The organism is Alphaproteobacteria bacterium, assembly GCA_039980135.1.
In the GTDB taxonomy this organism is placed as follows: domain Bacteria; phylum Pseudomonadota; class Alphaproteobacteria; order UBA6615; family UBA6615; genus UBA8079.
This window is the reverse complement of record JBDXCV010000009.1, coordinates 510,879-741,564: the sequence shown is the minus strand read 5'-3', so window position 1 is coordinate 741,564 and position 230,686 is coordinate 510,879. Positions and strand designations below refer to the sequence as shown.

Genomic DNA, 230,686 nt, shown 5'->3' with positions numbered 1-230,686 from the left:
ACTGTCGGCGACGATGGGCTCCATGTTCCGGGCGAACTCGCTCCATGGCGATCTCGCGGGCCAGCTGGACGACAACAGGTTTGGTGTTGTCCATGCCATGCATGCCGACATGGCGGCATTGTCCGGCCAGATCGAAACCTACGCACGCGAGGTCGACCCGAAGGGTGCGGGACTGTCTGTCGAGGCGGCCACGGTCGATGTGCAGCCGGGTGTGATGAGCGAGGCGGACACGGCGAAGGCGCTGGTTTACACGATCAATCGGTTTTGCAACGAGTCGGCGGGCGAATTCACCGTCCGGGAATTGTCCGAGGGCTTCAGCAGCCTGGCATCCGAGACGGTCGAGCGGCGCAACAAGTTCGTGAAGATGATCCAGCGCGGTGCGTTCGACGTCGCGTTCCAGCCCATATGCGACATGAAGACCGGTCGACCGCATCATTTCGAGGCGCTGGTGCGCTTTGACCATGAGAATTTCGAGGCGACGCCGTTCGAGTTTGTCACTTTCGCCGAAGAGGTCGGAATTATCTGTGATTTCGACCTGGCGATGGCCCGTAAGGTCCTGTGTTGGCTCGATGAGATCAACGGGCAGGGCTATCGCTACATGGTCGCGGTGAACATCTCGGGACGGTCACTCAGTACGCCGTCTTTTGTTCAGAACCTGATCGACCTGCTTGCAGAATTCTCGGTGGCGCGCGAGTTCATCCTGTTTGAAGTGACCGAATCGGCCCAACTGGACGACCTCCAAGAGGCCGACCGTATCATTCAGGAACTGCGGTCAGCCGGTCACCCGGTATGCCTTGATGATTTTGGTGCCGGCGTTTCGGCGTTTCAGTATCTCAGCTCTCTGCATGTCGATTGCGTGAAGATCGACGGCGCTTATGTCATCGATGCGATCAACAACACGCGCGGCAAGGCCCTGTTGAAGGCCATGGCCGGCATGTGCCGGGACCTTGGGGTGACGACGGTCGCGGAGATGATCGAAGAGGAAAGCGTGGCCGATCTGGTGCGCGAGTGCGGCATCGACTACGGCCAAGGTTACCTCTATGGCCGGCCGAACAAGCTGATCACATCCTTCCAGAGTCCGCGCCCGGTTGCGTTCACGCCGGAGAAGAAACCGGCAGTGGAGGCGGCCGAATGAGCCTCTTGGATACGCGCCCCGAGGTTGGTCTGTCGGCCAGCCCGGATTTCTGGAAAGACGTGCCGAATCCGAATTTGGATGGCCTGGACCTGGCGCTCGCCGGATGGCCGGGCGCCGTGATCGAGTTTGCGTCCAACGGCATCGTCATCGGCGCCAATGAAATGGGTGCGCATTTTGCGCGGGAATCGATCCGGACGGCGGGTTCGACGATCACCGGGCTGGTCTCGCTGGCGCACCAGGCGCAAGGCAGCGTTTGCGACAGGGTCGAGGTCTCGATTGAAGGCACGTCGCGCTGGTTCGAATGCGTCGCGTTGCCGGCTTCCGGCGATCGCGTTTTCGTTCTCGCGCGTGACAACACCTACGATATCAATATCCGCCAGGCCTTGTTCGATTCGCGCCAGCGCTACCGTGATCTGGTGACCATATCGAGCGATTTCGCGTGGGAAACCGATGTCGAGGGTCGTTTCGTGTTCGTCTCGCCGCATGGCGCGCTCGGTTATTCACCGGAAGATCTGCTGGGGCGCCGGCCGGACGAATTCCTTGTTGAGTCCGGAACGACAAATGTCCAACTGCCCTTCCAGGCCCGCAAGCCTGTGGTGCACGCGCAGGTTTGGTTGCGCAATATCGACGATGAAGAGGCGTGTCTCCTGGCCTCCGCGGTTCCGGTCGCCGGACCGGATGGCGCATGGTGCGGCGCGCGCGGTCTTTGTCGCGATGTGACCCATGAACGCCTTCGCGACAGTGAACTCGCCCAATCGAAGGTGCGCGAGCAGGTCGTTGCCTACATCGTCAATCAGATACGCGAGGAAGCGCGCCCCCAGGCGATGCTCGAATCCGCCGCATCCATGTTGGGTCGCGCCACGTCGTCCGAGGCGGCCGTCATGAGTTATGGCTCGGAAGAGGGTTGGAAAATCCTGGCCACCCACGGTGGCTGGCCCGACACGATCGATGCATCGCTCCTGGCGGAGCACCTGGCCGCCGGGGACGACACATTCGAAGTTCGCATTGGCGAACACCGCGTCTTCGGTCGCCGCACCTGGTACCACGGTGCCGTCAACGGTTCGGTTTTGCTGATGCGCAGTATAATGAGCCCCCAATGGCATGAGGATGAGCATGCCATCCTGACGGCAGTTGCCGGACAACTCGCGATTGCCATGCGTCAGATCGCCGACCAGCGCGACCTCGAGCATATGTCGAAATCCGACGGCCTGACGGGTCTGATGAACCGGCGTGCTTTCCAGGATGCGCTTGAGGCCGCCATGGCGCGCGCTGTGCGGGACCGCAAACCGGGCGCGCTGCTTTATATCGATCTCGATAACTTCAAGGCGATCAATGACAATCGCGGTCACGAAGTCGGCGACACCGTCTTGTGCGAAATATCCGCGATGCTCTCATCGTGCAGCCGTATCTATGATCTGGTGGCGCGGATCGGCGGCGATGAATTCGCGATCTGGCTCAATGATCTCGATATCGACAGTGCCACGAAGCGCGCGGATGAATTCCTGGCGATGCTCTCGAAACTGGCCGAACGTTCCGGGGATCCCGCGAAGCCGCTTGGCGCATCGATCGGGCTCGCGCGATTTGAACCGGCATCGGGTGAATCGCTGCGGGAACTTCTCATTCGCGCGGATGACGCGATGTATGCGGCGAAGAAAAGCGGCAAGAATGGCTGGTCCGTCGCGGGACAGCAGGATGAACTGGCTGTCGTGGATGATGGCGGCGTTTCGATACACCACAACGCTGCCGGGCCGAGCGGCGGAGGCACGGGTCGATGACCGATGCACAAATAAATCCCGAACCTGAGAACATGATCCCCTATGACGACCAGAAACGCATGGCGCGCGACGGCAGTCATGATGAAAGACGTGGCCTGGCGGGACGCGAAGATGTCCGGCCGGAGATTCTCTACTATCTGGCCGGAGATCCCGATCCGGGTGTGCGCCGGCAGATTGCGCAAAACGATCTGACCCCGCGTCACGCGGACCTCATGCTGGCCCAGGATGATGATGACCGGGTCCGGTCCGATGTGGCCGGCAAGATTGCGACCTCGTCGCTGACCATGAAGGAAAGCGAGCAAACCAACGTCTACAAAGTGACGATGCAGGCGTTGGAGATCCTGGCGGGTGATCAGCTGGTTCGGGTCCGCCAGATTCTGGCGGAAACCATGAAAGACAGTACCGGCGCGCCCGTTCATATTGTCGAAAAACTGGCGATGGACCGCGAACTCACCGTTAGCGGGCTGGTGCTCGAACACTCCCCCATCCTGAATGACGATTTTCTGATCCGGGTGCTCAACAGCGAGCCGGTGCAGGGTGCGCTGAAGGCTATCTCGCGGCGTGTTGCGCTGGGCGAGGAGGTGGCGGATGCGATCGTCAACTCAGGCGATGCGGAGGCGGTGGCAGAACTGCTTGGAAATGAAAGTGCGCAAATTCGCGAGGAGACACTCGACCGGATCGTCGACCAGGCCCCGGGGCAGCCCGGGTGGCATGGGCCGCTGGTTCAGCGACCGGGTCTCCATGTCGATGCCATGCGGCGGATTGCGGATATCGTCTCCGAGACGTTGCTTGTGGAACTCAAGAAGCGGACCGACCTTGATGATGGTGCCATGGCCGCGATTGATCAGGTCATTCAGCGCAGGCTGGATGGCAGAGCCATTGAGGATCTCGCGGAAATCTGGTCCGACACGCCCGACACGTCAAAAGCGAACGCTGGCGTAGAGGATCCGAACTGGGCGAAATCAAAAGGCGATGCCGGGCAGGGCCCTGTTGCGGATATCGCGGCCGATCCCGACTGGGCGAGTGAGAAAAGTGCCGCTGAGAACCCGGCACAGATCAAGCGTGCGGAGAAACTTCACAAGAAGGGGTCGCTCGCGGAGAAGCACGTGTCCCATGCGCTCAATGATGGAGAAACGGATTTCGTAATTGCCGCGATATCGCTGCTGGCTGATGTTCCGAAAGAAGTCGTGCGAAAGGCGGCGTCTCTCCAGAATGCCAAGGCACTCGTCGCACTTGCGTGGAAGTCCGGTCTGACCATGCGGCTTGCAACGCGGCTGCAGATGAACCTTGCCAAAATTCCACCGAGCGGCGTGCTGCGCGCGACCGCGTCTGACGGCTATCCGATTTCGCCCGAAGAGATGACCTGGCAGCTCGAATTTGTCGCCGGCATGGCCGACGGCAACTAGCTCGGTAGCTGTAAAGAGGAACCCTCAAAATGCCTATGGATCGAGGCTCACTTTCGAAAGTCATCAACGCCGGTCGTTCGACCGCGTTCAACGTCTACGATATCGGGCGACGGATTCCGGCGAACGATCCGGTCGGGAAGCTGTTCCGAAACAAGACGCTCAACGAAACGCTATTCTTCAAGATCATGGAGCGCAACGAAACCCAGTATCACACGGTGTCGACCGTGCAGACGCTGATGTATTTCCCCTACAATCTGGCGAATGTGTATGAGGGTGGCGACTCCATTCTATTCGACGACCCGGGGTTCAACCGAATGCTCCGTGTGAAGACCGGCGCCGATTCCAAGAGTGAGGAAAGCCAGGTCGACTATGTGATGGACCTCGAAATTCTCGAGATGGTTTATTCCCTGCCGACCCTCGACCCGTTCCTGTTGAAGAGTAAATCCGAGCAACTCGATCTCGACGATCGTATCCATCCGTTCTACTTCAACATCAGCGAGGAAGACTGGAAGCGGATTCGCTCTCCCATCCGGACAAAAATTCGCACATTGGTACGTCGCGCCTACACGTCCGAGGGCACGCTGTCGGTAGAAAAGATGGAGCAACATGTCTCGCGCTTCCTGGCCAAGATCTGGGAAGCCAAGGACATCGAGGGGATCGAGGATTTTGTCCGCAGCATGGACATTCCCGAGGATCGTGCGCCGGAACTGTTCTTCGCCTGGAAGGCGATTTGCTACTACCAGGTTCAGTTCGAGGACTTCCTGCCGCAAATGAAGGCCTTCTTCTCCTGGCTGGGGAACGACAAGGTCGCCATTCCGGTCGACTGGGTGCGGCTGTTGCCGGACGATCGGGACCGGGTCGAATATTCATTGCTCGGGGTGCGCGACAAGGTGCGTGACACGTACCGCAGCATCAAGCTGGTCCTGGGCAACTACGAACAGAGCTACCGCGCCTTCATCAACGACAATCAACCGCGCGCATTCAAGGATTTCCTGTCGACCGCGGATGAGGACTATACGAACCTGGCGACTTGCCTGAGCGCAAACATTCACGCACTCAACATCTGGTCGAAGACGATCGACACGTATGGGACGCGGCTGCGCTATGAGCAATTCAATGAAATGTTCGACACGCTTTCGATTTTGTTCGACATGCGCCGGTCGCCCGCCAGCAACCTGCGCGTTTCGGCCTGAGCCGACGGATCCGGCGTGCGCCGGGCGACTAAGCCGCCCAGATCGCGGTGCCGAGACCGTGTTCGGTGAAAATCTCGATCAGCAGTGAGTGCGCCGCGCGGCCATCCATGATGACCGACGCTTCGACCTCCTTCTCGACCGCATCGATACAGGTTTCGACCTTTGGTATCATGCCGCCACTGATGGTGCCGTCGGCGATCAGTTGTCGGGCATGATCCACGCTCATGTCGGCGACCAGCTCGCCGTCCTTGCCCATCACGCCGGTTACATCGGTCAGCATGAGCAGGCGCGTCGCTTCGAGTGCGGAGGCGATGGCCCCGGCGGCCGTATCTGCATTGACGTTATAGGTCGCGCCGTCGTCACCGACCCCGATCGGGGCGATGACGGGGATGATGTCTGATCGGGTCAGGGTGGTGAGCAGTTCGGGATCGACCCGCGACGGTTCGCCGACAAAACCGAGATCGAGAATCTTCTCGATGTTCGAATCCGTTTCACGCCGGGTGCGCCGAAGTTTGCGGACGGACATCAGGCCGCCATCCTTGCCAGACAGGCCGACTGCGCGGCCACCTGCGGCGTTGATCGCGGATACGATCTGCTTGTTGATCGAACCGGACAAAACCATCTCGACGATTTCGACGGTCTCCTCGTCGGTGACGCGCAGGCCGTCGATAAACTCGCTCTTGATCTTGAGCCGCTCGAGCATCGCCCCGATCTGGGGTCCGCCGCCATGCACGATAATCGGCTCGATGCCGACCTGCTTCAGCAGCACGATGTCACGCGCGAACGCGCTGGCGAGCGCCTGATCACCCATTGCGTGGCCGCCATACTTGATGACGAATCGCTTGCCGTTGAACTGGCGCATATAGGGAAGCGCCTCGGTCAGAACACCCGCTTTGGCGAGCAATTCCTCGGGCGGTGGCACGTTGTCTTGGGCCATCATGCTATCCGTTTGTTTTCGCTGTCTTTGCGCGGTTGGCGACCGGCGGGAACTTAGCCCAATTCAACCCGTATTCGCCAGCGTGGCCAGATCGGCCTGCAGGTCATCGATTCCGATGCTCTTGCGCGCGCTGGTCACGATGGGCTCGGGCAATGCCGCGGGGTGTTTCTTCATCTCCGTGGCCACGGCCTCGATCAGGCGCGCCAGTTCCGGGGATTTGGGCTTGTCGGCCTTGGTCAGGACCACCCGGTACACGACCGCCGAACTGTCCAGCATGGCCATCATCTCACGGTCACCGTCCTTGATGCCGTGGCGTGAATCGACCAGCAGGCAGAGCCGCTGCAGATTTGGCCGGCCGCGCAGATAATCGCGCAACGTCGTGTTCCAGCGGGCGATTTCTGTCTTCGGGGCGCGGGCATATCCGTAGCCCGGCAAATCCACAAGCATCAGGCGTCCGGCGAGGTCGAAGAAGTTCAGCTCGCGCGTTCGCCCGGGCGTGTTGCTGGTTCGCGCCAGGGTCTTGCGGTTGGTCAACGCGTTCAGGAGGCTCGATTTGCCGACATTCGAGCGTCCGGCAAAGGCAATTTCGGGCAGGGCCGGTTCCGGCAAATCGGGCAGGCGTGCGACGCCGCGCACGAAGGTGCATTCCTGGGCGAACAGATGGCGCGCAGCCGCGAGGTTGGCGTCTGCCGCCGCGCCGTCGGGGTCGGTCATGGTGCCAGGACCGTCAGGTGGACTTCCCACCGCCGACCTTGACGCCCATACGTCGCATGATGACGTATTGCTGGGTGATCGAGAGCAGGTTGTTCCACGTCCAGTAGATCACCAGCCCGACCGGGAAACTGGCCAGGAAAATGGTGAAAAACACCGGCATAAGCAGGAATATCTTGGCCTGGACCGGGTCCGCCGGTGCCGGGTTGAGCTTCTGCTGCAGGAACATGGTGATACCCATCAGGATCGGCCAGACGCCCAGGGCGAGGCCAAATGGCGGGTCCCAGGGGACGGCGCCGAACAGGGTAATGATATTCAGCGGGTCGGGCGCGGACAGATCCTTCACCCAACCGAAGAACGGCGCGTGGCGCATCTCGATGGAGATGAACAACACCTTGTAGAGCGCGAAGAACACCGGAATCTGCAAGGCGATGGGCAGACAACCGGAGACCGGATTGACCTTCTCGCGCCGGTACAACGCCATCAACTCACGCTGCATGCCCTGCTTGTCGTCGGCATATTTCTCGCGCATCTCCTGCATCTTCGGTTGCAGCGCCTTCATGGCGCTCATCGATCTGTAGGATTTGTTGGCGAGCGGGAAGAAGAACAGCTTGATGATGACCGTGACCAGCAGGATCGCCAGCCCGAAGTTGCCCAGGAACTCGGCGAAGAAAATAATGACGTCGAGAAGCGGCTTGGTCAGGAAGAAGAACCAGCCGAAATCGATCGACATTTCGAACCGCTCGATTCCGAGATCATCGCGATAGTCGGTCAGGGTCTTGAACACCTTGGCACCGGCGAAGAACCGGCTGGTGACCTCGGCGAGTTCGCCCGGCGCCAGCGCGATCGCATTGCCCCGGTAGTCGGTCTGATAGAGCTTGGCGCCGGTCCCCGTGGTGTCGAAGAGGAAACGCGTATCGACCTTTGTGTCCTGGTCCGGGATCAGGGCCGTCAGCCAGTAGATATCGGTGAAGCCGAGCCAGCCGCCCACGGACTCGAAAGCCTGGGGCGTCTCGGGTTCATCCTCGAGATCGTCATAGTCGAGCTCGTGCAGGGTGTCGTCGAGGATGCCGATCGGGCCTTCATGCAGGATGAAGAAGCCCAGCGTGTCCGGTTCGTTGACCCGGGTGATGCGGCCGAACTGACTGACATTGACAGCTGCCGTGCCGGTATTCTGAATCCGGTCGGTCACGGTAAACATGAAATGGTCGTCGACCGCCACGGTGCGTGTCAGCAGCAAGCCGTCATCGGTGCGGGTGGTCAGGACCACGGGAGAATCCGGCGTCAGTTCGTTCTGACTGGCTGTCCAACGGGTCTGCCCACCGCCCGAGACCGTGCCGTTGCCGGTGAGCCATCCGAACTCGGCAAAATAGGGATCGTCGGAACCGCGCGGCGACAGCAGCGTGATCAGCTTGCTGTCCGGCTCGATCGTGTCGCGATATTCGCGCAGGGTCAGGTCGTCGAAACGGCCGCCGACCAGATTGATCGTCCCGCTGAGGGCGGGTGTGTTGATGGCGATCCGGTCGGTGTCGGCGATCACCTCGTCGCGCGAGCGTGGTTCGGCGGCGACTACGGGCTGGTTGCCGGCGGCTGACGGGACCGACGGCACCCCGATGGTGTTGGGGTCGCGCCCGGCCGCCAGCTCCTGGCGTTCCAGTTCGGCCTGCCGCTCCGCCTGTTGCGGCTGCTCGACGAAGGTCTGCCAACCGAGCAGGATGGCGAGCGACAACGCGATCGCGAGGATGAGGTTTTTCGTGTCCATCTGCGCCTAACTCCGCGGCGTGTGCATGGCGGCGCCATGCGGGGTTTGTTCGTGTTCGGTATGTTCGTGACCGGCACAGGCATGTGCCCCCGGGACGGGGTCGTAACCGGCGCCGCTCCATGGGTTGCAGCTCAGGATCCGGCGGGCAGCCATCCAGCTGCCACGCACGGCGCCGTGGCGTGAAAGCGCCTCGGCGGCGTAATGGGAGCAACTCGGTTGATAGCGGCAATTGGCGCCGAGAACCGGCGAAAGGACCCATTGCCAGACCAGGATCAGGCCTTTCAGCAGCAGCACCGGAAGATGTGACACATGCTTCATCAGGCCTGGCTTTCCTCGTCGCGTCGCAATGCGTCGCAGCGGTCCAGGGCTGTGACGAGATCTTCACGCAGGGCACCATAGTCCCGCGCCCCCGTTGCGGCGCGCGCGATCAGGACATAGTCCAGGTTCGGGCGCGCCCGGGTCGGGATGATCTCGCGAACGGCGGCCCGCAGACGGCGTCGCGCTCGATTGCGCACCACGGCGTTGCCGATCTTGCGCGTGGCGGTGAAGCCGACGCGGATCGTCCCCGCCTGTAATTCTGCGTCATCGGGGATGGGCGCAGCCTGAAGCACCAGGCCCGGCGCTGCCCAGCGGCGCTTCGCGGCCGCGATGCGCAAAAAATCCCGACGTTTCGGCAAGCGCGCGACCGACGGGGCCGCGTGGCTGGCCGAATTCGGCGTTGTTGCCTCCGCCGTCGTCATGAGTTCATCAATCCCGGTGATTGTGCCCGCGCGGCGTGAACCGCGCTCGGCACCGTTCAGGCACTCAGCTTTTTGCGGCCTCGTGCACGCCGGCGCGCCAAAACCCGCCGCCCGCCAACGGTCTTCATGCGGGAACGAAATCCATGGCGGCGCTTGCGCACCAGATTGCTCGGTTGAAATGTCCGCTTCACGCGAATTCTCCATTGCCTTGAAGGCCTTGCAAGTCGGCGCGCTGTATACGTTTTCAGCCGATGGAAGTCAACGCACCCTCGCGGTGTTAACAGAGCATGGAAGGTCACGCATTGGTGAATGGTTGAGCCCGTCACGATACACCAAGTAGTTTCGCAACGAACAAGGATAAGAACGCGATGAACGAATCCACCACGTCGGCGCCGGGCAAGGCCTCGATTCAGACGATCCTGGTCCGCAGAATACTGCCGATTGCGGTCCTGATCGCCGGATTTGTCGCGTTTTTCGCCCTCGATCTCGATCGGTTTGTTTCCCTCCAGGCGCTTAAGGAAAATCGCGAAACCCTGCGCATGCTGGTCAGCGAGAACGGGATTGTCGCGATTGTGGCATTTGCCGCGATCTATGCCGCGGTCATCGCTTTTTCATTGCCGGGGGGGGCGATCATGACACTCACGGGCGGGTTTTTGTTCGGCGCTTTCGGCGGTGGCCTGATCGTGGTGGTCGCAGCAACGCTCGGTGCCACGGCGTTGTTCCTGATTGCCCGGACCGCGCTGGGTGATGTGCTGCGTGCCAAGGCCGGGCCGTTCGTATCGAAGATGGAAGGCGGATTTCGCGAGAACGCGCTCAGCTACTTGCTGGTCTTGCGCCTGATCCCGTTGTTTCCGTTCTGGCTGGTCAATCTCGTGCCCGCATTCCTGGGGGTCTCCACCACGACCTATGTGATCGGCACCTTCGTGGGCATCATTCCGGGTACCTTCGTCTATGCGTCGGTCGGCAACGGGCTGGGTGCGCTGATCGATGCCGGGCAGGATCCCGATCTGGGCATCATCTTCCGCCCCGAGATTCTCGGCCCGCTGATTGGCCTGGCGGTCCTCGCCTTGTTGCCGGTGATCTATAAAAGGGTCCAGGCGCGCAAGAACAAGGCGGCTTCAACCGCGTCGTGACCCCGTCCGGTCATTTCTTCCTCAATTGCATATCTTGGTGTTGTCATGAGTGAAACACGACAAGTGGATTTGTGTGTGATCGGTGCCGGTTCTGGGGGGTTGTCCGTCGCGGCCGGCGCGGTGCAGATGGGTGCCAGCGTGGCGCTCTTCGAGCGCGGCAGGATGGGCGGCGACTGCCTGAACTACGGTTGCGTGCCATCCAAGGCGTTGCTGGCGGCAGGTCATGCCGCCGCGCATTACGGCCACACCAGCCAGTTCGGCGTGAACGGGACGGGTGCGGAGGTCGATTTCGCTGCCGTCAACGATCACGTGAATGGGGTGATCGCCGGAATCGCCCCGCATGACAGTGTCGAGCGGTTCGAGGATCTCGGTGTCGAAGTTTTCCAGGAGGGCGCGAAGTTTTCCGGCCCTCGCGAAGTGATCGGCGAGGGCGGCACGCGCGTACGCGCGCGACGCTTCGTTGTCGCCACGGGTTCGTCGCCGGCCGTGCCGCCGATCCCCGGTCTTGACCAGGTTAGCTATCTGACAAATGAGACGGTTTTTGAACTGCGTGAACGTCCCCGTCATCTGATTGTCATCGGCGGTGGTCCCATCGGGCTCGAAATGGCCCAGGCCCATCGTCAGCTGGGATCGAAGGTCACGGTGCTGGAGGCATTCCAGGTGATGGGTCCCGATGATCGAGACCTGGTCGCCGTGGTCCGGGCACGCCTAACGGCGGAAGGCATCGATATTCATGAAGACACGAAAGTCGTCGAGGTGAAGGCTGCGGGGGATGGCGTCACGGTTGTTTGCGAACATGGCGACGGAAAGTTTGACGTCGAAGGCAGTCACCTTCTGGTCGCGGTCGGCCGCGCACCGAACCTGGCCAGCCTCGATCTCGAAGCCGCGGGCGTGAAGCATGACCGGCGGGGCATCGACGTGGATGCGCGGCTGCGCACCAGCAACAAGCGCGTATTCGCCATCGGCGATGTCGCCGGGCGCTACCAGTTTACGCATATCGCCGGCTACCACGCCGGCATCGTCATCCGGAATGCATTGTTCCGGATGCCGGCCAAGGTCAACTACGACGCCGTGCCCTGGGTGACCTACACCGATCCGGAACTGGCGAATGTGGGACTGACGGAGACGGCGGCGCGCGAATTGCACGGCGACGATGTGCGCATCGTCACGGCCGCCTTCGAGGAGAATGACCGGGCCCGCACCGAGCGGCGCACCGATGGCATGGTCAAGGCGGTGGTCGGTCGCAAGGGACGAATTCTGGGTGCCGGGATCGTCGGGTCTCACGCCGGCGAACTGATCCAGCCGTGGATTCTGGCGATTTCCCAGAAGCTGAAGATCGGCGCGATGGCCCAGATGATCGCGCCCTATCCGACCCTCGGGGAGATCAACAAGCGGGCTGCGGGTTCCTACTACACACCCTCGTTGTTTTCGGACCGGACGCGCAAAATTGTGCGGCTGTTGGCGAAACTCGGATAGCGCCGGGCCTGGCGTGACTGACCGTAGCGGCCCATTTCTGCTACACATGCCCGCGTCATGATCCGGTCGCGGAAATTCTCGCTCCCGCCTTTTGCGCGTTCACTGTCTGCGCGTCTGCTCGTACTGACGATTGTCTTCGTTATGCTTGCCGAGGTGCTGATCTATGCCCCGTCGGTTTCGAACTTCCGGACCAACTGGTTGCGCGATCATGCGGAGTCGGCGCACATCGCCGTTCTCGCACTCGAAGCAGCACCTGCCGAGTTGATCAGCGAAGACCTGAAGGCCCAGCTTCTTGCGCGCGCGAACGCATATGCCGTTGTCCTCAACCGAGCGGACAGGCGGCTGCTGCTTTATACCGCCCCGCCGCCGCCCGTCGATGTCACCGTGAACCTGGCGAACCGCTCGTTGATGGGGGATATCGGAGCTGCCTTCGCGACGATGTCCCGGTCTGGCGATCCCACCCTGCGCCTGATCAGCCCCACCGAACAGGATCCCGACCTTGAGGTGGAGGTGGTACTCAACGAGGCCCATCTGCGCACGGAGATGATGCTCTATTCGCGCAACATACTGCTCCTCTCGGTGTTCATCTCACTGATCACGGGGCTGTTTCTTTATCTGTCCCTGCAGTGGCTCATGGTGCGGCCGATGCGCAGGATTACCGAAGATATCACGCGGTTTTCACAAGATCCGAAGGATCCGTCCGTCGGTGTCGGTGTGACCCGCCGCACAGATGAGATCGGCGTGGCGCAGTCCGTGCTGGCGGAAATGCAGACGGATTTGCGCGGCGCGTTGCGCCAGCAGGAACATCTGGCCGCGCTCGGGTCCGCCGTGAGCAAGATCAACCATGATCTGCGCGGCATCCTGTCGACCGCCGTGCTGCTGTCCGACCGCCTCTCCGGTGTCGACAACCCCGAGGTCAAGCGGATCGCAACCCCCCTGATCCAGGCCATCGATCGCGCCATCAACCTTTGCACACGCACGCTCAACTATGCGCGCGACGAAGGCCCGGAACTCACCCACACGCGCTTTCGCCTGCATGAACTGATTGGCGAGGTGGCGTCCGACCTCGCAGTGTTGACTGAGAATGAGCGCGCTGACGCCGGTTCCGGTCCACAGGTGGTCAACAATGTGCCCGATGACACGATTGTCGAGGCCGACCGGGACCAGATTTACCGCGTGTTTTCGAATCTCGGCCGTAACGCGTTCGAAGCCGGGGCGCGCCGGGTGACCATATCGCTCGGCCGGTCGGACAGGGCGGAAGTGATTGTCGAGACGGCGGACAACGGACCCGGTCTGGCGCATGCGGCGCGCGACAGCCTGTTCAAGCCGTTCAAGGGATCGGCACGCCAGGGCGGTACTGGACTGGGGCTGGTGATCGCCCGGGACGTGATGCAGGCCCATGGCGGCGACCTTGAACTCGCGGCCTCCGGCGACAACGGCACGGTTTTTCGTCTGACCTTCCGGGTTGCGGACTAGCCGCGAACCCAGTCTGCTCTCAAATCGACGTGAACCGGGTTACGTTCCTGCCCGTGCGGGCCAACATATCGGACATGGATATTTCCTGGCCTCGCCTTCATGCGCCGTATCGGTTTTCTGCAATTCTGCTTGGCGCGGCGTTCCTGCTTGTGCTGTTCGCGTCGCCGCTGATGGCGGCACCCAAATCCAAACTCTGGCCGCGCTGGTCGGCCCATGATCCCGCCTCGACGCAAATCGTCGATCACGGCGACTGGACGCGGCTTCTGCAGGCGCATATCCGTCCGTCGGACGACGGCGTGGTCCGGTTCGACTATGCGGGGCTCGCCGCGGCAGACCGTGCGGCGCTGGATGGCTATATCACCCAGCTGACCGGTGTCGGGGTCAGCGGCCTCAATCGGCGTGAACAGCAGGCCTACTGGATCAACCTCTACAACGCATTGACCGTGCGGGTGGTCCTCGATCACTACCCGGTGAGTTCGATCCTCAAGATCGGGATTTCGCCGGGCCTTTTTTCGATTGGCCCCTGGGGCAAGAAGCTGGTCTCGATCGAGGGTGTGGACGTCTCGCTCGATGATGTCGAACACCGCATCCTGCGTCCGATCTGGAAGGACCCGCGTATCCACTACGCTGTGAACTGCGCGTCGATCGGCTGCCCGAACCTGATCGACGAGGCGTATACGGCCGACAGGGTGGATGCGTTGCTGGAGGCGAACGCGATTGCTTATGTGAATCATCCGCGCGGCGCGGAGATTCGCGGTGGTGCGCTGACGGTGTCGAGCATCTATGACTGGTTCCAGGAAGATTTCGGCGGCTCGGAGGCCGGTGTGCTGCGTCATCTGCGCGAATATGCCCGCCCCGAACTTCTGCGCGACCTCAAGCTCGTGTTTGAAATCGAGAGTTACGACTATGACTGGTCCTTGAACGAAGCGGAGGACGATTCCGACAGCTAACATGTCTGCGCTAGTCGAGCTGGATCATCTGACCCTTGAGATAGCCCGTCTCCGGCAGGAAGGGGTGCACCGGATGATCCGGCGCGGCGCCCGAGCTGCGCAGGATGCGTCCGTTTCGGCCCGTGTCGGCGAGGGCGCGGCGAACCGCGTCAGCGAAGCTCGGCGGATCCACATGGTGCGAGCAGGACGCCGCGAAAAGATAGCCGCCCGGCGCGACGATCTGCGCGGCCAGCCGGAAGAGTTTCCGGTAGCCCCGGATGCCGGCCTGATAGTCCTTCTTGGATTTCACGAAGGCCGGCGGGTCGACGACCACGATGTCATAGGTCTCGCTCGCCGATGCAAAGCCGTGTAGCAACTGGAACGCGTCGCCCTTGGTGGCGGTGAATTTTTCGCCGACGCCGTTTTCTGCTGCGGCCCGGGTCGCGAAATCCAGCGCCGCCTGGGACCGGTCGAAGGCGTGCACTTCCCGGGCACCTGCCAGTGCGGCTGTGACGGCAAACCCGCCGGTATAGGAATAGAAATCCGCCACACGCTTGTCCCTCGACAGGGCGGCTACGAAGGCGCGGTTGTCGCGTTGGTCATAGAACCAGCCGGTCTTTTGTCCCTCGCGCGGGTCGGCCTGGAACACGCCGCCATTCTCCATGACCTCGATCGGGCCCTCGAGCGCGTCGCCGACCACGCGTATCTCCTGGGGCAGACCTTCGAGATTGCGGACCGCACTGTCGTTGCGGAACAGGATGGTCTTCGGCGCCAGCACGTCCTGCAACGCCGCCGTCAATGCGTCGCTCAGTTTCTCCATGCCCGCCGTGTTCACCTGCACAACGCAGACATCGCCGAACCGGTCGATGATCAGGCCCGGGAGGCCGTCGGCTTCGGCATGTACCAGCCGATAGAAGGGAACGGCATAGAGCGCCTCACGGACGGCGAGTGCAGCGCGCAATCGCGCGGTGATGAATTCCCCGTCGATCACGGTGTCCGGGTCGCGGCTCAGGATGCGGGCGGCGATCAGCGGGTGCGGATTGAAGGTCGCGATGCCGAGCGGCCGTTTGCTCGCGTCGATCAGCTGGACGAGTCCGCCCGGCGGCAGCGCCTTGGCGTCGGCGTCCATCTCGATTTCGTTGGAGAATATCCACGGATGGCCCTGGCGCGCGCGCTTGTGGCGGCCGGCCTGGAGGCGAATTTCGGGAACGGTGGGGAGCGTTTCTGCCAGAGCTGTCATCGGCGGCACTCTAAAGCCTTGTCCCGATAGATTGAACCGCTCTAGCTTGCCTTTATGTCCGCACATGAAATTGACGATCTGTTCCAGCGTATCGGCGGCCAGGGAGACGCGCTCGCCGACCTGACCGCCAAACTGGTGCGGATTCCCACGATTAATCCGCCGGGCGACGCCTATGAGACCTGCGCGCGGTTCCTGGGGGAGCGGCTCGCCGCACGCGGATTTGAAGTCGCGTATCTGCGTGCGGAGGGCGCGCTGGGCGACAGCGATCGGTATCCGCGAACCAATGTGGTGGCGCGCATTGAGGGCGACGGTCCGGGGCCGTGCGTGCATTTCAACAGCCATATCGACGTGGTCGCACCCGGCGAGGGCTGGACGGTCGACCCGTTCGCGGGGTCGGTACGCGACGGCCGCGTGTATGGACGTGGCACGTGCGACATGAAGGGCGGCCTCGCGGCCAGCGTCATCGCCGTCGAGGCGCTGCTGGAATCGGGGGTTTCGTTTCCCGGTGCGATCGAGATATCCGGGACCGTCGATGAGGAATCCGGTGGCTATGCCGGCGTGGCCTGGCTCGCGGAACGGGGGCACTTCTCCAAACCGCGCGTCGATCACGTGATCATTCCCGAACCCCTCTACAAGGACAGCGTCTGTCTGGGTCATCGCGGGGTCTGGTGGGCCGAGATCGAGGTGCGAGGGCGGATCGCCCATGGCTCGATGCCGTTTTTGGGCGTGTCTGCAATCCGGGGCATGGCGGCATTTCTGGAGAAGGTCGAACATGAGCTCTACCCGCGGCTTGCCGAACGCCGCACCGCGATGCCGGTCATCCCCGATGCCGCGCGGCAGTCGACCCTGAATTTCAACTCGATTCACGGCGGGCAGGCCGAACAGGACACGGGGTCAGGATTCCCGTCAGCGCTGGTCGCGGATCGATGTCGGGTCGTCCTCGATCGGCGTTATCTGATCGAAGAGGACGAGGCGGCGGTGCGGGCCGAGGTGGTCGAGATCCTCGATCGGCTGTCGGCCGAGCGCCAGGCGTTCGAATATGAGCTTCGCGACATCTGGTCGGTCCCGCCGACCCTTACCGAACCGGATTCGCCACTCGTGCGTGCGCTGGACCGGAATATCGAGCGGGTGCTGGGCGGCCCGTCGCGCCATGTGGCCTCACCCGGCACCTATGACCAGAAACATGTCTGGAGGGTCGGCAAGCTCAAGGATTGCGTGGCCTATGGGCCGGGAATCCTGGAGCTCGCACACCAGCCGGATGAGTATATCGATATCGACGATATGGTCGCGTCGGCCAAGGTCATGGCGGCGACGGCGCTGGAGTTGTTGTGGGGTAAAGAATGAGCAAGGTCGGCGTACGCAATGCGATTACCGATGTGGCGGGCCTGAAGGTCGGATTCGCCGAAGACGCCGATATCCGGACCGGCGTAACAGTGGTCTTGCCCGATACGCGTGCGGTCGCCGCGGTCGATGTGCAGGGCGGCGGCACGGGAACGCGCGAACTCGAACTGCTGCGCGCCGACGCCACAATCGAAACCGTCGACGCGATTGTCCTCGGCGGTGGGTCCGCCTTCGGTCTGTCGGCGGCTGACGGCGTGATGGGGTGGCTTGCCGAGCGGGGCAGGGGATTCCCGGTGGGGGGTCTGCACGTACCGATCGTGCCTGGCGCGATTCTTTTCGATTTGCTGAACGGCGGGGATAAAACCGCGTTCCGAGACAAGCCTGACACGGCGCTGCCTTATCGGGCCCTGGCACGTGCGGCGGCGGAGACCGCAGGGATGGAAGTTTCTCTGGGCAATGCAGGGGCCGGGTTCGGTGCGACTACGACCGGCCATGACGGGCGCAAGCTCAAGGGCGGTCAGGGGACGGCGTCGGTCGTACTGGATGGTGACGTGACGGTCGGGGCGCTGGCCGCCGTGAATGCGCTTGGCTCGGTGGTCACGAACGGCGCAGGCCAGTTCCTGGCCGGGGCGCTCGAACGTGACGACGAATTCGGTGGATGGGGCGGCGCTCCGTCCCTCGAGGTGCCGGATCATCCGCTTGATAAGTACGGCCTTCGGGATGGCCTGTCCAACACCACGCTGGCGATTGTAGCCACTGATGCGGCGCTGACCAAGGCACAGACCGCCCGGGTCGCGCGGATGGCGCAGGCGGGTCTCGCGCGCGCGATACGGCCGGTCTTCACGCCGATGGATGGCGATATCGTCTTTGCGTTGGCGACGGGAAAGGCGCCGATTGCGAATCCCGTTCTCGATGTGGCCCGTATCGGCATGGCGGCGGCGGATTGCCTGTCGCGGGCGGTCGCGCGCGGCGTTTTCGCGGCGACGGGCCTGGGCGAATGGCCCGCCTACAGGGATTCCTACCCGACTTCCGGGTGACCCTCCCATTGGACGCTGATCGACTGCATTTGCTACGCTTGGCACACCGGAAATCATTCAAGGGAATGGCCGACATGAAGACGATGCGCATTGTCGTGGCGATCGCAGTCGCCTCGGGGCTGGCTGTTCTGGCGGCTCCTGCGGCGCAGGCCCAACCCAAGGATTCGCTGACGATCGGGCTGACCCTCGAGCCGCCCCATCTCGACCCGACGGCGGGTGCGGCCGCGGCTATCGATGAAATCGTCTACGCCAACCTGTTCGAGGGGCTAACCCGGATCGACGAGAATGGCGCGGTGCAGCCCCAACTCGCCAAGAGCTGGGCCGTATCCGGTGACGGCCTTGTCTACACCTTCACCCTGAAGGACGGCGTGGCGTTCCACGACGGCACGGGCTTCGATGCCGACGATGTCGTGTTCTCGTTGAACCGGGCACGGGCGAGCGATTCCGTGAATGCTCAGAAGCAGCTCTTCGCGGCGATGGACAAGGTCGAGGCGGTCGATGCGCGGACCGTGCGGATCACGCTGTCGCGGCCGGAAGGCGCGTTGCTGTTCAATCTGGGATGGGGCGACGCGGTGATCGTGGCACCTGAATCGGCAGCCAACAACAAGGTCGCGCCGATCGGGACCGGCCCCTACAAGTTCGACCGCTGGGTGCGCGGCTCGCAAATCCGTCTGGCGGCGACCGATGAGGGTCGCGCGATCCGCAAGGTGACGTTTCGCTTTATCCCCGATCCTTCGGCCCAGGTCGCGGCCCTGAAGGCCGGAGACATCGATGCGGTCGCGAATTTGCAGGCACCCGAGGCGGTAATCACGCTACAGGCTGATCCGAATTTCGAGGTCGCGATCGGTTCGACAGAGGGCGAGACCATTCTCGCCATGAACAACACCCGACCGCCCCTGAACGACGTCCGTGTCCGCCAGGCCATCGCCCATGCAATCGATCGTCAGGCGATTGTCGATGGTGCGATGTTCGGGTTCGGCACGCCGATCGGCACGCATTTCGCACCCCACCATCCGGCTTATGTGGACCTGCTTGCGGCCTACCCTCATGACCCGGCGCGCGCGCGCGCGCTTCTGGCCGATGCCGATCAGACCGACCTCAAACTCACGCTCAAGCTGCCGCCGCCGACCTACGCGCGTCGCGGTGGTGAGATCGTGGCGTCCCAACTGAAAGCGGTGGGCATTACGGTCGAGATCATCCCGGTCGAATGGGCGCAGTGGCTTGAGCAGGTGTTCCGCGGCACGGACTATGACCTGACGATTGTCTCCCACACCGAACCGGTGGATATCGGCATCTACGCGCGTGACACCTACTATTTCAATTACGATTCCCCGTCCCTCAAGGCGCTGATGGCGCGGCTCAACAACACCAGCGATCAGGCTGCGCGGAACCGCATTCTTGGCCAGGCGCAGCGGACCATTACGGCCGATGCTGTGAACGCCTATATGTTCCAGCTCGCCAAGCTGGGTGTCTGGCGCAAGGGCCTCAAAGGCATGTGGCGGAATGCGCCGGTCCAGGCGACCGACGTCACCGGCGTCCGCTGGGAGTAGATAACCGGATACTGCCGGGCGCGGCGCCATGCTGACCTATCTCGCGCGCCGGATCCTGCTGCTGCTGATCACACTACTGGTGGCCAGCCTCGCGATCTTCGTCATACTGGAAGTGCTGCCCGGCGATGCCGCGCTGCTGATCCTCGGGATCGAGGCGCAGGACGATACGCTCGCCGCGTTGCGTGCCCAGATGGGGCTCGATCGACCCGCCGCGCTGCGGTACCTCGACTGGATCGGCGGCTTGGCCGCCGGCACCACCGGGATAAGCCATACCTATGATGTCCCGGTTTCACAGTTGATCGGCGAGCGGCTGACGTTGACCGTGCCGCTGGCGCTTTTCGCATTGTTTCTGTCGACACTGATAGCCATTCCGCTGGGGATGCTTGCGGCCACGCGCCGCGGCCGGCCCGGAGACTATGGTGTGATGGGTTTCAGCCAGATCGGCATGGCGATCCCGAATTTCTGGTTTGCGATCCTGTCGATCCTGGTCTTCGCCGTCGCGCTCGGCTGGTTCCCGGCGTCAGGCTTTCCGGGCTGGGATGCGGGTGTTGGGACTGCGCTGTGGGCCCTCGTGTTGCCGGCATTCTCCCTGGCCCTGCCGGAGGCGGCGATCCTCGCCCGGGTGACGCGCACGGCGCTGCTCGACACATTGGGTGCAGACTATGTGCGCACCGCGCGCGCCAAGGGTCTGGCACCACGCCGGGTCTTGTGGGGCCATGTGTTACGCAACGCACTCATCCCAATGACCACGATCATCGGGTTACAGTTTGCCTTCCTTCTGGCCGGTTCGATTGTGATCGAGGTTGTGTTCGCCCTGCCGGGTATTGGCCGCCTGATTTTCCAGGCTGTCAGCCAGCGCGATCTGGTGGTCTTGCGCGACGTGATCCTGCTTCTGGTGGCGCTTGTCGTGGTGGTGAACTTCCTGGTCGATGTCGCCTACACCGCAATCGATCCCCGCACGCGACGTGCACCATGAGTGACGCGGCGAACACGGTCTATCGCGGCGGGGTTTTACGGTTGCTGCGCCATCCCAATTTCCTGATCGGTGTCATTCTGACCGGGATGCTGATGCTGGTCGCATTGGTATCGCTGGTCTGGACACCTCATGCCTTCGACACCGTCGCGATCACGCAGCGGATGCAGGGGCCGAGCGGCACCCATTGGCTGGGCACCGATCATTTTGGGCGCGACATCGCGACCCGGCTGATGATCGGTGCGCGGAACTCGATCATGGTGGGTGCGGTCGCGGTCGGCATCGGTCTTGTCGTGGGCGTGGGCCTGGGGCTCCTGGCGGCGGCACGGGGTGGCTGGGTCGATGATCTGGTAGCCCGCGGGTCGGACGTGGTTTTTGCATTCCCCGCGATCGTCTCGGCGATCATGATCACCGCGACCTTCGGGCCGGGCGCGATCAACGCCATCATTGCCATCGGCATATTCAATGTTCCGGTGTTTGCGCGGGTCGCGCGTGGGGCCGCGATACAGGTGTGGGGGCTGGAGTATGCCCGCGCCGGGTTGGCGATCGGGAAGACGCCGGCGGCGATAACGCGTGACCACATATTGCCGAACATCGCCCCCGTGCTGATCGTCCAGGCAACGATCCAGTTCGCCGTGGCGATCCTCGCGGAGGCCGCGCTCGCCTATCTGGGGTTGGGAACCCAGCCGCCGGCGCCGAGTTGGGGACGCATGTTGTTCGACGCTCAGACCTTCATGGCGCTTGATCCGAAGCTGGCGATCCTCCCGGGGTTGGCCATCGCCCTCGCGGTCCTGGGTCTGAACCTGCTCGGGGACGGCCTGCGTGATGCGCTCGACCCGCGATTGCGAACCGAGCGATCGGGCTAGTCCGTCGGGGTGCTACTGGCCGCCGCTGGCAATCGGCTGGACGAATTGCAGTTCCAGATCCCATGGGAAATGAATCCAGGTGTCCTGGCTGACCTCGGTCACGAAGCTGTCGACCAGGGGCCGGCCGGCGGGCTTGGCATAGACAGTGGCAAAATGGGCCTTGGGCAGCATCTCGCGGACGATCTTGGCGGTTTTCCCGGTATCGACAAGATCGTCGACGATCAATGTGTTGGTCCCGTCACCTTCGACCTTCTTCAGGATCGTGAGGTCGCCCTGCGCCTGATGGTCGTAGGATGACACGCACACGGTGTCGACCAGCCGCAGTTCCAGTTCGCGCGCGACAATGGCGGCAGGCACCAGCCCGCCGCGGGTGATGGCGACGATCTGATCCCAGGGTCCCTTTTCCTTCAGCCGCCAGGCGAGCGCCTTGGCATCGCGATGAAGTTGTTCCCAGGATACCGGGAAATCATGCTGAGGGCTGGCCATGTCGAAACCGATCTGATTGCGGGGAGTTGGTGGGTGCGTATTTAAGCGGGCGCCGCGGGGCGGTGCAATCGCCGCTGTGGACTTGACTGTGGACCAACAGGCCGTGATCGCAGCTAGATGCCGCGTTCGCCGGTCGGGTGCAACGTGACGCCGGCGATGCGCCAACTGCCGTCGGCCTGTCGCTCCATGCGGTAGAGCGCGACCGTGCCGCGCCCGTCCGGCCCAATGACCCGCACCGGCTGCACCGGGGTGCCCTCGACGATCGCGGGATCCCCGAAGCTGTAGGCGCGGGGTCGATAGACCGGCCGGAAGCTCGATCGCACCATTTGCATGAATTTTTCCGCGGTCATGAAGGCGCGGCGGATATCGGGGCTGGCGAATGCGAAGGCGGTATCTCCATCGTCGCGCGCGAAGGCCGAGATCTGGCCTTCGATCACTTCGGCGAAGGCTGCGCCGTCCAGGGCGGAAACACTGGATTGGGCCCGCACCGGGATCACGCCGACGAGGCTGAGAAGGAGGACGATCAGGAGCGTACGGATGGTGACGGACATTTGAAGATTATGGCCTCTGTGTCGCGTCGTTGCGAGCGGGACGATGACCGGCCGAGCTTGTATAGTTGGCCACGACAGGGAGGATGTCATGCCGATCAGGAAAATCGAAGCCGCGGATGCGGGATTTCCCGCGTTCGAAACTACGGCAACCGGCGGAACGCCGGACAGTCGGGTATTTTCCCTGTCGAGCCATGCCCGCGCGCGCGAGGCACTGGAATTCGGCCTTGAGGCGCACGATCCCGGGTTCAATATATTTGTCGTCGGCGAAGACCGCAGCGGCCGGATGACCGCGACGCTGTCTTTTCTCGAAGAGGCGCTGCGCGACGGCGCGCGTCCTGATGACTGGGTCTATCTCAACAATTTCAGGCGCTCGAACGAGCCGCTTGCCGTGCGTTTGCCGGCAGGCCATGGGCGCAATTTCCGCGACGATATGGCGGCCCTGGTCCCCCAATTGCGCGACGCGCTGCACCAGGCCTTCACGCGTGAAGAGTATCAGCAGCGTCTGCACGATGAGGAAGCGGCGATGCGTGCCGAAATCGGCAAGGCCATCGAGGCCGCGCGCGCCGAGGCGGAGCGGGCCGGGCTGTCGCTCGTCCAATCGCCGCAGGGGCTGGCGGTCGCAGCACTTGATGATGACGACAAGCCGCGTGATGTCTCGAAACTGCCCGAGGCGGAACGCAAGACCCTGGAGGAGACCGGCCAGCGGGTCAGCCAGATGCTGGCCGAGATCAACCGGGACGCGGCACGCCGCCAGGCCAAGCTGCTTGAGGACGTACGCGAGTTGAATCGCGCCGTCGCGGAGAATGCCGTCGGCGGCCTCGTCGATGAGCTGATTTCGCGCTTTAGCGATGTGCAGGGCCTTAACCGCTGGCTGGTCGCGTTCCGGGTCGATCTGCTCGAGAACCTGGCGTTGTTTCAGCCGCCCGCCGACGCGGCCGAGGGTGCCCCGGCGCCCGCGGCCGGCCCACAGCCGGCCCGACCCACGCCGGAGGCGCGCTATGCGGTCAACCTGCTGGTCGACAATGGTGAAGTCTCGGGACCGCCCATCGTGCTTGAGGGCAATCCGACCTACGCCAACCTGTTCGGGCAGATCGAATACCGTCAGGTCGGGGGTGTTCTGCAGACGGATTATTCGCTCATTCAGCCGGGGGCGCTGCATCGTGCCAATGGCGGGATATTGGTGCTTCGCGCCGAGGCGATTGCTGCCCATGCGGACAGTTGGGCCCATCTCAAGGGCGCACTCCGCGATGGCCTGGTGCGTATGGAAGAGCAGTATCGCGCCGGCGGTGTTCCGGTGGCGGGCGCGCCCAAGCCCGCACCTGTGCCCCTTAACGTGAAGGTCGTGATCGTCGGTGCGCCGCAATGGTACTACACGTTCTTCTCCGTCGATCCCGAGTTCCAGGCCTATTTCAAGGTGAAGTCGGAGATCGATGCGGACATGGCTGCCAGCCCGGAGAATCTCGTCTGTTACGCCGGATTGCTTCAGGGGTTCGCGAACAAGCATGGCGCCACCACCTGCACCGCCGATGCGATTGGCTATCTACTTGGCTATGCCTCTCGCATCGCGGCTGACCGGACAAAGCTGTCAGCGCGCTTCGAGCTGGTCGAGGATATCGTCAACGAGGCGATCTATGAGGCCCGGTCAAACGGGGCGGCACAGGTCGATGCCGAAGCGGTGCGCGCCGCGCGGCGGAATCGGCGCAACCGCAACGCGCGGATCGAGGACCGGACACATGAATCGATTCAGCGCGGGACGGTGATGATATCCACGTCCGGTGGCGCGGTCGGGCAGGTCAATGGGCTGACGGTCCGCGATATGGGCGATCACGCGTTTGGCGCGCCGTCGCGGGTGACCGCCCGCACGTCGATCGGCCGGCGCGGTGTCACCAATATCGAACGCGAGACTTTGCTCGGCGGACCGATTCAGCAGAAGGGTGCCATGGTGATCCAGGGCTTCCTCGCGGGCTTGTTTGCGCGGCGCACGCCATTGTCGTTCAACGCCTCGATTACCTTCGAGCAGAGCTATGGCGGCGTCGAGGGCGACAGCGCCTCGTTGGCCGAAGTCCTGACGATTCTGTCGGATCTTGCCGACATACCGCTACGTCAGGACCTCGCGGTCACAGGCTCGGTCAACCAGCGCGGCGAGGTGCAGGCGATCGGCGGGTTGATCCAGAAGGCCGAGGGCTTCTACCGCACCTGTGTCGAGGCGGGCCCGCTGACCGGTGACCAGGGGGTCGTGTTTCCGCGCTCGAACGAGCCGGGCCTTGTTCTCGACGACGGGATATCGGCGGACATCGGCGCCGGTCGCTTCCATATTTATTCGGCGGCCCATGTGGATGAAGCGGTCGAACTGTTCACGGGCATCGAAGCGGGGGCCCCCGACGCGGCGGGCGACTATCCGGCCGGCAGCGTTTATGCGCGGGTCGCCGAACGGCTGGTCGCCTTCGACCACGCGCTCGACGAGCGCGACCGGTAGGAAAGATGTCGAAGGCGTTCCCGGCCCCGGGCCGGCGGCCTGACTACCTGACGTAGATATGCACCTCGTTGCTGGCCACATCCGCGCTGGACGTGGAACTCAACGACAGGCGATCGCTCGGCAGACCCATCTGGATCAGCGTCTGGAGCACCTGCTCGGCATTGCGCCGCGACTGGTTTGCGCTCAGGGCGACCTGCGCCGGTGTACCCTGCTGGGGTACGATCGAGACGATATCGAACACCGCACCCGGGCGCCGGTTCAGCGCTTCGCTGGCGGCGGTGAAGAGCGGTTCCTGATAGGGCACGTTCGGACGGTCGAAACGGATCACCACGAGCGGGCGGCGATTCGCCAGATTGGCTGCCGGGTTCGGTGCGCCGCTGCGTACGGGACCGGCCGTCGCGAAGGCGCGATTGGCCAGACTGGTGCCGAACAACTCGCCGTTCTTCACGGCCAGTGAGAGCACGGTCAGGTTGCTGCGTTCGCGACCCACATAGTTGGTCTGGCGCGACACGTCCTCACTCAGTTCGTTCAGGAGGCGGTCGATCAACACGACGGTGCGGTTGACCTCGTCCTCGAGAATGGCGAGCTGGCGATGATCTTCGTCGATGGCGCCGGTGAGGCCATAGGTGGCGCGCACAGATTCGAGAATGAACGCGGCCAGCGAGCTGGCGTCCGCGACACTGTTCGACAAGCCGTTCATCTGTCCGACGCCGTCGGAAATCTGATCGAGTGTCGCCTGGGCCTGGGTCCATGCCGAAACGAGATTGGGGTTGCCCGGGGTCGTGCCGACCTGCAGGCGCGCCTGGATGTCGGCGACGAGGCTCTGATAGGTGTTGGCGTTCGTGATCGTTTGCTGGCGAAGCGTCTGGAGGATCTCGTTGCCGTTGCCGATGTTCGTCTGCAACCGGCCGAGGTCGCCGCGCAGGCGCTCGACACGCCGGCCGACTTCGGTGCCGGTTGTCTGACCGGCGGTCACACCGCCGGGCTGGAAATTATTCTGGCCAAGCTGCGGCGGCGCGCCGGACAAGGTCGGCTGCGGGTTGCGTTCGGCCGCGCTCGCGGGAATCACCTGTCGGTCGCCGCCGGAGGGTGACTCGCCCGTCAGGGACGGAATGAGTGCGTCGTCTGTAAAATCGCAGGCCGCCAATAGCAGCGCTGCGCCGGCCAGTGCCGACCAGGTGCGTTTAGTTGTCATCCGCTCCCATGTCCCTCAAATGCCCCAGCGCGATCCCCAATTAATGCCGCAGATGCGGCGAACGCGCAAAAATTGCTGATTAGCCAAATGGTTGCGCCGGATGTTACCGATTGGCATTGGACCGGGCAAGCGGCTTTTGGACCGGATTTTCGCGACATTTCGCCCATCCGCAAAGTGGCCTTCCGATACTTGCATTCAGTGAGGCATTTGATTAGCTTCCGCGCGCCTTGGCCAAGCGCCCGTAGCTCAACTGGATAGAGCGTCTGACTACGGATCAGGAGGTTGGGAGTTCGAATCTTCCCGGGCGCGCCAAGAGCACATCCCAAAAGACTCCATACCTATGTATGTCGCGCGCGATTCTGCGGTTTTCGTGATCCCGAAACCCTCGGGTCAGACCCTGACAGGTGCCAGCGTAGCGAAAAGATGGACGCGCGTGTCAATGTATCCTTGGTCGCGTTTGCAGGCGGCGATTGGCACACGCCGTGCGGTCTGGGCGCATAACCGGGCGTGTGATTGATGGGGATGAGACCATGACGGCCGTAAGTCAGGTACTGATCGGAACGCTGGCCGAAAGTCTTCGCGCCGCGGAAGAAAGTGGTGTCCCGCGCGCGCCGGTTCGCCATGAATTGCCTGAAAAGGATATCGCGACCGCTTATGCCGTGCAGCAGGCCGTCACCGACCATGGCATCGCCAATGGCCGCCGACTGGTCGGCCGCAAGATCGGCCTGACGGCGAAGGCGGTGCAGATCCAGCTCGGGGTCGATCAACCGGATTTCGGGACGCTGTTTGCGGACATGATCTTCGGGCCGGGTTCGTCTGTTGCGCGCACGCGCTTGATGCAGCCGAAGATCGAATCCGAGATCGCCTTCATGCTCGGCCGTGATCTCGACCGGCCCGACCTGACGGTGGTCGATGTGATGCGTGCGACCGAGTATGTCCAGCCGGCATTCGAGATCGTTTGCAGCCGCATTCGCGACTGGGACATCGATATTGTGGACACGATCGCCGACAACGCCTCGGCCGGCCTGATGGTTCTCGGCGGCAACCCGTCACGCATCGAAAGTGTCGATCTGGCGAACTGCATCATGGAGACCCACGCGGACGGCGCCCTTGTCTCTTCGGGAGACGGACGTGCGTGTCTCGGTCATCCGCTGAACGCGGTGGTCTGGCTGGCGCGGCGGATGCAGGAACTGGGAACGCCGCTGTGCGAGGGTGACCTGGTGATGAGCGGCGCGCTGGGCCCGATGGCGGACATTGCCGGCGCGTCCCATGTCACGGCGAGTTTCTCCGGGCTGGGCTTGGTTGAAGTCTCGTTTGAAGATGAAGAATAAGGACTGAATCACATGAACCAGATCGATTTGGCAGGACGTCGTGCCATTGTGACCGGGGCGGCCCAGGGTATTGGCCGGGCGATCGCGACACGGCTTCTGGATTCGGGCGCGCAGGTTTGGTTGTGGGACATCGATGAGGCCGAGGTGGCAGAGACGGCCCAGGCTCTCGGTGAAAGTGCTCATTCGATGCGGGTCGATGTCGCGGATCCGGACGATGTCGAGGGCGCGGCGAAGGACGTCGTACAGCAGGCGGGGCAGATCGATATTCTGGTCAACAACGCCGGGATCTCCGGCGCCAACGCACCGCTGTGGGAATATGCGACCGACGAATGGCGGCGTGTCATCGAGATCAATCTCAACGGCGTCTTCTATTGCTGCAAGGCGGTCGTGCCCTACATGAAAGACGCGGGCTATGGCCGCATCATCAATATGGCGTCCGTCGCCGGCAAGGAGGGCAACCCCAATGCGTCTGCCTACAGTTCCTCGAAAGCGGCGGTCATTGCGTTGACCAAGTCGCTCGGCAAGGAACTCGCCGATCAGGACATCGCCGTCAATTGCGTGACCCCTGCTGCCGCCCGGACCGCGCTGTTCGACCAGATGAAGCAGGAGCATGTCGATTACATGCTGTCGAAGATTCCCCGCGAGCGCTTCGTCACTGTCGAGGAGATCGCGGGCATGGTCGCCTGGCTCGCTTCGGCGGAGAACTCGTTTACCACCGCGGCCACGTTCGACCTCAGCGGCGGACGCGCGACCTACTAGGCCTGCTTTCCGTCCCTGCGGCGTCGGGGTTGCGGGCTAACCGACTTGGCTACCACTCTTCAGGCGTGTCGATCAGCGGAGACGGTCGGGCCAGCTTGCGAAGCGCGACCGGGTCTTCGATCGTCTCCCGGCCATTGCCCGTTGCGTACAGCTCGACCGAACCCTCGACCACCACGTGCAGAAAATCCGCGGAATCGCCTTCCGAGATCAGATGCACACCGGCCGGAAAATGTTGCAGATAGGAAATCGGCGCCAGGCGATCGAACGCGGCGTCGTCCATCGTGCTGAAAAGCGGCGGGCGACGGCCGCGCTCCAGATCCTGATCGCGCTTGTGGGCGCGACGCTGTTGCTGCACCGCCGTCTCTTCGACGCGCGGGTGCGGGCTACATCGAGCTTCAGTGACACTTGGATCCTGATTCTGCTCGATCTCCAGCTCGTCCTCGGGCTGGGCACGATCTTCGTCTCGGCGGGGCATCTGGATGGCAGCGAGATGGTGAAGTTCATGTTGTGGGCGCGTGGCATCTTCACCTTCCAGGGCGGCGCTGCGGACTTCGTGGCCGAGGTGCACTGGATCTTCAAGGCGCATCTGTTCCTGGGCCTGACGATCTTCCTGTTGTTCCCCTTCACCCGGCTCGTACACATGCTCAGCGCGCCGGTCCGGTATGTCTGGCGGCCCGGTTATCAGGTCGTCCGAAGCCGCAACCGCTCGGCGCGTTAGTCCGGGGAACGGCGACGTGAATCCGGCGCGCAGGCCGGGATGGGGTGCCGGCCTAGGCTTCGTCCCAGACAGGCCGGCGCACTTCGGGGCTGATGATCCGCAGGTTCTTTTCCTTCAGCTTGCCGATGCGATCCATCTCCGCGTCGCTCAGTGCAAAGTCGAAGATGCCGATATTCTCCTCGATCTCGGATAGTTCGAGCGCGCGCGGCACCACGCCGATACCGGGTTGCTGAACCGTCCAGCGCAGCGCGATCTGGGCCGGCGTTTTGTCGTGCGCCGCCGCGACTTCGACAATCACCGGGTCGTCGAGCATCGCACCGCGCGCCAGCGGTGCGTGGCAGGTGATCAGCAGGCCGTGCTTGCGGCATGCCGCGATCACGCGGTCCTGATTGATATAGGTGTGATACTCGATCTGGTTGGTCACCAGGGGTTCGGGGCATTTGGCGACGGCCTCTTCGAGCAGGGGAATCGTGAAGTTTGACACGCCAATGTGACGCGCCAGCCCGTCGCGTTTGGCCTTTGCCAGCGCGCCGAGGGTTTCCTCGAGCGGGACTTTCGGTTGTGGCCAGTGGATCAGCAGCAGATCGACATAGTCGAGCTCCATCGTCGCGAGGCTGGTATCGACCGAGCGCGCGAAATCGTCGGCCTTCGCGTTTTCCTCCGTCACCTTTGTCGTGATCCAAAGCTCCTCGCGCGGCAAACCAGATGCACGAACGCCTTCGCCGACCCATTGCTCCGTGCCGTATTTCCGGGCCGTGTCGATGTGGCGGTAGCCGCAATTCAGCGCATGCAGAATGAGCTCGACCGCGCGCTCGGGTTCGGGGAATAGCATGGTGCCGTAACCGACGGCCGGGATGGCGGCGCCGTGCGCGTTGATCGTTGGGGCAAGTGCAGCTGGCATCTGGTTCCTCGATATGCGGGGTGTTGGTTCGGACGGCAGCATCGGGGTGATTGCCTGCCTGAGACGAAAGCATACTGCATGCCCCGTTCTGCGTGAAAGTGCGCCATTCGATTGTGAGCCGTGCGTGAAACGCCTATCGTGTCGGTCGCTCTGCGTTAAAGGAATTCCGCGATGGATCGAGTGATGGAACAGCTGACCATGGCTTGGGATACCGCCCTGGTTCATCTCGGGTCGCCGGAATTCTATTCCCAGGTCGGATTTGTCATCACCGCGCTTCTGGTGGCCTGGGTGCTGACATTCAGCATCAAGGGACGGGTCAGGATTTTCCGCGAAGAGCCGAAATCGGGCGCGCTTCTCGATATGCGGATGGCCCTCCACAATGCCGGCGACCTGGTGCTTCCCGTCGTCACCGCGCTGCTGCTGGGCGTGGCCACGCCGATCAGCGCCGCGGTGATCGGAGAGGCATGGCTTGTTCGCGCCGCGCAGGGAACGGCGTTCATCCTGCTGGCCTTCAGCCTGGCGAACCATTTCATCAACAGTACGACGATTATCTTCATCCTGCGCTGGATCGGTGTTCCGATCGCCTTGCTGTTTATCGTCGGCCTGCTGGACGACGTGACCGGGCATCTCGACGCCGTGTCCTTCGAGGTCGGCAACATCAGGATCACGTTGCTGGCGGTGTTGCGCACCTTCCTGTTCGGCATATTGCTGTTCTGGTTTGGCCGCGTATCCAACTCGACCGGTCAGCGGGTCATTCGAAACCGGACCGCGCTGGACGTAAGCACACGCGAGGTTGTCGCGAAGCTTTTCGAGATCGGCATCTACGTGCTGATGCTCCTGCTGCTGCTGAATATTGTCGGCATCGACCTGACGGCGCTGGCGGTGTTCGGCGGCGCGTTGGGTGTCGGCCTGGGTTTCGGCCTGCAGCAGATCGCCTCGAACTTCGTGTCGGGCATCATCATCCTGCTCGATCGGTCGATCATGATTGGCGACTATATCGAGCTGGAAGACGGCCGGTCGGGCACATTGCGCGAACTCAAGATGCGGTCGGCCACGCTGGAGACGTATGACGGCAAGGACATCATGGTGCCGAACGAACGCTTCATCACCACCACGTTCGTCAACTGGACCCACAACAACCAGAAGCAACGCTACGCGCTTAATTTTCAGGTCGCCTACAAGACCGATCTTGAAAAGATGTTCCAGATTATCCGTGAAGTCGCCGCCAGCCACCCGAAGATTATCAGCGGCGACGATGTTCCCATCGCCGAGCGGCCGGACGCGGAAATCGACAGCTTCGGCGATTCGGGGATCAACATCCTGGTCGAGTTCTGGATGGAGGGCATCGATGACGGCGACAACCGCGTCGGCGCCGATCTGCTGATGATGATCTGGACGGCGTTGCAGCAGAACGGTATCGAGATTCCGTTTCCGCAACGCGAAGTCACGCTGTCGGGTGAGGTCAAAACCTCCTGACATCTGCGGCTTCCGGGCCTTCCCGGGAATGGCTGGAATTTCTTGAGCGGTGCGGTGTTTGTCTTCCTGAGGCCTTGGCGCGGCCGCGCGCCGTGTCCATGCAGTCCATCGACAAACCGGGGAATTCCGCAACATGACCCAGATCGCATCGCCGGAGACGCAAGCGCCCGCGCGCGAACCCGGGGCAGGTGAAATCATCTACCGCCATCGCGTCGTGACCCGGCTGACCCATTGGGTCAACGCGCTGTGTTTCACGTTGCTGCTGATGAGCGGACTGCAGATTCTCAACGCCCACCCGGCGCTGTACTGGGGTGAGTTCGGTGCCGATAACGACACCGCCTTCATCGAGTTCTTCGCCGCACGCCCGGACGGGCCGGGCACCGAACTCGCGGGCTTCACCCGCATCGGACCGCTCACCATCGAGACCACCGGCCTGTTCGGCGTGTCCAACGACAGCGATGGGGATGTCCGGGTTATCGCCATGCCGGGATGGGCCACCATCCCGACCAATCGCGATCTCGCCACGGGCCGGCGCTGGCATTTCTTCTTTGCCTGGCTGTTCGTCATTAACGGACTGGTCTTTGTGGCGGGCAGTCTGATTAACGGGCATCTGCGCCGCGACCTGCTGCCCGAACGGCGCGAACTGCGACCGCACCACATTCTGCACGACATCTGGAACCACGCCCGGTTGAAGCTGCCGAAAGGTGATGCGGCCAAGCGGTACAACGTCTTGCAGAAGGGGGCCTATCTGGGAGTCGGCCTGCTGTTGATCGTGATGATCATGACCGGCCTCACCATGTCGCCGGGGATGAACGCCAGCGCGCCCTGGATGCTGGATCTGTTCGGCGGCCGGCAATCGGCGCGCACGATCCATTTCCTCGCCGCAAGCGCGACGGTGGCGTTTGTGGTGGTGCATCTGGCGATGGTGCTGCTCGCCGGACCCATCAACGAAATTCGCTCCATGATCACCGGCCGCTTCATCGTGCCCCCGGAGGACAAGTCATGACCCGCAAGCTTCTCACCCGTCGTTCGCTCCTGCATGTCGGTGCCACCGCCGCGATTGCCGGTGTCGGTTACGCCGGATACCGCGCGATGAGCGCACCGGGCTTCCTGGGGGTTCTGGAATCCGCCGAATACGCGACCCTCAACGCCCAGCGCGCGTTGCTTGCCGGCCAGCCGCTCGCGCGCGAGTTCAGCGCGTCGGACATGTCTCCGGTATTCAAGGCCAACGGCACCACCATGCCCGGGGGCGTGGCGTATCAGGAATTCCTCGCCAATAATTTCGCCGGCTGGCGTTTGCGGGTCGATGGCCTGGTGGCAAACCCGATGAGCTTGTCATTGGCCGACCTGAAGCGTCGACCGCAGCGCACCCAGATCACGCGACATGATTGCGTGGAAGGCTGGAGCGCGATCGGCAAATGGACCGGCGTACCGCTTGGGCATATCCTGGAGCAGGCGCAGCTGGCCCCCAATGCGCGCTATGTGGTCTTCCACTGCCTCGACGATGTTTATGAGGACAGCGGGAACTACTATGAAAGCGTCGATCTGTTCGATGCCTTCCATCCCCAAACGATTCTGGCCCATGCCATGAACGACCAGCCATTGCCGGTGGCCCATGGCGCGCCGTTGCGCCTGCGCGTCGAGCGCCAGCTCGGCTACAAGCATGCCAAGTATCTGACGCGGATCGAGGTGGTCGACAACTACGCGAATGTGGGTCAGGGCCGCGGCGGTTTCTGGGAAGACCGCGGCTATGAGTGGTACGCCGGGATCTAGCTTTCGCGTTGTGCCGGTTCGCGCCGGCGCAGGGTCATGAATGCCTCGGCGGCGTCGAAACCGACCGTGTTGCCGCGGAGCCGGGCGAGGCGTTCGACGGCTTGCACCGAGCGGGCATGGGGCGGGTCGCGCATCTCGAAATCATAGACGGTGATCGCATCGATCTTGTGTGTCAGGACCGGCGTGATCTCGACGAAACTGTCGGGCGCGAAAGCGCCGTCGGACGCCACGGCCCAGTCGGTCGAGGAAATGATTTCGTAGGCCAGAAGTGCACCCACCGGTGACCCCGGGAGCGGGCGCGCCGCGGTGATGGCCGCCTGGTAGGTTATCTTGTGGTCCCCGTGCAGGCTGTTGCCGAAGGGGATATAGACATCGCGCGGCGCGTATTCACGAAGCGCTGCTTCGAGAGGGGCTACGAGTTCGGTCAGGGGCAGCGTGTCGCCGCGATTCTCCGGAAAGCCCAGATAGCGCGGCGGTTCGTATCCGAGGATGTCGGCCGCGGCCTGCGCGCTCTCGCGCCGTTGGGCGTCATGGCCCTGCCCGTCGCCGAACACCACCAGCACATCCACCCGGCGCCCGGCCGCCGTCGCCAGCGTGGCAACGCCGCCACAACCCAACACCTCATCGAGCGCATGGGGTGCGACGATCAGCAGCCCGCCACGGGGCTTTGTCTGGTCGGTCATGAAGGCCTGCTCCTGCGTGTGGAAATGATCATTCGGTGCGTGGCCCAGCATAGTGCCTGTCAATCGACGGCCAAGTGCCCGGATTGATTTCGGTCAAGGCGGGCGCCGGCACGCCACTCTACTGATTATCAGGCACGACGGGAGAGCGAGATGCCTGACATCCTGCAAATACTGGCGGACGACCACGCGAATATGCGTGCGTTGATGCAGTTGCTCGAGAGTGAGGTCGATAAAATGGCCGAGGGCGGCCATGCGGACGTGGACACGATTTCCGCCGTCGCCGCGTACATGCTCGAATATCCCGACCGGTTCCACCACCCGGTGGAGGATTTGCTGATTCAGGGTCTGCAGGCAGCGGGTGCGGTCCCGGCATCATCGGTGGAAGCACTCGAGACGGAGCATGCGAGGATTTCCCGTCTGGCCCGTGAACTCCATGATGCGGCCGTCGCGGTTGCGGCGGAACAACCGATGCGTCGCGACGCGTTTGTCGAATGCGCCCGGCGGTACATCGTGGCCCTCCGGCGCCACATGGACATTGAGGATTCGGATTTTTTCCCGCGCGCTGAAGAATCTCTCTCGGCGGAAGACCGTGCGGCCATCGCCGCGCGATTGCCGGATCTGGACGATCCCCTGTTTGGTGCCGCGACGCGTGACCGCTATCGGGCATTGGGCGAGGCACTCCTCAACGCCTGACCGGCGATACGGTGTCGACCAGCTATCCACGCCGACGGTCTGGTCCGGCGCCGTTTGTGCGCGACAAGTGCATGTAAATTAATCAGTTGTCACGCCGGTGGTCATTCGACGGGCAGAGATGAAACCTCTCTCCCGGACGGGCATGTCAAGAAAATCATGAAAATACAAGCGGTTGCCCGGATATCATCGTTGGCAACCTTCTTGCAAACCTCTCGTCGGAGTTCTGCGCGGTCCGTGTCGGGCACGTGGTCACAACCTATCCGTCGCAAAACCGATGAATGGACCCACTCATGAATTCGGAGCGGCGATGTCTGACAGAGGAGTACAGTAATGAAGAGGCGTGACTTCCTGAAATCATCTGGATTGCTGATGGGCGCGGGCGTGCTGCCGATGCTCAAGAATGTGCCGGCATACGCTGCGGGCCGCGATGACACGATTGTCGTGGTGCTTGCAAACGGCCCGAACAGCATGGATATCCATCGCAAGGGTACCAATCGTCCGAGCTATGCGATCGCCGTGAACTTGTATGACCGGCTGGTCGGTTACGGCTCCAAGACGCTGGCCAACGGGACCACCATGTATGATTTCGAAACCATCGAGCCGGAGTTGGCGGAGAGCTGGACGCTCGCGCCGGACGGTATGTCGGTGACCTTCAAACTACGGCCTGATGCGACCTTCCATGACGGTTCGCCGGTAACCGCCGAGGATGTGAAATGGTCGTTCGATCGCGCCGTGTCCGTTGGCGGTTTCCCGACCGTGCAGATGAAGGCCGGATCCCTGTTGAAGCCGGAACAATTCACGGCCGTGGATGCGCAGACCTTCAAGATCGATTTCATCGAGAAATCAAAACTGACCATCCCGGATCTCGGGGTCCCGGTGCCGATCATCATCAACTCGAAGGAAGCCAGGAAGCACGCGACGGCGGATGACCCCTGGGCGGCCGAGTATCTGCATCGTACGCCGTTGGGTGGCGGTGCGTTCAAGCTCGAGCGTTGGGACCCGGGCCAGCAGGTGGTCTACACACGGTTTGACGAGTGGAAGAGCGGACCTCTTCCGGGTGCCAAACGGGTGATCATTCGTGAAGTTCCGTCGGCTTCGACCCGCCGGGCGTTGCTCGAAAAAGGCGATGCGGATGTTTCGCTCGATCTGCCGGCGAAGGATTTTCGTGAACTGGCGGACTCCGGCAAGGTCTCGGTGCAGGGTGCACCGATCGAGAATTCCATGTCGGCGCTCGGCCTCAACATGAACTTCGAGCCGTTCCAGAAGAAACTGGTGCGTCAGGCCGTCGCCTATTCGATCCCCTATGATGACATCTTCGAGGCGGCCGCTTTCGGGCGGGGTGTAAAGATGAACGGCGGCGCGTCGTTCAAACCGACCTCGACGGAGTGGCCGCAGCCGTTCCCCTACGATACGGACTATGACAAGGCAAAAGAGCTTCTTGCCGAGGCCGGATACAAGGACGGTTTCGAGGTGCCGCTGTCGTTCAATCTCGGTCTGGCCGACTGGTCGGAGCCCGCGGCGCTGCTCGTTCAGGAAGGGCTCGCCAAGGTTGGGATCAAGTCGACACTCGACAAGATTCCGGGTGCCAACTGGCGGACCAAGGCTTTGGTCGAGAAGTCCCTGCCCCTGCATCTGAAGAATTTCGGCGGTTGGCTGAACTATGCCGACTACTACTTCTTTTGGGTGTATCAGCACGGTCATCTGTTCAATTCGATGAACTACAAGAACGACGAGGTCGAGGCGCTCGTCAACAGCACGCTCAAGCTCGAAGTGGGTGACCCGGCTTACAAGCCGAACGTGTTGCGGATGATCGAGATTGCGTTCGACGAAGTGCCGTTGATTCCCTTCTATCAGCCCTTCCTCGACGTCGCGACGCAGAAGAATGTGGCGGGCTACGAGTACTGGTTCCATCGCCAGCTCGATGCTCGCGCCCTGGCAAAGAAAAGCTAGGGGCGGATACGCCCATGGGCGGGACCGGCAGGTTGATTCTGATCGGGCGACGGCTTCTGCAGGCAGTGCCGTCCCTGATCGGGATTGTCATCGTGACGTTTGTGCTGACGCGCGCCTTGCCGGGTGATCCGGCGGCCTATTTTGCCGGTCCCGCCGCGGACGAAAAATCGATCGCCGAAATCCGCGCCGCGCTGGGGCTGGATCGCAGCCTTCCGGAGCAATTCTGGGGTTATGTGATCGATCTGGCCCAGGGCGATCTGGGGGTTTCCATCAGCACCGGGCGGCCGGTTGTCGAAGAGATATTCGAACGCCTGCCGGCGTCACTCGAATTGACACTGACGGCTTTGGTGCTGGCGATTGCGATTGCATTGCCACTGGGTATTCTGGCGGCAACGCGCCCGAACTCCTGGATCGACCATCTGTGCCGTGTGGTCGTGACGGCCGGTGTTTCGCTGCCGGTTTTCTTCACAGGCCTGTTTTTTGTCTATGTCTTCTACTTCGTCGTCGATGTGGTGCCATCCCCAATCGGAAGGCTCGATATATTTTCGTTGGCACCGCCCAGGGTGACCGGATTCTATCTGATCGACAGCCTGTTGATCGGCGACTTCGAAACCTTTGGAGCCGCGCTCGCGCAATTGGCTCTGCCGGCGATTACCATGAGCATGTTTGTACTCGCGCCGCTGGCGCGCATGACGCGCGGGTCGATGCTTCAGGTGCTGGGCAGCGAGTTTATCCGCACGGCGAATGCCAACGGGCTGGAACGCCGGACAATCCTCTACACCTACGCGTTTCGAAATGCGCTGCTACCAATTCTGACCACCCTCGGCATGGTTTTCTCGTTCATGCTCGGTGCCAATGTTCTGGTCGAGAAGGTTTTTGCCTGGCCGGGCATCGGTTCCTTTGCGGTCAATGCGTTGGTCGTCTCCGATTTCGCCGCCGTGCAGGGTTTCGTCCTGTCGATGGCGGTCCTCTTCGTGATGCTCAACCTGGCGATTGATATTCTCTACACGCTGATCGACCCGCGGGTCGGAATCGAGGGTTGAGATGACCGCGGCACCCGCCGATATCCGCGAATCCCGTACAGGCGAATGGATTCGGCATTTTCGCTACGTCATGGCTGAAAATCCGGTCACGCTATTCGCCTTCTGCCTGTTCCTCATGCTGGTCGTATTTGCGGTGTTCGGGCCGGCGATCACGCCTTATGACCCCTTGGCCAGCGAGACGGGCAACGCGCTCAAGCCGCCGTCCTGGGCGCACTGGTTCGGGACAGACAACCTCGGTCGCGATGTGCTTAGTCGCGTGATCGTCGCAACGCGGCTGGATCTGATCATTGCCGTGGCGGCTGTGGCAATTTCGTTCGCGATCGGCAGCGTGCTCGGCAGCCTTGCGGGATATTATGGCGGCTGGACCGACCGGGTGGTTGGCCGGTTCACCGATACGATCATGGCCTTTCCGTTGTTCGTGCTGGCGATGGGCATCGTCGCGGCCCTGGGCAACACCGTTGAAAACATCGTCTACGCGACCGCGATCATCAATCTGCCCTTCTATGTTCGTGTGGCGCGTGCCGAGGTGAATGTGCGCCGCCATGCGGGATTCGTGGCGGCGGCCAAGCTCGCCGGAAACTCCGATGCGCGCCTGTTGATGTTCCACCTCTATCCCAACATTCTGCCGCCGATGATGGTTCAGGTGTCCCTCAATCTCGGTTGGGCGATCCTGAACGCGGCCGGCCTTTCGTTCATTGGATTGGGCGTGCGGCCGCCGACCCCGGAATGGGGAATCATGGTGGCGGAAGGGGCGACCTATATCGTCTCGGGAGAATGGTGGATGGCGTTGTTCCCCGGCGCGGCACTGATGCTTGCGGTCTTCTGCTTCAATCTTCTGGGGGACGGTCTGCGTGACCTGATCGATCCGCAGCGCCGCACATGAGCGCCGGCAAGCCCATTCCCCTGTTGGCCGTCAAGGACCTCACGGTCGAGTTCCGCACCCGTGAGGGGGCCGTCACAGCTCTCAGGTCCGTGGGTTTGGACGTGCGAAAGGGTGAGACCCTTGGCGTGGTCGGTGAGAGCGGTTCGGGAAAGTCGGTCACTGCCTATTCGGTCATGGGTATTCTGGACAGGGCGGGGAAGGTAACAGGCGGCTCGGCGGTGTTCGGCGGCTTCGAGATGATTGGCGCGCGGGAGAAGGACCTGCGTGAGTTGCGCGGCCGGGAAGCTTCGATGATCTTCCAGAGCCCGCGCACGGCGCTCAATCCGATCCGTGCGGTCGGGCATCAGATCGAGGATGTATTGCGGCGCCATACGCTGATAAGACGCGATGCGTTGCAGGCAAAGGCGGTCGAACTGCTGGCCCAGGTTCGGATAACCGATCCCGAGAAACGCTACTGGTCGTACCCCTTCGAATTGTCGGGCGGTATGTGTCAGCGCGTGATGATCGCGATCGCGCTGGCCTGCGAGCCGGCGCTTCTGATTGCCGATGAGCCGACGACGGGTCTTGATGTGACGACCCAGAAGACGACGATGGACCTGGTTCAGGAACTCGCCAAGGCGCGGGGGATGGCCACAATCCTGATTACCCATGACCTCGGGCTGGCGGCACAATATTGCGACCGCATCGTCGTCATGCAGCATGGCGAGGTGATCGAGAGCGCCGCGACGGATGCGTTGTTTCGCAATCCCGAACACCCCTATACCAAGCGCCTGATCCGCGCGACGCCGCGGCGGGATTCGACCCTGGCGGAGCTGAGCGAAGGTGCGGGTGGCGAGAATGTTGCGTTGGGTGACGGCGCGGCAAAGGTCGAGCATCTCCATCCGTCAGGTGGTGCCAAGCAGTTGCCTCTCCTGGAAGTGAAGGGGTTGGTCAAGGAATTCCCGGTCTTGCGGGGCGGCGAGTCCGCCGAAAAACGTTCGGGCATCTGGCCGTTTGCGAAGCGGGGTCCCGTGCCCGTGTTTCGTGCCGTGGACGGTATAAATTTCTCGATCGATGCAGGTGAGTCCGTGGGCCTCGTGGGCGAATCAGGTTGCGGCAAGTCGACCACGTCGAGCATGATCATGCGTCTGCTCGCCCAGAGCGAAGGTGAGATCGTCTTCGATGGTCATCCCATTGGTGACATCCCCGTGGGCAAGTTCGCACGCCACTCCCTGCGCGCCGATATTCAGATGGTATTCCAGGATCCGACGGAAAGTTTGAACCCGCGCTTCAAGGCGTTTGACGCCATCGCCGAACCGCTTCGGCGCCTCGGTCGCAAGATGGACCGTGAGGCGCTCGACGGTGAGGTCCGGCAATTGGCCGACATGGTGGGCTTGCCCGATCATTTGCTGACCCGGTTTCCACATCAATTGTCCGGCGGTCAGAAGGCCCGCGTCGGAATCGCCCGGGCAATCGCCCTCAGGCCCAAACTTCTGGTCCTCGACGAACCCACCTCGGCGCTGGATGTTTCGGTTCAGGCGGTTGTGCTGAACTTGCTTGATCGGCTACGGCGCCAGCTGGGCATGACCTATCTGTTTGTCAGCCATGATCTGAATGTGGTCCGGCTGCTTTGCGACCGGGTGATCGTGATGAACAAGGGCCGCATAGTGGAATCGGGAACCGCGTCGGAAGTCCTGACCAGCCCGAAGGACGCCTACACAAAAACGCTCATTGCGGCGATCCCGCATTTCGACCCGACGCGCGCAGCGGACGATTCGCTCGCCGGGTGATGGCACTCATTAATGCCTAGCGCTCCGCCTGTGCGTCCGGCGTCAGGTTGAACTCGATGGTGCCCCGGAACCGCCCGGAGACGGTGGTCACGGCCGGATGATAGCCATACACCGCGCATCGCACGGAGATGTCAGACGCGATACTGGTAAGCGTGATGTCGAAAGGTGTGGTTTTGCCGGGGCGGGTGACCAGCCCGTCGCGTTCGAAACTGCAGCGCGCGCCCGGCGGGTTCGTCTCGATTGTTACATCGTAGGTTTTCCACTCCCGACGGTGCGTGCATGCCGCCAGGACGATCAGTCCGAGAGTGATGAGAACGAACGCTTTCCTCGACATTACGAAACTCTGACTTCATCCGGGTTATGGACGTCTGCGCGGCTCTTTGCGCATACGATGATCCGATCCCGATTCTGCCTGTCCAGGTCCGGATATGCTAGCCTTGATACACAGTTCGGAACGAGAGGAATGGCATCATGGCGGAACAGGTCTCCTTCGCGGCTTCACCGGGACGGGTCGTCGATATCGCCGCCGATATACGCGCCGGGAGATGTACCCCGACGGATGCGGTGCAGGCCTGTCTCGACCGGATCGCGGATGTCGACGACGAGGTGATCGCCTGGGTGTCGGTGGATTCCGCCGGGGCGCTGGCGGCCGCCGCCGTGATGAACCGCGAGGCCAATGACGGGATGCTGCGAGGGCCGCTTCACGGTGTGCCGGTCGCCATCAAGGACATCTGTGATGTCGCGGGTTGGCCCACCCGCTGTAACAGTCGCACCCGTTCCGACGCCCAACCGGCAACCGCCGATGCCGAGATTGTGACCGCGTTGCGCGCCGCGGGCGCGATCATCCTTGGCAAGACCCACACGACCGAGTTCGCCTATTACGACCCGTCGCCGGCACGCAATCCGCACAATATTGGGCATACCCCCGGCGGCTCGAGCAGCGGATCGGGTGCGGCGGTCGGCGCCGGTATGGTTCCCGCCGCCGTTGGAACCCAGACCGTGGCATCGGTAAATCGGCCCGCGGCCTATTGCGGGATTGCCGCCTTCAAGCCCTCCACCCGCAGCATGGCCACCTATGGCATTGCACCGCTTGCACCGGTCTATGACACGCCGGGCCTGTTCGGCTGGTCGGTCGCGGATGCCTGCTATCTCTATGACGCGGTCCGGCCACCCCATGGCCGGCCGGATGCGGGACTCGACGGAGACGTCCGGGTTGTCGTCATGAATGACCCGTTCCTGGCGGAAGCGAGCGACGAGATCATGGCCGCGCGGGATGATGTGGCCGCCCGGCTGGGCGATGCAGGCCATGAAGTGCTGGAAATGGATTCCCCTATTTCGCTCGAGGATATCAACGAGTTGCAGGGACATACGACCGTCTATGAACTGGCGCGCGTGCATGCCGGATTGCTGGAGTTTCCCGAGGATCAGGTCGGCGCGGTGTTGCGCCAGTCGGTCATCGACGGCAATGAGATCGACGACGATGTTTATCAGGCCGAGCGGCGCCAGATCGATGCCATGCGCGCGGCGTTTTACGATGTCGTCAAGCCGACCGACCTGGTGCTCTGGCCGGCGACCCCGGCCACGGCGCCGGCGGGTCTCGAATGGACCGGCGACCGACGTTTCATCGCACCCTGGACCGCGCTTGGCGGCCCCGTCGTGTCGATGCCGTCTGGCCTGGACGCGGGTGAGATGCCGATCGGCATGCTGCTGGCCGGCGCGCCGGGTTATGATCGATATATGGCGCGGGTCGCCCCACGCCTGTCCGAGGCGGTCCCGCATACTGGTTGAGAGGCTTTCCCCATGGAATGGATGATAAAATGCGTGTCCAAGCCGGACATGGCAGCAACCCGCGAGGCGACCATCGCCGCGCATATCGAGCATCTCGACAAGTTCAAGGCCGAGACCTGGTATTCCGGGCCGATGATGGTCGGCGACGGATCGAACGCCAATGGCAGTTTCCGGGTCGTTGATTTCCCCGACCATGCCGCCGCAAAGACCTATATCGACACCGACCCCTATACGACGGCGAAGATTTTTCGCCGGATCGATATCGAACCGCTGCAGCCCTGGACGGATATGCGCCAACGCGACTATGCACAGACCGATGGCCGGACCCAGTTCATCGTCATCGCACGCACCGACCCGCTTTTGCCGGACCGGGCCTCCGGGGATGTGTCGGAATTCCTGGCGCGCCATGAAGCACGAATCGTGTTTGCCGGCGCGCTGCTGGACGATGCGCGTGCTGACGTTGCGGGCGCGTTGTACGTGATCGATGCGGATGACCGGCCGGATGCGGATGCATTCCTTGCCGATGAGCCCCTGTCGCGCGGCTCCGAGGGTCGCAGTCTCACCATCGAACGCTGGCGCTTCGGCCACGTCTAGGCCAGTCGCTTCTAGGAGATCAAATCATGACCAGTGCCGTCATTGTGTCCACTGCCCGGACCCCGATCGGGAAGGCCTATCGTGGGTCTTTCAACAACACCACACCGGCGAAGCTGGGCGGGATCGCGATCAAGAACGCCGTCGAACGTGCCGGGATCGAGCCCGACATGGTCGAGGATGTGCTGATGGGCTGCGCCAACCCCGAGGGTGCGACCGGACAGAATTTCGCTCGCCATGCCGCGCTTTGGGCCGGCATCCCGGTGACCGCGGGAGCGGCCACGATCAACCGTTTCTGCTCGTCGGGGCTGCAATCGATCGCATCCGCCGCGAACCGGGTGGTGATGGACAAGGTGCCCGTCGCCGTGGCCGGCGGGATCGAGGCGATCAGCGCCCTGGATCCGGCCCATCAGGCCGATATGCGGGTCGAGGATCCCCATGTGCGCGAGGTGAAGCCCGAAATCTTCATGGTCATGCTCGACACGGCCGAGACCGTGGCCGATCGTTATGGCGTCAGCCGGGAGAGCCAGGACGAGTATGCCCTGTCGAGCCAGCTGCGCACCGCAGCAGCCCAGCAGGCCGGGCGCTTCGACGACGAGATCATTCCGGTCGAGACGACCATGCTGGTCAAGGATCGGGAGACCGGCGAGGTGAGCGAGAAGGCCGTCACCCTCGATCGCGACGAGTGCAACCGGCCGACGACGAATACGGAGAGCCTGGCCGGTCTGGACGCCGTGCGCGAGGGTGGGTCGGTCACGGCGGGAAATGCCAGCCAGTTGTCGGATGGCGCCAGCGCGTGCGTGGTGATGGACGAGAAGCTCGCCGAACAGCGCGGGCTCGAGCCGCTCGGGCGTTATCTCGGGCTGGCCGTTTCGGGTTGCGAGCCCGACGAAATGGGCATCGGGCCGGTGTTCGCCGTGCCGCGCCTGCTGGAACGCAATGGTCTCACGGTGGATGACATCGATCTGTGGGAGTTGAACGAGGCGTTCGCGGTCCAGGCCCTCTACTGCCGTGACACGCTGGGCATCGACCCGGAAAAATACAATGTTGACGGCGGCTCGATCTCGATCGGGCACCCGTATGGCATGAGCGGCAACCGGATGACCGGGCATGCGCTCATCGAGGGGCATCGCCGCGGTGCCAAGAATACCGTCGTGACGATGTGCGTCGGCGGCGGCATGGGCGTCGCCGGGCTGTTCGAGATATTCTAGGAACGTTGTTGTCGGCTAGGGGAAGTCCGGTCGTTCGCCCTCGGGTGGGACGATCTCGAAGCTGTTGAGCGTCATCGCCACGCCCGTGTAGTGGCCGACGATCCCCGTCAGTTCGACGATGCCATCCTCGCCGAAGCGCGACTTCATATCGGCATAGATATCGTCGTCGACCCGTCCGCTCTCGAGCAGCGCGCGCACGAAACCGTAGACGGCCGCCTCGTCGTCATTGCCAAAGTTGGGCGGGGTGCCGGCGCGGATGGCTTCGACGATGTCTTCGGACAGGCCTTCGCGGACGGCGATGGGGGCGTGCGCGAACCATTCGAATTCGGCCTTCCAGTGGCGCCCGACAACCAGGATTGCGAGCTCGCGCAGGTTTCCGGGCAGGGTCGCCGCGAAACGCAGGAAATGTCCCATCCGCTCGACTCCCTCGCAGACCCCGGGATGAAGGAGATAGGCATGGTAAGGACCGCGGACCTGGCCGCGCGGGCCGGCAGTGATCCGGTCGTAGATTTCTTTCTGTTCGGGTGTAAGAGCGTCGGGATCAATTTCGGAGATTCGCATGATGGCCTACATTGTTGTGTGGGGACCAAGAATACAGGTTCTACCGGTCCGAAGGAATGTTGGCCCGTCCAGCGGGCCGAAACGGGTGAGCCCAACGGAGTAAACCGAGATGAGCGAAATGTTTGCGACATATTATCTGGAGATATGGGAGATTCTGTTGCGGTTGGTGTTGGCCGCCGGACTTGGGTTCGCGGTCGGGTTTGAACGTTCTGTGAAGAGCAAGCCTCTGGGTTTCCGTCCCTTCATGATGGTCTCTGCCGGTTCTTGTCTTTTCGCCATGCTGGTTCTGGAACTCGGGCTCGGACCTCTCACCGCAAACGGCATTGCGCAAGTGGACGTCAGCCGTGTCATGCAGGGGGTTATCGGGGGCATCGGCTTCCTGGGTGCCGGCGCAATCATTCAATCGCGTGCGGACGGCGGCTTGATTGGCAGCACGACCGGAGCCGGGATCTGGATGGCGGGCGGAATTGGGATGTCGGTCGGGTTCGGTCTGTATATCTATGCGTTGCTTGCCGCGGCTGTTGCGGTCGTAATTTTTGTGATTTTCGGCATGCTGCGCGCGGAAATCGATGAGAACACCGAAGACATGAATGGCAAGACATAGCCGCAGGGATGGTGCCGATGGATTTTAACCAGATCGCGGTTGTCGCGACGCTTGCCCTGACGCTTGTTCTTTTCGCCTGGGGGCATTGGCGGTACGACCTCGTGGCACTTGTTTCGCTTCTCGCGCTGGTTTTGCTGGGGGTGATCCCAGACAGCGAGGCGTTCCGGGGCTTCGGTCATCCGGCGATCATCACGGTGGCCGCGATGCTCGTGATCAGCGCCGCGCTGGAGAAGGCCGGGATCGTCGATATCATTGCGGCGCGCATTACGCAGGCGTCATCGAGCCTGGTTATATCCATGATGCTGCAAACCGGTGCGGTCACGGTGATGTCCGCATTCATGAACAACATCGGGGCGCTGGCGCTCATGCTGCCGGTGGCGCTTCAGGTGGCGCGCCGCATCGGGGTGCATCCTGGCTATTTTCTGATGCCGCTCGCCTTCGGCTCGATCCTGGGCGGCCTGCTCACCATGATCGGCACGCCGCCGAATATCATTATCGCGACGTTCCGTCAGGAGGCAATGGGCGAGTCATTCGGCATTTTCGATTTCACCCCGGTCGGACTTCTGGTTGCGCTCGCAGGGTTGCTTGTGATCGCAGGGTTCGCGCGGTTTTTGATTCCGATCCGGGGCGGCAATTCCGACGCCGACGTCTACGCGCAGCTCGAACCCTATCTGACCGAACTCGCGGTTCCGGAAGATAGCGCATTCTCCGGGGAGCGGTTGCGGGTGTTTCGCGAAGCCGGTGACGATGACATCGCCGTCGTCGCGATGATTCGCGATGGCGAGCGTATCCTGTCACCCCATGGCAATGTCGGCATCCGGCCCGAAGACACATTCATCGTCGAAGCCGACCCGGACTCCCTGCGCGCGTTCATGGACAAGACGGGCGCCCGGATCACCGCCGAGCGTCATTTCGGTGCCGACCTGTTCTCATCCGAGGATGTGGTCAATGCGGAAGTTGTCGTGCTTCCGGGCTCGCGGCTGGAACGCCGCACCGCGGCGGGAATAAGGCTGCGCTCTTCCTACGGTATCAATCTCCTGGGAGTTGCCCGTCAGGGCGCGAGTATCCGCACCCGGCTTGGCCATGTGCGTCTGCGTGTGGGCGATGTCCTGTTGGTGCAGGGTGACAGCGATACGATCCGCGAGACCTGTGCGGCGCTGGAATGTCTCCCGCTGGAACAGCGTGGCGTCGCGATTCGGCGCAGTTTTTCACCGGTGCCCATTCTTGTGTTTTGTGCGGCCCTCATCGCCAGTGCGGTTGGTGTGGTGCCGATCCAGGTATCACTGTCGCTGGCGGCTGTGCTCATGGTGTTGGCGAATTTCCTGTCGATGCGCGAGATGTATGACGCCATCGATTGGCCGATCATCGTGTTGCTCGGTGCGCTGGTCCCCGTTGGCGCCACCCTCGACAGCACCGGGGTCACCCAGTTGATCGGACAGTCTATCGTCGGGCTGATGGGGGCTTCACCGGCATTGCTGGTCGTGCCGCTGCTGATGATCATCGCCATCGCATTGTCGAATGTCGTCAACAACGCGGCGACCGCAATCCTGATGGCACCGCTCGCGATCAACATCGCGAACGGGCTGGACGTCAGCGCGGACCCGTTCCTGATGGCCGTGGCCATCGGCAGTTCCTGTGCTTTCGTGACCCCGATCGGGCACCAGTCGAACCTCCTGGTGATGGGGCCCGGGGGTTATGAGTTTCGTGACTATTGGAAGTTGGGTCTGCCGGTTTCTTTAGTTGCGGTTCTGGTTGGCAGTCCGGCTATTCTCTTGTTCTGGTCTCTGTAATCCGTGCGGTTCGATGAGTGAAATAGAACAGTTGCATAAACGCTACCGGGCCGCATTTGTGCTCGCATTTACCATCGTGGTTTGCCTGGCATTCGCCGGGTTGATCCGGAATTTCCTGCTTGCGGTTCTCATGGCCGTCATCTTCAGCGCGCTGCTGCATCCTCTTTACACAAAGGTACGGACCGGGTTGCGTGTGCATCCTTCGGTGGCATCAGGGCTGGTGATCGCGATCGTGGCGACCGCCGTAGGCATACCGGTGCTGGCGATTACCGGACTGGTCGCCAGCGAGGCGCTGGCGATCAGCAAGGCGGTATCGCCCTGGATCGAGAACCAGGTTCGCACACCCGGCTCCGTGGCGCTCGATCTGCCGGCATGGCTTCCTTTTCACGATCAGCTTGAGCCCTACAAGACGCAGATCATCGCGAAGCTGGGAGAGTTGGCAGGCGGTGCGGGGCAGTTTCTGTTCAATAGCATCCGCGACGCGACGCGTGGCACCGTCACGGTTCTCCTGAATTTGTTCGTCTTCTTTTACGCGATGTTCTTTTTTCTGATGCGGGGGCCGGATTTGCTGGATTCGGCACTGCGTTATCTTCCCCTCGATTCTGACGATCGCGATGGATTGATCGACCGCGGTCTGACCGTCACCAAGGCGACACTCAAGAGCATTCTGGTAATCGGGGTCTTGCAGGGGTTGCTGGTCGGTCTCGCGTTCTGGGTTCTCGGTATTCAGGGTGCCGCGTTCTGGGGGACCGCCGTCCTGATATTCTCCGCAATTCCCGGTCTGGGGTCGGCGATCGTGTGGGTTCCGGCCGTGATCTATCTGTTTTCGGTGGGGCAGACGTTCGCCGCCATCGGCCTGCTTGTCTGGGGTGTTCTCGTGGTGGGGTTGGTTGATAATATTCTGCGCCCCTGGATGGTTGGTGAGGAGACCCAGATACCAGACCTGCTTGTCTTGCTGTCGATCTTCGGAGGCATTGCGGCGTTCGGTGTCGTCGGGATTGTGGTGGGACCAATACTGGCGGCGGTTTTCCTGACAACGTTGCAGATATATCGAACGGCCTTTGCTGCTATCCTGCCCGGAACAGAGAAATCGGGTTAGTTCACTCATCACATAATTAGCGGGTGTGAAATGATATTTGGTCCGGGTGTTAGATTGATCGCGGCGGCGATACTTTTGCTCGCGCCGGTCAACTTGGCGTCAGCCCAGGAGCCCGTGGACCTCGAACTGGTCCTGGCGGCCGACGGTTCGGGCTCGATCGATGATGCGGAACTGCGTCTGCAGCGCGAAGGATATGCGAACGCGGTGCGCAACCCGCGCGTCCTGGAACTGCTGACCGGGGGTATCCACGGCAAAAGCATCATCGCCTATGTCGAGTGGGGAAGCGCGCAATCCCAGCATACGATCGTGGACTGGACGGTCATCGATGGCCCTGAATCGGCCGCCGCATTTGGCGCGGCGCTGGTCGATGCACCGCGTCAGGCATGGGGCTACAACTCGATCAGCAATGCCATCGCCTACTCCCAGAATCTGATTCAGACCAATTCCCATCAAGGCCTGCGGCGGATCATCGACATCTCCGCCGACGCCGGGAATATCGGCGGCATGCCGCTGTTCCTCGCGCGTGACAATGCGATCTCGGCCGGGATTACGATCAACGGACTGGCGATCAGCCGGCCCGGCAGCACGCGGCCTCTGCGCGCGGTCTCGCTGGAGGCGGAGTTTCGTGAACAGATCATCGGCGGCACCGGGGCGTTCGTCGTCACGGTCGACGAGACGATCAGCTTTGCCGAGGCGGTGCTGAAGAAGATGATCCTCGAGGTCGCCGGCATCGCGCCGCCGGAGATCGCCGGTTTGCCGACGGGGGGGCGCGTCACCTTTGCCGGGAACTAGCGCGGCGAGCGGGCGTTACCACTCGATTTTCTCGAGGCCGTCGAACGTGATGACGCTGCCGTCGCTGTAGGTGATGGTGCCCGACGCGTCGGCGGTCAGGTCCGCATAGCCGTCCTTCACGCTGTTGACGGACGACCCGCCGTCGAAGGCGATGGTCCAGTTGGTCCCGCCCGCAGACGGCGCGTCGATGCGCAGGGTGTCGGTCCAGCCGGCGCCGCCGTGGACGGCGGTGTCTCCGTCGCCAGACGAATAGAGGAACAGATCGTCGCCGGCATTGCCGCTGAGCACGTCGTCGCCGGTATTGCCGCGAAGCGTGTCGTTGCCGTCGCCACCGGAAATAGTGTCATTTCCGCTGCCGCCGGAGACCGTGTCGTTCCCGCTTCCGCCGACGAGCGTATCGTTTCCGGCACCGCCCATGATCGAATCGTTGCCGCCGCCGCCGCGAATCAGGTTCGCGTCGCTGTTGCCGGTCAGGCTGTCGTTGTGGCCGGAGCCAATGAGGTTCTCAACATTGGTGATCTGGTCACCGTCCGCCTCGTCATTGAGGTTTGCGATGTCAATGTTGCCGACGCCGCCCAGCGAGGCGGTGACGCCGCTTGTCGCGTCGGCATAGACGACGGTGTCGATTCCCGCTCCGCCGTTAAGCGTGTCGGCCCCTTCGCCGCCGGCGAGGATGTCGTTTCCGTCTCCGCCACGGAGCCTATCGTTGCCCGCGCCGCCGCTCAATGTATCATTTCCGCCGCCGCCCGACAGGACATTCGCCTCACCGTTGCCGACGAGCGTGTCACCACTGTTCGATCCAACCAGGTTCTCGATGTTGCTGATCGTGGCGCCGGTGCTGTCTGTTCCGGTTGAGAGGTTGACCGATCCGCCGGATGCGGCGGCGGAGTAGTTGATCGTGTCGGACCCGGCGCCGCCGTCTATCGTATCCCCGCCGCCGCTGGCGTGAATGATGTCGTCGCCGGACCCGGCGTCGATGGTGTCTGCGCCCGCGCCGCCGCTTATCGTGTCGTCGCCGCCCTGTCCGTAGATCGTGTCGTTGCCGGTCCCGCCGACGATGGTGTCGTCACCGTCCCGGCCAGGGTCGACCACAACCGAGATCGTGGTGCTGCTGCTTGCCGTGTCACCGCCGTTCGACTCGGTGGCCGTGGCCGTTAGGGTCAGGTCGAAGTCGGCTGTCCCCTGGGGCACGGCAATCGTCAGTTTCGCCAACTGAGCCTCGCTCAGCGTCCAGCTGCCGTCCCCATTGTCGGTGCCTGCGGAAAGCGCCGCGCCTACCGGTACGCCCTCGATGAGAATGGAGAGGGTTTCCGAGCCGTCCGTATCGGTTAGAGACGCGGAAATGTTCAGGCTGGCGTTCAGGAGGCTGGCCGGGTTGTTGTCGCCGTACAGGGTGTCGTTTCCGTCGCCGCCGTCGATCGAATCGTCGCCGGCACCGCCTTGTAGGACATCGTCACCCGCCGTTCCCGTGCCGGTGCCGTTCCCGGGGCTGAAGCCCACGGCCGAAACGGACGCGCTTCCGATCCGCAGGGAGGGTGTGCTCGCGGTCTCGTCCGGTGGTTCGGAAATAGGTCCCGGCCCGGGATCGAAGGGTGGTTCCGTCGCCGGGGTGGCGGGTTCGGCGCTGCCCGCGAAGATATTCGGTGCGGGAGCGACACTGGTGTTCTGCGGTTCTTCCGCCGTCATTCGCGTCGGCGGCCGGCTTGTATCCGGTTCGGTTGCGGGCACCGCGTCCGGGACGGGCGGGGCCGGTTCGCCATCGGGGTCGGCTGATAGGGCACGTGCGGCGGTTTCGGATGACGGTGGCGCGTTCGGTTTGCTCGGTGGAGCGGTCGCGGCGCCACGGCCGGGCAACGCTTCGTCGTCGAGGACCGCTTCGTCGGCCGAGCCGGATTGTTCGTCCTGCACCGGCGCATGGGCGCCGGACTCCGCGGTGCCGGGTTCCTGCGCGACAGTGCCGGTGTGCAGGTTTGCATTGGTCGCGTCTGCCGTGGGGCGGACGTTGCTGTTGGTCGTGATCGCGGCCTGCTTCGACGCGGTCGATTCCTCGCGGTGGACCGTTTTCCTTTCGTCACCGATCCAAAGCTCGCCGTCGCGAATATCGCCGTCGTGCGCGTCGAAATCGCGCCCATCGCCGTGCTTCAGGTCGCCGTCGTACAGATCTTTCAAGGGCTCGCGATCGGCCACAAGCCGCGCTCCGGGGTTGAGGGTTCGTAACGTTTCCAGCCGAAACCCTAGCGCGCCGGGGTTTAAACTCCGTTTAGCATTCCGGGCATTTTATAAATCTTGGTTATCGGAAATTAACCAATCTTCAACCCAGGAATACAAGAGTAGGTATTCGACCCCTGCGACTGCGTGATCGCAGCGTCGCCGGGGCGCCGTTTGCGGAGATACAGACTGACCCAAACTGCAACATCGATGACGCCGGGACAGATGCCACGCGTGCTGCGCTCCCTCGGCCGCAGCGCATACGGTCGGATCGACATTCTGCTCTCGTCGGTCGTGATCAACCTGCTTTCACTCGCGCTGCCGCTCGTGATCCTGCAGACCTATGATCGTGTTATTCCCAACGGCGGACAGGAAACCTTCATCTACCTGCTCGCCGGGCTGGCCGCGGTCGTCATACTCGACGGCGCACTCCGGCTGGCGCGTGCCTACATCACGAGTTGGGGAGCTGCACGCTTCGAGCATGCGGTGGGCTGCCGCATCGTCGATCGCATGCTTTCGACCAGTTCCCTGGAGTTCGAACGCGAACCTCCGGGCACGCAGCTGGCGCGATTCAATGCGATCGAGACGCTCCGGGATCTGTATTCGGGGCAGGGGATGCTGGCCCTCATCGACCTTCCCTTCGTCGCACTGTTCCTGGCACTGATTGCCTTCATCGGGGGCGAACTCGTTGTTGTACCACTGGTCATCATTCTGGTGGTCGGTTTGCTCGCCTTGGGGCTTGGTCACAAGCTGCGCAAAGCCCTGACCGCGCGCCAGGATATCGATGACCGGCGTTACAGTTTCATCATCGAGGTGCTCGGCGGCATGCAGCTGGTCAAGGCGCTGGCGCTCGAAGAGTTGATGATGCGACGCTACGAGCGGCTGCTGCGAAGTTCCTCCGAGGCCGTGCACGAGGTCATCCTCAAATCCGGGCTTGCACAGGCACATGGGGCACTTTTCTCGAACCTCACGATGATCTCCGTCGCGGGCGCGGGCGCCGTGCTCGTGCTCGAGGAGCGCCTGACGCTTGGCATGCTTGCCGCGTGCATGCTCCTGGCAGGCCGATCCGTGCAGCCGATCCTCCGGGCGATCGCTGTCTGGGTGCAGTTCCAGAACATCAAGGTGGCGGAATCCCGACTGCAGGAGATCATGCAGCTGCCGTCTGAATCTGAAGGCCGCGGCTTGGAGGTTCCCGAGATCAGCGGCGGTTTCAGCTGCCACGACGTGGGCTTCGTCTATCCCGGGACCGGGGATGCCCTCTTCTGCAACCTCGATGTCTCGGTCGAGACGGGTGAGACCGTCGCGGTCGTCGGGCAGAACGGCTCCGGCAAGTCCACCTTTCTCTGGCTTGCCATGGGCCTGCTCACGCCCACGGCGGGCGAAATCCGATATGACGGCGTTTCGGTCGCCGATCTCGACCCCCGGGTGCTACGCCAGCAGATCGCCTACCTGCCGCAGCGCGGAACGCTGTATCGTGGAACGATCCGGGAGAACATGACGATGTTTGCCGGTGAAGACCGGCTCGATTCGGCGATGGAGATTGCTCGTACGCTGGAGCTCGACAAGGTCCTCGCACGTCTTCCCGACGGGCTCGACACCAAGCTCGGCAACTCGAGCAATGACATCCTGGCGGCCGGTGTTCGTCAGCGCATTGCTATTGTTCGCGCGCTTGCAGCGGGCCCGAAGATTGTCCTGTTCGACGAGGCGAACTCCGCGTTCGATCTTCAGTCGGACGAACTCCTGCAGCGATTCTTCGCCGAGATGAAGGGGGCAAAGACGATGGTGATGGTCACGCACCGGCCGTCCCTCGTGCGCATGGCCGACCGGGTGCTGGAAATCAGCAACCGGCAGATTCGCCCGCGGCCAGACGCTGGTTCCGGGGATGCGGGCCTGGTGATCGATCCCGTGCCCCACGGGATGCGGGCGGGCGTCGCGTCATGACTGCGTTTCTCGCAACATTGCCCCAGGCCATGGCGCAGACGGATCTGCTGCGCGAGAGCCTGCGTTACGGCGGCGAGGCGGACCGGACATTGCGCGGAATCGCTGCCTGTCTCGTCCCGATTCTGTCAGCGCTGAAATGGCGAGGTGACCCCAATCAACTGGTTGAATCGCTGCCGCATTTCGTCCGCGATCCGACGATTGACGATCTGCGGGACACTCTCGCGCTCCTGGGGTTCCCGACGACGAGCCTGTCCGTTGCCGCCGAACGGCTCGACAGCCGGATGTTTCCCTGCCTGTACGAGACTAGCCGTGGCGAAATTTATGTCCTGATTGAACGGGTCGGCGAGCGGATCAGGGTCTTCGATCCCGATCGCGGCGGCGAGTACGACCTGAACCCGCACTACTGGCGGGGGCGCGCCTATGTGCTCGACGCCGCCCGGCGGGGCGAAGCTTCGCGCGGGGCCGGCGGCATGTCCTGGTTCCCCGAGATCGTCAGGCGTTTCAAATCTCTTCTCGCGCTCATGTTTGTCGCCAGCATGATCACCAACATACTGGCGCTGGTGGTGCCGCTCTCGATCATGGTGATCTACGATCAGGTAATCGGCCGCCGTTCGGGGATGTTCCTCTCCTCCCTGTCGATCGGCATCGTGATTGCGCTGGGCGTCGAGTTCCTGTTGCGGGCGATCCGGACTCGCGGGCAGGCCTTCCTCAGCGCGCGTCTGGAGTTCCTGATCGGCACCCGCGCATTCGCGCAGATTTTGCACCTGCCCTATGCGTTCATCGAACGCGCGCCGGTCGGCAAACAACTGGCGCTGATCAAAGAATTCGAATCCCTGCGGGACTTCTTTACCGGGCCACTCGTCACGGTCGTCTTCGATCTCCCATTTGTGATCGTTTTCCTGACGGTCATCGGTTTGATCGCCGGGCCGGTTGTCCTGATCCCGCTCGGCTTGATCGTGATCTACGGCATTCTGGGTCTCTTGATGTTCCCGGCGATGCGCCGCCGGGTGAAGGCCGCGAGCAGTGAGCGGGCGGAGCGGCACGCATTCGTGGTCGAGACGTTGGGCCAGATGCGAAGCATCAAACTGATGGGCGCCGAGGACACCTGGTATGAGCGGTTCCGTAGGAAGTCCGCGAATGCCGCGATGACCGCATTCCGAGCCAACTACCTGACGAGCGTTGTCCAGACAATTTCGCACATGATCATGGTCTTCGGGGGCGTCGGGGTTCTCGCGCTGGGTGTTGGCGCGATCGCGACGGGCGAGATGACCATGGGCGCGCTGATCGCGACGATGGCCCTCACATGGCGTGTCCTGGCGCCAATCCAGACGGGCTTCAACCTTATCGCCCGGCTGGAACAGGTCGTCCTCAGTATCCGCCAGTTCCACGAATTGCTTCGACTGAAGGTCGAGCGCGCGCCCGATCAGGCGATCGGGGAACGCAAGATATTCTCCGGCACGCTCGCGTTTCACCGGGTCAGCCTGCGATACCTACCGCAGCATGAGCCTGCCCTGCTTGGCGTGAGTTTCTCGGCACGGAAAGGCGAGATCGTGGCGCTCGCCGGGCCCAGTGGTTCCGGCAAGTCGTCGCTTCTGAGCCTGGCGCTGCGTCTCTATGAACCCCAGGGCGGAACGATTACCCTCGACGGGATCGACATCCGCCAGCTCGACCCGGTCGAGCTGCGCCGCGCGGTCGCGTTCGTGCCGCAGCAGGCGCAGGTCCTGTACGGAACAATTGCCCAGAACCTCAGGTTCGGAAATCTGTCGGCCAGCGATTCGGAATTATCGGAAGCGTGCGATGTTGCGGGCCTCCTGGATGATATCAATGCGCTACCGGACGGATTCGATACCAGGATCGGAGACAACCGTTCGCTGAGCCTGCCCGCCGGATTTCACCAGCGCCTGGCGCTGGCGCGTGCCTACCTGTCTCCTGCTTCTGTTCTGCTGCTCGACGAAGCCGCGAACGCACTCGACGTCGACGGGGACCGCAAGTTCTGTGCGGCCATAAATGCTCTTCGCGGAACCCGCACCGTGCTCATGGTCACCCATCGGCCCAGCCACATGATGCTGGCCGACCGCGTCGTGGCAATGGTGAACGGCGAAATCGTCGGGGACGGTGTTCCGGAAGATACCGTGCCGCGGCTGACCGGCCATGTTCTCTAGAAAGCAAAGGACGGATCCATCATGACCAGATCGGAAATGACACCGCATGGCACGCGCCCGTCGAACGGCAGCTTGCTGGCGCCGGTATCGGACGCGCGCGGTACGCCGCGGGTCCAGTTTCGTTATCTCTCGCACTCCGTGCGTCTCGAGGAAGCCGGCCCACCCCGCATTCTCCTGGCCTTTATCGCCGTCGTAGCCCTGTTGCTTGCGGGCGCGGTGGGGTGGGCGTCGGTCACACCGGTGACGACGGCGGCGCGCACCGCGGGAACGATCATGCCGTCAGGCGCGATCCGCAGCGTCCAGCATCTTGAGGGTGGAATTGCCCAGGAGCTGCTAGTGCGGAACGGGGATGCGGTGGCCGCCGGCGATATTCTGGTTCGCCTCGACAGTGCGGCGAGCGGCGCTGATCTCGAGCAGCTCGAGTCCCGGTACATTCACCTGCGGGCGAAGGCGATGCGGCTGCGCGCGGAGATTAACGGCGGGTCCGAACAGTTCGATTCGATTGCGGTCGACAATCTGGAACTGGCCGAAGACCAGCGCCGGCTGCTCGAATCGGCCCGGCAAAGCTACGTCGCCGAGCAGACCGTTCTTCGTGATCGTCTGCGGCAGAGCGAGTTGGAGGTTGAGGCCCTGCGCGTACAGATTTCCAGCCTGACCGAGCAGATCACATACATGGACGATCAGCGGAAAATCCGGGAGGACCTCTTCAACAAGGGAGTGGGCTCCCGAATCTCCATGCTTGAAATCCAGCGCGAGTTTGCGCGTCTGCGGGGGCGCCTCGGAGAGGTACGAAGCAGTCTGCGCCTTGCCGAGAGCGCCGTGGTGGAGGCACGCAACCAGATCCTTGAGCACGCGATCAACTGGCGCAATGACCGGGCGCAGGAACTCGAAACCGTGTCTTCGGAACTCACGGAACTACGCGAATCGCTGGCCAGATATCGCGACCGTTTCGCCCGTTTGAATGTCCTGGCACCGGTTTCCGGGACGGTGAATGCCTTGTCGCTCTCCGGGCCGGGCGCCGTGATCTCCGCGGGTCAGACACTCATGGATATCGTCCCGGGGGACGAGACTCTTGTGGTCGAGGCGCGGGTCGACCCGCGCGATGTGGGCTACCTGCGGCGGGGTCAGCTCGTCAATGTCGCCGTCAGCGGGTTCGATGTCTCGCGCTACGGGACCCTGTCCGGCCAGCTGGAACGGGTGTCTGCCACCAGCTTCGCTGACGATGAGGGACGCATCTATTACGAGGCGCGCGTTGTGCTCGCCGAGAACGAACTCGGACCGAGTATCGACCGCCGCAGGGTCCTGCCGGGCATGACCGTCGAAGCGAATATCAACACGGGATCCCGTTCTCTTCTGGAGTTTTTGGTGCGCCCGGTTTCGGCATCCTTGCGTTATGCGTTTGCCGAACGATGACAGCTGCTGAAAGACACGCCAGAGCCTTTCGTTGGCATTGCACCACCGGAACTAGCGCCGGCGCCTAGCCGGCATCGTAGGCCGCGACGATCTCATCGGCGGCGGCGCGCAAATCCGCGAGATGGTCGGCCACGAAGGCGTCCGCCGGCACGGCCTGGCGCATCCAGACGAGATTGACGCAGCCGAGCACCTGGTCGCCCGCCAGAACGGGTATGGATATCGCACTCAGGCCGTCATCGAAGAACTTACCTTCGCCGTAGTTGCCGCCCATATAGAACTCATCGCGGGTCGCATAGCCTTGCGCGCGGACCTGTTCGAGGATGGGTTCGAGCTTCTCCGGTGTGCGCGCGAGCTGGTCTGCGGGATGGGCCGACCTGGCGAGTTCGTCGAGTATTTCGTCATACTCCGCGCGCGGACAGAATGCGAGATAGGCGCGCCCGACCGCCGTGACCGCGAACCCGACCTGATGCCCGACCTCATCGCGGTTGACCAGAAAAGGCGTCTGGCGCCGGCTGGTTTCCTTGATCTCCATGAACTTGCCGTTCCGGACCATGAGATCGGACGGCCATTTGACCCGTTCGCACAGGCGGCCCAGGACAGGCCCGGCGATCTCGGCCAGCCGGTCGAATTCGTCCAGCGTCCCGGTCATGCGCCGCAGCCCGAAGGTGTTGCGATACAGCCCGTCGCCAAGCCCGCGCCGCACCAGCTCCTGTTGCTCCAGCGTCAGCAGGATTCGCAGCAGCGTGGTGCGATGCAGCCCGGTGTATTCATGCAGTTGATGCAGGCTGGCCGTGCCCAGTTCCTCGAGCGCGCGCATCACGGAGATGCCGCGCTCGATCGCGCGTATGGGTTGCAGGCCTGCCATTTAACCTCGCCGAGGAATTTGGATAATTCTGATGCGCAATCTAGCAGGAGGTTTCACTCCGCGAAAACCTCCGGAAATGTCAGGTGTCGTCATACATTGGTTGCATAGAGTTCACGTGAATGTGGCTCGAAGCGGTGGGTGTGTCGGTGGGAACTGTCCGGAACGTCTTGTTCATCATGTGCGATCAGCTGCGCGCCGATTATCTGTCATGCGCGGGCCATCCGACGTTGAAAACGCCGAATATCGATGCGCTGGCCACGCGCGGTGTGCGGTTCGCGAAAAGCTATGTCCAAGCACCCGTCTGTGGGCCGTCACGCATGTCCTTCTACACGGGCCGCTACGCGGCGAGCCATGGCGCATTCTGGAACTTTGTGCCGTTGCCGGTCGGGGAAATGATGCTTGGCGATCTGCTCCGTCCGTCCGATATGAAGGTCGCGTTGGCGGGTAAAACGCATCACTCCGCAGACAAGGTGGGCATGGCCCGTTTGGGCATCGAGCCGGAGAGCGCGGCCGGACGCGGTCTCATGAAAGGCGGATTTGAGTATGTGGTGCGCGACGACGGCATCCACCCGGCCGCCGCGGGGCGAATTGAATCCGACTACGCGAATTATTTACGCGCGAACGGGTTCGACAGCGACAATCCCTGGCATGATTTTGCCAACTCCGCCGCAGACCCGGACGGCAATGTGCTGAGCGGCTGGAACATGCGCAATTGCGGGCTGCCGGCAGTCGTGCCCGATGCGTTCGGCGAGACGGCCTACATGTCCGACCGGGCCATTGCGTTCATTGCAGAGCAGGGGGACGACCCCTGGTGCCTGCATCTCAGTTATATCAAGCCTCACTGGCCCTACATCGTTTCGTCGCCGTATCACAATCTCTATGGCGTCGATGACATCCTGCCGGCGGTGCGTTCGGCCGAGGAACGCGACACGGATCATGAAGTGATTCAGGCCTTCATGGCCCGCGAGGAAGGTCGCGAATTTCAGCGCGACGAAGTGCGCGAGACCGTGATTCCTGCCTATATGGGGTTGATTGCGCAAATCGATACCCATCTTGGCCGCGTGTTCGAGGCGCTCGATAAGGCCGGGCGGTTCGACGACACGATGATCGTCTTCACCAGCGATCACGGCGACTATCTCGGTGATCATTGGATGGGCGAGAAGGAGATGTATCACGAGCAGTCTTCGCGCATTCCGCTCATTGTCTATGATCCCGACGCCGCGGCGGACCGTACACGCGGTTCGGTGGACAACCGATTTGCCGAGGCGATAGACGTGGTCCCGACAATCCTTGATGCCGCCGGGCTCGAGGTGCCTGACAATATCGTCGAGGGTCGTTCGCTCCTGCCGTTGCTGCGCGGTGAGGACCCGGACGATTGGCGTGACGCGGTCTTCAGCGAGCTCGACTATGCTTTCTATTCGGACGTGCGTGACCCGCTGGAACGACCGTCCGATCAGTGCCGTACCTTCATGGTGCGCGAGGGCCGCTGGAAGTACATCGCCTTTGAAGGTTACCGGGCACAATTGTTTGACCTCGAATCTGACCCGGATGAATTGCAGGATCTGGGCGCTGATCCGACTTATGAGGCAGAGCGTACCCGGCTGCACCGCCGGCTCGCCGACTGGCAGAGCGGGTTGAAGTATCGGGTCACGGCACCCGAATCCTTCGTGCGGGAATTCAAGGTGCGCGCAGGAAAGTCGGGTATTCTCATTGGTCACTGGTGAGCCGGCGATAAAACCGGCTAGTCTGGTCGTCGACAAGCGACAACGACCAACCCGGGGGACCGTATCTTGGCTCAACCTTCACCACTTTCCATGTTCGACATTTCGGGGAAGTCCGCGCTGGTAATGGGCGCAACCGGCGCCTTCGGCGGCGCGGCCGCGGTGGCGTTGGCGCAGATGGGTTGCGATATCACGATCGCAGACCTCAATCCCGACAAGGTCGAGGCCAAGGCCGAGGAGCTGCGCGCGATCGGCACCAGGGTCGCCACCGCGACCGGGTTACCGGATACCGAAGAGAATGCAGCCAATATGGTGGCCGCCGCGGTCGAAGCCTACGGCGCGCTCGATCTGATGTTCGTCGCCACCGGCATGAACGATGTTGGGTATATCGAAGAACAATCCTATGAGAGTTGGCGCAAGGTAATGTCCGCCAATCTGGACGGCTACTGGCTGGCGTGCCAGGCGGCGGGCCGGCAGTTTGCCAAACAGCCGGCGGACCGAGGGCGCTCGAAGGTTGTTGTCGTGTCGTCCACGCGTGGCCGTCACGGGTTACCCACCGGGTATACCGGCTATTGCGCCTCCAAGGCGGGGCTCGACGGCATGGTCCGCGCGCTGGCGTGCGAGTGGGGTGGCAAGAATGCCAATATCAATGCGATCGGACCGACGGTCTTCCGTTCGCCGCTTTCGGAGTGGATGTTCTCGGATGAGGACCCCGGCAAGGCCACCCGTGAAGCCATGTTGGAGCGTGTTCCTGTCGGTCGGCTGTCGGAGACGGATGACCTGATGGGCGGTCTGGTTTACCTGCTGTCGCCGGCCTCCGACTATGTGACTGGACACACGCTATACATCGACGGCGGTTACACCGCCGAATAATTCCGCCGGCAGACGGTTTGGGGAAGACGCATGCTGTTCAAGATCATTCTATGGGGCCTGTCGTGGATGTTCCGGGTATCCCGATGGCGCTATCCGGCGTTTCGCGCCCGTTTGCTTGAACGCAATCTCGTCGTCCAGATACGCAGCGAGGATGGCAAATCCGGCCGCTACATCATATTTGAAAATGGCCGCGTGCGCTCGGGCGCGGGACTGCATGATGCGCCGACGGTGTCTCTTGTATTCAAGACCGCCAGGATCGGCGCCAAGCTGTTGATGCCGCCGATCGATCAGCTCGAACAGATCGATGCCCTGAAGAATTTCCTGGTGCGCCTCGAGGGGCCCGATGACGACGCGCTGTGGTTCGCGCAAACTGTGATGGCCGCCCTCTCGGCAGGCTGGCGTTTCGGCCGCAAGATGAAAGACGGGACCACGCGGTTCTGCACCATGACCAATGGTGGGCCGCTGTTTGTCTATGTCCGCGACGGCGCAATTCTGCGGACCACGCCGGTCGCCTTCGATGCCCAGGATGCGGACACCTGGACGATCAAGGCGCGCGGTAAAGAGTTCACGCCACCACGCAAGGGCATGCTGTCTCCCCATGCGATGAACTGGAAGGCGATGGTCAACGCGCCCAACCGGATTCACTATCCGATGAAGCGGGTCGATTTCGACCCGAACGGCGAACGCAATATCCAGAATCGGGGCGTGTCGGGTTACGAGCGCATCAGCTGGGACGAGGCGCTCGACATCGTCGCGGGCGAGATCAAGCGGATGAAACGCGAGCATGGCACGGGGGCCATCGCATCGAGCAACGGCTCGCATCACAACTGGGGCAACATCGGCTACTATCTGAGCGCCAAGCTGCGCTTCATGAATGCCATCGGCACGACCGATGTGCATCACAATCCGGACAGCTGGGAAGGCTGGTACTGGGGCGCCATGCATCATTGGGGCGGCAGCTTGCGGGTCGGTGGCGGCGAGCCCTTCGGCACCATCGAGGATTGCCTCGAGAATGCCGAGATGATCGTCTTCTGGTCGAGCAACCCGGAGGCCACCAACGGTGTTTACGGTGGCCAGGAGGGCACGATCCGGCGCCAGTGGCTGCGCGATATCGACATCGATATCGTCCATATCGATCCCTACTACAACGACACCGCACAGTTTCTGGGTGGCAAGTGGATCGCGCCGAAGCCGACCACCTCGCCGGCGCTGGCGCTGGCCATCGCCCATGTCTGGATTACGGAAGACACCTACGACAAGGACTATGTCGCGACCCGGACCAAGGGCTTCGAGGCCTGGCGCGATTATATCCTCGGGGCCGAGGATGGGGTCGCGAAGAGCCCGGAATGGCAGGAGGCCGAGACCGGGGTGCCGGCCAAGGATGTGCGCGCGCTGGCGCGCAAATGGGCGTCCAGGCGCACCTACCTGGCGGCCGGCAGCATGGGCAACGCGTTCGGTGGTGCGGCGCGTAACGCGACGGGGACACAATGGACCCGCACGTTGGTGTGTCTCATGGGGATGCAGGGGCTGGGGAAGCCGGGGATCAATGTCAGCAATTTGCAGCTCGGCGTGCCGCATGACTTCAGTTTCTATTTCCCCGGCTACGCCGAGGGTGGCATCTCGGGCGATCTGAACAACACGGCGATGGCCGGCGCGCTCTATCAGCGCATGCCGCAGCTGCCGACCATGAACCCGTCCACCCAGAAAATTCCGCGCCTGCGCCTGCCCGACGCGATCATCGATGGCCATGCGGAAGGCTTCCTGTGGGATGCGCTTTCCATGGAGGGTCAGTTCACCAAGATCAGCTACCCCAAACAGGGCCATTCGCCGGTACATATGCTCTACCGCTACGGCACGGCGGTCCTGGGCACCTTGAGCGATTCCAACCGGTTCGTGGAGATGTACCGGTCACCCAATCTGGAGTTCGTGGTCAGCCAGGCGATCTGGGAAGAGGGCGATACCCGTTTCGCCGACGTGATTCTGCCGGCCTGCACGAGCATGGAGCGCTACGATATCGGCGAGTGGGCCAACGCTGGCGGATACGGCGCGCATTTCCACTCCCAGACCAACAACCGGATCATCACATTCCAGGCCAAGTGCATCGAGCCGATCGGAGAATCGAAGTCCGATTATGAGATTTTCTCACGGCTCGCCTGCCGGCTCGGCCTCGGCGCCTATTACACCGAGGGCATGCGCGACATCGACTGGGTCAAGCGGATGTTCGATGCCTCCGACCTGCCGCAGCATATCTCCTGGAAGAAATTCATCGAGCGTGGCTATTTCGTGGTCCCGCCCGAGGCGCCCGAATTGCGCGCGCCGACCGCCTATCGCTGGTTCGCCGAGGGTGAGAAGAAGAATATCCCCGAGGCGATGCCGCTGCCGGGGGACTATACCGAGCAGTTTCTCGAGGGGCTGCAGACCCAGTCGGGGCTGTTCGAGTTTGAAAGTTCGAGCCTGAAACGGTTTGCACCGGACGATGCCGAACGCCCCCCGATCGTGAAGTATCAACCTGCCTGGGAGGGGCCGAACGCCGACGGACTGGGTGATCGTTACCCGCTGCAGCTGCTCACGCCACACTCGCGGTTCAGTTTCCATAGCCATGGCGATGGCAAGGACAGCTTTCTGAATGACATTCCCGATCACCGGGTGCTGATCGACGGTCACTATTACTGGGTGCTTCGTCTCAACCCGGAGGATGCGGCGGCGCGCGGCATCTCCGCCGGTGATCTGGTGAAGGTCTTCAATGATCGCGGTGCGGTCCTTTGCGCGGCACTCCTGACCGAACGCCTGCAGCCCGGCGTCGCCCACGGATATGAATCCGCCGCCGTGTATGACCCGATGGGAGAGCCCGGCCGGTCCGTTGATCGTGGCGGGTGCCTCAACCTTTTGTCGCCGCAGCGTTCGCAGATCAAGAACTCCCACTCGATGGCCAACAGCACGGCCATGGTCGAGATCGCACCCTGGGACGGGGTCGTCGAATATGAGCGGATCGAACCCCTGAGTGTGGGAGGTGCGGCATGAGCCAGCCCAAATGGAACCTGATCGTCGACGTTGCCAATTGCACGAATTGCAACAACTGCACCCTGGCGGTGCAGGACGAACATGTGGGTAACAGCTTCGCCGGCTACACGGCGGAGATGCCCAAGCACGGCCATCGCTGGATCGATATCAAGCGGCGTGAGCGCGGGCAGGGGACCATGACCGATGTGGCCTATCTGCCGACCATGTGTCAGCACTGCGACGATGCCCCCTGCATCGCGGCGGCGGAAGACGGCGCGATCAAGAAGCGCGCTGATGGCATCGTCGTGATCGATCCGGACAAATCGAAGGGACAGAAACAGATCGTCGAGGCCTGTCCTTATGGCGCGATCTTCTGGAACGAAGAGCTGGAAATTCCCCAGCACTGGATCTTCGATGCCCACCTGCTGGACGTGGGCTGGAGCGAACCGCGTTGTGTCGATGTCTGCCCGACCGGGGCATTGCGTTCGCTCAAGGTTGACGATGGCGCGATGGAAAAGGTTACGCAGGAAGAAGGCCTTGAGCCGCTCCGGCCCGATCTCGAGACCAAACCACGGGTGCATTACAAGAATCTCTGGCGCTACGCGAAATGCTTCATCGGCGGGACCGTCTCGGCGGAACGCGACGGCGTCGTCGATTGCGTTGAGGGTGCACGGGTAGTGTTGTCGCAAGACGGGCAGCCGGTCGCGGAAACCGCGACTGACGGTTATGGCGATTTCAAGTTCGACCGCCTGGATCCCGACAGCGGCGGCTATGTGATCGAGGTTTCTGTTGATGACCACGCTGCCAAACAGCGTGACGTGACGTTGGGGGTAAGCGTCAATCTGGGCGAAATTCGTCTGGGCGGGTGAGCGCGCAACCCAAAGACCGCGATTGGGCCGCCTATTACGCCAAGACCGGCGGCCGCCCGCCGCGCGAGACATTGATGTTTGCGCTCGACCGGTTCGATGCGGCGCCGGCGGATGCGACGCGGTTTGCCGTCGATCTCGGGGCGGGTTCGGGACGGGACGCGATTGAAATGCTGCGCCGGGGTTGGCGGGTGCTGGCGATCGATGCCGAGACGGACGCCATCGACGCCCTCAAGGCACGACCGGACCTGCCGCCCGATGCCGATCTGTCCCGCATGGTCGCCCGGTTCGAGGATGCGGCCTGGTCGGAATGTGATCTGGTGAACAGCAGCTTCGCGCTGCCATTGTGCACGCCGACGGATTTCGCGCGTGTGTGGCAGCGGATCGCGTCGTCGTTGCGCCCGGGCGGGCGCTTCGCCGGGCAACTTTATGGTGATCGGGACAGCTGGGTGGGGCGAGACGGCATGACCTTCCACACCCGCGTGCAAGTCGAAGCCTTGCTCGCAGGTTTCGACATCGAGCACTTCGTCGAGGAAGAAGACGATTCCACCACCCCGCGCGGCGAGACGAAACACTGGCATGTGTTTCACATTGTGGCGCGTGTGTCCGCTACCTGACGCTATTCCTTCCAGTCGAACAGCGCCGGCTCCTTGGCCAGGAACCGTTTGACGGCAGCCTTGTGGTCGGCGCTGGCATTGGCTTCGGCCTGCGCATCGGCCTCGGCGGCCAGCGCGGTTGTGCGGTCGGATTCGAAGGCCGCCCCCATCACGCGCTTGGCAATGCCGATGGCGACCGGTGAGGCGTTGGCGAATTTCGCGGCATAGGATTGGGCATGCGCGAGCAGTTCGTCCCCCGCGAGAACCTCCAGCACCAGCCCGAATGCCCGCGCATCCTCGGCGCTGAGTTCCCGGGCCGTGAGTACGAGGTCCTTGGCGCGCTGCAGGCCGACCAGGCGCGGCAGCAGATACATGGCGCCCCAGTCGGGCACCATGCCGATCCGGCCGAACGACATGATGAAGCGTGCATTCTCGGCCGCGAACACGAAGTCGCAGGCGATCGCGAGAGAAAACCCCGCACCGGCCGCAGCCCCGTTGACCGCGGCGATGGTCGGGACAGGCAAATCGAGCCAGCGTTCGAGCGTGACATGGGATTCCTGCATCCGTGCCCGCATCGCGTCGGGGCCCTTTGCCGACATTTCCTGCAGAACACGGAGATCGCCCCCGGCGCAGAATGCTTTCCCGGTCCCTGTCAGGACGACGGCGGAAATGTCTTTCCCGGCGCGTTCGCCGAGCTGCAGGACTGCGTCGGCGAATTCGTCCCGCAGCGCACCGCCCAGCGCGTTGCGCGCCTTGGGCCTGTTGAATGTGAGTGTCGCGACGCCGTCATGCACGTCGAGCAGGAGTTCGGTGTAGGCCATGGGACGTTTCCGCTGTCTTTGTATGGTATGAGCGCGAAGAGCCGATATTATGCCATGTCCGCGTCGAATGTGGCCGGCACCCAATTTCAGAATGGAGCGTACGATGAGTGATTCCAATCTTCTCGAACCGTCAGTCGATCCGAACAAGAAGATCGTCAGCTACCGGAACGTGGTCTGTCAGAATCCAGCCGGTGGTGCGCGTACGGTCGTCTCGGTGCGTGATACCCCCGGGTTTGTCATCGATGAACCGACCGAGCGCGGTGGCACCAACATGGGACCGACGCCGGTTGAATCGGTTATGGGCGGGTTGTGCGGCTGCGATGCCGCCATCACCCATATGGTCGCCGAACTTCTGGAGTTCGAGTATGGCGATGTGGACTATGTGTGTGACGCCGAGATCGATGTGCGCGGGTCGCGCGGGGTGAAGGGGGTTCGGCCCTACTTCGAGAAAGTCACCGTCACCAAGACATTCCGCACCAACGAGACCGCCGAGCGGGTCGAGAAGCTGAAGGCAAATGTCGAGCAGCGCTGTCCGGTCAGCAACCTGATCCGGGACGCCGGTGTCGACCTTCACATCGAGTGGGTCGTTGAGCCGATGTAGCGCAGTGGGGTTCGGCCGGGCGTTTGGCCCGGCCAGACCCTAGCGTTTCAGGCGCGCCATCTCGCCCAGCACGGCGCAGACGGCGGCGGTGTCTTCTTCCGCGCGGCCCTGGGCCATGCCCGCGACATAGATGTCGGAGCAGGTGGTGAACAGCGGCGTCGGACAGTCGAGCGATTTCGCGAAGGCGCCGATGACGGACATGTCCTTCTGCCAGACGGAGATCTTCATCGTTGCATCGGTGTAATCGTCGGCCACCATCATCGGGCCGCGCACCTCGAACATGCGCGAGTTTCCCGCGCTGTCGCAGATCACGTCGTAGATCATCTGCGGGTCGAGCCCGCCCTTCATGCCCATGACCAGCGCTTCGGCGGCGGCAATGTTGTGGATCGCCACCAGATGGTTGGCGACATATTTCATCCGGCTGCCGTTGCCGAACGCACCAACGTAATAATGGGCGCGCGCGAAACCCTCGATGACCTCGGCGCAGATATTCGCCGCCGCTTCGTCGCCGCTCAGATAGACCGCGAGGTCCTTCTCGCGCGCTTGTGCGCCGGTGCCCGAAAGGGGCGCGTCCAGCATGGTCACGCCGGCGTCGGCGAGCGCATCATGATTGCGCTGCTTGTCTTCGATCGGGAAGGTCGAGCATTCCATGACGATGACGTCTTTGTTGCCGGCGGATGCGATCCCGTTTTCGCCGGCGCATACCGCGTCAAGGGCGCGTGTCGTCGGCAGCGACGTGATGACGATATCCGACGCCTGGGCAACCGCGGCGGGTGATGCCGCGACCGTCCCGCCCTTGCCGGTCAGTTCGTCACAACGCGCGGGATCGAGATCGAACCCCGTCACCGTGTAGCCGGATTTCAGAAAATTGCCCGAGATGGCGGACCCCATGATACCGAGGCCGATCAGGCCGATGCGTTTCGACATGGAACAAAAACTCCCCGTTGCGTGTCCGGCGTGGCGCCGGTGGATTTGCTGCGGCGGGTTATATCATCATCCTTGGTCCGCGCGAGGGCGACGAACGCGACGCCGGGGGTGCGGACATGCTATGGCGCGGGCATGACAGAGAGTAGCTTCCGTAAATGACCTATCTTGCCTTCCTGCGCGCCAATCTCCGGTTCATCGGTTTCGGATTTCTCCTGACCCTGCTGTCGAGCTATGGCCAGACCTTCTATGTCGCGTTGTATGGCACGGAAATCCGGGCGGAATTCGGGTTGGGGCACGGCAGCTTCGGGGCGGTGTTCTCGACCGTCAGCATCGTTGCGGCGGTCGCGCTGGTCTGGCTCGGGCGGTTGATCGACCGCGTCGACCTTCGCCGCTATACCGCCGTGACCTTGATCGCGTTGACCGGTTCGATGGTGGCACTCTCCTTCGCGCATTCGCTCTGGCTGTTTGCGCTGGCGCTGTTCGTCACCCGATTGTGTGGCCAGGGTTTGACGATCCACATCATGGGCACCGCCATGGCGCGCTACTTCCCGCAAGATCGCGGCAAGGCATTGAGTCTCGCAGGGCTCGGTCTGGCGGCCGGCGAGACCGTCCTGCCGATCACCACTGTGGCGCTGATCGCCGCTATTGGCTGGCGGAATGTGTGGCTGGCGACCGGCCTCGTGACCGCCCTGGCGTTGCTGGTGCTCGTCCCGATCGTGCTCAAGGGGTTCGGTCAGCGCCACGGCGACTATCTCGCCCGGCAGTCGCAAAGCGCCGGTCAGCCCGGCGCGGGCCGTGACTGGACCCGCCTCGAGGTGCTCCGCGATCCGCGTTATCTCGGCGTCATGCTGTTGCTGCTCGCCTATCCCTATGTCTCGACAGGCGTGTTGTTCCATCAGGCATATATCGCCGAAATACGCGGCTGGCCGATCGAACTGCTGGCGACGGGCTTTATTTCGATGGCGTTCATGAAAGTCCTCACATCACTGACGATCGGCCCGATGATCGATCGCAACGGCGCGGTGCGGTTGATACCCGCCTCCGCGCTGCCATTCATCGCCTGTTTCGTCGCCATCGGCGTCTCCAGCCATCCTTTGATGCCGTATGTTTTTCTCGGCGCGCTCGGCGTCGGGATCGGCATGTTGCAACCAGTATTGTCGGCCATGTTCGCCGAGTTGTACGGGGTTCGGAATCTGGGGGGGATTCGCGCGATGTCCGTTGCCGCAATGGTTCTCGCCGCCGCTGCGGCACCGGCGACCTTCGGAATCCTGTTCGATCTCGGCGTCTCGATCGAGACGGTCGTGACCGGCTGCATCGTCTACATGACGTTGGCGGCCGGGTTCGCATTCATGGTCTTGCGTCGGCACGATGGCCAAGTGGTCACGGACGACTGATCGGGCGCTACCCGTTCCTCGTGCATTAACCGTTTTTCAATTCGCCGGGGGATAACCTTTCTGACGATGCCGGAAGCTGATCTTCCGGACGTGCGGGAAGGTTTCCATGTCGCTGAACACATTCGTTGCCGTTCTGGTCGGTTTCGGCCTTTTCATCGCGGCAATCGCCCTGAGCACGAACAATTACTTCGTGTTCATGAGCGGTGCGGGCGCGATCCTCGTGCTCGGCGGCACGCTCGCTTCCACCTTCATCAGCTATGAATACACATATGTGCTGAGCGGGCTGCGCGGCATCTTGGGCGCGTTCAGGATCGACCGCCGCGGCCGCTCGCGCCTGAATGCCGAAGTCGGCCGGGTCATCCGCTGGGCCTATCTTGTCCAGAAGGAAGGCATCGTCAGTCTCGACGCCGAGGCCAAGAAAACGCCGGGCTGGGACGGCGGCTTCCTGCGATTCGGTGTGGAACTCCTGACGACCGAATACCCCGGCGAGAAGGTGCAGTCGATTCTCGGAAACGTGATCGAGTCGACCTACGAACGAAACATGGTCGGCGCACAGGTGTTGCGCAGCATGGCGACCGCCGCGCCGGCCTTCGGTATGGTCGGGACGCTCATCGGTCTGATCATCATGCTCGACAATATGGGCGATGATCCCAGCCAGATCGGGGCCGGACTCGCCGTCGCCCTGGTCACGACCCTCTACGGCATCATGCTGGCGCGTCTGGTCTTTGCCCCCGCTGCGGCCAAACTGCAGCAGCGTGAGGAAATCTTTCGCTTCCGCAATTACATGATCGTCGAAGGCCTTTCGATGCTCGCGGACAAGGCAAGCCCGCGGGTCATTCAGGATCACATGAACAGCTATCTCGATCCGACGATTCGCTACGATATCGACCGGCAACTCAAAGGTCGCGCGAGCGGCAAGGCCGGGTCCGCCAAGGCGAAGGCGAAGCCTGCCGGCGCCGCCGCCTGAGCGCGCCGATGCTCGGCCCGCGCAAATCCTTTTATCGTCCGCTGCGGCGCGATGAGTCCGATAGTGACCATGAGTGGTTGCTGACCTTCGCCGACGCGATGACGCTGCTGCTGGCATTCTTCGTCATGCTGGTGAGTTTTTCCAAGGTCGACATGCTGACCTTCGAGGAGGTGAAGGCCGGGATCGCCCGCGACCTGGGGCAGCGCTCGATCACGCGGCCGGCCGCACAGCTTCGCGCCGAACTGGATACTCTGGTCGATTCTCTCGGCGTCGCCGATGCCGTGCGGATCGACACCTTCGAGCGCGGTATCGTGCTGGAACTGGCCGCGAATGCCTTCTATCAGCCGGGCGCCGCGACGCTGCGTCCCGAGGCGCGGCCCATCCTTGAAAGGGTGGCGGAGACCCTGCGTGCGCCGGTCTACAGCAAATTCAAGGTCGCCGTCGAAGGGCATACCGACGACAACCCGATCGCCAACGCCCGCTTCGCATCGAACTGGGAGTTGTCCGCCGCGCGCGCCACGAATGTGGTGCGGCTGTTCGGGGGGGCTGAAATTCCCGTACATCGAATGCGCGCCGTCGCATTTGCCGAGACCCAGCCCAAGGTTCCGAACCGCGATGGTGCCGGAAACCCGCTGCCCGAAAACCAGGCGAAGAACCGCCGGATCATCATCCGCGTTCATCGCTGATCCGGGCGTGGAAGCGCGCTCTCCGATTTGACATTTCGTCGCCGAACCGTAGCGTGTGCGTCGTTTCTCTTTGAACGTTGTACGGGTTACTGAATATGGAGTTCGCGACCGAGTTCTGGGCCTCGCTGACCGCCTTCTGGGTGTTGTTCATGGACGTGCTTCGTGACACGGCCTTCGGCACGAGTTTTGGGCGTATTCTGATTGCGGTGTTCGTCTTCGCCCTGTTGCTTGTCGCGCGCGGACTGTTTGCACGTTTCTTCATCGGCTGGCTGAAGCGAGCCGCGCAGCGAACGCGTAACGAGATCGACGATAGAATGGTGGATTCGCTCGAGAAACCGCTGCGCTTTGCGCCGATCGTTTTGGGCTTTTTTATCGCGACCGAGTTGCTGCAACTGGAAGGTGTGTTTGAGCAGATCGCCCTGCGTCTGACCGAATCCCTCATCGTGTTCACCCTGTTCTGGGGGGTGATCGCGCTGGTTGAGCCCATGTCCCGGATTCTGTCGAACCTCCGCGATGTGCTGTCCGCCACGATGGTCGATTGGATCATCAAGGCTCTGAAGATCCTGCTCGGCCTTATCGGTGCCGCGGCTATTCTCGAACTCTGGGGCGTCGAAATCGGGCCGGTGATCGCCGGTCTCGGCCTGTTCGGGCTGGCCGGTGCGCTCGCCGCGCAGGACCTGTTCAAAAATCTTCTGTCCGGTGTGCTGGTGCTTGCGGAGAAACGTTTCCATCCCGGCGACTGGATCAAGGTAGACGGGGTCGTCGAGGGTACTGTCGAATCAATCGGCTTTCGTTCGACCATGGTGCGCCAGTTCGACAAGGCCGTCGTTCAGGTGCCCAACACGAAGCTGGCCGACACCGCCACGATCAATTTCTCGGAGATGACCCATCGGCGCATCTACTGGAAAATCGGGGTGCTCTACGACACGACAGCCGCGCAGTTGCGCGAAATACGCGACGGCATCGAGGCGTATATTCTCGAAGATGAGGCCTTCGCCGATCCCAAGGATGTCGCAACATTCGTGCGGATCGACAGCTTCAACGACAGCAGCATCGACATCATGGTGTATTGCTTCACCAAGACCATCATCTGGGGGGAGTGGCTCGAGGTGAAGGAGGCGCTCGCCTACCGGATCAAGGAAATCGTCGAGGGCGCGGGCACCGGGTTCGCATTCCCGAGCCGCTCGCTTTACGTCGAGGCCCTGCCCGGTGACGCCCCCGAGATTTTTGCACCGCCCTCTCGCGAAGACACCGCGGACGCAAAAACCGAAAATCAGTCCTGACGTTCTTCCGCGCGGCGCGCGGCCTCGTCCTCCAGCGCGTCGGCATCCGCGGCGTCGATCACCTGGCTGGCCATGCGATAACCGAAACCCGCGCGGGCCATTGCCGCGAGGTCGCGGTCTCGGCGCGCGGCCCGGTCGTCGCGCCGCCACGGGCCCAGGCGGCGACGCTGGGCATGGCGGCAGGCGGCCGTAAACTCGGCGTCCGGATCTGCTTCTTCGAGCGCCTCGAGCGCCGCCGAGATATCCGCGCCGCCGACCCCCTTGACCTTGAGGGACATTTCGATCTTGCGTCGCGAGGCACCGGACCGGTGCAGGCTCGCCGCCCGGTTCTCGGCATAGAGCCTGTCGTTCACCAGCTTTCGCGCGACGAAGTCCCGGACGATATCGTCGGCCCAGCCGGTGGCCTCCGCCATGTCGGTGCCATGCAGGCGCGCGGATCGTCGAACCCGCCGCATCAGCACCTCCTGCAGGTTCGCCGCGGACGTCGCGTAGCGGTCGATGTACGACAAGGCGGCCTTGCGCAGACGCTCCGGGGTCGCGGGCTTTGGCTTGCGCCGTGGTTTGCTGCCGCTGCGTGCGCCGGTCGATGGCGCGCGGTCTGCCGGTTCGGCGTTCATTGGTCCGCCGCTTGCCGTGCGCGGGGCGGGCGCATAAGTTCCGACCCATGGAGACGGGAATGACGGAAACGACGAGGGGTCGGGCAGGCTCCGGCGCCGCACCGCGCGTGCGCAGTTTCGGCCATGTGAACTGGCGGGGTGTGTGGACGCTGTATCACCGCGAGGTCAAACGCTTCGTGAAAGTATTCACCCAAACCATAGCAGCCCCCGTCGTCACCACGCTGCTGTTCTACACCATCTTCAGTGTGGCGCTCGAGAATCGCGTGGGCATGGTCGGGTCGGTGCCCTTTGTCGTGTTCCTCGCGCCGGGCCTGATCATGATGACAATTCTCCAGAATTCGTTCGCCAACACCTCGTCCTCGATCATGGTGTCGAAGGTGCAAGGCAATATCGTCGACGTGCTGATGCCGCCGATCAGCCCGCTGGAGATGATGTGCGCCTATATCGCCGGCGGCGTGACACGGGGCATGATCGTCGCAATCGTGGCCACCGCGGTGATGAGCTTTATCGTTGATCTGCCGTTCGAGAATCCCGCTGCGATTGCGTTCTTCGCGCTGGCAGCCTCGGTCATGCTGGCACTGCTCGGGATGATTGGTGGAATCTGGGCCGACAAGTTCGATCATATGGCGGCAATCACGAATTTCGTGATTGTGCCGCTCTCCTTTTTGTCGGGCACCTTCTACTCGGTCGAACGCCTGCCCGGGACATGGCAGTTCGTCGCCCAGTTCAATCCGTTTTTCTATGCCATCGACGGTTTCCGCTCCGGATTTATCGGGCAGGGGGATGCCGGGTTCTGGCTCGGCGCCGCTGTCATGCTGGGGGTTGATCTGGTCCTTTTCCTGATCGTCCACCGCATGCTCGTCACCGGCTACAAGCTCAAATCCTGAGCGCGAGATGCCTCCGCGCAACGGCATAATCCTTGGCGGCCGGCCGGTCGCGCGCCGTTTCGGCGTCGTGAATTATCGCGGGCTGGCGACAATGTATGCGCGCGAGATGCTGCGCGGGTTCAAGATCTGGGGCATTACCCTGGCCGCGCCGACGGTCCGCGCGCTGCTTTTCGCCAGCGTGTTCGGGCTCGCCATCGACCGTCCGGACGCCATGATGGGTGGGGTCCCGTTCATCGATTTCCTGTTGCCCGGGCTGGTCGCCGTCGCCGCGCTGGAGCGGTCGTTTCAGTCGAGCGCCTTTTCCATTGTGTATGACAAGAATGAGGGAATTTTTCCCGATCTGGCCATGCTCCCGCTCACCCCGGGAGAAATCGTGTTTGGCTATGCGGCGGCGTCCGTCTCGGCGAGCCTGATCGTCGGCGCTGTTGTCTGGGCCGCGTTGCTGCTGGTGGGAGGTGCGGTGCCCGTGGCGCCGCTGACCCTGCTGTTCTTTGTCGCAATCGGCGCCCTGATGATCGGGTTGTTCAGCCAGATCACCGGCCTTTGGGCGCGCAAATGGGATTACCTGGAATCGGTCCAGACGTTCATTTTCATGCCCTTCGTGTTCCTGTCGGGCGTGTTCTTCTCGATCGATGAGTTGTCGGCCGCCGCGCAGCCCTTCGCCCGCGCCAACCCGGTCTTTTATATCGTGGACGGAATCCGGTTCGCGATCACGGGCCGGGCCGATGCCAATCCCTGGGTCGGGGCAGGGGTTTGTATCGCCGTGATCGCGATCCTCTGGGTCATTGTTTATCGTTTGTTCGCGGCGGGTTACCGGATGAAGAGTTAGACGCCCTGTGCCGTTGACTTCCGCTGCGCCTTTTTCGATAGTCACCGCCTTTTTCGCGGGCGCATTCGTGCGTCGCGCATTGTGGCGAGTTTGGAGATTGAGATCATGAACGCGGTGATGCCGAATTACGGTAATCCGACCGTCTCGTTCGAGCGGGGCGAGGGCGTCTATCTGTTCGACACGGAGGGCCGTCGCTATCTCGATTTCGCGGCCGGAATCGCCGTGAATTCGCTCGGGCACAGTCACCCGGCGCTGGTGAGCGCATTGAAGGAACAGGCCGAGCGGCTCTGGCATGTCTCCAACCTGTACGCCATTCCCGACCAGGTCAGGATGGCCGAACGCCTGTGCGCGCTGTCCTTCGCCGATGGGGTGTTCTTCTGCAACTCCGGCACGGAGGCGATGGAGGGCGCGATCAAGGCGGCCCGGCGGTTCCATGCCAAGAACGGTCACCCGGAAAAATGGCGCTCCATCACACTCGAAGGTTCGTTCCACGGGCGGACCATCGCCATGCTGTCGGCGTCCAAGAACCCGAAGCATCTGGATGGCTTCGGCGATCCGGCGGACGGGTTCGATATCGTGCCGGTCCACAACATGAACGCGTTGCGCGATGCGATAACGCCCGAGACGGCGGCGATTGTCGCCGAACCGATCCAGGGCGAGGGTGGCCTGCGACCGCTCGCCGAAGATTATCTGCGCGACCTTCGTGCGGCCGCCGACGAGTTCGGGCTGCTCCTGGTGTTCGATGAGGTGCAAACCGGGTTCGGCCGGACCGGAAAGCTGTTCGCCCATGAATGGTCGGGCGTGACACCGGATGTGATGGCCTGCGCGAAGGGCATCGCGGGCGGCTTCCCGTGCGGTGCCGTGCTGGCGACGGATGCGGTTGCGTCCTCGATGACCGCCGGGTCTCACGGCAGTACCTTCGGCGGCAATCCACTGGCGATGGCGGTCGCGAATGCCAACTTGGATGTGCTGACATCCGATGAGTTCCTCGACAATGTCGTTCACGCGGGCGATGCGATTCGCGCCGGTCTGCGTGACATCGCCGGCCGGTATCCGGGAATCATTGCCGATGTACGCGGCCAGGGACTGATGATCGGCATGGTCGTCGATCCGGCATTCACGAACGGTGAACTGGGTGACGCGGCGCGCGACGAGGGGCTGCTCACGGTCGTCGCCGGTGAGAATGTGTTGCGCATGCTGCCGCCGCTGATTATCGGCGAGAGCGAGATTGCAGAGGCGCTCGATGCCATCGAAAAGGCATGCGCAGTGCTGGCAAGTGCCGACGATGCCTGAGCCGCGGGACTTTCTCGATCTGGATCAGATCGATGCCGCCATTTTGCGGGACATCATCGATGTCGGCGCCCGGATAAAGGCATCGGGCGAACGCACCCCGCTGCTCGCCGAGCGGACCCTCGCCATGGTGTTCGAGAAACCCAGCACGCGCACGCGGGTGTCGTTCGAGGTGGCCATGCAGACCCTCGGTGGCAGCGTTGTCATGCTCGAGCCGAACGGTTCGCAGCTCGGTCGCGGCGAGACCCTGGCCGATACGGCACGCATCCTGTCTCAGTATGTCGATGCCATCATGTTCCGGACATCGTCCGTCGCGAATCTCGAGGAGATGGCCGAGGCGGCGACCGTGCCCGTGATCAACGGGCTGACGGACCGGTCGCACCCCTGCCAGATCATGGCTGATATCATGACCTTCGAGGAGGAAGTCGGCCCGATCGCGGGCAAGACGGTCGCGTGGAGCGGTGACAGCAACAATGTCGCAAATTCGTGGATTCATGCTGCCGCGCGCTTCGGGTTCGAGTTCCGTGTTGCATCGCCCCCGGATTTGCGCCCGCCGCAGGATATCCTCGACTGGGCCGACGCCAATGGCGGGAACATTTCCGTCATGGAGGACCCTGTGGCTGCGGTGTCCGGCGCGGATTGCGTGGTGACGGACACCTGGGTCTCCATGGGCGACAAGGATGCCGACAAGCGACGCGCCTTGCTGGCGCCGTATCGCGTCGACGCGTCGTTGATGACAAAAGCCGCGCCCGGGGCGGTGTTCATGCACTGTCTGCCTGTCTATCGCGGTGACGAGGTGACGGCAGAGGTGGTGGATGGCCCGCAATCCGTTGTCTGGACGGAAGCCGGGAACCGGCTCCATGCGCAGAAGGGCATTCTTCTCTGGTGCCTGCTCGGGAGTGCGGCCTTTGCCTGATGCGGGTGGCAACTCGGATCGGCGGGCGCCGGGCCAGCCGGGTGATGATCTTATTCAGCCGTTCCAGCTTGATTCCGGCGATGACGGAGAAGCCAGGCTGAGCGGCCGTCTGGCCCGCCTCGGTGTGGCCGTCGATGATGTGCTGAACCGGCACGACTATCCCGAACCGGTTGCGGTACTGCTCGGCGAGGCGCTGGCCCTGAGCGCGACACTGGCCGGGGCGCTCAAGTTCGACGGTATTTTCACCCTGCAAATTCAGGGCGACGGTCCGGTGTCGCTTTTGCTGGCAGACGTACAGACCACGGATGGTGCGGAACGCTATCTGGTCCGTGGATATGCCAAGTATGACGACGAAGCCCTGGCCGCGCACGACGCCGAGGACAGCCTTCTGGGCGAGGGGTATTTCGCGCTCACCGTCGATCAGGGCAAACATACAGAGCGTTATCAGGGCATGGTCGAGATCACCGGCAGCACGTTGGCGGAATGCGCACAGCACTATTTCCGCCAGTCCCAGCAGATGGACGCTGCCATCACCCTGTCCGCCGGGCGGACGGGGCCGGGGGGCGCGTGGCGTGCCGGCGCCATCATGGTGCAACGGATCGCCGACGATCCGAATGTTCAGCTCCCATCCGACGACGGCGACGATACCTGGCGTCGGGTAATGATGCTCATGGCGACGGGTACGGAAACCGAAATGCTCGATCCCGCATTGCCCGCCGAGCGTTACTTGTTCCGTCTGTTCCATGAGGAAGGCGTACGCGTGACGGACCCGCGCCCGGTTGCCCGGGGGTGCCGCTGTTCGTCGGACCGGGTGTTCAATGTCCTGGTCCAGTTGCCGCGCGAGGATCTCCACGATCTGGCCGTTGACGGCAATCTCGAGGTGACCTGCGAGTTCTGCAGCGAGATTTACAGTTTCACGCCCGAGGCCGTCGAGGCGCGGGCCGCCGAAATAGCGGACAAACCTGCGCCCAACCCTGTCATCGAATCGCCCGAATCTTCCGCTAAGTGATCTACTGGAGATTAACTAGCGGGATAATGGGGGTGTTTCATGTACCATTTTGACAGGCGCACCGCGCTGGCCGGGCTGTCGGGCCTGCTGCTCGCCGGCTGTACGGCACCATCGCCCGCGCCGCGATACCCTGAACTGACCTTTACCCATCTGCCGCCCATTCGTCTCGATGCGGCCAGCCTGGAAATCGTGGAGGCGTTCAAATCGCCCTTCGCGGCGCCAAATGTCGAGCATCTGATGCCCGTTTCGCCGGCGGCGGCGATGCGCCGTTGGGCGCAGGATCGGCTGAAGCCCGTCGGCAAGGGCGGTCGGATTGTATTCACCATTGCCGATGCCGGTGTCACCGAAACCACCCTGGCCCCGACACCCGGTGTGCGCGGCGTTGTCACCAAAGACCAGTCCGAGCGCTACGACGCGAAGCTGATTGTGAGCATCTCGGTCGATGTGGGTGACAATCGACGCCGGGGTGAGGTCGGCGCGGAGGCCATGCGCAGCCGGACAGTGGTCGAGGGAATTTCTCTCAACGAGCGCGAGAAAATCTGGTTCGAGATGACCGAGGGTCTGGTCATGGATATGGACGGTGAACTCGAAACGGCGATCCGTTCGTTCCTGCAGCTATTTCTGGTCCCGGCGTCCTAGGCTTCGGACGTCTGGGTTTCCCGGCTTACGGAATCGGCGCCCCGGAAACGCACCAGGCCTGTAATCTGTCGAGGAAGGCTGCGCAGTATTCGAGCTCCTTTTCGGCAATCCACTCATCGGGCTGATGCGCCTGCGCGATATCGCCGGGGCCGCACAGGACCGTTGGAATTCCATGCTGCTGGAACTGGCTGGCGTCGGCCACATAGGCCGCCGTGTGGGTCGCGTTCGCACCGGTCAGATGGCGCACCAGCCGCTCGGCCGGCGAGCCCGGGTCCGCGCGCAGGGGCGGCACGGCTGCGAGCGGCGAGAGTTGGACATCGCCATCCGGATGTTCGGCCTTGATCTGCGGCCGTAAATCTTCGTCCAGAAACGCCCGCACCCGGGCCTCGATCGCGTCCGCGTCGGTTTCGGGCAAGGGGCGAAATTCCCAGGACACAACGCAGCGCTCGGCGATGATATTCAGCGCTTCGCCGCCTTCGATCTGCCCGATATTGAAGGTGGTCCAGGGCGGGGTGAATCCGCTTTCAGGCATCGCGGCGGCCTCGGCCTCCGCGGTGAGGCCGGACAGGAAGGCGATGAACTCACTGGCAAATCCGATGGCGTTGGCACCGAGATGCGGCGCGCTGGAATGGGCCGCAACACCCGTGAAGACCGTCTCGAAGCCGCGGATGCCCTTGTGGGCCGTGACGATCTGCATATTCGTTGGTTCGCCGACAATCGTGAGCGCCGGCATCGGCACGGCGTCACCGAGGCGCGCGATCATCCGCCCCACGCCACGGCACCCGACCTCTTCATCATAGGACAGGGCAATGTGAATCGGCGTTTGCAGGTCGGCTGTCGCCAGTGCCGGCGCCTTGTCCAGCACGGCGGCGATGAAGCCCTTCATGTCCGCCGACCCACGCGCATACTGGCGAGCTTCGCCGTCGACGGTGCGCGCGGTTAGTTCGAAGGGATCGCTGGTCCAGTCCTGGCCGGTCACCGGCACCACGTCTGTGTGGCCCGACAACACGACCCCGCCTTCACGCGCCGGCCCGATCGTGGCCAGCAAGTTCGATTTGGATCCGTCATCGCTTTCGATACGTTGGGACGCCACGCCGTGGCGCGCCAGATAGTCCTCGATGAAGGAGATCAGCTCGAGATTGGACCTGTGTGAAGTCGTGTCGAAGCCGACCAGCTGGGCCAGAATTTCAATGGCGCGGTTCGACTCCCCCGGCATGATCAGCTTCTCCAGAATGCGGGCGTCAGGATGACCAGCACCGTAAACAGTTCGAGGCGTCCGAGCAGCATGCCCACCGAAAGCATCCATTTCGCCGCATCGGGCAAATCCGCGAAGGTGCCTTCCGGGCCGATGACCGGGCCCAGTCCGGGGCCGACATTGGAAATCGCCGTGGCCGCGCCCGAAAGGCTTGTCAGGAAATCCAGTCCGAGCGTACTGAGCCCAAGGGCCAGAAGAATGAAGACGAGGATGTAGAAGAACACGAACCCGAGGACCGACAGCGCGATTTCTTCGGTGATCGGGTTCCGGTTGTAGTGGGGAATGAACACGCCGTGAGGTTGCAGCAGGCGTTTGACCTGCATCGTCGCGATCGCATAGAGCACCTGGAAGCGGAATATCTTGATGCCGCATGTGGTCGAGCCGGCGCAGCCGCCGATGAACATGATCACGAAGAATATGATCAACGTAAAGCTGCCCCAATTGTCGAAGGCGGCGGTGGCATAACCGGTGCCTGTGACGATCGAAACGCCGTTGAAGGTCGCCGTCCGGAGGGCAGCGCCCAGCGGCATCTCATGCGTGAAGAACAGGCTCAGGCTGATGATCGACATGATCGCCACGACAATGGCCAGAAACCAGCGGACCTGGGAATCGTGCAACAGCCCCATGGGGCGGCCGCGCGCGGCCTGCAGGTAGAGGACGAAGGGCAGCGAGCCGACGATCATGAAGACGATCGCGATGATTTCGATGCCGGTGTGATCGAAGATGCCGATGCTGTTGTCGGAGGTCGAGAATCCGCCGGTTGCGATGGTCGTCATCGCATGGGCGATGGCATCGAAACCGGGCATACCGGCCAGCCAATAGCCGAGCGCACAGACCAGCGTCAGCCCCAGATAGATCGACCCGATGGCCGTCGATGTCTGCGCCGCGCGGGGCAGGACCTTCTCCGACGTGTCCGAGCTTTCGAGGCGGAATATCTGCATGCCGCCGACCTGCAGCATCGGCAGGACGGCGATCGCCATGACGATGATTCCGATCCCGCCGAGCCATTGCAGAAGGGCGCGCCAGAGCAATATGCCCGGTGGGGCGGCGTCGAGCCCGATGATCACCGTCGAGCCGGTCGTCGTGATTCCCGACATCGCCTCGAAGAACGCATCGGCGAAGCTCAGATTCAGGCCGGCGAACACGAACGGCAGGGCCGCGAACACGGTCAGCCCGAGCCAGCTTGCGGTGGTCAGGACAAAGGCTTCCCGGATGCCGACCTTCATATCGCCGCCGCGCATCGTCAGGATCAGCGACACGCCGATAAACAATGTCAGGCCCGCGGATGCGAGGAAGACCTGCCAGTCATCGTTGCCACTGGCGGCATCGACCAGCGCCGGCAGGAACATGGCGATCGATAACGTGGTGAGCAGGATGCCCAGAATGAAGAGAATGGGTCGGAAATCTAGCAATTGGATCTCTCGTGGCCCGGTGAGTGCCCGTGGTTCGAAACTGTCGACGGGCTGGTGTGCGGCGGATGATTGGTGAAAACCGGTGGTCTGTCCAGCGCCGGAATCAGATCAGGATGAAGCGCCCGGCGAGATATTTCCGATGAACGACAGAAATTCGCGCCGGGTATCGGAGGATTCGCGGAACGCGCCGAGCATCCGGCTGGTCACCATGACCACGCCGGGCTTGTGGACGCCGCGGGTCGTCATGCACTGATGTTCCGCTTCGATCACGACCGCGACGCCTTTCGGGCACAGCACATCATTGATGCAGTTGGCGATCTGGGCGGTCAGTTTTTCCTGAATTTGCAGGCGTTTGGCGTAAGCCTCCGCGACACGCGCGAGCTTGCTGATGCCGACCACCCGCTTTTCCGGCAGATAGCCGATATGAATCTTGCCGAGGATCGGTGCCAGATGGTGCTCGCAGTAGGATTCGAGCCGGATGTCGCGCAACACGACCATCTCGTCATAGCCCTCCACTTCCTCGAATGTTCGTTCCAGATATTCGAGCGGGTCCTCGCGATAGCCGGCGAAGAATTCCTCAAACGCGCGCGCCACCCGCGCCGGTGTGTCGACCAATCCTTCGCGCGCGGGGTCATCGCCCGCCCAGCGCAAAAGCGTGCGGACGGCATCTTCGGCCTGGGCGCGATCCGGCGCTGGCGTTGTGTTTCCCGGCTTGTCGTCTGGCATGGTTTGTTCCGATTTATCCGGCCGCGTTGGCCGCCAAAGGCAGCAGGCGCGGCGATCAGTTCGGGCGCACGACCTGGTGCGGGCTGTCGAGCGAGAATGCGGGGATATTGATCTCGAGCAGGTCACCATCATCGGTCTGCATCTGGTAGGAGCCGACCATGATGCCTGACGGTGTGGCGAGAGGGGTGCCGCTGGTGTACTCGAATGTCTCGCCCGGCTCGAGCACCGGTTGTTCGCCGACGACCCCGGACCCGCGCACTTCCTGGACCAGCCCGTTGGCGTCAGTGATGTGCCAGTAACGCGACCGCAGTTGCACGGTTTCGGGGCCGCAATTCTCGATCCGGACCTGGTAGGCCCACACGAAATGGTCCTCGTCGGGCTCGGACTGGTCCTCGAGAAAAATGGGGGTCACCGTGACCGAGATGTCCTTGGTCGTCTGGTTGTACATCTGATCGTAGATATCTTCGTACATCGCTTGTGCCTGAATCCGGTGTTGCGACGCACATTCGTGCGTTTCAACGGAAATTTCGGGGCGATTTGGCTACATGACGACACAAAAGTCCACCCTGTCGGCCCGTAACATTGTTGCCGTGCGAATCCCGGTCGCGGTTGCGCGGCCCCGGATCGTTGACTATAGAGTCGGGCGCCCAATGCGGGTGTAGTTCAATGGTAGAACGGCAGCTTCCCAAGCTGCATACGAGGGTTCGATTCCCTTCACCCGCTCCATTTGGCCTTTTGTGTTCGATCGCCGGGTCATCGTCGTGAGCGCAAATCGCAACGCGTAGCGGGACCGCGCGATGGATACCCAGACAATTGCCATTGCGGGCGGCGGAATCGGCGGCTTGTCCGCCGCGCTGGGGCTGTCCAACAAGGGCTTCGACGTCGTCGTCCTCGAAAAGGCGTCGGCGTTTGGCGAGATCGGGGCGGGAATCCAGCTCGGGCCCAACGCGTTCCACGCCCTCGATTATTTCGGTGTCGGCGCCGCCGCGCGGGAAAAGGCCGTTTTTATCGAAATGCTGCGCCTGATGGACGCGGTCAGCGGTGAAGAGATCATCCACATACCCCTCGATGAGCCCTTCCGGGAGCGGTTCGGGAACCCCTACGCGGTGATTCACCGGGCCGATCTCCACGGGGTGCTGCTGGACGCCTGCCGGGCGAGCGGGAATATCGAGCTTCGGGTCAATTGCGAAGTCGAGGGGTATACTCAGGACGCCGCAGGCGTGTCGGTCGGGCTGGCCGGCGGAGAGCGGCTTACGACCGACGTTTTGATCGGTGCGGACGGGCTTTGGTCGAGTTTACGCGGACATGTGGTCGGCGACGGGGCGCCGCGCGTGTCGGGGCATTCCACCTACCGTTCGGTCATCCCGTTTGAGCAAATGCCCGAAAAACTGCGCTGGAACGCCGCCACGCTGTGGGCCGGCCCGAAGTGTCACATTGTCCATTACCCGCTGTCGGACTGGAAATATTTCAATCTCGTCGTGACGTTTCACAATAATGCGCCGGAACCTGTCGCGGGCAAGCCGGTCACGAAGGACGAAGTCCGTCAGGGCTTCGCCCATATTCATGAGGATGCGCGCCAGATCATCGAGATCGGCAATGACTGGCGGGTCTGGGTGTTGTGTGACCGTGACCCCGTCGAAAACTGGGTGGATGGCCGGGTTGCCCTGCTGGGCGATGCGGCCCATCCGATGATGCAGTATTACGCGCAGGGGGCGTGCATGGCGATGGAAGATGCGGTCTGCCTGTCGCATACGCTCGACACCCACCGGGCGGACCTTCACGCCGGTCTGACCGCCTACCAGGACCAGCGCCTTGTCCGCACCGCACGGGTCCAGATCGGATCGCGCGTGGTCGGCGATTTGATCAATCATGCCGAGGGCATGCATGCCCGGGTCCGCAATGAGATCATGCGCGCGATGAGTGTGGATGATTATTACGACCGGCTGGCCTGGCTCTACGGCAGCACCGGGCTGACCGACGCCACTTCCTGATTCTCAGGTCGCGATCCCGTCGATACCCGTGTCATACTTGGTTCACGCAAAACCAAGGAAAATGGAGATCACGATGAAGACAATCGAGATATCCCTCGAGGATATGCAATGCCGTGTTTCCCGGTTTCGCGAGTTGAAGCCGCTGCGGGCGGCAGAAAGCCTCGATATTCCGCAGGAAGCCAAGGATGTGATTTACGCGCGCGAGCTGCTGTCGGTGATCGGTCTGGGCGGTACGGAAGACACGCCGGTCAACCAGGGCGCGCCGATCCAGGGGTCCGGCGGTATCACCATGACGCACGCCGTGTGCCCGCCGGGCACCGGTCCGGAACTGCACAACCATCAGCAGACCTATGAGACATTTACCGTGTTGCGGGGCCGTTTCGAGGTGACCTGGAACGATGACGGGGGCCAGCGGATCGAGCTCGAAGAATTCGACACAATCTCGGTGCCACCGGGGGTGTGCCGGGCGTTTCGCAACATCGGCGACGATGAGGGTGTCCTGCAGGTGGTGATCAGCGGCGGTGTCCACGACATGACGGATATCGCGTTCACACCCGCGATAGCAGAGAAGCTCTCCGGTTTCGGCGACAACATCGTCGAGCAGTTCGAGGAACGCGGCCTGCGGTTCACCGCCGGGACGGACGCGGCCTGACGGCGACGTTACTTATCAGGCGATCGACAGAAGGGCGGCCGCGGGGCCGCCCTTTTTATTTCCCCCGTGGATTGAGGAGGATCAATGCCGCGCGCGGCCTTTGGGCCGACGGTGTGAGGACACCATGAAGGGAAATTGACATGAGCTATCAATCCATTTGCGTTGGTCTCTTGCGCAGCGATGCCCGGAACGAGGCGACGCTGGATGCCGCGATCCGGCTGGCCGCGGCACGGGATGCACATCTGACAGGCATGCTTTTGATTCCTCCGTTGAACATCCCGGTCTATGCGGCAATCCCGCTGCCGGATGACGTCATGACCAGTTACTACGAGGACGCGGACAAGGAAGCCGAAGGGTTGCGCGAGGTGTTTGAAACGCGGACCCGGGCGGCCGGCCTGGCATCGATCGAATGGCGCGGAGGAGCGCAGAACATCGTACAAAGCCTCCAGGATGTCGCACCGGTGACCGACCTGTTTGTCCTCACCCAACATGGCGGCGGCGACTATGGATGGCTGATCGGCGAGGCGAGCCTGGCGCTCGGCGCGCCGATCATGGCGATTCCGGAGGCCGGCAACTTCGAGAAAATCGGCACGTCGGTTCTGCTTGCCTGGACGCCGCGTCGTGAAAGCGCCCGTGCGGTACGCGACGCGATGCCGTTGCTTCAGGGGGCCGACCGCGTGGTCGTCTTCCGCGTGAATGCCGAGGATGACGGCCGTGACGTCGAGCTTGGCACCCATCTGGCGCGTCACGGGGTGAAGGCCGAGATCAAGCATGTGGCGGCCAAGGAAGTCTCTGTCGGCGACGCCGTCCTGAATGCGGTAACGGATGAAGGATGCGACCTCGTGGTGATGGGGGCCTATGGCCATTCGCGTGTGCGTGAACTGGCGTTCGGCGGCGTGACCCGGAATGTCCTCGAGCATATGACTGTCCCCACCCTGTTGTCTCATTAGCGGCGCGGCGGCGATGCTGCGGCCATGACCCGGCAACTCAAACGGGTGCTGACGCTGCCGCTCCTCACGATGTACGGCGTCGGCACCACTGTGGGTGCGGGGATTTACGTGCTGACCGGCAAGGTCATCGAGGTCGCGGGTGTTTTTGCGCCGCTGAGTTTTCTGGCGGCGGCGGGCCTGGCGGGATTGAGCGCCGCGAGTTTCGCCGAACTGAGCACACGCATGCCGCGATCGGCCGGCGAGGCGCTTTATGTGCGTGAAGGTCTGAGAACGCCCCGCCTGTCGGTGGTGGTGGGACTGTTGGTTGCGGCATCGGGTGTCATCTCCTCGGCGGTGCTGACCAAGGGCTTTACGGGCTATCTCGGGCTCGTGCTTGACTGGCCGGCACCTGTGTTCACCGCGATCCTGTTGGCGACGTTGGTTCTGCTGGCGATATGGGGCATTCGCGAGGCGGTGATTGTGGCGGCCGTGATCACGGCGCTCGAAGTCGCCGGCCTCCTCCTGGTGGTCTGGGTGGCGCGTGACGGACTGGCAGAAACCGGCGTCTGGGTCGATACGATCCTGGATGATGTGCGGCGACCGCCACTGGAGTTGCTTGCCTCGGGCGCCGTACTGGCGTTCTTCGCGTTCATCGGTTTCGAAGACATGGTCAATGTTGCGGAGGAAGTGCGCGATGTCCGGCACACGATGCCGCGGGCAATCCTCCTGACCCTGCTGATCACCGCGTTCCTCTATTTCATCGTGTCGCTCGTGGCGTTGTTGAGCATGTCAGGCGTCGACCTGGCCCAGAGCGATGCGCCCCTGGCCGATATCTATGCGCATGCGACAGGCGGGTCGCCCTTGCCGATCGTTTTCGTCGGCACGCTGGCGATCGTGAACGGGGCGCTGATCCAGATCATCATGGGATCGCGCGTTCTCTATGGACTGGCCGCGCAGGGGCAACTCACTGCTGTGTTCGCCAAGATCCATCCCACGCGTCAGACGCCTGCCGTCGCGACGCTCTTTGTCGGTTGCATGGTCGCACTGTTGGCCCTGTTCCTGCCGCTGGAAGCCATGGCGAGGCTGACATCTGTCGTGGTGTTGAGTGTCTTCACCCTGGTGAATTTTTCATTGGTTGCACTCAAGCGGCGCGGGATGTCCGCGGACCAACCTTCCTTCCGTGTGCCGATCTGGGTGCCTTGGAGCGGTGGTTGCGCGAGCGCCGGACTGGTCGTCTATCAGCTCGTGGCGTTTGTGCCCGGCGGCTAGGTCCTTCGGCGGAAATCCACCACGGTTGTCGCGCCTGACGTATCGCGCGGCCCCGCACTGTCCGGCACGGCCAAACATTCGACCGGTAGTCGGAACACGCGCCCGCCGGGGTCGGACCAACGCGTGTGGAGCCACCGGCTGGTCGGCGGCAACAGCGCCCGGACCCGATTGCATCGCGCGGCCTCGGCGATGTGCATCAGGCCGCCAAGCAAGTCCATCGCCAGATGCCGTTCGCGGGTGCGATCTATGATGACGATGTGATGTGCCCGCAAGACATTGTCGCACCCGGCTTCAGGAGACATGTCATAGGCCGCAAGTCCGCGAATATGGGTGTTGCGGGCGGCAAGCAGGATCCCGGGGGGCTGTTGATCGGAAGAATCCGTCTCGACGCGCGGTCCGGCGAAGTGACGCCACGCTTCGAGAGAGAGCCGAGGATCGGCCTCGCGCGCGAGGGGAAAGACCATGTCGATCCGGTCCGTCGTAAGTCCAAACAGATCCGTACGCTCGGCAGACAAGAATACCTCTGGGTTAAATTTCGTCGAGAATCATGAGAACATTTCCCAGAAAAGGTTCATTGAGGTGGCTCAATTGGATGCGTTCTATATTGAAAAAAGCTAATGTAATGACGATATCCGGGGTGCCAGCCGGCTCCCAAGAAAGAAAGCGTTATGCCTGACTCGCCAAAACAAGCGCAGAAGCGGCCACATCACAAATGTGAAACCTGCGATGTGCGCCACAAGGCCATGTGCGCCGCCGTTGATTATGAGAATACCGATCAGCTGCAGGCGATTGTCAGCCATCGCGACTATTCACCGGGGCAGGTCATTTTCGAGGAAGGCGACCCCGCCGACTATGTGTTCAATATCTCCGGCGGCGAAGTGCGCCTCTACAAGCTGCTGCCGGACGGTCGCCGTCAGGTCACGGGCTTCCTGACCCCCGGCGATTTTCTCGGACTGATAACGGCAAGTTCATACGCCTATGGCGCCGAGGCGATCGGTGCGGTCGAGTTGTGCTGCATGAAACTCAGCGGTCTCGAGCGTTTGCTTTCGGATATCCCGCCGGTTCGCGAACGGCTCCTCGATATGAGTCGTGACGAGCTGGTTGCCGCGCAGGAACAGATGCTTCTGCTGGGTCGCAAGACCGCACGTGAGAAAATTCTTTCCTTCCTGCTCTACCGGCATCGGCATCTGGACCGTACGGGCAGGGATGCGAGTATCGATCTGCCGATGTCGCGGACCGATATTGCGGATTATCTCGGCCTCACGATCGAGACCGTCAGCCGAACGTTCACGGCCTTGCGCGATGAGGGGCTGATCGAGCTGCCCAACCCGCATCACGTCATTTTCCCGGATCTCGATGCCGTCCGGGAAGCCGCCGAGGCCGCCTAGGCGCCGCACCCGGATGGGCCGGAAGGCTCCGCAGTTTCCGAACCGGTTTTGACGTGCGTCAAGCTGCGAACGGTACATTGCGCCTAGGCTGTGGGTCGACCCTTGGAAAACTACCGAAGGATTTCGATCGATGACCCTGCGCCGTATTCGCCTTGAGCTTGGACGCGACAGTGATTTCCCCGATGGCAGTGTGGAGCGCGGCTACGAGTTCGCGGCCCCGCTGACCGATGATGGACATCTGGATCGCGATGAGTGGCATGACGTGCGCGACAAATGCACGGTCCGCCGCTTCTGGCACAACGAGCCTGACGAAATCGGTCATCTGATCCATCGCGGCCGCGGCTGGGCGTTTCATTATGATGATGAACCGGCGGACGAGGATGAGCCCCTGTTCAAGCTCGATCGGCATAGCCTCGTGCAGGGTGAATATGTCTCGATCACGGAACATGACGGCGTGTTGCGCACATTCCGGGTGGTTCAGGTGCGCTGAAAGCGAAATGCCTGACGACGTGCCACCTCGGTCGCAATTCGCGCGAATGTGAGGGCGACATGGCTGCGCGATGTGAGTTGCATTCTGCATCGGCCGGTCCCGCCGGTCTGGCCGGAACGCGGACGAACCGTTGATCACATCTCGATTGTCTTGCGCCGCTTGTTCTCCAGTCGGATCGAGTAGTAGTTCCCGGCGAAGATGATCAGCGCGCCGATTAACACCGGCAACTGAGCGGTTTCGCTGTAGAGCAGCAGTCCGACCACCACGATAAGCGGCAGCCGCATGAAGTCCATGGGGACCACGATGGTCTGGTCCGCGATCGAAAGCGCTTTGGCCGTACAATAGTGGGCGGACAGGCCGACAACGCCGACCACGAACAGCCAGAACAGTTGCAGCCAGTCAGGGGTTACCCAGACAAACACCGACAGTGCGATGCCCATCGGCAACTGAATCACGGACATATAGAGCAGGATCGTGACCGGCGCGTCGGTGCGGGTCATGTATTTGGTGATCGTCAGGGTCATGGCGAACCCCACGGCGGCGCCCAGGACGGCCAGCGCGCCGTTATCGATAGCCACGACTCCGGGCCGCAGGATGATCAGGATGCCGATGAATCCAAAGGCCACAGCGACGATACGGCCCCGGTTCAGCCGTTCGCCCAGAAACAGAACGGCGAGGATCGTGGCCCAGATCGGGGCGGTAAACTCGATCGCGAAGACTTCGGCCAGCGGCAACAGCCCAATTCCGGTGATCCAGCCAAGCTGGGCGGCGAAGTGAACGAAATTGCGGCCGAACTGAAGTTTCAGATTGCCGGTCCGCCAGATTGCACGCCCCATGATCAGTGCAAAAGGCAGCAAGATCACGAGCGCACCGACGCTCCGGAACAACATGATTTCGAAACTGTGGATTTCGCCCGACAGTTCGCGCACCGCGATCGCCATCAAGGTGAACGACAGCAGCGTGCCCGTCATCCAGGCGACCGCTTGAAGAAGCGGCACCTGGGGTTTCGCCTGGGGTGGCAGCTGGGTTCTCATGTCTGAAAGGTCCGGCTTGCCGTCGCGCTGTGCGACCGGCGCGAGCTAACCTAACCGGTCGACCGAAAGTTCGTCGGCGACCTTGGCAAGGTTCTCGAGCAGCGGGTCGGGCAGGGGGATGCCGTTGGCCGTGCGATCCGCATAGGCCGCATGGGTGCCTTCACCCGGCAGTCGGACGCGTTCCACACCGGGCAGTGTCGGTGAGCCATGCATCTCCGCGATCACGGTGTCGACCTGCTTCTTGAAGTCGCCGACATCCATGAAGGCCGAGATGTTGACCGCCAGGTAGAATTGTCCGGTGTTGGTCGGCGACGCGGCGTCCGCATTCATGTCGACGACGTTCTTGCCGAAATGGGCACCGTTGAGGGTCCCCGCCAGGATGCCGAAGATCAGCGCCAGCCCGTAACCCTTGGGGCCGCCGATCGGCAGCAGATAGCCGGTATCCGCCTTGCTGGCGTCGGTCAACGGACTGCCGTCATGGCCGACCATCCAGCCCTCGGGCATCTCGATGCCCCGCTGAGCATAGACCTTGACCTTGCCGTAGGACGTCACGGTTGTGGCCATGTCGAGGACGATCGAATCTTCCTTGTCGGCCGGGACGGACACGGCGATCGGGTTGGTCGAGAGCAGCGACTCCGTGCCGCCCCAGGGCGGCAGATGGTTGGCGCTGCCGACCGCCACATAAAGGCCGATCATGTCATGTTCCAGCGCCATATTGGAGTAGACCCCGGCCGCACCGGCATGGTTCGAGCTGTGCAGGCCGGTCCAGGCGACACCGGCTGTTTTGGCCTTCTCGATCGCCACTTCGGCGGCCCTGTGGACGACGAGATGGCCCATGCCATTGTCACCGTCTATCAGCGCCATTGCGGTGCGTTCTTTCTCGATCCTGATGTCCGGTGTCGGGTTGAAGCCACCCGACTTGAGGCGCCCGATATATCCGGGCAGCCGGAAAATGCCGTGAGAGTCCTTGCCCAGCATATCGCCTTCGGCCATCAGGCGGGCCACGGTCGCGGCGTCGGCATCGGGCATGCCGGTCGCGGCGAAACACCGCGTCATGAAGGCTTCTATCTGCGCGCGGCTGTATCGCTGCATGGTGTTTGCGTCTGCCGGCATGCTCTCTCTCCCCAAAAACAAGAATTTGTTGGGCGCACAATAGCCAGAAAACACGCACCCCGGCGAGGGGGCAGGTGAATATACTTCTCTGCGAAAGTTAACGAACAGCCTTGCGCATGCCGGTGGGGCGCTCAACAGCTTCCACACGCGCGGTGGCTGGCTTTTGGCCGGTCGGTCTGGCCCGGGGTTTGCTGGCGCTAGGCCGCCGCGTCCACGTCGGTTCTCAGGCGTTCGGACGGGAGAATGATGGTCACCGACGTCCCGGCGCCCGGTGCGCTTTCGATCGTGAGGTGCCCGCCGTGGAGTTCAACGAACTTGTTGCAGATATGCAGCCCCATCCCGGTCCCCTCGAACTTGCGGTTGAGCCCGCCATCGACCTGCGCGAACGGCTTTTTCGCGATTTCGATTTCTTCCGAGGACATGCCCAGGCCCGTGTCCAGGACGGTGATCTGTAACGCGCCATCGGCCGCCAGCTGCGCCGAAATCGTCACATTACCGCCGGCCGGCGTGAACTTGATGGCGTTGTCGACGAGATTGTGCAGGACCTGGCGAATGGCGCGCTGGTTGGCGCGGAGCGACGGCAGATCGGAATGGGGATCAAACTGAACGCGAACGGTTTTGCGTGTTGCCTCGTCCTCCAGCATCGCCAGGCATTGTATGACCGTGGCAGCGATATCGATTTGCTCATCCGGCAGCTGGAGCTCCCCGGACTCGATTTTGGTGAGATCGAGAATGCCTTCGATGATGGTCAGGAGCTGATTGCCGGATTCGTTGATGTGTTGGGCATACTCCGTGTACTGGGGATCGCCGATGGGGCCGGCGATGTTGTTTCTGATTGCGTCCGAAAAACCGATGACCGCGTTCAGGGGCGTGCGCAGTTCGTGGCTCATATTGGTGAGGAAGTCCGACTTCATCCGGTTGGCACTTTCCGCCTCGACTTTGGCCGCCGCGAGTTTCCGGTTTCGCTTCTGCGCGATCTTGATCAGCCGGTTCTGCCGCGTCACCAGTATCTTCATGCCGTAGAGCAGGGAGCCGATCAGGGCCAGGGCGGCCAGCAGCACCGCGATGATCGCCGCGAACTGTTCGAGGATGGAAGATGTATTCGACGCCCCGCCCGACGTGCCGAGAAAGTCCGGAAGCGGGACACGAACGCTCTGGATACCGCGAACATCGCCGACCTTCCAGTCGATGCGCGGGCTTTCGGGGTAGCTGTTATGACACGCAACGCAGCTTGCCTTCATTCGAACGGCCTGGGCGTAACGCAATTCGGCCTGGCCGTCGTGATCCACCACCTGTACGAAATCTTCGGCCTGGCCGCCTTCCACGGCGGTGAGCGCAGCGGATTCGAAATTGTCTTGCGCGCCGCCCTCGGTGCGCCAGGGGAATGGATAGCTGCTCAGGAGGCGAAAATCACCGCCCGATGATGTGCGGCTGACGCTCTCACCGAGTTCGATCGTCAGTGTTGCCGGCAGCGGTATGGCGCCATCGAGATCGTGATACTCATGCGTGACCTTGGTGCCCGCCGCGCGGGCGCGCGGGACGACCACTGATGAGTAGTAGTTGCGGATCGAACTGATCGCGCGCGAATAGGAAATGGCCGCCTCGAGCGCGGTTGCCCGCCGTGTGCCGTCGACAATCGAGACAACCTGGTACGCCACGATCGCCGCCGTGAGTAGGGCGAGAACACTGACCGTGATCACCGGTCGGTATGTCGCGGCGTAGAATAGATTTTTCTTCAACATGGTTCATACGGACCGCCCGGGTATCACCGGCTCGGCATGCCTTTATTTTTCACTCACACAATGCGGCGAGATTTGTATGCGCCGATCCGTTAACAGGGGCCTAAGCTGGGCGGCCAAGCTGCGCATTTGCGGAGCAGTTTCTTTTGGTTAAATGTTCGGATGGCTATTCGCGCATCACCATGTGCGCGCGACGACGGGAGTGGGGATGGACGATCTTCGAAACGCGGCGGCAATCGCAGACCTGGCGCGCGATTTGCGCGAGAACAAATTGTCGGCAACGGCACTCGCCGACGCGGCGATCGCCTCTCATGACGCGGGCGACGCGACATTCTCGGCCTACAAGAGTTGGGAGCCGATGCGGTTTCGCGCCGAGGCCGATGTTGCCGATCGGGCCTTGGCGGTCGGGATCGATCTCGGGCCGTTGCAGGGGATTCCGATTTCGGTGAAGGATTTGTACGGTGTTCGCGGCTATCCGACCTTCGCCGGATCGCCGCGCGAACTTCCGGTCGATTGGCGTCACGAAGGCCCGGTCGTCCGGGCGCTTCGCGGCCAGCTCGCGGCGTTCTCAGGCAAAACGCATACCGTCCAGTTCGCCTTCGGCGCGCTGGGAACGAATCCCCATTGGGGCACGCCGCGCAACCCGTGGGATGCCAAAGATCACCGCGCGCCCGGCGGCTCCAGCGCGGGGGCGGGGGTAAGTCTCTGGGAAGGCTCGGCGCTGCTGGCGCTCGGCACCGACACGGCGGGTTCGGTGCGCATGCCCGCCAGCATGACCGGCACGGTCGGGATCAAGACCACCCAGGGCCGCTGGTCGACCGAAGGGATCACACCCTTGAGCCACACGCTCGATACACCGGGCGTGCTGGCGCGTTCGGTCGCTGATGGGGCGCTCGCATTCTCGGTAATCGACCCCGCGGCGAGCGGTGATCGGGAGCGGTTTCTGGCCGATATCGATACCGCGGTCGCGGGTGATTTCCGCATCGGCGTGTGCGAGACGTTTTTTGACGCGTGTGACCCCGGTGTTGCCGAGGGCGTTCACGAGGCGCTGGCGGAACTCGAAGCGGCGGGTGCGCGGATATCCAGGGTCGATATTCCCGACCTCGACGAAGTCGATGCAATTTTCCGGACGGGCGGATTGTCGTCGTTCGAATTTGCGAGTTTCATTCAGGACGTATTGCCGGACTTCCTTGCGGATATCGATCCGATGGTGGGCTCGCGCTTCGACAAGATGGCGTCACTGACCGCGGCCGAATACCAGGGGCGGTTGCGGCGAATGGCGGCGCTTTCAAAGGCCGCGCACGCTGCGATCGCCGATGTACATGCGGTGGTCGGGCCGACGGTCCCGATCACGCCACCGAAGATCGCCGATGTGCAGGACCCCAAGGCCTATATGAAAGCCAACCTGATGGCGGCGCGGAACACGACAGTGGCGAACCTGTTGGCGATGAGCGCCGTCACGATCCCCGTGGCGCTGGACGCGGCGGGGATGCCGGTCGGGCTTCAGATCAACTGCGCCGGGGGCGATGATGCACGCGCCGTGGCCGTCGCGCGGGCCTTCGAGAAGGTATTGGGGACTGCGCGGGAACGTCTCGGTATGCCGCCGCTGCTGTCCTAGTTCCGGCGCTATGCGCCGGCGCGTTCTGCTGCACGGTCGGCGACGGCGATGATCCGCTCCATCGTGCGCAGCACCGGTCGCTCGATCAGCTTGCCGTCGACCACGACGAGGCCGGTGTTCGCTTCGGCGAATGCCGTGACGATTCTTCGGGCATGGGCAATCTCGTCGTCGCCGGGTGAGAATATCTCGTTGATGATCGGGATCTGGTTGGGATGGATGGCGCCCTTGCCGGTGAAACCCAGATGCGCGCTGGCCCGGGCTTCCGTGCGCAGTCCGTCGAAGTCTTTCAGATCGAGCCACGGCACGTCGATCGCATCGACCCCGGCCGCCGCAGCCGCATGGACCACCCGCGAACGCGCATAGAGCAACGGCTCCCACGCATATTCACAGCGCAGATCCGCGGCGAGATCGACCCCGCCGAACAGCAGCGAGTCTATCCGGTGGCTGGCATGGGCGATGTCGTAGGCCGCCTCCAGCCCGTGGTTGGTCTCGATGATGATCTGCAGCCGGACCGGGAGGCCCAGTTCGTCGAGCTTGTCCGACACGCCCCGAACCTCTTCGGCGGTGTTGACCTTGGGCAGCATCAGGGCCGGCGGCGGCGATGGGGCTTCGTATATGGCCGCCAGGTCGGCGCGCCCGTAGTCACTGCCGAGTTCATTGACGCGCACGATCCGTTCGACGCCGTCGTCGGCCTGTGGCTCGGCAAATATCCCGAGCATGTTTTCGCGTGCATCGTCCTTGTCGTGGGGGGCGACGCCGTCCTCGAGCTCGACGCAGACGATGTCCGCTCCCGACCCAAGAGCCTTGGTGAACATCGACGGGTCGGTGCCGGGGGAGAAGATGAAACTGCGGCGCGGCTGAATGGGGGCTGGCATGGGTGATCCCGACGCGGTTGTGGTTCGTAGATACTCAAACACGCAAACGTCATGCGCATGTTTCGAGACACTCTTTCATTCGCTATGATCCGCGGAAAGCACGATTTGGCCGGGAAAAACCGGAACAAGTTTTTTGCGGTTGAGCGTCGCGATCAGACTAGCGGCATGTGATAAACCCGCACGCAGAAAAACAACAGGGAAGAAACGGCCCGAAATGTCAGCCGCCAAACCGACTGTCGCCATCCTGGTGACCATGGACACCAAGGCGCCGGAGGCGCTGTTCGTCGCATCATGCCTGGCCAATGCCGGCACCACGCCCTGGATCGTCGACCTCTCCCTGATGCCCCACGACAGTACCGGCGCCGACATGACCGGTGGTGACGTTGCCGAAGCAGGCGGACATAGCTGGGACGGCCTGGCGAAGATGGACCGGCGCGCGGCATCGGACGCCATGCTAGACGGCGCCATCAAGGTCGTGCGCGGCCGCTTCGATGCCGGCGAACTCGATGGCGCGATCGGCCTGGGCGGCGCCAACGGCACGACCATGGCCTGCGCGATCATGCGCGCGCTGCCTTATCTGGTGCCCAAGGCGATGGTGAGCGCGGTCGCCGCGACGGCTGCCGTGCAATGGTATGTGGCCGAGGCCGATATCGCCATGCACGCTTCGATCGGCGATGTGGCGCTCAACCGGATCACCAAGGCCGCGATGGAGAACGCCGCCGTTGGCGTGGCGGCTGCCGCGTGCCACCGGGCCAACAAGGCCGCCGAGACCGAAGATCATCCGCCGCTGGTGGCGATTTCATCCTTCGGGGGTACGGCGGGTTGTGTGGATCGCGCGCAGGCGCTGCTCGAAGCGGAGGGTTTCGAGGTCATTCTGTTTCACGCTTCGGGCATCGGCGGCCGGGCGCTCGAACGGCTGGCGCGCGAGGGCGAGCTGGCCGGTGTTCTCGACATTACCACCCACGAGCTCACGGATTTCGTGACCAACGGCGTGTATGACGCGGGCGGGGAACGCCTGACCGGTGCGGGTGCGATGGGGCTGCCCCAGGTCGTCGTGCCGGGCGCGATCGACCATTCGAACTTCTGGGCCGGGCAGGCACCCGAGCGCTATCGCGAGCGGGAATTTTTCCAGTACAACGCGCAGAATCTTCTGATGCGGACAAATGGCGATGAGATGGCCGAACTCGGCCGCGCCTTTGCCGAGCGACTGAACGCCGCCAACGGACCGGTTCGGGTGCTGATCCCGCTCGAGGGCTATAGCGAGCACACCAAGCGCAAGACATATGATTTGGCGGAGAACGAGTTGGGGTCGTGGAAACAACCCGAGACCGACCGGAAGTTCAGCCAGACCCTGAATGAGAATCTGACCACCGGCACGGTCGAAGAACTCCCGTGCCACATCAACGATGCCGCCTTCGCAGATGCCTGCGTGGCGGCATTTCTCGAAATCATCGGGTCCGCACCGGGCGGAACCCGCACATCCGGAGCAGCGTCATGAGCCTTTCCATTGAGGTCGAACATTTTGAAACCGACGTCCTGATCGTCGGTGGTGGTGCGGCGGCGACGATGGCCGCCTTCGAATGCGCCACGGCCGGCGTCAAGACGATCCAGGTCACCAAGGGCCGCGCGACCAGCGGCACGACGACGGTGGCGCGCGGCGGTTTTGCCGCGGCGATGGGCAAGGATGACAGCCCTGCCCAGCATCTGGACGACATCCTGAAATATGGTGGCGAGTTGATCGACCCGGAGATGGCACGGGCCTGGTGCGAGGATATCGTCCAGATCGTCAAGGATCTCGAGGAATGGGGCGCCGAGTTCATTCGCGGTGAGGATGGCGAACTCGACCTGAAGATGTTCCCCAACCATTCCCACCCGCGGGCCTGCCATCACTATGACACCACGGGCAATATGGTGACCAAGGTCCTGTCGAAGCGCCTGCGCGGCGACGACCGGATCGAGAAACACTCCCTGACCGCGATCGTCGATCTGGTGAAGCATGACGGCCGCGTCGTCGGCGCCTGGGGCGTCGACTACCGCAATGCCAAGCTGGTGACCTACACCGCCCAGCAGGTGATTCTCGCGACCGGCGGCGGCAGCGGCCTGTTCTATGTAAACGACAACCCGCCGCAGGTGACCGGTGACGGCTATGTCATGGGCTTTCGCGCGGGTGCGGATTTGCTGGGCATCGAGATGATCGATTTTCAGGCCATGTGCTGCTCGCCCGAGGAGCTGTTCGGTTTCGCACCTCATCCCACCGGCTTTATTAACGCCGGCGCGGTGTTCCGCAACGAAGAGGGCGAGGAGTTCCTCAAGCGCTACTTCCCGGACACGGCCGAGAAGTCGTCGCGCTCGGAAGTGATCCTGGCGATGGCCAAGGAAATTCATGCGGGCCGCGCGGGTTCGACGGGTGGTATCTACATGGATGCGACGGCGATTCCGATCGAGACCATCCAGAAGCAGATCCCGCATGTCTACAAGACCTGCCTGCACCGTGGCATCGACATCACCAAGACCCCGCTCGAAGTCGCGCCGGGCAGCCATACATGGCTCGGCGGGCTGGATGTGGACACTTATGGCCAGAGTTCGATTCCGGGCCTGTTTGCCGCGGGCGAGACAGCCGGCGGCATCCACGGCGGCAACCGGATCGGCGGCTCGGCCCTGGCCGCGTCGCTGGCGTTCGGCCGTCGCGCCGGCCGCAAGGCGGCCGAGCTCATCGGTTCCGAGCCGGTTTCGGTCCCGGCCCTCGGCGATAATGCGATTCCAGAGACGGAGCGCGAGTGGCTGAGCGGTCTCCTGGAGCGGGCTGATGGCCCGTATCAGGGTGATGTGCGGATGCATTGCCGGATGCTGGCCCATGACAAGCTGGGCCCGATCCGCGACGAGGCCACGCTGCGCGAGGCGCTCACCGAGTATGAGCGCATCGAGAATGAGGATTTGCGGAATCTGCGCCTGTCGGAAGAGGCACGCGATACGGGCAAGGGCCGGGGCGAGGAAATCGAGAGTGCGCTTTCGATCCGCAACCTGGCGCTGCTCGGCCGGATTCTCGCGACGGCGGCGCTGGAGCGCGAGGAAAGCCGCGGCGCGCACTACCGTCTCGATTATCCCGACACCAATGATGCCGACTGGCGCAAGGTGACGCGCCTGCACCGTACAGATGCGGGCGGAATCGAGTTCTCGACCGATCCGGTGAAAAATGAAACGGCGGCAGCTGAATAGGGTCCAATCTGCGCTTCGGCGGTCCTGGGCGAGGCACAAGTTCTGTGATGCTTGCGGCGCTGACCGCTGGCGGGAAATGTGCGAATTTGTCCGTGGATCGAATTGCGTGGCGCGATCCAATACATCCCTTTGATTGCGCCGCATAAACGGATATGGTCTGAGCTGAATATGCCTGTCAGGGTGGCGCGATGCAGATGATGCGGGATGGCCTCCGGTGGACTGGCTAGACTAAAACTGAAGCCTTAAAAAAAGTTCTAGGAGAAGAGAATGCGATACGGAACGGCGAATTTCGGCATTACCGGAGTCGATTGGCAGGAAAAGGTCAACTGGGACCGCCTGCGCAACTATCGCCTCGAGCGCGCCCGCGACATGATGAAGAAGGCTGGCCTCGGCGCCATGCTTTGCATGTATGACGAGAACGTTCGCTACATCACGGGAACGCTGACGCCGGGCTGGAACCGCCTGAAGCCGGGTCTGCGCTATGCGCTGCTGTGTGGCGATGCCGCACCGGTCCTGTTCGAGCAGGGTGATATCGGCATGCAGGTCGAGCGCCACGCGCCGTGGATCCCGCCCGAGAACATCCGTTACTCCTACGCCTGGATCAAGGGCGCAGCGGGCGGTGCCTCGACGCAGCAGGTGACCAAGTTCACCAACGCGATCAAGGAAGAGATGGCGCGTTTCGGTGTGGCCGGCGAGAAGCTGGGCGTTGATTTCGTCGACATCAACATGATGAACCACTTTGCCGAAGAGGGCATTGAGTGGGCGGACGGTATGTCCCCGATGATGGACGCCCGTGCGGTCAAGAGCAAAGACGAGCAGGAATGTGCCCGTATCGTTGGCGCGATCGGCGATGCGGCCCACTGGGAGTGCATGAAGTTTCTGAAGCCGGGTATCACCGAGAACCAGGTGACCGCGCACATCATGAAGTTCCTGTACGACATTCCGGGCATGGAAGATGTCGAGGACGTCATCGTTTCCTCGGGTCCGAACACCTGGCCGAACTGGCGTAACTTCGGTGACCGCATCATCCAGCCAGGCGACATCGTCTTCATGGATTTGGCGGCACTGACGTGGAATGGCTACAAGTCCTGCTACTACCGCACCTATTGTGTTGGCCGCGAGCCGACGCAGGAGATGAAGGATGTGTATGCCGAGGCGCTCGATTGGCTGCAGTCCTCGATGGAAGCGGTGAAGGTCGGTGCCTCGACCCGCGACATCGCCCTGAAATGGCCGTCCGCCAAGGAGGCCTGGGGTTACGAGGAAGAAGATCAGGCGGCCGCGAACCTGTGGGGCCACGGCCTGGGTCTTGCCCAGTACGATCCGCCCGTCATCTCGCGCATCTGGTCCCTCGATCATCCGATCGAGATCCAGGAAGGCATGGTCTTCGCGCTCGAGACGCAGCACGGCGTTCCGTTCAAGTTCGGCTGCCGCATCGAGGAGATGCAGATTGTCCACGCGGACGAGACCGAGGTCATCACCAACTTCCCGGTGAACCAGATCACGGTCGTCGACCCGATGCCGCACTAAATACGCGGTGTTGAGCTTCGGAACGGAGCTTAAAATTTGAATTGGTTCGGCCGGGCGGCACGATCGCCCGGCCGAATTGATAACTGGACATGGTATTGTACGTCTCCAGTTCCATACATAAGGGATGAAGGAATATGGCGAAGTTCGTTGTGTCGTTGACCGACAAGGCGGCGACGGATGCGGCGCGGTTCGGCCCGAAGGCGGCCAATCAGGCGGCACTCGGCCATGCCGGATTGCCGACCCCGGGCGGCTTCGTGCTCGGCGCGGATGCCTATTTCCATCAGCTGGAATCCCTCGGTCTGGTGGAAGCCGCCGAACAGGCGGTGAACTTGCCGTTCATGGAATCGCGCGGGCCGATCGCCGATGTCCGTATCGGGCTGTTTTCCGAGCCCATCGCGCCGGACATCGAAGCCGAAATCCTCGACGCCTACCGCGCACTGACGGCGGAGACAGGCATGCGGCTCGCCGTACGGTCGTCCTCGCTGATGGAGGACACCGAGGGGTCGTCCTTCGCGGGGCAGTTCCAGACATTTCTCGGCATTGAGGGCGAGGAAGACTTTCTGACGGCCGTGCGCGCCTGTTGGGGCGCGCTCTGGTCGCCCCAGGCCATGCGCTACATGCAGGACAAGGAGATCAGCGCAATCGACACCGCGATGTCGGTGCTGGTCCAGCCGCTGATCGAGGCCGAAGCATCCGGTGGCGGCCTGAGCCAGACCGCCGACGGCGGCATGTCCGTCAGCGCCACGTGGGGGCTCGGCGAAGCGCTGGCCCAGGGTGAAGTGGTGCCTGACCGATACGACCTGACGGCCGAAGGCAAGCTGATCGAGGCAATTGGCGGCCAGGAATTCGAACACAGCGCCTATTGCCACGCGCATCAGGCACCGCCCCAGAATCCGATGGCGGCCGTGGCGGCGACTCAAGCGCAGGGACACGAGCACGATCACGACCATGCGCATAATCATGGTCACAACCATGACCACGACCACGACCATGACCATGATCACAGCCACGACCATGATCACGCACCGCAAAAGGACGCCGCGCCGCGCCGCCAGTGCCTGACCACGGACGAAGTTCACGAGCTCGCCCGCTATATGAAGGTGGCCGAGGAGATGATGGGCCTCTCGGTCGAGGTCGAGTGGGCCAAGGACGATGACGGGATCAAGATGCTTCAGGCGCGCCCGCTGCATGTCGAGGAGCCGATTGTACTGGACGAAGTCTGGCGCGGCCGACCGGGTCTGCGCGGTCATCCGGGCGGCATGGGCTGGGGCTCGGGCCGGGCCTGCGTGATCAACTGCGAATGCGAGATTTCACGCCTGAACCATGGCGATGTGCTGGTGACCAATGTCGCCGGACCGGCGCTGGTCGGTGTGCTCCCGCGGGTGTCGGCGATCGTCGCGGAACTGGGCGGCAGCACGTCCCATCTGGCGTCTTTGGGGCGCGAGCGCGGTATCCCGATGGTGCTCGGTGTGGCCGGTGCGACCCAGCAGATTCCCGATGGCTCGACCGTCGGGGTCGATGGGGTTGCCGGGATCGTGCGCTGGCTGAAGCCGGAGCTGAACGAGAAGAAGCCGATGCCGATGATGCATCCGGGTGAGATGCGGTCCCCTGGGTGAGCTCTATTTGAGCCCCCTCAGTGATCCATGATGATTTTCATCCGGCCCTTGGCTTCGCTGGTCAGCATGTCGAGTGCGCCGGAGAGATTCTCCAGCGGTTCGCGATCACTGATCATCGGATCCAGCTTGACCACACCGCGCTTCACCAGGTCCATTGAAGCCACAAAATCCTGACCCTTCGACGCGCGCGCGTTGAGGATCTGAATTTCCTTGAAATAGAACTGGTAGAACGGCAGTTCGGCCTTCGTCTCTGTGTAGATGCCAAAGGGCATGATCGCGCCGCCGGTTCGCACCAGGTCGAACGCCTGGCCGAGTGTCAGTACCTTGCCAACGGATTCGATCACCAGATCGGCGCCGTCGCCCTTGCAGATATCAAGGATCTTGTCCTTGATGTCGTCGCCGGGAGCCAGGGTGTAATCCGCACCGAGGGACTTGGCGAGATCGAGCTTCCACTGGGAGCGTGTGATGCCGATCACGGTGGCGCCGCGCGCCTTGGCCAGCTGCACATGAAGCTGGCCGGTCACGCCGAGACCGATCACGACCACGACATCGCCGGGGAAGATGTCCGCCATGCGATGGCCGTGCATGCAGGTGGTCAGCACCTGGATCAGCGGGACTTCATGGTCGGCGATTTCGTCGGGAACCACATAACAGTTGGCCGGGGGCACCGCCACGAGGTCGGCGAAACCACCATTGATGTCGCGCCCGATCAGGCCGCCGCGGGTGCAGATATGCTGCTGGTTGTGCAGACAGGCGTGGCAAGTGCCGCAATGATAGACCGGGTCGACCAGCACGCGCTGGCCGGCCTTGGCGTCAGTCGCGTCGTTCAGAAGCTCACCGACCATCTCATGCCCCATGACGATCGGCTTGGGTGCCGGAATGCCGCCAGTGAGAATTTTAAGGTCGGTCCCGCAAATGCCGGAACTGGTCACGCGCACCAGGGCCTCACCCTGATCCGTCGTGGGTTCGGGAATATCCCGTTGCTCGACCACGTTGGGTTCTGTGAGCACCATTGCGCGCATGGCTGTATCTCCCTGGGTATCTGCCGGCACCTGCGGCCGGGTTACTTGATCGGGTCCAGTTTTACCTGCCTATTTGAAGACGTCCGGATTGGCGGGCCACTTTGGCTGTCCGCCATTCAGGATCGTCAGGATATCGCCCGCAACGGTGGTCTGCAGGTCATCCAGCGCATCCTCGGAATAGAAGGAGGTGTGCGGATTGATGACCACATCGTCACGGCTCAGGATCGGGTCATCCTTGGCCGGCGGTTCCTGCGGCAGCACATCGAGGCCGGCGCCGGCAATCTCACCGGCGTCGAGCGCCGCGACGAGGGCCGCGGTGTCGATCAGGCCGCCGCGCGCCGTGTTCACGATAAAGGCGGAGTTCTTCATCTTCGCGAAGGCGTCGGTGGAGAACATGTTCTCGGTCGCGGGTGTCAACGGCGCGTGGACCGATACATAGTCCGAGCGTTCGAGCAGCGCGTCGAATTCGACCAGCTCCACACCTTTTTCCTTGGCGACCTCGGGTTTCACATAGGGGTCGGAAGCGATGACGTTGATCCCGAAGGCCTGGGCCTTCACGGCCACCAGCTGGGCGATATTGCCGAGGCCGACGAGGCCCAAGGTCTTGCCGCGGAAGCGCATGATCGGCACGACGGCCGGCATTTCCCAGCGACCCTGCTTGACCAGCTTGTCGGCGAGCGCGGTCTTGCGGGCGGCGGTCAGCAGCAACGCCATCGTGTGATCCGACACTTCGTCGAGGCAATATTGCGGCGCGTAGACGACCGGAATTCCCGCCGCCGTAGCGGCGTCGAGGTCGATATTGTCGAGGCCGATACCGAACCGGCCGATCGCGCCGCAACCGTCGAGCGTTTCGATGACCTTCGCGGTGATCTGGGCGTAGGTGACGAACAGCGCCTTGGCGCCCTTGGCCGCCTCGATGATGGCGTCCTCGGACGTATCGGCGGCCATACTGATGGTCGGATTGAAGCTTGCGAGTACCGTTTCGACGGGTTCCAGCGACGGGAACGGTGAATCGGCGACGGCGAAGATCGAGCTATCAGCCACGGGACCTCTCCTTTGGGATTTTCGTTGTTGAACAGTTTCTTGCCGGACTCGTATCAGTCGATCCGGGGCTTGTCCAGTTGGCCCCGCGCACGGGTTTTGTGCCGTCAGCGTGCGGCATCCGGCGGTATCGAGTAGGTGCCCGTGGCGTGTGCAATGGGGGCGTCGTCACCTTCGGAGTACAGCGTCACCTCGATCACGGCGAGCCGGCGCCCGAGTTTGATGACATTGCAGTGCGCCAGAAGGTCGACGGGTGCCGGGCGGCGCAGGAAGTTGATGTTCAGGTTGGTGGTCACGGCGAGCGTAATCTCGCCAATCGCGCCCATCAGCGCGGCGTACATGCCGAAATCCGTGAGCGCCATCATGACCGGGCCGCTGACCGTGCCGCCGGGGCGGGTAAAGTCCGTGCTAAACGGCGCCCGCACCCGTGCGCTGCCGTCGCCGATCTCCTCGGCGCGAAACCCGTAGTTGGCGGCGATCGGCAACTCGCGCTCTGTCAGGGCGTTGAACGCCTCGGGGGTGATTTTTGACATGGAACCTCGTGATTTCGCGCACCCGGTGGGCAAGATTGAGTGTTCAAACGCCTCGCCCAAGCCGAATACACATTATCAAACCCCGGCTCCTCGTGGAGCAGGATTGGACTGACCTGAAACTTCGCCTCCACACGCCATGGAGGACTATATCTATGATGCCCTGTCCCAGGCATGCCCGCGACGTGGCACGGTTTATTGACTCACGCGTCTGACAGGCGGGCGGGCGAGATCAGAACACCGAACTCCTTGCACCAGATGACGATGCTTTTGTAGGGCGACAGGTCGACACCTGCCGGTACCGGATATAACTGGCTGCCGCGAAAGTTCCGCAAACGGCCGAGATCGATTTTCTCGGCGTCGAGGAAATCCTGGCGCAAACGGATGTCGGCGTGATTCACCAGGTAGACGTGGAAGCGCGGGCCCGGGCCCACTTCGAAGTTTTCGTGAAGAAAGACAACGGCTTGCCCGGCGGGTTCACGATAAACGGACACGTCGCCCGATCCGTAGTGAACCGGGTCCATCTTGTTGGCATGTATGAATGTTCCGGAAGCCAGTTTCGTGCGTTCGATATTGGGCGTGAGCGTTTCGATCGCCACGTCGTTCAGGAACCAGAATGGATAAATGAAGATTCCCGCGCCGAAACCTGCTGCGCCGCCGGCTATCAGCCCGACGACCAAGATGATGATGAGACGTTTCATGAGGTTGCCTCGTATGTTTGAAGTATGGATCAGAGGCTGCTGTCGACGGTTAAAATCAAGGCTTCCCCCTTGCCGTCGGTGCTTCGGGATGCCGGGGCAGTCTGTCTGGTGGATGTCCGTGTGGTGTCCTGCGTCAATTTCATCTCCATGATCCGATGTGGAGCTGAAACGATATCGGCAGCGTTCCTGTGGATATAATGCTTTGTCGCTATGAATTCGATGTGTGTATCGCGATGCCGTGTCAGGTCGGCGAGAATGAACCCCACGGAATATGTGTATGCTAACTTTGATCTCTGTTTTGGTTATGGTGACGCCGCATGGAACTTCACCAGATTCGGTATTTTCTCGCAGTCGCGGAGTGTCTAAATTTCACGCGCGCCGCAGAGCACTGCCATGTTGCGCAACCATCCTTGTCGCGTGCGATTAAAAAGCTCGAAGAGGAACTAGGGGGCGATCTGTTCCGACGGGAACGCAACCGCAGCCATATGACCGAATTGGGCCGGTCCATGCTGCCTATCCTGCAGCAGTGTTTCCACAGTGCTCAGGCTGCCAAGGAACTCGCCGACAAATACGGGACCACAGAAAGTGCGCCGGTCCGAATCGGCGTGTCTCAGACGGTCAGCCCCGATTTGCTGGTCCCCATTTTCCTGGAACTTGAGCGTGCATGCCCGGGTCTGGAGCTCAGGTTTCAGCGCGGCTCCGGAGACGAAATTCTCGAAGAGTTGCGCTCCGGAAATATCGAGGTCGCCGTCACCGCGAGCACGAATCTCGACTGGGATCGGCTTGACGGATGGGTCTTGTTTGAAGAGGGATTTTCGCTGATCGTTTCGCAAGATCACGAACTCGCGCGCCAACCTGATCTGACACTTGCAGAGCTGTCCTCGGAAGCATTCCTGGCTCGCCCCTATTGTGAAAACTCGGACCAGTTGGCGGCAGTCCTGCGATCTCTCGGAATCTCAGTTCGTCATCAGCACAGCCTGTCCAATGATGAAGATTCTCTGGCGCTCATCGAAAGTGGTTTGGGTGTCGGTATCCTGCCGAAAAGTGCGGTCAGGTCCTCGACCGTTTCGACGTGTGATGTCTCGGATCTTGATATTAGCCGGACGGTGAATGTCCATGCAGTCGCGGGCCGGCAGCGAAGCACGGCAGCCTCGGGCTTGATTCAGTTGCTGCGGGCTGCTGACTGGCCAAGGATCAACGAGAAACGCGCGAGCTAGACCCGACGAATACGCCTGTGCATCTGAACCAGGCTAGCTCAGTCGATTGCCGACAAGATGTCCGGAATCTGGACTGGGTCGAAGCGTTGGCGGTAGTCGGGATTTACATAGGATTGCCGTATCACCGAGCCCTGATCGACGATGAATATCGCCGGCAGGGGAAGGAACGATGACTTGTTGTTCTGGAATATCGATAAATCGATGCCGCGCGGCTCCAGGAGAGTTCTGATTTCCTCGGAGACCGGCATCGTAAGGCCCAACTCCAAACTGTAGCCGTTGTCGATATCACTCAGAATATCGTAGCTCAGATGGAGCCGTTGTTTCAGTTCCCGGTTCCAGGTCGCGGTTTCCGGCGTGATCGACACAATTGAGCTGCCCTGTTTCTCAACAGCTGCGTTGATGTCGCCAAGAGCGGCCAGTTCCAACCAGCAGAACGGACACCAGTGTCCGCGATTGAAGCTGATCACGAGCGGACCTTTATCAAGCAAATCCCTGGATGACACGAGGCGGCCTTCCAGGTTGGGCATAAGAAACGAGGGCAAGGTGTCGCCGACTTTCGGGGCCATTGAGCCGGTTCCGAGCCGCTGCAGTTTTTCGATCAGGGACTGATAGGCGGCCCCGACATCGGGAACACGCTTGTCGAGGGCCGCATGGTAATCAGCCAGCTGCTCGCCAAGCGAATCATGGTCGGCGCGCGCCTTTTCGAAGGCCGGGTTTGGCTTCAGGGGCTTGCTCATGATGACAGCGCCTTTCAGAAACTTGCGCCAGTGTAGCTGCAAACGGCCATAGCAATTGGCTTTGGAATGCATTGTTCATCGGTATTGGAGAACCATCAACAAGGATCGCTACGTTTTCATCAACACGGCTTCTCGTGTGAACCCGATTTGGAGAATGAAAACATGGTTGATCACAACAGAATCACTGGCCCTATTAAAGCAACTCCGTTGGCTGCGTCCGGTTCCCGGCGCAGCGCCTTCAGAAAAATTGGCCTCGGCATTGCGCTGCCGATGTTTCTGCTTGGAGCCGGCGTTGCGGCCCCGAGCCTCGGCATGTCTGCGTATGCTGCGGGTACCGATGTCAAAGGTTATCTGTACACCAGCCTGAATGGAGAGGGTGTCAATCAGGTTGTTTCGTTTGAACGGCTTGTCGACGGCAACCTCGGAACTCAGAAAGCATACTCCACCAACTCGGCAGGGGGCGCGAACGTTAACGCTGGCGGAGACGCTGCGGGCGATTTCGATGCGCAGGGTGCTTTGCAGATCATCGGAGATCACCTGTTGGTGGTGAACGCCGGCGGTAACACGATCTCGGTTTTTGACGTCGACAAGTCCGATGGAGGATTGGCGCTATCGGACAATGTGAGTTCAGGTGGCGTCCGGCCCGTGAGCATTGCTTACGTGAAAAAAGCGGGCTCGAAAGACCAGTACTGGGTTGTCGTTGGCAATCAGTGGAACAACCCGAATGTGCAGAAAGGCGGGCCCGGCGAAGGTCCAATCGAGATGTATCCGAACGCGGCGTTCCACGCAGACGGCGGAGGTCATGAGCAACGGCTCGCTGAGCGGAATATATTCCTGTTCTCGTTCGATTCGAACACGGGCGCACTGACCCCCGAAAAGTCTCTGGATTCCTTCGTGGGCACCCATGGCGGTCCGACGACAGTCGCCTTCAACAATGATGGCACCAAGCTCGGGGTATCGACATGGGGTATTGCCCATTTCGGGACCAAGAATCCGACCGCCCAGAAGCCGAGCCGGGTTTATGTCTATGATTTCGACAAGGGTGCCGGAAGCGTCAGCAACGCCCGGTATTTCGAGGAACAGGGTATTGCGGGAAGCATTGGGTTCAGTTGGGACAAGACCTCCTCGACCCTTTTCGTTTCCAACTTCAATCTGACCCTCGAGAAGCGCGACAACAGCCTGACGGTCCTTCGCGACGACGGCCGATCGGTCACGAAGGTAGCGAAATTCGGGACCGGCATCGGTGACGACATCGATGAGGCATGTTGGACAACACTCAGTCCCGACGGCACGAAACTCTATCTGTCCAGTTTCGGGGGTAATTTGATCAGTGAATTCGACGTTGCACCGGGCGGCAAGGTGAGCAAGGTCGGGTCGGGTGCCGATACGACATTCGCCCGACGCAAACCCGGGACTCCCGCAGGCGATACAAAGGACATGTACATCACCGACGACGGCAAATTCATGTATGTGCTTGGCGCCTTTCAGACTTTCACAGTTTCCAGGTTCGATCTGGAATCGCCCGGGTCGCTCAAGTTTGCGCGGGAAGCCCGTGTGGGCACCGCAACCCGGTCTGGTGCTGGAGCATATAACTTTCTGGGACTGACCGGTTTTGACAAATAGGTTCGGATCCTTCCGGATTTCTGCCGTTGTAACGCCGCGCGAAATTGTCTTCGCGCGGCGATTCCCATTTGGCAGCGGCTTTTGGGCCGATAGGCGTCATGCTAAGTTTGGCAGGCTCCGAAGAGAGCAGCCACAAGAACAAATATCGGGAGTGAAGCAGCATGTTGAACGTCGCCGTCGTCGGGCTGGGCTGGTGGGGCAGCCATGTCGCCAACGCCCTGCAGGGAAACCGCAAGCTGCGCGTCGTGCGCGGCGTCGAACTCAACCCCACGGCCGCAACCCGCAAGCTCGCCAGGAATTGCGGGTTCGAGTTGACGACCGACTATGCCGAGGCGTTCAAGGACCCCAGGGTCGAGGGCGTCATCCTGACCACCCCGCACACCACCCATGAGGCGCTGCTGATGCAGGCGGCCCGGGCAAACAAGCAGATATTCTGCGAAAAACCCCTGTCGCTGACCTCTGCCAGTGCGAAGAAGATGGTCAAGGCCTGCCGCGACCGGGGGATTGTCCTCGGGCTCGGCCATGAGCGCCGCTATGAGCCGGCCTGGATGAAAATGGCCGAGATGGTCCGCAACAAGGAACTCGGTACCATCATCGCGGTCGAGGCCAACAACTCCCACGACAAGTTTACGCCGCTGAAGGCGGACAATTGGCGCGGCAACCCGAAAGATGCGCCCGCCGCCGGCTGGACCGGCATGGGCGTGCATCTGACCGACATGATGATTTCGATGTTCGGGCCGATCCAGTGGATCAATGCCGCGTCGGATCGCCGGGTACTGAACCTGCCCTCGGGCGACGTCGTGACCACCCAGTTCCAGTTCAAGGACCGCACCTTGGGGACCATCAATGTGGTGTCGAAGACGCCGTATTACGCCCGCTTCGCCGTGTTTGGCAGCAAGGGCTGGGTCGAGATCGTGGACACCGCGCACCCGGAAGACTGGGACGACACCCACATGACGATCAGCATCGCCGGGGGCAAGCGAACCCACAAGACCTACAAGCCGCGCGACACCGTGAAGATGAACTTCGAGGCCTGGGCCGACGCCGTGGCCGGCAAAAAGAAGTATATGTTCACCGACGTCGAGCGGGTCGGAAATGTCGCGGTGCTCGAGGCATTGGCCAAATCCGCCAAAAGCGGCAAGCGCGAGCGGGTCCGCAACTAGCGACAGGTCGGCGGGGCGATTGTGGTGACGCGATGAAGTTCGGATTGTTCGGTGGTGCGTCCTCGCGCCGCGGCGGCGTGGCGCGCGACAGTACGCAGGGCTACCGGGACTTCATCGGCTATGTCGAGGAGGCCGAGGAACTCGACTTCCATTCGGTGTTCCTGGTCGAGCATCACTTCACCGGCTTCGGCCAGGTTTCCGCTTCGCTGAACCTTCTGACTTACCTCGCGGCTCGTACCACGCGGATACGCCTGGGCACCGCCGTTGTTGTCCTGCCCTGGCACAACCCGGTGCTGCTCGCCGAACAGGCGGCGACGGTCGACTTGCTGTCGGGCGGGCGGCTCGATTTCGGTGTGGGCAAGGGCTACCGGGCCAACGAATTTCATGGCTTCAACGTGCCTGCGGACGATGCCCAGGAGCTGTTTGAGGAATCTCTCGAGGTAATTCGCCGCGCCTGGACGTCGGAGGAACGCTTCACCCATATCGGCAAGCACTGGACATTCCAGGACATCGTCGTTGAACCGCCGCCGATCCAGCGGCCGCACCCGCCCATGTGGCTGGCGGCCGGAAGCCCGGGCGGCTTGAACTGGGCGGCGGACAATGATTTCAACCTGCTGCTCGACCAGATCGCGTCGTTCGACCTGATACAGCAGCGTTTCGACACCTATCGGCATGCGGTCGAGACTTCGGGGCGGAGTTTTGACCCGATGAATGTGGCCGTCGCGCGCGCCTTGCACATCACCCACAGCGAGACCGAACGGGAGCAGGCCCACCAGCAACGCGCGCGGCTGCTCAGCGGAATCTCGCGCCTGTCGCGCATCCGCGAGGGCGGCGGGCCGCAATCCACGATGCTGCAATACAACGACACGCGGTTGGCCACCGAAGAAGGTGCGTTGATCGGTCCGCCCGAGGAGATCGTCGAGCGCCTCCAGCGCATGCGCGCGGGCGGCATCGAATATGTGCTGTTGATTGATATTACCGGCTCGCGGGACTCCCTGCGCCTGTTCCGCGACGAAGTCATGCCGAAGCTGGGGTAATGCAAAACGGGCCGCGCTGGTGTGCGCGGCCCACTGCATTTCGGGGAATGTAGTTCCCGTTACCTGGATTTCACGACCTTGTTGCGCTGCTCGCCGAGGCTCTCGATGCCCATGGTCACGACATCGCCCGCCCGGAGATATTTCGGGTTCTTCTGGCCATAGGCCACGCCCTGGGGTGTGCCGGTGAAGATGATGTCGCCCGGATAGAGCGTGATCGTCTTGCTCAGGTTCGAGATGATCGTCTTGCAGTCGTAGATCATGTCCTTGGTGTTGTTGTCCTGCTTGCGGACACCATTCACCTCGAGCCACATGTGCAGGTTGTTCGGGTTCGCCACCTCGTCGGCGGTCAGCAGCCACGGGCCGATCGGCGCGAAGGTGTCGGGGCTCTTGCCCTTGATCCACTGCAGGCCACCGCGCTCGATCAGATATTCTCGCTCGGAGACCTCGTTGCCTGCGAAATAGCCCGCGACGTATTTGAGGGCGTCCTTCTTGGTCACATGCTTGGCCTTGCGGCCCATAATCAGGCAAAGCTCGACTTCCCAGTCGGTCTTCACGGAGCCCTTCGGCAGCACGATGTTGTCGCGGTGGCCGGTGGGCGGGCAGGTCTTGGTGAAGACGAAAGGCTCGGACGGGATCGCCGCATTGGCTTCCGCGGCGTGTTCCTTGTAGTTCAGCGCGATGGCGAAGACCCGGCGCTCGACGACCGGCGGGCCGAGGCGCGGGTTGCCCTTGACCAGCGGCAGGCGCTTGGGATCGCGCTTGCGGATCGCCGCGAGGCCCTTGGGCGAGAGGGTCTCGGCGTTGATGTCGTCAACGACCCTGGAAAGATCGCGAAGCTTGCCGTCGGCGTCGATGAGGCCGGGCTTTTCCTTGCCACTTGGGCCGAAGCGTACGAGTTTCATGTTGAGTCTCCCCCTGATGTTGACTGGCGCCGCGCGTGAACACGATCAGGCCATCGGATTGCTTGCGCGTGTTGTAGCGGTCCGGGGAGAGCTTGCAAACCGTTCGTTTGCGCGCGTTTACACAGTTTCGTCAGCTATTTTTGCGCGCTCTTCGCGGCGCGTTCGCGGAATCGTTTCAGATCGAGGGTCGCGCTGTCGCCGAGCCACATCGCGTAGGTCGAATGGTCCGTGAGATCGTCGCCGGTCTCGGGATGCACAAGGATCGTCAGGTTGCGGCGGTTCAGGGCGAGCCAGGGCACGATATCGCCGAACAGTTCGGGGCTGAACGCGACCTGATAACTCCAGAACGGGTGCGGCCCGACCGGCTTGTCGTGCCAGCGGCCGAGGACGACATCGTCGTAGCGCGAGTCGATTTCCGCCCGCAAAGCCTCGGCTTCCGCCTTGGTGTCGGCATCGTAGTAAACATGGGCGTGAAAGCCTTCTGGCGTCGGTGTATCTGCGTTCATGCGGTCAACATAGTCGGACCTTGCTGTGCGTCAATATTGCGAAGCCCGGCCAAACGCTTAAATTCTCGGGGCTTTTGGTTGACGGCGTGCGAGTGGGCTTGGTTTACTCGCGCACGACCGTCACGTCCGGGACTTGATCCGGACGGTATTCGATCCGCGGCAAGCAGTGCGCTGCGGAGTTGTGTGTCCCGGAAAGACGGTCATGCGGGACGCGGGCGCCAACAGGAGATGCGCCGTGACTTCCTTGGGGTCCGAGCCGGCGATCCTCGACGCGCATCCGCGCGACCGGGGGCAGGTTCTCGATCATTTCAACTGGGTGCGCGGCGAGACCGAACGCCTCGCGGAGCCGTTGTCGGCCGAAGATCAGGTCGTGCAGTCGATGCCCGATGCGAGCCCGACCAAATGGCATCGCGCCCATATCACCTGGTTCTTCGAGACCATGATCCTGCGCGACTTTGCGGCGGATTATGCGCCGCTCGATCCGCACTATCAGTTTCTCTTCAATTCCTACTACGACGCCGTTGGCGCGCGTCATCCGCGCCCGGAACGTGGCTTGCTGACCCGCCCCACGGCGGTGCAGGTGAAGGCCTACCGTGACCATGTCGACGCTGCGATGCGGGCCCTGATCACGGATGCCGATGTGGCAACCTGGGACAGAGTCGCGCCGCTCATCGCGCTGGGCCTGCATCACGAACAGCAGCATCAGGAGTTGATCCTGATGGATATACTCCATGCGTTTTCGCACAACAGCGTCGCGCCGGCCTATCAGGCCTATCGCGCCGCCCCGGCGCGCAAGACGCCGGAATTGCGCTGGTTCGATCATGACGGCGGGCTGGTCGAGATCGGCCATGACGGCGCCGAATTCGCCTTCGACAATGAGGGGCCACGCCACAGCGTCCACCTGGCGCCGTTCCGGCTGGCGTCCCGGCTGGTGACGAATGGTGAGTGGAAGGCATTCATGGCCGACAACGGTTATGGCCGCCCGGAACTCTGGCTGTCCGATGGCTGGGCCGCGGTCGGCGAAAACGGCTGGGATGCGCCGCTCTACTGGCAATTGCTCGACGGCGAGTGGTGCGCCATGTCCCTGTCGGGCCTGCAGCCGGTCAACGACCAGGCACCGGTCTGCCATGTCAGTCTCTATGAGGCGGATGCCTATGCGCGTTGGGCCGGCAAGCGCCTGCCGCGGGAAGGCGAGTGGGAGGTATTTGCCCGCGATCAGCCGGTGGCAGGGAATTTTGTCGGGTCCGGCTTGTTGCGGGCCGCGCCGGCGCCCGGCGAGATGACAGACCGGCCGGAACAGATGTTTGGTGACGCCTGGGAGTGGACCCAGAGCCCCTATGTCCCATATCCCGGTTTCAAGCCCCTGTCGGGTGCCGTCGGTGAGTACAACGGAAAATTCATGGCCAATCAGTTTGTCTTGCGCGGCGGTGCCTGCGTAACCCCGGAAGGGCACACCCGCGCCACTTACCGGAACTTCTTCTATCCCGCGATGCGCTGGGTGTTCGCCGGCGTACGCCTGGCGGACGATGCGGACGGAGCCTCACATTGAGCGGCGCGACGGCGGAAAGTCTCGGCCCGCTCCACGACTATGTGGAGTATGATCACGCGGCGGACAGTTTTCTTGATGACGTGCTCGCGGGGCTGGCGCTCCCGCAGAAGAAGCTGTCGAGCAAGTATTTCTATGACGAGCGCGGTTCACAGCTTTTCGATGCGATCTGCGAACTGCCGGAGTATTACCCGACCCGCACGGAGACGGCGCTGTTGCGCGATCACGCGGCCGAGTTCGCCGAGCTGATCGGCGCCAATGCCACTGTTGTCGAGTTCGGCAGCGGGTCGAGCACCAAGATCCGGATCTTGCTGGATGCGCTCGAAACACCAGCGGCCTACATCCCCGTCGACATCTCGCGCGATCACCTGCTGGAATCGGCGAAGTCGTTGGCGGATGCCTATCCCGACCTGCCCGTGGTGCCGATCGCGGCGGATTACACCCAGCCGTTCGATGTGCCGGAGATCGCGGGCGAGGCCGCCCGGATCGGTTTCTTTCCCGGTTCGACGATCGGCAATTTCACGCGACCGGCGGCGGTCGAGTTCCTGCGCGCCGCGGCCACCGATCTGGGCACCGATAACGGGCTTCTGATTGGTGTCGATCTGCGTAAGGACGTGGGCGTTTTGCACGCCGCCTACAATGATGCCGCCGGCGTGACAGGTGAGTTCAACCTGAACGTCCTGCGCCGGGTGAATGACGAGCTTGGCGGCAACTTCAACCTGGATGCCTTCACCCATGATGCGCGCTGGATACCGGACCAGGGCCGTATCGAGATGCATCTGGTGAGCGACTGGGACCAGGAGGTCCGGGTGGACGGCCAAAACTTCAGCTTTGCGGCCGGGGAATCGATCCACACAGAAGATTCCCACAAATACGATGTGGACGAGTTTCACGCGCTGGCGGCGAAGGCCGGCTGGCGCGCCTTCCGTCACTGGACAGACGCGCGCAACTTGTTCTCACTGCACTATCTGCGGGTGGCGTAGGGCACTAACTGACGACGATTTGGCGCCAGGAAACCCGAGCCATGAAAACCCGCGTCGCGCGCATACACGAATATGGCGACCCCGAGGTCATCAGGATCGAGACCGATGCGCTGCCCTTGCCGGGGCCGGGCGAGGTCGTGCTCAGGCAGAGTGCCGCAGCGATCCATTTCGCGGATTCATACATGCGCCAGGGGCGTTACTTCCTGAAACCACCCCTGCCGACCGTGCTTGGCATTGAAGGTGTCGGGACGATCGCGGCGGTCGGCGATGGCGTGGCGGATTACGAGACCGGCGATCGCGCTGCGTATCTGTTCAACGCGGGCGCCTATGCCGACGCGCGGATCGTCCCCGCTGCCGACCTGTATGTGCCGCCGGCCGAACTCGACGACGCGACCGTGGTTGCCGCCTTCGTGCGCACCATGACCGCCCAGTATCTGCTGCGCCGGCTCTACCGGGTGCAAGCGGGAGAAACAGTTCTTGTTCATTCCGCCGCGGGTGGTATGGGCAGCCTGCTGGCCCAATGGGCGACGCATCTGGGTGCGACGGTCATCGGCACGGTCGGCTCGCCCGATAAGTTCCGGACGGCAGAGAAAAATGGCTGCGCCCATGTGATCGATTACATGAAAGAGGATTTCGCCGACGCCGTTCTCGACATAACCGGCGGCGCGGGGGTGCCGGTCGTTTTCGATGCGGTCGGGGCTGACACCTATCACGGCAATCTGCGTGCCCTCGCCCCGCGCGGCTGGTTCGTCAATTACGGCCACGCGTCCGGCCCGCCGCCGATCGACGCGCTGGAGCTCAACCAGAAGTCCCTGATCTTCACCAAGGCGTCGATGAAGGACTACACGGCCACGCCGGAAGAGAAAGCAGCGATGATGGAAGAGGTTGTGGCGGCAATCTCCGGCGGGACGATAAAGGCGAACATTACCGGTACCTACGAACTTGCGAACATCGCCGAGGCGCACGCGGCGCTGGATTCCCGCACCACGACCGGTGCGCTGGTGGTTGTCTTCGAGCACGCCTCCAACGTGTGACCGCGGTCACTTCAAATTGTCTTGTTCGCCATTATCTTCAATAATTGAAGAGCACGGGATACGGGGACGAGCGCAACGATGATTTCCTGCATCCATCCGATCTTCCCGGCGTCGTTCAGCCTGATCGGCGCGGGCGGTCGCGGACATAAATGAGGAGTATCTTCATGATCCATTTCCCCACCGCGAATCGAAGCTGGATCGCCGCGCCTGTCTTCCTGGTGGCAAGTTTTCTCGCGTCGGCCACCCAGGCCGGCCCGAGCGCCATCGTGGAGGATATCGAGGCGGCCGGATCGAAGCTGGCGTTCATGGATTATGTCGAGCCGGGTGATGTTGTTCAGCTTGCGGCGGGTGAACGGCTGGTGCTGGGTTACTTCGCGAGTTGTACGCAGGAAACCATCGTTGGCGGCACTATCACGGTCGGCCTGCAGGGCAGTGAGATCGCCGGTGGCAATGTGCGGCGGGTGACGGTGCCCTGTGATACCGGCCAGGTCGAACTCGGCGAAGGACAGACCAACAACAGCGGGGTCGTGGCGTTTCGCAGCGGGTCGGGCAAGGCCGCCGCAAAATCCCTGCCGGCATTGACCATCCATGGCCTGAGCCCGCTGGTGCGCAGCGAGGTTGCCGGGACCTTGACCATCGAACGTGTCGATCAGGCGGGCGCGCCGATCGAGACCGTTATCCGCCGCGGTGCGAATGACCTGGCGACGCGGGACATCACCCTGGCCGCAGGGGGGCTCTATCGCGCTCGGTTGAAGGCGGGCACCGAAAGTCATGAAATTATCTTCGACATCGATGCGTTCGCGGAGGCCGGCGATCAGCCAAAGCTTTCACGTCTGATCCGTTTCTAAATTGGCGCGATTGAAAGCCCTGATTGCAGCTGCATTGGCGGCCACAGCCGCAACGGTTGCGGTATCCGGGCCGTGGTCGAGTACGCTGGACGGCCTGTCAACGGACAGCCTCGTCTGGTTGCGTCAGGCCGTGTTCGGTCCCCAGTTTGAGCGGTCTGAATCGCCGACCGTCGTGATCGCCATCGACGAGGAAACCTATCGGCGTGCGCCCTTTGACAACATTCCGAAGGTGATGTGGACCGGGGAGATCGCCCAGGTGTTCGATGCCGTCGCCGAAGCTGATGCCGCGGTTATCGGCATGGATATCATCCTGCCCACGAGCGTGGCCTCCCAGATACGCGGGTTCGATCGGGAATTCCTGCAGAGCCTGCGCCGGCTCGGTCGCGCGGGGGAGATTGTGCTCAGCAAGGTGCAGCACTCAACGCAACCGATTCTTCCCAATGTCGGCCAACGTTTTGCGGTCGGCCATGGGGCAAACATCCGGGCCGCGAATCTTTACTCCGACGCAGATGGAATCGTGCGGGGTGTGCCGGTCAGCCTCGCGCGCGCGGGTGGCGACGAGGTGCCGCAGTTCGAACCCTCTTTGGCCCTCGAACTCGCCGCACGTGCGCTCGGTGAGCGACTGATTTTCGATGATACCGGCCATGCGCACCTGGATGGTGCGCCATTGCCGACCGTGACGGGCAACAACATGCTGATCAACTTTGACGATGATCAGCGGGGCATTCCGACTTACTCCTTCGCCGACCTGCATGCCTGCGCCCAGGCGGGGGACCGTGACTTCTTCGCACGGCATTTTGCCGGAAAGGTCGTCCTGTTCGGCGCGGTCCTCGATGTCGAGGATCGAAAACTTTCATCGCTCCGGTTCGCCACGGCGCCCGACCTTGCGGCGTTCGCACCCCGCTGTACTCTTGATGAACTCCCCGGTGTGCTCGACCCGGGGATCACGCGCGACAGCGTTCCCGGCGTCTATATGCACGCGTTCGCGGTGAATAATCTGCTGCACGGAAATCTTCTGGCCCAGGCCGGACCTGGCGCGACGGGAATGATTACCCTGGCGCTGGCCACCGTCGTCGGCGTCGCCACGATCTGGTTCAGCGCGTGGCTTGCCGGCACGTTGGCGGTTCTGGTCGCTGGCCTGTGGGTGGGCGCGGCGGTGGTGCTTTTCCACAAGGGGCTGGTGGTCCCGCTTTATGACCCGCCCATCGCCGTTGCGATCGTCTTTGCGCTGATGGGGGCGTACCGGTTCACCGTTGCCGATCGCGACAAGCGGATGCTGCGCCGGATGTTCGGGCTTTATCTCGCGCCCTCGATCATCGAGCAGATGGTGGAGCGCAACGAGATGCCGGCGCTGGGCGGCGAGACGCGCGAGCTGACAGTATTCTTCTCCGACCTCGCCAGTTTCGCAACCCTGTCGGAAGGCATCAGTCCCGGAAACCTGGTCCGGATCCTGAACGAGTATCTGTCGGCGATGACCGACGTCATCGAGCGGCATGGCGGTTTCGTAGACAAGTATATCGGGGACGCCATCGTCGCCGTCTTTGGTGCCCCCCATCATGATGCCAATCATGCCGACAACGCGGTCGCCGCCGCAATGGAATGTCAGCGCCGGATCGAGGATCTCAACCGTGACATGAAGGCTGACCATGACATCGAGCTGAACCAGCGCATCGGAATCAATACGGGCCGCATTCTCGTCGGCAATATCGGGTCCGCGCGCCGTTTCAACTACACGGTGATGGGCGATGCCGTGAATTTGGCCGCGCGCCTCGAGGGTGCGAACAAGGCCTATGGTTCCAATATTCTGGTATCCGATTCTACCGTCGCGCGGTGCCGCGCGGCAGTCGAGTTTCGCACGATCGATCACGTGCGCGTTGTGGGCCGGGCGGAGCCGGTGGGTCTGTGTTCGCCGGCGGAGGGGACATCGGCCGGGACGCGTTCGGTGTATGCGCAGGCGTTGGCGGACTACGCGGCCGGTCGGTTCGAGGCGGCGGCGGCGCTGTGGGAAACGATTTCCGCTGAAGATTCGCCGGCGGCGGCGATGGCGGCGCGCGCCCGGAGGCTTGCGGCCGAGCCGCCGGAAGCCTGGGACGGCGTCTATGCGCTCGATGCGAAATAGGGTGGTTTCAACCGGTTATACTTGCAAACATGTGCGTGTCAGTGAGGGAAAGCTGATGACGACGATGTTCGGAACGAAGCTGAGGATATCTGAACCCGGGCCGGGACGCGCGTGGTTGTTCGCCTTGGCGATGGTCCTGATCCTTGGTTTGGCACTGGCGGGGTCACCAGCCGGGTTTGCACAGCAGGCGGGCGGCGCGGCGGGTGTGCGAGCGATTGCCGACGGGGAGCCGCCGTCGAGCATGCAAGGCGTGGCACTGGCGCGCTTCTTTCAGCAGCGCGGGAACGCGGCCGGCGTACTGGGCCGGATTCAGCAATCCATCGAAGATCTGCGCCAGGCCCTTGCGCTGGCCCAAAGGAATAATGGTCCTGTTGCCACGATTGCCCGTGATCTCGGCTTTGCGGAAAATCGGGCCGGTAACATAGGTGGCGCCCTCAAGGCGGCCCGGGTGCGCGTCGACTCCGAGCGTGATCTGCCGCCGGGACGTCGCATCAGCGGCATGGCACAGCTGGCGCGCGCGGAGCTGGGCATGGGCCGACTGCCACGCGCTGAAAACCTGATAGAGGATATGCGCGCCATCTATCGCCGGCTCCCCGCGCGGGTTCCGCCACCACGCCGGAGCATGGCAAACCATCAGATTCTGGATGCCGATGCCCGGGTTCTCGCGGCGCGTGGGAAGCATGAAGATGCCGAGAAAATCATCGTCGAAGCGATATCCGAACTCACGAGTGCGGCCGCCTTCCTGGGCCGCACCCCCCAGGCACGCGTCCTGCTGGATGGCCGGCTGACAAGTTTGCAGATCACGCGTACGCGGATGCTGATGACGCTCGGACGCGAAGTCGAGGCGGAAGCGCAGATGCGCGACGCAATGCGCCGCAACATTCGCGACTACGGGAAACTGACGCCGACATCGGCGAATGTCATTGACTTCCTGGGCCGCACTGTTTTTGTGCAAGGCCGATTCGACGAGGCGGTCGCTCTGGGGCGGGAATCCGAGGCTATCCTGAGACAATTGGGCGCGCGGGAGACTTCGGTGAATCTCCTGCGTGTTCGCATCGGTCTGGCGCGGGCGCTTGCCGGTCAGGGGGAGTGGGAGGCGGCTGCGGAGATCGTGCGTGACGTCGATCGGCTGACCGCTGGCAAGGAACAGTTGCGCCGGCGCAGTATCGCCGCGACGGTCGATTCCGCCCTGATCTACTACGAGGTGGGTGAGTTCGATGCCGGCTTGCGCATCGCGAACGATTTGGCGCAACGAAGCTTGCGCCGCCTGGGCGAAAAACATTTCAACGCGGCGATGGCGCGCGGGATCGTCGCGATCGGCTTGTATCACAAGGGCGAACATGAGCGAGCGCTTGCGGATTTTCGCAAAGCCCTGCCGATTCTCTTGTCGCGTTCGCGCGATGTTGAGGGCGAAGAAACCAGCGCCACGGCGCGTTCCATCCGCCTGCGCGCCGTGCTTGAAGGCTATATGGGCGTCCTCGCCCATATCTACGGCAATGTGCCATCTCCGGAAGAGCGTGCGGCTATCGCGGCGGAGGCGTTCCGGATCTCGGACGCGGCCCGGGGGAGCTCGGTCCAGCGGGCGGTCGCGCAGTCGAGCGCACGCGCGGCGGCACGCGATGCGCAGCTCGCGAAGCTGGTCCGTCAGGAGCAGGATCTGCTGCGCCAGATCGCGGCGTTGTTTGGCCTCCTCACCGCGTTGCAATCCGCGCCGGAAGGTCAGAGTGATGCGTCTGCCACGCGTGATTTGCGCGAGAATATCGATGCTCTGCGCGGGGAGCGCGCGGAGGTGCGCGAGGATCTGGAGGATCGGTTCCCCGATTATATCCGCCTGATCGATCCGCCGCCGTCTGAACTTGCAGACGTGCGCAATGCGCTCGCGGACGACGAGTCCATTTTCGTGACCTATGTAGATGACGACCGGACATATGTGTGGGCCTTCGGCAAGTCCGGCGATGTCGGGTTCAAGGTGGCGGGGATCGGCCGGGTGCGGCTCGGCGCGGCCGCGACGCAATTGCGTCGCGCGCTGGACCCGCAGGCGAGCACGCTGGCCGATATCCCGGATTTTGACACGCGCCTGGCGCATCGCATTTACCAAAGCCTGTTGGCGCCTGTGGCCGATGGATGGAATGAAACGCCCAACTTGATTGTCGTCGCAGACGGCCCGTTGGGCCAAATTCCATTCGCATTGCTGCCGACGGCGACGGCGGCGGCGGGTGCCGACAATGCACAACTCTTCGACCGGTATCGGGACGTGCCCTGGCTGGCCCGGACACATTCGGTGATGGTGATGCCGTCGGTTGCGTCACTTGTGGCGCTGCGGTCCTTGTCCGGGACGGGCCAGGCAGACCGCGCGTTCCTGGGCTTCGGGGACCCCGTTTTCAATGATGCGCAACGCTCCCAGACTCCCTTGCCCGGCGCGCAGGGCGATCTCATCAGTCGTGGCGGTCTGCAACTGCGCAATGTACCCGTGCGTCTGCGATCATTGCCGCGAACGCAGGAGGTCGATGCCGCGCAATTCTCGCAACTCCCGCGTTTGCCCGATACGGCCGATGAAATTCGCACCATGGCCAGCGCATTGGACGCTGATCCGGCGCGCGATGTGTTCATCGGTAAACAGGCGAATGAGCAATCGGTTCGCGCCGCGCCGCTCGACGCGTACCGGGTTGTGGCGTTCGCGACCCACGGCCTCGTTCCCGGTGACCTCGATGGCCTGGTCGAACCGGCGCTTGCATTGACCGCGCCGCATATCGCGGGCGATCAGAATGGTGACGGTCTGCTGCAGATGGGGGAAATATTCGAGCTTGAGATGAATGCCGACTGGGTGGTGCTGTCGGCCTGCAATACCGGCACGGCCGCCGGGGCCGGTGCGGAAGCCGTGTCAGGCCTTGGGCGCGCCTTCTTTTATGCCGGAACGCGGGCGCTCCTGGTGTCGAATTGGCCGGTCGAGACGACGTCCGCGCGGTTGCTGACCACTGACATATTCACGCGGCAGACGCAGCAGCCCGGGCTCACCCGAGCCGAGGCGCTGCGCCAGGCTCAGATTGCGCTGATCGACGGACCCGGCTTTGTCGATCCGGAGACGGGCAAGCCCGCCTTCTCCTATGCCCATCCGATTTTCTGGGCGCCCTTCAGCCTGATCGGTGAGGGCGGAGATTACAAGATTGCGGCATCCGGCAAGGTGCCGTTCACGGCGCGCCGCGCAGCGCCCGAGGAATCCCGGTCCTCGTCACCGTCACAGCCGGCCGGGCCGGTGTTCGGCAACGATGAATTCGGTGACTGATTCTCCACGCGTAAACCCGTCTCTCGCCTGGCGGGATTCGCAGCTGACTTCGAGTTAATCAGGCTCTAGTCGGCAACAACGGCGTCCACCTCGATCTCGACAAGCCATTCCGGGTTCACGAAGCGTATCACCTGCATGATGGTGTCCACCGGCTTGGCCTCGCGGCAGAACTTCGCCCGCACATCGACCACGGCCTTCCAGTCATCGATGTCGGTCAGGATCAGGCGTGTCCGCACCACATCGTGCCAGCCGGAACCCGCGCGTTCGAGCGCGTCTCCGGCGATCTCGAAGCAGCGCTCGGCCTGCCTTGCGGCGTCACCGACCCCGACGGTTTTCCCGTCGGGGCCAACCGGGGCGGTCCCGCCGATAGAGATGTATGGCCCGACCCTTACGGCACGGGCAAACCCGACGATTTCCTCCATCGGATTGCCGTTCAGTACCAGACTGCGTTCCATTTTTTGTCTCCGGGTTGATAGCCGCGCCGAGCCTGATGCTATGCGATACCGATTCTCCGACATACGAGAATCCAACGGCCTAAACGAAAAACCCCTCCCGAAGGGGAGGGGTTTCGCAACGTGTCGTCGGAAGACGATCAGGCTTTAGTCGTCGAGCAGGCTCTCGGCCAACGCCTTGAACTCGTCTTCCTTCATCAGGCGCTTGTGGATCAGTGCCCAGTCCTTGACGGCCATCAGGATTTCCATGGCCTTGGTCTCTTCGACGCGGATCTGGTTGCGCTCGAGCCACTGCTTGACCGTATCGATGCCCGAGCCCTTGCCCATGACGGTCTCCGGCTCGGCCTGGCCGACCATGCGCGGACGGAATGGCATGACTTCGGTCTGATACTCGTCACCGCAATTCAGAAGCCAGGTGGCGATGATGCCGGACTCGACCTTGAACAGGTCGTCGCCGACGACGGGTCGGTTCGACGGAACCACGACGCCGGTGACGTCACGGACCATGTCGGCCAGCCATTTCAGCTTGTCGAGCTTGATGCCGATGTCGATGTCGTAAAGCGTGCGCAACGCCATCACGGTCTCTTCCATGGGGACGTTGCCGGCGCGTTCGCCGACACCCAGGACGGTGGACTGGATGACTTCAACACCCTCGGACAGGGCCATGATCGTGTTCGCCACGCCCATGCCGTAATCCATGTGGAAATGGGCTTCCATGGGGATGTCCGGGAAGCGTTCCTTCATCGAGCGCACGAAATACTGCATCGCGTGGATCGAGGTGGCGCCCATCGTGTCGACCAGCGCGAGGCCGTCCATATGGCCTTCCTTGCCGACGCGATCGATCAGGTCGATGACCCACTTCAGGTCCGAACGGGTGAAATCGATCGGGAAGAACACGACCTCGAGGCCGTTGTCATGGGCAAATTTGGTGGATTCGATCGAAAGATCGACGGCCCGCTCCATATCCCACTGATAGCCATACTGGATCAGATGGGGGCTGGCGGGGACTTCCATGATGACGCCGCCGACGCCGGCATCCACGGCGCGCTTGACGTCGTCGACCATGCAGCGGGCGAACGCATAGACGGTCGGTCCGAAGTCGCGCTTGGCGAGCTCCTCGACGACCCTGGCATCGTCCTTGGAGACGACCGGCATGCCGGCCTCGATGCGCTGAACGCCGACTTCCGCGAGGCCTTCGGCGATCCGAATCTTGTCGTCGAAGTCAAACGCGAGTCCCGCCTGCTGCTCGCCGTCACGCAGGGTGACGTCGTGGATGCGGATGTTGTCGGGGAACTTCCAGTCCTTGGTCACTTCGGGTGCGAAGTTCCAGGGGCTGGTGAACCAGTCGTCTGTTTTCCACGGTGTATCGGTCATTTTTGTGCCTCCTCGCACGCCTGTTTCTTAGTGCCGGACGTTGGTTATCGGTGAGAAAAAACCCGGCATATGCCCCGGCCAAATTTCGCGCGGACTGTAGGTAACAGCCCCGGGCGAGTCAACGCGCAGCACCGCGTCAGGGGCGAATCGCGCGGCACAAGATTTGGTCTCGAAATTCAGGATAATTCGCGCCTGCGGGCCATTTCCGGCAATCACGCGTGGGGGCAAAGCTTCTCGGCGGGCCCTACTGACACAGACCGCGCAGCACCTGATAGGAGAGTTGCGTGGTCTCGTCACCGGCGGCGGTGAAGCGATACCAGGCCGGGAAATTATACTCGGGGTTGCCGGCTTTCTTCTTCGCGAGAAACGTCTCGTTCGGCTGCCAGTCGTCGCCGTCGATGCCGGCGACCTCGACCCGGTATGCGTCCGGACGCTCACCCCACCACTGGATGCATTGGTTGCTGCCCACGCGTATGGGCCGGCTCGGCGCGTTGTCGCTCAGGGATAGGACAATCGCGTCGCCTTGCCGTTCGGTCGGTTCTGGGCGCTGGTTGATCGTGGAGAACGGCGTGTCCGAGACCGCCGCAGACACAGTTTCGGCGTTCTCGGCTGCGAAGAAGCGACCCGCGATGACGACGATAGCCGCGACGAACGCGATGATCAGAATTTCCCGGCGTTTCTTGAGCATTATGCCGCTCCGCGGATGGGTTCGCGCACGATTTTCGGGGCGCCAAGCGAGGCTATCATGGCTTGTGTTCGCTGCCGACGGCCTGCGAAATATTTGCATACCCGTCCCGCGCCAGGAACGAGGCGAGGTCTCTTTTGATGTTCTGGATCAGGCCGGGCCCGGCGAATACGAGGCCCGTATAGACCTGCACCAGGCTCGCGCCCGCGCGGATCTTGGTATACGCGTCCGCACCGCTCTGGACGCCGCCGACACCGATCAGGGTTACCTTGCCGCCGGTCTGCCGATAGACCGTGCGCAGCATCTCGTTGGACATCTCGAACAGGGGAGCCCCTGACAGGCCGCCCCGTTGTGCCGCGTGCGGACTGCGTAGAGCCTCGGGTCGGGCGGTGGTGGTGTTGCACAGGGTGATGGCGTTGATGCCGGCGGCAACGATGATTTCGATCAGCTCTGCCAGATGCGTCGCTTCGAGATCCGGGGCGAGCTTCGCGACCATCGCCGGATGAACGCCGGTCTCCGCCCGGGCCGTGTTCAGACGCGCAAGCAGATTCTCGAGCGCGCGGGGCTCCAGGAAGACCTGGCCGTTTTCCGTGTTGGGGCAGGAGACATCGATGGTCAGGTAGTCGACGGCCGGGGCAAACAGGGTCACCAGGTCGACGAAATCCCGGGCCGGATCGGCGCTTGTGGCGTTTGCCGCCATGTTGACCCCGATGGGGCACCCCGTTTCGCCCTGTTGCCGGACGAGACGCTGCAGGACGGCATCGGCGCCGTCATTGTTGAAGCCCATACGGTTGATCGCAGCGCGGTCGGGCGTCAGGCGAAACAGTCGCGGGCGCGGATTGCCGGCCTGTGGTTGCGGGGTGACACCCCCGACCTCGACGAACCCGCCGCCGAGACGCGCGACGCCCGCGACGGCGACGGCGTTCTTGTCGAAGCCGGCAGAGACGCCGACCGGGTTCGCGAAGCGTTGACCGAAGACCGTCTGGTCGAGGACCGGGAAATCGTCGGCAGATTCGCGCGGCCCGAATCCATTGGCCAGCCCGCGCAACGCAAGACCGTGCCCGGTCTCCGTTGGGAACATCCGCAAGGCAAGGTTGCCGATCTGATGAATGGTGCCCAAAACGGCGCGGAAGCTAGCGCAGAATGTCGGCCTGGAGAAGGGGCATGACGCAAAAGACTGGGGACATGATGTGTCCGGGAGAGATGGGGCTAACTCTCGCCGCCGACTTTGCTTTCGCGGTTGAAACGCGCCTCGACCATGCGGTCGGCCGCCCTGATTTCTGCCGGCGTCAGGCGCGATAGAATGCGTTTGCGGAGTTCAAATGCATCCTCGTTGCCCTGTAGTGCAGACAGTGATGCCCAGATATACGCCGCGACCGGGTCTTCATCCGTGCCCGCACCCTTGGAGTGGGCGCGTGCCAGCCGGAGTTGGGCTGCGGCGTTCGCCTGCTCGGCGGCACGTGTCCACCATTCGTAGGCCCGTTTGAAATCGGGCGTGCTCTGGAAACCGGCATTATAGAGGTCGCCGAGCCGCAGCTGAGCTTCCGCCAGGCCCGTGCCGGCGGCTTTCTTGATCCAGCCAAGCGCGCTGTCGGGGTCATAATCGCCGGCCAACCCCAGCATCAGCGTGTTGCCGTACAGGAGCTGGGCATTGCTGTGGCCATGGCGCGCCGCTTCGTCCAGCCAGGTCGCAGCCTGCTCGGGATTGCTCCTGACGATTTCATTGGTCAGCAATATGCGGGCGCCCAGATACTGCGCATCGGCGTTGCCGTCGTCGGCAGCGATGGTCAGCCATTTGATGGCCCGCTTGCCGTCTTTCCGTACTCCTTCACCACGGTAATATTGCCGGCCGAGGAGATAGGCCGCGTCGGCGTAACCCTGTTCGGCCGACATCCTGTAGAGGATATGGGCTTCCTCGGCGTCGCGGTCGCCGCCGATCCCCTGCTCGTACATCCGGCCGAGAATGGCCTGGGCGGGCGGATAATTCGACGACGCGGATTTTTCGAGCCAGGCGCGCGCGGTCGCGGGGTTTTCGGCGATTCCCCGACCGAGAAGATACATTGTTCCCAGCAGCCACTGGGCGGCTGGGTGGCCTCGTTCGGCATCCGGTTCGACCAGCCGGCGGGCCGATTCGAAATCCTTGGCAACGTAGAGGTCGAACGCCTGACCGAAATCGGCCGCAGCCGGAACCGTCAGAAGCCCGGACAGGAGCAGGGACCCCAATGCGGTCATCATCGCCGCGGCGCGACGTGTCCAGCTTCGTGTTAACGAACGGCCCATCGGAATTATTCTCTCCCCAGCACGGTGGCATGGTACCGCGCAAACATGTCGCTGACTTTACAACATTGAAACACGGCGTGAAGGTGACTTTGGTCCGAAACCCAGTTCGATCACTGATCTAGATCATATGTTCGATGAATGCAGTGACGTGGCGCACAGCATCCTCGATATTTTCCTGCTCCGTCCGCCCGGAAGATTTGCGGGGCACAAAGGAATGGTCGCCGTCTGAAATCCAGACAATCTCGACGGGTGGTTTCAGTTCATAGACGCCCACATCCTCGCGATTGCCGAACCGGTCGCGCTCACCCTGGACGATCAGGGTGGGCTGTCGCGCGCCCCGGAGTGGCTCGAGGCGTGTCTTTTCGGGTTTCGCGGGCGGGTGGAAGGGGTAACCCATGCAAATCACGCCATCAATCGATCCGGCACCTTCCGGTGCGGCGGCAAACGTCGCTGCGGCGCGTCCGCCCATCGACTTGCCGCCGATCAAGGTGGGGACATCCCGTGGCGGCAGCCCGGCAATTGTGGTGCGCCAGGTTTCGAGCAGGACCGGCATGCGGTCCGGCCCGCGGCGTTTGCCGTCGGCGCGACGCTTGGCCATGTAGGGAAATTCGAACCGGAGGACCTGGATGTCGTTGGCGGACAGGCCCCTGGCGACGGCATCCATAAACGCCGTGTCCATCGGTGCGCCCGCGCCGTGGGCGAACAGGAACCGGGCGTGGGGATGGTCGGGACCGTCGATCAGCATCGCGCGATCAACATCGGCATGTGCGCTAGTCGTGCGGTGTGATCTGGACGACGGAGCTCTTGTTGATCAGGTGAACGATGCCGGTTTCGTCGACGAACGGGAAAAACGGTTCCGGCGCATTCAGCAGATCCTGAATGCGGGAGGTTGCCTCGACAAAAACCTGCCCGCGCATGCCCGAGCCGCCCTGCAGTATCAGGTCGGCGCGGACGCGCACCTTGGGAATCTTTGGAAAGCGAACAGCCATCAATTCTATCCGTTGAACAGCCCGGGCCCATTGCCCGCAAGCCTTTGCTAGTATGGGTCGATAAATGTTTAGGAGTGGTGAATGACATCTTCGGACCTGATATCGCTGAGCGCACGCGAGGCGGTTGGACTTCTGCGGCGCGGCGACGTATCGCCGCGGGACCTGGTTGACGCCGCCGCCGACAGGATCGCGTCCGTCGATCCCAACGTCAATGCGGTGCCCACATTGTGCCTCGAAATGGCCCGCGAAGCGGCGGATAACATAACGCCGCCGGAACAGCCCGGGCCGGGCTGGTTGGCCGGATTGCCCATCCTGGTCAAGGACTTGAGCGATGTCGCCGGGGTCCGGACCACCTATGGTTCGCCCATATTCGCCGATCATGTGCCCGATCGCGATGATCTGATGGTCGCCCGGCTGAAGCGCAACGGTGCGATCGTCATGGGCAAGACCAACACACCGGAATTCGGTGCCGGCGCAAACACCTTCAACGAGGTCTTCGGCAAGACCCGCAATCCCTGGAACACGGACATGACCTGCGGTGGTTCGTCGGGCGGTGCGGCGGTAGCACTCGCGACCGGCATGACCTGGCTCGCGACCGGGTCTGATCTCGGCGGTTCGCTGCGGACGCCGGCGAGTTTTTGCTCCGTTGTCGGCATGCGACCCACGCCGGGGCGTGTCGCGACCGGGCCGGGCAGCGACCCTTTCCAGACATTGTCCGTAAACGGACCCATGGGGCGCAATGTGGCCGATATGGCGTTGATGCTCGACGCCGAGGCGGGGCTCGATCCCTACTATCCCCTGTCAATGCCGCCGCCGGAGACCTCGTTTGAAAGCGCCGCACTGAGCCCAGTCCTGCCCGGGCGAATCGGATTCTCGCCCGATCTGGGAATCGGTCCGGTCGACAAGGAAGTGGCCGACATCTGCCGCGCCGCGACGGAGAAACTCGCGAGCGCAGGCGCGACGGTCGAGGAATCCTGTCCGGATTTCTCCGGTGCACTGGATACGTTTCAGGTTTTGCGTGCGGCGTTGTTCGTGACCGGGCGGGCGACGCTGCTCGAAAATCATCGCGACAAGCTCAAGCCGGAGATGATCTGGAATATCGAGAAGGGCATGAAACTGACCGCCGGCGAGATCGGTCGCGCCCAGAATGAACGGGCCCGGCTGAGCGAGCGCGCGGCGAAATGGTTCGAAAGCCACGACGTGCTGGCCTGTCCGGTTGCCATCGTGCCGCCGTTCGATGTGGACATCCGCTATGTCGAGAGTGTCGGTGATCACCGCTTCGACAATTATGTCGACTGGCTCTATATCGTCGCGGCCATCACGCTGACGGGTTGTCCGGCCATATCGGTGCCGTGCGGGTTCACGTCGACCGGTTTGCCCGTCGGTCTGCAACTTGTCGCCCCTCCGCGCAGCGAGGCGGCGCTCCTGTCCATGGCGGCCGCGGCCGAGGAAATCTTCGGTCTGAGCGGCCAGCTGCCCATCGATCCCCGGCCCGGCGCCGCCTGAATCAAGCGGCGGTGTTGCGAAGCACCAGAGGTTTTATTGCAGTGAAGCATGGGCTTGATTCGCCATTTAGGGCTGGAATCGGCCATATTCCCGGGGAATAACAGTTAGTTACATTTTCGCCGACTAATCCTTGCGTTTAGGTATAGTGCGGTGCACCATGTTTTGCGTTGCACAATTATTTCAGGGGTTTCCCATATGTCGGTTGATGTTATTGAGCCGCTCGCAAAGCCGGCGGCGCCGGTCGTCGCGGATCCGATCGAAGAACTGAGCGGTTACTTTTTCGAGGACCTGGAGCCGGGCATGACCGCCGCCTATGCGCGCACGATCGGTCCCGCCGATCTGGTCATGTTCGCGGGAATTTCGGGCGATACCAATCCGATGCACCTGAACGAGGAATATGCTGGACGGACGATGTTCGAGGGCACCATCGCCCACGGCATGCTGTGTTCGAGCTTCATTTCTACCGTCGTGGGAACCCGCCTGCCGGGACCGGGCTGCGTCTATATCAGCCAGTCCCTCAAATTCAAGGCGCCGGTCCGTCCCGGTGACACCGTCACGGCGCGGGCAACCGTGATCGATCTCAACCCGGCGAAGGGTCGGGTCACGCTGGAAACCGTGTGCACGGTCGGGGACACGGTCGTGATCTCGGGCGAGGCGGAAGTGCTGGTGCCGCGCCGGAACAAGAACGGCGCCTGAGCCGCTTTGACCGGGCGGTGACCCCGTCACGCGCGCGCACTGCGCGCGGTCGGGCTTGATCGACGCCCGGTCGGCGCGTAAATCCCGCCCATGCGGATTTTCAGACATGTGGGCGACCTGCCGGATACTGCCAAGGGCGCGGTTGTCGCCATCGGCAATTTCGACGGGTTGCATCGCGGCCACCAACAGGTGATCGCGACCGCGCGCGACATCGCGCGCACCCAGTCGCGGCAATTCGGTGTCCTGACATTCGAGCCGCATCCGCGTGCCTTTTTTGGTCGGGTCGATACGCCGTTTCGCCTGACGCCATTTCGCATCAAGGTTCGTGAGCTGCAGGTTCTCGGGGTCGATTTGCTGTTCGCCCTGCGCTTCAACACGGCCCTGTCCCGGCGCACAGCAGAGAATTTCCTCACCGAACTGCTGCATCGCGGCATCGCGCCGGCCCATGTCGTCGTCGGCTACAATTTCAAATACGGCGCGGGCCGGGACGGCGACTTCGATCTGCTCGCGGCCCGCGGTCGCGAGTTGGGCTTCGACGTGACCTGCGTCGAGCCGGCCCGGGACGAGGTGAATGAGGTCTATTCGTCCACATTGATCCGGAAATATCTGACCAACGGGCAGCCGCAGCGTGCGGCGGCGTTGCTGGGGCATCTCTGGGAGGTCGAGGGCCGGGTCGGCACGGGCCGCCAGTTGGGTCGCACCATCGGTTTTCCGACGGCCAATGTCGATCTGGGCGAGGCGATCCGTCCGGCGCGCGGGGTGTATTCGATCCGGGGTGGCGTACGCGACGGGGAGACGATCCGCTGGTATGACGGGGTCGCGAATGTCGGCGTGCGGCCGACGGTCGATGGCGAGACGCTGGTCCTCGAAGCACATCTGTTCGATTTCGACGCGGATATCTACGGGCGTTATCTGCGCGTGGCCTTCGTGGACTTTCTGCGGGCGGAGCAGAAATTCGATGGAATCGACGCCCTGAAGACGCAGATTGCCGAGGATTCACGCCAGGCGCGCGAATTGTTGCAGGCGCGCGCGCTCGGCGCGGGTGATTTTATCGGCGAGGATATGTAAAACACCGGATGTCCGGCTGTTGCCGTCACGTGTGTGCCGCTCTATAAGCCGCCCGGTCGCCTGGGAACAAAACATGGCCATTGATTACAAGGACACCGTCTTCCTTCCGAAGACCGAATTTCCGATGCGCGCCGGGTTGGCGAAGAAGGAACCCGCGCTGCTCGCCCGTTGGGCTGAGCTCGATCTGTTCGCGCGCCAGCGTGCCGCATCGGCCGGCCGCCCGCCATTCGTCCTGCATGACGGCCCGCCCTACGCGAACGGCCATCTGCATATCGGTCATGCACTCAACAAGATCCTGAAGGACGTGATCAGCCGGTCCCAGCAAATGATGGGCAAGGATTCCAACTACGTCCCCGGCTGGGACTGTCATGGCCTGCCCATCGAGTGGAAGATCGAGGAACAGTATCGCGCGGAGGGCCGGAACAAGGACGATGTACCGATCCTCGAGTTCCGCAAGGAATGCCGCGAGTTCGCCGAGAACTGGGTCGGCATCCAGTCGGCGGAGTTTCAGCGGCTCGGCGTGATCGGCAATTGGGACCAGCCCTACACGACCATGGCGTTCGCCGCCGAGGCCCAGATCGCCCGCGAGATTTCGAAATTCGCGATGAATGGCGGCCTGTATCGCGGCGCCCGTCCGGTGCTCTGGTCGGTGGTCGAGAAGACCGCGTTGGCGGATGCCGAGGTCGAATATGAGGACCATGTCTCGCCGTCGATCTATGTGCGCTTTCCGGTGACGTCGCCGGCGGACCCGGCACTCGACGGCGCGGCGATCGTGATCTGGACGACGACCCCCTGGACCATACCGGGAAACCGGGCAATCGCGGTGGGTGCCGATCTCGAGTATGTGCGCGTCACGGTGCACGAGGTCAGCGAGAAGAGCCGCGTTCAGGTCGGCGACGAACTGGTCATGGCCGATGCCCTGCGCGAGACCGCGTGCAAGGAAATGGGCATCGAGGCGTGCGCGGAAACTGCCCGCATCAAGGGTGCTGCCATCATCGGCAGCGTGTGCGCCCATCCGCTTGCCGCCAAGGGCTTCGACCATGAGGTGCCCGTCTACGAGGCCGATTTCGTCACCACCGAACAGGGCACCGGTTTCGTTCACATCGCGCCGAGCCATGGCGAGGACGATTTCCATCTGGGCCGTGCCTACGGCCTGCCCGTCCCCGATATGGTGGACGCGGCCGGCTGCTATTTCGACCATGTGCCGCTGTTTGCCGGTATGGCCGTCCTCACTGCCGATGGCGAAGAAGGCGAGGCCAACGGTGCGGTGATGAGCGTTCTCGAAGGCGAGAACGCGCTGCTGGGCCGGCGCCGGCTGGAGCACTCTTATCCCCATTCATGGCGCTCGAAGGCGCCGCTGATCTTCCGCAACACGTCCCAATGGTTCATCTCCATGGAGACGAACGATCTGCGCGACAAGGCCCTGACCGCGATCGGCGAGACCCGGTTTGTCCCGGCGGCCGGACAGACCCGGCTGCGCTCGATGATCGAGAGCCGGCCCGACTGGTGCATCTCGCGCCAGCGCGCATGGGGTGTGCCGATCCCGGTCTTCGTGCACAAGCAGACCGGTGAATTGTTGCGTGATCAGGCGGTGTTTGACCGTATCGCCGAAGCCTTCGAGGCCGAAGGCGGCGACGCCTGGTTCGCGAGCGACCCATCGCGGTTTCTCAGAAACGAATACGACGCCGATGACTATGAACAGGTCCGCGATATCGTCGATGTCTGGTTCGATTCGGGCTCGACCCACGCCTTTGTGCTCGAGGAACGCGATGACCTGCAGTGGCCGGCGTCGCTGTATCTCGAAGGCTCCGATCAACATCGCGGCTGGTTTCATTCGTCGTTGCTGGAATCCTGCGGCACGCGGGGCCGTGCACCTTATGATGCGGTGCTGACCCACGGCTTCGTCATGGCCGAGGACGGCCGCAAGATGTCGAAATCCCGCGGCACCGATGTCTCACCCCAGGACACGGTCGAGAGCCTCGGTGCGGACATCCTGCGCGTCTGGGTTGTCGGTTCCGACTATTCGGAAGATCTACGGCTGGGGCCGGAAATCCTGAAGCATCAGGCCGATCTGTACCGGCGCATCCGCAACACGCTGCGGTTCCTGCTGGGGAACCTGGACGGATTCGACGAAAGCGAACGTGTGCCCCGCGCCGAGATGCCCGAGCTGGAGCGCTGGGTCCTTCACCGCATCCACGAGATGGACGCGCTGGTTCGCCAGACGACGGACGGTTTCGAATTTCACACCCAGTGGACGGCGCTGCACAATTTCTGTGCCGTCGAGCTTTCGGCATTCTTCTTCGATATCCGCAAGGATGCACTTTATTGCGATGCCGGGGACAGCCTGCGCCGCCGGGCGGCGCGCACGGTGCTGGACGCCCTGTTCTCGCATCTGACCGCCTGGCTGGCACCGATCCTGTGCTTCACGGCGGAAGAGGCGTGGCTTTCGCGCCGCGGCGAAGGCGATGCCGAATCGGTGCACTTGCGAACTTTCCCGGAGGTCCCGGCGGACTGGCGCGATGACGCGCTGGCTGCGAAATGGGAGAAAATCCGGACCCTGCGCCGCGTCGTCACCGGCGCGCTGGAGATCGAGCGCGCCGAGAAACGCATCGGCTCGAGCCTGCAGGCCGCACCGACAGTTTATGCCGACGCGGAAACCGTTGCCGCCATGGCGGGGCTCGATCTGGCGGAAATTTCAATCACCTCGGGCGGGACACTGATCGAAGGCGACGTGCCGGCGGCGGCATTCCGTTTGCCGGAGGTGGACGCGATCGGTGTGTCACCGGGTCTCGCCGAGGGCGAGAAATGTGCCCGTTGCTGGCAGGTCCTCCCCGATGTGGGCGCGCATGCCCATCCGGATGTTTGCGGCCGCTGTGCGGCGGCGATCGACGGGCGACAGGAGGCCGCCGAGTAGGCGGGGGCGTTGATGCAGCGGTGGGCCTTGCTCTTTGTTGGTGTGCTGATCGCCGTCGATCAAATTTCAAAACGCGTGATGCTGGGTCTCGTCTTCGACCCGCCGTCGATTATCCCGGTCACATCGTTTTTCAATCTCGTCCCGGTCTGGAACCGCGGCATCAGTTTCGGGCTGCTGGGCGGTGCCGAGACGTCCCGCTGGATTCTGGTGGCACTCGCGCTCGTGATTGTCGGCTTCCTCTTCATCTGGCTGGCGCGCGCGGGGCAGGGGGTCATTCGATTCGCACTTCTCCTGGTCATCGGTGGTGCGTTGAGCAACGTGATCGACCGGGTGGTCTACGGTGCGGTCGTGGATTTTATCGACATCCACGGGTTCGGCTGGCACTGGCCGGCGTTCAACCTGGCCGATATGGTGATTGTGCTCGGGACCGCGCTGTTGTTGTACGATGGCTTGTTCGGATCTCCGCGTTCGCTAAAATAGTGCTAGGTTTGAAACCGGTAACGGTCCGCACTGAGACCCAGGCAATGGTTTGATGCATATGACGGGCAAAACTGACAATCCCACGCGCGCAGACGGCAATGTCCGCATGCCGCGCGGCACCGTTCTGCTGGTGATTGCCGCTCTCACGCTGGCCGCATGCGGTGATTCGACCAAGCGGGTGCTCGGGCTCCAGCGCACGGCGCCGGATGAGTTCGCCGTCGCCCCGCGTGCACCGTTGTCGCAGCCGCCCGATTTTCGCCTTCGTCCGCCGCGCCCCGGCGCCGAGGACCTGACCACCGTTTCGGCCCGTGAGCAGGCACGCCAGGCGGTATTCCGCGGCGACGACGAGGAGCGCGCTGCGCGCGGTAATGACGGGCCGGCTGCACAGCCTGCGCCGCGCGAGGGTGTGGCGCGCGCGACGACGGGCGAATCTGCCTTCCTGTCGCGCGCCGGTGCGCTGGAAACCGATCCGCTGGTCCGTTCGCAGATCGACCGGGAAAGCTCGATTCTGGCGGATGAAAACCAGAACTTCGTCCGCGAGCTGCTGGGCCTGAAGCAGGATCCGGTGGATGAAGAGGTGGATGCCGCCTCCGAGGCGCGTCGGCTGCGGGAGAACCAGGCGCTGGGTGTTCCGCCCAGCGAAGGCGAGACGCCGACCATATCGCGTACGCGGAACAGCCTGTTCGACATCTTCTAGGCTCCGGGCCGCCCTAATTACGCCAAATGTCGCGCTATTGTGACTGCATTGCCGGTATACGACGTTGCAGGTGACCAAACTTGCGCCATATCTGGTGTCGGTACATTGGCGCTTTGAATGAGGACGGAACTGATGACGTGGAAGCTGTATTCGCGAGCCTTTCGTGCCCCGCTGTTGCGCGCGCTGTTGCCGATGGTTTTCCTGGTGCCGTTCGCGGGCGCGGCCCACGCGCAGGTCTTCAATCCGACGACCTTCGAGCTCGACAACGGCATGCAGATTGTCGTGATCGAAAACCATCGCGCACCGGTTGTCACGCATATGGTCTGGTACAAGGTCGGCGCGGCGGACGAGCCGGCTGGCAAGTCCGGGATTGCCCACTATCTCGAACATCTGATGTTCAAGGGGACGGAGACCCGCGCGCCGGGTGAATTCTCCCAGATCATCGCCAATCTGGGCGGCCGCGAGAACGCGTTTACATCGCAAGACTATACCGGCTACTTCCAGACCATCGCGCCCCGGCATCTCGGGCTGATGATGGAGCTGGAAGCGGACCGCATGACCGGGTTGGTTCTGACCGATGAGATCATCGAGCCCGAACGCCGTGTCATCCTTGAAGAACGCCGGTCGCGAACCGAAAACAACCCCCGCTCGCTCCTGTCCGAACAGGTTGCGGCGGCGACCTATCTCAACCATCCCTACCGCTTGCCGGTGATCGGCTGGGCGCATGAAATCGAGGGTCTGTCACGCGCCGATCTCGAATCGTTCTACGAGACCTGGTATGCGCCCAACAACGCGGTTCTGGTTGTATCCGGGGATGTCGATCCGGCCGAAGTCTTGCGGCTCGCACAGGAGACGTACGGCAAAATCGAAGCCAAATCCCTGCCGCCGCGTTTTCGGCCTGTTGAACCGCCGCAGCTTGCGCCGCGCGAGGTGGTAATGCGCGATGCGAGGGTGGATCAGCCCGCCTGGTCGCGCCGCTATCTCGCCCCCAGCTATGTCGCCGGCGACACCGAGCATGCCTATGCGCTCGAACTGCTTGCGGAAATCATCGGCGGCGGCGCGACGGGACGGATTTACCGGTCGATTGTTGTCGACCAGGCGCTGGCCGCGTCCGCCGGGGCCTGGTACTCGCCCGGTGACCTCGACCTCACGACATTCGGTGTCTGGTTCAGCCCGCGGCCCGGCATAGCGGTCGACACGGTGCGCGACGCCATGGACAATCAGATTGCGAACCTGGTCAAGGACGGCATCACGGCCGATGAGCTCGAGCGGGCGAAGCAGCGCCTTATCGACAGCGCGATCTTCGCGCGCGACAGCGTTCGGGGTCCTGCGCGTGTTCTGGGTGCGGCCCTGGCCTCGGGGCAGACGGTGACCGATGTCGAGGCCTGGCCCGACCGGATTCGTGCGGTCACGGTGGAGCAGGTCGATGCGGCTGCCCGCGAAGTATTCAATGCGAACCGGTCCACCACCGGCGTGTTGCTGCCGGCCGAAGGAGACAGCCGAACATGATGCCCGCCCTGAAACGCGCGCCCGGCGCGGCGCTGCTGGCGCTTGCCCTGGTTCTGGTACCCGCCGCAGCCAAGGCCTTCGATATTCAGCGGGTGATCAGCCCCGGCGGCATTGAAGCCTGGCTGGTCGAAGACCATTCGTTGCCGATTGTCTCGGTTCGGTTCCTGTTTCCCGGAGGTGCCGCGACGGACCCGGCCGGCAAGGCGGGACTGGCCAACATGGTGTCAGGGTTGCTCGACGAAGGCGCCGGTGAGCTCGATTCGCAGGTTTTCCAGGGCCGGTTGGCGGACCAGTCGATCTCTCTTTCATTTTCCGCCTCGCTCGACGGTTTTTCGGGCCGCATGAAAACCCTGACCCGCAATCGCGAAGAAGCGTTCGACCTGTTGCGGTTGGCGCTGACGGCCCCGCGTTTCGATGCGTCCGCCGTGGCGCGCATCCGGGCCCAGATTCTCACCGGACTCGCGGCGGGTGCGAACAATCCCAACCGGATCGCGCAGCAGACATTCCGCGAGACCGTTTTCGGGGATCATCCCTACAGCCGGCCGGTCACCGGGACACTTGAGAGCGTCGGCGCGATCACCGAGACGGATCTGCGGACGTTCGTGGCGCGCCGGCTGGCGCGCGGCGAGCTCATCGTCGGCGTGGTGGGCGACGTGACGGCGGCTGAACTGGGTACCCTTCTCGACACAACCTTCGGCGAATTGCCGGAGCGTGCGGAGGCGTTCACGATACCGCAGGCCGAGACCGGCGGTGCGGGTGAGGTGATCGTCGTCGAACGTGACAATCCGCAAAGCCGGGTCGTGTTCGGCCATCGCGGGGTGGCGCGGGATGATCCCGATTACTACGCCGCTTTGGTGCTGAACCATGTGCTGGGCGGCGGCAGTTTCACGTCCCGGCTCTATGGCGAGGTGCGCGAGAAGCGCGGGCTGGCCTACTCTGTGTTCAGTTACCTGCTGCCGCTCGAGAATGCCGCACTTTGGATGGGTGGTGCGGGAACCGAGAATGGCGCCGTGGCCCAATCGATCGACCTGATCCGGGGACAGTGGGAAAATGTGCAGGAATTTGCCATCTCCCAGGATGAGCTGGACCGGGCGAAGGCCAACCTGATCGGGTCGTTCGGATTGCGGTTCGACAATACAGGCTCCATCGCCGGGACCCTGGTCGCGGTGCAGTTCCGTGATCTGGGGATCGATTATCTCAATCGGCGCAATGACTTGATAGAGGCCGTCCAGCTCGATGATATCCGTCGGGTCGCGGAACGGATTCTCGACCCGGCCGCGCTCACCGTGGTGGTGGTCGGCAAACCCGTGGGGCTCACGGCGACGCGGACCGTGACCGACGGGGGTTAGCCGGAGGTCGGGCGTTCTCCGACTCGCCCGATTTGTCCACAATATGCGGCATTGCCGTCGGTCCGGCGGTGGTCGCAGACTGCCGGTCCGGGCGTGGACACGGAACCCGAATGCCAGAAATCTACACTCAGAATGTCAGCGGCTGCTTGGCCAGCTCGATCGGCGATGACGGCCTGACCGGCGACGCGCTGGAAATGGCGCGCGCGGCGGCGTGGGATGTCTGGAGCGCGATGCGCGCCGACATCAACGAAGGCGGGTTCCCGGCGGTTTCGATCGCGCAGCAATCCGATGATCTCGCGGCTGTCCGGGATGCGGTGACGCGGCTGTCGACCCATTGTGACACCGTGGCCGTGATCGGCGTGGGCGGCTCCAGCCTCGGCGCAGAGGCGCTTTGTGCGTTGGCCCTGACCCCGCCGGTCGATGTCCGGTTTCTGAACAATCCCGACCCCCGAACCGTGGCGCGCTTCGTTGCCGGCGTCGATCTGTCCCGTGCCGGCCTCGTCATGGTGTCGAAGTCCGGCGGCACGGCGGAAACGCTGGCGCTCGCGATGACCCTGATGCCGACCCTGATCGCAGCGCGCGGCGACGATGCGGTCGCGAATTACGGCGTCGTCATCGCCGAACCGGGGGACAACCCGATACGCCGGTTGGCCGCGCTCTGGGATGCGCCCGTGATCGACCATCCCGTCGATATCGGGGGCCGGTATTCCGCGCTCAGCGCTGTCGGGTTGTTGCCCGCGGCGCTCGCGGGACTGGATATCGCCGCGATCCGCGCCGGCGCGGTCGAGGCGCTGGGCCTGAACCTCGCGGGAGAGGCCATAGACGATGTGCCGGCTGCGCTTGGCGCGGCCGTCTCGCTGGCGCTCCTGCAAAGCCAGGGCGCGCGCATGAGCGTGCTGATGCCCTACGCGGATGCGCTCGCGCCGTTCGCACGCTGGTATCGCCAGCTCTGGGCCGAGAGCGTGGGCAAGAACGGCCACGGGACCACACCCATAGATGCGCTCGGTGCGGTCGATCAGCACAGCCAGCTCCAGCTCTATCTCGACGGCCCCAAGGACAAGATGTTCACCATCGTGACCCAGCAATTGGCCGGCCGCGGAGAACGCGTGTCGCCGGAACTGGCGACTCATGCCGGGGCCGCGTATCTGGCCGGACAGACGACAGGCGATCTGCTGGCGGCGGAACAGGAGGCGACGATCGAGAGCCTGGGTGCCCATGGCCGCCCGGTGCGGCGGATCGAGGTCGGGCGTGTCGACGAGGCTGCCCTGGGTGCCCTGATGGTCCATTTCATGCTCGAGACGGTAACGGCATCCTTCATGATGGGGGTCGATCCCTTCGATCAGCCGGCGGTCGACGACGGCAAGGAACGCGCGCGCCAGCGCCTCGCCGACGCGGCGGGCGCCGCCGGAGGGGCGACGTGACCATCCGGCGCCTGCCCGAAACCATCGTCAATCAGATCGCCGCGGGTGAGGTGATCGAACGCCCGGCCTCGGCCGTGAAGGAACTGGTCGAAAACGCCATCGATGCCGGCGCACGCCGCATCGATGTGGTGCTGCGCGATGGCGGCCGGACCTTGATTGCGGTCACGGATGACGGCGGCGGCATGACGGCAGACGAGCTCGGCCTCGCGGTCGAGCGCCACGCGACATCGAAGCTGCCGGACAACGATCTGACCCATATCGCGACCCTCGGGTTTCGCGGCGAGGCGCTGCCGTCGATCGGCTCGGTCAGCCGTTTGTCGATCGCGTCGCGCGTGGCGGGGGGCGATGGCTGGCAGATCCGCGTGGAGGGCGGTCGTGTCCACGCGGTGCAGCCGGCGCCCCTGACGGCGGGCACCCGGGTCGAGGTTCGGGATCTGTTCTATGCGACACCCGCCCGGCTGAAATTCCTGAAAACCGAGCGCACGGAGATGGATCATGCCGTCGATACGGTGCAGCGGCTCGCCATGGCCCATCCGGCGATCGGTTTCACGATTGGCGACGGCGAACGCGAACGCTTCGCCAGCGCCGCGACAGAAGACCTCGGCGGCAGCGAGGGCGCGCTCCTGCGCCGTCTGTCGGATGTGATGGGGCGGGACTTCGCCGACAACGCTCTGCCGATCGATGCGGCGCGCGAGACGGTCCGTCTGACCGGCCATGCCGGCCTGCCGACCCTCAATCGCAACACGACCAAGCACCAGTATCTCTTCGTGAATGGCCGACCCGTGCGCGACCGGTTGCTGACCGGTGCCGTGCGCGGTGCGTACCAGGATTTTCTCGCCCGCGGGCGCCATCCGCTGGTGGCGCTGTTCGTGGAGATCGACCCGGAGCTGGTCGATGTAAATGTCCACCCGGCGAAGGCCGAGGTCAGGTTTCGCGATCCCGGTGTGGTTCGGGGGTTGATCGTGGGCGGGTTGCGGCACGCGCTGGCGGCGGCCGGGCACAGGGCGTCGACAACGGTCGCCGATGCCGCGCTGGGCGCCTTTCGTCCGGGCGGCGCGGCGGGGCTGCCGCCGACGGGATATGGCGCGGGACGCGGGTTCGGGAGCGGGCATGGTGGCGGCAGGGTGCCGCAGGGATTGGCCGAAGCAGCCGCGGCATACTTCGCCCCCCAGAATCCGGCGAACGCGGCCGGGATTCCCGGGCTCGAATCGGCGCCTGCTTCGGCGGCACTCGAACCCGATGTCGCATCCCCCGATGCGGACTACCCGCTGGGTGCGGCGCAGGCCCAGCTCCATGAGACCTATATCGTGTCCCAGACCGGCAACGGCCTGGTGATTGTGGATCAGCACGCGGCCCATGAACGGCTCGTCTATGAACGCATGAAGGCCGCGCTCGCAAATGGCGGTGTGACGCGCCAGGGGTTGCTGCTGCCCGAGGTTATCGACCTGGATGAGGCGGCGGCGGAACGACTCTCGGATCGCGCCGAAGAATTGGCCGAGCTTGGTCTGGTGCTGGAGAAGTTCGGGACGGGCGCGATCGTCGTTCGCGAGGTGCCGGCGCTGCTGGGCCAGTCGGATGTGGCCGGGTTGATTCGCGACCTGGCGGATGACCTGTCGGAGATCGGCGCGGCGCATACCCTCAAGGAGCGGCTCGACGATGTCTGCGGCACCATGGCCTGTCACGGCAGTGTCCGCGCGGGACGCCGGCTCAATCGCGACGAAATGAACGCGCTGCTGCGCGAGATGGAAGTGACCCCCCATGCGGGCCAGTGCAATCATGGCCGCCCGACCTATGTCGAGCTGAACCTGGCCGATATCGAGCGCCTGTTCGGGCGTCGCTGAACTAGCCTTCCCAGATCACAAAATGCAGCGACGTGTCGCCGTAGCTGCGCATGTCGACCATCTCGAAGCCGGGGCCGCAGTCGATCTCCGTGCCGCGCCGCGTCTCGATGACGATCAACCCGCCCGGTGCGATCCACCCGCTTGCGGCGAGCGCGGCCGGGGCCGTTTGCGCGACGTCGCTGTCATAGGGCGGGTCCAGAAAGACGATATCGCAGGGGGTGCCCGCCGGCGGTTTGGTGGCGTCTCCTGTCCGGTGCACATCGGCGCGGTCGCCGAGCCCCAGTGCGTCGAGATTAGCGCCGATCTGGACCCGGGCCGGGCGATCGGTATCGAAGAACACGGCGCGTGCCGCGCCACGCGACAGCGCCTCGATGCCCAGCGCGCCTGAGCCGGCACAGGCATCGAGTATGCGCGCGTCCGGGAGGCCGGGCGTATCACCGATGCCGCTGGTGAGAATGCTGAACAGGGCCTCGCGGACCCGGTCCCCGGTCGGCCGTGCGTCCGATCCGGGGGGGATTTCGATCCGCCGGCCGCGATGGCTGCCGCCGATAATACGGAGTCTTCCCGGCTGCGATCTCACGCCCGTGGCACCTGTTCCGCGATCACCTTGGCGGAAACTTCCTCGACATGCCCGCGCGGCAGCTTGCCGAGCTGGAAGGGGCCGTAGCCGGTCCGGATCAGCCGGTTCACCGTATAGCCCAGATGTTCCATCAGCCGGCGCACCTCGCGATTCTTGCCTTCGCGGATGTTGATTGTCAGCCAGGCATTGCTGCCCACCTGTCTTTCCAGCGTGGCCTTGGCAGGACGAAAATGCGTGCCGTCGATCTCCACGCCGCGTTCCAGCCGGGCCAGCGATTTGTCCTCGATCCGGCCATAGACCCGCACGCGGTACTGGCGAAGCCACCCGGTCGACGGCAGTTCCAGGCGCCGCGCGAGCTCGCCGTCATTGGTCAGCAACAGCAGGCCTTCCGAATTCATGTCCAAACGGCCCACGGGCTTGGCGTTGGCGAGTTCGGGTGGCAGCGCGTCGAAAATTGTCGGCCGGCCCTCGGGGTCGCGGTGGGTCGTCAGCCGGCCCTGGGGTTTGTGATAACGCCACAGGCGAGCCACATCGCGGGCGGGCAGCGGTTTGCCGTCGATCCGGATGTCGGCATCGATGGCGACATTGAGCGCGGGTGAATCGACGGGCTTGCCATCGAGTGTGACCCGGCCATCGTTGATCCAACGCTCGGCCTCGCGGCGCGAGGATACGCCGGCCCGTGCAATGACCTTGGCGATTCGCTCGCCCTTTGGTGCGTCGGAATTCATGCTCTGCCGCCGTACATGACTGCCATTGGGGATTGTCTGCGATCTAGCGATCGCATGCGTCTATGAAGGCTCGAAAGATCGCGCCGTCACCCGCCGAGACGTTGTACTCGGGATGCCACTGAACCCCCAGACAGAATCGCGTATCGATGGCCTCGATGCCCTCGATCACCCCGTCGGGTGCGACGGCGTTGATGATAATGCGGTCGGATGCATCCTTGACGGCCTGATGGTGGGCGCTGTTCACCTCGAGCGAATCGGCACCGACGATCCGGTGCAGCAATGTTCCGGGCAGTACCGAAACACTATGTCCCGGCTCATCGCGCGGGTTGGGTTGTTCGTGGGCCAGAGCTTCGGGAATTTCATCGGGGATATGCTGGATCAGTGTGCCGCCCAGGGCGACGTGCAGGAGCTGCTGGCCGCCGCAGATCCCCAGCAGGGGCATATCACGCGCCAGCGCGCCGCGGGTGGTGGCGAGCTCGAATGCCGTACGGCGATCCTTGGTGACCACGGTCGGGTGGCGTTCGCCCGCACCGAAGATCGACGGGTCGACGTCGAATGCCCCGCCGGTGATCACCAGCCCGTCGATAATATCGAGATAGTCATCCGCCTGATCGGGCTCGTGGGGCAGGGCCAGCGGTACGCCACCTGCCGCCACCACGGCGTCGGCGTAGTTCTGGCGCAGCGCGTACCAGGGCATGTTCGAGTAGTTGCCCGGCTCCTCTGAATCGAGGGTTATGCCGATCACGGGTTTGGACATGCGCGCACACTACGCAACAGTGGCGCGTCGTTGCAATTTCACTCGCCCCGGCGCGTCGTTGCAATTTCATGCTTTCGCGGGCACCGTCCGCTTCATGAGCGATGCGCGATATATGCAACAGGCAATCGCCGCGGCCCGGGACGCTGCGGTGGCCGGGGACGTGCCAGTGGGTGCAGTCATCGTCGACCGGGATACGTCGCGGGTCGTGGCCGTGGCCGGCAATCGCGTCGAGCAGGACAATGACCCGACGGCCCATGCGGAGTTGCTGGCGATCCGGGCGGCGGCGCGCGAACTGTCTGCGCCGCGCCTGGAGGACTGCGATCTGTATGTCACCCTGGAGCCCTGCGCCATGTGTGCCCAGGCGATTGCGTTCGCGCGCATCCGGCGGTTGTTCTTCGGGGCCTACGATCCGAAAGGCGGCGGGGTCGAACATGGCGCGCGCATCTTCAGCCAGCCGACCACGAACCACGCACCGGAAATCGTCGGCGGCCTCGAGGAGGGTGAATGCGCGGAGATGCTGCGGGCATTTTTCGCAGCGCTTCGCTGAGCCGGCTTCGCTAGGCCTCGCGCGCGACCGCGCGCCAGCCGATATCACGGCGACAGAAACCGTCCGGCCAGTCGATAGCATCGACGGCTGCATAGGCATTCGCCTGAGCCGAGGTGATGTCGCCGCCTCGGGCGGTCACATTCAATACCCGGCCGCCGGTCGCCTTGACCCGGTCGCCGTCGGCGGCGGTCCCCGCATGGAACACGGTGGCGCCGGTTTTCGCGGCGGCGTCGAGACCCCGGATTTCCGTGCCTTTTTCGTAACTTCCCGGATAGCCGTTTGCGGCGAGGACCACGGTCAGCGCCGCGTCGTCGGACCAGCGCAAGTCGAAGGTCTTGAGGGTGCCGTCGCATGCCGCGATCAATGCGGGCACGATGTCCGACCGGAGCCGCATCATCAGCACCTGACATTCGGGATCGCCGAACCGGACATTATATTCGAGCAGCTTCGGCCTGCCGCCGTCGAGCATCAACCCGGCATACAGTACGCCGCGATAGGGGTATCCGTCGGCCGCCATGCCGCGCACGGTCGGCAGAATGATCGTCTCCATTACCTCGGTTTCGAGTGCCGTCGTGAGGGACGGGGCGGGGGAGTAGGCGCCCATGCCACCTGTATTCGGCCCGGTGTCGCCGTCGCCGACGGCCTTGTGGTCCTGCGCCCCGGCGAGCGGCAATGCCGTCTCGCCATCCACGAGCGCGAAGAAGGACAATTCCTCGCCCGGCAGGAATTCCTCGATGACAAGCTCGGCACCGGCGTCGCCGAACGCCTTGTCGCCCATCGCCTGGTCCACCGCGTCGAGCGCCTCGTCGACGGTCTGCGCGACCGTCACGCCCTTGCCCGCCGCGAGGCCGTCCGCCTTGACCACGATCGGTGCGCCGTTTTCACGGATATAGGCCTTCGCAGCATCTGCGTCGGTAAACCGGCCGTAACCGGCGGTCGGGATGTCGTGCCGGGCGCACAAATCCTTCATGAAACCCTTGGAGCCTTCGAGCATCGCGGCGTCGGCGCGCGGGCCGAAGGCCTTGATCCCCAAGGCGTCCAACCGGTCAATGAGGCCTAAAACCAACGGGCCTTCGGGGCCGACCACGACCAGGTCGATCGCCTGATCGGTTGCGAAGGAGACCAGCCCATCGATGTCGTCGGCTGCAATCGCGACGCATTCGGCTTCCTGCGCGATGCCCGCATTGCCCGGTGCGCAGTAGAGCGTATCGCACAGCGGCGAGGCGGCGATGGCCCAGCACAGCGCGTGTTCGCGTCCGCCGCCGCCGACGACCAAAATTCGCATTTCCGCGATCCTTCTTTGCGTCCTTCGTTTCGAGGCCGGCAGTTTGTATCATGGGGGTGATTCGATGAACCAGACGCCCCCCGATACCCAGGACCTGCTGGACCAGAGCCCCGGCGACAATCAGCCACCCGTGCTGTCGGTCGGTGAACTGTCCGGCGCGGTCAAGCGCACGGTCGAGGACAGCTTCGGCTATGTGCGTGTGCGCGGCGAGGTGTCCGGGTTCAAGCGTGCCGCGTCGGGTCATCTTTACATGACCCTCAAGGATTCCGACGCGACGATCGACGGCGTGTGCTGGCGCGGCTCGGCGGGCCGGCTGGAGGTGCAGCCCGAGGACGGCCTCGAGGTGATCGCCACGGGGCGAGTCACGACCTATCCGGCACGCTCCAAATACCAGCTCGTGATCGAGCGGCTGGAGGTGGCCGGCGAGGGCGCGCTTCTCAAGATGATCGAGGAGCGCCGTAAGCGGCTCGCCGCCGAGGGGCTGTTCGATATCGAACGTAAGGCCGCACTGCCCTATCTCCCCGAGGTGATCGGCGTGGTGACGTCGCCGACGGGGGCGGTTATCCGCGATATCCTGCACCGCCTGGCGGACCGTTTCCCGCGCCATGTGCTGGTCTGGCCGGTACTGGTACAGGGGGACAACGCCGCCGCCCAGGTCACCGCGGCCATCGAGGGGTTCAACCGACTGACGCCGGATGGACCTGTGCCGCGTCCGGACCTGCTGATTGTCGCGCGCGGCGGCGGGTCACTCGAGGACTTGATGGCATTCAACGAGGAGAATGTGGTGCGCGCCGCGGCGGCGAGCGACATTCCCCTGATCTCGGCTGTCGGACATGAGACCGACACGACCCTTATTGATTTTGCCTCCGACAAGCGCGCGCCCACCCCCACGGCGGCGGCCGAGATGGCGGTGCCCGTGCGCGCCGATCTGATCGCCCAGGTTGGCGAGGATGGCGCGCGCCTGACCGGCGCGGTGACCCGGCTGTTGCGCAGCCGCAACCAGGAAGTCACCGCGTTGGGCCGCGGCCTGCCCGCGCCGCGGCGTATTCTTGAAGGGGCCATGCAGCGGGTCGATGACTGGGCCGAGCGGCTCGGACCCGCGCTGGCTCGCCTGTTGCGCGGGAAAGACGAGGCGGTGATCGCGCAGGGTCGCCAACTCGTTCAGCCGGACGAGTATGTCGAAGCCAAGCGCCGCGATCTGGCGTCCATGGTGGCGCGCCTCGCGGCGGTAAAATCGGCGGGAGACGGCAGGATCGAGCGTGATCTTCGCGATGTCGCGTCGTTCGGGGTGCGGCTGAAGAAGGCCGGGAACCGCGTTCTGGCTGATGCTGAGAAGCGCGTTAAGGGGCTGGACAAGTTGCTCGAGAGCTATTCCTACAAGGGCGTACTCGAGCGCGGTTTCGTGCTCGTTCGCGATGCGGACGGTGCGCCGGTGCCGGCCGCCGACGGATTGACGCCGGGCGACGGCATTTCCCTCAGCTTCCGCGACGACGGGGTGGTCGGTGCGACGGTCGATAGCGTGGGTGGAGATGTGCCCGCTGCGCAGCCGACAAAGCCGCGCAAGCCTGCGGTCAAGAAAAAGCCAGCGAAGAAAGATCCCGCCGACGATCCGCAAGGCTCCCTCTTGTGAGGTCTTGGGCCGCGGCGTTGGCGATGTCGATGGCGTTGAGTGGCCCGGGTTGGGCGCTCGAACTGCCGAAGGACTTTGTTCCCGGCGCGCTCGTGATCGGAACGGCAGAGCCGGGGGCGACGGTGATGCTCGACGGCAAGCCGCTGCGGGTCGACGCGGCGAGCGGCCGTTTCGTGTTCGGCATCCACCGGGACCGCACCGAGCCTTTCTCGTTGCAGGTCGATTATCGCGACGGGCGCCGCGAGACCATGGGGTTGCCGGTCGTGACGCGAGCCTATGACATCGAGCGCATCGACGGGTTGCCGCCGCGCAAGGTCTCCCCCAACGCCCGTGATCAGGAGCGTATTCGCCGCGAGGCGCGCCTGATCTCCGCCGCCCGCGCGCGCGACAGCGCGGCCCCGCTCTTCGAGGCCGGTTTCGACTGGCCGGTGACGGGCCGGATCAGCGGCCGCTACGGCAACCAGCGTATCCTCAACGGAGAGCCGCGCCGGGCCCATCTGGGAGTCGATATCGCAGCGCCACGCGGGACGCCGGTTTTTGCGTCGGCTCCCGGCGCGGTGGTGCTCGCCGAGGCTGATCTGTTCTATACCGGCGGGACGGTGGTGGTGGATCACGGCCATGGGCTGACGACGATCTACTCCCATCTCGAACGGGTTGACGTTCAAGACGGGCAGGCGGTTGTGGCAGGGGTGCAGCTCGGGACCGTGGGTTCCACAGGGCGTTCGACGGGGCCGCATCTCGACTGGCGGATCAACTGGTTCGATGTGCGGCTTGATCCGGAACTGATCGCCGGGCCGATGCCGTCTGGTCGCTAGCGTGTTGCTGCGCTGATCTTTCTGACCAGGAAATCTTCGATTGCGGCGGGATCGTCCCAGACGAATTTCACCGGCAGGGTTTCCACCTCGCCGCTGAAGGCGTGAGGCAGCCGCACGGCATCCTTTTCCGTGGTGATCGGTGTTGCATTGCGGGCTTTGGCCTCGGCGCAGATTTGCGCGATCTCGCTGACCGAAAACGGGTGGTGGTCGGCGAAGGCATGTGTGGCGACGACCTCGCAGCCGATCGTCTCGAGCGTGTCGAAGAACTTGCCCGGCCGGCCGATCCCGGCGAAGGCGACGACCCGGCGCCCGGACCATTCCGCATGACTGACGGCTGCCTCGATGCGTCCGGAGAGGACGGGCATCGAGGACCGCGTCATCTTTGCGATTCGGGCATGATCGCTGCCGACGATGACCGCCGCGTCGGCGCGCGCCAACCCCTTTGCAACGGGTTCGCGGAGCGGTCCGGCGGGAATAAGTTGGCCGTTTCCGAAGCCGGTTTCGCCGTCGATCACGACGATGCTTATGTCTTTTGTCAGTGAGGGATTCTGGAAGCCGTCATCCATCACGACCAGTCGCGCCCCGTCCTTGATGGCGGCAAGTCCTCCGGCCACCCGGTCGCGGGCGACCCATGTCGGCGCGGTGTGTGCCAGCAGCAACGCCTCGTCGCCGACATCCGCCGATGTGTGGAACTTGGGAGAGACGCGGACGGGTCCGGCAAGACGACCGCCATAGCCGCGGGTCAGGAACGCCAGGTGATCATTGTTCAGAATTTCCGCGATGCTCAAAGCGACCGGCGTCTTGCCGGTGCCACCGGCGACCAGGTTGCCCACGCAAAGGACAGTGGCATCGATGCGTACGGGGTTTGTCCGAGAATGTTTGAGCGCACCGGCGAGCCGGTACACGCAACCGAGCGGGCTGAGCAGCTTGCCCAGTGACGCGTTCGGGCGGGACCAGAATGCCGGCGCCTTCATGATCCGCTCGCGATGGCGTTGGCGATCAGGGGCTGCAGACGGCGCATGACGAGATCGATGACCTCCTGCTTGCGGCCCGCGGCACCGGCGGCCGCGTCGGCCATAGCCTTTGCGCGTTCGGGCGATGCGAGCAGCTCGTCGACAGCCTGTTGCAATGCGTTACCATCGGCCACTTCCCGGCTGGCGCCGGCGGCCTGCAGTTCGGTCGCGATCGACCGGAAATTATCGACATGCGGGCCATAGAAGACGGCGCAGTTCAACTGTGCGGCCTCAAGCATGTTCTGGCCGCCATGGGGGATCAGCGACCCGCCGACGAAGGCAATGGGGGCCACGCGATAGAGCTGGCCGAGCAGCCCGGTGCCGTCGGCCAGATAGATGTCTGTTTCCGGCGTGATGGCCTCTCCGCGCGACCAGCGTGCGACGGCCAGGCCGGATTTGGTCAACACCTGCGCGACCTCATCGCCGCGCTGCGGATGGCGCGGCGCCAGCAGGGTGAGGAGGCCGGGATGTTTTCCCGCGAGGGCCCGATGCACCGTACCGACAATCTCCTCTTCGCCGCGATGGGTGCTGGCCGCGACCCAGGCGGGGCGAATAGCGATCGCATCCTGCAGTTCGATCAACGCCGCAGCGGTCGCCGGCAGGGGCGCGGCTGCCAGTTTCAGGTTGCCGGTCACGGAGACATTCCGGGCCCCCAGCGCCTTTAGTCTTTCGGCGATCGCCTGGTCCTGTGCCAGGATGGTGCCGAAGCATGACAATAACTCGCGGGCGAGTTTGGGTGCGCGTCCCCAACTGCTGCGTGAATGCGCCGACATGCGCGCGTTGACCAGCGCCAGGGGAATGCCCGCGCGGCGTGATTCGAGCAGGAGGTTTGGCCAGAGCTCGGATTCGACCCACAGGGCGGCCGCGGGCCGCCAGTATTCGAGGAACCGCCGCACCCATGCTGCCCGGTCAACCGGGACATACTGATGAATCGCACGGGGCGGGAGGCGCTCGCTCATCATCCGGGCCGAGGTCACGGTGCCGGTGGTCATCAGAAGATTCAACTCAGGGGCAATACGCAGAATCCGCTCGATGAGGACCAGCACCGACTGGGCCTCGCCGATGCTCGCGGCGTGGATCCACACGATGGGCCCGGCGGGGCGCTGGATCGATGGGATGCCGCGGCGTTCGTCAATGCGCGACGCCTCTTCCTTGCCGCGCATCAGGCGTCGCTGGAGCAGGAGTTCGACCAGCGGCAGTCCCGCGGTGGTGACACCGCGATACAGGCTGATGGCGAGAGTGGATTTGCCCCTGTTTCCGGGCCGGTCGGCCCAGGTCATCCGTGCGCGCGTTCGGCGTCCGGCGCGCCGCCGTCTTGGGGGGTCTCTGTACTGTCGGCGGGCCCGGGCTCGCGGAATTGCAGCCGGCTCAACCGCGCATACAGTCCGTCGCGGGCCTGGAGTTCGCCATGGGTGCCGGTCTCGAGAATCTGGCCCTCGTCCAGCACGAGAATCTGATCCGCGTTCATCACCGTGGCGAGGCGGTGGGCGATGACCAATGTGGTGCGATTGGCCGTCAGCCGTTCGAGAGCGACTTGCACTTGTTGTTCGGATTCCGCGTCCAGCGCGCTCGTCGCCTCGTCGAGCAGGAGGATCGGGGCGTCCTTGAGCATCGCGCGTGCGATGGCGACGCGCTGGCGTTCGCCGCCGGACAGGGACGAACCGCGATCCCCGACCAGCGTGTCGTAGCCCTCCGGAAGTGCGGATGCGAAATCATGGGCGGCGGCATCGCGTGCCGCGGCGATCACCTCTTCGTCCGTCGCGTCGGGCCGGCCGAAACGGATGTTCGCGGCGACGGAATCGTTGAACAGAGTGATGTCCTGGCTGACGAGCGCGATGTTGTCACGCAGGCTGGCCATGGTCAGGCTCCGCACATCCTGTCCGTCGATGGCGATGGTACCGGCGTCGACATCATGGAAGCGGAGCAGCAGGTTCATCACCGTCGATTTGCCGGCACCGCTGGGGCCGACAAGGGCCACGGTCTGGCCCGCCGGGATGCGCATGTCCACCGCGCTGAGGGCCGGCTTGTCCGGGGTATAGGCGAAGGTCACCTTGTCGAAGGTGACGTTCCCGCCGGCAAGAACGAGATCGCGGGCATCCGGCGCATCGAAGATTTCGGCGGGGGTATCAAGCAGGTCGAAACTGCGTTGGACCGCAGCCAACCCTTCCTGCAGGGCGGCGTTGAGGTTCCCGAGGCTGCGGATGGGCTGGTAGGCCAGGATCACGGCGGCCAGGAACCCCACGAACTCGCCCAGCGTTCCCGTGCCCGACAATATCCGCCAGCCGCCATAGGCCAGGACCGCGGCGACCGAAACCCCGCCGAGGGTTTCGAGGATCGGGTAGGTACGCGCCCGGCCCTTCACCGTTTTCATGACCAGGTGATAGATGAGGTCGAAGAGATCGTTGGCCCGGCCGCGCTCGTAATCCTCCATCCGGTATGACTTGATCAGGCGAATGCCCGAAAAGGCCTGTTCGAGATTGGAGGTCAGGTCACCCATGCCGGTCTGGGCATTGTTCGAAGCGCGACGCAGGCGCCGTCCGATCCGAATGATCGGCCGGCCGGCCAGCGGGAATGTGACGATCACGATGATCGCGAGCAGCCAGTCGAGGTAGAACATCATCCCGATCAGCGCCGCGGCGGTGACGAAGTCCCGCGCCATGGCCGTCAAGGTTCGCGACAGGGCATCACGCATCAAGTTCACATCGTTGGTGAAGCGCGAGATCAGCTTGCCGGTCGACGTTTCGTGATGGGCCTGCAGGTCGGCATTCATCAGGTGTGAGAACATGGCCTTCTGGATCGCATTGATGACTCGCAGGGCAACCGACTGGCTCAGGACGCTTTGGCCATAGGAGGCCAGACCCTTGATGAAGGTCACCAGAATGATCGCCAGCGGCATCAGCCAGACCACATGTGCGTTCTGGGCCTCGAGCATATCGACCGAGGTCTCGATCAGCTTGGGGTAGGCGGCGGACGCGGCAGCGACGACGATCATCAGGGCCACGGCCATGGCGACCCTGGCCTTGTACGCACTCATCCAGTCGCGCCACATCCGGCCGATCAGTTGGCCTGTGGTGTCCGTCCGGGGATTCTGAGGGGAATCCTGCATGTTGCGGTTACTGCCGCCTCCGTTGGTCGCGCGCCGAATCGGGCCATATGCGCCGTTGTCGATACAAGCCTAACATGCCGCAATTCACCGTGCGCGGGACTGTGCGTCGGCCCGCGCCAGACAAGCCTGTTGCGATTCCCGCTGCGATGGTAAAGCTAGCCTGATTGCGAACGGTGCGATCAGCGAGGGAATATATGTCCGCAGCCGAGAATCTTGGCGAACTTCTACACAGGAATTGCCCGAATTGCGAAACCGACAATTCGAGCCGGCCTGCACTCGACTATTCGTGGCAGGACTGGAAGCTTCGCAAGTGCGGCGCTTGCGGGTTCGTGTATCTTGAAAACCCCCCGGATTACGCGGATTTCAAGGTGGCGTTCGCCTGGGAAAAGAACCATGGCGACCGCAAGGTACGGATGCGCAAGGAGTATCCGCTGGCCTATGGCATTTCGCGCGCCTGGCGGAAATTCTATCGCTGGGCCGTCCGCAAGCCTGACAAGCTGATCAAACGCATCAACAAGTGGGTGCCGCCCGGTTTGGTGATCGATGTGGGATGCGGCAACGCGGACCGGTTGTTGTCGCTGCCCGATCACTACGAGACCAGCGGCATCGAGATTTCCAAGGCGCTGGCCGAAGAGGCGCAGGAACTATTGTCGGCGCGCGGCGGCCACATTACCAACCTGCCCGCGGTCGAGGGGTTGGCGAGTTACGAGGCGGGCACGGCGAGCGGTGTTCTCATGCGCTCCTTTCTCGAACATGAGCACAAGCCGGTCGAATTGCTGACCCATGCAGCGCGGGTGCTCAAGCCGGGCGGCGTGGCAATCATCAAGGTCCCGAACTTCGCGAGCATCAATCGACGGGTCATGGGGTCGCGCTGGTGCGGCTTCCGCTTCCCCGGGCATGTCAATCACTTCACGCCCGCGAGCCTGCGCGCGATGGTCGGCGATGCGGGCCTCACCACGGTCGGGTTCGGCTTCTTCGACCGTTTCCCGCTGAGCGACAATATGTGGATGGTGGTGCGCAAGGGCGGATAAATGCCGCCCGCGTACGCATGCGAGGAGACACGGACATGACGCGTATCAAGATTATCGACCGGGCGGACATGAACGCCGATCAGGCCAGGGTCTACGACGCCGCCAAGGCGAGCGGCGGCCCCGTTGGCGGGCCGTTTTACGCCTACATCCGCCAACCCGATCTGTTTCAGGTGGCGCAGGACATGCGCGATACGCTCGGCGCGGGGCCGCTGAGTGAGCGCGAGCGTCTGATCGTGTTCATGGTTGTCGCGCGGCACTGGAATGCGCGTTATCCCTGGTATGCCCAGTCGCGCAATGCGCTGGCCATCGGCATCGAGCGGGATATCGTGGATGCGATCAACGCCCGCGAGGTTCCTAACATGGCCGACGACCGTGAGCGGACCTGTTACGAGGTTGCCCGCGAGCTCATGGAATTGAACAAGCTCAGCGATGCGTCCTATGCCGCCGCCGAGGCGGTGATGGGCGAGACGGATCTGATCGGTCTCGTGGCCGCGTCGGGGCAGTTCGTGATGACCTGCTGCACGGCAAACGCCTTCGAGGTCGATCCGCCGGCCGACGAACCGGCCCCGCTGCGCGTCTGACCCGGATCGGAACTATTCGCCGCCGCCCGCGACCGTCATGCCGTCGATGCGTACGGTCGGGCTGTTGGTGCCGAAACGAAATTCGAGATCGTTCGCCCGGACCATGCCCGCGAACATCTGGTTCAGGTTGCTCGCGATCGTCAGCTCGGTAACGGGGAACGTGATCTCGCCATTCTCGATCCAGAAGCCTGACGCGCCGCGGCTATAGTCCCCGGTCACACCGTTCACGCCCATGCCCATCAGCGAGGTGATGTAGAACCCGGACTTGATGTCGGCCAGCAGTTCCGTCGGCGAGAGAGTTCCCGGCGTCAGATACAGGTTCGAGGGCCCCGGCGAGGGCGGACCCGACGTGCCGCGTCCGGCATGGCCGGTGGTCTCGAGACCGAGTTGCTTGGCCGAGGCGAGATCCAGAAGCCAGGTGGTCAGGACGCCGTCTTTGACAATAGATCGCTTCGAATTCGCGGTTCCCTCCGCATCGAAGGGCTTGGAGCGCATGCCGCGCTTGCGGTGCGGGTCATCGACAATCTCGATGTCGGCGGCGAAGATTTTTTCGCCCAGCCGGTCCTTGAGGAAGCTGGTGCCGCGGGCGATGGCGGGGCCGGTGATGGCGCCGGTGAGATGCCCCAGCAGGCCCCCGGCGACGCGCGGATGGAAGACGACCGGCACCTGCGCTGTCGGCATGCGGCGCGCGCCAAGCCGTGCGGCGGCCTTCTCGCCGGCCCGGCGGCCCACCGCGGCGGGGTCCTCCAGGTCGGCCATGTGAACCGCGTGGGCGAAGTCATATTCTGATTCCATGCCCGCGCCTTCGCCGGCGATGACCGAGACGCCGACGCCGGAATCGGTTCGCGCATAGTCCCCCGCGAAACCGTTGCTGGCCGCAAGGCAAACGCCGGTGCGGCTCCAGCTCGCCTGGGCGCCTTCGGAATTCGTGATGCCCTCGACGGCCCTGGCCGCGTCTTCGCATTGACGCGCCATCTCGACGAGGGTCTCGTTGCCGGGCTCCTCGGGATCAACCATGTCGAGATCGGGGATGTCGGTCGCCAGCTGGTCGGGGTCGGCCAATCCGCACCACGGATCGTCCGGCACGGCTGCGGCCATGTCGAGGGCGCGACCGACCAACTCGGAAAGGGCGTCCTTCGAGAAATCGGTCGAGGAGACGATCGCCTGCTTCTGTCCTCGAAAGACCCGAAGGCCCAAGTCGAAGCTTTCCTGGCGTTCGAGCTGCTCGATTTCACCCAACCGCTGAGCGTGGGAAATCGACGTCGCACGGATCAGCACGGCATCGGCCGCGTCGGCACCGCGTTTCGTGGCTTCGTTGACCAGATAGGCGAGCCGGTCGCGGTCTTCGGCGGACATGGAATCTGACATGACTTTATTCGTTCGCCTTGTTTTCGGGCTAGAGAGTTCCGGGTGCGAAAAACTCGACGATCCCGATGACGGATGCAAGGCCGAGTGTCGCCCAGTTGATCACGATCCCGGTGGCCCGGTTGAATGATTCGGCGTTGCCCATCAGGCCCAGCGCGTGCAGGACCCGGGCGATGATCAGCATGGCACCGAGGACGGTAATGATGACAGGCGAGACGCCCATCATCTCGATGAGCCCCAGCAGGATCAGGGTTGCCGGTACCCATTCCGTGAAGTTGGCATGGGCGCGGATGCGACGCGCCATGCCGTCGTCGCTGGCATCACCCCACATGATCTTGTGCTGAAACCGGTATTTGGTGACGCTGATGCCCAATGCGAGCTTCATCAGCCCGAGCAATGCCGCGACGAGCATGATGTTGACGGGCGCGACGGCAACGATCGCTTCCATGGTCATTCCCCTTCTTTTCGGCGTTCCGTCAGCGGTGACGGCAATCCATCCGGATTGGCTGCCCGGTCGGACAGTCATAAATCCTTCTACATCGTTGGGGCATTCACGACCACTTCGCTGTCGATGCGAACCCGGCGTACCGGTTTGCAACAGCGGGAATCGGCGCGAACCTCATCTCATTCGCGCCGCCGATTGTTTTCCGCCTGATAGGCGGCATTTGCCTAGAAGGAGCCGGGCGCGAAAAACTGAACGACCGCGATGATGACGGCGAGTGCCAGTACGATCCAGTGCATGGTGATGCCCGTCACCCGGTTGAAGGCTTCCGCGTTGCCCATCAACCCAAGGCCGTGCAGGCCCCGGCCAACGAGTAATGCGGCACCCAGCGCGCCGATGATGAAGGGCGATACCCCGGACATTTCAATCAACGCCAGGAGAATCAGTGTCGCGGGCACCCATTCCGAATGGTTTGCATGGGCGCGTATGCGGCGGGTCATCTGGTCGTCGCCATTGTCTCCCCAAGGGATATTGTGGCTTGCCCGGTACATGGTGACCCGGATACCAAGCACGAGTTTCATGGTGACCAGGAGCGCGGATATCAACATTGTGTTGACGGGCACGACGGCTGCAATCGATTCCATCGTCTTTCCCCTTTCTTGCAGAATGCCGGCAGTTGCGACGGCATTACTTCCAGATCGGCTTGCCCGATCCGGGCAGACCCAAATCGTTCCACATCTGCGAGACTTTTTCGACCACGTTGTCATCCATGCGGATCTCGCGCCCCCATTCGCGTTCGGTCTCGGGCGGAATCTTGTTGGTCGCATCGAGCCCGACCTTGCTGCCGAGGCTGGCCGACGGTGAGGCAAAATCGAGATAATCGATCGGCGTGTTTTCGATCAGCGTGATGTCGCGGGCCGGGTCCATGCGGGTCGAGATGGCCCACATCACGTCCTTCCAGTCGCGCGCGTCGATGTCATCGTCCACGACGATCACCCATTTCGTGTACATGAACTGGCGCAGATAGGACCACACGCCCATCATCACCCGCTTGGCATGGCCCGGATAGGCCTTGCGCATGGAGACCACGGCGATCCGGTAGGAACAGCCTTCGGGTGGGAGCCAGAAGTCGGTGATCTCGGGAAAGGCCTGGCGCAGAAGCGGGACGAACACGTCGTTCAACGCTTCGCCGAGGACAGACGGCTCGTCCGGTGGCCGGCCGGTGAAGGTCGAAAGATAGATCGGGTCGCGTCGCATGGTGATGGCGCTGACATGAAACACCGGGAACGGCTCGACGGAATTGTAATAGCCGGTGTGGTCGCCATAGGGGCCTTCGTCGCCATATTCGTCCAGCGAGACATGCCCCTCGATCACGATCTCCGCCGAGGCCGGTACCTTGAGCGGGACGGTCTTGCAATCCACCAGTTCCAGGCGCTTGCCGCGCAGCAGTCCCGCAAACTGGTACTCCGACAGATTGTCGGGCACCGGCGTGACGGCGGCGATGATGGTGCCCGGGTCCGCGCCGATGACGGCGGCGGCCGGCAGCGGCTCGGGGCGCTCGGCCTTCCAGCGGGCATGGTGCTGGGCGCCGCCGCGATGCTTGAGCCAGCGCATATAGGTCGATTTGGGTCCTGTCACCTGCATCCGGTAGATGCCCAGGTTGAATGCGTCCTCGCGCTTGCCGTCGGGGTCGGGGCCCTGGGTGACGATCAGCGGCCAGGTGATCAGGGGCGCGGGTTCGCCGGGCCAGCAGGTCTGGATCGGCAGCTTGGACAGGTCGATATCGTCCCCGGTCCAAACCACTTCATGGACCGGACCCGAAGAGACCGTCTTGGGTCGCATCGCCATCACGGTGCGCAGGATCGGCAGCTTGTCCCAGGCGTCCCGCAGGCCGCCGGGCGGCTCGGGCTGGCGCAGGAAGGCCAGGGTTTCGCCGATCTCGCGCAGCTGGTCCGGCTCCCGGTCCATGCCCCAGGCGACCCGTTCCACCGTCCCGAACAAATTGGCCAGCACGGGTATCGGGCTGGGGGTGCCGTCGTCGGCGACGACATTCTCGAACAGCACCGCCGGGCCGCCCTCGGCGAGCAACCGGGTCTGGATCTCGGTCATCTCGAGGTTGGCGGCGACCGGGTGGCTCACCCGGACGAGGCGCTCATCGCGTTCCAGGCGGTCAATGAAATCACGGAGGCTGGCATATGGCATGGCGCTCGACTTAGACCGGTCTCGCGCGCGCGCGTCAAGAACCGGCTTTCGTGCAAGTTCGCTTGCAGGTCCCCCAGCGGCACGGGACAATAGGACTATGACGACTGACCCCTTCGAAACCGACCCCGCGCTGGTGCGCGCCGTCGGCTACCCGTATGACATCACTGCGCACTCGTTCACCTTCATCGATGGCGAGGCCGCGCCGTTCGATGTCGCGCTCACAGCGGGACGTCGCCCCGTTATCGGCTACGGGTCGAACCAGTCCCCGCTGCGGTTGCGCCAGAAATACGGGACCGATCACGCGCCGATCCCGGTGCAACGCGCCTGGCTCGACGATCACGACGTCGTCTTCTCGGCGCATTTCTCGAGCTATGGATCGTTGCCGGCGGCCCTGCGTCATGTGCCCGGGACGCGCGTGGCGGTGGCCGTGAACTGGTTGAGCGACGCCGAACTGGAGGTCATGCATCCGACCGAGATCGACAATTACCATTTCGCGCGGCTCGACGGTCTGGCCCTGGCGCTCGATGGCGGTGATGTCATCGATGCCGCCTGGGCCTATCTCAGCTTTCGCGGCCATGTGGGCGATGCCACCCTGCCGTTTGCGTTGGCGGAGATCGCCGCCGAGGGCCGGCAACTGCCCGCGCTTTCACAACGCGAAGCGCTGACCCTGATGCGGGACCGGATCGCGCCGGGCGAAGATCTGGCGGCGTTCGTGCGCGCCCATATCGACGATCCGGCGGCCCGCGATGCGCGGGTCGGGCGGCTGCAGGCGGCGGCGCATCCGGTGGCCCATGCCTCACATAAAGTTGAGGCGATCTGAACCTGCACTTCCATTTGCATGTCACCGGCGCATGATATAGTTAACCATTAGGTTAATTAAAGGAGGCTGCAATGGCAGATCACGGCACTTTTTACTGGAACGAGCTCTCGACGACGGACATCGAGGCGGCGAAGAAATTCTACGCGAAGCTCGCGGGCTGGCGTTTCAACGAGATGCCCATGGACAATGGCGGCACCTATTATGTCGCCATGCTGGGCGAGGTGCCTGCGGGCGGGATCATGGGGATGCCCGAGGGCGCACCAGACGGCACGCCACCCTATTGGCGGGCGTATATCTCGGTCGACGATATCGATTCCGTCATGGTGCAGGCCAAGGCGGAGGGTGCGGAAGTTCTCATGGAAGCGTTCGATGTTCCCGGCGTCGGCCGGATCGGCACGATGCGAGATCCACAGGGCGCCGAAATTTCCTTCATGACCCCCGCCGCGCAGGAGTAGCGCTCAGGTCAGCAACCGGCCAGCGATGGCAGCGGCGAAAATGATCAGCCCGAAATCCCGGTTGGCGCGAAACTTCGCCAGGCAGTCCTTCGCATCGTCGAAATCGATCGTGAGGGCCTGCCAGGCGAGGTGGGCCGCCCCGAGCGCGAGTCCGGCCCAGAACGGCCATGCGAGTGCCGCCATCCAGCCGGTTACCGCCAGCAGGACGATGGCCACGACATAGAAACCCGCGACCCAGGGGCGGGAGTTGGCACCCAGCAGGCGGGCGGTGGACTTGATGCTGACCAGCGCGTCGTCTTCCTTGTCCTGGTGGGCGTAGATCGTGTCGTAGCCCAGGGTCCAGAAGAACCCGGCGGCGTAGAGCACGAATGCGGCGGGATCGAGATCACCGCGCACCACGGCCCAGCCCAGCAGCGCGCCCCAGTTGAAGGTCAGGCCCAGCCAGGCCTGGGGCCACCAGGTGATCCGTTTCATCAGCGGATAGGGCACGACGAGGATGAGGCTCAGCGCGCCGATGGCGATTGCGAAGCCGTTGAACTGCACCAGGATCGCGAAGCTGGCCGCGAGCAGCAGGGCGAGGAACGCCAGCGCGGCCCGTACGCTCACCGCGCCGCTGGCGAGCGGCCGGTCGGCGGTTCGTGCGACGCGCGCGTCGAAATCGCGGTCGAAATAGTCGTTGATCACGCAGCCCGCACCCCGCATCAGGACAGCGCCGATACCGAACAGGCCGACCCAGTAGAAGTTCGGCCATGCGCCCGGCGCGGCGGGAATCGCGAGCGCCCACCAGCCCGGCAGCAACAGCAACCAGGTGCCGATGGGCCGGTCGAGACGCATCAGCCGCGCATACGGCCGCGTGCGTTCGGGCGCATAGCGGTCGAGCCAGTTGCCGCGCGGGATGTCACTGGCGTTATGATGTGGGGCGTCGTGCATGACGCATTGTTAGCCCAGACGGGGCCGCGTCCCCAATCCCGGATTTACCCGATGTCCGATACCCCGGCAGATTTCACCCGCATCCGCCTGTTCGTCGAAGACGATCTTGTGTCGGGCGGCGGCTTCACCCTGGGCCGGGATCAGAGCCATTACCTGCAGAATGTGATGCGCCGCGGCGCCGGCGACCGGGTGGCACTCTTCAACGGGCGCGACGGCGAATTCTGGGCCGAGCTGACCGAAATGCGCCGGGGCGCCGTGCGCCTGTCGATCCGCGAGCGGCTGCGCGATCAGGCACCCGCGCCCGACCTCTGGCTGGTCTTCGCGCCGATCAAGCGCGCGGCGGTCAATTTCATGGTCACCAAGGCGACCGAGCTCGGGGTCTCGCGGATCGTGCCCGTGATCACGGCGCGGACCAACTCCGAGCGAGTCAACACGCGGCGTTTGCGCGCGAATGCGATCGAGGCGGCCGAGCAATCCGAGCGCCTGAGCATCCCGGAGATCGACGCGCCGGTCCGGTTCCCGGATTTTCTCGATGCGTGGCCGACGGCGCGACGGTTGCTGGTCGGCGACGAGACCGGGGCCGGGAAACCGATTCTGGATATCGCGGCGGAACTCGCCGAGAACCCCGCACCGCTTGCGGTGATGACCGGACCGGAGGGCGGTTTTGCGCCGGCCGAGCTTGACCAATTGCGTGATGTACCCTTTGTTACGCCTGTCGGGTTGGGGCCGCGTGTGCTGCGCGCCGACACGGCCGCGCTGGCGGCCCTTGCCGTTGTTCAAGCCGTTGCCGGGGACTGGCGTTCCGGGCGCGTGGGTTAACCGGAACCAGTCGGGAATTTAATCATGGCAGCACCGTCTTCGGGTGGCGGGCCGGTCATCGAATCCAAGGATCAGCTCATCGCGTGGTTCGCCGAAGGCGAGAAACCGCGCGAGGCCTGGCGGATCGGGACCGAGCACGAGAAATTCGCATTCCGGCAGTCGGATCGCGCGCCGCTGTCCTACGACAGCAGCCCGGGAATTCGTGACCTCCTCGAAGGTCTGCAACGTTTCGGATGGGAGCCGGTGTTCGAGGGCGCGAATGTCATCGCGTTGTCGGGCGAGAGCGGCGCCAATATTTCCCTCGAGCCTGGCGGACAGTTCGAACTTTCGGGCGCGCCGCTGGAGACCCTGCACCAGACCTGCGACGAGGTGCATGAGCATCTCAAGCAACTGCGCGAGGTCAACCGCGAACTGGGTGTCGCCATGCTGGGGATCGGCTACCACCCGTTCCTCAAGCGCGAAAATGCGCCCTGGATGCCGAAGGGTCGATACAAGATCATGCGCGAATACATGCCCAAGGTCGGCTCCATGGGCCTCGACATGATGCTGCGCACCTGCACGGTTCAGGTCAATCTGGATTTCGACAGCGAGGCCGACATGGCGCGCAAGATGCGTGTGGGGATGGCGCTGCAGCCGATCGCTACTGCCCTGTTCGCGAATTCGCCCTTCAAGGAGGGCAAACGCACGGAATATGTGAGCCTGCGCAGCCATGTCTGGACGGACACGGACAATGATCGGTCGGGTATCCTGCCCTTCGTGTTCGACGACGATTTCGGTTACGAGCAATATGTCGACTACGCGCTCGATACGCCGATGTATTTCGTCTACCGCGACGGGGCCTATATCGACGCGTCGGGTCAGTCATTTCGCGACTTCATGGCCGGCAATCTCGCGGCTCTGCCGGGCGAGCGGGCGACCATGGGTGACTGGACCGATCACACGACGACATTGTTTCCCGAAGTCCGCCTGAAGCGTTTCCTCGAGATGCGCGGCGCCGACGGCGGCCCGTGGCGGCGCGTATGCGCGCTGCCGGCGTTCTGGGTCGGCCTGCTCTATGACACGGCCGCCCTCGACGCGGCCTCGGATATGATCGCCGACTGGTCGGCGGACGAGGTCGTGGAAATGCGTAATGAGGTACCCGCGCAGGGGCTCGCGACGCCGTTCCGCAATCGATCGCTGCTCGATCTCGCCCGCGAAGCGCTGGAGATCTCGCGGATGGGCCTGCGCAACCGGGCCCGGGAGGATTTCTGGGGCCAGGACGAGACTCATTTTCTGGCCACCCTGGAACAGATCGTCGACAGCGGACTCACCCCGGCGGAGAACAAGCTCGCCGCCTTCGACGGCCGCTGGGACCATGACGTGAACCGGGCATTCGAGGAGTACGCCTGGTAGGGGTCAACTGAAAGAGGAGACAAGGCATGCAGCACGGATTCGATTTTACGTTCTTTCTACCGTTCGTCATTTTCATGATTCCGTTCGCCATCGGGAACTATTTCCTGGCGGGACGAATGGGGCGCAACCAGGTGCTCTGGGTCGTGCTGACCCTGATTCCCGTCGTCAATTTCATATTCATCTACTATGTGATGTATGTGGTCGTGCTCTACATCCTCGACAAACTCAACAAGCTGACCGAACGCCCGGAGGCGACGCCGAGCTAACTGCGCCGGAACGGGCTCCACAGCGCGAGCGAGAGAATCACCGCGAGCAGGCCGACGAGCGCGAACACGAAGAACGTGTCCTGGAATGCCCGCGCGGTCGCCTGTGCGGCAATCATGCGGCCGAGATAAAGCGTCGCCAGCGGCCCCTCGATCGTGTCGGGAAAACCGGCCGCAGTCAGCATGTCACGCACGCCGGCGAGCAGGCCCCCGGTGGCGGAGTTCGCCTCCGTCTGGGTGGCTGCCAGAACTTCGCTATACACCGAGGTGCGCCGTTCGATGAAGATCGCCACCAGGTTGATTCCGAACGCGCCGCCCATCTGACGAGTGAAGTTGAGCATGCCGTTGGCCCGGCCCATCTGCGAGGGCGGGGCGGCCTGCAGGCCGACCGCGGTCACCGGCGGGAATAGCATGCCCTGGCCAATCCGGCCCAGCCCGACGATCGCGGCGAAGGTGATGAATGCGGTGTTGACGTCGGAGAACCCCATCAGCCAGAGCGAGATCGTGAACAGCATGAAGCCGCACGCCAGGGGGATGTAGGGCGGCACGAGGTCAGAGGTGCGGCCGGCCAGCGGCAGCACCATGCCCATGATCAGCCCGCCCGGGACAAGCACGAGGCCGGCGCGCAGGGGCGAGTAGTTCTGGACCAGCTGGACGAAGACCGGCTGCAGATAGAATGAGCCGAACAGGGTCGCGCCGAACAGGAACGAGACCATGTTGGCGATGGCGAACCGCGGTCGCGCCAGCAGGCGTACATCGAAGATCGGGTCGTCGACGAACAATTCCCAGGCGATGAAAATAATTGCCGACCCGAGCCCGGTTCCCAGGAGGAGCATCACGAAGTTGGAGTTCCAGCCCTTCAGCTGGCCGTTCGAAAGGCCGGTCAGCGTGGCCGTCAGGAAGGTCGCCACAAGCAGGAAGCCGAACCAGTCCAGATGGGTGCGCGGCGCGGTGCGGTCGCGGGTCGCAAACACGACGGAGGCGAGCATCATCGAAAAGAAGGCGACCGGAAGGGCGACATAGAAGGTGAACCGCCAGTTGAACTGGTCGATCGCAACACCGCCGAACCACGGACCGAGGCCGGGGCCGAGCACGAAACTGATGCCGAACAGACCGGCGACCATGGCGCGCCGGTTCGGCGGGAACACGGCAAACATCGCCATCATCGTCAGGGGCAGGATGACCCCGGCGGCGAGACCCTGCGTGGCGCGGCCCAGCACCACCACCAGATAGGTCTGCGCCGTGCCGCCGGCGACGGAGGCGGCGAAGAACATCATCATCATCGCCACGAAGACATGACGGGAGCCGAAGGTGCGGGTCAGCCAGTCGCTCAGCAGCATGCCCGCGGTCATGGCCGCGAAGAAGGCGGTGGCCATCCACTGCGCCTGATCCTGGCCGACGCCGAATGCGCCCATGATGTCTGGCACGGCAACGTTGGTGATGGTGCCCGAGAGCGCGAGCGCAAGAGAGGATGACAGGCTCGTGGCGACGACCAGCCAGCGATGAGCGAAGCCCACATCGGCTGCTCCCGCGCCGGCGGTGCCGGCTGGCATCGCCGCGTCGGTCACCGTCCGGGAATCGCGATGTTCACCACGGCCATCATGCCCGGGCGCAGCACACCCTGGGTCTCGTCGATGGCGATCCGCACCGGCAGGCGTTGGGTGACCTTGGTGAAATTGCCGCTCGGGTTCGGGTTGGGCAGCAGCGCGAATTCACTCGTCGCCGCCTGGCCGATGCGCGCCACCGTCCCGCTGAACTGCCGGTCGGGAAAGGCATCGATCCTGACCTCGACATTCATGCCCGGCGCGAGGTGGCGGATATCCGTCTCCTTGATATTCGCCTCGACCCAGACAAGTTCGGGGTTGTGCACCAGCATCAGGCGCTGCCCGGGGCTGACAAATTCGCCGCGATCCACAAAGGTCTCCGAGACCACGCCGTCGATCGGACTCTTGATGGTCCGGTCGGCGGCGTCGAGCGCCTGCTGATCGCGTTGCGCGGCGATCTCGGCTTCCTCGAAGCGCAGCGCATCCATGCGGCTTGCCAGCACGTTCATCTCGCCCCGCGCCGCTTCCGCCTCACCAACATCGGCCAGGGCGGCGGCCAGATCCGCCTGGGCCTTCTGGTGCCGCTCCTGGGCGCGGCTGAGTTCCGTATGGACCTGATCGAGGCGCTGGCGCGACACGATCTGCTCGGCCAGCAGGGTGCGGGTGCGTTCGAAATCGGTGCGCGCGAATTCGAACTGTTCGCGGCTTGCCTCGACGGCGACCCGCGCCGCGCCGGCGCGCGAACGCACCGCCTCCACCCGGCTGGCCGTGGTCCGGTCGATCAGGTCGATTTGCGAGGTAATCTGTTGCTGTGCTGCCGCCAGGGCCGCGATGCGGGCACCATACTCGGTCAGTTTGAGCTGGGATTCCCGGGAATCGATCTCGATGAGCAGATCGCCGCGACGAACCTTGTCGCCCTCGATGATCGGCAAGTCGACGACCCAGCCCGAAACGCGGCTCGAAATCGCGATCGTGTCGGCCTGGATACGCGCATCGGTTTCGCTGACATGGGCCCATTGCCAATAGCCCCACCGTCCCGCGCCCGCGACGGCGATCAGCACAATGGAGACGATGACCAGGTTTCGGACAAGCGGACCCAGCCGTCTCGGCGGTGGGGCCGACATCTCGGAACCGGTCCCGGTCGCAGTCCCTGCTGAGGCCGAGGTCTCTTGTACGCGTCCTTCGTCGGGCATGTCGTCTCCGAATAGACCGTCGTGCCCGGTCCGGCATGACGGTCGGGTGAATCGGCAGGCTTGAATATTCTTGCCTTGGTTATTCTGTACCGGACTGGAATATGAAACAAATCACCATGCAGAATATGCATAGCTGTTGTGTTTGGAGCCGGCTTTCGACCGGTCAGACCGCGGTACCGCCCACGGTGAGAGATTCCAGGTACATGGTCGGCTGGCCGACCCCGACCGGGACCGACTGACCGTCCTTGCCGCAGGTGCCGACTCCGTCGTCGAGCCGAGTATCGTTGCCGATCAGCTTTACCCGGGTCAGCGCGTCGGGGCCGTTCCCGATCAGGGTCGCCCCCTTGACAGGTGCGCCGAGCTTGCCGTTCTCGATCATGTAGGCCTCGGTGCAGCTGAATACGAATTTGCCGTTGGTGATGTCGACCTGGCCGCCGCCGAAATTCACGGCATAGATGCCGGTCTTTGCCGCCTTGATGCATTCCTCGGGGTCGGCCTCGCCGTCGAGCATGTAGGTGTTGGTCATGCGTGGCATCGGATTGTGGGCGAAGGATTGCCGTCGCCCGTTGCCGGTCGGCGCCATGCCCATGAGCCGCGCATTCATCCGGTCCTGCATGTAGTTCTTCAGGATGCCATCCTCGATCAGCACGTTATAGGCACTGGGCGTGCCTTCATCGTCGATCGTGATCGAACCGCGCCGGTCCGCCAATGTGCCGTCATCGACCACGGTGACCCCCGGGGCCGCGACCCGTTCGCCGAGCAGTGTCGAGAAGGCCGAGGTCTTCTTGCGGTTGAAATCGCCTTCGAGGCCGTGGCCGATGGCCTCGTGGAGGAGGACCCCGGGCCAGCCGGGGCCCAGTACGACCGGCATTTCGCCGGCGGGCGCGGGTACGGAATCGAGATTCACCAGAGCCTGGCGCAGGGCCTCATCGACCTGCGCGTGCCAGTTTTCCGGCGAAATCCACTGGTCGTAGATGGCTCGGCCGCCGACCCCGTGGGAGCCGGTTTCCTGGCGGTCGCCGTCGCCGACCATGAGCGAGACATTGAGGCGTACCAGCGGGCGGATATCGGCGCGCCGGTCGCCGCCGGCCCGGACGATCTGCACGGCCTGCCAGCTTCCCGACAGCGACGCGGTTACCTGGCGCACGCGCGGGTCGCTCCCGCGCGCATAGGCGTCGATCTCCGACAGGAGCGCCACCTTGTCCTCAAACGCCATCTCGCCCAGCGGGTTGGTATCGGTGTAGAGGTCGCGGTTTGTGCCGGCAGGGGAATCGGCCACGGTCCCGCTGCGGCCGGTGCGCACCGCACTCACCGTATCGCCGGCGCGTGTAATCGCGGCTTCGCTCATCTCCGTCGAATGGGCATATCCGGTCGCCTCGCCCGAGACGGCACGCAGGCCGAACCCCTGGGAGGTGTCGAAATTGGCGTTGCGCACACGCCCATCGTCAAACGTGATGCTCTCGGACTGGTTATATTCGAGAAACAGCTCGCCATCGTCGGCGCCCTCGAGCGCGGTATCGACCCGTGCCACCACCCGTTCGGGGTCCATGCCGGTTCGCGCGTAGAAGATGTCGTCGGTGCGGGCAATGTCTGTCATGGGGTGATGTTCGCTCGAGGTTGGGTCCGGAAAGTCGTCCCAACAATATGGGACATGGATCACGATTGTCAGCCTTGGGCGGTCAACAAACGGTGGGGACGAAAATATTGCTTCTATCGCCGCGCCCGACCGGATGGCCGTTTGGCCCCGAATTGTTTGTACAATCAGGGATTTGCGGCGCTGCGACAAGGTGTCTCAAGGCTGTAAATCGCGCGGGCTGTGACTTGTTGAGGGCGGTGCGCTGGTATATTTTTCGGCCCGTCCAATGGGCTATAGGGGGTTATCCGCCATGCGATCCGATTCGCGGGCGCGGGTGGCCAGATGGAAGCGAGCGAATGACGACAATTCAACATCATCTGAAACGCGCCGCCGGTTACACCGGTTTGGCTGGTCTTGCGAGCATGCTGTTCGCAATTGTGGCGACCCCCGCGGTGGCCCAGCAGCCGGAACCCTGGCAACTCGGGTTTCAACAGGCGCATTCGCCGATCATGGAGCAGATGACGACGTTCCATGATTTCCTTCTCTGGGTCATTTTCGCGACCTCGGTTTTCGTGCTGGCGTTGCTGCTCTACACGATCGTGCGTTTCCGCGAGAAGGCGAACCCCAATCCCACCAAGACGACCCACAACACGATGATCGAAATCCTCTGGACGCTGGTCCCGATCGTCATTCTGTTTGTGATCGGGTTTTTCTCCCTGCCGCTCTTGTACGCGACCGACGACGTCACCGACGCCGACCTCACGATCAAGGCGATCGGGCGCCAGTGGTACTGGAGTTACGAATTTCCCGACCACGGCGATTTCACCTTCGATGCATTCATGGTGCCGGACGACGAGCTCAAGCCCGGGCAGCCCCGTTTGCTGACGACGGATGAGAATCTGGTCCTGCCGGTCGGCAAGAAGATCCGCGTCCTCGTGACGTCGTCCGACGTGTTGCACGCCTTCGCGATGCCGGCACTCGGTTCGAAAGTCGATGCCGTGCCGGGGCGCACGAACGAGACCTGGTTCCTGATCGACGAGCCGGGCATGTATTACGGTCAGTGTTCGGAACTTTGTGGTGCGGGGCATGCGTTCATGCCGCTGACCATCAAGGCCGTGCCCGAGGCGGAGTTTGACGCCTGGATCACGAACGCGCAGGCACGCTTCGGCGGCGCCGACGGCGATTTGACCCCGCGACCGATCCAGATCACACGAAATGAAACGGGCGCTGCGCCCGTGTCCGCACAGTAGCGCGGCGAGGAGATTGTAAGATGGCTGACGCACACGCAGACGCACACGCGCACGACGATCACACCCCGCGCGGCTGGCGACGGTGGGTCTACTCGACCAACCATAAAGACATCGGGACGATGTATCTCACCTTCTCGATCGTCGCCGGCATCATCGGTGGCATCTTCTCGATCCTGATGCGGCTCGAACTGCAGGATCCGGGTACCCAGTTCTTCCTCGCGGGCGACGGCACCACCGACGGCCAGTTCTGGAACGTGATCATCACGGCCCACGGCCTGATCATGGTGTTCTTCGTGGTCATGCCCGCCGTCATCGGCGGCTTCGGCAACTGGTTCATCCCGCTGCTGATCGGCGCGCCGGACATGGCGTTTCCGCGGATGAACAACATCTCCTTCTGGCTGCTGCCGCCGGCCTTCCTGCTGCTCGTGGGCAGTACATTCGTGGGCGGTGGGGCCGGCACCGGCTGGACGGTCTATCCACCGCTCTCGTCGGCTGTGGGGCAACCCGGACCGTCGGTGGATATGGCGATCTTTGCGCTGCATCTGGCGGGCGCATCCTCGATTCTCGGTGCGATCAACTTCATCACCACGATCTTCAACATGCGTGCGCCGGGCATGACCCTGCACCGCATGCCCCTGTTCATCTGGGGCGAGCTGGTGACCGCTTTCCTGCTGGTCCTCGCGGTACCGGTGCTCGCCGGCGCGATCACGATGCTGCTCACGGATCGCAACTTCGGCACGTCATTCTTCGACGCCGCCGGCGGTGGCGACCCGATCCTGTTCCAGCATCTGTTCTGGTTCTTCGGTCATCCCGAGGTCTACATCATGATCCTGCCGGGCTTCGGCATCATCAGCCAGATCGTCTCGACCTTCTCGAAGAAACCCGTCTTCGGCTATCTCGGCATGGCCTACGCCATGGTCGGCATCGGCTTCGTCGGGTTCATCGTCTGGGCCCATCACATGTTCACGGTCGGACTCGACGTCGATACGCGGGCATATTTCACGGTCGCGACAATGGTGATCGCGGTGCCGACCGGCATCAAGATATTCTCCTGGATCGCGACCATGTGGGGCGGGTCCGTCCGCATGGACACGCCGATGCTCTGGGCCGTCGGGTTTATCTTTCTGTTCACCGTCGGTGGCGTGACGGGCGTGGTACTCGCCAATGCGGGCCTCGATCTGGCGCTGCATGACACCTATTACGTGGTGGCCCACTTCCACTATGTGCTGAGCCTCGGCGCGGTCTTCACCATGTTCGCCGGTTTCTACTACTGGATCGGCAAGATGTCGGGCAGGCAGTACAACGAGACCCTCGGCAAGCTGCATTTCTGGATCACGTTCGTCGGCGTGAACATCACCTTCTTCCCGCAGCATTTCCTGGGCCTGGCCGGCATGCCGCGCCGCATCTCCGATTATCCCGATGCGTATGCGGGCTGGAACGAGGTGTCGTCGATCGGTTCGTATATTTCGGCCGTCGGTATCGTGTTGTTCATCTTCATCGTCATCCAGACCCTCACATCCGGACGCCGGGTGGAGGCGAATTACTGGGGCGAGGGTGCCACGACCCTGGAGTGGACGGTTCCCTCACCGGCACCGCACCACACCCATGAGGAACTGCCTGAAATCAAGCCGGCACCGGCCCACTAGGCGGTCGCGGGTTCGATTGGCGCAAACGGAGTTGAGCATTGGCTGATGCCGCGTATCTGAACCGGGCGAATGAGACCGCGCTGCCTGTCGCGGCGGGCTCACGCGTCTCGGATTTCGTGGCGCTGCTGAAGCCGCGGGTGATGACGCTCGTGGTGTTTTCCGGGGCGGTCGGTCTGTTCATCGCGCCGGGCGCATTGCACCCGTTGCTCGCGGTCGTGGCGATCCTGTGTATCGCCGTCGGCTCCGGCGCGGCGGGCGCCATCAACATGTGGTACGAGCGCGATATCGACGCGCTGATGTCGCGCACGGCGAACCGTCCGTTGCCCGCGGGGCGCGTGGCGCCGGGCGACGCGCTTGGGTTCGCGACGGTCTTGGCCGTGTTCTCGGTCACACTCATGGGGTTCGCGACGAACTGGGTCGCGGCGGTACTGCTGGCCGCGGCAATCCTGTTCTATGTGTTCGTCTACACCGTCTGGCTCAAGCGGCGCACGCCGCAGAACATCGTTATCGGCGGTGCTGCCGGTGCGTTTCCACCGATGATCGGCTGGGCGGCCGTGACGGGTGATGTCAGCCTGATTTCACTCAGCCTCTTCGCCATCATCTTCCTGTGGACACCGCCGCATTTCTGGGCTCTCGCGCTCTATCGCAGCGGTGATTATGCGCGCGCGGGTGTGCCGATGATGCCGGTTGTCGCGGGCCGCAAATCGACCAAGCATCAGATGCTGGCCTACACCTTGTTGTTGGTCCCGGTAAGCCTCGTGCCCTTCGCGCTCGGCGCGGCGGGCCTGCTCTATGCCATCGGCGCCGCGGCCCTCGGCGTGGCGTTTATTGTCTGCGCGGTGCGTGTCTTGCGCGAACCCGATGCGGCGGAGGACAGGCGCGCGCGGCAGATGTTCGGGTTCTCGATTCTTTATCTGTTCCTCGTATTCGCGCTTCTGCTCGCGGATTCACTGATCGCGCTGGTGGGCTAGATCGACGATGGCGAAACGTGAATACAGCGAACGGCACCGTGAACAACGCGGTAAAAATTACGCGATGTTGGCTGTCATCGGCGGCCTGATCCTGATCTTCTACCTCGTGTTCATTGCACGCGCAGGGTTACTGGGATGAGCATGGCCGAGAACCGCAACCGCAACCGCCGCCGCCGCAACCGCTACGTTTTCGGCGGGTTGATCGTGATGATCCTCGGCATGAACGGTTTTGCCTACGCGACCGTCCCGGCCTACCGGGCCTTTTGTCAGAAATTCGGTTTCGCCGGCATTCCGCTGGTTGAAGCCAGCGCGCCCCAGACGGAAGAAATCCTTGCCGACCGGCCGATCACCGTCCGATTCAACAGCGACATCGAGCCTGCCCTCGACTGGCGGTTCAAGCCGGTGCAGCGTACGATCGATCTGCATGTCGGCGAGTCTGGTCTGGCCTTTTTCGAGGCAACCAACCGCCACTCAGAGCCGGTGACCGGGACAGCCACGTTCAACGTCACGCCGCTCAAGGCCGCACCGTATTTTGTGAAAGTCCAGTGTTTCTGTTTCACGGAGCAGACCCTGGCGGCCGGCGAGACGGCCCAGATGCCGGTCACATTCTTCGTCGATCCCGCGATTGCAGAAGACCAGAATCTCGATGACGTGACCGAAATTACCCTGAGTTACACCTTTTTCCGCGATCATGACGCCGATGCCGCCCGCAAGGCAGCATCGTTGCAGAAGGCCGACAAGACCCGAGTGAACTGATACCTGTTCAAAGCCCGGACGATACTGCCCGGCGAAAAGTGAGAAAAGCACATGAGTGATCACGCACACGAATCACACGGCAACCACCCCTATCACATGGTGGAGCCGAGCCACTGGCCGATCGTCGGTTCGATCGGCGGGTTCCTGATGGCCGTCGGGCTTGTGATCTTCCTGCATCCCGGATCGTTGGGTGCGGGCTTGCAGCCCTTCTTCGAGACCATTGGTCTGTGGACGATCGCACCGGGCAGCGTCCTCGCCATGATGACGATGATGGGATGGTGGCGCGACGTCATCGACGAAGCACATGTGCAGAAGATGCATACCAAGGTCGTGCAGCTCAGCCTGCGCTACGGCATGATGCTCTTCATCATCTCCGAGATCATGTTCTTCGCGGCCTGGTTCTGGGCGTTCTTCGGCGCCGCGCTGTTCCCGACGGAATCGATCGGGTCGGTCTGGCCGCCGGACGGGGTCGAGGTCTTCAACCCGTTCGACCTGCCCCTGCTGAACACGCTGATCCTTCTCACGTCGGGCTTCACGGTCACCTGGGCGCATCACGATATCCGCGAGGGCAACATGTCCCACGCGGCCAAGATGCTGGGCTGGACCGTCATGCTGGGCATGATTTTCACGGCCGCACAGGTGTTCGAATATGCCCACGCACCTTTCGGGTTCCGTGACGGCATCTACTCCTCGACCTTCTTCATGGCGACCGGCTTTCATGGTTTCCACGTGATCGTCGGGACGGTATTCCTCGCCGTTTGCTGGTGGCGCACAGCGAAGGGGCAGTTCACCAAGGACCATCACTTCGGCTTCGAGGCGGCGGCCTGGTACTGGCATTTCGTCGATGTCGTGTGGCTGTTCCTGTTCTCGTTCGTGTATGTCTGGAGCACCTTCGCCGCCTGATTGGTTACTGGATCGGACAAGCTGCGTGGTCGCGTATTATCCGAGGCAGTCCAGCCTGAAGACCGGTCTGCGCTGCGCGTGTCCGCGATGCGGGCAGGGCAAGCTGTACACGGGTCTGCTGACGGTCCGCGAGCGCTGTCCGGTCTGCGATTTCGACTACAGCCGGTTGAACACGGATGACGGGGCGGCCTTCTTTATCATCGTGCTGTACAGCGCGTTGATTCTGCCGCTCGCGGCCTGGTTCCAGTTTACCGTCGCCCCGCCGGTCTGGGTCCATTTCCTGGTCTGGATACCGGTGATCATCGTGGGGGCGATTGCGCTGATGCGTCCGTTCAAGGCCTGGCTTGTGGCGCAGCAGTTCAAGCACAATGTGGATGACGCGGATATCACGCGCTGAACACCGGGGCCTCGTGCACCCGTCTGGTAGATGAATATGCGCTTTCGACCGACATTCTGGGCGACCGCCCTGGCGTTGCCTGTGCTGATCGTTCTGATTGGTCTCGGCACCTGGCAGGTGCAGCGGCTGCAATGGAAGAACGAACTCATCGCGACCCGCGCCGAACGCGTCGGAGCGCTCCCCGTCGAGATCACGGAAGCGCTGGCCGCCGCGGGTGATCTGGCCGATGTCGAATACCGGCCCGTGACCGTGTCGGGTGAATTGCGCAACGATCGTGCGATGATTCTGCTCAACCGGGTGCACAACGGCCAGGTCGGCGGTCATCTGATTGCGCCGATGGAACTGGCGAACGGATTGGGCACGGTGATGGTCGACCGGGGCTGGATGTCCCTCCCGGATTTGCGCGCGTTTGCGGCCGCCGGCGGCGAATCAGTCACGCTCGACGGTTTCGTGCGGATGTACACGGCGCCGGGCGGCTTCGTGCCGGAAAACGAACCGGCCACGAACAACTGGTTCTTCATGCATGAAGGCGAGATGCTGGCGGCTGCGGGCCTGTCCGGGCCGGTCGGGTTCTATGTGCAGGCCGGACCGAAGGCGACGCCGCCGGGCGTCTATCCGATGGGCGCGGTCCCTGACGTCAATCTGCGGAACTCCCATCTCGAATATGCTGTCACCTGGTACGCGCTCGCGGCTGTGTTCCTGGTGATCTTTTTCATTTTTCACTGGAATCGGAAAGACACATGACCGACAGCGCCGCCTATGCGACCCTGCAGGATGTCTACCGCCGCCGCGCGCTGATCGGTGACGCGCTGGGTATCCTCGACTGGGACCAGGCGACGACCATGCCCGAGGGCAGCGCCGAGGGCCGCGCGGAACAGATCGCGACCCTGAGCGTCATGCGTCACGAGTTGTTGGTTCACCCCCGGGTGTCCGACGGCATCGCACGGGCAAAACAGGATTTCGCCGCGCACGACACCGACGACTGGCACCGGGGCAACTTGCGCGAGATGGAACGTGCCCATGCGCTGGCGTCCGCGGTGCCCGGCGATCTCGTCGAGGCGGCGGCGCGGGCCAATGCGGTGTGCGAACTTCAATGGCGGCGCGCGCGCGCGGAAAACGACTATCCGAGCCTCCTCCCGGCGCTGCGCGAAGTGCTCAACCTGGTACGCCAGACGGCGGATGCCCGCGCCGCGGCACTCTCGCTGGCGCCGTATGACGCGCTGCTTGAGGAATACGAGGCGGGCACGCGGATGGCGCGCCTCGACCCGCTGTTCGACCGCCTCGCGGCGTTCCTGCCCGCGTTCCTGCCGCAGGTATTGGAATGCCAGGCCGGACAGCCGACACCCGTCCGGCCCGCGGGACCGTTCGCGATCGCCGACCAGCGCGCCCTGGCGGCGGAGTTGATGCAGGCCCTGGGCTTCGATTTCGAGCGCGGCCGGTTGGATATCAGCCATCACCCCTTCTGTGGCGGCGCGACCGGCGATGTCCGGATCACGACGCGCTACAATGAGGATGATTTCACCGAATCCCTGATGGGCGTCCTGCACGAGACGGGTCATGCGCTGTATGAGGGCGGCTTGCCGCGCGACTGGCAGTTCCAGCCGGTGGGCAACGCGCTCGGCATGGCGATCCACGAAAGCCAGTCCCTGCTGATCGAGATGCAGGTCAGCCGGTCGCGGCCGTTCCTGAGCTACGCCCTGCCGCATATGCAAACCGCCTTCGGCGGCGCGGGCGATGCCTGGGATGTCGACAATATCTGCCGGCTCTACACCCGCGTGTCGCCCGGTTTCATCCGGGTGGACGCCGACGAGGTGACGTACCCCTTGCACATCATCCTGCGCTACCGGCTCGAACAGGCGATGTTGTCGGGTGACCTCGATCTGGCGGACCTTCCCGGTGCGTGGAATGACGGCATGCAGGAACTGCTGGGGATCACGCCGCCGGATGACCGCCACGGTTGCCTGCAGGATATTCACTGGCCGTCGGGATCGTTCGGCTATTTTCCGACCTACACGCTGGGCGCAATGGCGGCCGCGCAGTTCTACCGCGCCGCGCGCCGCGACCTGCCCGGTCTCGAGGCGGATATCGCCGCGGGCGATCTGGCCCCGATGGTTTGCTGGTTGCGCACCCATGTGCACGGCCGCGGGTCATGTCATACGGCTGACGAATTGTTGTCCCGCGCCACGGGCGAGCCGCTCAATCCCGAGATCTTCCTCGAACATCTGAATGCGCGCTATCTGGGCTAATCCTGCGCCGCATCGTCTTGTATCCGCATATCGCGTTGGATAGGTTAGCGCGCTTTTCATCGAAGGACCCGAATTTGGAATATGTAAGCACCAGGGGCACCGCGCCGGCGTTGGAGTTCGAGGACGTTCTGTTGAGCGGTCTCGCGCGCGACGGCGGGCTGTTTGTGCCGGCCACCTGGCCTTCGATCGAAGCCGACGATATCCGCGCCCTGCAGGGGCTCGACTATGCCGACATCGCGGCAAGAATCCTGCGCCCGTTCATCGACACCCAGACCCTCGCCGACACGCAGCTGCAACAGCTTGCGCGCGAAACCTATGCCGGGTTCGATCACCCGGACGTGGCCCCGCTGCGCCAGATCGACGACGACACATGGCTGCTGGAGCTCTTCCACGGCCCCACGCTCGCCTTCAAGGATTTCGCCCTGCAGCTGCTCGGTCGCCTGTTCGAGCATGTGCTGGCGCGCCGCGATGCGCGCATCACGATTGTGGGCGCCACCTCCGGTGACACGGGGTCGGCCGCGATCGAGGCCTGCCGGGACCGCAAAAACCTCGACATTTTCATGCTCCATCCGCAGGGCCGCGTGTCCGAGGTCCAGCGCCGCCAGATGACCACCGTCGTTGCCGACAATGTCTACAACATCGCACTCGGCGGCACGTTCGACGATTGCCAAGATCTTGTGAAGGCGCTGTTTGCCGACCACGAACTGCGGGACGAGGTCGGACTGTCGGCCGTGAATTCGATCAACTGGGCCCGGATCATGGGCCAGACCGCCTATTATTTTGCCGCCGGTGCGAAGCTGGGCGCGCCCGATGAGGCGCTCACTTTCGTGGTGCCGACCGGGAATTTCGGCAATGTCTACTCGGCCTATGTCGCGCGCCGGATGGGCCTGCCGATCTCCCGTCTGGTGGTGGCCTCCAATCGCAACGACATCCTCTATCGCTTCTTCGCCGAGGGCGAAATGTCGATTTCGGCCGTGGAACCCTCCTACTCGCCAAGCATGGACATACAGGTGTCGAGCAATTTCGAACGCCTAATGTTCGAACTTCTCGACCGGGACGGCGCCGCCGTCGACGCGGCCGTGCACGCGTTCCGGCGTGACGGTGTCCTGCCCGATGGCCAGAAGCTCAGCGATGATGCGCGCGGCCTGTTTGCCGCATACCGCGTGGATGATGACGAAACGCTGGAGGTGATCCGCGACGTGCACGCCCGGTCGGGGGTCCTGGTCGATCCCCATACGGCGGTCGGAATTGGCGCGGCCCGCAAGGCGCCGCGTGACGGACACAAGCGGGTGGTTCTCGCCACGGCCCATCCGGCGAAGTTCCCCGATGCGGTGGAGAAGGCGACGGGGGTCCGGCCGGCATTGCCGTCGCACCTGTCGGATCTGCTGGAACGCCCGGAACAGGCGGCGACCATTGAAAATGATGTTGCGGCGGTGCGTGCATTTGTGCGCGACCATGCGGCAGCACGAAAGACAGGTTGAGAACGCCCATGAGCGACGTCCGGATAACCACGCTTCCCAATGGCGTCCGTGTGGTCAGCGATGAGATGCCGACCGTCGAGTCCGTCTCCATCGGCATGTGGGTGCGGGCCGGCGCGCGTTTTGAGGCCCCCGAGGTCAACGGCGTCGCACATTTGCTCGAGCATATGATGTTCAAGGGCACACCGCGGCGGACCTCACAGCAGATCGCCGAGACGATCGAGAGCGTCGGCGGGCATATCAACGCCTACACCGCGCGCGAAGTCACCGCCTACTACGCGAAGGTGTTGAAGGATGACGCGGGGCTGGCCATCGATGTGATCGCGGACTTCATGCAGAATTCTCTTTTCGATGAGCAGGAACTGGGCCGCGAGCGATCCGTGGTGCTGCAGGAGATCGGCCAGGCGCGCGACACGCCCGATGATGTGGTGTTCGATAATTTCCAGGCCGTGGCGTTTCCCGAACAGCCCCTGGGTCGCCCGGTTCTGGGCCGTCCTGATGTGGTCGGGCAGATGCCGCGCGAAGCCATCGTCGGTTTTCACGGTCGGCATTATCACGGCGGATCGATCGTGCTGGCTGCCGCGGGCAGCATCACCCATGACGCGCTGGTGGCGCTGGCGGAAGCGCATTTGTCCGACGTGCGCGCCGGCACGGCGCAGGCCTTGCCGACCGCAACATATGGTGGCGGCGAAAGCCGGGAAGCGCGCGAGCTCGAACAGGTGCATTTCGTGATCGGATTTCGCGGCGCGCCGGTCGGGTCCGACGAATATTACGCCCTGTCGGTACTCTCCAACCTCTTCGGCGGCGGCATGTCGTCGCGCCTGTTCCAGGAAATCCGCGAACGGCGCGGGCTGGTCTACTCGATCGATACCTTCCTTTCCGCATTCTCGGACGAAGGCGTGTTCGGGATCTATGCCGGCACCGGACCGGAACTCGTCGAGGAGTTTGTGCCGGCCCTGTGCGACGAGATCTCTCGGCTGTCATCGACCCTCGGCGAGGACGAAATCGCGCGCGCACGCACGCAACTGAAGGCGAACCTGCTGATGGGCATGGAATCCACCGGTGCGCGGGCCGAGCGCGCGGGTCAGCAGATGCTGTTGTACGATCGGGTGGTGTCGGTCGATGAACTCGTCGAGAAGATCGAGAACGTGACGCCCGAAACGCTTGCCATCAGCGCGCGGCGGTTGCTCGAATCCACGCCGTGTCTGGCCACGATCGGCCCGGCGACGAACATGGAATCGTTCGACGTCATCCGCGGTCGACTGGCGGCGTAGGGCGGGCGCGATGCGGCTGTTTCGTTCCTTTTCGGGTAATGCCAACAGCGTAAGGCTGGAGGGACCGCGCACGTTTCTGCGGCCGCCGGTCGAGCGCGACTGGCGATCCTATGCCGAGATTCGTGCCGCCAGCCGGCAGTTCCTGGAGCCGTGGGAGCCGACCTGGCCGTCGGATGCGCTCAGCCGCGACGCGTTCTATCGGCGCCTGAACCGCTATGCCAGCGACTGGCGCAACGATACCGGCTACAGCATGTTCGTGTTTGACCGTGAAAGTCCCGCGCTCCTCGGCGGGATCAGCCTGTCGAACGTACGGCGCGGGGTCGCGCAATGCGGCACGCTGGGCTACTGGATCGGCGAGGCCTATGCGGGGCAGGGCTATATGCGCGAGGGGCTGGGGCTGCTGCTCGACTTTTGTTTCACCGAGCTGGGCCTGCACCGGGTCGAGGCGGCCTGTCTGCCGACCAACGAGGCCAGCCGCGGCCTGCTGAACGCGTCGGGTTTCTCGGAAGACGGGTTCGCGCGGAAATACCTCAAGATCAGGGGTGTCTGGCAGGATCATGTGCTGTTCTCCCTGCTCGCCGAGGACCATCGGACCGCCGCGTCGCGCGCGCCGGGCTCGTGATGACGCGGGTTCGGCCGCGCGCATGAACACGTCGCGCGTTTCCGCGAAGGTCCTGGCGCGCAAGCGCCTGCGTGTCCTGACCATCCTGTTGACCAGCGGGCTGGCGTTTCTCGCCCCGTCGGCGATCGCACCGGGACTGCCTGCGCTTCGCGCGGATTTCGCGCATGTCGCCAATGCGGAGTTCCTGTCGCCGCTCGTGTTGACGATGCCCATGCTGTTCATCGCACTGGCGGGCCCGTTCGTCGGCTACGCGGTCGACCGATTTGGACGCCGTAATGTCCTGATCACGTCGACATTTCTGTACGGCCTCGCGGGTATCTCCGGGCTGGTCATCGAATCGATTATTCTCCTGCTCGTCAGCCGCGCGTTGCTGGGGGTTTTTCTTGCCGGGATCATGACCAGTGTGACGGCGCTGGTCGGTGATTATTTCGTCGGGCCTGAACGCAACCGCGTGGCTGGCCTGCAGGGCGCATTCATGTCATTCGGCACGCTCGTGTTTGTCGTCATCGCCGGGCTCCTCGCGGAAATTCACTGGCGTGTCGGTTTCACGCTTTTTGCGACCGCCTTTGTGATGCTGCCGCTGATGTTCCTGAGCCTGTATGAACCCGATAAGGACGGTTCCGTCGGTGCCGGTGCGTCTGAGCCGCCACCGACCATGCAACAATGGACGGGGATCGGGCTGATTTGCGGCCTCGCATTTGTAGCCATGATCATCCTGTTCATGGTTCCGTCGCAGACCGCCTTCTTCCTGGTGGAGATTGGTGTCGAGGACCCGACGCGTGCGGGGCTGGCGATCGGATTATTTAATTTCTCGGCAGGGCTGGCATCGCTCACCTACAGCCGCGTGCGGGAGAAGCTCTGTCCGGAGGCGATCTTTGCGCTGATATTCGCCATCGGCGGAACCGGATATATTCTGACCGGTTTTTCGGACAGTTTCACCGGCACCATGATCGCAATGGGCATCGGCGGGTTCTCGGTCGGAGCGTTCCTGCCGAATATCAACCTTGCGATTATTTCGCGGGCCGCGATGAGCGTGCGCGGCCGCGCCCTTGGTGCGCTGACCACCATGTTCTTCCTGGGCCAGTTCTTCTCGCCGGTCTACGCGGTACCGCTCGCCAGTGCGGTCAGTGTCGGATACGCGTTCATTGTCAGCGGGTTCGTGCTGGTTGGGCTCAGCGTGGGGTTCATCCTCTATGTGACGGTCCGGCACCTGCGCCGTCGCCCCGCCGGTGAAAGCTAGGCACGGCCCGATGCACCGGACAGGACCGACAGATCGACACCGATGCTGTTGAAGGCGCGTTCCCATTTCTCGTCATCGTTGACCTCGAACATCAGGTCTTCGTCATAGGGTACGGACAGCCAGGCGTTGTCTTGTATTTCGGAATCGAGTTGTCCCGCCCCCCAGCCGGCGTAACCAAGCGCGAGTATTGATCGCTCCGGACCCTCGCCCTGGCCCAGCGCCCGCAGGATATCGAGGGTAGCCGTCAGGCCGACATGTTCCGTGACCATTAATGTCTCGGCATGGCGGTATTCGCCGGAGTGAAGAACGAAGCCGCGCTGATTTTCCACCGGACCGCCGAAATGAACCGGCACGTGGCGGGCGCTGTCGGCGGCAGGAATATCCAGCTGTCCGAGGAGTTCACGGAAGTCGATCGAATCCAGTGTCTTGTTGATTACCAGCCCCATCGCGCCTTCATCATTGTGCGCGCACATGTAGATGACGGCGCGCTCGAAACGCGGATCGGTCATCGCCGGCATGGCCAGCAGCATTTGCCCTTCGAAATACATTCCCGGCGTGTTTTCGCTGTCTGTCATGTTTTCCTGGATCCCGATGGCGCGTTTGTCATTCTATTCCGACACGTAATTGTGAGGGCTGTTGAGCGGCGAGCCGCTATATTCCGGGGTAATCATCCCTATATTTCAAGCATTAGAATCATTCTCACCCTCACAGGCAAACCCGCCAGGGCATGAACGATATGGTACCGCGTTTCCGCGAAGTTTTGCGTCTGGCCGCGATTGTGGCGGTCATTCCGGCGATTTTATGGCCGGGCCTGGCCGTGAGCGACGTCGCGACGGACTGGCTGGAGGGCCCGAAAGCCGATATCCGCCTGATTTCGGCAACGACAGCGGTGGGTGACCTGGAGACGATTCCGCTGGGCATCGAGGTCCGCCTTGATGACGGCTGGAAGACCTACTGGCGCTCGCCGGGCGACGCCGGCATTCCGCCCCATGTGGAGTGGGGAAAGTCAGACAACCTGGCCTCGGCGGCGTTCCAGTGGCCCGCGCCGGTGCGGTTCATGTACTACGATCTGGAAACGTTCGGCTACGAGAAGCAGGTCGTGTTCCCGGTCAATGCGCAGTTGCAGAACATCGGTGAAGCGGTTTCATTGCGGGCGACCGTCGACTTGCTGATCTGCGACGATGTGTGCATCCCCCATACATTTCAGGCCTCGCTTGACCTTCCCGCTGGTCCGGCCAACCCGTCCGAATTCGCCAACATGATCGATCGGTTCCAGAACCAGGTGCCGGGCGACGGCAGTCGTGCGGGCCTGGTCTTCGAGGGTGCCGACGTCTCGGGCACCAATGTAAAGCCGCTGATCCGCACGGCCTTTCGTGCGGACACGCCGTTTCAGACCCCGGACCTTCTGGTCGAGGGATCGGGCGACGTGGTCTTCTCCAACCCCGAGTTCAAGTATCTCGAAAATGGCCGGGTCGTCCTGGCGTCGGTCACGGCAGAAGATATTTTCGGTGAAGGCGCGCCGGTCGATCTCGAAAGCGATCCGCTGGTCTTCACCCTGATTGACGGCGCGCGGAGCATCGAGGCGAGCGCCATGCCGCTGGCCAATGGCCTGGCACATGTGGATACCGGCGGATTGGCGATCACAACACTATTGTCGATCATGGCGCTGGCGCTGGTCGGCGGGCTGATCCTGAACCTGATGCCCTGTGTGTTGCCCGTGATCTCGATCAAGCTTCTGTCGGTGGTCAGCCATGGCGGCGGCGATCCGAAGGAAGTCCGCCTCGGCTTCCTGGCCACGACTGCGGGTATCGTTGTGTCCTTCCTCGCTCTGGCGAGCCTCGCCGTGGGTGTAAAGTCGGCCGGACTGGCCGTGGGCTGGGGCATCCAGTTCCAGCAACCGATCTTCGTCGTCACCTTGGTGATCATCCTGACCCTGTTTGCCGCCAACATGTGGGGCCTGTTCGAGGTCCGTCTGCCGGGCAAGGTGTCGGATGTGGCCGTTGCGGCGGGCAACAAGAGTTCGCTCGGTGGCCAGTTCTTTCAGGGTGCGTTTGCGACAATTCTCGCGACGCCCTGCACCGCGCCGTTCCTCGGCACGTCGATCGGCTTCGCGCTCAGCCGCGGTGCGGTCGAGATCTACGCGATCTTCCTTGCGCTCGGGGTCGGCATGGCATTGCCGTTCATTCTGGTGGCGGTCTTTCCGGTGCTGGCGACGAAACTGCCACGTCCGGGTCCCTGGATGAACGGCCTCAAGAAATTCCTCTCGCTCGCGTTGATCGCCACGGCCGTCTGGCTGTTGTCGGTGATGGCGGTGCAGGTGTCGCTCGAGGCCGCGCTGGTTGTCGCCGCTCTGATGGCCGCGATCGTTGCGCTGTTCGCGCTGCGTAACCGGATCCCGGAGAAGCGTGGTCGCATGCTCGGTGCGGGTGTGTTCGCCGCCGCCATTGTTGCCTTCGTTGTGCCGACCGCGCTACCGGCGATCGGCATCGGTGTGCGTGACCAGTCCCGGGTCGCGGCGCGCGACGAGGCCTGGATGCCTTTCGATCCGGTCGCGATTCCGGTGCTCGTGGCGCGAGGCAATGTGGTCTTCGTGGATGTGACGGCGGATTGGTGCATCACCTGTCAGGTCAACAAGAAGCGCGTCCTCGACACGCAGGCCGTAAACGACGCTTTCGAACGCGGCGATGTTGTTCTGATGCGCGCGGACTGGACCAAGCCGAGTGACGTGATTGCCCGGTATCTCGCATCGTTCGGCCGTTTCGGCATTCCGTTCAATGTCATTTACGGGCCGGATTCGCCCCGCGGGGTGGTGTTGCCGGAATTGTTGTCGAGCAATGCGGTGTTCGGGGGGCTCACCGAGGCCGGCATGACGACGGCGGTCGCCGAAAAATAGTCGTTCCCGCCGGATTTTCCTTCGATCCGAGGCTGTAACTTTCCGTAATTCAGACTATGTTGCGAACCGATATCAATGACGCGGTCGGTTCGGACGCGATTGTTCGGACGGCCCGAAACACACCTGATCGAGGAGAGACAGATGGCGATCAACGTAGGCGACAAGATTCCGGCGAGTGCACTCGCTCACAAGACGGCGGACGGCATCGACCAGGTCTCGACCGACGACCTGTTCGGCGGCAAGAAGGTCGTTCTGTTTTCGGTGCCCGGCGCCTTCACACCGACCTGCTCGGCGCAGCATCTGCCCGGTTTCGTGCAGAAGGCCGGTGATCTCAAGGCAAAGGGTGTCGACACGATTGCCTGCATGGCCGTCAACGACCCGTTCGTCATGGAAGCCTGGGGCAAGGATCAGTCCGTCGGCGACACTGTGCTGATGCTGGCCGACGGCTCGGCCGCCTTCACCAAGCAGCTTGGCATGGAACTCGATCTCGTGGACCGGGGTCTGGGCGTGCGCAGTCAGCGCTTCGCGCTGATCGTCGACGACGGCACGGTAACGGAAGTTCTTCTCGACGAGGCCGGCGCCTTCGAGAAGAGCTCGGCCGAGAGTGTCCTCGAACACCTCTAGGCTTTCAGCCATTCGAAAAGATTGCGGGGGCCATCTGGCCCCCGTTTTCGTTCCGCTGTTGAGTCCCGGGTGATCCGTCAGCCGACCGGGATGATCGCGGCGCGGGCGAGTTCGTCGGCGCGTTCATTGTCCGGGTGCCCGGCATGCCCCTTGACCCAGTGCCACTCGATGTCGTGGGGCTCCATCACCTGCTCCAGGCGTTTCCACAGATCGACATTCTTGACCGGTTTCCTGGCGGCGGTTTTCCAGCCGTTGCGCTTCCAGTTGTGGATCCATTTCATGATCCCGTCGCGCACATAGGTTGAATCGGTATACAGATCGACCGGCGAGGGTTGCTTGAGCTCCTCGAGCGCGGCGATTGCCGCCATGAGTTCCATCCGGTTGTTGGTCGTCTCATCTTCGCCGCCCGACAATTCCTTCTCATGCTCGCCGGCGCGCAGGATGGCACCCCAGCCGCCGGGTCCGGGATTTCCCGAACACGCACCGTCGGTATAGATCACGATCCGCGTTGTATCATTCATGGGCATACATCCTCGAAGCTGACGCCGTAGGCGCCGGGGCCATCCACCTGCTGGTGAAACCGCAGCCGGCCCAGAAATTGTTTCGGGTCCTTCGGTTGAACGAAGGCCGCCGTGTCGTGATTGATCCAGTCATACAACCGGGTCAGCAGGAACCGCAGGGCGCTGCCGCGCGCCAACCGGGGAAGGGCGTCGAATTCCGGCCGGGTGAGGGGCCGGACGGAGGCATAGCCGCGCAACAGCGCCCGGGCCTTGGTGACGTTCAGGCTGTTATCGGGCTCGAAGCACCACGCGTTGATGCAGATCGCCAGGTCATAGGCGAGCGCGTCATTGCAGGCGAAATAGAAATCGATGAAGCCCGATAGATTCTCCCCGAGGAAGAACACGTTGTCGGGGAAGAGGTCGGCATGAATCACGCCGTCCGGCAGGTCGCTTGGCCAGTTGGACGCGATGTCGTCGAGTTCCGCATCGAGCATGTCCTTGAGGCCGGGGATAACATCGTCGGCCTGGTCGCGGGTCTGGCCGACGAGGGTCTGCCATCCCGAAACAGACATGTTGTTGGCGCGATGGCCGTCGAAACTCTGTCCGGCGTCGTGCATTTGCGCCAGTGCGGCACCGAGTTCGGCGCAGTGTCGGGGCGTGCTTTTCTTCGGCCAGATGCCGGAGAGGAACGAGACAATTGCGGCCGGCCGGCCGGCAAGCTCGCGCAGCGCGGCACCGTCGCGCCCGTGGATCGGGGTCGGACATGAAAAACCGCTCTCCGCCAGATGATCCATCAGGCCCAGGAAATAGGGGAGGTCTTCGCGATGCACCCGCTTTTCATACAGGGTCAGGATATAGCTTTGGGGTGCGGCGTTCTCCGCCGCCACGGTCTGCAGCAGATAGTTGGTGTTCTCCACACCCTCCGCGATGCCCTTCAGCGAGACGACCTCGCCGATCTCGTAGTCGGCCAGAAAGGCGACCAGGTCTTCGTCGTTCACGTCGGTGTAGACGGCCATCGGAGCGCGCTAGGCGATCAGGGCGCGCGGGAGATTGAAATGCACATTCTCCTCGCGCACCGAGATTTCCTCGATCGTGACATCATATCGCGCGCGACAGGCCTCGACGAATTCCTCCACGAGGGTTTCGGGTGCCGAGGCACCTGCGGTCAGGCCGAGGGTGTTGCAGCCGTCGAAACGGTCCCAGTCCATGCCGCTCGCGCGTTCGACGAGCGCCGCATCCCGGCAGCCCGAACGTAGCGCCACCTCGACGAGGCGGTTTGAATTGGAGGAGTTCGGCGCGCCGATCACGATCATGGCGTCGCACCGTTCGGCAATGGCCTTCACCGCCTCCTGGCGGTTCGTGGTCGCGTAGCAGATATCTTCGGAACCGGGTTCCGCGATATTCGGGAACTTCGCACGCAGTGCCTCGACGATCGCCGCCGTGTCGTCGACCGACAATGTCGTCTGGGTCACATAGGCGAGCGGGGTTTCCTGAGGAATGTCGAGGGTTGCGACATCCTCGACCGTTTCGACCAATGTCATCGAGCCGTCGGGCAATTGCCCCATGGTGCCGATCACTTCGGGATGGCCCGCATGCCCGATCAACAGGATATGCCGGCCCGAGCGTTGCTGGTGCTGGGCCTGATTGTGCACCTTGCTGACCAGTGGGCAGGTAGCGTCGAGGTAGAACAGGTCGCGGCGCTCGGCCTCCACGGGCACGGATTTGGGCACGCCGTGGGCCGAGAAGATCACCTTCGCGTCATCGGGCACTTCCGAGAGTTCGTCCACGAAGACGGCACCCTGGCGTTCGAGATTCTCGACGACGAAGCGGTTGTGGACAATCTCATGGCGGACATATATCGGCCGGCCATAGCGTTCCAGCGCCTGTTCGACGATCTGGATGGCTCGGTCGACACCCGCGCAGAAGCCGCGTGGTTGCGCCAGCAGGATCGTCAGAGGAGATTTCGACATCGAAGCATTCCGAAACGCGTTGTGGAGCCACGAGCGACCTTGTTCTCGGTCCGCCGCTCTCGTAATGTTTTCGCGCGGTCAGTTACCGCGTACCCGTAATATCTTAGTGGCGCCGCACGGTGCAAGGCACGGTACGATGCGCGGAGAGAAGTGATGGCGGATCCGGAGATCGCACAGAAGGAACCCATCGCCGTGGATGTCATTCCGGGGCGGAAATACTGGTGGTGTGTATGCGGGCGCAGCAAGAAGCAGCCCTTCTGCGACAGCGCCCACAAGGGCACAGACTTCGAGCCGGTAATGTTCGAAAGCGACGAGGCCAAGACCATCTGGTTCTGCTGTTGCAAGCAGACGGGCGACAAGCCGTTCTGCGATGGCACACACAACACGCTTTGACCGGATAATTGCTGATCCCATGAGATTTTTGCGAACCGCACATGCCCGTAGCGGATGGGCCGGAACGGGCTGGGCCGCCCTCGCGCTGTTTGTGCTGGCCGCGTGCCAGCAGGGCGCGCCGGCGCCCGCCCCGCCCTGTCCGAATATCGTGATCGTGAAGGACGCCTCGGAACTGACCCAGTTTCTTCCCGGCCCGGGGCGCGATCTGACCGATGTCACCCTGGAGGCGCGTGTTGCGGATTTCCGGGGCTTCTGCGACACGGACATCAAGGAAGACCGGACGGGGATGGTCGATGTGGAATTGCAGCTGTTGATGGCGGCCACACGCGGCCCGGCGGCGACATCGCGTCAGGCGACCGTCAACTATTTCGTCGCCATCGCGGACAAGGACGAGAACATCGTGGCGCGTGAGGAATTCGCGACGATCCTCACCTTTGAAGGCAATCGCAATCGGGTCGGCTTCGCCGAGGAGCTGGCACAGAAAATCCCGTTGCGGGCCGGCCAGCTCGGCGATGAGTTCAGCGTCTTCGTCGGGTTCGTGCTCTCTGACGAAGACCTGAAATACAATCTCAACAAGCGCGGGCGTTAGGCGGCAGTCCCACTACGCAGTCCCAATTCGCGGGCCCATTAGAGTGTCTGCCGACTCCGCGTACTGATTGCATAATGTCGTCGGAAGCGCGTGGTACAGGCCCCGCGCTCGATGTTGAGTAAAATTGTCATGTGACCCCAGCGGGAGAGACCGGCTCGTTTGCCGGCGCCGAAGGAGCAACCGCCCCGGAAACTCTCAGGCATCCAGGACCGCGAGGGGGATGACACTCTGGAAAGCAGGCCCGGCCGGGTATGTACGGCGCCGGGCCTCACCGAAGGCGTAAACCGAGCCCGGAAATGACCCCGGGACCGGTGAATCTCTCAGGTCTGACGACAGAGTGGGGCAGGCGGCGCAACGGGTGCGCTGTCCGGCTTGGCTCGGACCGGGAGAGCGGCGTGGCGTCAGTGCCTGATACGGAAGTTCGCAAGACCCCCCTGTACGACCTGCATACGTCGCTGGGTGCCCGGATGGTGCCCTTCGCGGGCTATGCCATGCCGGTGCAGTATCCCGCCGGTATCATCGCCGAGCACAACGCCACGCGCGGCGCGGCGGGCCTGTTCGATGTCTCCCATATGGGCCAGGCGATCCTGCGTGGCGAGGACCCCGCGGCGAGTTTCGAGCGGCTGGTGCCGGGCGATATTTCGGGGCTGACGACCGGGCGGATGCGCTACACGCTGTTGCTCAACGATGCGGGCGGCATCCGCGACGACCTGATGGTCACCCGGATCGAGGAGAATGGCGTCCCGGCCCTGTTCCTGGTGGTCAACGCCGCGTGCAAGGATGCGGACTTCGCCCATATCTCGGCACAACTCGCGAGTGACGTCGAACTGCAGATTCTCGGCGACAGCGCGCTGCTCGCGCTGCAGGGCCCGAAGGCCGAAGCGGCGCTCGGCGAACTGGCGCCCGAATGCCGCGAGCTGGTTTTCATGCAAGGCGCGGAGATGACCGTGAATGGCGCACCGGCCTATGTTACACGCTCGGGTTACACGGGCGAGGACGGATTTGAAATTTCGCTGCCGAACGATGCGGTCGCCGGTCTGGCGCAGCGGTTGCTCGATCATCCCGATGTGATGCCTGTCGGGCTCGGCGCACGGGATTCCCTGCGGCTTGAGGCGGGGCTTTGCCTGTACGGCCATGATATCGACGAAACCACGTCGCCGATCGAGGCCGGACTGGCCTGGGCGGTCGGCAAGCGCCGGCGCGAGACCGCGGATTTCCCGGGCGCGGAGACGATCCTGCGACACTTAAACGAGGGTCCTGATCGCAAGCGCGTCGGAATCCGGCCCGACGGCCGCGCGCCGGTGCGCGAGGGCGCGGAGATCCGCGACGGCGGTGGCGGTCAGGTCGGGGTGATCACGAGCGGCGGGTTCGGCCCGACGATCGGCGGCCCTGTGGCGATGGGCTATGTGGATTCTGCCGCTGCCGTGGCCGGCACAACACTGAATATCGAACTGAGAGGCCGGACGGTGGCTGCCAAAGTGGCGGACCTGCCGTTTGTGCCTGCCAACTACAAACGCGCAAGCTGACCCGAGAGGAGAATGGCAATGGCCGACCGGAAATACAGCGAAGACCATGAATGGGTCGAAGTTGAAGGAGAGACCGGCATGATCGGGATTTCCGACTATGCACAGGAACAGCTCGGCGATGTCGTGTTCGTCGAGTTGCCGGATGTGGGCAAGATGCTCGACCGGGGTGACGAGGCCGCGGTCGTCGAATCCGTGAAGGCTGCGGCCGAGGTCTACGCCCCCGTCGGCGGCGAGGTGATCGAGGTCAACGACGCCCTGAACGGCGACCCGTCGCTGGTCAACACGGATGCGTTCGGCGACGGCTGGTTCGCCAAGCTTCGCCTGACCGACCCGGCCGAACTGGACGAACTGATGGATGAGGCCGCCTACAAGACCTTCTGCGAGGGCCTGGACTGAGATGCGATATCTTCCGCTCACGGACAATGACCGGGCCGACATGCTGTCGGCGATCGGGGTCGGGTCGGTCGACGATCTGTTCGTCGATGTGCCCGACGCCGCGCGGTTCGATGGTGACTTCGATCTATCCGATCATATGGCCGAGTATCAGGTGGAAGCGAAGATCGCGGCTTTGGCCGGACGCAATATATCGACTGCGGACGTCCCCAGTTTTCTGGGCGCGGGGGCTTATCGCCACCATATTCCGGCCACGGTGGACCATCTGGTCCAGCGCGGCGAGTTCCTGACGTCCTACACCCCCTACCAGCCGGAGATCTCGCAAGGCACCCTGCAGGCGCTGTTCGAGTTCCAGACGATGGTCGCGCTGATCACCGGCATGGATGTGGCCAACGCCTCGATGTATGACGGCGCGACCGCGTGCGCGGAGGCGGTGCTGATGGCCCAGCGGATCACCCGGCGTAACAAGGCGATCGTCTCGGGCGGCGTGCATCCCCATTATCGCGAGGTGACCGAGACCCAGTCGCGCTACCTGGACATCGAGATCGACGCGTGCGCGCCGGACCTGGACGGGCGGGAAGACCTCGCCGGAGAGATCGGTGAGGATACGGCCTGTGTTGTGGTGCAGAATCCGGGCGTTTTCGGCCATGTCCGCGATTTCGGGCCGCTCGCCGAGGCCTGTCACGCTGCCGGGGCGCTGCTGGTCGTCGTCGTCACCGAGGCGGTCTCATTGGGCGCTATCCGCTCACCGGGCGAGATGGGGGCCGACATTGTTGTCGCCGAGGGCCAGAGCCTGGGCAACGCCCAGGGGTTCGGCGGGCCCTATGTGGGCCTGTTTGCCGCGCGCGAGAAATACGTCCGCCAGATGCCGGGCAGGCTGGCCGGTGAGACGGTGGATGAGGAGGGCCGTCGCGGCTGGGTGCTGACGCTCTCGACCCGCGAGCAGCATATCCGCCGCGAGAAGGCGACGAGCAACATCTGCACGAATTCCGGCCTCTGCGCGCTGGCCTTTACCATCCATCTCGCGCTGCTGGGCGAAGACGGTTTCCGGCGCCTGGCGGCGCTCAACCATGCCCATGCGGTCGACCTGGCGTCGCGGCTGGAGGCCGTCGCCGGGGTGGAGGTTCTGTCGGACACGTTCTTCAACGAGTTCGCGGTCCGCCTGAGCGGTTCCGCGCGTGACGCCGTCGATGCGCTGGCCGCACGGAACATTCTCGCCGGTGTGCCCGCCGCCCGCCTGTTTGGCGGCGATGCCGGGCTCGACGACATTCTGCTGGTCGCCGTGAGCGAGCTCACCCGGCCGGAGGATATGGACGCGTTGTGTGCGGGTCTCGCGGAGGTGCTGGCATGAGCGGACATTCGAAGGATCTGAGTCGGCCGGCGCCCGCGTCACCGGCGGGCGGGATCGACACGGTGCACGGCCATCAGGCGCTGCGCCTGGAAGAGCCGTTGCTGTTCGAGATCGACAACCCGGGCGCGGTCGGCGTTGATCTGCCGGCGCCGAACGAGGCGGAGAACCGGCTGGGCGGGCTCGAACGCGTCGCGCCGGTTGGATTGCCGAGCGCCAGCGAGCCGGAGATCGTCCGGCACTTCACCCGCCTGTCCCAGAAGAACTACGCGATCGACATGGGCACCTACCCGCTCGGCTCGTGCACGATGAAGCACAATCCACGGCTTAACGAGAAAATGGTCCGCCTGCCTGGCTTCGCGAACCTGCACCCGATGCAGCCCGTGGCGACCACCCAGGGTGCGCTCGAACTGATCGACAATCTGGCCCACTGGCTCAAGGCGCTGACCGGGATGCCGGCGGTGGCGATGTCGCCGGCGGCGGGCGCCCATGGTGAACTCTGCGGCGTGATGGCCATTCGTGCCGCGCTCGACGACCGGGAAGGCGGGCCGACGGCCCGGCGGCGCATCCTCGTCCCGGATTCCGCCCATGGCACGAACCCCGCGACCGCGGCGGTTTGCGGCTTCGCCGTCGATGCCATCCCGTCGGATACGCGCGGCCGGGTCGACGTGAAGGCGTTTGCCGACAAGCTCGACGACGACGTCGCCGGGATCATGATCACCAATCCCAACACCTGCGGACTGTTCGAGAACGACATGATCGAGATCGCGGCGTTGGTCCACGATGCGGGCGGCTATTTCTATTGTGACGGTGCGAATTTCAACGCCATCGTCGGCCGCGTGCGGCCGGGCGACCTTGGCATCGATTGCATGCATATCAACCTGCACAAGACCTTCTCGACACCCCATGGGGGCGGCGGCCCGGGCGCGGGACCGGTGGTGCTGTCGGATGCGCTGGCGCCGTTCGCCCCCACGCCGTGGGTCGTGCATGGCGATGACGGGTTCTCGCTGGTGGAGCATGGCGCGGACGCAGGTGCGGCAAAGCCGTTCGGTCGCCTCAAGGGATTTCACGGCCAGATGGGCATGTTCGTACGCGCCTATGCCTACATGCTCAGCCACGGCCGCGACGGATTGCGCCAGGTCGCCAATGACGCGGTACTCAATGCCAACTACGTCATGGCCCAACTGTCGGACGTCATGACCGCCGCGTTCGAAGGCCCGTGCATGCATGAATGTCTGTTCGACGATCGCTTCCTGAAGGATTCGGGTGTCACGACGCTGGATTTCGCCAAGGCGATGATTGACGAGGGTTATCACCCGATGACCATGTACTTCCCGCTGGTGGTGCACGGCGCAATGCTGATCGAACCGACCGAGACCGAATCCAAACGCGAACTCGACGATTTCATCGCGGTGGTCAGGTCTCTGGTTGCGAAGGTGAAATCTGGAAACAGCGACGCGTTCGCGGCCGCCCCGCGACTCACCCCGCGTCGGCGCCTCGACGAGACGGCCGCGGCGCGTAGCCCGGTCCTGCGCTGGTCACCGGAGATGCCGGCGGCGGAAGCGGCAGAGTAGGCGGCGGCGCAGGCGCGCCGGCGCGCTGCGGGCATGAAAAAGGCCCCGCGAAGGGGCCTTCTCGACGCGGCATGAACCGGCGGCGCCTAGTTGAGCTTGCCCGGGACTTCCCGGATCGCCTCATTGACCAGTTCGTCACCCTTCTGGCCCTCGACCGTCTCGGTCAGGATCTGCCGGGTGGCGTCGATCGCGATATCCGCGGCCAGCGCACGCACGTCGGCGACGGCGCGGGCCTCGGCGGCCGCGATCATGTCCAGCGCCTGCTGTTCGCGGCGTTTGAGCGTATCGGCTGTACGCGCCTCGACGTTCGCCTCGATGCGCCGTGCCTCTTCTCGCGCCTCGGCGACGATGCCCTCGGCTTCCGCCAGCGCGTCACGCTGCTTGCGCTGATACTCGGCCAACGTGTGCTGGGCCTCCTCGCGAAGGCACTGCGCCTCGTCCAGCTCCGACTTGATGGCGTCGGTACGGCCGTCGAGCTTGCCCGTGATCGCCTTCGACATGGGGCGGTACACCGCGACCACGAAAATGATGAACGCGATCAGAACCCAGGTCTCGGGCTTCTCGAAGAACGGCGCGTGATCGTCGGCGGCCAGGGCGTTGCCGGTGAAGGCGAGCAGGGTCGCGGTGGCGAGGGTCAGCCGTGCCAGCATCATGAACGCCCTCCGACGGCATCGTCGATCGCCTTGCGCACCGTACCGCTGTCCGGTGTCACGCCGATCAGGCGTTCGACGGCCTGGCTGGCGATATCTTCCACCAGCGCGGCCACATTCGCCGTCGCGGATTGCTGGGCCTCGTGGATCCGCTTGCGCGCGGCATCGGCATCGGCCGAGAGTTTCTCGGTCAGCGCGGCGTTGTGCTTTTCCGCCTCCGCCGTCGCGGCTTCCGCAGCCAGATGGAGCTGTTCCTGCGCACCCGCGCGGGCCTTCGCCAGTTCCGCCTCATAGGCGGCAAGCACCTCTTCGGCCTCGCTCGCCAGTTCCTCCGCGCGTGCAATATCGCCATCGATCCGCTGGTGGCGGTTATCGATCGTCGCCGAGATCCGCGGCAGCGCGATACGCCACGCAAACAGGAAGACGACGGCAAAGCAGACGACCAGCCAGAAAATCTGGCTTGCGAATGAGGAGGGTTCGAACTGAGGCATCTTGGCGCTCTTCCGCTTTCGATCCGGTCACCGACCGGGCTTGCCCGGGGGCAGCCGGTCAGGTGGCCTTAACCGTTGCGTCCGGTTTCGACTAACCGGCGAGGATGATGAAAGCCATAATCAGCGCGAACAGCGCGATGGCTTCCGTGACCGCGAACCCGATCCAGATGAACGCGCCAATTTCTTCTTTGGCGGCAGGGTTGCGACCGATTGCTTCGATGTAGCTGGCCCAGATGCGGCCGACACCGACACCGGCACCGACCATACCGATGGCGGCCAGGCCGGCACCGATCAAACGCGCGAATTGCGTTGCGACTTCGAGTTCCATCATAAAAGGCTCCTTCAAGCTTTCTCGTATTGGGGACTAATGCAGATGCAGTGCGTCGTTGAGATAGACGCATGTGAGGATGGCGAACACGTAGGCCTGGATGACGGCAATCATCACCTCGAGCAACGTGATGGCGATCAGGAAGGCCAGCGGCAGCAGACCGGGCAGTACCCAGAATCCGCCGAGTGCGACGACACCGCCGCCGATCACCTTGAGCAGGACATGGCCGACCGTCATGTTGGCGAACAGTCGCACGGACAGGCTGATCGGACGTGAGAAGTAGGAAATGATCTCGATCGGAATCAGGACCGGCGCCGAGACAATCGGTGCGCCATGGGGGAAGAACAGCGAGAAGAATTTAAAGCCGTGCTTCACGAGGCCGATGATGGTCACCCCGACGAAAATGAATGCCGCCATCGCGAAGGTCACCGCGAGATGGCTGGTAAAGGTGAAGGCGCCGGGAATCAGACCGAGCAGATTGCCGAACAGGATGAACATGAACAGGCTGAAGATGAACGGGAAATAGGGACGGCCCTGGGATCCCACATTGTCGCGCACCATGTCGGCGATGATTTGATAGAAATATTCAGCCGACGCCTGCATGCGCCCGGGCACCAACGCGCGGCGCTGGGTGCTGACAACCATGAAGATCACCAGAATCGCCGCCGTGATGGCCATCCAGAGCGATGAGTTCGTGAACGAAATATCGACATCGGCGACTTCGATATCGATGATCGGTACGATTGTGAATTGTTCGAGAGGGCTAGCCACCCGGATACTCTCCAGTCTTATTCGGCGTATCGTCCGACGCGCCGGAAATTATGCGTCGGTACCGCCGTTTGTCTTTGGCTTGCTTGCCTGATTTGCGGTGCGAACGACGTTCAACAATCCCGCGGCAAACCCAAGCATCAAGAACACCACCAACAACCAGGGCTTCGTGCCCAACCACCAGTCCAGGCTCCAGCCGATACCGCCGCCAAAACCTACTCCGGCAACCAGATCGACGGCGACTTTGATGCCGACGCCCATGTCCGAAGCACTTCTAGACCGAGACGAGGCCTTACGTACTGCCCCCGCGCGCCGGTCGCGAACCTTGCCAAGGCGCCGTTTGAGTTCAGGCAGTTCGGGCGGTTGGTCCGGATCTGTCATGGACCCACTTCTTCCCCGAATTGCTGTTCCCGCGGTCCGACAGGACCGGCACCCGAAAGCGAGCGCAAAGTAGCGACCGCCTCTGGGCAAGTCAAGGCGACTTTCCGCACATGCGAAGAGGCGCGTAGGCCGCGGAAATCTGCGGGAAAATCGGGCCAAACTGGAGAAGGGAGCAGAACCAAAACCCTAGGCGATGGCGCGGATTTCCTCAGCCCCGCGGAGGTCGACCGAGACGAGCTGACTGATGCCGCGTTCCGGCATCGTGACACCGTAGAGACGGTCCATACGGGCCATCGTCATGCGGTGATGAGTCACGATCAGGAAACGGGTCGAGCCGATGGATGCAATATGGTCGAGCAGGTTGCAGAAGCGGTCCACGTTGGCATCGTCGAGCGGGGCATCGACCTCGTCGAGCACGCAGATGGGCGCCGGATTGGTCAGGAACACGGCAAACAGGAGCGCCGTTGCCGTCAGGGCCTGTTCACCGCCGGACAGCAATGACAGGGACTGCAGCTTCTTGCCCGGCGGGCTGGCGTAGATCTCGAGCCCCGCCTCCAGCGGGTCTTCCGCATCGGTCAATTCCAGATGAGCGCGCCCGCCGCCGAACAGGCGCACGAACAGATCCTGGAAATGCTTGTCGACGTCCTTGAACGAGGCGAGCAGCCGCTGGCGGGCCTCGCGGTTCAGGCTGGCGATGCCGCGCCGCAGGCGATCGATCGCCGAGACCAGGTCTTCGCGTTCGGTCTGGATTGTCTCGATCTTCTCGATCAGTTCCTCGGATTCCTGTTCCGCGCGCAGGTTTACCGGCCCCATATTGTCGCGCTCGCGCAGCAGCCGCTCGAGGCGGCGGTCAGCGGCATCGAGATCCGGCATTTCCTTGCCTTCCGCGATTTCCGCCAGCGCCAGCGCCTCCTCGGGTTTGCATTCCAGGCGTTCGGTGATCCGCTCGATCACGGTCTCCAATGTCTGCGCGGCCTGGGCGACGGCGGATTCGGCGCGCACCTTGTCTTCGCGTACATCGCCCAGCTTCGCTTCGGCGTCCCGCATCGTGCGTTCGGCCTGGGACAGGCGCTCGTCGGCGCGCGCGACCGCATCGGCGGCTGCATTGCGGCGCGCCTCGGAAGCGGTCAGCCGGTCCATCAGTGCATTGCGCTGGGTCTCGATCTCGGCCGGCCGGGCGGCGAGGGCTTGCAGTTCGCCACGGGCCTGTGCGTCGCGGGTCTCGAGTTCGCCGATGCGTTCACCCGCACCATTGTCGCGGGCCTGCCAGGATGTTTCCTCGGCGGCGAGTGCGGTGATGCGGCGATGGCGTTCCTCGGATTCGCGCACCAGCCGGTCATGTTCGCCCTGTGCGGCGACAGACGCCGCGCGGGCTTCGTTGAGCTGACCGCGCAAGGCCTGGGTATTGCTGCGGAGCATATCGAGATCTCCGACGGCTTCCCGGCGCTTGCGCGCATCGTCGAGGCGGGAATCGATATCGGCGATGTCGGTTTCGATGCGCGCCAGGCTTTCGCCCAGATTCTCGTGGCGCGCGATGCGGGCCGCGAATTCACGCGCGAGGCCGGCATGGGTGCGGCGCGCGTCGGCCGCGTTGTCATCGGCGGCTTCGAGGGCGGCGCGTGCGGCCCGCGCGGCATTTCCCGCATGGTCGGCGGCTTCGCGGGCGGTCCGGTGCGCCGCCTCGACCTTCTCGAAACTCGCCTCGGCCGCGGTGATCCGCGTGCCCAGCTCGGTCAGGCGGTTGCGCTGGCGCAGCCGGGTGGATGTGGAAGAGCGCGCATCGTTGCGCGAGATGTAGCCATCCCAGCGCCAGAAATTTCCCGTCGAATCGACGAGCCGCTGGCCGGCTTTCAGCTCGCGGGCGAGGCGGTCGCCCGTCTCGGCATCGGCGACCACGCCGATCTGCGCCAGCCGACGGGCCAGAGGGCCGGCGTTGCGGACAAACTCCGCGAGCGGGCGGACACCCGATGGCAGGCGAGGGTCCTCTGACGATGCAGCCGTGAGATGCCAGTGACGCGGTGCGCGGTCATCGGATGGCGCGTCGAGGTCTTCGCCGAGCGCGGCGCCGAGCGCCGCCTCGTATCCCGCGGTCACCTCGATCGCGTCGATCATCGGCGTCCAGTCGGCATCGAGGGCCTCGGCCTCCGTGGCCAGCAGATCCTCGAGCGCGCCGGCTTCGGCGCGCAGCCGCGACAGGGCTTCGTCCGCCTGGGAGCGGACATCGCGCGCCTTGTCTCGTTCGGTGTCGGCATGCGCGCGTTTTTCTTCGGTCGTCTCAAGCGTCGCACGGGCGCTTTTGAGGTTTTCCTCCGCACCGTTCAGGCGCACCTCCGCGCTCTCGAGCGCGTCGGAGGAAAGCCCCTGTTCCTCGATCGACATGCGCTCGGCCTTGGCCTCGTCATTCTGAGTTTCGAGCCGGCGCCGGCGCGCGGCAAGTTCGCCGAACTCGCGTTCGAGCGCGGTGATCTGTGCTTCACCCGTTGCCAGGCGCTCCATCAGCCCGGTGAGTTCCGCCTCGACGGTCTCGACCGTTCCGGCGCGTTCATCGAGCGCGGCGCTGGTCTGGGCGATCAGCTCGTCTTCACCGGCACAGGCGCGTTCGATCTCCGCTTTCTCCGTGCCCAGCCGGGTCAGCGCGGTGCGGGCTTCCGCGGCGAGACCGCGTTCGCGGCCGAGGTCGGCCTCGATCTGCGTCAGGCGCGTTTCCCATTGCTCGGTCGCTGTTCGGTTGCGCTGCTCTTCGGCATCCAGTTCCTCGCGGGCGAGGTTCAGGGTCTGCAGTTCGGCCGCGGCTGCGGCCTCGGTTTCACGCAGCGGCACCAGTTCGGCCGCCGCGGTCTCGCGCGTACGTGTCGCCTCCGACACCAGCCGGGTCTGCTCGGCGACCACGGTCTCGGAGCCACGCAGGCGCTCTTCCGTGCTTGCGAGGTCGGCCCCCGCCGCTGACCAGCGATGGTGCAGGACGGTGGCTTCGGTGCGGCGGATGTCGTGAGAGATGTTCTTGTAGCGCCGGGCCTGGCGGACCTGTTTCTTGAGCCCGTTCAGCTGGGCGTCGAGGGTCACCAGCACATCGTCGAGACGTTCGAGGTTGTTCTCCGCGGCGCGCAGCCGGAGCTCGGCCTCGTGGCGGCGCGAATGCAGGCCGGTGATGCCGGCGGCTTCTTCCAGCAGAATGCGGCGGTCAGATGGTTTGGCGCTGATCAGCGCGCCGACCCGGCCCTGGCTGACGAGTGCTGTGGAACGCGGTCCGGTCGCCTGGTCGGCAAACAGGATCTGCACGTCGCGCGCGCGCACATCGCCGCCGTTGATCTTGTAGTTGGAGCCTTTCTCGCGCTCGATGCGGCGCGAGATTTCGATGTCGTCGGCATTGTTGAACTGGGTCGGTGCCGAGCGCTCACTGTTGTCGAGGCTGAGGACAACCTCCGCCGCGTTGCGGGCCGGGCGATCCGACGTGCCGCCGAAAATGACATCGTCCATCCCGCCGCCGCGCATCTGCTTGGCCGACGTCTCGCCCATGACCCAGCGCAGCGCTTCGACGAGATTGGACTTGCCGCACCCGTTGGGACCGACAATACCGGTCAGTCCGGGCGCGATGTCGAGGTCGGTCCCGTCGACGAAGGATTTGAAGCCTGTCAGTCTCAGCTTGTTGAACTGCACCGGTACGTAACCCCCAAGAAAGAACTCAAACTAGCAAGGCGCCACCTGATTGACGCCGCGCATTGTGAACACCGAATCAGTTATTCGCCAGAAGCGGATCGATGATTTCCGAGAATTCCTCGATCGACCGGGAACCCGGGTACAACTGGCCAGCAATTTCAAACGTCGGTGTGCTCTGAACACCCAGCGTACTGGCGTTTTGCCGGGCGGCGAGTAATCCGTTCGCGAGTTCCTCATTCGCGATGCAGCTCTGGAAGGTGGCATCGTCGATTCCGGCCAGACGGCCGATCTTGGCCAATTCACCCACAGGGTCGTTCGAACGCGTCCAGTTGGGCTGATTCTTGAACAGAACCTGGACCAGCCCCGCATAGCGGCGCGGATCGGCGCAGCGCGCCATCATGCCGGCCCGCAGGTCGACACCGTCGCGCGGAAACTCGCGATAAACCAGGCGAACCTTGCCCGTATCCACGTATTTCGCCTTGAGGTCGCCATAGACGTCGTTATGGAAGCTCGCGCAATGGGGACAGGTGAGCGAGAAATACTCGATCACCGTCACCGGCGCGTCGGGGCTGCCGATGGAACGCTCCTGCAGCGCCGCCTGGGCGTCGATCGCCTGCTGCGCGGGTGCCGTCGTCGCCGCGAACGCGAGCGCAAGGGCGCCGGCCAGGGCGGTACCAATTCCTCTATATAGGCGCACTAAGTCCTCCAAACACTAGATGTTGCGATTATACGGACCTGTATTCGTGCGGCACAAGCGCGGAAAAACCGAATTGTGCCAACCTGTTAGCGGCCCAGTGGGTGATCCTGACAGGCGAATGTGACCGAATGGAGACGTCGAATCGGCCCGGGGTTGGCCCCGCCGGGGGGTTAGGTCCCGGTATCCGGCTTGTTGCGCGCCAACACGGATTCGCCGAATGCCCGCAATGCGCGGCGCAATTCCGGGTCGTCGACCTCTGCGAGGTTTTCATCGAGTTGCGCCATGTCCGCAGCATTGGCGTGAACCGTTTTCGCCGGCCTGGGGCGTTCGGGCACGGAAATTGGCCCTTGATGCAGGCGCAGTCCGGCGACCGCGCGGTAGCCGTAATAGGAATTGATCCGCTCGATGACCTGAGGCTCCAGATGCTGGAGTTCGAGCGCCAGCGGGCCGGTTACCTTTACATGCAAGGTTCCCCCTTCGCCCTCGGGTCCGCGGACCAGGCGCATGGGCACGCATTGGCTGGCCAGGTCCTCGCCGACAATGTCGTGCCAGTCCGAGAACACGCTCGCCTCGAAGAAGCCGCGCTTGCGCCGGATGGGTGCCGTGGCGCGGCTGCTTTCCGCACCGATGGCGCGTAGCCCGCCGGCTCGCTTGCTCGTCTTATTGTCGGGTTTTGCAGCCATGTCGCATGTTAGAAGGCGGGGCCAGCCGCCACAATGATTCTGACGATGCCCGATCCCGCCGCCGCCACGATCCTGGAATGGTATGACCGCCACGCCCGGCGCCTGCCGTGGCGTGTGCCGCCGGCACAGTCACGCGTGGGCGTGCGGGCCGACCCCTATCATGTATGGCTCAGCGAGGTGATGCTGCAGCAAACGACGGTGGTGACCGTCGGCCCGTATTTCCGGGATTTCCTGGCGCGCTGGCCGCGGGTCGAGGATCTGGCGGCGGCGGACCTCGACGAGGTCCTCACCCGATGGGCGGGGCTGGGTTATTACGCGCGGGCGCGCAATCTTCACAAATGCGCGCGTCAGGTTTGCGAAACTCACGGTGGGAAATTCCCCGATAGCGAGGCGGGCTTGCGCGAACTGCCTGGCATCGGCCCCTACACCGCTGCGGCGATCGCCGCGATTGCGTTCGGGCGCCGCGCCACGCCGGTGGATGGCAATATAGAACGGGTGATGGCACGGCTGTTCGCCGTCCAAGCCCCCATGCCGGCCTCGAAACCGGTTCTGAAATCCCGTGCGACCCGCCTGACGCCTGACGAACGCGCGGGCGATTACGCCCAGGCCGTCATGGATCTGGGGGCGACAGTCTGCACCCCACGCGCGCCCACCTGCGGCATCTGTCCCTGGCAGGCGGGTTGCCGTGCCTTTGCGGACGGATTGGCGGAGACCCTGCCACGCCGCGTGCCCAAGGCTCCACGCCCGGTGCGCCGGGCCGTCGCCTACTGGATGACGCGTCGGGACGGGCATGTCCTGCTGCGCCGGCGGCCGGAAACCGGCCTGCTCGGGGGTATGATGGAGGTGCCGTCGGGCCCGTGGGAAGAGACGGACAGGTTTGTCGACCATCCGCCGGTCGAGGCTGACTGGGTCTCATTGCCCGGGCTGATCGAGCATGGTTTTACCCATCTGCAGCTCGAACTCCAGGTGAAGGCGGCGCGGATCGACGGCCGCACCACGCTGGGCGGCGTGTGGCTTCCGGTCGGGGCGTTCGGCGATCACGCACTCCCCACCCTGACCCGCAAAGTGGTGCGCCACGTGATGGCGAATCTGGAGCGCGGCGAATTGGTGCGATGATACTATGACCTTGCAGGCGCCGCCATGCGGTTGAAATGCGGATTGCCAGGCAAAAGGATGGGGATGCACGAATGGGCGACATGATACCGAACTTTGCCAAGCCATGGACCGCCGCCGGCCTGGTCACGGTTGTCATCCTTTCGGCCATGGCGGCGCGAGCCGATGAAAAGCAGCCGCAGGCGATTCTCTCCGGTCCGGTCGAGGGCATGAGTGAGCAACGCAAGATCATGCCCTTGCCCACACGACAGATCGATCCGGCGTCGGCCGGCAAGGATTCGACCCCGGCGGAGCGGCCGTTGCGTCCGTTCAGTGGATGGGTTGGCGCGCGCGGCTGCACGTTTCCCTTCGACGGCCTGTTCCTGGGTCGCCTGCAGGATGGACGAATCAGCGGCATGGCGGGCGAAGGCGTGAATTTCGACTGGTCGATTGCGGACGACGGCAGTTTCGGCGGGCGGTTGCCATTGCGAAAACTCGATTCCGGCGCGCAGGCCTACCAGTGGCTCTCGGGCCGGATCGAGGATGACCGGCTTGTGATCGATGTCGAGTATGGCGTGCCCGGCCGGCCCGAAACATTTTGCGAGGCGTCGGGCATCACGCTGCCGGTCGGCGGATAGAGACGGGGTGCCGCACCCTTGCTCTGGTATAGTATGTCCCCATGCCCGGCTTTCGTAAATCCTGCGGATCCATGGTGGCTGTCCTGACGTTTGCCACCGGTATCGCGTCGGCGCCGGTGTCCGCGCAGGACGTACCTGTCGATCTGGAGCTGGTTCTGGCGACGGATGTGTCGGCGAGCATCGATCTCGACGAAGCGTCATTGCAGCGCGACGGCTACATCGCGGCGCTGACCGACGCAGCGGTAATCGACGCTATCCGCTTCGGGTTTCTCGGAAGAATCGCCGTGGTCTATGTCGAATGGGCGGGCGCGCAACGGACTATCGTGGACTGGACGATCATCGAGGATTCCACCGGCGCGCACGCGTTCGTCGATGCGTTGCGGTCCGCGCCGAGAACCAGCGGTGCCAGCACGTCGATCAGCGGCGCGCTCGACTATGCCGCAACCCTCTTCCAGGGTAATGGGTTCAACGGTTCGCGTCGGGTCATCGACATTTCTGGCGATGGCCGCAATCAGGCCGGCCGGCCGCTTCGCTTTGCACGCGCGGACACTCTGGCCGACGGGGTCACGATCAACGCATTACCGCTCCTGTTCTATGATGCGGACGGGCGGGAGTTGAACCCGGGTCTCGACCGTTATTATCTGGAGCATGTTGTCGGCGGTCCCGGCGCCTTCGCATTGCCGGCGAGAGGTCTGGGTGCGTTTCCGGAGGCGATACGGAAAAAGCTGATTATCGAAATTTCGGGTGTCGCGCCACCGATATCCGTCGCGCGCGCAACCGAACGTAACACGAGAAAATAAAGGGCCGCCGTAAAACGCGGCAGCCCTTCTTGTTCAGCGTATCTGTAGGCGCGTCAACCGAACACAACATCCGGCAGGATCGTGACGATCTGTGGGAAGTTGTAGAGCAGGATGATCAGGACCAGCAGCATCATCCAGTACGGCGTAGAGCCCTTGAATATCTGCATCATGGTGACCGGGTCCGATCTATCGGGTATCGCGGCTTTGACCGTATAGACAAGAAGCCCGAACGGCGGCGTCAGGATGCCTGCTTCGATCGCAAGGATGCCGATCAGGGCATATGCGAGCGGGTCTATCCCCATGGCGCCGGCAATCGGCGCGAAAATCGGTACCGTCAGCAGCATGATGGAGACCGAGTCGACGATCATCCCAAGTACGAACCAAACGATGATCATGAAGGTGATGATCATCCAGGGATCAAGGCCAGCTTCATTGAAGAAACCCTGAATGGCCGTGACCACGCCGGTCATTGTCATGGTACGCGAGTAGAGTTGTGCTGCGATCAGCAGGATCAGCAGCGGCGCCGCCGTGCGGCCCACCGCAAGAATTCCCTCATAGATATCTGGCCAGCGCTGGCCCTTGATGATCGCCAGGCCGAGGGCGATCAGAGCACCGATGCCGGCGGCTTCGGTCGGTGTGAACAGGCCTGCCCATATGCCGCCGAGGACCGCGACGATCAGGAAGGCCAGGCCGAAGCCGCTGACCGCCATCGAAGCGGCACTGACCTCGGGACCGTCGTCCGGGATCGCCGACGCGGCAGGCGTGACGTCCGCGCCCGCCGCGCGCGCCGCGCGCCGCGGCCCTTCGCCGACGATGGCCGGATAGAGGATCGCTGTCCCGATGATGTAGGTTGCGAAAAACGAGACCAGAATCAGGCCGGGCAGGACACCCGCGAGGAAGAGTTTACCGATGGATTGTTCGGTGAGGATGCCCCACACGATCATAAGAACACTGGGCGGGATGAGCATTCCGAGGCAGCCGCTGCCGGCGATCGTACCCAGCGAGAAACTCTTGCTGTAGCCGTACCGGGACATTTCCGGGTATGCGATGCGCGTGAAGGTCGTCGCGGAGGCGATACTCACTCCCGTCACGAACGCGAACACGGCGTTGCCGAACAGGGTCGCAAGCGCAAGCCGGCCAGGAATCCTGCGGAATGTGCGCTGGAGGCCGATATAGAGATCGGTCGTCGCGCCCGAGCGGCCGATGAATTCACCCATCAGCATGAACAAGGGGATGACAGCGAAGATGTAGTCCCGAATCGCGTCGTAAAACGTGTTCTGGATCAGTGCCAAAACGACAGTTTGACGGCCCGTGACCAGATATACGCCCACGGCGCTTGTGATGCCCAACGCGATGGCGACATGCATGCCCGAAAAAACCAGGATCAGCAGCAGTCCGAGGACGATCAGGACGATGTCGGCAGAAAACATGGTGCGTATTCCTTCGCCGGATTTATTCGACCGGGAGCGGGTCGTCGCTGTGGTCGGGCTTCAGCAGCACTTCCTTTGCGGCGAGCATGCCGTAGTTCACCACCAGCAGCGCGCTGGTCAACAGGATCACGATTCTGGCTGGCCATGTCGGCACACGCAACGCGCCCTCGCCCTCGAACTCACCGCTCACCCACGCATGGATCGCCGGATCGTATGTTCCGATGAACAGGGCCAGGAAGAACAGGGCGCCCAGCACATAGCCGATGAAATTGAGGACCCTTTGGAACCCTTCACCGAACAGGTGCATCAGGAAGTCCGCGCGCAGCATTGAGCGGGACAGCACGCAGTACGCTGATTGCATGAACGCGATCATCACGATCGAATTCTTGACGACCTCATGCGTGCCCTTGAGCGGGAACCCGAAGAACCGCCCAATCACATCCAGGAGTATGTAGAAGGCCAGAAGAAAGGCCCACATCGCCGCAATGACCATCAGCCATTTGCTGATGCGCTCGGACCAGGTGTCGATGAAACCGATAACCGGAAGGTCGATGTGATTCACGGCACTTCCCCCCCGTGGGAGACCCGATTGCGCGACCGTTGACCGGCCGTCGGAACATGCGGGTTTTTCCAAAACCCTTCATTGAAAAATCGTCGGAACGGCACGCGAAGTATATGAATGCGCCGTTCGGTTGTCACGCCACTAAAACGTGAGTACGCTACGATCAAGTGCGTGATGATTGAGTATGCCAGGGTGAAACACCTAATAACGTGCGTCTATAACCTGAAATAATAATGATAAACGCCTGTTATAATGGACCTATCAACTAGGAGGGAACCACAGTGAATATTCGACAAATCATGTTGGCTGCGGCCGCATCCGTCGGCTTCGCTGCCGCGGCAGCAGGTACGAGCCACGCAGACACGTTCAACTTCCGTATGGCATCGGGCCACGCACCGCAGACCGGTTACGTGGTGATGATGTCCGAGCAGTTCGTCCCACGCGTCAAGGCGAAGCTGGAAAAGCTGGGCCACTCGGCGAATTTCAACGAAGCCTATGGTGGGTCGATCGTGAAGGTTGCCGAGACGCTCGAAGGCGTTCAGGACGGCATCGTCGATATCGGGGGCTACTGTTTCTGCTTCGAGCCGTCGAACCTGTTCCTCAACGTCTACCCGCTCTGGATGCCTTTCGATTCGCAGACCGCGACGCTAGGCACCCAGGTTGCGCGGAAAATCTACGACGACGTGCCGCAAATGAGCGGTGTTTTCGAGGAAAACCACAACCAGAAGGTCCTCGCGTTGTTCGGCTTTGACAATTATGGCCTGTACACCAACTTCGCGTGGAACAACGTGTCCGAGCTCAAGGGGCGCAAGCTTTCGGGTGCGGGTCCCAACCTGCCTTGGGTCGAAAGCCTCGGTGCGATTCCAGTCGGCACGACGCTGCCGGACGTCTATCCGTCGCTGCAGACTGGCGTCTATGACGGCGTGATTCTGTTCCCGTCCGTCGGTTGGAGCCACAAGCTGTTCGAGCCGGCACCATTTTATACGATCGTCGGCTTCGGAGCGAAGACGTTCCACGGCTTGACCATCAACAACGACACTTGGGATGACCTGCCGGCGGATGTCCAGAATGCGATGTCGGAAGCGGCGCGCGAGACCGAGGATTTTACCGGTCGGTGGCTCGACGAGCTCGAAGCCACGAATCTGGGTCGCATGGTTCAGAACGGTGCCACCATCCGCAAGGTAGACGATGAAGCGCGTCTGGCTTGGGCAAAAGCGCTAGCGGATTTCCCGAACGAGCGGGCAAAGGAGGCCGATTCAAAGGGGCTTCCGGGATCCAAGGTCGTGCGTATGGCGGTCGAGATTCATGAGGATCTGGGCCACAAATGGCCGGTTCGCTACGAGATCAAATAGCGGCTCGACGATAATCATTATGGAAATGGCCGGCCCCGGTGGTCGGCCATTTTCTTTGGAAACCTTGACAGAAGGCGTCAGTTGAGTTCGGCGCGCAGTTTCTGCCGCAGCACGTCGATCGGGACCAGCTTGCCCTCGACGTCCACATGCCAGAACGTCCAGCCGTTGCAGGCTGCCGCGCCCTGGACCTCGGCGCCGATCTTGTGGATCGACCCCCGGTTCTCCGCGCTCACGATTGTGCCGTCGGCGCGAATCTTGGCCGCGTGGCGCCGTTTGGGCGCGTAGAGCTTCTCGCCCGGCCTGAGCATGCCGCGTTCCACGAGCCAGCCGAACGGAATACGAGGCTGCTCGCGCTTGGACGGGGTCTCGAGCAACTCGGTCTCCGAGATGCGCCGCGTGTTTGCGATCCGTTTCTCGGCGACCGCGATATAGTCCGGGTCGCGCTCGATGCCGATGAAATCGCGGCCGAGTTGCTTGGCGACGGCGCCGGTGGTGCCGCTGCCGAAGAAGGGGTCGAGGATCACCTCACCGACCCGGGTCGAGGCGAGCACGACGCGATGCAGCAGGGCTTCGGGCTTCTGGGTCGGGTGCGCCTTGCGGCCATCGTCACCCTTGATCCGCTCGTTGCCGTTGCAGATCGGGAGCAGCCAGTCGCTGCGCATCTGCAGGTCTTCGTTCAGGCCCTTCATGGCCTCGTAATTGAACGTGTATTTCGAATCCTGGCTCTTGGCCGCCCAGATCATGGTCTCGTGGGCGTTGGTGAAACGGCGACCACGGAAGTTGGGCATCGGGTTGGTCTTGCGCCAGACAACATCGTTGAGAATCCAGAAACCGAGATCCTGCAGTGCGGAGCCGACCCGGAAAATATTGTGGTAGCTGCCGATCACCCAGAGCGAGCCGTTCGGGGTCAGGACGCGGTGCACCTCGGCGAGCCAGGCGCGGCTGAATTCATCATAGGCCGCCAGATCGTCGAACTTGTCCCATTCGTCATCGACCCCGTCGACGCGCGAATTATTGGGGCGGGTCAGTTCGCCGGACAGTTGCAGATTATACGGGGGGTCGGCAAAGACCACGTCGATGCAGGCATCCGGCAAAGCGGACAGCTGCTCGATGCAGTCGCCTTTGAGAATCACGTTGCGCGCAGGCACGTCCGTGCCTTTGCGACCTTGGCCAGGGGTTCGCATGGGCGCGGACGATGAACAACTCGGGACTCAGCGTCAATCGGAAAATCTCTCGAAAGCCGATTTAGTGTTTGGAGTCAGCTGGTTAACGAGATGTTGGGGTGCGTTCGAGCAATTCGCGTATGGGTGCGAAGCTGCGCCGGTGATGGATCGTGACGCCGAGGGATTCGAGTGCGCCGCGATGCTCTGCTGTGCCATAGCCGGCATTGCGCTCCCAGCCATAGCCGGGATGGTCGCGCGCCAGGGCCGCCATCAACCGGTCGCGTGTGACCTTCGCCGCGATTGATGCCGCCGCGATCGCCAGGACCCGGGAATCGCCCCGCACCACCGTCTCGCCGGGGCAGGGGAGTTCGGGCATCTGGTTGCCGTCGATCAGGGCGCGCACCGGGGTGACCGGTAGCGCGGTCACGGCCCGGGTCATCGCCCGCAACGTGGCGCGCAGAATATTATGCGCGTCGATCTCGGGGACTTCCGCGCGCGCGATCGACAGCCACAGGGTTCCCCGCTCTTCCTCTTCACGGATGGCGGCAAAGCAGCGTTCGCGGGCCGCCTTGCTCAGCGCCTTTGAATCATTGACCCCGGCACGTTGCAGGGCCGCGCTGCTCTCGGGGTTCAGGATTGCCGCGGCGACCACGACCGGCCCGGCCCAGGGGCCGCGGCCTGCCTCATCGACCCCGGCGATCGGTTCGTGGGTGCCGGCATCCAGCATGCGCGGCGGTCAGTCCGAATCACCGGTGCGGGGTTTTCGTCGCCCGAGCCGTTTGACCCCATCGGGGACCGAGATGCGCAGATTGGAAACCTTCTGCACCGCAGCCTTGGTCCAGTCGGCCTCGCGCCCGAACGCGACGCGAAACACGTAGCGGACCGAGGCGCGCTGGTAACGCGCGGCGACGTGCAGCCGGCGGATCGCGTTCATGTAGAGCGGCGAGATCACCAGCGACAGGGCGGTGACCGAGAGGATGATCCGGAACTCGTCGCTCGTGATGATCCCCCGCTGCAGTCCCACATTGCCGAGCAGGAAGGAGAACTCGCCGACCTGGGCGAGGATCAGCGCGGTGAGCAGCGCCTGCGCCCAGGGTTGGCGCAACGCGGCAAAAATCGCCAGGTTGATGGCGGTCTTGCCGACCGTGACGATGAGCAACATCAGGATGATGACGCCGAGATTATTCCAGATCAGCCCCACGTCGATCAGCAGGCCGACCGACAGGAAGAACACCATCATCAACACGCTCTGGATCGGCATCACCATGTCCAGCATGCCGACGCGCAGGTTGCTGTTGCCAATCGTGAGCCCGGCCAGGAACGCGCCATAGGCCGGCGACAGGCCGAGCAGGCCGGAGACGGTTGCCGCGCCGAAACAGCAGACCAGCCCGAGCAGGGGGGTGAGGTCCTTGTGCCCCTCGGTCCGGCTCAGGAACGGTATGTTCAGGCGCTGGCGACGGCTCAGGAAGATGATCAACGCAAGCAGGAAGCCCACCGACAGGACGATCCGGCCGATGGCGAAGACATTCAGGGCGCCGTCGGCGATGACGTCGAGCAGCAGGATCATCGGGACGACGGCGAGGTCCTGCGCGATCAGGATGCCGACGGTGATCTGGCCGGTCCGGGTGCGCAGCTCGTCGATATCCTCGAGCATCTTGACCGCGACGGCCGTGCTCGACAGCGCCAGCACGAAGGCCAGCAGCGCGATCGCGGCCGTCGGCCAGCCCTGCCATTGTCCGATGAGCCAGATCAGGGCGGTTGCCCCGGCGGTCTGCAGCACCACCGTCGTGACCGCGATCTTCCAGATCTGGCGGAACGCACGCAGGCTCAGTTCCATGCCGATCACGAACAGGAGCAGAAGCATCCCGAGTTCGGCGAGGAGGCCGATGCTTTCCTCGTTCTCGACCAGGCCGAGACCCGACGGGCCGAGGACGAAACCGGCGATGATGTAGCCGACGACGGCGGGTTGTTTCAGGCGCGTGAAGAAAATGCCGCACAGCAGGGCGACGAGGGCAACGACGGTAAGCGGAAGCAATTCATGGTTCGTCAGCATCTTGGCCGCACGCTAGCACAACGCCCGGCCGGCGGCGGGTGAATTCAGTCCGCGTTCTCCGCGAACAGATTCAACTGGCCGCTGCATTTGCTGCTGCGGGACGAGTCCGGCATTTCGCTTCGGAAGTGCCCGGCGTCGAGCAGGGTCGGCTCGGTCGAGTAGCCCTGCTGACGCACCGCGATCTTGAATCGTTCGCGCAGCAGATTCGCCACCTCGCCGGTCCCGCGCATGCGCTCCCCGAAGCCGCTCTTGTAGAGCGCGCCGCCGCGCATTTCGCGCAGGCGGCCCAGCACGCGACGCTTACGGTCGGGATAATGCGTGGCCAGCCATTCCTCGAACAGATCCTTCAGTTCGAGCGGCAGGCGCAGGAGAATGTAGCTGGCATGGGTGGCGCCGGCCTGGCGGGCGCGAATGAGGATGGCCTCGAGTTCGTGATCGTTCAGCGCCGGGATCATCGGCGCGGCCATGACGGTGACCGGAAGGCCCGCGGCCGCGAGCATCCGGATCGTCTCCAGCCGGCGCTCGGGGCGCGCGGCGCGCGGCTCCATGTTCTGGGCCAGCTCGGAATCCAGCGTGGTGACCGAAACGCCGACGGTGGCGATGCCCTTGGCCGCCATCGGGCCGAGGATGTCGAGGTCGCGCGTGACCAGCGCGCTCTTGGTTACGATGGAGACCGGGTGATCATGGGCGGCGAGGACTTCGAGCACCGAACGGGTGATTTTCAGCCGTCGTTCGACGGGCTGATAGGGATCGGTGTTGGTGCCCATGGCGATCGTGCGTGGCTTGTAGCCGGGTTTCGAAAGCTCTTGGGTCAGCAGTTCCGCGGCGTTGGGCTTGGCAAACAAACGCGTCTCGAAATCCAAGCCTGGCGACAGACCGAGCCACGCATGGGTCGGCCGCGCGAAGCAATAGACACAGCCATGTTCGCAGCCGCGATAGGCATTGATCGAGCGATCGAACGGCAGGTCGGGCGAATCATTCCGCGCGATGATCGTTTTCGTCCGGTCGAATGTGACACTTGTTTCGAGCCGCGGAGGATCGTCGTAATCGTCGCATCCGGTGCGCCAGCCGTCGTCGGTCGCATCGCCCCGCAGTCGCTCGAAGCGGCCGGCGCGATTTGAAATGGCGCCGCGTCCGGGGTGGTGACGATCGGGAATTCGGTCCGGCGACGCGTTATGGATTCCGCCCTGCTGCCCCGCATCGGGGGTGAGTTGTCGATCGATGATCTTGTTCATGGGGTAATGATAAGCCGCAAAAAGAACAAAACAAGAACAATCAGCAGGCTGCACTTAATAATCCTTGAAACATTATAATTATCAGTCGGTTAGTGTGTCTGTCGCAAGCCAGTCCTGGCGTGTTGCCGCGACGATTTCCGGATCGAAACAGCGCTCGACATGGGCCTTGATATGCGCGGCCATCCGCGCGTCGCGCATGGCCGCGTGGCCCGTGTCGGACCATTCGGCCTTCCAGCGCACGAACCAGGTAATGGTGCGCAGCCATGTCATTCGTCGCAGGGACAGGAGCCAGGGCCGGAGTTCGGCGGCGCGTTCGGGGCCGACCAGGTCGAGATAATGCGTGTAGAACGCCGCGACGTCGCCGGTCGAGAGATCGCCGTGGATGTCCGGGTCCCAGCCCGTCGAGGTCATCAGGGTGACATGCGCAAGGTCGATCGGGACGGCGCCGTACAGCGCTTTTTCCAGATCGACAAACCAGGCCTTGCCACCATCATCGATCAGGAAATTGCCCGGATGCGCGTCGGTACAGACCAGGCAGGGAGCGAAGTCCGGCTCGCCCCGGCCGGCGAAGTCCCGGACCCATTCGAGTTCCTGGCGAATGCCCGCCTCGGCCTCGGCCGGGAGATCTGCCGCGCCAAGGAACGCCGCCTGTTCCTCGATCTTCTGCAGGGTCGACGAGACGGGATTGCGGTGTATCTCGAGCGGTTCGCGTGCGCCGTCGGGGGGAACGGGCAGGCTGTGGATCGCCGCCAACGCCTCCGCGATGGCGGGCAGATCGTGTGGCAGGTGGGGCACCCGCCCGGCGATTTCGTCGACCAGCAAAGCGCCGCGCGGCAGCGCGGCGTCAGGCGGTGTGTCGGGCGCGATCACGGCAATGCAATGCGGTGTGTGGCCGCTGGCGGCGGCGCGATCGAACGCGGCGGCCTGATAGGCGAGCGCGTCTTCCGCGCGCAGGCCCCATTGGTTCATGCGCGGGATGCGCAGCACCTGTCCCGTGCCGGTCACCCGCCAGTGATCATGTGAGACGCCCTTTGTGGACAGGACCGACAGATCGCCAGTGCTTACCCCGGGGGCATGCCCGGACTGCCGCAATCGTTCGGCAACGGCGTTGGGGTCGAGTTGGTCTGCCATCGAAGGCTTTATAGCGCTTCGCGCCCCTCATGCTCGCGCAACCGCGGCAACAGCTCGGCGAAGTTGCACGGCTTGTGCCGGATATCCAGCTGGTCTTTCAGGATTTCGTCCCAGCCGTCGCGACACGCGCCGGGCGACCCCGGCAGCACGAATATATAGGTGCCCGTCAGAACCCCGGCGTCGGCCCGCGACTGGACTGTCGAGGTACCGATCTTCTGGAAACTGATCCAGCGGAACAACTCACCGAACCCGTCGATGCGTTTTTCCACCACATCGCCGAGTGCCTCTGGGGTGACGTCGTTTCCCGTCACGCCGGTGCCGCCGGTCGAGATGATCACTTCGATCTCCGGGTCGGCCGACCATGTGCGAAACTGGTCGGCGATCGTCGCGCGGTCGTCCCTGACGATCGTGCGCGCCGCCAGGATGTGCCCGGCGGATCGGAGCCGCTCCGACAGGGTGTCGCCGGAACGGTCGTCTTCCGGTTTACGCGAGTCGGAGATCGTCAGGACGGCAATGCGAACTGGCTTGAAGTCCGGGTCGGCCTCAGTCTCTGCCATCGGAATCCTGTGCCTCATAGCGTGGCCAGCGGCCGGCGACGATGTCGTCGAGCGACGTCGAATCCTGCCCGAGCCTGTCGCGGTAGATCCAGAGATTGGTCAGGATACGTTCGACAAAGGCGCGGGTCTCGCGCGACGGCAGGCTTTCGATGAACAGCAACGGGTCGTCGCCATGGGGGATGTTGCGTTCCCATTTGCGCAGGTTGCCCGGCCCGGCATTGTAGGCGGTCGCCGTCCGGAACAGGTCTTGCTGGATGCCGCGTTCGGACATGAGAAGTTCGATATATTGCTGGCCCAGCGCGAGATTGAATTCGGGATCGAAGAGTTTGTATTTCCCGCGGCCGCGTAATGCGCTCTCGCGCGCGACGTAGCTGGCGGTGCGCGGCATCAGCTGCATAAGCCCGCGCGCACCGGCGTGGCTCTTGGCGCGGCGGTTGAACGCCGATTCCTGCCGCACAAATGCAAAGACGAGCGCCCTGTCGACCGCATAGCCGTCGGCGGGCGCCCAGTCGGGTACCGGATAGGCGGTGGCCAGTTTCGCCGGATGCTCGGCGAAACCAGACAGCTTGAGTGAGACCGCCGGCAGGCTGGCATGGGCCGCGAGCGCGAGGACATCGGGAAGGAGGATCGAATGCGCGGCGGCGAGATTGAGAAGCTCGAGTTCGGCTTCATGTTCCTGTCCGACCTGCAGCAGGGCGATTGCGCGTCCGCCGATGCGGGTGTCGGCGATGTCGCGGAAGTTGCCGAAATGCAGGTCGGGATTGATCCAGCCGAAATCGGCCGTCACGCCCAGGGCGCGTCGCGAAAGCAACCCGTAGAAATGCCGTTCGTGCACGGCGCCGATTTCGAGAAACGCGGTGACCCGATCCGGGTGTCCGTTGGCCAGCGCGGCGCGCGCGGCCCAGAACCCACCCGCCGAGACGAGGGAGTCCGCCGCTTTCGGCGATTGCGCCAGAGTGACGAACAGGGTTTCGGCGTCCTGCGGCTTGCCGAGGCGCCAGGCGGCCAATCCGCCCCACCAATAGGCGAGGGGCGCGGCGCCGGGCGCCGCGACGTCCGCCGCCCAAGCCGCGAGAAGAGCGGCTTCGTCCTTGCCGGCGCGGTAGTAGCCGCGCGCGATCGTGCGCCAGGCCTGTGCGATCTGAACATTGTCGAGTTGCCGCTGGGTCGCGCGCTGTTCGAGAAGCTGTTTGGCGCCTGTCGGCCAGCCGCGCGCCACGCGGCGACGGATATCGCTCTGGAGGTTCCGCCCCTGGCGCGTCGATGCGCGGGAATAGAGCGGGCGTCCCTCGGAGGCCTTGCGGACAGTCTCGCCACGGATGGCCAGGGTATGGGTGACCGGCGCGACAGCGGCGCGGACACCCTTTGGCTGGCGCAGCACGGCGAGCCGATAGATGCGCCGGGCCTGCGGGTGGTCGGCATGTGCCGCCATCCAGGCGCGCAACTCTGTAAATCGCGAACGGTACTTGGTCGGGTGCAGGTAGCGCTGGGCCTCGACATGGCCCATCAGGCGCCGGTCCTGAATGCGCGCGATGATTGCGTCCGCCGATTTCCAGTCACCGGTCTCCTGAAGTTCGAAGACCCGCTTGTAGCGGGCCGCATCGGCGGTGGACAGTACGCCCTCGACGGATCCGATGCCGGGGATCACGAGTGTGCCGGGCCCGACCAGGGCGGTCTCGAGCGGTCGCGGCTTGGGATGCTGCGCCTGGGCCACACCCGTCCATGCGAACAGGGCGGCGGCGGCAAGCGAAAGGACGACCCGATACTTCACGATGCTGCTGTCTCCGTTGAAAAGCCGGGCATTCATACAACCCGACCGGTTCGCCCGGCAAGGTGCCGCGCCGTGCCTTCACAATTCGTTAATGTTCGTGATCCGCTGTGATCGCGTCCAGTTTTTCCCGCACGGCGATCAGGTCGAGCCATGCTGCGCGTTTTTGGCCTGGTTGGCGAAGCAGGTAGGCGGGGTGGAGCGTCGCCATGGCAGGAATGGGACCGAGGCCCCCGGCTTCCGTCGCCGGTGATGCGTAGTCGTACCATTGGCCGCGCAGCCGGGTGATGCCCTCCGTGCGATTCAGAAGCGTCTTGGCCGCGGTGCCGCCGAGAAACACCAGTAGCCGGGGCGCGACCAGCGCTATGTGACGTTCGAGGAAGGGCAGGCATGCGGCGATTTCCGCACCCGTGGGTTGCCGGTTTCCCGGCGGCCGCCATGGCAGGATATTGGTGATGTAGACGTTCGTGTCGCGCCCCAGATCGAGGAAACCGAGCATTGCGTCGAGCAGTTGACCGCTGGCGCCGACAAAGGGCGCGCCTTCCCGGTCTTCATCGCGTCCGGGCGCCTCGCCGACCAGCATGACATCTGCTTTCTGCATGCCGGCGCCGAATACAAGATTGGTCGCGGTTGATTTCAGCGCGCAGCCGTCGAATGCCGCGAGCGCCGTCTTCAGGGCCGCCAGGTCATCGCAGCCGGCGGCGAGGCCGCGGGCGGTCTCGTTGACGGCATCGGCGGGTTCCAGCCTGGGTGGCGCGGGCGGGGCCGGCGCGTCGGCCATCGCGGGGGCAGGCGCTTCCGCCACCGCGCTTTTATTCTCGCTCACCGGCGCGGGGACGGGCTTCGGTGGCGTGGCGGCGAAACGGTCTATCGGCACGTCGCCGATGGCCTCGTCCGCGCCGGCCTCCAACTGCCAGCGCAGTGCTGCCGCCAGATCAACGCGGGTGTCGGCTGCGACGGTCATGTTGATATGTCGCGCGGTAGGCGCGCGCTTCGACCGCCGGAAATCTCGACCGTTCGGAGGGTGAGAGCGTTGCAATCGCCCGGTTGTGATTCGCGGTGGGTCATGGTTCCTTGGAGGCACAGCATATCGAGTCGCGGAGATTCTTAACATGAGCGAGCAGCCCACCGAACGTGAATCGATGGCCTATGATGTGGTGATCGTGGGGGCGGGGCCGTCGGGTTTGTCAGCGGCCATACGGCTGAAGCAACGCGCGGCTGAAGCGGATGCGGAGATCGGTGTCTGCGTGCTGGAGAAGGGCTCGGAAGTGGGCGCGCATATTCTGTCGGGCGCCGTTTTGGAAACCCGCGCGCTCGATGAATTGATCCCTGACTGGCGCGACCGCGACGCGCCCATCAAGACGCCCGTCAGCGACGAGAAGTTCCTTTTCCTGCGTGAGACCGGCGCGACGTCAATCCCGACGGCTCTGTTGCCGCCGGCACTCAAGAACCACGGCAATCACATCATCTCGCTCGGAAATCTGTGTCGTTGGCTGGGGGAGCAGGCCGAGGCGCTCGGGGTCGAGATCTATCCCGGTTTTGCTGCCTCGGAAGTCCTGTTCGATGAGGACGGCGCGGTGCGCGGCGTGGCAACCGGCGATATGGGCATCGGCGTCGACGGCGAGCCGACCGCCAATTACACGCAAGGCATCGAACTTCACGCCCGCTACACCTTCTTTGCCGAAGGCTGCCGGGGACAACTGGGCCGCCAGCTGATGGACCGGTTCGATCTGCGCGCGAATGTCGAGGCTCAGACCTACGGGATCGGGATCAAGGAGCTGTGGGAGGTCGACCCCGAACAACACAAGCCCGGCCTGGTGATGCACACGGCGGGCTGGCCGCTGGACACGAAGACCTATGGCGGCTCGTTCCTGTATCACCTGGAGGACAATCAGGTGGCGGTCGGCTACGTCATCGGGCTCGACTACAAGAACCCCTATCTCTCACCGTTTGACGAGTTCCAGCGTTTCAAGACCCACCCGTCGGTGCGGCCCGTCTTTGAGGGCGGCAAACGCATCTCCTATGGCGCGCGGGCGCTGAACGAGGGCGGGGTGCAATCCCTGCCCGAGATGGTGTTCCCCGGCGGGGCCTTGATTGGCTGTGAGGCCGGCACCTTGAACGTGCCCAAAATCAAGGGCACCCACACGGCGATGAAATCAGGGATGGTCGCGGCGGATGCGGCCTTCGCGGCGCTCACTTCCGACGATGCCCCCCCGCCGCTGCTTGAGGGCTTCACATCGGCCTTCAAGGCATCCTGGGCCTACAAGGAACTGACCCGGGCGCGGAACTTTCGCCCGGCCTTCAGGTTCGGCCTGTACATGGGGACGTTGTTGTCCGGGTTCGATCAGGTCGTGCTGCGCGGGCGCGCGCCCTGGACGATGAAGCATGGTCATGCAGACCATGAAACACTGGAGACGAAGGACAAGCACACCCCCATCGACTATCCCAAGCCCGATGGCGAGGTCAGCTTCGACAAGCTGTCGTCGGTGTTCATATCGAACACAAACCATGAGGAGAACCAGCCCGCGCATCTCACGTTGAAGGACCCGGATGTGCCGATCACGGTCAATCTGGAACTCTATGACGCGCCCGAGCAGCGCTTCTGCCCCGCGTCGGTCTATGAAATCCTGACCGATGACGAAGGGTCCAACCCCCGCCTGCAGATCAACGCCCAGAACTGCGTGCACTGCAAAACCTGCGACATCAAGGATCCGACACAGAATATCGTCTGGGTTGCACCCGAGGGTGGCGGTGGGCCGAACTATCCCAATATGTAGAAGACACTTTGTATGACTGTTGCGTCACGACAAGTTGTGACGTCCGGACTGTCCGGTCCGGATAGATTCGACACCGGTACGCGACAGGCATAAATATTTTGAATCGGCTCGGAAAAGTGATGCGCATGAAAATCTCCCTATCGGCTGGCCTGACAATCGCGGCACTCCTGGGCGCCTCTGTGCTGACCGCGCAAGCCGCGACGTCTGGTCGTTCCGGGTCACCGGGGTTGCAAACTGATATCGACGGCGAGGCCTTTGACGCCGGCCAATCGGTCGCCGGACGTTTCCTGGCGGCCCGGCATGCCGAGTCCGTCGGCAACCTGGTGGCGGCGGCCGACCTGACGGCGGGCGTACTCGGCGAGGTCCCGAAAAGTGAAATCATGCGGCGGCGCGCCCATCTGGTGATGGTGGGAGCGGGGCGTTTCGATGACGCTGCGGCCATCGCGGAAGACCTCATCGCCACCCGCCCCGAGGACCCGCTGATTGTCTATACGCTCGTCGTGCGCGCCGTGCACGCGGGTGACCATGCGAGGTCTCTGGCACTGCTGGAAACCGTCCCGGAATCCGGGGTCAACGGCATCATCGCCCCGTTGCTGAAAGCATGGTCCCTTGCCGGCGAGGGCCGGACGGCAGATGGTCTCGCGGCCCTCGACACCATGGCGCAGAATGCCGGGCTCGCGCCGGTGGCCGGTTTCCACCAGGCGTTGATCGCCGATATCGGGGGCGATGTTGCGGCGGCCGAAGCGGCCTTCCGAAAAACCCTCGCGGCGTCTGGAGATCGGCCCTCTTTGCAGCTTGTCGATGAATTCGCCCGTTTTCTTGTCCGCAACGGCAAACCGGAGGAGGGCGCCTCGCTGGCCGCCGATTTTATCGCGCGCAACCCCCAGACGCTGCTCATTGAACCGACCCGTGCGGTGACCGAGGGGCGCGCGGATCCCGACCGACTTGTCGCGGATGTCCGCGAAGGCGTGTCCGAAGTGTTTCGCAACGTGGCGAGCCTGTTGAACCGGGAGCAGTTGCGGACCGAGGCATTGCTCTTTATCCGGATGGCGCTCGATCTGGCACCCGACGATGCGGGTGCGAAATTCACCCTCGCCCAGCTTCTGGAAGCCCGCGAGCGCAGCGATCTTGCGATCGAGGTCTACGGGAAGGTCGACCCCCGTTCGCCCTATGGCTGGTACGCCCGGCTCGGCGTTGCCGACGCGCTGCATGCGCGGGGCGAGAGCGACGCGGCGATACGATTGCTGCGGGCCATGTCCTCCGAACGCCCAGACCGCGCCGACGCGCCGCGCGCGCTGGCGGACCTGTTGCGGGTCACCATGCGGTTCGAGGACGCGATTGCGGCCTATGACATGGCTGCCGAGCGCATGGGACGCGCGCCCGACTGGGGGCTCCTCTACACCCGCGGTATCGCGCTTGAGCGCGCCAAGCGTTGGGATCGTGCCGAGCAGGACTTTCTGAAGGCGCTCGACGTCGCTCCCGATCAACCCCTCGTTCTGAACTATCTCGGCTACAGCTGGGTCGAGCAGGGGGTGCATCTCGAGCGCGCCCGGAAGATGATCGAAACGGCCGTGGAGAAGCGCCCGCGCGACGGCTACATCACCGATTCGCTCGGCTGGGTTCTCTACCGCCTCGGGGATTTCGAGAATGCGGTGGTGCATCTTGAGCGTGCCGTGGCCCTGGAGCCGGGGGACCCGGTGATCAACGATCATCTGGGCGACGCCTATTGGGTCGTCGGGCGCAAGCTGGAGGCCCGCTTCCAATGGCTTCGGTCGCTTTCCCTTGAGCCGGACCGCGATGTGGAAACCGAGATACGTCAGAAGCTGGACGGGAAGAAAGTTCCCAAGCCGCTGCCGCCGGGCAAGAAGCGCGATCTGTAACGGCGTGGCGACTGGCGCTGACACGAATGCTGGCGGTTCACGGCGACACGCACACGCACCGGCGAAACTCAATCTGTTCCTGCATGTCGGGTCCAAGCAGGCGGACGGATATCACCCGCTCGAAAGTCTCGTCATGTTCTCCGAGTTCGGCGACGGCCTCCGTCTGACGACGTCGGACCATTTCGAGCTTATCCGCACGGGCCCATATGCAGCGGCACTGCCGGACCGTCCGGATGAAGATCTGACCGCGCGTGCCGTCGCCGGACTCGCGGAAATCTGTGGACGCGTGCCCGTCTTCACGATCACGCTGGACAAGAATATTCCCGTGGCGGCCGGCCTTGGCGGCGGGTCGGCGGATGCGGCGGCGGCGATCCGCCTGGTCTGTCGGGAATGGGATGTCGATCCGAACGACCCGCGCGTGAAGGGGTTGGCGGCCGGACTGGGCGCCGATGTTCCCATGTGTCTGCACAGCCGGCCGGCATGGGTCGCGGGCGTGGGCGAGAAGGTCACTCCGATCGAACATAGTGCGGTGCTGGACCTGCTGCTGGTCAATCCGCGTGTACCGCTGCGTACCGCGCAGGTTTTCGCCGCATACGCGCCGGTCGATCCTGTTGCGGACGTAGACCCGGCGGCCGTTGACCTTGCGGTGACTGATTCCGTCATCGGGTTCCTCGAACAGCAGCGCAACGACCTGGCCGTGCCAGCCCGGCGTCTTTGCCCCGTGATCGCGGATGTTCTGGACGCGCTCGCGCAAGCCGACGGCAGCCGGCTGGCGCGGATGAGCGGCAGCGGGCCGACCTGCTTCGCGATATTCGACGATGCCGAAACCTGCAAACGCGCCGCACTCGATCTCGGCGCACGCTATCCCGGTTGGTGGGTGTCGCCGACGCGGACAACACATCCGGACCGGTCGAAGCTCTAGTTTCTGACACCCGAAATCTGGCGTAGATGCCTGAGCAACGCCTCTGAGGGTTCGCCGTCGATATCGAGGCCGAGTGCGCGTTGATAGTTGCGGATCGATTCACGGGTCTCCGCACTCATTGAACCGTCGGCCGGACCTGTTTCAAATCCGAGTTTCGCTAGCAGCGCCTGGATGTTGCGAATCCGCGCCGTGTTCGATGTGGGCTCCGTGGGGGGTGCCGCGGGAGGCGCTGTCGCCGGCGCGGCGGCGGGGGGAGCGGCAGTCGGCGGCGCGGGGGGTGCCGGCGGCGGTTGGGGCCGCTGGCGCTTGCCGGTGATGTTTGCCGCGATGAATGCCGAAACGCGTCGATTGACCTCGGCGCGTTCTTTCGTTGTCAGCCGGGCTGCGACCAGATCTGCCTTTTCGGCGGCCTGGCCGTCGCCGTTCGCGTCGGCCAGCCGGTACCAGTAATAGGCGTCCTTGAGGCTGTCGTGCGAAACGGGTGACGTCGCGAGGATGTTGGCGAGGGAGCTCTGCGCCTCGAGTATATTCTCGGCCGCCGCGCGCCGGAGCCATTTCAGTGCCATGTCGGAGTCGCGCTCGATGCCACGTCCCGCGGCGTAGGCTGCGGCGAGCGCATATTGCGCGCGCCCATGTCCTTTCTCGGCGGCGCTGTGGAACCAGATCAGGGCCTCGACCGGATCCGGCTCGACACCGCGGCCGGAATCGTAGAGGACGCCCAGATTATATTGCGCGCTGACGACTCCGCCGGCGGCGGCGTCCTGGAGCCATTTTGCGGCCTCGGCGTAATCCTGCTCGATACCGCGACCCACCAGGTAGCGAACGGCGATTTCGTACTGGGCTTCGGAATCACCCGCGGCGGCGCGGTCACGCAGCGTGTCGATTTCGGAAGTGGCAGGTGTGGGTTCTCCTGCGACCGGCGCGCTGGCGTCGCGTGTTACCTGTGGGACGGCGGCGGTCCGGGCCGGGGTTTCTTCGGTTGCCGGTGCGGGCCGTTGGGCGGTGTCGCCTGCATCGGAGTTCGCGGGCGCCTGCGGGGCTGGTGGGCGAGTTTCGGTCGCGACCGGGGCGGCCGGCGGCGGGAGTGCGCCAACCGATTTCGGTGTGGCGGTTTGACCGGGGACAGTGTCGGGGACGGGGCCGGCAGATGTGCCGGCGGTTGAGCCGGGAGGCTCCCGCACGGTTGCCGGGTCCGATGCTTCGCCCGACGGTCTGTCGTCGGTGGCGAACGGGATTTCGGGCAAGGTGAGTTCGAACCAGACAAATGCACCGATGCCGGCGCTGGCCAGCAGGAACATCAGCGCGACGATCAGGAGATAGATCGGGCGCGACCGGGTCGGCGCCGCCTCGGTCGGAAATGGGGTGGGGTTTACGACCGGGTCGCGCAGCGCCGGATCTCGCTTCGCGTGTTCACCGTCGTCGAACAGACCCACCAGATCGGATTTTAGGGCCTGGTCGGCGAGGTCCATGTCTTCGTCGGATACCCCGTCGGTTTCGAACGGGAGATCCTCCGGACCGCGCGCCGCGTCGGACGCGCCCATGTCGGCGCCATTGTCGTCACGGTGATGGTCGTCGCGTGAGTGGACATCGCCGGCGTGGTCTTCGGGAGGCTGGTTGTCCTGAAGTCCCGGGTCGGGTGTCCATGATTGGTCTGGTTCGGCTTCGTCGTTTTCGGATCCATCGAACGCCGGCTCGTCTGGTTTTGGCGCGTCGGATTCCGGCGCGTCGTGTTCGGACGCGTCGTGTTCCGGTTCTACGGGTGCGGGGCCGGCATATGTCGAGGCACCGGAATCGGGATCGTCGATGTCGGGTTCTGTGACGTCGGATTCGCTGACCGCGTGATCTTCGATGTTTGGTTCGTCGAATCCCCGTTCTTCGAGTTCCGGTTCTTCGAAATCCTGATCATCGAAACCGGGCGGTTCATGCTCCGCAGCCTCGGGCTCGGGGTCGTCATATTCGACCGGTTCGGGTGCCGCATTCGAGCGCGGTTTGTATCGCTCATGTGGTGGTGCGGGGGTGTCGTGTTCGACACCAAGAATTCGAAGCTGTTCCTCGATCGCGGAGACGGTTTTCTCGACCGGCGCGAGCTGCGCCGTGAGTCGGTCGGCCTGGGAATCGATTCGGATTTCGAGCTCTTCGAGAATCCGCGCAATCTTTTCTTCGGCGGATAATGAGGATGTGTCTTCGCGGTCGGCCATGGTCTGCGCTGTTGGGTTCTAGCGTTCGATAATCCCGATCGTAACGTCGATGCAGGCCCGCTTCCGGTTCTTCAATTCACGCTGCCGCAACCGGCGGCCGGGGTTCCGTGGGACGGCGCCGGAACGACATTGTGGACATCGATGGCGGCTCCTGCGGAGAAACTGGTTTGGCCGTTCGATATCGTATTAGTCGCGCCCGAAAAGACGGCCCAAAAATCCGGAACCATCGTCCGATGTGCGGCTCGGTCTGCTCGGACCCCTTGAGCCGTCTTCCATCCGGTCGAGGCGTTCCGACAATCGCATCATGGCGCGTTCGACCGGGGCCGACGAGGCGCCGCCCGATTTGGATTTGATGTCTTCAATTTGTGCGCCGAGCTCGCCGACCTTTTCCGCGATCGGCTGAATCGCCTCGGTCGTGCGGTGCTCGGATTGTTCGATCCGGTTGGCCAGCTTCTGGATGCTTTCGAGCACCGCCTCGGCCGTCAATGCCGGGGGGCCGCTCGGTGCCTGTTCTTGGCGCGGGGGATAATCATATGCCGGCTCTTCGCGATGTACCTCGCGCGGCCGGTTCGTGTTCTGTCCATGATCACCGAATCGCTGGTCGGGCCCGTCGCGTTTTGTGCGCAGTTCCTCGGATGCCGCCGACAGGATTGTCTGGGACAGCCAGCGTCCCACATTGACGCCCTGCTTGCGGGCGGCAATTTTCGCTGCCTCGCGCGCTTCGGGGTCGACGCCCTTTACGCTCCAGGGTGAATTCGTAGCCATCGGAAGTTAAGCGATCCCGTTGATTCGATACGTAGTGCCCGAACAGGGCCATGTATTGCGACTTTGTAACCCGGTAATACGCGTCCCAAAATATGGGGAACGCGCCGCCGAATGCCAGTAATCAATTTTACAGCGGTATTGATGCACTTTTTTCACACAGATGAAAACATGAAAAATTACGACTCCTTGATTGGAATCAATAGGTTCGTCGTGGGGTGGCCCAGGCCATACCGCCAGTAATCCCGATATTTGGGAAGTCTAAAGTAGTAATCGCTTCAGAAACGTAAACCCGTCGTTTGGTCCCGCCCTCATACCTGGGCATACGGGGTTTACCCCCGGGGCACTACGGCACTACATGGTTCGAAAATCCCGGATTTCCGGGGGTTGTGGATTCCGTTGTCCCCTGCCGAAACAAAGAGGAAACATCCGCCGGATGGCCGATGGGGGTCACGAAAGATGCGGCATGCATGGCCAGATATCCGTGCCGGTGCCGCGACGTATCGGGTCACCGAATGGGTCCGGCCGGATCCGCCATTCGCGATCTTGCGCACTTCGCCGGATTCGGAATTTTTGACCCGGGCGAAGGACGCACTGATTTCCGCTCCGGCCTTGTCGGGGCTTGACCGCGCCAAGTATAGTCGCGCCGCCCTTCGCCATGCGCATACCGGCGTATGTCGAAAATCATCGTTTACGGAGCCCCCGACATGGCAAAAAACGTTGCCCTTATCACCGGTGTGACGGGACAGGACGGGGCCTATCTGGCCGACCTTCTTCTGCAAAAAGGCTATGAGGTTCACGGTGTGAAACGCCGCTCATCGTCCTTCAATACCGGCCGCGTCGATCATCTATATCGCGACCCGCACGAGACCGGCGTCGGGTTTCACCTCCATTACGGTGACATGACCGATGCGACGAACCTGATCCGGTTGATCCAGGAAGTGCAGCCCACCGAGATCTATAATCTGGCGGCCCAGAGCCATGTGCAGGTCAGTTTCGATACGGCTGAATATACGGCCAATGCGGATGCGATGGGGGCGCTGCGGCTGCTCGAGGCGATCCGCATTCTCAAGCTCGAGGATACGGCCCGCTACTACCAGGCATCGACCTCCGAACTCTATGGCAAGGTCCAGGAAACACCCCAGAGCGAGACCACACCTTTCTATCCACGCAGCCCCTATGCGGCGGCAAAATTATACGGCTACTGGATCACGGTGAACTATCGCGAGGCCTATGGAATGCATGCCACGAACGGCATCCTTTTCAACCATGAAAGTCCGATCCGCGGCGAGACATTCGTGACCCGGAAAATCACCCGTGCGGTGGCCGCGATCGAGCTCGGTCTGCAGAAGCAATTGTTCCTCGGCAACATGGATGCGAAACGCGATTGGGGACATGCGCGCGACTATGTCGAGGGCATGTGGCGGATCGTGCAACATGACGAGCCCGACGATTTCGTCCTCGCGACGGGCGAGACGCACGCGGTCCGGGAATTCGTTGAACTGGCGTTCAAGGAAGTCGGCCGGACCATCGTCTGGCATGGCGAGGGTGTCGATGAAGTGGGTGAGGATTCCAAGACCGGCGAGACGCTCATCGCCATCGACCCACGCTATTTTCGCCCGACCGAAGTGGACCTCCTGCTCGGCAATCCGGCGAAGGCAAAACGGGTGCTTGGCTGGGAGCACAGCACGCCGTTTCCGCAACTGGTCAAGGAGATGGTCGCGGCGGATCTCGAACTCATGCGCGCCGATGGCGATATCCACAAAAGCTTCGATTGAGCCGGGCGGCTTGCAGATCGCGTCGGCAAGGGCGATATAGGCCCTGCAGTCGGCCTTGGGGCGTAGCCAAGTGGTAAGGCATCGGGTTTTGATCCCGTGATCGCAGGTTCGAACCCTGCCGCCCCAGCCAACTTCCTCGGATCGAAATCAGGCGTTCGAGGCACCGTCCCCGGAACCGTCCAGGCGCGCGCGTACGAGACGCTGCAGACGGAACAATTGCCGGTCGCGGATGCCGGCCTCGCGCATGTGCGCGACGGTGTTTTCGAGATACTCCGCACAGCTGCCCAGATATCCCGCGGCCGTCGCCAGTTGTTCCACGACACTGGCTTCGGGCAGACGCCCGACATAGCGTTCGGTGTCGCGGTTCATCACAAAGGTGACGGCATTGACCGGACCGTCCGGTGTCATCGCGCGGACCCAGACAGCCGAATAGCTGTCGAGCGCCATCTCCCGGTCCCAGACCACGGACAGTTCGTCCCGCTCGCGACCAGCCGGAAGTTTGAAGACCATGCCGTTGCACGACCCGCCCTTGTCGAGTGCGAGCATCAGGCCGGGGTTTTCCGGCGTGCCGCGTCCCAGCGGCGTTTGCAGGCAGAAGGAACGGTGGTAGCCCCAGAGCCGGGCCGTGCGTTTCTCGCTGTAGTGGATCGCCGGGTTCCAGATCAAAGAACCGTACCCGAACACCCATATATCGCGGGCGGGCGATGCGTCGAAGAACGCCGCGAGCGAAGCCGCGCGTTCGGCGTCGGTCAACGGACGGATGTTCGTCAGATGCTGTAGTTCCTTCAGCCGGCGATAAATCTGCCCGTTCCGGATGGAATCGCGGTCGAGTTTGTCGGTCATTTCAAATCGGATGCAATCAACATGCTGTGTGTATATCAATCGGGGCGGGGGAACTGAACCTCCGCGGTACAAGGAACGCCGGCATGGCCATCACAGCAGACGCGGTTCTGGACTTTTGGTTCGCGGAAACCGACCGGGCGAATTGGTTCGAGCGCTCCGATGCCTTCGACAGGGTCATTCGCGACCGGTTCGCCGACGCGGTCGAGACGGCGCGCGGCGGCGGGTTCTCGGACTGGCATGAGACGGCGCGGGGTTGTCTGGCCGTGATCATCCTGATCGATCAATTCTCGCGAAACCTTTACCGGGACTCGCCGCGCGCCTGGTCCGCCGATGATCTGGCCCTGTCGTGCACCCGGCGCGCGCTGGCGCGCAACTACGACGCCGACCTCACGCCCGAAGAGCGGAAGTTCCTCTACATGCCCCTGATGCACAGCGAGGATTTGGCCGACCAGGAACAATGCGTCGATGTGTACCGGACGCTGGCGGCGGCCTCGGCGGCGGAGGACGTCGCCCTGGACTTTGCGATCCGTCACCGTGACATCATCGCGCGGTTCGGTCGCTTCCCCCATCGCAACGCAATCCTCGGCCGGGAAAGCACGCCCGAAGAGGTGGAATTCCTCAAGGAACCCGATTCTTCGTTCTGAGGCGCGGAAATGCGTTCAGGGCAGGTCGGCGAGGACGAACTCCGCATCGCCGCGTGCGGTGATGGTGATGTCGCGCTCGCCGGCGATGGCCGCGCCCGCGCGTTCGCCGATTTCCGTGCCGTTCACCAGAACCGTGCCGCGCGACGGGACGATGTAGCCCTTGCGGTAGTCCGAGAAAATATGCGTGACACTCTGGCCGTCCGACAGGGTGGCGCCGAACAGCGCGGCATCCTGATGGATCAGCGGCGCGGCGCGTTCTTTATCGTCGCTGCGCCCGGAGGCGAGCAGCACCAGCGCGCCGGCCTGTTCGCCGCGCGGAAATGCCTTGGTCTCCCAGCGCGGGGCATGGCCCTCGCGGTCCGGCGTGATCCAGATTTGGAAAATCTGCGTGGCCTCGTCTTCCTCGTTGAATTCGGAATGCTGAATCCCGGTGCCCGCGCTCATGATCTGGACGTCGCCGGCCTCGGTGCGACCGCGATTGCCCAGATTGTCCTCATGGGTGATGGCGCCGTGGCGGACATAGGTGATGATTTCCATGTCCCGATGGCCATGCGGCGGGAAACCGCCATGGGCGACGATCGTGTCATCGTTCCAGACCCGCAGCGGGCCAAAACCCATCCGATCCGGGTTCATGTATTCACCGAAACTGAAATGATGGTGGGCGTCGAGCCAGTCATTCCGGAAATGTCCGAGATCGTCGAGGGATGTGACGTCGATCATGCTGCGTCCTTTACGTCTTCTCGATTGTGCGGAGCCAGGTAGTCGATCTCAGGGCCCACAGGAACGATTCGGTTGGGGTTCACCGTCTCATGACTGCTGTAGTAATGCGTCTTGATGTGCGCGTGGTCGATCGTCGAAGTGACCCCGGGGACCTGATACAAATCGCGGGTGTAGTTCCACAAATTGGGGTAGTCGATCAGCCGGCGGATGTTGCACTTGAAGTGCCCGTGATAGACCGGGTCGAACCGCAGCAGGGTGGTGAAAAGCCGCCAGTCGGCTTCGGTCTGTCGATCCCCGATCAGATAGCGCTGCTTTGACAATCGCGCCTCAAGCCAGTCCAGCGTTTCGAACAGATCAGTCACGGCCTCGTTGTAGGCATCCTGTGAGCGCGCGAAACCGGATTTATAGACCCCGTTGTTCAGCGTGTGGAAAACGCGCTCATTGACGGCGTCGATCTCATCGAGCAGTGCGGGCGGGCAGTAATCACGTTCAGGATGTTTGGCGTAGGCGTCGAAGGCGCTGTTGAACATGCGGATGATCTCAGCGGATTCGTTGCTGACAATCGTGTTCGTCTTCAGATCCCAGAGGACGGGAACGGTCACGCGGCCGGTGAAATCGGCATCGGCTTCCTTGTAGATTTCGTGCAGGTAGTCTGCATTGATCACCGGGTCGGGCACGACGCCTTCGCCGGGCGCGAATGTCCAGCCGTTCTCGGCCATGTACCAGTGGACGACCGAGATCGAGATCACGTCCTCCAGGCCCTTGAGGGTGCGGAAGATCATGGTGCGATGTGCCCAGGGACAGGCGTGGCATATATAGAGGTGATACCGCTCCGGCTCAGCCTTGAAACCGCCGCTGCCTGTCGGGCCAGGCAAACCGTTGGCGGTAACCCAGTTGCGGAAAGAGGTCTCCGGGCGTTTGAACTTGCCGTCGCCGCTTTTCTTCTCGGGTTCTTCGGCGTGCCAAACGCCTTCGATCATCACGCCCATCGCAAATTCCTTCCATGGATGAGGGGTTCCGTTCGCGCATCAGGTTGGTTGCGCGTTGCGAAATGTCGAGGCCATGAGTTCGAATGGCGAACGAATGTTCGTTATTCGCCCAGATATGCCGCCAGGCAATCCAGCGCGCCCTGCCAGCCGTCGGAATGGCCCTCGGCCATTTCGTCATTGGGCAGCATGCTGTGGGTGAGTTGCAGTTCCGATGCGCCGTCGGGCGTCGCGGCGAATTTGAGATCGAGAATGGTCTCGACGCCCTGCATCTGTCCTTCATGCTGCCATGTCCACGACATGGTCAGCCGGTTCGGCGGGTCGATGGTCCCGAACACGCCGCGTGCGCCATGCTCCTTGTTCTCCGGCGACAGCAGGACGACCGCGTAGTCGCCGCCCTCGCGGAAATCCCAGAGGTCGATCCGGCAACTGACATTCTTCGGCCCGAGCCATTGGCAGGCCTGTTCGGGGTCTGTCCACGCCGCGTACAGGCGCTCGACCGGCACCGCGAAGCGCCGCGACAGTTGCAGGGTGCGGGTCGCGTCGGGGGCCTGCGTGATATCGGGTGCGTCGGTCATGAGGGTTTCTTTCCCGGGGCCGAATCGGATTCCAGAAACTGTGCGAGGGAATCGAGGTTGCTCTCCCAGAAAGCGCGATAACGGGCGAGCCACGCGTCTGCGTCCTGCAGCGGCGCGGCCCGCACGGCGCAAATCTGATTGCGGCCGTCGCGCCGCCGTTCGATCAGGCCGGCCTGTTGCAGGACCTTCAGATGTTTCGAGACGGCCGGCAGGGACATGTCGAAGGGTTCGGCGAGTTCGCCCACCGTCGCGTGGCCGCCACTCAGGCGCGCGAGGATGGCGCGCCGGGTCGGGTCGGCCAGGGCGGCGAAGGTCCGGTCGAGATTATATTTAACCATAAGGTTAATTTAATGACTGCTCGCGGGTCTCGCAAGGGCGCGCGCTATTTTCCTTCCCGGCGCCATGCGGCGACAAGAAAGGCGCCGATCATCAGCAACAGGATCAGCGCGGGCAGGAACGGCAGATCGCGCACGCCGATCACGGCAGATGCGTCGTTGCGCTGGAAGGCGAGCCAGCGGGCCGACGTTCCCGGCTGCGACGAATCGCTCATCGCGCGGCCGGGTCGGGCGCGGCGCAGGCTGGCGGGACCATTCTCGCCGATCCAGTTCAGGCCGCCGCCGGTGACGGCCGCGACCGGACCGAGCAGCGCATCCGTCGCCGTCACATCGGCGAACTCGATGGGGTTGATCGTGCCGACCCCGGCCACCGCCGTGCGGCTACCGTCGTCCAGCCGGTAGATACCCGTTTCGCCGACGGCGATCGTGCCGACGGCGCGGCCGTCGCCCTGTTCTTCCAGGGTGACAGTGCGGGTCTCGCCTGTCGGCCCTGTCACGGTCACCGGTGCCGGGTCCGGCGTCAGGCTGTGGCGAACTATTTCGATGCTGTCGCCGCGCGCCACGGCGGTGAGCCGGTCTTCCTCGAGTTCGGGCTCTTTCATCAGCCAGTGGGCCAGGCGCCGCAGCAATTCGCCGTGGGGGCCGCCACCTTCATAGCCCCGCGCCCAGAGCCAGATATGATCGCTCAGGAACTGGCCGACCCGGCCTTCGCCGACGCGGTCGAGAATGAGGAGCGGTCGCCCGTCGGGGCCGTCCATGACCACCGTGCCCGATTTGGGCCGCGCATCGACATGCCGGAACCAGCGACCCCAGTCGGGTGTGGTGTCCGCGTCCAGGCCGAGGCCGGGCAGGGTTGCGGTGACCGGGTGGCGTCGTCCGGTCTCGTTGACGTCCGCGACATAGGGAGATTCCGTGACGGTGCCGGTCGGTTCGCCGGGCAGGACGGTCGCCAGCGCGGTACGGTACAGGCTGGTCGCGGGGGTGACCTCCGGTCCCGTGGCCTCCAGCAGCGCGCCGCCGGATTCGACATAGCTGGCGATATTGCGCAGGTAGATCGACGGCAACACGCCCATGCGCCGGTAGCGATCGAAGATGATGAGATCGAAATCCCGGAGTTTAACCTCGAACAATTCGCGATACGGAAACGCGATCAGGCTGAGTTCTCGCACCGGCGTACCGTCCTGTTTTTCTGGTGGCCGGAGAATAGTGAAATGGACGAGATCGACGGATGGATCGGCCTTGAGAAGATTGCGCCAGGTCCGCTCGCCGGGATGGGGCGCGCCGGACACCAGCAGCACCCGCAACCGGTCACGGATGCCGTTGAGGGTGACAACGGCGCGATTGTTGGCGCGGGTGAGTTCCTCACGCCCCGGTCCGACCGAGAGTTCGAACACGCTCGTGCCGCCGCGATCCACGACGAGTTCGATGCTGTGATCGACACCGACCGGGGCCAGAATGGTCCGGCCCTCTGACGCACCGTCGCGCCGGATCGTGATCTGTGCCTGGCGCGCGCGCACAGCGGCCGGCTCGTCGATCCGAAGGGTCAGGCGGACCGTCTCCCCGACAATGCCGAAGCCCGGATTCTCGACGATCGTCAGGCGCCGGTCGCCAGCGGCCCGATCGCCGGTCAGCATGGCGTGGACGGGCCCGCCCAGATCGAGGGCGGCGATATTCTCCGGCAGATCGTGAATCCGGCCATCGGTGATCAGGACCGCGCCGGCGAAGCGATCACGCGGAATGTCGATCAGCGCCCGATCAAGGGCCTCGTAGAGATGGGTACCGTCGCGCAAGCCCGACTGGCCGGTATCGCCGGTGAGGGTTACTGCCGTTGGCGCCTCGACGACCCGGAGCTCGAAATTCGCCTGGGATGCCGCCCAGTCCGTGACCCGCACCAGCGCCGTATTTGCCTGTTCGGTGCGCGCGCCGATCGACTGGCTCTGGGACCTGTCGACGACGACGAGGCCGATATCCGACAATGGCGTGCGATCCTCGACGACGATCGAGGGGTTTGCCAGTGCGGCCAGGATTGCCGTTGTCGCTGCGATCCGCCAGATCACACCCGGTGCGGGTATACCCGGCCGGGGTGCGGCAAACCCGGCCAGCATGACCATGGCACCCACGGCCGCCATGGCGATCAGGATGCCGGTGGGCAGCAGTGGGTCCCAGATGATTGACGAGGCGTCCATGTCTATTGCCCGAGCCGCTCGAGGATTTCATCGACATGCACCTGGTCGGCCTTGTAGTTGCCGGTCAGGGCGTACATCACCAGATTGACCCCGAAGCGGAAGGCGAGTTCGCGTTGGCGCGCGCTCCCCGGCACGACCGGGAACATCGGGCGGCCCGTCGCGTCGATGGCCCAGGCCGCTGCGAAATCATTGGCGCCGATGATGACCGACGAGACCCCGTCATTGACCCGTTCGTCCGGCTTCTGCACGAACAGACGACCGCCTTCCCAGCGCCCCGGGAACTCATGCAGCAGATAGAAGGCCTTGGTCAGGACATGCCCGATAGGCACTTCCAGCAGGGCCGGGATGTCCAGCCCCTGGACCATGGCGCGCAGTGTCTGGGTGCCGGGGCCGACGCCGCCGATCCCGGAGAGGTTCTGGTCGCGGGTGTCGAACAGGATCGTGCCGCCATTGCGCAGGAAGGTGTTGATCCGGGTGCGCGCGCCATCCGAAAGCGGTGCCTGTCGCTCGGTCATGGGCCAGTAGATCAGGGGAAAGAAGGCCAGTTCGTCACGCTCGACGTCCAGCCCGATCGGCGCGCCGGGGACAATCGAGGTCCGCCGCGAAAGAATTTGCCCCAGCCCGGCCAGCCCCGCCCGGCTGGTCTCGTCGATCTTGCTGTCCCCGGTCAGGACATAGCCGAGCCGAGTATCCTTGGTCGCTTCCAGGGCGAACAGGTCGCTCGACTGCGCCCAGCCCGGCGTGGAGAGGGTGCTCACGAGCCCGCCGGCCAGCGCCAGGCATAGAGCAGCCGTTGCGGCGGTGCGGGTCACCCGCGGGGTGAGGCCGCGCAGGATTAAAGAAATGATGAAATCGGCGAGCAGCAACCCGAAGGCGGCGACAAGGAACCAGACGCGAAGTTCGCGTTGCAGGGTGGGGCCGTACTCCGCCGTCTCGACGCCGGCGGCATGTACCTCGAACAGTTCAGGGGCCAGGCTCGGGCCCAGATTGATCGCCCGGCGCGACTGGTCGACGCCGTAGAATCCCGGCGGGGTCTGCGGGCCGGGGACCAGGTCTTCGCCCACCCCGGCCGGCAACGGGCGGCTGGTGCTGGGGGGTTCGGACAATCGCCCGAAACCGTCCAGCGTGGAAAGCGGCGGGAGCGGGCGGGAGGCGATGCTGTCGGCGGCGACGCCATGGCTCAGCGCGACAAGGCGGCGGAGCATATCGACATACAGGCCCGAAAAGGCGAGCGACGACCATTCGGCATTGGCCGTCGTGTGGAACAGGACGAGCCAGCCATTGTCGCGTTTCTCGCCGGTGACCAGCGGGGTGCCGTCTTCCAGCCGCGCCCAGGTTTTCGATGCGAGTTCGGGCGACGGCTGGGCGAGCACCTGACGCCGGACGATGATCTCGTCTGACGGAACCAGGCCGGCGAAGGGCGACGTCTCCTCGAATGCCGCCAGATTGGAAGGCTGATCCCAGCTCATCACGCCGCCGAATACCCGACCGCCACGGCGCAGATCGACCGGCAGCAATCGATCGCTGCCGTCGGCGAGGTTGGGGCCGGCGAAACGCACCAGCACGCCGCCGTCGGCGATCCAGGATTCGAGGCGTTCGATCTCGGTTTCGGTCAGGGTGCCGATGTCGGAAAGAACCATCACTGCGAGGCGACGCTCGAGCAGTGCCTCGACCGTGCCGTTGCGGACCTCCGCGAAGGGCTCGAGCGCACGATTGAGATAGAAGGCATTGCCGATCAGCGGTTGGTCGAGCTGGGCGGTATCGCCCGACACGATCCCCACCGGGCGTCGGCGCAGGCTTTCGTCGAACAGCATGACCGCGCCCGCGTGACGCGCATCCTCGATACCGACCCGGGCGATGCGGTTGCGCAACTCGCTGGGCATCGCCAGCAGCACATCGGCGGCCTCGACGCCGGCATCGAAGGTGAAGGCCGCGCGGCCGAGCAGCCGGCCATCATCGTCGTTGGCGATGAGTGCGGCGCTTCGCGTACCGCCGGCGTCCATGCGCGAGACGCGCACGCGAATGCCGTCCGGCGCGCTTTCGGTGGCCGAGATGATGAGCGGTTGATCGCCGGGTGCGGGATGTATGTAGCGCAAGGACCCGAGGCGTTGCAGCGCCAGTTCGAGCGGCTTGGCCCTGGCGTCCGCGCGCCGCGTGTCGCGCGCGCCGTCCGGCGCGTCGAGGCCGCTCGACAGCCATATGGCTGTCGCGGGACGGGATAATTCCAGTGCCTCGATCTGCGCGCGTACGCGGGCATAATCCGCGGCCCAGGGTTGAGGTGCGATCGAGCGGATGCGGTCCCGGGCTTCGGCCGGCGACAGCGGCCGCAGGGCAGCGTCGGTTCGTTCGACCGATTTTGCGGTGGTGGCGATGTAGACGGTCCGGTTCTCGCGGGCGGCCTCGTCGATCAGCGCCGCGGCCGTGTCCTGGCGTTCGGTCCAGTTGGCGCCGCCCGTCCAGCCATTGTCGATCACCATCACCAGCGGGCCGTTGCCGCGCAGGATGCGTCCCGGGTCGATGATGGGATGGGCCAGCGCCAGGATTACGAGTGCGGCGAGGAGCAACCGCATCGCGAGCAGCCACCAGGGGGTGCGATGGGGTGTTTCTTCATGCTGCGGCAGCCCGAAAAGAAGCCGGATCGCCGGGAATGCCACGCGAACCGGGGCCGGCGGGACGGCACGGAGCAGCCACCACAGCACCGGCAGCGCGGCCAGCGCCAGGAGCAGCCAGGGAACGGCAAAGGAAAGGACGCCGATGCTCAGCATGTCGGGTCAGCCCCCCGTCCGGGCTTCGGTCATGGCCATGAACATGCTCATAAGGGCGGGTTCGGGCGCGGTGTCGGTGGTGTGCACGGCATAGGACCATCCGGCGCGCCGGGCGAAGGTGGCGAGCGCCACCTGCAATGAGTCGAGCCGCTCCATGTATCCGGCGTGCAGGGATTCCGCGCGACCGACCAGCAACTCGCCCTCGGTCTCGAGACCGCGAAACCGGGTCCGGCCCCGGAATGGCAAATGTGCCTCGCTGGGGTCGAGGACCTGCAGCAGATGGCCGCGCACGCCACGCGCCGCCATGTCGCGCAGGAACGCCAGCAGGGGTTCTTCCGGGACCATGAAGTCGCTGATCAATGCCACGGTGCCGTAGCGGGGCAGGGCCGGGACGGTCGGGAGCTCGTGGGTCTCGGGCTCTTGCGCCATGTCGTGCATCACCGTCATCGCGATGCGGTCGAGCGCCGCGCGCCCGGTCGCGGGCAATTCCGG

Annotated in this window: 211 protein-coding genes, 3 tRNA genes, 1 pseudogene and 1 riboswitch (2 of these 216 only partly in view); of the genes and pseudogenes, 125 read left to right on the top strand and 90 right to left on the bottom strand. The window is 63.4% G+C overall.

Translation table 11 applies throughout. From position 1 onward, the window contains the following. The 4 genes in view from ABJ363_14005 to ABJ363_13990 are tightly spaced (at most 29 nt apart) and all read left to right on the top strand, a layout consistent with a single transcriptional unit that may run on beyond the window. Positions 1-1,135: the 3' portion of an EAL domain-containing protein gene (locus tag ABJ363_14005; GenBank protein MEP4380111.1), read on the top strand. 602 nt of this gene lie to the left of the window's left edge; the window shows 1,135 of its 1,737 coding nt (coding positions 603-1,737); its start codon lies beyond the left edge, outside the window; it ends in the stop codon at positions 1,133-1,135. After that, complete coding sequence (locus ABJ363_14000; protein MEP4380110.1) at positions 1,132-2,910, top strand: diguanylate cyclase; 1,779 nt, start codon at positions 1,132-1,134, stop codon at positions 2,908-2,910. The genes ABJ363_14005 and ABJ363_14000 overlap by 4 nt, the downstream gene beginning before the upstream one ends. Beyond that, positions 2,907-4,316, top strand: coding sequence for a DUF2336 domain-containing protein (locus tag ABJ363_13995; protein ID MEP4380109.1), 1,410 nt, complete (start codon positions 2,907-2,909; stop codon positions 4,314-4,316). Before ABJ363_14000 ends, ABJ363_13995 begins: the two co-directional genes overlap by 4 nt. A 29-nt stretch (positions 4,317-4,345) precedes the next feature. Next, positions 4,346-5,509, top strand: coding sequence for a hypothetical protein (locus ABJ363_13990; GenBank protein MEP4380108.1), 1,164 nt, complete (start codon positions 4,346-4,348; stop codon positions 5,507-5,509). 28 nt (positions 5,510-5,537) lie between these two features. Here the strand turns inward: ABJ363_13990 and argB are convergent, their stop codons facing one another. The 6 genes from argB to rpmH all read right to left on the bottom strand — a co-directional run bounded on the left by argB (position 5,538) and on the right by rpmH (position 9,850). Beyond that, entirely contained in the window at positions 5,538-6,446 is a 909-nt protein-coding gene (argB, locus tag ABJ363_13985) for an acetylglutamate kinase (protein ID MEP4380107.1), read from the bottom strand. 63 nt (positions 6,447-6,509) lie between these two features. Then, positions 6,510-7,160, bottom strand: coding sequence for a ribosome biogenesis GTP-binding protein YihA/YsxC (gene yihA / locus ABJ363_13980; GenBank protein ID MEP4380106.1), 651 nt, complete (start codon positions 7,158-7,160; stop codon positions 6,510-6,512). 13 nt (positions 7,161-7,173) lie between these two features. After that, on the bottom strand, positions 7,174-8,919 hold the full coding sequence (gene yidC / locus ABJ363_13975; protein ID MEP4380105.1) for a membrane protein insertase YidC: 1,746 nt from the start codon (positions 8,917-8,919) through the stop codon (positions 7,174-7,176). Between the two features lie 6 nt (positions 8,920-8,925). Next, on the bottom strand, positions 8,926-9,237 hold the full coding sequence (gene yidD / locus ABJ363_13970) for a membrane protein insertion efficiency factor YidD (GenBank protein ID MEP4380104.1): 312 nt from the start codon (positions 9,235-9,237) through the stop codon (positions 8,926-8,928). Then, positions 9,237-9,659, bottom strand: coding sequence for a ribonuclease P protein component (gene rnpA, locus ABJ363_13965; GenBank protein MEP4380103.1), 423 nt, complete (start codon positions 9,657-9,659; stop codon positions 9,237-9,239). Before rnpA ends, yidD begins: the two co-directional genes overlap by 1 nt. A 56-nt stretch (positions 9,660-9,715) precedes the next feature. Continuing rightward, positions 9,716-9,850, bottom strand: coding sequence for a 50S ribosomal protein L34 (rpmH, locus tag ABJ363_13960; protein MEP4380102.1), 135 nt, complete (start codon positions 9,848-9,850; stop codon positions 9,716-9,718). A gap of 177 nt (positions 9,851-10,027) precedes the next feature. On the opposite strand from rpmH, the gene ABJ363_13955 reads away from it, so the two are divergent. Genes ABJ363_13955 through ABJ363_13940 form a run of 4 tightly spaced genes read left to right on the top strand, consistent with a single transcriptional unit; the run spans position 10,028 to position 14,694 of the window. Further along, entirely contained in the window at positions 10,028-10,792 is a 765-nt protein-coding gene (locus tag ABJ363_13955; GenBank protein ID MEP4380101.1) for a VTT domain-containing protein, read from the top strand. 45 nt (positions 10,793-10,837) lie between these two features. After that, a complete protein-coding gene (locus ABJ363_13950) occupies positions 10,838-12,268 on the top strand; it encodes an FAD-dependent oxidoreductase (protein ID MEP4380100.1) in 1,431 nt (476 codons plus the stop codon). Between the two features lie 57 nt (positions 12,269-12,325). After that, positions 12,326-13,744, top strand: a complete 1,419-nt coding sequence (locus tag ABJ363_13945; GenBank protein ID MEP4380099.1) for a HAMP domain-containing sensor histidine kinase — start codon at positions 12,326-12,328, stop codon at positions 13,742-13,744. A gap of 29 nt (positions 13,745-13,773) precedes the next feature. After that, complete coding sequence (locus tag ABJ363_13940) at positions 13,774-14,694, top strand: DUF547 domain-containing protein (GenBank protein ID MEP4380098.1); 921 nt, start codon at positions 13,774-13,776, stop codon at positions 14,692-14,694. Positions 14,695-14,704: 10 nt separating this feature from the next. On the opposite strand, the gene ABJ363_13935 is transcribed toward ABJ363_13940, so the two are convergent. Then, complete coding sequence (locus ABJ363_13935; protein MEP4380097.1) at positions 14,705-15,913, bottom strand: class I SAM-dependent rRNA methyltransferase; 1,209 nt, start codon at positions 15,911-15,913, stop codon at positions 14,705-14,707. Positions 15,914-15,967: 54 nt separating this feature from the next. On the opposite strand from ABJ363_13935, the gene ABJ363_13930 reads away from it, so the two are divergent. From ABJ363_13930 to ABJ363_13910, 5 genes are all read left to right on the top strand, one after another. Next, positions 15,968-17,257: an acetylornithine deacetylase/succinyl-diaminopimelate desuccinylase family protein gene (locus ABJ363_13930; protein MEP4380096.1), complete on the top strand. Its 1,290-nt coding sequence runs from the start codon at positions 15,968-15,970 to the stop codon at positions 17,255-17,257. Continuing rightward, the gene (locus ABJ363_13925; GenBank protein MEP4380095.1) at positions 17,254-18,291 is read left to right on the top strand and encodes a P1 family peptidase; all 1,038 of its coding nucleotides are present in this window, start codon (positions 17,254-17,256) and stop codon (positions 18,289-18,291) included. Before ABJ363_13930 ends, ABJ363_13925 begins: the two co-directional genes overlap by 4 nt. 74 nt (positions 18,292-18,365) lie before the next feature. Then, on the top strand, positions 18,366-19,841 hold the full coding sequence (locus ABJ363_13920) for an ABC transporter substrate-binding protein (protein MEP4380094.1): 1,476 nt from the start codon (positions 18,366-18,368) through the stop codon (positions 19,839-19,841). Positions 19,842-19,869: 28 nt separating this feature from the next. Next, positions 19,870-20,817 (top strand): ABC transporter permease, encoded by a 948-nt coding sequence (locus ABJ363_13915; GenBank protein ID MEP4380093.1) that lies wholly within the window; start codon positions 19,870-19,872, stop codon positions 20,815-20,817. Further along, positions 20,814-21,680, top strand: coding sequence for an ABC transporter permease (locus ABJ363_13910; GenBank protein MEP4380092.1), 867 nt, complete (start codon positions 20,814-20,816; stop codon positions 21,678-21,680). The genes ABJ363_13915 and ABJ363_13910 overlap by 4 nt, the downstream gene beginning before the upstream one ends. A gap of 12 nt (positions 21,681-21,692) precedes the next feature. Here the strand turns inward: ABJ363_13910 and gpt are convergent, their stop codons facing one another. Together gpt and ABJ363_13900 are read right to left on the bottom strand one after the other, a co-directional pair. After that, positions 21,693-22,166 carry a xanthine phosphoribosyltransferase gene (gpt, locus tag ABJ363_13905; protein MEP4380091.1) on the bottom strand — a complete coding sequence of 158 codons (474 nt, stop codon included), beginning with the start codon at positions 22,164-22,166 and terminating at the stop codon, positions 21,693-21,695. A gap of 113 nt (positions 22,167-22,279) precedes the next feature. Beyond that, positions 22,280-22,717, bottom strand: a complete 438-nt coding sequence (locus ABJ363_13900) for a DUF4864 domain-containing protein (protein ID MEP4380090.1) — start codon at positions 22,715-22,717, stop codon at positions 22,280-22,282. An 88-nt stretch (positions 22,718-22,805) separates the two neighbouring features. Between ABJ363_13900 and ABJ363_13895 the strand changes: the two genes are divergently transcribed. Then, positions 22,806-25,193 carry an AAA family ATPase gene (locus tag ABJ363_13895; protein ID MEP4380089.1) on the top strand — a complete coding sequence of 796 codons (2,388 nt, stop codon included), beginning with the start codon at positions 22,806-22,808 and terminating at the stop codon, positions 25,191-25,193. A 43-nt stretch (positions 25,194-25,236) separates the two neighbouring features. Here the strand turns inward: ABJ363_13895 and ABJ363_13890 are convergent, their stop codons facing one another. Next, positions 25,237-26,388 (bottom strand): hypothetical protein, encoded by a 1,152-nt coding sequence (locus ABJ363_13890; GenBank protein ID MEP4380088.1) that lies wholly within the window; start codon positions 26,386-26,388, stop codon positions 25,237-25,239. Between the two features lie 235 nt (positions 26,389-26,623). On the opposite strand from ABJ363_13890, the gene ABJ363_13885 reads away from it, so the two are divergent. From ABJ363_13885 to ABJ363_13875, 3 genes are all read left to right on the top strand, one after another. After that, positions 26,624-26,700 (top strand) — tRNA-Arg (locus tag ABJ363_13885). A gap of 218 nt (positions 26,701-26,918) precedes the next feature. Beyond that, entirely contained in the window at positions 26,919-27,719 is an 801-nt protein-coding gene (locus ABJ363_13880) for a fumarylacetoacetate hydrolase family protein (protein MEP4380087.1), read from the top strand. 12 nt (positions 27,720-27,731) lie between these two features. Further along, positions 27,732-28,478 carry an SDR family NAD(P)-dependent oxidoreductase gene (locus ABJ363_13875; GenBank protein MEP4380086.1) on the top strand — a complete coding sequence of 249 codons (747 nt, stop codon included), beginning with the start codon at positions 27,732-27,734 and terminating at the stop codon, positions 28,476-28,478. Positions 28,479-28,527: 49 nt separating this feature from the next. On the opposite strand, the gene ABJ363_13870 is transcribed toward ABJ363_13875, so the two are convergent. After that, positions 28,528-28,758, bottom strand: coding sequence for a cyclic nucleotide-binding domain-containing protein (locus tag ABJ363_13870; protein ID MEP4380085.1), 231 nt, complete (start codon positions 28,756-28,758; stop codon positions 28,528-28,530). Positions 28,759-28,797: 39 nt separating this feature from the next. Between ABJ363_13870 and narI the strand changes: the two are divergent. Beyond that, a pseudogene (narI, locus tag ABJ363_13865) lies at positions 28,798-29,196 on the top strand (respiratory nitrate reductase subunit gamma). Between the two features lie 52 nt (positions 29,197-29,248). Here narI and ABJ363_13860 read toward each other — a convergent pair. Beyond that, the gene (locus ABJ363_13860) at positions 29,249-30,097 is read right to left on the bottom strand and encodes an aldo/keto reductase (GenBank protein MEP4380084.1); all 849 of its coding nucleotides are present in this window, start codon (positions 30,095-30,097) and stop codon (positions 29,249-29,251) included. A 171-nt stretch (positions 30,098-30,268) separates the two neighbouring features. Between ABJ363_13860 and ABJ363_13855 the strand changes: the two genes are divergently transcribed. From ABJ363_13855 to ABJ363_13845, 3 genes are all read left to right on the top strand, one after another. Beyond that, positions 30,269-31,573 carry a mechanosensitive ion channel domain-containing protein gene (locus ABJ363_13855; GenBank protein ID MEP4380083.1) on the top strand — a complete coding sequence of 435 codons (1,305 nt, stop codon included), beginning with the start codon at positions 30,269-30,271 and terminating at the stop codon, positions 31,571-31,573. Between the two features lie 133 nt (positions 31,574-31,706). Further along, positions 31,707-32,579 carry a cytochrome b/b6 domain-containing protein gene (locus ABJ363_13850; GenBank protein ID MEP4380082.1) on the top strand — a complete coding sequence of 291 codons (873 nt, stop codon included), beginning with the start codon at positions 31,707-31,709 and terminating at the stop codon, positions 32,577-32,579. Continuing rightward, entirely contained in the window at positions 32,576-33,346 is a 771-nt protein-coding gene (locus ABJ363_13845) for a molybdopterin-binding protein (protein ID MEP4380081.1), read from the top strand. The genes ABJ363_13850 and ABJ363_13845 overlap by 4 nt, the downstream gene beginning before the upstream one ends. On the opposite strand, the gene ABJ363_13840 is transcribed toward ABJ363_13845, so the two are convergent. Then, on the bottom strand, positions 33,343-34,029 hold the full coding sequence (locus ABJ363_13840) for a PIG-L deacetylase family protein (GenBank protein ID MEP4380080.1): 687 nt from the start codon (positions 34,027-34,029) through the stop codon (positions 33,343-33,345). The genes ABJ363_13845 and ABJ363_13840 overlap by 4 nt on opposite strands. 150 nt (positions 34,030-34,179) lie before the next feature. Here ABJ363_13840 and ABJ363_13835 point away from each other — a divergent pair, with 150 nt between their 5' ends. The 5 genes from ABJ363_13835 to ABJ363_13815 all read left to right on the top strand — a co-directional run bounded on the left by ABJ363_13835 (position 34,180) and on the right by ABJ363_13815 (position 40,367). Further along, entirely contained in the window at positions 34,180-34,722 is a 543-nt protein-coding gene (locus tag ABJ363_13835; protein MEP4380079.1) for a hemerythrin domain-containing protein, read from the top strand. 330 nt (positions 34,723-35,052) lie between these two features. After that, on the top strand, positions 35,053-36,672 hold the full coding sequence (locus ABJ363_13830; GenBank protein ID MEP4380078.1) for an ABC transporter substrate-binding protein: 1,620 nt from the start codon (positions 35,053-35,055) through the stop codon (positions 36,670-36,672). Positions 36,673-36,686: 14 nt separating this feature from the next. Next, a complete protein-coding gene (locus tag ABJ363_13825; protein MEP4380077.1) occupies positions 36,687-37,715 on the top strand; it encodes an ABC transporter permease in 1,029 nt (342 codons plus the stop codon). 1 nt (position 37,716) lies between these two features. Further along, on the top strand, positions 37,717-38,598 hold the full coding sequence (locus tag ABJ363_13820) for an ABC transporter permease (GenBank protein ID MEP4380076.1): 882 nt from the start codon (positions 37,717-37,719) through the stop codon (positions 38,596-38,598). Continuing rightward, complete coding sequence (locus tag ABJ363_13815) at positions 38,595-40,367, top strand: ABC transporter ATP-binding protein (protein ID MEP4380075.1); 1,773 nt, start codon at positions 38,595-38,597, stop codon at positions 40,365-40,367. The genes ABJ363_13820 and ABJ363_13815 overlap by 4 nt, the downstream gene beginning before the upstream one ends. Positions 40,368-40,383: 16 nt before the next feature. Here the strand turns inward: ABJ363_13815 and ABJ363_13810 are convergent, their stop codons facing one another. After that, positions 40,384-40,701 (bottom strand): hypothetical protein, encoded by a 318-nt coding sequence (locus ABJ363_13810; GenBank protein ID MEP4380074.1) that lies wholly within the window; start codon positions 40,699-40,701, stop codon positions 40,384-40,386. 137 nt (positions 40,702-40,838) lie between these two features. Between ABJ363_13810 and ABJ363_13805 the strand changes: the two genes are divergently transcribed. The 3 genes from ABJ363_13805 to ABJ363_13795 are packed head-to-tail and all read left to right on the top strand — an operon-like array spanning position 40,839 to position 43,957. Next, positions 40,839-42,155 (top strand): amidase, encoded by a 1,317-nt coding sequence (locus ABJ363_13805; GenBank protein ID MEP4380073.1) that lies wholly within the window; start codon positions 40,839-40,841, stop codon positions 42,153-42,155. 12 nt (positions 42,156-42,167) lie between these two features. Then, positions 42,168-42,749 carry a YciI family protein gene (locus ABJ363_13800; GenBank protein MEP4380072.1) on the top strand — a complete coding sequence of 194 codons (582 nt, stop codon included), beginning with the start codon at positions 42,168-42,170 and terminating at the stop codon, positions 42,747-42,749. A 26-nt stretch (positions 42,750-42,775) separates the two neighbouring features. Continuing rightward, on the top strand, positions 42,776-43,957 hold the full coding sequence (locus ABJ363_13795; protein ID MEP4380071.1) for an acetyl-CoA C-acyltransferase: 1,182 nt from the start codon (positions 42,776-42,778) through the stop codon (positions 43,955-43,957). Between the two features lie 15 nt (positions 43,958-43,972). Here ABJ363_13795 and ABJ363_13790 read toward each other — a convergent pair whose 3' ends face one another. Continuing rightward, positions 43,973-44,518, bottom strand: coding sequence for a carboxymuconolactone decarboxylase family protein (locus ABJ363_13790; GenBank protein MEP4380070.1), 546 nt, complete (start codon positions 44,516-44,518; stop codon positions 43,973-43,975). Between the two features lie 109 nt (positions 44,519-44,627). Between ABJ363_13790 and ABJ363_13785 the strand changes: the two genes are divergently transcribed. The 4 genes from ABJ363_13785 (at position 44,628) to ABJ363_13770 (ending at position 48,803) form a co-directional block, all read left to right on the top strand. Beyond that, positions 44,628-45,122, top strand: coding sequence for an MgtC/SapB family protein (locus tag ABJ363_13785; GenBank protein ID MEP4380069.1), 495 nt, complete (start codon positions 44,628-44,630; stop codon positions 45,120-45,122). A gap of 17 nt (positions 45,123-45,139) precedes the next feature. Continuing rightward, positions 45,140-46,912: an SLC13 family permease gene (locus ABJ363_13780; GenBank protein ID MEP4380068.1), complete on the top strand. Its 1,773-nt coding sequence runs from the start codon at positions 45,140-45,142 to the stop codon at positions 46,910-46,912. A gap of 13 nt (positions 46,913-46,925) precedes the next feature. Further along, positions 46,926-48,011 (top strand): AI-2E family transporter, encoded by a 1,086-nt coding sequence (locus ABJ363_13775; GenBank protein MEP4380067.1) that lies wholly within the window; start codon positions 46,926-46,928, stop codon positions 48,009-48,011. 114 nt (positions 48,012-48,125) lie between these two features. Continuing rightward, positions 48,126-48,803, top strand: a complete 678-nt coding sequence (locus ABJ363_13770; protein ID MEP4380066.1) for a DUF1194 domain-containing protein — start codon at positions 48,126-48,128, stop codon at positions 48,801-48,803. A gap of 15 nt (positions 48,804-48,818) precedes the next feature. Here ABJ363_13770 and ABJ363_13765 read toward each other — a convergent pair whose 3' ends face one another. Next, positions 48,819-50,990 carry a hypothetical protein gene (locus tag ABJ363_13765; protein ID MEP4380065.1) on the bottom strand — a complete coding sequence of 724 codons (2,172 nt, stop codon included), beginning with the start codon at positions 50,988-50,990 and terminating at the stop codon, positions 48,819-48,821. 246 nt (positions 50,991-51,236) lie between these two features. On the opposite strand from ABJ363_13765, the gene ABJ363_13760 reads away from it, so the two are divergent. From ABJ363_13760 to ABJ363_13750, 3 genes are read left to right on the top strand one after another with little or no spacing between them, the layout of a single operon-like run. After that, the gene (locus tag ABJ363_13760) at positions 51,237-52,952 is read left to right on the top strand and encodes an ABC transporter transmembrane domain-containing protein (protein ID MEP4380064.1); all 1,716 of its coding nucleotides are present in this window, start codon (positions 51,237-51,239) and stop codon (positions 52,950-52,952) included. Then, the gene (locus tag ABJ363_13755) at positions 52,949-55,114 is read left to right on the top strand and encodes a peptidase domain-containing ABC transporter (protein MEP4380063.1); all 2,166 of its coding nucleotides are present in this window, start codon (positions 52,949-52,951) and stop codon (positions 55,112-55,114) included. The genes ABJ363_13760 and ABJ363_13755 overlap by 4 nt, the downstream gene beginning before the upstream one ends. Positions 55,115-55,135: 21 nt before the next feature. Beyond that, a complete protein-coding gene (locus ABJ363_13750) occupies positions 55,136-56,527 on the top strand; it encodes an HlyD family type I secretion periplasmic adaptor subunit (GenBank protein ID MEP4380062.1) in 1,392 nt (463 codons plus the stop codon). A gap of 64 nt (positions 56,528-56,591) precedes the next feature. Here ABJ363_13750 and ABJ363_13745 read toward each other — a convergent pair whose 3' ends face one another. Next, on the bottom strand, positions 56,592-57,392 hold the full coding sequence (locus ABJ363_13745; protein MEP4380061.1) for a helix-turn-helix domain-containing protein: 801 nt from the start codon (positions 57,390-57,392) through the stop codon (positions 56,592-56,594). A gap of 119 nt (positions 57,393-57,511) precedes the next feature. Between ABJ363_13745 and ABJ363_13740 the strand changes: the two genes are divergently transcribed. From ABJ363_13740 to ABJ363_13720, 5 genes are all read left to right on the top strand, one after another. After that, a complete protein-coding gene (locus ABJ363_13740) occupies positions 57,512-59,116 on the top strand; it encodes an alkaline phosphatase family protein (GenBank protein MEP4380060.1) in 1,605 nt (534 codons plus the stop codon). A gap of 66 nt (positions 59,117-59,182) precedes the next feature. After that, on the top strand, positions 59,183-59,986 hold the full coding sequence (locus tag ABJ363_13735) for an SDR family oxidoreductase (protein ID MEP4380059.1): 804 nt from the start codon (positions 59,183-59,185) through the stop codon (positions 59,984-59,986). A 30-nt stretch (positions 59,987-60,016) separates the two neighbouring features. After that, positions 60,017-63,007, top strand: coding sequence for a molybdopterin-dependent oxidoreductase (locus ABJ363_13730; GenBank protein ID MEP4380058.1), 2,991 nt, complete (start codon positions 60,017-60,019; stop codon positions 63,005-63,007). Next, positions 63,004-63,855 (top strand): 4Fe-4S dicluster domain-containing protein, encoded by an 852-nt coding sequence (locus ABJ363_13725; protein MEP4380057.1) that lies wholly within the window; start codon positions 63,004-63,006, stop codon positions 63,853-63,855. Before ABJ363_13730 ends, ABJ363_13725 begins: the two co-directional genes overlap by 4 nt. Continuing rightward, a complete protein-coding gene (locus ABJ363_13720; GenBank protein MEP4380056.1) occupies positions 63,852-64,469 on the top strand; it encodes a methyltransferase domain-containing protein in 618 nt (205 codons plus the stop codon). The genes ABJ363_13725 and ABJ363_13720 overlap by 4 nt, the downstream gene beginning before the upstream one ends. Before the next feature lie 2 nt (positions 64,470-64,471). Here ABJ363_13720 and ABJ363_13715 read toward each other — a convergent pair whose 3' ends face one another. After that, entirely contained in the window at positions 64,472-65,269 is a 798-nt protein-coding gene (locus tag ABJ363_13715; GenBank protein ID MEP4380055.1) for an enoyl-CoA hydratase/isomerase family protein, read from the bottom strand. 103 nt (positions 65,270-65,372) lie between these two features. On the opposite strand from ABJ363_13715, the gene ABJ363_13710 reads away from it, so the two are divergent. Next, positions 65,373-65,870, top strand: coding sequence for an OsmC family protein (locus ABJ363_13710; GenBank protein MEP4380054.1), 498 nt, complete (start codon positions 65,373-65,375; stop codon positions 65,868-65,870). 39 nt (positions 65,871-65,909) lie between these two features. Here ABJ363_13710 and ABJ363_13705 read toward each other — a convergent pair whose 3' ends face one another. Continuing rightward, positions 65,910-66,797, bottom strand: a complete 888-nt coding sequence (locus tag ABJ363_13705) for an NAD(P)-dependent oxidoreductase (GenBank protein ID MEP4380053.1) — start codon at positions 66,795-66,797, stop codon at positions 65,910-65,912. Positions 66,798-66,952: 155 nt separating this feature from the next. On the opposite strand from ABJ363_13705, the gene ABJ363_13700 reads away from it, so the two are divergent. The 4 genes from ABJ363_13700 (at position 66,953) to ABJ363_13685 (ending at position 71,127) form a co-directional block, all read left to right on the top strand. Beyond that, positions 66,953-68,191 (top strand): MFS transporter, encoded by a 1,239-nt coding sequence (locus tag ABJ363_13700; GenBank protein MEP4380052.1) that lies wholly within the window; start codon positions 66,953-66,955, stop codon positions 68,189-68,191. Between the two features lie 106 nt (positions 68,192-68,297). Beyond that, complete coding sequence (locus ABJ363_13695; protein MEP4380051.1) at positions 68,298-69,158, top strand: MotA/TolQ/ExbB proton channel family protein; 861 nt, start codon at positions 68,298-68,300, stop codon at positions 69,156-69,158. A gap of 8 nt (positions 69,159-69,166) precedes the next feature. Next, complete coding sequence (locus ABJ363_13690) at positions 69,167-69,844, top strand: flagellar motor protein MotB (GenBank protein MEP4380050.1); 678 nt, start codon at positions 69,167-69,169, stop codon at positions 69,842-69,844. Between the two features lie 95 nt (positions 69,845-69,939). Next, the gene (locus ABJ363_13685; protein MEP4380049.1) at positions 69,940-71,127 is read left to right on the top strand and encodes a mechanosensitive ion channel family protein; all 1,188 of its coding nucleotides are present in this window, start codon (positions 69,940-69,942) and stop codon (positions 71,125-71,127) included. On the opposite strand, the gene ABJ363_13680 is transcribed toward ABJ363_13685, so the two are convergent. Then, positions 71,118-71,744: a RecX family transcriptional regulator gene (locus ABJ363_13680; protein ID MEP4380048.1), complete on the bottom strand. Its 627-nt coding sequence runs from the start codon at positions 71,742-71,744 to the stop codon at positions 71,118-71,120. The two genes, ABJ363_13685 and ABJ363_13680, sit on opposite strands and share 10 nt — an antisense overlap. Positions 71,745-71,803: 59 nt before the next feature. Between ABJ363_13680 and ABJ363_13675 the strand changes: the two genes are divergently transcribed. The 6 genes from ABJ363_13675 to ABJ363_13650 all read left to right on the top strand — a co-directional run bounded on the left by ABJ363_13675 (position 71,804) and on the right by ABJ363_13650 (position 77,314). Continuing rightward, on the top strand, positions 71,804-72,631 hold the full coding sequence (locus ABJ363_13675) for an ABC transporter permease (protein MEP4380047.1): 828 nt from the start codon (positions 71,804-71,806) through the stop codon (positions 72,629-72,631). A gap of 7 nt (positions 72,632-72,638) precedes the next feature. Next, on the top strand, positions 72,639-73,460 hold the full coding sequence (locus ABJ363_13670; protein ID MEP4380046.1) for an ABC transporter permease: 822 nt from the start codon (positions 72,639-72,641) through the stop codon (positions 73,458-73,460). Positions 73,461-73,562: 102 nt separating this feature from the next. Beyond that, positions 73,563-74,753: an aspartate aminotransferase family protein gene (locus ABJ363_13665; GenBank protein ID MEP4380045.1), complete on the top strand. Its 1,191-nt coding sequence runs from the start codon at positions 73,563-73,565 to the stop codon at positions 74,751-74,753. Next, the gene (gene argF / locus ABJ363_13660) at positions 74,746-75,666 is read left to right on the top strand and encodes an ornithine carbamoyltransferase (protein MEP4380044.1); all 921 of its coding nucleotides are present in this window, start codon (positions 74,746-74,748) and stop codon (positions 75,664-75,666) included. The genes ABJ363_13665 and argF overlap by 8 nt, the downstream gene beginning before the upstream one ends. Beyond that, positions 75,659-76,675: an Hsp33 family molecular chaperone HslO gene (locus ABJ363_13655; protein MEP4380043.1), complete on the top strand. Its 1,017-nt coding sequence runs from the start codon at positions 75,659-75,661 to the stop codon at positions 76,673-76,675. The genes argF and ABJ363_13655 overlap by 8 nt, the downstream gene beginning before the upstream one ends. Before the next feature lie 39 nt (positions 76,676-76,714). Continuing rightward, complete coding sequence (locus ABJ363_13650; protein MEP4380042.1) at positions 76,715-77,314, top strand: hypothetical protein; 600 nt, start codon at positions 76,715-76,717, stop codon at positions 77,312-77,314. 25 nt (positions 77,315-77,339) lie between these two features. Here the strand turns inward: ABJ363_13650 and argE are convergent, their stop codons facing one another. From argE to apaG, 4 genes are all read right to left on the bottom strand, one after another. Further along, positions 77,340-78,530, bottom strand: a complete 1,191-nt coding sequence (gene argE, locus ABJ363_13645; GenBank protein MEP4380041.1) for an acetylornithine deacetylase — start codon at positions 78,528-78,530, stop codon at positions 77,340-77,342. 2 nt (positions 78,531-78,532) lie between these two features. Next, on the bottom strand, positions 78,533-79,981 hold the full coding sequence (locus ABJ363_13640; protein ID MEP4380040.1) for a TrkH family potassium uptake protein: 1,449 nt from the start codon (positions 79,979-79,981) through the stop codon (positions 78,533-78,535). 108 nt (positions 79,982-80,089) lie between these two features. Continuing rightward, positions 80,090-80,707: a GTP cyclohydrolase I FolE gene (folE, locus tag ABJ363_13635; GenBank protein MEP4380039.1), complete on the bottom strand. Its 618-nt coding sequence runs from the start codon at positions 80,705-80,707 to the stop codon at positions 80,090-80,092. Between the two features lie 55 nt (positions 80,708-80,762). Then, positions 80,763-81,155 (bottom strand): Co2+/Mg2+ efflux protein ApaG, encoded by a 393-nt coding sequence (gene apaG, locus ABJ363_13630; GenBank protein ID MEP4380038.1) that lies wholly within the window; start codon positions 81,153-81,155, stop codon positions 80,763-80,765. Between the two features lie 204 nt (positions 81,156-81,359). On the opposite strand from apaG, the gene ABJ363_13625 reads away from it, so the two are divergent. The 5 genes from ABJ363_13625 to ABJ363_13605 all read left to right on the top strand — a co-directional run bounded on the left by ABJ363_13625 (position 81,360) and on the right by ABJ363_13605 (position 85,548). Continuing rightward, positions 81,360-81,433 (top strand) — tRNA-Gly (locus ABJ363_13625). Between the two features lie 71 nt (positions 81,434-81,504). Next, positions 81,505-82,698 carry a 3-hydroxybenzoate 6-monooxygenase gene (locus ABJ363_13620; protein MEP4380037.1) on the top strand — a complete coding sequence of 398 codons (1,194 nt, stop codon included), beginning with the start codon at positions 81,505-81,507 and terminating at the stop codon, positions 82,696-82,698. 73 nt (positions 82,699-82,771) lie between these two features. Beyond that, entirely contained in the window at positions 82,772-83,350 is a 579-nt protein-coding gene (locus ABJ363_13615) for a cupin domain-containing protein (protein MEP4380036.1), read from the top strand. Positions 83,351-83,490: 140 nt separating this feature from the next. Continuing rightward, a complete protein-coding gene (locus ABJ363_13610; protein MEP4380035.1) occupies positions 83,491-84,300 on the top strand; it encodes a universal stress protein in 810 nt (269 codons plus the stop codon). A 24-nt stretch (positions 84,301-84,324) separates the two neighbouring features. Continuing rightward, a complete protein-coding gene (locus tag ABJ363_13605; GenBank protein MEP4380034.1) occupies positions 84,325-85,548 on the top strand; it encodes an APC family permease in 1,224 nt (407 codons plus the stop codon). Here ABJ363_13605 and ABJ363_13600 read toward each other — a convergent pair. Beyond that, complete coding sequence (locus ABJ363_13600) at positions 85,545-86,063, bottom strand: hypothetical protein (GenBank protein MEP4380033.1); 519 nt, start codon at positions 86,061-86,063, stop codon at positions 85,545-85,547. The genes ABJ363_13605 and ABJ363_13600 overlap by 4 nt on opposite strands. A gap of 153 nt (positions 86,064-86,216) precedes the next feature. Between ABJ363_13600 and ABJ363_13595 the strand changes: the two genes are divergently transcribed. Both ABJ363_13595 and ABJ363_13590 read left to right on the top strand, forming a co-directional pair. After that, positions 86,217-86,936, top strand: coding sequence for a cyclic nucleotide-binding domain-containing protein (locus ABJ363_13595; protein ID MEP4380032.1), 720 nt, complete (start codon positions 86,217-86,219; stop codon positions 86,934-86,936). Positions 86,937-87,066: 130 nt separating this feature from the next. Next, on the top strand, positions 87,067-87,426 hold the full coding sequence (locus tag ABJ363_13590) for a hypothetical protein (protein MEP4380031.1): 360 nt from the start codon (positions 87,067-87,069) through the stop codon (positions 87,424-87,426). A gap of 134 nt (positions 87,427-87,560) precedes the next feature. On the opposite strand, the gene ABJ363_13585 is transcribed toward ABJ363_13590, so the two are convergent. From ABJ363_13585 to ABJ363_13575, 3 genes are all read right to left on the bottom strand, one after another. Continuing rightward, a complete protein-coding gene (locus ABJ363_13585) occupies positions 87,561-88,460 on the bottom strand; it encodes a DMT family transporter (protein ID MEP4380030.1) in 900 nt (299 codons plus the stop codon). Between the two features lie 45 nt (positions 88,461-88,505). Then, a complete protein-coding gene (locus ABJ363_13580; GenBank protein ID MEP4380029.1) occupies positions 88,506-89,573 on the bottom strand; it encodes an Ldh family oxidoreductase in 1,068 nt (355 codons plus the stop codon). A 197-nt stretch (positions 89,574-89,770) separates the two neighbouring features. Next, positions 89,771-91,315, bottom strand: a complete 1,545-nt coding sequence (locus ABJ363_13575; GenBank protein MEP4380028.1) for an ATP-binding protein — start codon at positions 91,313-91,315, stop codon at positions 89,771-89,773. Between the two features lie 205 nt (positions 91,316-91,520). Between ABJ363_13575 and ABJ363_13570 the strand changes: the two genes are divergently transcribed. Further along, the gene (locus ABJ363_13570; GenBank protein MEP4380027.1) at positions 91,521-92,930 is read left to right on the top strand and encodes an amidase; all 1,410 of its coding nucleotides are present in this window, start codon (positions 91,521-91,523) and stop codon (positions 92,928-92,930) included. 8 nt (positions 92,931-92,938) lie between these two features. Here the strand turns inward: ABJ363_13570 and ABJ363_13565 are convergent, their stop codons facing one another. Beyond that, positions 92,939-93,805: a CoA ester lyase gene (locus tag ABJ363_13565; protein ID MEP4380026.1), complete on the bottom strand. Its 867-nt coding sequence runs from the start codon at positions 93,803-93,805 to the stop codon at positions 92,939-92,941. 214 nt (positions 93,806-94,019) lie between these two features. Here ABJ363_13565 and ABJ363_13560 point away from each other — a divergent pair, with 214 nt between their 5' ends. The 4 genes from ABJ363_13560 to ABJ363_13545 all read left to right on the top strand — a co-directional run bounded on the left by ABJ363_13560 (position 94,020) and on the right by ABJ363_13545 (position 100,164). Next, positions 94,020-95,303 (top strand): Tm-1-like ATP-binding domain-containing protein, encoded by a 1,284-nt coding sequence (locus ABJ363_13560; protein ID MEP4380025.1) that lies wholly within the window; start codon positions 94,020-94,022, stop codon positions 95,301-95,303. Then, positions 95,300-97,021: an FAD-dependent oxidoreductase gene (locus ABJ363_13555; GenBank protein MEP4380024.1), complete on the top strand. Its 1,722-nt coding sequence runs from the start codon at positions 95,300-95,302 to the stop codon at positions 97,019-97,021. The genes ABJ363_13560 and ABJ363_13555 overlap by 4 nt, the downstream gene beginning before the upstream one ends. Positions 97,022-97,288: 267 nt before the next feature. Next, positions 97,289-98,548, top strand: a complete 1,260-nt coding sequence (locus ABJ363_13550; GenBank protein MEP4380023.1) for a Xaa-Pro peptidase family protein — start codon at positions 97,289-97,291, stop codon at positions 98,546-98,548. Between the two features lie 134 nt (positions 98,549-98,682). After that, complete coding sequence (locus ABJ363_13545) at positions 98,683-100,164, top strand: PEP/pyruvate-binding domain-containing protein (GenBank protein MEP4380022.1); 1,482 nt, start codon at positions 98,683-98,685, stop codon at positions 100,162-100,164. Positions 100,165-100,181: 17 nt separating this feature from the next. Here ABJ363_13545 and ABJ363_13540 read toward each other — a convergent pair whose 3' ends face one another. The 4 genes from ABJ363_13540 to ABJ363_13525 form a co-directional block, all read right to left on the bottom strand. After that, the gene (locus ABJ363_13540; protein ID MEP4380021.1) at positions 100,182-101,186 is read right to left on the bottom strand and encodes a zinc-binding dehydrogenase; all 1,005 of its coding nucleotides are present in this window, start codon (positions 101,184-101,186) and stop codon (positions 100,182-100,184) included. Positions 101,187-101,255: 69 nt separating this feature from the next. Then, entirely contained in the window at positions 101,256-102,230 is a 975-nt protein-coding gene (locus tag ABJ363_13535; protein ID MEP4380020.1) for a C-terminal binding protein, read from the bottom strand. Positions 102,231-102,334: 104 nt separating this feature from the next. Next, positions 102,335-102,760 (bottom strand): PaaI family thioesterase, encoded by a 426-nt coding sequence (locus tag ABJ363_13530; protein ID MEP4380019.1) that lies wholly within the window; start codon positions 102,758-102,760, stop codon positions 102,335-102,337. A gap of 200 nt (positions 102,761-102,960) precedes the next feature. After that, positions 102,961-103,458: a DM13 domain-containing protein gene (locus ABJ363_13525; GenBank protein MEP4380018.1), complete on the bottom strand. Its 498-nt coding sequence runs from the start codon at positions 103,456-103,458 to the stop codon at positions 102,961-102,963. Positions 103,459-103,775: 317 nt separating this feature from the next. On the opposite strand from ABJ363_13525, the gene ABJ363_13520 reads away from it, so the two are divergent. Then, positions 103,776-104,675 (top strand): LysR family transcriptional regulator, encoded by a 900-nt coding sequence (locus ABJ363_13520; GenBank protein MEP4380017.1) that lies wholly within the window; start codon positions 103,776-103,778, stop codon positions 104,673-104,675. 38 nt (positions 104,676-104,713) lie between these two features. On the opposite strand, the gene ABJ363_13515 is transcribed toward ABJ363_13520, so the two are convergent. Next, on the bottom strand, positions 104,714-105,412 hold the full coding sequence (locus ABJ363_13515; GenBank protein ID MEP4380016.1) for a peroxiredoxin-like family protein: 699 nt from the start codon (positions 105,410-105,412) through the stop codon (positions 104,714-104,716). A 162-nt stretch (positions 105,413-105,574) separates the two neighbouring features. On the opposite strand from ABJ363_13515, the gene ABJ363_13510 reads away from it, so the two are divergent. The 3 genes from ABJ363_13510 (at position 105,575) to ABJ363_13500 (ending at position 109,235) form a co-directional block, all read left to right on the top strand. Then, on the top strand, positions 105,575-107,035 hold the full coding sequence (locus ABJ363_13510; GenBank protein ID MEP4380015.1) for a hypothetical protein: 1,461 nt from the start codon (positions 105,575-105,577) through the stop codon (positions 107,033-107,035). Between the two features lie 161 nt (positions 107,036-107,196). Then, complete coding sequence (locus ABJ363_13505; GenBank protein MEP4380014.1) at positions 107,197-108,198, top strand: Gfo/Idh/MocA family oxidoreductase; 1,002 nt, start codon at positions 107,197-107,199, stop codon at positions 108,196-108,198. Between the two features lie 32 nt (positions 108,199-108,230). Continuing rightward, on the top strand, positions 108,231-109,235 hold the full coding sequence (locus tag ABJ363_13500) for an LLM class flavin-dependent oxidoreductase (protein ID MEP4380013.1): 1,005 nt from the start codon (positions 108,231-108,233) through the stop codon (positions 109,233-109,235). 59 nt (positions 109,236-109,294) lie between these two features. Here the strand turns inward: ABJ363_13500 and ABJ363_13495 are convergent, their stop codons facing one another. Continuing rightward, the gene (locus ABJ363_13495; protein MEP4380012.1) at positions 109,295-110,137 is read right to left on the bottom strand and encodes a fumarylacetoacetate hydrolase family protein; all 843 of its coding nucleotides are present in this window, start codon (positions 110,135-110,137) and stop codon (positions 109,295-109,297) included. 134 nt (positions 110,138-110,271) lie between these two features. Beyond that, the gene (locus ABJ363_13490) at positions 110,272-110,643 is read right to left on the bottom strand and encodes a DOPA 4,5-dioxygenase family protein (protein MEP4380011.1); all 372 of its coding nucleotides are present in this window, start codon (positions 110,641-110,643) and stop codon (positions 110,272-110,274) included. A gap of 235 nt (positions 110,644-110,878) precedes the next feature. On the opposite strand from ABJ363_13490, the gene egtB reads away from it, so the two are divergent. The 6 genes from egtB to ABJ363_13460 all read left to right on the top strand — a co-directional run bounded on the left by egtB (position 110,879) and on the right by ABJ363_13460 (position 120,456). Next, positions 110,879-112,192 (top strand): ergothioneine biosynthesis protein EgtB, encoded by a 1,314-nt coding sequence (gene egtB, locus ABJ363_13485; GenBank protein ID MEP4380010.1) that lies wholly within the window; start codon positions 110,879-110,881, stop codon positions 112,190-112,192. Further along, complete coding sequence (gene egtD / locus ABJ363_13480; GenBank protein ID MEP4380009.1) at positions 112,189-113,172, top strand: L-histidine N(alpha)-methyltransferase; 984 nt, start codon at positions 112,189-112,191, stop codon at positions 113,170-113,172. Before egtB ends, egtD begins: the two co-directional genes overlap by 4 nt. Positions 113,173-113,213: 41 nt before the next feature. Continuing rightward, positions 113,214-114,206 carry a quinone oxidoreductase gene (locus ABJ363_13475; GenBank protein MEP4380008.1) on the top strand — a complete coding sequence of 331 codons (993 nt, stop codon included), beginning with the start codon at positions 113,214-113,216 and terminating at the stop codon, positions 114,204-114,206. Between the two features lie 164 nt (positions 114,207-114,370). Next, positions 114,371-115,054: a hypothetical protein gene (locus ABJ363_13470; protein ID MEP4380007.1), complete on the top strand. Its 684-nt coding sequence runs from the start codon at positions 114,371-114,373 to the stop codon at positions 115,052-115,054. Between the two features lie 34 nt (positions 115,055-115,088). Then, a complete protein-coding gene (locus tag ABJ363_13465; GenBank protein ID MEP4380006.1) occupies positions 115,089-117,173 on the top strand; it encodes an adenylate/guanylate cyclase domain-containing protein in 2,085 nt (694 codons plus the stop codon). A gap of 55 nt (positions 117,174-117,228) precedes the next feature. Then, positions 117,229-120,456, top strand: coding sequence for a CHAT domain-containing tetratricopeptide repeat protein (locus ABJ363_13460; GenBank protein ID MEP4380005.1), 3,228 nt, complete (start codon positions 117,229-117,231; stop codon positions 120,454-120,456). Positions 120,457-120,521: 65 nt separating this feature from the next. Here ABJ363_13460 and ABJ363_13455 read toward each other — a convergent pair whose 3' ends face one another. The 7 genes from ABJ363_13455 to ABJ363_13425 form a co-directional block, all read right to left on the bottom strand. Further along, positions 120,522-120,911, bottom strand: a complete 390-nt coding sequence (locus tag ABJ363_13455; GenBank protein ID MEP4380004.1) for a Rid family hydrolase — start codon at positions 120,909-120,911, stop codon at positions 120,522-120,524. A 144-nt stretch (positions 120,912-121,055) separates the two neighbouring features. Beyond that, complete coding sequence (locus ABJ363_13450) at positions 121,056-122,282, bottom strand: pyruvate carboxyltransferase (GenBank protein ID MEP4380003.1); 1,227 nt, start codon at positions 122,280-122,282, stop codon at positions 121,056-121,058. A 244-nt stretch (positions 122,283-122,526) separates the two neighbouring features. Beyond that, entirely contained in the window at positions 122,527-122,970 is a 444-nt protein-coding gene (locus ABJ363_13445; protein MEP4380002.1) for a hypothetical protein, read from the bottom strand. Positions 122,971-123,025: 55 nt separating this feature from the next. After that, positions 123,026-124,087, bottom strand: a complete 1,062-nt coding sequence (locus ABJ363_13440; GenBank protein ID MEP4380001.1) for a quinone-dependent dihydroorotate dehydrogenase — start codon at positions 124,085-124,087, stop codon at positions 123,026-123,028. A gap of 89 nt (positions 124,088-124,176) precedes the next feature. Continuing rightward, complete coding sequence (locus ABJ363_13435) at positions 124,177-125,247, bottom strand: tetratricopeptide repeat protein (protein MEP4380000.1); 1,071 nt, start codon at positions 125,245-125,247, stop codon at positions 124,177-124,179. 118 nt (positions 125,248-125,365) lie between these two features. Further along, positions 125,366-125,992 carry an alpha/beta family hydrolase gene (locus ABJ363_13430; protein ID MEP4379999.1) on the bottom strand — a complete coding sequence of 209 codons (627 nt, stop codon included), beginning with the start codon at positions 125,990-125,992 and terminating at the stop codon, positions 125,366-125,368. A 25-nt stretch (positions 125,993-126,017) separates the two neighbouring features. Further along, positions 126,018-126,236 (bottom strand): hypothetical protein, encoded by a 219-nt coding sequence (locus ABJ363_13425; GenBank protein ID MEP4379998.1) that lies wholly within the window; start codon positions 126,234-126,236, stop codon positions 126,018-126,020. An 81-nt stretch (positions 126,237-126,317) separates the two neighbouring features. On the opposite strand from ABJ363_13425, the gene ABJ363_13420 reads away from it, so the two are divergent. The 10 genes from ABJ363_13420 (at position 126,318) to mutL (ending at position 139,717) form a co-directional block, all read left to right on the top strand. Then, positions 126,318-127,742, top strand: a complete 1,425-nt coding sequence (locus ABJ363_13420) for an amidase family protein (GenBank protein MEP4379997.1) — start codon at positions 126,318-126,320, stop codon at positions 127,740-127,742. 300 nt (positions 127,743-128,042) lie between these two features. After that, positions 128,043-128,438 (top strand): MaoC family dehydratase, encoded by a 396-nt coding sequence (locus ABJ363_13415; protein MEP4379996.1) that lies wholly within the window; start codon positions 128,043-128,045, stop codon positions 128,436-128,438. 90 nt (positions 128,439-128,528) lie between these two features. Continuing rightward, positions 128,529-129,506, top strand: coding sequence for a bifunctional riboflavin kinase/FAD synthetase (locus tag ABJ363_13410; protein ID MEP4379995.1), 978 nt, complete (start codon positions 128,529-128,531; stop codon positions 129,504-129,506). 73 nt (positions 129,507-129,579) lie between these two features. After that, the gene (gene ileS / locus ABJ363_13405) at positions 129,580-132,420 is read left to right on the top strand and encodes an isoleucine--tRNA ligase (GenBank protein MEP4379994.1); all 2,841 of its coding nucleotides are present in this window, start codon (positions 129,580-129,582) and stop codon (positions 132,418-132,420) included. Positions 132,421-132,432: 12 nt separating this feature from the next. After that, positions 132,433-132,900, top strand: coding sequence for a signal peptidase II (gene lspA / locus ABJ363_13400; protein MEP4379993.1), 468 nt, complete (start codon positions 132,433-132,435; stop codon positions 132,898-132,900). Between the two features lie 58 nt (positions 132,901-132,958). After that, complete coding sequence (locus tag ABJ363_13395; GenBank protein ID MEP4379992.1) at positions 132,959-133,597, top strand: DUF3035 domain-containing protein; 639 nt, start codon at positions 132,959-132,961, stop codon at positions 133,595-133,597. A 132-nt stretch (positions 133,598-133,729) separates the two neighbouring features. Next, on the top strand, positions 133,730-135,106 hold the full coding sequence (locus tag ABJ363_13390) for a pitrilysin family protein (GenBank protein MEP4379991.1): 1,377 nt from the start codon (positions 133,730-133,732) through the stop codon (positions 135,104-135,106). Then, positions 135,103-136,455, top strand: coding sequence for a pitrilysin family protein (locus ABJ363_13385; GenBank protein ID MEP4379990.1), 1,353 nt, complete (start codon positions 135,103-135,105; stop codon positions 136,453-136,455). The genes ABJ363_13390 and ABJ363_13385 overlap by 4 nt, the downstream gene beginning before the upstream one ends. Before the next feature lie 110 nt (positions 136,456-136,565). Beyond that, entirely contained in the window at positions 136,566-137,876 is a 1,311-nt protein-coding gene (locus ABJ363_13380; GenBank protein ID MEP4379989.1) for a glucose-6-phosphate isomerase, read from the top strand. After that, positions 137,873-139,717: a DNA mismatch repair endonuclease MutL gene (mutL, locus tag ABJ363_13375; protein ID MEP4379988.1), complete on the top strand. Its 1,845-nt coding sequence runs from the start codon at positions 137,873-137,875 to the stop codon at positions 139,715-139,717. The genes ABJ363_13380 and mutL overlap by 4 nt, the downstream gene beginning before the upstream one ends. A gap of 1 nt (position 139,718) precedes the next feature. Here the strand turns inward: mutL and rsmD are convergent, their stop codons facing one another. Genes rsmD through ABJ363_13360 form a run of 3 tightly spaced genes read right to left on the bottom strand, consistent with a single transcriptional unit; the run spans position 139,719 to position 141,782 of the window. Continuing rightward, a complete protein-coding gene (gene rsmD, locus ABJ363_13370) occupies positions 139,719-140,297 on the bottom strand; it encodes a 16S rRNA (guanine(966)-N(2))-methyltransferase RsmD (GenBank protein MEP4379987.1) in 579 nt (192 codons plus the stop codon). After that, entirely contained in the window at positions 140,294-141,025 is a 732-nt protein-coding gene (locus tag ABJ363_13365) for a pseudouridine synthase (protein ID MEP4379986.1), read from the bottom strand. The genes rsmD and ABJ363_13365 overlap by 4 nt, the downstream gene beginning before the upstream one ends. Positions 141,026-141,068: 43 nt before the next feature. Next, positions 141,069-141,782, bottom strand: coding sequence for a gamma-glutamyl-gamma-aminobutyrate hydrolase family protein (locus tag ABJ363_13360; GenBank protein ID MEP4379985.1), 714 nt, complete (start codon positions 141,780-141,782; stop codon positions 141,069-141,071). Positions 141,783-141,876: 94 nt separating this feature from the next. Between ABJ363_13360 and ABJ363_13355 the strand changes: the two genes are divergently transcribed. Then, entirely contained in the window at positions 141,877-142,329 is a 453-nt protein-coding gene (locus ABJ363_13355) for a nucleoside deaminase (protein MEP4379984.1), read from the top strand. A gap of 10 nt (positions 142,330-142,339) precedes the next feature. Here ABJ363_13355 and purD read toward each other — a convergent pair whose 3' ends face one another. Then, on the bottom strand, positions 142,340-143,614 hold the full coding sequence (gene purD / locus ABJ363_13350) for a phosphoribosylamine--glycine ligase (protein MEP4379983.1): 1,275 nt from the start codon (positions 143,612-143,614) through the stop codon (positions 142,340-142,342). A 64-nt stretch (positions 143,615-143,678) separates the two neighbouring features. Between purD and xseA the strand changes: the two genes are divergently transcribed. Together xseA and ABJ363_13340 are read left to right on the top strand one after the other, a co-directional pair. Further along, the gene (gene xseA / locus ABJ363_13345; GenBank protein MEP4379982.1) at positions 143,679-145,244 is read left to right on the top strand and encodes an exodeoxyribonuclease VII large subunit; all 1,566 of its coding nucleotides are present in this window, start codon (positions 143,679-143,681) and stop codon (positions 145,242-145,244) included. Continuing rightward, positions 145,241-146,059 carry a M23 family metallopeptidase gene (locus ABJ363_13340; protein ID MEP4379981.1) on the top strand — a complete coding sequence of 273 codons (819 nt, stop codon included), beginning with the start codon at positions 145,241-145,243 and terminating at the stop codon, positions 146,057-146,059. The genes xseA and ABJ363_13340 overlap by 4 nt, the downstream gene beginning before the upstream one ends. On the opposite strand, the gene lpxK is transcribed toward ABJ363_13340, so the two are convergent. Genes lpxK through ABJ363_13325 form a run of 3 tightly spaced genes read right to left on the bottom strand, consistent with a single transcriptional unit; the run spans position 146,056 to position 150,178 of the window. Next, positions 146,056-147,033, bottom strand: coding sequence for a tetraacyldisaccharide 4'-kinase (gene lpxK, locus ABJ363_13335; protein ID MEP4379980.1), 978 nt, complete (start codon positions 147,031-147,033; stop codon positions 146,056-146,058). The genes ABJ363_13340 and lpxK overlap by 4 nt on opposite strands. Continuing rightward, on the bottom strand, positions 147,030-148,352 hold the full coding sequence (locus tag ABJ363_13330) for a 3-deoxy-D-manno-octulosonic acid transferase (GenBank protein MEP4379979.1): 1,323 nt from the start codon (positions 148,350-148,352) through the stop codon (positions 147,030-147,032). Before ABJ363_13330 ends, lpxK begins: the two co-directional genes overlap by 4 nt. Beyond that, positions 148,349-150,178: an ABC transporter ATP-binding protein gene (locus tag ABJ363_13325; protein ID MEP4379978.1), complete on the bottom strand. Its 1,830-nt coding sequence runs from the start codon at positions 150,176-150,178 to the stop codon at positions 148,349-148,351. The genes ABJ363_13330 and ABJ363_13325 overlap by 4 nt, the downstream gene beginning before the upstream one ends. A 194-nt stretch (positions 150,179-150,372) precedes the next feature. Here ABJ363_13325 and ABJ363_13320 point away from each other — a divergent pair, with 194 nt between their 5' ends. Together ABJ363_13320 and ABJ363_13315 are read left to right on the top strand one after the other, a co-directional pair. Further along, positions 150,373-151,209: a class I SAM-dependent methyltransferase gene (locus tag ABJ363_13320; protein ID MEP4379977.1), complete on the top strand. Its 837-nt coding sequence runs from the start codon at positions 150,373-150,375 to the stop codon at positions 151,207-151,209. A gap of 35 nt (positions 151,210-151,244) precedes the next feature. Further along, the gene (locus tag ABJ363_13315) at positions 151,245-151,790 is read left to right on the top strand and encodes a hypothetical protein (protein ID MEP4379976.1); all 546 of its coding nucleotides are present in this window, start codon (positions 151,245-151,247) and stop codon (positions 151,788-151,790) included. A gap of 12 nt (positions 151,791-151,802) precedes the next feature. Here the strand turns inward: ABJ363_13315 and ABJ363_13310 are convergent, their stop codons facing one another. The 4 genes from ABJ363_13310 to ABJ363_13295 all read right to left on the bottom strand — a co-directional run bounded on the left by ABJ363_13310 (position 151,803) and on the right by ABJ363_13295 (position 155,799). Then, complete coding sequence (locus ABJ363_13310) at positions 151,803-153,158, bottom strand: metallopeptidase TldD-related protein (GenBank protein ID MEP4379975.1); 1,356 nt, start codon at positions 153,156-153,158, stop codon at positions 151,803-151,805. A gap of 28 nt (positions 153,159-153,186) precedes the next feature. Then, entirely contained in the window at positions 153,187-153,603 is a 417-nt protein-coding gene (locus ABJ363_13305; protein ID MEP4379974.1) for an MAPEG family protein, read from the bottom strand. 221 nt (positions 153,604-153,824) lie between these two features. Continuing rightward, positions 153,825-154,241: an MAPEG family protein gene (locus ABJ363_13300; GenBank protein MEP4379973.1), complete on the bottom strand. Its 417-nt coding sequence runs from the start codon at positions 154,239-154,241 to the stop codon at positions 153,825-153,827. Positions 154,242-154,284: 43 nt separating this feature from the next. Beyond that, positions 154,285-155,799: a UbiD family decarboxylase gene (locus ABJ363_13295; GenBank protein MEP4379972.1), complete on the bottom strand. Its 1,515-nt coding sequence runs from the start codon at positions 155,797-155,799 to the stop codon at positions 154,285-154,287. 97 nt (positions 155,800-155,896) lie between these two features. On the opposite strand from ABJ363_13295, the gene ABJ363_13290 reads away from it, so the two are divergent. Both ABJ363_13290 and ABJ363_13285 read left to right on the top strand, forming a co-directional pair. Then, positions 155,897-156,619 carry a hypothetical protein gene (locus tag ABJ363_13290; protein MEP4379971.1) on the top strand — a complete coding sequence of 241 codons (723 nt, stop codon included), beginning with the start codon at positions 155,897-155,899 and terminating at the stop codon, positions 156,617-156,619. A gap of 71 nt (positions 156,620-156,690) precedes the next feature. Further along, the gene (locus ABJ363_13285; protein ID MEP4379970.1) at positions 156,691-157,074 is read left to right on the top strand and encodes a VOC family protein; all 384 of its coding nucleotides are present in this window, start codon (positions 156,691-156,693) and stop codon (positions 157,072-157,074) included. Between the two features lie 3 nt (positions 157,075-157,077). Here ABJ363_13285 and ubiA read toward each other — a convergent pair whose 3' ends face one another. Continuing rightward, positions 157,078-158,004, bottom strand: coding sequence for a 4-hydroxybenzoate octaprenyltransferase (gene ubiA, locus ABJ363_13280; protein MEP4379969.1), 927 nt, complete (start codon positions 158,002-158,004; stop codon positions 157,078-157,080). A 51-nt stretch (positions 158,005-158,055) separates the two neighbouring features. Here ubiA and ABJ363_13275 point away from each other — a divergent pair, with 51 nt between their 5' ends. The 3 genes from ABJ363_13275 to ABJ363_13265 are packed head-to-tail and all read left to right on the top strand — an operon-like array spanning position 158,056 to position 160,481. Beyond that, positions 158,056-158,823 carry a 16S rRNA (uracil(1498)-N(3))-methyltransferase gene (locus tag ABJ363_13275; GenBank protein MEP4379968.1) on the top strand — a complete coding sequence of 256 codons (768 nt, stop codon included), beginning with the start codon at positions 158,056-158,058 and terminating at the stop codon, positions 158,821-158,823. A 24-nt stretch (positions 158,824-158,847) separates the two neighbouring features. Next, positions 158,848-160,215 (top strand): glutamate--cysteine ligase, encoded by a 1,368-nt coding sequence (locus ABJ363_13270; protein MEP4379967.1) that lies wholly within the window; start codon positions 158,848-158,850, stop codon positions 160,213-160,215. A gap of 26 nt (positions 160,216-160,241) precedes the next feature. Further along, a complete protein-coding gene (locus ABJ363_13265) occupies positions 160,242-160,481 on the top strand; it encodes a hypothetical protein (protein ID MEP4379966.1) in 240 nt (79 codons plus the stop codon). Here the strand turns inward: ABJ363_13265 and ABJ363_13260 are convergent. From ABJ363_13260 to tldD, 3 genes are all read right to left on the bottom strand, one after another. Beyond that, entirely contained in the window at positions 160,478-162,046 is a 1,569-nt protein-coding gene (locus tag ABJ363_13260; GenBank protein MEP4379965.1) for a DHA2 family efflux MFS transporter permease subunit, read from the bottom strand. The two genes, ABJ363_13265 and ABJ363_13260, sit on opposite strands and share 4 nt — an antisense overlap. Next, positions 162,043-163,215, bottom strand: a complete 1,173-nt coding sequence (locus ABJ363_13255; protein MEP4379964.1) for an HlyD family secretion protein — start codon at positions 163,213-163,215, stop codon at positions 162,043-162,045. The genes ABJ363_13260 and ABJ363_13255 overlap by 4 nt, the downstream gene beginning before the upstream one ends. A 163-nt stretch (positions 163,216-163,378) precedes the next feature. Then, positions 163,379-164,812, bottom strand: a complete 1,434-nt coding sequence (tldD, locus tag ABJ363_13250) for a metalloprotease TldD (GenBank protein MEP4379963.1) — start codon at positions 164,810-164,812, stop codon at positions 163,379-163,381. A 335-nt stretch (positions 164,813-165,147) separates the two neighbouring features. On the opposite strand from tldD, the gene coxB reads away from it, so the two are divergent. From coxB to ABJ363_13185, 13 genes are all read left to right on the top strand, one after another. Then, positions 165,148-166,041, top strand: coding sequence for a cytochrome c oxidase subunit II (gene coxB, locus ABJ363_13245; GenBank protein MEP4379962.1), 894 nt, complete (start codon positions 165,148-165,150; stop codon positions 166,039-166,041). A 20-nt stretch (positions 166,042-166,061) separates the two neighbouring features. Beyond that, entirely contained in the window at positions 166,062-167,687 is a 1,626-nt protein-coding gene (gene ctaD, locus ABJ363_13240; protein MEP4379961.1) for a cytochrome c oxidase subunit I, read from the top strand. A 56-nt stretch (positions 167,688-167,743) separates the two neighbouring features. Further along, on the top strand, positions 167,744-168,658 hold the full coding sequence (locus ABJ363_13235) for a heme o synthase (protein ID MEP4379960.1): 915 nt from the start codon (positions 167,744-167,746) through the stop codon (positions 168,656-168,658). 7 nt (positions 168,659-168,665) lie between these two features. Then, positions 168,666-168,797, top strand: a complete 132-nt coding sequence (locus ABJ363_13230) for a hypothetical protein (protein ID MEP4379959.1) — start codon at positions 168,666-168,668, stop codon at positions 168,795-168,797. Positions 168,798-168,799: 2 nt separating this feature from the next. After that, positions 168,800-169,414: a cytochrome c oxidase assembly protein gene (locus ABJ363_13225; protein MEP4379958.1), complete on the top strand. Its 615-nt coding sequence runs from the start codon at positions 168,800-168,802 to the stop codon at positions 169,412-169,414. Between the two features lie 51 nt (positions 169,415-169,465). Next, complete coding sequence (locus tag ABJ363_13220) at positions 169,466-170,317, top strand: cytochrome c oxidase subunit 3 (protein ID MEP4379957.1); 852 nt, start codon at positions 169,466-169,468, stop codon at positions 170,315-170,317. A gap of 25 nt (positions 170,318-170,342) precedes the next feature. Continuing rightward, on the top strand, positions 170,343-170,714 hold the full coding sequence (locus ABJ363_13215; GenBank protein ID MEP4379956.1) for a DUF983 domain-containing protein: 372 nt from the start codon (positions 170,343-170,345) through the stop codon (positions 170,712-170,714). A 36-nt stretch (positions 170,715-170,750) separates the two neighbouring features. Continuing rightward, on the top strand, positions 170,751-171,458 hold the full coding sequence (locus ABJ363_13210) for an SURF1 family protein (protein ID MEP4379955.1): 708 nt from the start codon (positions 170,751-170,753) through the stop codon (positions 171,456-171,458). Then, complete coding sequence (locus tag ABJ363_13205) at positions 171,455-172,960, top strand: carboxypeptidase M32 (GenBank protein ID MEP4379954.1); 1,506 nt, start codon at positions 171,455-171,457, stop codon at positions 172,958-172,960. Before ABJ363_13210 ends, ABJ363_13205 begins: the two co-directional genes overlap by 4 nt. A 74-nt stretch (positions 172,961-173,034) precedes the next feature. After that, positions 173,035-174,441: a threonine synthase gene (gene thrC, locus ABJ363_13200; protein MEP4379953.1), complete on the top strand. Its 1,407-nt coding sequence runs from the start codon at positions 173,035-173,037 to the stop codon at positions 174,439-174,441. Positions 174,442-174,449: 8 nt separating this feature from the next. Beyond that, positions 174,450-175,712, top strand: coding sequence for a pitrilysin family protein (locus ABJ363_13195; protein MEP4379952.1), 1,263 nt, complete (start codon positions 174,450-174,452; stop codon positions 175,710-175,712). A gap of 10 nt (positions 175,713-175,722) precedes the next feature. Further along, the gene (locus ABJ363_13190) at positions 175,723-176,334 is read left to right on the top strand and encodes a GNAT family protein (GenBank protein MEP4379951.1); all 612 of its coding nucleotides are present in this window, start codon (positions 175,723-175,725) and stop codon (positions 176,332-176,334) included. A gap of 22 nt (positions 176,335-176,356) precedes the next feature. Further along, positions 176,357-177,574 carry an MFS transporter gene (locus tag ABJ363_13185; GenBank protein MEP4379950.1) on the top strand — a complete coding sequence of 406 codons (1,218 nt, stop codon included), beginning with the start codon at positions 176,357-176,359 and terminating at the stop codon, positions 177,572-177,574. On the opposite strand, the gene ABJ363_13180 is transcribed toward ABJ363_13185, so the two are convergent. Then, positions 177,571-178,149 carry a YqgE/AlgH family protein gene (locus tag ABJ363_13180; GenBank protein MEP4379949.1) on the bottom strand — a complete coding sequence of 193 codons (579 nt, stop codon included), beginning with the start codon at positions 178,147-178,149 and terminating at the stop codon, positions 177,571-177,573. The genes ABJ363_13185 and ABJ363_13180 overlap by 4 nt on opposite strands. 152 nt (positions 178,150-178,301) lie before the next feature. Here ABJ363_13180 and ABJ363_13175 point away from each other — a divergent pair, with 152 nt between their 5' ends. Together ABJ363_13175 and ABJ363_13170 are read left to right on the top strand one after the other, a co-directional pair. Beyond that, entirely contained in the window at positions 178,302-180,467 is a 2,166-nt protein-coding gene (locus ABJ363_13175) for a protein-disulfide reductase DsbD domain-containing protein (protein MEP4379948.1), read from the top strand. A gap of 141 nt (positions 180,468-180,608) precedes the next feature. Further along, positions 180,609-181,091, top strand: a complete 483-nt coding sequence (locus ABJ363_13170) for a peroxiredoxin (protein MEP4379947.1) — start codon at positions 180,609-180,611, stop codon at positions 181,089-181,091. Between the two features lie 77 nt (positions 181,092-181,168). Here the strand turns inward: ABJ363_13170 and rnhA are convergent, their stop codons facing one another. Genes rnhA through ispH form a run of 3 tightly spaced genes read right to left on the bottom strand, consistent with a single transcriptional unit; the run spans position 181,169 to position 183,561 of the window. After that, positions 181,169-181,612, bottom strand: a complete 444-nt coding sequence (rnhA, locus tag ABJ363_13165; protein ID MEP4379946.1) for a ribonuclease HI — start codon at positions 181,610-181,612, stop codon at positions 181,169-181,171. After that, a complete protein-coding gene (locus ABJ363_13160) occupies positions 181,609-182,607 on the bottom strand; it encodes a homoserine kinase (protein ID MEP4379945.1) in 999 nt (332 codons plus the stop codon). Before ABJ363_13160 ends, rnhA begins: the two co-directional genes overlap by 4 nt. 9 nt (positions 182,608-182,616) lie before the next feature. Then, the gene (gene ispH, locus ABJ363_13155) at positions 182,617-183,561 is read right to left on the bottom strand and encodes a 4-hydroxy-3-methylbut-2-enyl diphosphate reductase (protein ID MEP4379944.1); all 945 of its coding nucleotides are present in this window, start codon (positions 183,559-183,561) and stop codon (positions 182,617-182,619) included. Positions 183,562-183,714: 153 nt separating this feature from the next. Between ispH and ABJ363_13150 the strand changes: the two genes are divergently transcribed. From ABJ363_13150 to gcvPB, 6 genes are all read left to right on the top strand, one after another. Next, positions 183,715-183,954, top strand: a complete 240-nt coding sequence (locus ABJ363_13150; GenBank protein ID MEP4379943.1) for a CDGSH iron-sulfur domain-containing protein — start codon at positions 183,715-183,717, stop codon at positions 183,952-183,954. 19 nt (positions 183,955-183,973) lie between these two features. Further along, positions 183,974-184,543, top strand: a complete 570-nt coding sequence (locus ABJ363_13145; protein MEP4379942.1) for a hypothetical protein — start codon at positions 183,974-183,976, stop codon at positions 184,541-184,543. A gap of 131 nt (positions 184,544-184,674) precedes the next feature. Next, positions 184,675-184,765, top strand: a riboswitch (glycine riboswitch). 173 nt (positions 184,766-184,938) lie between these two features. Continuing rightward, a complete protein-coding gene (gene gcvT, locus ABJ363_13140; GenBank protein ID MEP4379941.1) occupies positions 184,939-186,069 on the top strand; it encodes a glycine cleavage system aminomethyltransferase GcvT in 1,131 nt (376 codons plus the stop codon). 18 nt (positions 186,070-186,087) lie between these two features. Beyond that, a complete protein-coding gene (gene gcvH, locus ABJ363_13135) occupies positions 186,088-186,465 on the top strand; it encodes a glycine cleavage system protein GcvH (GenBank protein ID MEP4379940.1) in 378 nt (125 codons plus the stop codon). Between the two features lies 1 nt (position 186,466). Next, the gene (gcvPA, locus tag ABJ363_13130) at positions 186,467-187,813 is read left to right on the top strand and encodes an aminomethyl-transferring glycine dehydrogenase subunit GcvPA (GenBank protein ID MEP4379939.1); all 1,347 of its coding nucleotides are present in this window, start codon (positions 186,467-186,469) and stop codon (positions 187,811-187,813) included. Further along, on the top strand, positions 187,810-189,384 hold the full coding sequence (gene gcvPB, locus ABJ363_13125; protein ID MEP4379938.1) for an aminomethyl-transferring glycine dehydrogenase subunit GcvPB: 1,575 nt from the start codon (positions 187,810-187,812) through the stop codon (positions 189,382-189,384). Before gcvPA ends, gcvPB begins: the two co-directional genes overlap by 4 nt. Positions 189,385-189,470: 86 nt before the next feature. On the opposite strand, the gene ABJ363_13120 is transcribed toward gcvPB, so the two are convergent. The 8 genes from ABJ363_13120 to ABJ363_13085 form a co-directional block, all read right to left on the bottom strand. Then, complete coding sequence (locus ABJ363_13120; GenBank protein ID MEP4379937.1) at positions 189,471-190,037, bottom strand: F0F1 ATP synthase subunit B; 567 nt, start codon at positions 190,035-190,037, stop codon at positions 189,471-189,473. Next, complete coding sequence (locus tag ABJ363_13115) at positions 190,034-190,525, bottom strand: F0F1 ATP synthase subunit B' (protein ID MEP4379936.1); 492 nt, start codon at positions 190,523-190,525, stop codon at positions 190,034-190,036. Before ABJ363_13115 ends, ABJ363_13120 begins: the two co-directional genes overlap by 4 nt. 91 nt (positions 190,526-190,616) lie before the next feature. Then, positions 190,617-190,853, bottom strand: coding sequence for a F0F1 ATP synthase subunit C (locus ABJ363_13110; protein ID MEP4379935.1), 237 nt, complete (start codon positions 190,851-190,853; stop codon positions 190,617-190,619). A 36-nt stretch (positions 190,854-190,889) separates the two neighbouring features. Further along, positions 190,890-191,624, bottom strand: coding sequence for a F0F1 ATP synthase subunit A (locus ABJ363_13105; protein ID MEP4379934.1), 735 nt, complete (start codon positions 191,622-191,624; stop codon positions 190,890-190,892). 48 nt (positions 191,625-191,672) lie between these two features. Next, positions 191,673-191,882: an AtpZ/AtpI family protein gene (locus tag ABJ363_13100; protein MEP4379933.1), complete on the bottom strand. Its 210-nt coding sequence runs from the start codon at positions 191,880-191,882 to the stop codon at positions 191,673-191,675. Between the two features lie 306 nt (positions 191,883-192,188). Continuing rightward, entirely contained in the window at positions 192,189-195,659 is a 3,471-nt protein-coding gene (gene smc, locus ABJ363_13095; GenBank protein ID MEP4379932.1) for a chromosome segregation protein SMC, read from the bottom strand. A 76-nt stretch (positions 195,660-195,735) separates the two neighbouring features. Continuing rightward, a complete protein-coding gene (locus ABJ363_13090) occupies positions 195,736-196,356 on the bottom strand; it encodes a DsbA family protein (protein MEP4379931.1) in 621 nt (206 codons plus the stop codon). Between the two features lie 170 nt (positions 196,357-196,526). Beyond that, complete coding sequence (locus ABJ363_13085) at positions 196,527-197,039, bottom strand: DciA family protein (protein MEP4379930.1); 513 nt, start codon at positions 197,037-197,039, stop codon at positions 196,527-196,529. A 45-nt stretch (positions 197,040-197,084) separates the two neighbouring features. On the opposite strand from ABJ363_13085, the gene mutY reads away from it, so the two are divergent. The 3 genes from mutY to ABJ363_13070 all read left to right on the top strand — a co-directional run bounded on the left by mutY (position 197,085) and on the right by ABJ363_13070 (position 199,569). Next, positions 197,085-198,155, top strand: coding sequence for an A/G-specific adenine glycosylase (gene mutY, locus ABJ363_13080; GenBank protein MEP4379929.1), 1,071 nt, complete (start codon positions 197,085-197,087; stop codon positions 198,153-198,155). Positions 198,156-198,226: 71 nt separating this feature from the next. Then, positions 198,227-198,769: a hypothetical protein gene (locus ABJ363_13075; protein MEP4379928.1), complete on the top strand. Its 543-nt coding sequence runs from the start codon at positions 198,227-198,229 to the stop codon at positions 198,767-198,769. Positions 198,770-198,810: 41 nt separating this feature from the next. Continuing rightward, entirely contained in the window at positions 198,811-199,569 is a 759-nt protein-coding gene (locus ABJ363_13070) for a DUF1194 domain-containing protein (GenBank protein MEP4379927.1), read from the top strand. Between the two features lie 53 nt (positions 199,570-199,622). On the opposite strand, the gene ABJ363_13065 is transcribed toward ABJ363_13070, so the two are convergent. Both ABJ363_13065 and ABJ363_13060 read right to left on the bottom strand, forming a co-directional pair. Next, positions 199,623-200,999 carry a TRAP transporter large permease subunit gene (locus ABJ363_13065; protein ID MEP4379926.1) on the bottom strand — a complete coding sequence of 459 codons (1,377 nt, stop codon included), beginning with the start codon at positions 200,997-200,999 and terminating at the stop codon, positions 199,623-199,625. 22 nt (positions 201,000-201,021) lie between these two features. Then, positions 201,022-201,561, bottom strand: coding sequence for a TRAP transporter small permease (locus ABJ363_13060; GenBank protein MEP4379925.1), 540 nt, complete (start codon positions 201,559-201,561; stop codon positions 201,022-201,024). 281 nt (positions 201,562-201,842) lie between these two features. Between ABJ363_13060 and ABJ363_13055 the strand changes: the two genes are divergently transcribed. Then, on the top strand, positions 201,843-202,913 hold the full coding sequence (locus tag ABJ363_13055; GenBank protein MEP4379924.1) for a C4-dicarboxylate TRAP transporter substrate-binding protein: 1,071 nt from the start codon (positions 201,843-201,845) through the stop codon (positions 202,911-202,913). Between the two features lie 77 nt (positions 202,914-202,990). Here the strand turns inward: ABJ363_13055 and ABJ363_13050 are convergent, their stop codons facing one another. From ABJ363_13050 to ABJ363_13015, 8 genes are all read right to left on the bottom strand, one after another. Continuing rightward, complete coding sequence (locus ABJ363_13050) at positions 202,991-204,097, bottom strand: site-specific DNA-methyltransferase (protein MEP4379923.1); 1,107 nt, start codon at positions 204,095-204,097, stop codon at positions 202,991-202,993. An 82-nt stretch (positions 204,098-204,179) separates the two neighbouring features. Beyond that, positions 204,180-204,803 carry a ribonuclease HII gene (locus tag ABJ363_13045; GenBank protein MEP4379922.1) on the bottom strand — a complete coding sequence of 208 codons (624 nt, stop codon included), beginning with the start codon at positions 204,801-204,803 and terminating at the stop codon, positions 204,180-204,182. A 9-nt stretch (positions 204,804-204,812) separates the two neighbouring features. After that, a complete protein-coding gene (locus ABJ363_13040; protein ID MEP4379921.1) occupies positions 204,813-206,129 on the bottom strand; it encodes a cation:proton antiporter in 1,317 nt (438 codons plus the stop codon). A gap of 44 nt (positions 206,130-206,173) precedes the next feature. Further along, on the bottom strand, positions 206,174-207,364 hold the full coding sequence (locus ABJ363_13035) for a PA0069 family radical SAM protein (protein ID MEP4379920.1): 1,191 nt from the start codon (positions 207,362-207,364) through the stop codon (positions 206,174-206,176). Between the two features lie 81 nt (positions 207,365-207,445). After that, entirely contained in the window at positions 207,446-208,495 is a 1,050-nt protein-coding gene (locus ABJ363_13030; GenBank protein ID MEP4379919.1) for an aminoglycoside phosphotransferase family protein, read from the bottom strand. Positions 208,496-208,503: 8 nt separating this feature from the next. Continuing rightward, positions 208,504-209,052, bottom strand: a complete 549-nt coding sequence (gene moaB, locus ABJ363_13025) for a molybdenum cofactor biosynthesis protein B (GenBank protein MEP4379918.1) — start codon at positions 209,050-209,052, stop codon at positions 208,504-208,506. Then, a complete protein-coding gene (locus ABJ363_13020; GenBank protein ID MEP4379917.1) occupies positions 209,039-210,823 on the bottom strand; it encodes a lytic transglycosylase domain-containing protein in 1,785 nt (594 codons plus the stop codon). The genes moaB and ABJ363_13020 overlap by 14 nt, the downstream gene beginning before the upstream one ends. Positions 210,824-210,911: 88 nt before the next feature. Next, positions 210,912-211,784, bottom strand: a complete 873-nt coding sequence (locus ABJ363_13015) for a uracil-DNA glycosylase (protein MEP4379916.1) — start codon at positions 211,782-211,784, stop codon at positions 210,912-210,914. A 148-nt stretch (positions 211,785-211,932) separates the two neighbouring features. Between ABJ363_13015 and ABJ363_13010 the strand changes: the two genes are divergently transcribed. The 3 genes from ABJ363_13010 to ABJ363_13000 all read left to right on the top strand — a co-directional run bounded on the left by ABJ363_13010 (position 211,933) and on the right by ABJ363_13000 (position 216,399). Next, on the top strand, positions 211,933-213,597 hold the full coding sequence (locus tag ABJ363_13010; protein MEP4379915.1) for an electron transfer flavoprotein-ubiquinone oxidoreductase: 1,665 nt from the start codon (positions 211,933-211,935) through the stop codon (positions 213,595-213,597). 119 nt (positions 213,598-213,716) lie between these two features. Continuing rightward, positions 213,717-215,477 (top strand): tetratricopeptide repeat protein, encoded by a 1,761-nt coding sequence (locus ABJ363_13005; protein ID MEP4379914.1) that lies wholly within the window; start codon positions 213,717-213,719, stop codon positions 215,475-215,477. Positions 215,478-215,481: 4 nt separating this feature from the next. Next, positions 215,482-216,399, top strand: a complete 918-nt coding sequence (locus tag ABJ363_13000; GenBank protein ID MEP4379913.1) for a 4-(cytidine 5'-diphospho)-2-C-methyl-D-erythritol kinase — start codon at positions 215,482-215,484, stop codon at positions 216,397-216,399. Here ABJ363_13000 and ABJ363_12995 read toward each other — a convergent pair. Beyond that, positions 216,396-218,597, bottom strand: coding sequence for a peptidoglycan-binding protein (locus tag ABJ363_12995; GenBank protein ID MEP4379912.1), 2,202 nt, complete (start codon positions 218,595-218,597; stop codon positions 216,396-216,398). The genes ABJ363_13000 and ABJ363_12995 overlap by 4 nt on opposite strands. Before the next feature lie 186 nt (positions 218,598-218,783). Then, entirely contained in the window at positions 218,784-219,362 is a 579-nt protein-coding gene (locus ABJ363_12990) for a hypothetical protein (GenBank protein ID MEP4379911.1), read from the bottom strand. Between the two features lie 704 nt (positions 219,363-220,066). Here ABJ363_12990 and gmd point away from each other — a divergent pair. Both gmd and ABJ363_12980 read left to right on the top strand, forming a co-directional pair. Beyond that, complete coding sequence (gene gmd, locus ABJ363_12985) at positions 220,067-221,137, top strand: GDP-mannose 4,6-dehydratase (GenBank protein ID MEP4379910.1); 1,071 nt, start codon at positions 220,067-220,069, stop codon at positions 221,135-221,137. 56 nt (positions 221,138-221,193) lie between these two features. After that, positions 221,194-221,267, top strand: a tRNA-Gln gene (locus ABJ363_12980). A 17-nt stretch (positions 221,268-221,284) separates the two neighbouring features. Here the strand turns inward: ABJ363_12980 and ABJ363_12975 are convergent. Continuing rightward, entirely contained in the window at positions 221,285-221,980 is a 696-nt protein-coding gene (locus ABJ363_12975) for a gamma-glutamylcyclotransferase (GenBank protein MEP4379909.1), read from the bottom strand. Positions 221,981-222,063: 83 nt separating this feature from the next. On the opposite strand from ABJ363_12975, the gene ABJ363_12970 reads away from it, so the two are divergent. After that, positions 222,064-222,624 carry a DUF924 family protein gene (locus tag ABJ363_12970; protein MEP4379908.1) on the top strand — a complete coding sequence of 187 codons (561 nt, stop codon included), beginning with the start codon at positions 222,064-222,066 and terminating at the stop codon, positions 222,622-222,624. A 15-nt stretch (positions 222,625-222,639) separates the two neighbouring features. Here ABJ363_12970 and ABJ363_12965 read toward each other — a convergent pair whose 3' ends face one another. From ABJ363_12965 to ABJ363_12935, 7 genes are all read right to left on the bottom strand, one after another. Continuing rightward, positions 222,640-223,344 (bottom strand): pirin family protein, encoded by a 705-nt coding sequence (locus ABJ363_12965; protein MEP4379907.1) that lies wholly within the window; start codon positions 223,342-223,344, stop codon positions 222,640-222,642. Further along, positions 223,341-224,333, bottom strand: a complete 993-nt coding sequence (locus ABJ363_12960; protein ID MEP4379906.1) for a glutathione S-transferase family protein — start codon at positions 224,331-224,333, stop codon at positions 223,341-223,343. The genes ABJ363_12965 and ABJ363_12960 overlap by 4 nt, the downstream gene beginning before the upstream one ends. A 101-nt stretch (positions 224,334-224,434) precedes the next feature. Next, positions 224,435-224,908 carry an SRPBCC domain-containing protein gene (locus tag ABJ363_12955; protein MEP4379905.1) on the bottom strand — a complete coding sequence of 158 codons (474 nt, stop codon included), beginning with the start codon at positions 224,906-224,908 and terminating at the stop codon, positions 224,435-224,437. Then, positions 224,905-225,246, bottom strand: a complete 342-nt coding sequence (locus ABJ363_12950; GenBank protein MEP4379904.1) for a metalloregulator ArsR/SmtB family transcription factor — start codon at positions 225,244-225,246, stop codon at positions 224,905-224,907. Before ABJ363_12950 ends, ABJ363_12955 begins: the two co-directional genes overlap by 4 nt. 44 nt (positions 225,247-225,290) lie before the next feature. Next, entirely contained in the window at positions 225,291-227,429 is a 2,139-nt protein-coding gene (locus ABJ363_12945; protein ID MEP4379903.1) for a hypothetical protein, read from the bottom strand. A gap of 2 nt (positions 227,430-227,431) precedes the next feature. Then, complete coding sequence (locus tag ABJ363_12940; GenBank protein ID MEP4379902.1) at positions 227,432-230,194, bottom strand: DUF4159 domain-containing protein; 2,763 nt, start codon at positions 230,192-230,194, stop codon at positions 227,432-227,434. A gap of 6 nt (positions 230,195-230,200) precedes the next feature. Then, positions 230,201-230,686: the 3' portion of a DUF58 domain-containing protein gene (locus tag ABJ363_12935; GenBank protein ID MEP4379901.1), read on the bottom strand. 417 nt of this gene lie beyond the right edge of the window; only the last 486 of its 903 coding nucleotides appear in the window; its start codon lies beyond the right edge, outside the window — the gene reads right to left on this strand; its stop codon occupies positions 230,201-230,203.

Coding starts and splice junctions, on each gene's coding strand:
- ABJ363_14000 (MEP4380110.1), top strand. CDS start 1,132: ATGAGCCTCTTGGATACGCGCCCCGAGGTTGGTCTGTCGGCCAGCCCG.
- ABJ363_13995 (MEP4380109.1), top strand. CDS start 2,907: ATGACCGATGCACAAATAAATCCCGAACCTGAGAACATGATCCCCTAT.
- ABJ363_13990 (MEP4380108.1), top strand. CDS start 4,346: ATGCCTATGGATCGAGGCTCACTTTCGAAAGTCATCAACGCCGGTCGT.
- argB (MEP4380107.1), bottom strand. CDS start 6,446: ATGGCCCAAGACAACGTGCCACCGCCCGAGGAATTGCTCGCCAAAGCG.
- yihA (MEP4380106.1), bottom strand. CDS start 7,160: ATGACCGACCCCGACGGCGCGGCGGCAGACGCCAACCTCGCGGCTGCG.
- yidC (MEP4380105.1), bottom strand. CDS start 8,919: ATGGACACGAAAAACCTCATCCTCGCGATCGCGTTGTCGCTCGCCATC.
- yidD (MEP4380104.1), bottom strand. CDS start 9,237: ATGAAGCATGTGTCACATCTTCCGGTGCTGCTGCTGAAAGGCCTGATC.
- rnpA (MEP4380103.1), bottom strand. CDS start 9,659: ATGACGACGGCGGAGGCAACAACGCCGAATTCGGCCAGCCACGCGGCC.
- ABJ363_13955 (MEP4380101.1), top strand. CDS start 10,028: ATGAACGAATCCACCACGTCGGCGCCGGGCAAGGCCTCGATTCAGACG.
- ABJ363_13950 (MEP4380100.1), top strand. CDS start 10,838: ATGAGTGAAACACGACAAGTGGATTTGTGTGTGATCGGTGCCGGTTCT.
- ABJ363_13945 (MEP4380099.1), top strand. CDS start 12,326: ATGATCCGGTCGCGGAAATTCTCGCTCCCGCCTTTTGCGCGTTCACTG.
- ABJ363_13935 (MEP4380097.1), bottom strand. CDS start 15,913: ATGACAGCTCTGGCAGAAACGCTCCCCACCGTTCCCGAAATTCGCCTC.
- ABJ363_13930 (MEP4380096.1), top strand. CDS start 15,968: ATGTCCGCACATGAAATTGACGATCTGTTCCAGCGTATCGGCGGCCAG.
- ABJ363_13925 (MEP4380095.1), top strand. CDS start 17,254: ATGAGCAAGGTCGGCGTACGCAATGCGATTACCGATGTGGCGGGCCTG.
- ABJ363_13920 (MEP4380094.1), top strand. CDS start 18,366: ATGAAGACGATGCGCATTGTCGTGGCGATCGCAGTCGCCTCGGGGCTG.
- ABJ363_13915 (MEP4380093.1), top strand. CDS start 19,870: ATGCTGACCTATCTCGCGCGCCGGATCCTGCTGCTGCTGATCACACTA.
- ABJ363_13910 (MEP4380092.1), top strand. CDS start 20,814: ATGAGTGACGCGGCGAACACGGTCTATCGCGGCGGGGTTTTACGGTTG.
- gpt (MEP4380091.1), bottom strand. CDS start 22,166: ATGGCCAGCCCTCAGCATGATTTCCCGGTATCCTGGGAACAACTTCAT.
- ABJ363_13900 (MEP4380090.1), bottom strand. CDS start 22,717: ATGTCCGTCACCATCCGTACGCTCCTGATCGTCCTCCTTCTCAGCCTC.
- ABJ363_13895 (MEP4380089.1), top strand. CDS start 22,806: ATGCCGATCAGGAAAATCGAAGCCGCGGATGCGGGATTTCCCGCGTTC.
- ABJ363_13890 (MEP4380088.1), bottom strand. CDS start 26,388: ATGACAACTAAACGCACCTGGTCGGCACTGGCCGGCGCAGCGCTGCTA.
- ABJ363_13880 (MEP4380087.1), top strand. CDS start 26,919: ATGACGGCCGTAAGTCAGGTACTGATCGGAACGCTGGCCGAAAGTCTT.
- ABJ363_13875 (MEP4380086.1), top strand. CDS start 27,732: ATGAACCAGATCGATTTGGCAGGACGTCGTGCCATTGTGACCGGGGCG.
- ABJ363_13870 (MEP4380085.1), bottom strand. CDS start 28,758: ATGGACGACGCCGCGTTCGATCGCCTGGCGCCGATTTCCTATCTGCAA.
- ABJ363_13860 (MEP4380084.1), bottom strand. CDS start 30,097: ATGCCAGCTGCACTTGCCCCAACGATCAACGCGCACGGCGCCGCCATC.
- ABJ363_13855 (MEP4380083.1), top strand. CDS start 30,269: ATGGATCGAGTGATGGAACAGCTGACCATGGCTTGGGATACCGCCCTG.
- ABJ363_13850 (MEP4380082.1), top strand. CDS start 31,707: ATGACCCAGATCGCATCGCCGGAGACGCAAGCGCCCGCGCGCGAACCC.
- ABJ363_13845 (MEP4380081.1), top strand. CDS start 32,576: ATGACCCGCAAGCTTCTCACCCGTCGTTCGCTCCTGCATGTCGGTGCC.
- ABJ363_13840 (MEP4380080.1), bottom strand. CDS start 34,029: ATGACCGACCAGACAAAGCCCCGTGGCGGGCTGCTGATCGTCGCACCC.
- ABJ363_13835 (MEP4380079.1), top strand. CDS start 34,180: ATGCCTGACATCCTGCAAATACTGGCGGACGACCACGCGAATATGCGT.
- ABJ363_13830 (MEP4380078.1), top strand. CDS start 35,053: ATGAAGAGGCGTGACTTCCTGAAATCATCTGGATTGCTGATGGGCGCG.
- ABJ363_13825 (MEP4380077.1), top strand. CDS start 36,687: ATGGGCGGGACCGGCAGGTTGATTCTGATCGGGCGACGGCTTCTGCAG.
- ABJ363_13820 (MEP4380076.1), top strand. CDS start 37,717: ATGACCGCGGCACCCGCCGATATCCGCGAATCCCGTACAGGCGAATGG.
- ABJ363_13815 (MEP4380075.1), top strand. CDS start 38,595: ATGAGCGCCGGCAAGCCCATTCCCCTGTTGGCCGTCAAGGACCTCACG.
- ABJ363_13810 (MEP4380074.1), bottom strand. CDS start 40,701: ATGTCGAGGAAAGCGTTCGTTCTCATCACTCTCGGACTGATCGTCCTG.
- ABJ363_13805 (MEP4380073.1), top strand. CDS start 40,839: ATGGCGGAACAGGTCTCCTTCGCGGCTTCACCGGGACGGGTCGTCGAT.
- ABJ363_13800 (MEP4380072.1), top strand. CDS start 42,168: ATGGAATGGATGATAAAATGCGTGTCCAAGCCGGACATGGCAGCAACC.
- ABJ363_13795 (MEP4380071.1), top strand. CDS start 42,776: ATGACCAGTGCCGTCATTGTGTCCACTGCCCGGACCCCGATCGGGAAG.
- ABJ363_13790 (MEP4380070.1), bottom strand. CDS start 44,518: ATGCGAATCTCCGAAATTGATCCCGACGCTCTTACACCCGAACAGAAA.
- ABJ363_13785 (MEP4380069.1), top strand. CDS start 44,628: ATGAGCGAAATGTTTGCGACATATTATCTGGAGATATGGGAGATTCTG.
- ABJ363_13780 (MEP4380068.1), top strand. CDS start 45,140: ATGGATTTTAACCAGATCGCGGTTGTCGCGACGCTTGCCCTGACGCTT.
- ABJ363_13775 (MEP4380067.1), top strand. CDS start 46,926: ATGAGTGAAATAGAACAGTTGCATAAACGCTACCGGGCCGCATTTGTG.
- ABJ363_13760 (MEP4380064.1), top strand. CDS start 51,237: ATGCCACGCGTGCTGCGCTCCCTCGGCCGCAGCGCATACGGTCGGATC.
- ABJ363_13755 (MEP4380063.1), top strand. CDS start 52,949: ATGACTGCGTTTCTCGCAACATTGCCCCAGGCCATGGCGCAGACGGAT.
- ABJ363_13750 (MEP4380062.1), top strand. CDS start 55,136: ATGACCAGATCGGAAATGACACCGCATGGCACGCGCCCGTCGAACGGC.
- ABJ363_13745 (MEP4380061.1), bottom strand. CDS start 57,392: ATGGCAGGCCTGCAACCCATACGCGCGATCGAGCGCGGCATCTCCGTG.
- ABJ363_13740 (MEP4380060.1), top strand. CDS start 57,512: ATGTGGCTCGAAGCGGTGGGTGTGTCGGTGGGAACTGTCCGGAACGTC.
- ABJ363_13730 (MEP4380058.1), top strand. CDS start 60,017: ATGCTGTTCAAGATCATTCTATGGGGCCTGTCGTGGATGTTCCGGGTA.
- ABJ363_13725 (MEP4380057.1), top strand. CDS start 63,004: ATGAGCCAGCCCAAATGGAACCTGATCGTCGACGTTGCCAATTGCACG.
- ABJ363_13715 (MEP4380055.1), bottom strand. CDS start 65,269: ATGGCCTACACCGAACTCCTGCTCGACGTGCATGACGGCGTCGCGACA.
- ABJ363_13710 (MEP4380054.1), top strand. CDS start 65,373: ATGAGTGATTCCAATCTTCTCGAACCGTCAGTCGATCCGAACAAGAAG.
- ABJ363_13705 (MEP4380053.1), bottom strand. CDS start 66,797: ATGTCGAAACGCATCGGCCTGATCGGCCTCGGTATCATGGGGTCCGCC.
- ABJ363_13700 (MEP4380052.1), top strand. CDS start 66,953: ATGACCTATCTTGCCTTCCTGCGCGCCAATCTCCGGTTCATCGGTTTC.
- ABJ363_13695 (MEP4380051.1), top strand. CDS start 68,298: ATGTCGCTGAACACATTCGTTGCCGTTCTGGTCGGTTTCGGCCTTTTC.
- ABJ363_13690 (MEP4380050.1), top strand. CDS start 69,167: ATGCTCGGCCCGCGCAAATCCTTTTATCGTCCGCTGCGGCGCGATGAG.
- ABJ363_13685 (MEP4380049.1), top strand. CDS start 69,940: ATGGAGTTCGCGACCGAGTTCTGGGCCTCGCTGACCGCCTTCTGGGTG.
- ABJ363_13680 (MEP4380048.1), bottom strand. CDS start 71,744: ATGAACGCCGAACCGGCAGACCGCGCGCCATCGACCGGCGCACGCAGC.
- ABJ363_13675 (MEP4380047.1), top strand. CDS start 71,804: ATGACGGAAACGACGAGGGGTCGGGCAGGCTCCGGCGCCGCACCGCGC.
- ABJ363_13670 (MEP4380046.1), top strand. CDS start 72,639: ATGCCTCCGCGCAACGGCATAATCCTTGGCGGCCGGCCGGTCGCGCGC.
- argF (MEP4380044.1), top strand. CDS start 74,746: ATGCCTGAGCCGCGGGACTTTCTCGATCTGGATCAGATCGATGCCGCC.
- ABJ363_13650 (MEP4380042.1), top strand. CDS start 76,715: ATGTACCATTTTGACAGGCGCACCGCGCTGGCCGGGCTGTCGGGCCTG.
- argE (MEP4380041.1), bottom strand. CDS start 78,530: ATGCCGGGGGAGTCGAACCGCGCCATTGAAATTCTGGCCCAGCTGGTC.
- folE (MEP4380039.1), bottom strand. CDS start 80,707: ATGCCAGACGACAAGCCGGGAAACACAACGCCAGCGCCGGATCGCGCC.
- apaG (MEP4380038.1), bottom strand. CDS start 81,155: ATGTACAACCAGACGACCAAGGACATCTCGGTCACGGTGACCCCCATT.
- ABJ363_13620 (MEP4380037.1), top strand. CDS start 81,505: ATGGATACCCAGACAATTGCCATTGCGGGCGGCGGAATCGGCGGCTTG.
- ABJ363_13615 (MEP4380036.1), top strand. CDS start 82,772: ATGAAGACAATCGAGATATCCCTCGAGGATATGCAATGCCGTGTTTCC.
- ABJ363_13610 (MEP4380035.1), top strand. CDS start 83,491: ATGAGCTATCAATCCATTTGCGTTGGTCTCTTGCGCAGCGATGCCCGG.
- ABJ363_13605 (MEP4380034.1), top strand. CDS start 84,325: ATGACCCGGCAACTCAAACGGGTGCTGACGCTGCCGCTCCTCACGATG.
- ABJ363_13595 (MEP4380032.1), top strand. CDS start 86,217: ATGCCTGACTCGCCAAAACAAGCGCAGAAGCGGCCACATCACAAATGT.
- ABJ363_13590 (MEP4380031.1), top strand. CDS start 87,067: ATGACCCTGCGCCGTATTCGCCTTGAGCTTGGACGCGACAGTGATTTC.
- ABJ363_13585 (MEP4380030.1), bottom strand. CDS start 88,460: ATGAGAACCCAGCTGCCACCCCAGGCGAAACCCCAGGTGCCGCTTCTT.
- ABJ363_13580 (MEP4380029.1), bottom strand. CDS start 89,573: ATGCCGGCAGACGCAAACACCATGCAGCGATACAGCCGCGCGCAGATA.
- ABJ363_13575 (MEP4380028.1), bottom strand. CDS start 91,315: ATGTTGAAGAAAAATCTATTCTACGCCGCGACATACCGACCGGTGATC.
- ABJ363_13570 (MEP4380027.1), top strand. CDS start 91,521: ATGGACGATCTTCGAAACGCGGCGGCAATCGCAGACCTGGCGCGCGAT.
- ABJ363_13565 (MEP4380026.1), bottom strand. CDS start 93,805: ATGCCAGCCCCCATTCAGCCGCGCCGCAGTTTCATCTTCTCCCCCGGC.
- ABJ363_13560 (MEP4380025.1), top strand. CDS start 94,020: ATGTCAGCCGCCAAACCGACTGTCGCCATCCTGGTGACCATGGACACC.
- ABJ363_13555 (MEP4380024.1), top strand. CDS start 95,300: ATGAGCCTTTCCATTGAGGTCGAACATTTTGAAACCGACGTCCTGATC.
- ABJ363_13550 (MEP4380023.1), top strand. CDS start 97,289: ATGCGATACGGAACGGCGAATTTCGGCATTACCGGAGTCGATTGGCAG.
- ABJ363_13545 (MEP4380022.1), top strand. CDS start 98,683: ATGGCGAAGTTCGTTGTGTCGTTGACCGACAAGGCGGCGACGGATGCG.
- ABJ363_13540 (MEP4380021.1), bottom strand. CDS start 101,186: ATGCGCGCAATGGTGCTCACAGAACCCAACGTGGTCGAGCAACGGGAT.
- ABJ363_13530 (MEP4380019.1), bottom strand. CDS start 102,760: ATGTCAAAAATCACCCCCGAGGCGTTCAACGCCCTGACAGAGCGCGAG.
- ABJ363_13525 (MEP4380018.1), bottom strand. CDS start 103,458: ATGAAACGTCTCATCATCATCTTGGTCGTCGGGCTGATAGCCGGCGGC.
- ABJ363_13520 (MEP4380017.1), top strand. CDS start 103,776: ATGGAACTTCACCAGATTCGGTATTTTCTCGCAGTCGCGGAGTGTCTA.
- ABJ363_13515 (MEP4380016.1), bottom strand. CDS start 105,412: ATGAGCAAGCCCCTGAAGCCAAACCCGGCCTTCGAAAAGGCGCGCGCC.
- ABJ363_13510 (MEP4380015.1), top strand. CDS start 105,575: ATGGTTGATCACAACAGAATCACTGGCCCTATTAAAGCAACTCCGTTG.
- ABJ363_13505 (MEP4380014.1), top strand. CDS start 107,197: ATGTTGAACGTCGCCGTCGTCGGGCTGGGCTGGTGGGGCAGCCATGTC.
- ABJ363_13500 (MEP4380013.1), top strand. CDS start 108,231: ATGAAGTTCGGATTGTTCGGTGGTGCGTCCTCGCGCCGCGGCGGCGTG.
- ABJ363_13495 (MEP4380012.1), bottom strand. CDS start 110,137: ATGAAACTCGTACGCTTCGGCCCAAGTGGCAAGGAAAAGCCCGGCCTC.
- ABJ363_13490 (MEP4380011.1), bottom strand. CDS start 110,643: ATGAACGCAGATACACCGACGCCAGAAGGCTTTCACGCCCATGTTTAC.
- ABJ363_13475 (MEP4380008.1), top strand. CDS start 113,214: ATGAAAACCCGCGTCGCGCGCATACACGAATATGGCGACCCCGAGGTC.
- ABJ363_13470 (MEP4380007.1), top strand. CDS start 114,371: ATGATCCATTTCCCCACCGCGAATCGAAGCTGGATCGCCGCGCCTGTC.
- ABJ363_13460 (MEP4380005.1), top strand. CDS start 117,229: ATGACGACGATGTTCGGAACGAAGCTGAGGATATCTGAACCCGGGCCG.
- ABJ363_13455 (MEP4380004.1), bottom strand. CDS start 120,911: ATGGAACGCAGTCTGGTACTGAACGGCAATCCGATGGAGGAAATCGTC.
- ABJ363_13450 (MEP4380003.1), bottom strand. CDS start 122,282: ATGACCGATACACCGTGGAAAACAGACGACTGGTTCACCAGCCCCTGG.
- ABJ363_13445 (MEP4380002.1), bottom strand. CDS start 122,970: ATGCTCAAGAAACGCCGGGAAATTCTGATCATCGCGTTCGTCGCGGCT.
- ABJ363_13435 (MEP4380000.1), bottom strand. CDS start 125,247: ATGGGCCGTTCGTTAACACGAAGCTGGACACGTCGCGCCGCGGCGATG.
- ABJ363_13430 (MEP4379999.1), bottom strand. CDS start 125,992: ATGCTGATCGACGGTCCCGACCATCCCCACGCCCGGTTCCTGTTCGCC.
- ABJ363_13425 (MEP4379998.1), bottom strand. CDS start 126,236: ATGGCTGTTCGCTTTCCAAAGATTCCCAAGGTGCGCGTCCGCGCCGAC.
- ABJ363_13420 (MEP4379997.1), top strand. CDS start 126,318: ATGACATCTTCGGACCTGATATCGCTGAGCGCACGCGAGGCGGTTGGA.
- ABJ363_13415 (MEP4379996.1), top strand. CDS start 128,043: ATGACCGCCGCCTATGCGCGCACGATCGGTCCCGCCGATCTGGTCATG.
- ABJ363_13410 (MEP4379995.1), top strand. CDS start 128,529: ATGCGGATTTTCAGACATGTGGGCGACCTGCCGGATACTGCCAAGGGC.
- ileS (MEP4379994.1), top strand. CDS start 129,580: ATGGCCATTGATTACAAGGACACCGTCTTCCTTCCGAAGACCGAATTT.
- lspA (MEP4379993.1), top strand. CDS start 132,433: ATGCAGCGGTGGGCCTTGCTCTTTGTTGGTGTGCTGATCGCCGTCGAT.
- ABJ363_13395 (MEP4379992.1), top strand. CDS start 132,959: ATGACGGGCAAAACTGACAATCCCACGCGCGCAGACGGCAATGTCCGC.
- ABJ363_13390 (MEP4379991.1), top strand. CDS start 133,730: ATGACGTGGAAGCTGTATTCGCGAGCCTTTCGTGCCCCGCTGTTGCGC.
- ABJ363_13385 (MEP4379990.1), top strand. CDS start 135,103: ATGATGCCCGCCCTGAAACGCGCGCCCGGCGCGGCGCTGCTGGCGCTT.
- ABJ363_13380 (MEP4379989.1), top strand. CDS start 136,566: ATGCCAGAAATCTACACTCAGAATGTCAGCGGCTGCTTGGCCAGCTCG.
- ABJ363_13365 (MEP4379986.1), bottom strand. CDS start 141,025: ATGAATTCCGACGCACCAAAGGGCGAGCGAATCGCCAAGGTCATTGCA.
- ABJ363_13360 (MEP4379985.1), bottom strand. CDS start 141,782: ATGTCCAAACCCGTGATCGGCATAACCCTCGATTCAGAGGAGCCGGGC.
- ABJ363_13355 (MEP4379984.1), top strand. CDS start 141,877: ATGAGCGATGCGCGATATATGCAACAGGCAATCGCCGCGGCCCGGGAC.
- purD (MEP4379983.1), bottom strand. CDS start 143,614: ATGCGAATTTTGGTCGTCGGCGGCGGCGGACGCGAACACGCGCTGTGC.
- xseA (MEP4379982.1), top strand. CDS start 143,679: ATGAACCAGACGCCCCCCGATACCCAGGACCTGCTGGACCAGAGCCCC.
- lpxK (MEP4379980.1), bottom strand. CDS start 147,033: ATGAAGGCGCCGGCATTCTGGTCCCGCCCGAACGCGTCACTGGGCAAG.
- ABJ363_13330 (MEP4379979.1), bottom strand. CDS start 148,352: ATGACCTGGGCCGACCGGCCCGGAAACAGGGGCAAATCCACTCTCGCC.
- ABJ363_13325 (MEP4379978.1), bottom strand. CDS start 150,178: ATGCAGGATTCCCCTCAGAATCCCCGGACGGACACCACAGGCCAACTG.
- ABJ363_13320 (MEP4379977.1), top strand. CDS start 150,373: ATGTCCGCAGCCGAGAATCTTGGCGAACTTCTACACAGGAATTGCCCG.
- ABJ363_13315 (MEP4379976.1), top strand. CDS start 151,245: ATGACGCGTATCAAGATTATCGACCGGGCGGACATGAACGCCGATCAG.
- ABJ363_13310 (MEP4379975.1), bottom strand. CDS start 153,158: ATGTCAGATTCCATGTCCGCCGAAGACCGCGACCGGCTCGCCTATCTG.
- ABJ363_13305 (MEP4379974.1), bottom strand. CDS start 153,603: ATGGAAGCGATCGTTGCCGTCGCGCCCGTCAACATCATGCTCGTCGCG.
- ABJ363_13300 (MEP4379973.1), bottom strand. CDS start 154,241: ATGGAATCGATTGCAGCCGTCGTGCCCGTCAACACAATGTTGATATCC.
- ABJ363_13295 (MEP4379972.1), bottom strand. CDS start 155,799: ATGCCATATGCCAGCCTCCGTGATTTCATTGACCGCCTGGAACGCGAT.
- ABJ363_13290 (MEP4379971.1), top strand. CDS start 155,897: ATGACGACTGACCCCTTCGAAACCGACCCCGCGCTGGTGCGCGCCGTC.
- ABJ363_13285 (MEP4379970.1), top strand. CDS start 156,691: ATGGCAGATCACGGCACTTTTTACTGGAACGAGCTCTCGACGACGGAC.
- ubiA (MEP4379969.1), bottom strand. CDS start 158,004: ATGCACGACGCCCCACATCATAACGCCAGTGACATCCCGCGCGGCAAC.
- ABJ363_13275 (MEP4379968.1), top strand. CDS start 158,056: ATGTCCGATACCCCGGCAGATTTCACCCGCATCCGCCTGTTCGTCGAA.
- ABJ363_13270 (MEP4379967.1), top strand. CDS start 158,848: ATGGCAGCACCGTCTTCGGGTGGCGGGCCGGTCATCGAATCCAAGGAT.
- ABJ363_13265 (MEP4379966.1), top strand. CDS start 160,242: ATGCAGCACGGATTCGATTTTACGTTCTTTCTACCGTTCGTCATTTTC.
- ABJ363_13255 (MEP4379964.1), bottom strand. CDS start 163,215: ATGCCCGACGAAGGACGCGTACAAGAGACCTCGGCCTCAGCAGGGACT.
- tldD (MEP4379963.1), bottom strand. CDS start 164,812: ATGACAGACATTGCCCGCACCGACGACATCTTCTACGCGCGAACCGGC.
- coxB (MEP4379962.1), top strand. CDS start 165,148: ATGACGACAATTCAACATCATCTGAAACGCGCCGCCGGTTACACCGGT.
- ctaD (MEP4379961.1), top strand. CDS start 166,062: ATGGCTGACGCACACGCAGACGCACACGCGCACGACGATCACACCCCG.
- ABJ363_13230 (MEP4379959.1), top strand. CDS start 168,666: ATGGCGAAACGTGAATACAGCGAACGGCACCGTGAACAACGCGGTAAA.
- ABJ363_13225 (MEP4379958.1), top strand. CDS start 168,800: ATGGCCGAGAACCGCAACCGCAACCGCCGCCGCCGCAACCGCTACGTT.
- ABJ363_13220 (MEP4379957.1), top strand. CDS start 169,466: ATGAGTGATCACGCACACGAATCACACGGCAACCACCCCTATCACATG.
- ABJ363_13210 (MEP4379955.1), top strand. CDS start 170,751: ATGCGCTTTCGACCGACATTCTGGGCGACCGCCCTGGCGTTGCCTGTG.
- ABJ363_13205 (MEP4379954.1), top strand. CDS start 171,455: ATGACCGACAGCGCCGCCTATGCGACCCTGCAGGATGTCTACCGCCGC.
- ABJ363_13195 (MEP4379952.1), top strand. CDS start 174,450: ATGAGCGACGTCCGGATAACCACGCTTCCCAATGGCGTCCGTGTGGTC.
- ABJ363_13190 (MEP4379951.1), top strand. CDS start 175,723: ATGCGGCTGTTTCGTTCCTTTTCGGGTAATGCCAACAGCGTAAGGCTG.
- ABJ363_13185 (MEP4379950.1), top strand. CDS start 176,357: ATGAACACGTCGCGCGTTTCCGCGAAGGTCCTGGCGCGCAAGCGCCTG.
- ABJ363_13180 (MEP4379949.1), bottom strand. CDS start 178,149: ATGACAGACAGCGAAAACACGCCGGGAATGTATTTCGAAGGGCAAATG.
- ABJ363_13175 (MEP4379948.1), top strand. CDS start 178,302: ATGAACGATATGGTACCGCGTTTCCGCGAAGTTTTGCGTCTGGCCGCG.
- ABJ363_13170 (MEP4379947.1), top strand. CDS start 180,609: ATGGCGATCAACGTAGGCGACAAGATTCCGGCGAGTGCACTCGCTCAC.
- rnhA (MEP4379946.1), bottom strand. CDS start 181,612: ATGAATGATACAACGCGGATCGTGATCTATACCGACGGTGCGTGTTCG.
- ABJ363_13160 (MEP4379945.1), bottom strand. CDS start 182,607: ATGGCCGTCTACACCGACGTGAACGACGAAGACCTGGTCGCCTTTCTG.
- ispH (MEP4379944.1), bottom strand. CDS start 183,561: ATGTCGAAATCTCCTCTGACGATCCTGCTGGCGCAACCACGCGGCTTC.
- ABJ363_13150 (MEP4379943.1), top strand. CDS start 183,715: ATGGCGGATCCGGAGATCGCACAGAAGGAACCCATCGCCGTGGATGTC.
- ABJ363_13145 (MEP4379942.1), top strand. CDS start 183,974: ATGAGATTTTTGCGAACCGCACATGCCCGTAGCGGATGGGCCGGAACG.
- gcvH (MEP4379940.1), top strand. CDS start 186,088: ATGGCCGACCGGAAATACAGCGAAGACCATGAATGGGTCGAAGTTGAA.
- gcvPA (MEP4379939.1), top strand. CDS start 186,467: ATGCGATATCTTCCGCTCACGGACAATGACCGGGCCGACATGCTGTCG.
- gcvPB (MEP4379938.1), top strand. CDS start 187,810: ATGAGCGGACATTCGAAGGATCTGAGTCGGCCGGCGCCCGCGTCACCG.
- ABJ363_13120 (MEP4379937.1), bottom strand. CDS start 190,037: ATGATGCTGGCACGGCTGACCCTCGCCACCGCGACCCTGCTCGCCTTC.
- ABJ363_13115 (MEP4379936.1), bottom strand. CDS start 190,525: ATGCCTCAGTTCGAACCCTCCTCATTCGCAAGCCAGATTTTCTGGCTG.
- ABJ363_13110 (MEP4379935.1), bottom strand. CDS start 190,853: ATGGAACTCGAAGTCGCAACGCAATTCGCGCGTTTGATCGGTGCCGGC.
- ABJ363_13100 (MEP4379933.1), bottom strand. CDS start 191,882: ATGGGCGTCGGCATCAAAGTCGCCGTCGATCTGGTTGCCGGAGTAGGT.
- ABJ363_13085 (MEP4379930.1), bottom strand. CDS start 197,039: ATGGCTGCAAAACCCGACAATAAGACGAGCAAGCGAGCCGGCGGGCTA.
- mutY (MEP4379929.1), top strand. CDS start 197,085: ATGCCCGATCCCGCCGCCGCCACGATCCTGGAATGGTATGACCGCCAC.
- ABJ363_13075 (MEP4379928.1), top strand. CDS start 198,227: ATGGGCGACATGATACCGAACTTTGCCAAGCCATGGACCGCCGCCGGC.
- ABJ363_13070 (MEP4379927.1), top strand. CDS start 198,811: ATGCCCGGCTTTCGTAAATCCTGCGGATCCATGGTGGCTGTCCTGACG.
- ABJ363_13065 (MEP4379926.1), bottom strand. CDS start 200,999: ATGTTTTCTGCCGACATCGTCCTGATCGTCCTCGGACTGCTGCTGATC.
- ABJ363_13050 (MEP4379923.1), bottom strand. CDS start 204,097: ATGCGAACCCCTGGCCAAGGTCGCAAAGGCACGGACGTGCCTGCGCGC.
- ABJ363_13045 (MEP4379922.1), bottom strand. CDS start 204,803: ATGCTGGATGCCGGCACCCACGAACCGATCGCCGGGGTCGATGAGGCA.
- ABJ363_13040 (MEP4379921.1), bottom strand. CDS start 206,129: ATGCTGACGAACCATGAATTGCTTCCGCTTACCGTCGTTGCCCTCGTC.
- ABJ363_13035 (MEP4379920.1), bottom strand. CDS start 207,364: ATGAACAAGATCATCGATCGACAACTCACCCCCGATGCGGGGCAGCAG.
- ABJ363_13030 (MEP4379919.1), bottom strand. CDS start 208,495: ATGGCAGACCAACTCGACCCCAACGCCGTTGCCGAACGATTGCGGCAG.
- moaB (MEP4379918.1), bottom strand. CDS start 209,052: ATGGCAGAGACTGAGGCCGACCCGGACTTCAAGCCAGTTCGCATTGCC.
- ABJ363_13015 (MEP4379916.1), bottom strand. CDS start 211,784: ATGACCGTCGCAGCCGACACCCGCGTTGATCTGGCGGCAGCACTGCGC.
- ABJ363_13010 (MEP4379915.1), top strand. CDS start 211,933: ATGAGCGAGCAGCCCACCGAACGTGAATCGATGGCCTATGATGTGGTG.
- ABJ363_13005 (MEP4379914.1), top strand. CDS start 213,717: ATGCGCATGAAAATCTCCCTATCGGCTGGCCTGACAATCGCGGCACTC.
- ABJ363_12995 (MEP4379912.1), bottom strand. CDS start 218,597: ATGGCCGACCGCGAAGACACATCCTCATTATCCGCCGAAGAAAAGATT.
- ABJ363_12990 (MEP4379911.1), bottom strand. CDS start 219,362: ATGGCTACGAATTCACCCTGGAGCGTAAAGGGCGTCGACCCCGAAGCG.
- gmd (MEP4379910.1), top strand. CDS start 220,067: ATGGCAAAAAACGTTGCCCTTATCACCGGTGTGACGGGACAGGACGGG.
- ABJ363_12975 (MEP4379909.1), bottom strand. CDS start 221,980: ATGACCGACAAACTCGACCGCGATTCCATCCGGAACGGGCAGATTTAT.
- ABJ363_12970 (MEP4379908.1), top strand. CDS start 222,064: ATGGCCATCACAGCAGACGCGGTTCTGGACTTTTGGTTCGCGGAAACC.
- ABJ363_12965 (MEP4379907.1), bottom strand. CDS start 223,344: ATGATCGACGTCACATCCCTCGACGATCTCGGACATTTCCGGAATGAC.
- ABJ363_12960 (MEP4379906.1), bottom strand. CDS start 224,333: ATGGGCGTGATGATCGAAGGCGTTTGGCACGCCGAAGAACCCGAGAAG.
- ABJ363_12955 (MEP4379905.1), bottom strand. CDS start 224,908: ATGACCGACGCACCCGATATCACGCAGGCCCCCGACGCGACCCGCACC.
- ABJ363_12950 (MEP4379904.1), bottom strand. CDS start 225,246: ATGGTTAAATATAATCTCGACCGGACCTTCGCCGCCCTGGCCGACCCG.
- ABJ363_12945 (MEP4379903.1), bottom strand. CDS start 227,429: ATGGACGCCTCGTCAATCATCTGGGACCCACTGCTGCCCACCGGCATC.
- ABJ363_12940 (MEP4379902.1), bottom strand. CDS start 230,194: ATGCTGAGCATCGGCGTCCTTTCCTTTGCCGTTCCCTGGCTGCTCCTG.